The sequence below is a fragment of the Streptomyces sp. 71268 genome, from assembly GCF_029392895.1.
Taxonomy (GTDB): Bacteria; Actinomycetota; Actinomycetes; order Streptomycetales; family Streptomycetaceae; genus Streptomyces.
This window is the reverse complement of the sequence record NZ_CP114200.1, coordinates 3,395,559-3,624,814: the sequence shown is the minus strand read 5'-3', so window position 1 is coordinate 3,624,814 and position 229,256 is coordinate 3,395,559. Positions and strand designations below refer to the sequence as shown.

Annotated in this window: 207 protein-coding genes, 4 tRNA genes and 5 pseudogenes (2 of these 216 cut by a window edge); 152 read left to right on the top strand and 64 right to left on the bottom strand. The window is 71.6% G+C overall.

Features of this window, described 5'->3' with window-relative positions:
• Positions 1–290: the start of an amidinotransferase gene (locus OYE22_RS13785; RefSeq protein ID WP_277320678.1), read on the bottom strand. The gene continues 835 nt to the left of window position 1, outside the view; the window shows 290 of its 1,125 coding nt (coding positions 1–290); its start codon is at positions 288–290; its stop codon lies off the left edge, out of view.
• Positions 291–675: 385 nt separating this feature from the next.
• Between OYE22_RS13785 and OYE22_RS13780 the strand changes: the two genes are divergently transcribed.
• Positions 676–1,542 (top strand): aldo/keto reductase, encoded by an 867-nt coding sequence (locus tag OYE22_RS13780; protein WP_277320677.1) that lies wholly within the window; start codon positions 676–678, stop codon positions 1,540–1,542.
• A 227-nt stretch (positions 1,543–1,769) separates the two neighbouring features.
• On the opposite strand, the gene OYE22_RS13775 is transcribed toward OYE22_RS13780, so the two are convergent.
• Both OYE22_RS13775 and OYE22_RS13770 read right to left on the bottom strand, forming a co-directional pair.
• Positions 1,770–2,567 carry an SDR family NAD(P)-dependent oxidoreductase gene (locus OYE22_RS13775; RefSeq protein WP_277320676.1) on the bottom strand — a complete coding sequence of 266 codons (798 nt, stop codon included), beginning with the start codon at positions 2,565–2,567 and terminating at the stop codon, positions 1,770–1,772.
• Between the two features lie 135 nt (positions 2,568–2,702).
• Entirely contained in the window at positions 2,703–3,038 is a 336-nt protein-coding gene (locus tag OYE22_RS13770; protein WP_187063251.1) for a YnfA family protein, read from the bottom strand.
• 335 nt (positions 3,039–3,373) lie between these two features.
• Between OYE22_RS13770 and OYE22_RS13765 the strand changes: the two genes are divergently transcribed.
• The 3 genes from OYE22_RS13765 to OYE22_RS13755 all read left to right on the top strand — a co-directional run bounded on the left by OYE22_RS13765 (position 3,374) and on the right by OYE22_RS13755 (position 7,986).
• Positions 3,374–4,402 (top strand): DUF4073 domain-containing protein, encoded by a 1,029-nt coding sequence (locus OYE22_RS13765; RefSeq protein ID WP_277320675.1) that lies wholly within the window; start codon positions 3,374–3,376, stop codon positions 4,400–4,402.
• A 444-nt stretch (positions 4,403–4,846) separates the two neighbouring features.
• On the top strand, positions 4,847–7,120 hold the full coding sequence (locus OYE22_RS13760) for a family 2 encapsulin nanocompartment cargo protein terpene cyclase (protein WP_277320674.1): 2,274 nt from the start codon (positions 4,847–4,849) through the stop codon (positions 7,118–7,120).
• 281 nt (positions 7,121–7,401) lie between these two features.
• Positions 7,402–7,986 carry a hypothetical protein gene (locus OYE22_RS13755; RefSeq protein WP_277320673.1) on the top strand — a complete coding sequence of 195 codons (585 nt, stop codon included), beginning with the start codon at positions 7,402–7,404 and terminating at the stop codon, positions 7,984–7,986.
• Between the two features lie 17 nt (positions 7,987–8,003).
• On the opposite strand, the gene OYE22_RS13750 is transcribed toward OYE22_RS13755, so the two are convergent.
• From OYE22_RS13750 to OYE22_RS33425, 4 genes are all read right to left on the bottom strand, one after another.
• Positions 8,004–9,161, bottom strand: coding sequence for a low temperature requirement protein A (locus tag OYE22_RS13750; RefSeq protein WP_277324125.1), 1,158 nt, complete (start codon positions 9,159–9,161; stop codon positions 8,004–8,006).
• An 80-nt stretch (positions 9,162–9,241) separates the two neighbouring features.
• Positions 9,242–9,415: a hypothetical protein gene (locus tag OYE22_RS13745; RefSeq protein WP_277320672.1), complete on the bottom strand. Its 174-nt coding sequence runs from the start codon at positions 9,413–9,415 to the stop codon at positions 9,242–9,244.
• A 248-nt stretch (positions 9,416–9,663) separates the two neighbouring features.
• Positions 9,664–9,969 (bottom strand): hypothetical protein, encoded by a 306-nt coding sequence (locus OYE22_RS33430; RefSeq protein ID WP_348652212.1) that lies wholly within the window; start codon positions 9,967–9,969, stop codon positions 9,664–9,666.
• Between the two features lie 33 nt (positions 9,970–10,002).
• The gene (locus OYE22_RS33425; RefSeq protein ID WP_348652211.1) at positions 10,003–10,695 is read right to left on the bottom strand and encodes a hypothetical protein; all 693 of its coding nucleotides are present in this window, start codon (positions 10,693–10,695) and stop codon (positions 10,003–10,005) included.
• Positions 10,696–11,206: 511 nt separating this feature from the next.
• Here OYE22_RS33425 and OYE22_RS13735 point away from each other — a divergent pair.
• From OYE22_RS13735 to OYE22_RS13715, 5 genes are all read left to right on the top strand, one after another.
• Positions 11,207–12,394 (top strand): helix-turn-helix transcriptional regulator, encoded by a 1,188-nt coding sequence (locus tag OYE22_RS13735; protein ID WP_277320671.1) that lies wholly within the window; start codon positions 11,207–11,209, stop codon positions 12,392–12,394.
• A 113-nt stretch (positions 12,395–12,507) separates the two neighbouring features.
• Positions 12,508–13,755 carry a helix-turn-helix transcriptional regulator gene (locus OYE22_RS13730; protein WP_348652210.1) on the top strand — a complete coding sequence of 416 codons (1,248 nt, stop codon included), beginning with the start codon at positions 12,508–12,510 and terminating at the stop codon, positions 13,753–13,755.
• A 94-nt stretch (positions 13,756–13,849) separates the two neighbouring features.
• Positions 13,850–14,263 (top strand): hypothetical protein, encoded by a 414-nt coding sequence (locus OYE22_RS13725; RefSeq protein ID WP_277320669.1) that lies wholly within the window; start codon positions 13,850–13,852, stop codon positions 14,261–14,263.
• A gap of 584 nt (positions 14,264–14,847) precedes the next feature.
• Entirely contained in the window at positions 14,848–15,129 is a 282-nt protein-coding gene (locus OYE22_RS13720; RefSeq protein ID WP_277320668.1) for a hypothetical protein, read from the top strand.
• Positions 15,130–15,880: 751 nt separating this feature from the next.
• A complete protein-coding gene (locus OYE22_RS13715) occupies positions 15,881–16,606 on the top strand; it encodes a dienelactone hydrolase family protein (RefSeq protein ID WP_277320667.1) in 726 nt (241 codons plus the stop codon).
• A gap of 1,114 nt (positions 16,607–17,720) precedes the next feature.
• Here OYE22_RS13715 and OYE22_RS13710 read toward each other — a convergent pair.
• Together OYE22_RS13710 and OYE22_RS13705 are read right to left on the bottom strand one after the other, a co-directional pair.
• Positions 17,721–19,223: a carboxylesterase family protein gene (locus OYE22_RS13710; protein WP_277320666.1), complete on the bottom strand. Its 1,503-nt coding sequence runs from the start codon at positions 19,221–19,223 to the stop codon at positions 17,721–17,723.
• A 152-nt stretch (positions 19,224–19,375) separates the two neighbouring features.
• Complete coding sequence (locus OYE22_RS13705; protein WP_277320665.1) at positions 19,376–20,260, bottom strand: alpha/beta hydrolase; 885 nt, start codon at positions 20,258–20,260, stop codon at positions 19,376–19,378.
• Between the two features lie 313 nt (positions 20,261–20,573).
• Between OYE22_RS13705 and OYE22_RS13700 the strand changes: the two genes are divergently transcribed.
• Positions 20,574–22,859, top strand: coding sequence for a BTAD domain-containing putative transcriptional regulator (locus OYE22_RS13700; protein WP_277324124.1), 2,286 nt, complete (start codon positions 20,574–20,576; stop codon positions 22,857–22,859).
• Here the strand turns inward: OYE22_RS13700 and OYE22_RS13695 are convergent.
• Together OYE22_RS13695 and OYE22_RS13690 are read right to left on the bottom strand one after the other, a co-directional pair.
• Complete coding sequence (locus OYE22_RS13695; RefSeq protein ID WP_277320664.1) at positions 22,854–23,576, bottom strand: anthrone oxygenase family protein; 723 nt, start codon at positions 23,574–23,576, stop codon at positions 22,854–22,856. The genes OYE22_RS13700 and OYE22_RS13695 overlap by 6 nt on opposite strands.
• A gap of 6 nt (positions 23,577–23,582) precedes the next feature.
• Positions 23,583–24,473: an NAD(P)H-binding protein gene (locus OYE22_RS13690; RefSeq protein WP_277320663.1), complete on the bottom strand. Its 891-nt coding sequence runs from the start codon at positions 24,471–24,473 to the stop codon at positions 23,583–23,585.
• 174 nt (positions 24,474–24,647) lie between these two features.
• Between OYE22_RS13690 and OYE22_RS13685 the strand changes: the two genes are divergently transcribed.
• The 3 genes from OYE22_RS13685 to OYE22_RS13675 all read left to right on the top strand — a co-directional run bounded on the left by OYE22_RS13685 (position 24,648) and on the right by OYE22_RS13675 (position 26,749).
• Positions 24,648–25,586: a LysR family transcriptional regulator gene (locus OYE22_RS13685; RefSeq protein WP_277320662.1), complete on the top strand. Its 939-nt coding sequence runs from the start codon at positions 24,648–24,650 to the stop codon at positions 25,584–25,586.
• A gap of 91 nt (positions 25,587–25,677) precedes the next feature.
• Positions 25,678–26,094 (top strand): polymorphic toxin-type HINT domain-containing protein, encoded by a 417-nt coding sequence (locus OYE22_RS13680; RefSeq protein WP_277320661.1) that lies wholly within the window; start codon positions 25,678–25,680, stop codon positions 26,092–26,094.
• 316 nt (positions 26,095–26,410) lie between these two features.
• The gene (locus OYE22_RS13675) at positions 26,411–26,749 is read left to right on the top strand and encodes a hypothetical protein (protein WP_277320660.1); all 339 of its coding nucleotides are present in this window, start codon (positions 26,411–26,413) and stop codon (positions 26,747–26,749) included.
• Positions 26,750–27,153: 404 nt separating this feature from the next.
• Here the strand turns inward: OYE22_RS13675 and OYE22_RS13670 are convergent, their stop codons facing one another.
• From OYE22_RS13670 to OYE22_RS13650, 5 genes are all read right to left on the bottom strand, one after another.
• Positions 27,154–27,615 carry a hypothetical protein gene (locus tag OYE22_RS13670; protein ID WP_277320659.1) on the bottom strand — a complete coding sequence of 154 codons (462 nt, stop codon included), beginning with the start codon at positions 27,613–27,615 and terminating at the stop codon, positions 27,154–27,156.
• A gap of 151 nt (positions 27,616–27,766) precedes the next feature.
• Positions 27,767–29,671 carry an alkyl sulfatase dimerization domain-containing protein gene (locus OYE22_RS13665; protein WP_277320658.1) on the bottom strand — a complete coding sequence of 635 codons (1,905 nt, stop codon included), beginning with the start codon at positions 29,669–29,671 and terminating at the stop codon, positions 27,767–27,769.
• 354 nt (positions 29,672–30,025) lie between these two features.
• Positions 30,026–31,651 (bottom strand): hypothetical protein, encoded by a 1,626-nt coding sequence (locus OYE22_RS13660; protein WP_277320657.1) that lies wholly within the window; start codon positions 31,649–31,651, stop codon positions 30,026–30,028.
• Between the two features lies 1 nt (position 31,652).
• Positions 31,653–32,321: an ABC transporter ATP-binding protein gene (locus tag OYE22_RS13655; RefSeq protein ID WP_277320656.1), complete on the bottom strand. Its 669-nt coding sequence runs from the start codon at positions 32,319–32,321 to the stop codon at positions 31,653–31,655.
• 185 nt (positions 32,322–32,506) lie between these two features.
• The gene (locus tag OYE22_RS13650; RefSeq protein ID WP_277320655.1) at positions 32,507–33,235 is read right to left on the bottom strand and encodes a TetR/AcrR family transcriptional regulator; all 729 of its coding nucleotides are present in this window, start codon (positions 33,233–33,235) and stop codon (positions 32,507–32,509) included.
• A gap of 256 nt (positions 33,236–33,491) precedes the next feature.
• On the opposite strand from OYE22_RS13650, the gene OYE22_RS13645 reads away from it, so the two are divergent.
• Positions 33,492–35,279 carry a CocE/NonD family hydrolase gene (locus OYE22_RS13645; RefSeq protein WP_277320654.1) on the top strand — a complete coding sequence of 596 codons (1,788 nt, stop codon included), beginning with the start codon at positions 33,492–33,494 and terminating at the stop codon, positions 35,277–35,279.
• 355 nt (positions 35,280–35,634) lie between these two features.
• On the opposite strand, the pseudogene OYE22_RS13640 reads toward OYE22_RS13645, so the two are convergent.
• Positions 35,635–36,573: pseudogene (locus OYE22_RS13640) on the bottom strand (Ppx/GppA family phosphatase); the annotation flags it as partial.
• 299 nt (positions 36,574–36,872) lie between these two features.
• Between OYE22_RS13640 and OYE22_RS13635 the strand changes: the two are divergent.
• Positions 36,873–37,346: an SRPBCC family protein gene (locus OYE22_RS13635; RefSeq protein ID WP_277320653.1), complete on the top strand. Its 474-nt coding sequence runs from the start codon at positions 36,873–36,875 to the stop codon at positions 37,344–37,346.
• Between the two features lie 278 nt (positions 37,347–37,624).
• Complete coding sequence (locus OYE22_RS13630) at positions 37,625–40,078, top strand: molybdopterin-dependent oxidoreductase (RefSeq protein ID WP_277320652.1); 2,454 nt, start codon at positions 37,625–37,627, stop codon at positions 40,076–40,078.
• 51 nt (positions 40,079–40,129) lie between these two features.
• Here the strand turns inward: OYE22_RS13630 and OYE22_RS13625 are convergent, their stop codons facing one another.
• The 5 genes from OYE22_RS13625 to OYE22_RS13605 all read right to left on the bottom strand — a co-directional run bounded on the left by OYE22_RS13625 (position 40,130) and on the right by OYE22_RS13605 (position 45,437).
• The gene (locus OYE22_RS13625; RefSeq protein ID WP_277320651.1) at positions 40,130–40,663 is read right to left on the bottom strand and encodes a hypothetical protein; all 534 of its coding nucleotides are present in this window, start codon (positions 40,661–40,663) and stop codon (positions 40,130–40,132) included.
• Between the two features lie 93 nt (positions 40,664–40,756).
• Positions 40,757–42,559 carry a hypothetical protein gene (locus OYE22_RS13620; RefSeq protein ID WP_277324123.1) on the bottom strand — a complete coding sequence of 601 codons (1,803 nt, stop codon included), beginning with the start codon at positions 42,557–42,559 and terminating at the stop codon, positions 40,757–40,759.
• Positions 42,560–42,729: 170 nt separating this feature from the next.
• Positions 42,730–43,923 (bottom strand): 5'-methylthioadenosine/S-adenosylhomocysteine nucleosidase, encoded by a 1,194-nt coding sequence (locus OYE22_RS13615; RefSeq protein WP_277320650.1) that lies wholly within the window; start codon positions 43,921–43,923, stop codon positions 42,730–42,732.
• Entirely contained in the window at positions 43,924–44,667 is a 744-nt protein-coding gene (locus tag OYE22_RS13610; protein ID WP_277320649.1) for an NUDIX domain-containing protein, read from the bottom strand. It abuts the gene before it with no gap.
• Positions 44,668–45,002: 335 nt separating this feature from the next.
• Complete coding sequence (locus OYE22_RS13605) at positions 45,003–45,437, bottom strand: hypothetical protein (RefSeq protein WP_176163363.1); 435 nt, start codon at positions 45,435–45,437, stop codon at positions 45,003–45,005.
• A gap of 403 nt (positions 45,438–45,840) precedes the next feature.
• Between OYE22_RS13605 and hemL the strand changes: the two genes are divergently transcribed.
• The 10 genes from hemL to OYE22_RS13555 all read left to right on the top strand — a co-directional run bounded on the left by hemL (position 45,841) and on the right by OYE22_RS13555 (position 57,378).
• Positions 45,841–47,193, top strand: coding sequence for a glutamate-1-semialdehyde 2,1-aminomutase (gene hemL, locus OYE22_RS13600; RefSeq protein WP_277320648.1), 1,353 nt, complete (start codon positions 45,841–45,843; stop codon positions 47,191–47,193).
• 8 nt (positions 47,194–47,201) lie between these two features.
• Positions 47,202–47,924 (top strand): histidine phosphatase family protein, encoded by a 723-nt coding sequence (locus OYE22_RS13595; RefSeq protein WP_176163365.1) that lies wholly within the window; start codon positions 47,202–47,204, stop codon positions 47,922–47,924.
• Positions 47,925–48,456: 532 nt separating this feature from the next.
• Complete coding sequence (locus tag OYE22_RS13590) at positions 48,457–49,662, top strand: hypothetical protein (protein ID WP_277320647.1); 1,206 nt, start codon at positions 48,457–48,459, stop codon at positions 49,660–49,662.
• 109 nt (positions 49,663–49,771) lie between these two features.
• Positions 49,772–50,401, top strand: a complete 630-nt coding sequence (locus OYE22_RS13585; protein WP_277320646.1) for a TlpA disulfide reductase family protein — start codon at positions 49,772–49,774, stop codon at positions 50,399–50,401.
• Positions 50,402–50,411: 10 nt separating this feature from the next.
• Complete coding sequence (locus OYE22_RS13580) at positions 50,412–51,176, top strand: cytochrome c biogenesis protein CcdA (RefSeq protein ID WP_176163368.1); 765 nt, start codon at positions 50,412–50,414, stop codon at positions 51,174–51,176.
• Between the two features lie 3 nt (positions 51,177–51,179).
• A complete protein-coding gene (locus tag OYE22_RS13575) occupies positions 51,180–53,018 on the top strand; it encodes a cytochrome c biogenesis protein ResB (RefSeq protein ID WP_277320645.1) in 1,839 nt (612 codons plus the stop codon).
• Positions 53,015–54,109 carry a c-type cytochrome biogenesis protein CcsB gene (gene ccsB / locus OYE22_RS13570; RefSeq protein WP_277320644.1) on the top strand — a complete coding sequence of 365 codons (1,095 nt, stop codon included), beginning with the start codon at positions 53,015–53,017 and terminating at the stop codon, positions 54,107–54,109. Before OYE22_RS13575 ends, ccsB begins: the two co-directional genes overlap by 4 nt.
• A 90-nt stretch (positions 54,110–54,199) precedes the next feature.
• The gene (locus OYE22_RS13565; RefSeq protein WP_277320643.1) at positions 54,200–54,883 is read left to right on the top strand and encodes an RNA polymerase sigma factor; all 684 of its coding nucleotides are present in this window, start codon (positions 54,200–54,202) and stop codon (positions 54,881–54,883) included.
• On the top strand, positions 54,880–55,911 hold the full coding sequence (locus OYE22_RS13560; protein ID WP_277320642.1) for a CU044_5270 family protein: 1,032 nt from the start codon (positions 54,880–54,882) through the stop codon (positions 55,909–55,911). The genes OYE22_RS13565 and OYE22_RS13560 overlap by 4 nt, the downstream gene beginning before the upstream one ends.
• A gap of 273 nt (positions 55,912–56,184) precedes the next feature.
• Positions 56,185–57,378, top strand: coding sequence for a CU044_5270 family protein (locus tag OYE22_RS13555; protein ID WP_277320641.1), 1,194 nt, complete (start codon positions 56,185–56,187; stop codon positions 57,376–57,378).
• A gap of 19 nt (positions 57,379–57,397) precedes the next feature.
• On the opposite strand, the gene OYE22_RS13550 is transcribed toward OYE22_RS13555, so the two are convergent.
• Positions 57,398–57,955 carry a PLD nuclease N-terminal domain-containing protein gene (locus tag OYE22_RS13550; protein WP_277320640.1) on the bottom strand — a complete coding sequence of 186 codons (558 nt, stop codon included), beginning with the start codon at positions 57,953–57,955 and terminating at the stop codon, positions 57,398–57,400.
• Positions 57,956–58,055: 100 nt separating this feature from the next.
• On the opposite strand from OYE22_RS13550, the gene OYE22_RS13545 reads away from it, so the two are divergent.
• From OYE22_RS13545 to OYE22_RS13535, 3 genes are all read left to right on the top strand, one after another.
• The gene (locus OYE22_RS13545) at positions 58,056–59,507 is read left to right on the top strand and encodes a menaquinone biosynthesis decarboxylase (protein ID WP_277320639.1); all 1,452 of its coding nucleotides are present in this window, start codon (positions 58,056–58,058) and stop codon (positions 59,505–59,507) included.
• A 10-nt stretch (positions 59,508–59,517) separates the two neighbouring features.
• Positions 59,518–60,441, top strand: a complete 924-nt coding sequence (gene mqnP / locus OYE22_RS13540; protein WP_277320638.1) for a menaquinone biosynthesis prenyltransferase MqnP — start codon at positions 59,518–59,520, stop codon at positions 60,439–60,441.
• 320 nt (positions 60,442–60,761) lie between these two features.
• A complete protein-coding gene (locus tag OYE22_RS13535) occupies positions 60,762–61,496 on the top strand; it encodes a UbiX family flavin prenyltransferase (RefSeq protein ID WP_277320637.1) in 735 nt (244 codons plus the stop codon).
• Positions 61,497–61,735: 239 nt separating this feature from the next.
• On the opposite strand, the gene OYE22_RS13530 is transcribed toward OYE22_RS13535, so the two are convergent.
• Positions 61,736–61,873 carry a hypothetical protein gene (locus OYE22_RS13530; protein WP_277324440.1) on the bottom strand — a complete coding sequence of 46 codons (138 nt, stop codon included), beginning with the start codon at positions 61,871–61,873 and terminating at the stop codon, positions 61,736–61,738.
• A 138-nt stretch (positions 61,874–62,011) separates the two neighbouring features.
• Here OYE22_RS13530 and OYE22_RS13525 point away from each other — a divergent pair, with 138 nt between their 5' ends.
• From OYE22_RS13525 to OYE22_RS13490, 8 genes are all read left to right on the top strand, one after another.
• On the top strand, positions 62,012–62,467 hold the full coding sequence (locus OYE22_RS13525; RefSeq protein WP_176163376.1) for an Lrp/AsnC family transcriptional regulator: 456 nt from the start codon (positions 62,012–62,014) through the stop codon (positions 62,465–62,467).
• Between the two features lie 147 nt (positions 62,468–62,614).
• Positions 62,615–63,793 (top strand): aminofutalosine synthase MqnE, encoded by a 1,179-nt coding sequence (mqnE, locus tag OYE22_RS13520; protein WP_277320636.1) that lies wholly within the window; start codon positions 62,615–62,617, stop codon positions 63,791–63,793.
• A 228-nt stretch (positions 63,794–64,021) separates the two neighbouring features.
• A complete protein-coding gene (locus OYE22_RS13515) occupies positions 64,022–64,648 on the top strand; it encodes a UdgX family uracil-DNA binding protein (RefSeq protein ID WP_277324122.1) in 627 nt (208 codons plus the stop codon).
• Positions 64,649–64,849: 201 nt separating this feature from the next.
• Positions 64,850–65,368 (top strand): GNAT family N-acetyltransferase, encoded by a 519-nt coding sequence (locus OYE22_RS13510; protein ID WP_187060078.1) that lies wholly within the window; start codon positions 64,850–64,852, stop codon positions 65,366–65,368.
• A gap of 132 nt (positions 65,369–65,500) precedes the next feature.
• Positions 65,501–65,788: a DUF4229 domain-containing protein gene (locus OYE22_RS13505; protein ID WP_277320635.1), complete on the top strand. Its 288-nt coding sequence runs from the start codon at positions 65,501–65,503 to the stop codon at positions 65,786–65,788.
• Between the two features lie 442 nt (positions 65,789–66,230).
• Positions 66,231–67,550 (top strand): dicarboxylate/amino acid:cation symporter, encoded by a 1,320-nt coding sequence (locus OYE22_RS13500; protein ID WP_277320634.1) that lies wholly within the window; start codon positions 66,231–66,233, stop codon positions 67,548–67,550.
• Positions 67,551–67,820: 270 nt separating this feature from the next.
• Positions 67,821–68,462: a TetR/AcrR family transcriptional regulator gene (locus tag OYE22_RS13495; RefSeq protein ID WP_176163381.1), complete on the top strand. Its 642-nt coding sequence runs from the start codon at positions 67,821–67,823 to the stop codon at positions 68,460–68,462.
• Positions 68,463–69,149: 687 nt separating this feature from the next.
• Entirely contained in the window at positions 69,150–70,997 is a 1,848-nt protein-coding gene (locus tag OYE22_RS13490) for an AMP-dependent synthetase/ligase (RefSeq protein WP_277324121.1), read from the top strand.
• Between the two features lie 323 nt (positions 70,998–71,320).
• Here the strand turns inward: OYE22_RS13490 and OYE22_RS13485 are convergent, their stop codons facing one another.
• The gene (locus OYE22_RS13485; protein ID WP_003984261.1) at positions 71,321–71,524 is read right to left on the bottom strand and encodes a cold-shock protein; all 204 of its coding nucleotides are present in this window, start codon (positions 71,522–71,524) and stop codon (positions 71,321–71,323) included.
• Between the two features lie 314 nt (positions 71,525–71,838).
• Between OYE22_RS13485 and OYE22_RS13480 the strand changes: the two genes are divergently transcribed.
• The 7 genes from OYE22_RS13480 (at position 71,839) to OYE22_RS13450 (ending at position 80,869) form a co-directional block, all read left to right on the top strand.
• Complete coding sequence (locus OYE22_RS13480) at positions 71,839–72,729, top strand: menaquinone biosynthesis protein (protein ID WP_277320633.1); 891 nt, start codon at positions 71,839–71,841, stop codon at positions 72,727–72,729.
• 215 nt (positions 72,730–72,944) lie between these two features.
• Positions 72,945–75,044, top strand: a complete 2,100-nt coding sequence (locus OYE22_RS13475) for a serine/threonine-protein kinase (protein ID WP_277320632.1) — start codon at positions 72,945–72,947, stop codon at positions 75,042–75,044.
• A 209-nt stretch (positions 75,045–75,253) separates the two neighbouring features.
• The gene (mqnC, locus tag OYE22_RS13470; RefSeq protein WP_277320631.1) at positions 75,254–76,453 is read left to right on the top strand and encodes a cyclic dehypoxanthinyl futalosine synthase; all 1,200 of its coding nucleotides are present in this window, start codon (positions 75,254–75,256) and stop codon (positions 76,451–76,453) included.
• Positions 76,454–76,505: 52 nt separating this feature from the next.
• On the top strand, positions 76,506–77,192 hold the full coding sequence (locus tag OYE22_RS13465) for a hypothetical protein (RefSeq protein ID WP_277320630.1): 687 nt from the start codon (positions 76,506–76,508) through the stop codon (positions 77,190–77,192).
• Between the two features lie 223 nt (positions 77,193–77,415).
• Positions 77,416–78,117, top strand: a complete 702-nt coding sequence (locus OYE22_RS13460) for a demethylmenaquinone methyltransferase (RefSeq protein WP_277320629.1) — start codon at positions 77,416–77,418, stop codon at positions 78,115–78,117.
• Between the two features lie 82 nt (positions 78,118–78,199).
• Entirely contained in the window at positions 78,200–79,033 is an 834-nt protein-coding gene (locus OYE22_RS13455) for an APH(3'') family aminoglycoside O-phosphotransferase (RefSeq protein WP_277320628.1), read from the top strand.
• Between the two features lie 387 nt (positions 79,034–79,420).
• Positions 79,421–80,869, top strand: a complete 1,449-nt coding sequence (locus OYE22_RS13450; protein ID WP_277320627.1) for a hypothetical protein — start codon at positions 79,421–79,423, stop codon at positions 80,867–80,869.
• Between the two features lie 184 nt (positions 80,870–81,053).
• Here the strand turns inward: OYE22_RS13450 and OYE22_RS13445 are convergent, their stop codons facing one another.
• Positions 81,054–81,560: a GNAT family N-acetyltransferase gene (locus tag OYE22_RS13445; protein WP_277320626.1), complete on the bottom strand. Its 507-nt coding sequence runs from the start codon at positions 81,558–81,560 to the stop codon at positions 81,054–81,056.
• A gap of 437 nt (positions 81,561–81,997) precedes the next feature.
• Here OYE22_RS13445 and OYE22_RS13440 point away from each other — a divergent pair, with 437 nt between their 5' ends.
• Positions 81,998–83,248, top strand: a complete 1,251-nt coding sequence (locus OYE22_RS13440; protein ID WP_277324120.1) for a geranylgeranyl reductase family protein — start codon at positions 81,998–82,000, stop codon at positions 83,246–83,248.
• Positions 83,249–83,481: 233 nt separating this feature from the next.
• Here OYE22_RS13440 and OYE22_RS13435 read toward each other — a convergent pair whose 3' ends face one another.
• Positions 83,482–83,712: a ribbon-helix-helix domain-containing protein gene (locus OYE22_RS13435; protein WP_277320625.1), complete on the bottom strand. Its 231-nt coding sequence runs from the start codon at positions 83,710–83,712 to the stop codon at positions 83,482–83,484.
• A gap of 87 nt (positions 83,713–83,799) precedes the next feature.
• Positions 83,800–84,864, bottom strand: coding sequence for a Rieske 2Fe-2S domain-containing protein (locus tag OYE22_RS13430; RefSeq protein ID WP_277320624.1), 1,065 nt, complete (start codon positions 84,862–84,864; stop codon positions 83,800–83,802).
• A gap of 406 nt (positions 84,865–85,270) precedes the next feature.
• Here OYE22_RS13430 and OYE22_RS13425 point away from each other — a divergent pair, with 406 nt between their 5' ends.
• Both OYE22_RS13425 and OYE22_RS13420 read left to right on the top strand, forming a co-directional pair.
• Positions 85,271–86,068: a hypothetical protein gene (locus tag OYE22_RS13425; RefSeq protein ID WP_277320623.1), complete on the top strand. Its 798-nt coding sequence runs from the start codon at positions 85,271–85,273 to the stop codon at positions 86,066–86,068.
• Entirely contained in the window at positions 86,068–86,433 is a 366-nt protein-coding gene (locus OYE22_RS13420; protein WP_277320622.1) for a DUF6086 family protein, read from the top strand. The genes OYE22_RS13425 and OYE22_RS13420 overlap by 1 nt, the downstream gene beginning before the upstream one ends.
• Positions 86,434–86,771: 338 nt before the next feature.
• Here OYE22_RS13420 and OYE22_RS13415 read toward each other — a convergent pair whose 3' ends face one another.
• On the bottom strand, positions 86,772–86,996 hold the full coding sequence (locus OYE22_RS13415; protein WP_277320621.1) for a hypothetical protein: 225 nt from the start codon (positions 86,994–86,996) through the stop codon (positions 86,772–86,774).
• Positions 86,997–87,551: 555 nt separating this feature from the next.
• The gene (locus OYE22_RS13410; protein ID WP_277320620.1) at positions 87,552–88,448 is read right to left on the bottom strand and encodes a C40 family peptidase; all 897 of its coding nucleotides are present in this window, start codon (positions 88,446–88,448) and stop codon (positions 87,552–87,554) included.
• A 709-nt stretch (positions 88,449–89,157) separates the two neighbouring features.
• On the opposite strand from OYE22_RS13410, the gene OYE22_RS13405 reads away from it, so the two are divergent.
• The 14 genes from OYE22_RS13405 to nuoN all read left to right on the top strand — a co-directional run bounded on the left by OYE22_RS13405 (position 89,158) and on the right by nuoN (position 105,726).
• Positions 89,158–89,517, top strand: a complete 360-nt coding sequence (locus OYE22_RS13405) for an NADH-quinone oxidoreductase subunit A (protein ID WP_176163433.1) — start codon at positions 89,158–89,160, stop codon at positions 89,515–89,517.
• A gap of 25 nt (positions 89,518–89,542) precedes the next feature.
• Entirely contained in the window at positions 89,543–90,097 is a 555-nt protein-coding gene (locus OYE22_RS13400; protein ID WP_176163434.1) for an NADH-quinone oxidoreductase subunit B, read from the top strand.
• Positions 90,094–90,861: an NADH-quinone oxidoreductase subunit C gene (locus OYE22_RS13395; protein ID WP_277320619.1), complete on the top strand. Its 768-nt coding sequence runs from the start codon at positions 90,094–90,096 to the stop codon at positions 90,859–90,861. The genes OYE22_RS13400 and OYE22_RS13395 overlap by 4 nt, the downstream gene beginning before the upstream one ends.
• The gene (locus OYE22_RS13390; RefSeq protein ID WP_277320618.1) at positions 90,861–92,231 is read left to right on the top strand and encodes an NADH-quinone oxidoreductase subunit D; all 1,371 of its coding nucleotides are present in this window, start codon (positions 90,861–90,863) and stop codon (positions 92,229–92,231) included. Before OYE22_RS13395 ends, OYE22_RS13390 begins: the two co-directional genes overlap by 1 nt.
• A gap of 26 nt (positions 92,232–92,257) precedes the next feature.
• Positions 92,258–93,094, top strand: coding sequence for an NADH-quinone oxidoreductase subunit NuoE (gene nuoE / locus OYE22_RS13385; RefSeq protein ID WP_277324119.1), 837 nt, complete (start codon positions 92,258–92,260; stop codon positions 93,092–93,094).
• Positions 93,094–94,485, top strand: a complete 1,392-nt coding sequence (gene nuoF / locus OYE22_RS13380) for an NADH-quinone oxidoreductase subunit NuoF (protein WP_277320617.1) — start codon at positions 93,094–93,096, stop codon at positions 94,483–94,485. Before nuoE ends, nuoF begins: the two co-directional genes overlap by 1 nt.
• A complete protein-coding gene (locus OYE22_RS13375) occupies positions 94,482–97,022 on the top strand; it encodes an NADH-quinone oxidoreductase subunit G (RefSeq protein WP_277320616.1) in 2,541 nt (846 codons plus the stop codon). Before nuoF ends, OYE22_RS13375 begins: the two co-directional genes overlap by 4 nt.
• Complete coding sequence (nuoH, locus tag OYE22_RS13370) at positions 97,019–98,410, top strand: NADH-quinone oxidoreductase subunit NuoH (RefSeq protein ID WP_277320615.1); 1,392 nt, start codon at positions 97,019–97,021, stop codon at positions 98,408–98,410. Before OYE22_RS13375 ends, nuoH begins: the two co-directional genes overlap by 4 nt.
• Before the next feature lie 202 nt (positions 98,411–98,612).
• Positions 98,613–99,278 (top strand): NADH-quinone oxidoreductase subunit NuoI, encoded by a 666-nt coding sequence (gene nuoI, locus OYE22_RS13365; RefSeq protein WP_277320614.1) that lies wholly within the window; start codon positions 98,613–98,615, stop codon positions 99,276–99,278.
• The gene (locus OYE22_RS13360) at positions 99,275–100,177 is read left to right on the top strand and encodes an NADH-quinone oxidoreductase subunit J (RefSeq protein ID WP_277320613.1); all 903 of its coding nucleotides are present in this window, start codon (positions 99,275–99,277) and stop codon (positions 100,175–100,177) included. Before nuoI ends, OYE22_RS13360 begins: the two co-directional genes overlap by 4 nt.
• A complete protein-coding gene (gene nuoK, locus OYE22_RS13355; RefSeq protein ID WP_187064171.1) occupies positions 100,174–100,473 on the top strand; it encodes an NADH-quinone oxidoreductase subunit NuoK in 300 nt (99 codons plus the stop codon). Before OYE22_RS13360 ends, nuoK (OYE22_RS13355) begins: the two co-directional genes overlap by 4 nt.
• 12 nt (positions 100,474–100,485) lie before the next feature.
• A complete protein-coding gene (nuoL, locus tag OYE22_RS13350; RefSeq protein WP_277320612.1) occupies positions 100,486–102,432 on the top strand; it encodes an NADH-quinone oxidoreductase subunit L in 1,947 nt (648 codons plus the stop codon).
• 1 nt (position 102,433) lies between these two features.
• The gene (locus OYE22_RS13345) at positions 102,434–104,068 is read left to right on the top strand and encodes an NADH-quinone oxidoreductase subunit M (RefSeq protein WP_277320611.1); all 1,635 of its coding nucleotides are present in this window, start codon (positions 102,434–102,436) and stop codon (positions 104,066–104,068) included.
• Between the two features lie 41 nt (positions 104,069–104,109).
• Positions 104,110–105,726, top strand: coding sequence for an NADH-quinone oxidoreductase subunit NuoN (nuoN, locus tag OYE22_RS13340; RefSeq protein WP_277324118.1), 1,617 nt, complete (start codon positions 104,110–104,112; stop codon positions 105,724–105,726).
• 243 nt (positions 105,727–105,969) lie between these two features.
• Here the strand turns inward: nuoN and OYE22_RS13335 are convergent, their stop codons facing one another.
• Both OYE22_RS13335 and fahA read right to left on the bottom strand, forming a co-directional pair.
• A complete protein-coding gene (locus tag OYE22_RS13335) occupies positions 105,970–106,491 on the bottom strand; it encodes a hypothetical protein (protein WP_277320610.1) in 522 nt (173 codons plus the stop codon).
• Positions 106,492–106,781: 290 nt separating this feature from the next.
• A complete protein-coding gene (fahA, locus tag OYE22_RS13330; protein WP_277320609.1) occupies positions 106,782–108,005 on the bottom strand; it encodes a fumarylacetoacetase in 1,224 nt (407 codons plus the stop codon).
• An 806-nt stretch (positions 108,006–108,811) separates the two neighbouring features.
• Between fahA and OYE22_RS13325 the strand changes: the two genes are divergently transcribed.
• From OYE22_RS13325 to OYE22_RS13305, 5 genes are all read left to right on the top strand, one after another.
• Entirely contained in the window at positions 108,812–109,822 is a 1,011-nt protein-coding gene (locus OYE22_RS13325) for a polyprenyl synthetase family protein (RefSeq protein ID WP_277320608.1), read from the top strand.
• A 356-nt stretch (positions 109,823–110,178) separates the two neighbouring features.
• The gene (locus OYE22_RS13320) at positions 110,179–111,423 is read left to right on the top strand and encodes a sigma-E factor regulatory protein RseB domain-containing protein (RefSeq protein ID WP_277320607.1); all 1,245 of its coding nucleotides are present in this window, start codon (positions 110,179–110,181) and stop codon (positions 111,421–111,423) included.
• An 869-nt stretch (positions 111,424–112,292) separates the two neighbouring features.
• On the top strand, positions 112,293–113,288 hold the full coding sequence (locus OYE22_RS13315; RefSeq protein ID WP_277320606.1) for an ABC transporter ATP-binding protein: 996 nt from the start codon (positions 112,293–112,295) through the stop codon (positions 113,286–113,288).
• A 439-nt stretch (positions 113,289–113,727) separates the two neighbouring features.
• On the top strand, positions 113,728–114,591 hold the full coding sequence (locus tag OYE22_RS13310) for an ABC transporter permease (RefSeq protein ID WP_277324117.1): 864 nt from the start codon (positions 113,728–113,730) through the stop codon (positions 114,589–114,591).
• A gap of 674 nt (positions 114,592–115,265) precedes the next feature.
• Positions 115,266–115,871 (top strand): histidine phosphatase family protein, encoded by a 606-nt coding sequence (locus tag OYE22_RS13305; RefSeq protein WP_277320605.1) that lies wholly within the window; start codon positions 115,266–115,268, stop codon positions 115,869–115,871.
• Between the two features lie 145 nt (positions 115,872–116,016).
• Here the strand turns inward: OYE22_RS13305 and OYE22_RS13300 are convergent.
• The 3 genes and pseudogenes from OYE22_RS13300 to OYE22_RS13290 all read right to left on the bottom strand — a co-directional run.
• Positions 116,017–117,036 (bottom strand): annotated as a pseudogene (locus OYE22_RS13300) (M28 family metallopeptidase); the annotation flags it as partial.
• A 383-nt stretch (positions 117,037–117,419) separates the two neighbouring features.
• A complete protein-coding gene (locus tag OYE22_RS13295) occupies positions 117,420–117,917 on the bottom strand; it encodes a hypothetical protein (RefSeq protein WP_277320603.1) in 498 nt (165 codons plus the stop codon).
• A gap of 185 nt (positions 117,918–118,102) precedes the next feature.
• Positions 118,103–118,561: a VOC family protein gene (locus tag OYE22_RS13290; RefSeq protein ID WP_277320602.1), complete on the bottom strand. Its 459-nt coding sequence runs from the start codon at positions 118,559–118,561 to the stop codon at positions 118,103–118,105.
• A 185-nt stretch (positions 118,562–118,746) separates the two neighbouring features.
• Between OYE22_RS13290 and OYE22_RS33420 the strand changes: the two genes are divergently transcribed.
• Positions 118,747–119,940 (top strand): ABATE domain-containing protein, encoded by a 1,194-nt coding sequence (locus tag OYE22_RS33420; protein WP_348652209.1) that lies wholly within the window; start codon positions 118,747–118,749, stop codon positions 119,938–119,940.
• A gap of 127 nt (positions 119,941–120,067) precedes the next feature.
• Here OYE22_RS33420 and OYE22_RS13275 read toward each other — a convergent pair whose 3' ends face one another.
• The gene (locus tag OYE22_RS13275; protein WP_277320601.1) at positions 120,068–120,229 is read right to left on the bottom strand and encodes a hypothetical protein; all 162 of its coding nucleotides are present in this window, start codon (positions 120,227–120,229) and stop codon (positions 120,068–120,070) included.
• Here OYE22_RS13275 and OYE22_RS13270 point away from each other — a divergent pair.
• Positions 120,228–120,371, top strand: coding sequence for a hypothetical protein (locus OYE22_RS13270; protein WP_277320600.1), 144 nt, complete (start codon positions 120,228–120,230; stop codon positions 120,369–120,371). The two genes, OYE22_RS13275 and OYE22_RS13270, sit on opposite strands and share 2 nt — an antisense overlap.
• A 281-nt stretch (positions 120,372–120,652) precedes the next feature.
• Here the strand turns inward: OYE22_RS13270 and rarD are convergent, their stop codons facing one another.
• Positions 120,653–121,762 (bottom strand): EamA family transporter RarD, encoded by a 1,110-nt coding sequence (gene rarD, locus OYE22_RS13265; protein WP_277320599.1) that lies wholly within the window; start codon positions 121,760–121,762, stop codon positions 120,653–120,655.
• A gap of 256 nt (positions 121,763–122,018) precedes the next feature.
• On the bottom strand, positions 122,019–122,891 hold the full coding sequence (locus OYE22_RS13260) for an SDR family oxidoreductase (protein ID WP_277320598.1): 873 nt from the start codon (positions 122,889–122,891) through the stop codon (positions 122,019–122,021).
• 314 nt (positions 122,892–123,205) lie between these two features.
• Between OYE22_RS13260 and OYE22_RS13255 the strand changes: the two are divergent.
• A pseudogene (locus tag OYE22_RS13255) lies at positions 123,206–123,556 on the top strand (helix-turn-helix domain-containing protein); the annotation flags it as partial.
• 511 nt (positions 123,557–124,067) lie between these two features.
• On the opposite strand, the gene OYE22_RS13250 reads toward OYE22_RS13255, so the two are convergent.
• The 5 genes from OYE22_RS13250 to OYE22_RS13230 all read right to left on the bottom strand — a co-directional run bounded on the left by OYE22_RS13250 (position 124,068) and on the right by OYE22_RS13230 (position 131,305).
• Positions 124,068–125,084 carry a 2-oxoacid:ferredoxin oxidoreductase subunit beta gene (locus OYE22_RS13250; RefSeq protein ID WP_277324115.1) on the bottom strand — a complete coding sequence of 339 codons (1,017 nt, stop codon included), beginning with the start codon at positions 125,082–125,084 and terminating at the stop codon, positions 124,068–124,070.
• 133 nt (positions 125,085–125,217) lie between these two features.
• Positions 125,218–127,188, bottom strand: coding sequence for a 2-oxoacid:acceptor oxidoreductase subunit alpha (locus OYE22_RS13245; RefSeq protein WP_277320597.1), 1,971 nt, complete (start codon positions 127,186–127,188; stop codon positions 125,218–125,220).
• 318 nt (positions 127,189–127,506) lie between these two features.
• Positions 127,507–128,166, bottom strand: coding sequence for a response regulator transcription factor (locus OYE22_RS13240; RefSeq protein ID WP_277320596.1), 660 nt, complete (start codon positions 128,164–128,166; stop codon positions 127,507–127,509).
• 255 nt (positions 128,167–128,421) lie between these two features.
• Positions 128,422–129,753 carry a sensor histidine kinase gene (locus OYE22_RS13235; RefSeq protein ID WP_277320595.1) on the bottom strand — a complete coding sequence of 444 codons (1,332 nt, stop codon included), beginning with the start codon at positions 129,751–129,753 and terminating at the stop codon, positions 128,422–128,424.
• 211 nt (positions 129,754–129,964) lie between these two features.
• On the bottom strand, positions 129,965–131,305 hold the full coding sequence (locus OYE22_RS13230; RefSeq protein WP_277320594.1) for a sensor domain-containing protein: 1,341 nt from the start codon (positions 131,303–131,305) through the stop codon (positions 129,965–129,967).
• Between the two features lie 250 nt (positions 131,306–131,555).
• Between OYE22_RS13230 and OYE22_RS13225 the strand changes: the two genes are divergently transcribed.
• From OYE22_RS13225 to OYE22_RS13170, 12 genes and pseudogenes are all read left to right on the top strand, one after another.
• A complete protein-coding gene (locus tag OYE22_RS13225; protein WP_277324114.1) occupies positions 131,556–131,993 on the top strand; it encodes an NADH-quinone oxidoreductase subunit A in 438 nt (145 codons plus the stop codon).
• The gene (locus OYE22_RS13220; RefSeq protein WP_277320593.1) at positions 131,984–132,637 is read left to right on the top strand and encodes an NADH-quinone oxidoreductase subunit B; all 654 of its coding nucleotides are present in this window, start codon (positions 131,984–131,986) and stop codon (positions 132,635–132,637) included. Before OYE22_RS13225 ends, OYE22_RS13220 begins: the two co-directional genes overlap by 10 nt.
• Positions 132,634–134,127: an NADH-quinone oxidoreductase subunit C gene (locus OYE22_RS13215; protein ID WP_277320592.1), complete on the top strand. Its 1,494-nt coding sequence runs from the start codon at positions 132,634–132,636 to the stop codon at positions 134,125–134,127. Before OYE22_RS13220 ends, OYE22_RS13215 begins: the two co-directional genes overlap by 4 nt.
• Positions 134,124–135,086: a complex I subunit 1 family protein gene (locus OYE22_RS13210; RefSeq protein ID WP_277320591.1), complete on the top strand. Its 963-nt coding sequence runs from the start codon at positions 134,124–134,126 to the stop codon at positions 135,084–135,086. The genes OYE22_RS13215 and OYE22_RS13210 overlap by 4 nt, the downstream gene beginning before the upstream one ends.
• Positions 135,086–135,733 (top strand): NADH-quinone oxidoreductase subunit I, encoded by a 648-nt coding sequence (locus tag OYE22_RS13205; RefSeq protein ID WP_277320590.1) that lies wholly within the window; start codon positions 135,086–135,088, stop codon positions 135,731–135,733. The genes OYE22_RS13210 and OYE22_RS13205 overlap by 1 nt, the downstream gene beginning before the upstream one ends.
• A pseudogene (locus OYE22_RS13200) lies at positions 135,730–136,284 on the top strand (NADH-quinone oxidoreductase subunit J); the annotation flags it as partial. The gene OYE22_RS13205 and the pseudogene OYE22_RS13200, both read left to right, overlap by 4 nt.
• Positions 136,285–136,718: 434 nt before the next feature.
• Positions 136,719–137,117 (top strand): NADH-quinone oxidoreductase subunit NuoK, encoded by a 399-nt coding sequence (nuoK, locus tag OYE22_RS13195; RefSeq protein ID WP_176163466.1) that lies wholly within the window; start codon positions 136,719–136,721, stop codon positions 137,115–137,117.
• Positions 137,114–139,126 carry an NADH-quinone oxidoreductase subunit L gene (locus OYE22_RS13190; protein ID WP_277320589.1) on the top strand — a complete coding sequence of 671 codons (2,013 nt, stop codon included), beginning with the start codon at positions 137,114–137,116 and terminating at the stop codon, positions 139,124–139,126. Before nuoK (OYE22_RS13195) ends, OYE22_RS13190 begins: the two co-directional genes overlap by 4 nt.
• 217 nt (positions 139,127–139,343) lie before the next feature.
• Positions 139,344–141,230, top strand: coding sequence for an NADH-quinone oxidoreductase subunit M (locus tag OYE22_RS13185; RefSeq protein WP_277324113.1), 1,887 nt, complete (start codon positions 139,344–139,346; stop codon positions 141,228–141,230).
• Entirely contained in the window at positions 141,230–142,927 is a 1,698-nt protein-coding gene (locus OYE22_RS13180; protein WP_277320588.1) for an NADH-quinone oxidoreductase subunit N, read from the top strand. Before OYE22_RS13185 ends, OYE22_RS13180 begins: the two co-directional genes overlap by 1 nt.
• Positions 142,928–143,200: 273 nt before the next feature.
• Positions 143,201–144,058, top strand: a complete 858-nt coding sequence (htpX, locus tag OYE22_RS13175) for a zinc metalloprotease HtpX (RefSeq protein ID WP_277320587.1) — start codon at positions 143,201–143,203, stop codon at positions 144,056–144,058.
• Between the two features lie 4 nt (positions 144,059–144,062).
• Positions 144,063–144,455 (top strand): YccF domain-containing protein, encoded by a 393-nt coding sequence (locus tag OYE22_RS13170; protein ID WP_277320586.1) that lies wholly within the window; start codon positions 144,063–144,065, stop codon positions 144,453–144,455.
• 411 nt (positions 144,456–144,866) lie between these two features.
• On the opposite strand, the gene OYE22_RS13165 is transcribed toward OYE22_RS13170, so the two are convergent.
• Positions 144,867–145,355 carry a YajQ family cyclic di-GMP-binding protein gene (locus OYE22_RS13165; RefSeq protein WP_176163472.1) on the bottom strand — a complete coding sequence of 163 codons (489 nt, stop codon included), beginning with the start codon at positions 145,353–145,355 and terminating at the stop codon, positions 144,867–144,869.
• A gap of 197 nt (positions 145,356–145,552) precedes the next feature.
• Between OYE22_RS13165 and OYE22_RS13160 the strand changes: the two genes are divergently transcribed.
• Positions 145,553–145,634: transfer RNA gene (locus OYE22_RS13160), tRNA-Tyr, on the top strand.
• 590 nt (positions 145,635–146,224) lie between these two features.
• On the opposite strand, the gene OYE22_RS13155 is transcribed toward OYE22_RS13160, so the two are convergent.
• The 3 genes from OYE22_RS13155 to OYE22_RS13145 all read right to left on the bottom strand — a co-directional run bounded on the left by OYE22_RS13155 (position 146,225) and on the right by OYE22_RS13145 (position 148,673).
• Positions 146,225–146,794, bottom strand: a complete 570-nt coding sequence (locus tag OYE22_RS13155) for a VanZ family protein (RefSeq protein ID WP_277320585.1) — start codon at positions 146,792–146,794, stop codon at positions 146,225–146,227.
• An 88-nt stretch (positions 146,795–146,882) separates the two neighbouring features.
• Complete coding sequence (locus OYE22_RS13150) at positions 146,883–147,242, bottom strand: hypothetical protein (protein WP_277320584.1); 360 nt, start codon at positions 147,240–147,242, stop codon at positions 146,883–146,885.
• A 768-nt stretch (positions 147,243–148,010) separates the two neighbouring features.
• The gene (locus OYE22_RS13145; protein ID WP_277320583.1) at positions 148,011–148,673 is read right to left on the bottom strand and encodes an NAD(P)H-binding protein; all 663 of its coding nucleotides are present in this window, start codon (positions 148,671–148,673) and stop codon (positions 148,011–148,013) included.
• A 580-nt stretch (positions 148,674–149,253) separates the two neighbouring features.
• Between OYE22_RS13145 and OYE22_RS13140 the strand changes: the two genes are divergently transcribed.
• Positions 149,254–150,255, top strand: coding sequence for a hypothetical protein (locus OYE22_RS13140; RefSeq protein WP_277320582.1), 1,002 nt, complete (start codon positions 149,254–149,256; stop codon positions 150,253–150,255).
• Between the two features lie 111 nt (positions 150,256–150,366).
• Here the strand turns inward: OYE22_RS13140 and OYE22_RS13135 are convergent, their stop codons facing one another.
• Positions 150,367–151,641 carry an amidohydrolase family protein gene (locus OYE22_RS13135; RefSeq protein ID WP_277320581.1) on the bottom strand — a complete coding sequence of 425 codons (1,275 nt, stop codon included), beginning with the start codon at positions 151,639–151,641 and terminating at the stop codon, positions 150,367–150,369.
• 328 nt (positions 151,642–151,969) lie between these two features.
• Between OYE22_RS13135 and OYE22_RS13130 the strand changes: the two genes are divergently transcribed.
• The 8 genes from OYE22_RS13130 to OYE22_RS13095 all read left to right on the top strand — a co-directional run bounded on the left by OYE22_RS13130 (position 151,970) and on the right by OYE22_RS13095 (position 157,161).
• Positions 151,970–152,042, top strand: a tRNA-Thr gene (locus OYE22_RS13130).
• A 54-nt stretch (positions 152,043–152,096) separates the two neighbouring features.
• Positions 152,097–152,169 (top strand) — tRNA-Met (locus tag OYE22_RS13125).
• A 115-nt stretch (positions 152,170–152,284) separates the two neighbouring features.
• Positions 152,285–152,449: a 50S ribosomal protein L33 gene (rpmG, locus tag OYE22_RS13120; RefSeq protein WP_003956487.1), complete on the top strand. Its 165-nt coding sequence runs from the start codon at positions 152,285–152,287 to the stop codon at positions 152,447–152,449.
• Positions 152,450–152,539: 90 nt separating this feature from the next.
• On the top strand, positions 152,540–152,992 hold the full coding sequence (locus OYE22_RS13115) for a MaoC family dehydratase N-terminal domain-containing protein (RefSeq protein ID WP_277320580.1): 453 nt from the start codon (positions 152,540–152,542) through the stop codon (positions 152,990–152,992).
• A 5-nt stretch (positions 152,993–152,997) separates the two neighbouring features.
• Positions 152,998–153,432: a MaoC family dehydratase gene (locus tag OYE22_RS13110; protein ID WP_176163479.1), complete on the top strand. Its 435-nt coding sequence runs from the start codon at positions 152,998–153,000 to the stop codon at positions 153,430–153,432.
• Between the two features lie 204 nt (positions 153,433–153,636).
• A complete protein-coding gene (locus OYE22_RS13105) occupies positions 153,637–154,260 on the top strand; it encodes a TetR/AcrR family transcriptional regulator (RefSeq protein ID WP_277320579.1) in 624 nt (207 codons plus the stop codon).
• A gap of 244 nt (positions 154,261–154,504) precedes the next feature.
• Complete coding sequence (locus tag OYE22_RS13100) at positions 154,505–155,959, top strand: DHA2 family efflux MFS transporter permease subunit (protein ID WP_277320578.1); 1,455 nt, start codon at positions 154,505–154,507, stop codon at positions 155,957–155,959.
• A gap of 122 nt (positions 155,960–156,081) precedes the next feature.
• Positions 156,082–157,161: a UDP-N-acetylmuramate dehydrogenase gene (locus OYE22_RS13095; protein WP_277320577.1), complete on the top strand. Its 1,080-nt coding sequence runs from the start codon at positions 156,082–156,084 to the stop codon at positions 157,159–157,161.
• 55 nt (positions 157,162–157,216) lie between these two features.
• Here OYE22_RS13095 and OYE22_RS13090 read toward each other — a convergent pair whose 3' ends face one another.
• Positions 157,217–157,855 carry an NAD(P)H-binding protein gene (locus OYE22_RS13090; RefSeq protein WP_277320576.1) on the bottom strand — a complete coding sequence of 213 codons (639 nt, stop codon included), beginning with the start codon at positions 157,853–157,855 and terminating at the stop codon, positions 157,217–157,219.
• A 139-nt stretch (positions 157,856–157,994) separates the two neighbouring features.
• On the opposite strand from OYE22_RS13090, the gene OYE22_RS13085 reads away from it, so the two are divergent.
• On the top strand, positions 157,995–158,576 hold the full coding sequence (locus OYE22_RS13085) for a TetR/AcrR family transcriptional regulator (protein WP_277320575.1): 582 nt from the start codon (positions 157,995–157,997) through the stop codon (positions 158,574–158,576).
• A 63-nt stretch (positions 158,577–158,639) separates the two neighbouring features.
• Here OYE22_RS13085 and OYE22_RS13080 read toward each other — a convergent pair whose 3' ends face one another.
• Positions 158,640–159,710, bottom strand: coding sequence for an adenosine deaminase (locus OYE22_RS13080; RefSeq protein WP_277320574.1), 1,071 nt, complete (start codon positions 159,708–159,710; stop codon positions 158,640–158,642).
• A gap of 138 nt (positions 159,711–159,848) precedes the next feature.
• Positions 159,849–161,084 (bottom strand): pyridoxal phosphate-dependent aminotransferase, encoded by a 1,236-nt coding sequence (locus OYE22_RS13075; protein WP_277320573.1) that lies wholly within the window; start codon positions 161,082–161,084, stop codon positions 159,849–159,851.
• A 201-nt stretch (positions 161,085–161,285) separates the two neighbouring features.
• On the opposite strand from OYE22_RS13075, the gene OYE22_RS13070 reads away from it, so the two are divergent.
• From OYE22_RS13070 to tuf, 15 genes are all read left to right on the top strand, one after another.
• Positions 161,286–161,358, top strand: a tRNA-Trp gene (locus OYE22_RS13070).
• A 109-nt stretch (positions 161,359–161,467) separates the two neighbouring features.
• A complete protein-coding gene (gene secE, locus OYE22_RS13065; RefSeq protein WP_176163486.1) occupies positions 161,468–161,755 on the top strand; it encodes a preprotein translocase subunit SecE in 288 nt (95 codons plus the stop codon).
• Between the two features lie 80 nt (positions 161,756–161,835).
• Positions 161,836–162,747 carry a transcription termination/antitermination protein NusG gene (nusG, locus tag OYE22_RS13060; protein ID WP_277320572.1) on the top strand — a complete coding sequence of 304 codons (912 nt, stop codon included), beginning with the start codon at positions 161,836–161,838 and terminating at the stop codon, positions 162,745–162,747.
• 194 nt (positions 162,748–162,941) lie between these two features.
• A complete protein-coding gene (gene rplK / locus OYE22_RS13055; RefSeq protein WP_277320571.1) occupies positions 162,942–163,376 on the top strand; it encodes a 50S ribosomal protein L11 in 435 nt (144 codons plus the stop codon).
• 116 nt (positions 163,377–163,492) lie between these two features.
• A complete protein-coding gene (gene rplA, locus OYE22_RS13050) occupies positions 163,493–164,209 on the top strand; it encodes a 50S ribosomal protein L1 (RefSeq protein WP_277320570.1) in 717 nt (238 codons plus the stop codon).
• A 141-nt stretch (positions 164,210–164,350) separates the two neighbouring features.
• Entirely contained in the window at positions 164,351–165,220 is an 870-nt protein-coding gene (locus tag OYE22_RS13045) for a hypothetical protein (protein WP_277320569.1), read from the top strand.
• Positions 165,221–165,485: 265 nt separating this feature from the next.
• The gene (rplJ, locus tag OYE22_RS13040; protein WP_187085932.1) at positions 165,486–166,016 is read left to right on the top strand and encodes a 50S ribosomal protein L10; all 531 of its coding nucleotides are present in this window, start codon (positions 165,486–165,488) and stop codon (positions 166,014–166,016) included.
• 130 nt (positions 166,017–166,146) lie between these two features.
• Positions 166,147–166,533: a 50S ribosomal protein L7/L12 gene (gene rplL, locus OYE22_RS13035; RefSeq protein WP_277320568.1), complete on the top strand. Its 387-nt coding sequence runs from the start codon at positions 166,147–166,149 to the stop codon at positions 166,531–166,533.
• Positions 166,534–167,124: 591 nt separating this feature from the next.
• The gene (rpoB, locus tag OYE22_RS13030; RefSeq protein WP_277320567.1) at positions 167,125–170,607 is read left to right on the top strand and encodes a DNA-directed RNA polymerase subunit beta; all 3,483 of its coding nucleotides are present in this window, start codon (positions 167,125–167,127) and stop codon (positions 170,605–170,607) included.
• Positions 170,608–170,729: 122 nt separating this feature from the next.
• Positions 170,730–174,644, top strand: coding sequence for a DNA-directed RNA polymerase subunit beta' (locus OYE22_RS13025; protein ID WP_277320566.1), 3,915 nt, complete (start codon positions 170,730–170,732; stop codon positions 174,642–174,644).
• A 224-nt stretch (positions 174,645–174,868) separates the two neighbouring features.
• A complete protein-coding gene (locus OYE22_RS13020; RefSeq protein ID WP_277324112.1) occupies positions 174,869–175,339 on the top strand; it encodes a DUF1707 and DUF4190 domain-containing protein in 471 nt (156 codons plus the stop codon).
• Between the two features lie 486 nt (positions 175,340–175,825).
• Positions 175,826–176,197, top strand: coding sequence for a 30S ribosomal protein S12 (gene rpsL, locus OYE22_RS13015; protein WP_003948652.1), 372 nt, complete (start codon positions 175,826–175,828; stop codon positions 176,195–176,197).
• A gap of 2 nt (positions 176,198–176,199) precedes the next feature.
• Positions 176,200–176,670 (top strand): 30S ribosomal protein S7, encoded by a 471-nt coding sequence (gene rpsG, locus OYE22_RS13010; protein WP_176163495.1) that lies wholly within the window; start codon positions 176,200–176,202, stop codon positions 176,668–176,670.
• Positions 176,671–176,709: 39 nt separating this feature from the next.
• Complete coding sequence (gene fusA, locus OYE22_RS13005; protein ID WP_277320565.1) at positions 176,710–178,812, top strand: elongation factor G; 2,103 nt, start codon at positions 176,710–176,712, stop codon at positions 178,810–178,812.
• Between the two features lie 248 nt (positions 178,813–179,060).
• Positions 179,061–180,254: an elongation factor Tu gene (gene tuf, locus OYE22_RS13000; protein WP_176163497.1), complete on the top strand. Its 1,194-nt coding sequence runs from the start codon at positions 179,061–179,063 to the stop codon at positions 180,252–180,254.
• 203 nt (positions 180,255–180,457) lie between these two features.
• Here tuf and OYE22_RS12995 read toward each other — a convergent pair whose 3' ends face one another.
• Entirely contained in the window at positions 180,458–182,656 is a 2,199-nt protein-coding gene (locus OYE22_RS12995; protein WP_277320564.1) for a PIG-L family deacetylase, read from the bottom strand.
• A gap of 404 nt (positions 182,657–183,060) precedes the next feature.
• On the opposite strand from OYE22_RS12995, the gene OYE22_RS12990 reads away from it, so the two are divergent.
• The 34 genes from OYE22_RS12990 (at position 183,061) to truA (ending at position 202,496) form a co-directional block, all read left to right on the top strand.
• Positions 183,061–183,642, top strand: a complete 582-nt coding sequence (locus OYE22_RS12990; RefSeq protein ID WP_277320563.1) for a Uma2 family endonuclease — start codon at positions 183,061–183,063, stop codon at positions 183,640–183,642.
• Positions 183,643–183,680: 38 nt separating this feature from the next.
• Positions 183,681–183,965, top strand: a complete 285-nt coding sequence (locus tag OYE22_RS12985; RefSeq protein ID WP_277320562.1) for a hypothetical protein — start codon at positions 183,681–183,683, stop codon at positions 183,963–183,965.
• On the top strand, positions 183,962–184,357 hold the full coding sequence (locus OYE22_RS12980; RefSeq protein WP_277320561.1) for a hypothetical protein: 396 nt from the start codon (positions 183,962–183,964) through the stop codon (positions 184,355–184,357). The genes OYE22_RS12985 and OYE22_RS12980 overlap by 4 nt, the downstream gene beginning before the upstream one ends.
• A gap of 441 nt (positions 184,358–184,798) precedes the next feature.
• Complete coding sequence (gene rpsJ, locus OYE22_RS12975) at positions 184,799–185,107, top strand: 30S ribosomal protein S10 (RefSeq protein ID WP_003948644.1); 309 nt, start codon at positions 184,799–184,801, stop codon at positions 185,105–185,107.
• A gap of 13 nt (positions 185,108–185,120) precedes the next feature.
• The gene (rplC, locus tag OYE22_RS12970) at positions 185,121–185,765 is read left to right on the top strand and encodes a 50S ribosomal protein L3 (protein ID WP_277320560.1); all 645 of its coding nucleotides are present in this window, start codon (positions 185,121–185,123) and stop codon (positions 185,763–185,765) included.
• 8 nt (positions 185,766–185,773) lie between these two features.
• Positions 185,774–186,448: a 50S ribosomal protein L4 gene (rplD, locus tag OYE22_RS12965; protein WP_277320559.1), complete on the top strand. Its 675-nt coding sequence runs from the start codon at positions 185,774–185,776 to the stop codon at positions 186,446–186,448.
• Entirely contained in the window at positions 186,448–186,780 is a 333-nt protein-coding gene (rplW, locus tag OYE22_RS12960) for a 50S ribosomal protein L23 (RefSeq protein ID WP_277320558.1), read from the top strand. Before rplD ends, rplW begins: the two co-directional genes overlap by 1 nt.
• Before the next feature lie 47 nt (positions 186,781–186,827).
• Complete coding sequence (gene rplB, locus OYE22_RS12955) at positions 186,828–187,664, top strand: 50S ribosomal protein L2 (protein ID WP_176163504.1); 837 nt, start codon at positions 186,828–186,830, stop codon at positions 187,662–187,664.
• Positions 187,665–187,676: 12 nt separating this feature from the next.
• A complete protein-coding gene (gene rpsS / locus OYE22_RS12950; RefSeq protein ID WP_014178772.1) occupies positions 187,677–187,958 on the top strand; it encodes a 30S ribosomal protein S19 in 282 nt (93 codons plus the stop codon).
• An 83-nt stretch (positions 187,959–188,041) separates the two neighbouring features.
• Positions 188,042–188,389, top strand: a complete 348-nt coding sequence (gene rplV, locus OYE22_RS12945) for a 50S ribosomal protein L22 (RefSeq protein WP_277324111.1) — start codon at positions 188,042–188,044, stop codon at positions 188,387–188,389.
• A complete protein-coding gene (rpsC, locus tag OYE22_RS12940; RefSeq protein WP_277320557.1) occupies positions 188,389–189,228 on the top strand; it encodes a 30S ribosomal protein S3 in 840 nt (279 codons plus the stop codon). The genes rplV and rpsC overlap by 1 nt, the downstream gene beginning before the upstream one ends.
• A 5-nt stretch (positions 189,229–189,233) precedes the next feature.
• Positions 189,234–189,653, top strand: a complete 420-nt coding sequence (rplP, locus tag OYE22_RS12935; protein WP_176163506.1) for a 50S ribosomal protein L16 — start codon at positions 189,234–189,236, stop codon at positions 189,651–189,653.
• Complete coding sequence (gene rpmC / locus OYE22_RS12930) at positions 189,653–189,877, top strand: 50S ribosomal protein L29 (RefSeq protein ID WP_030890741.1); 225 nt, start codon at positions 189,653–189,655, stop codon at positions 189,875–189,877. The genes rplP and rpmC overlap by 1 nt, the downstream gene beginning before the upstream one ends.
• Positions 189,877–190,161: a 30S ribosomal protein S17 gene (gene rpsQ, locus OYE22_RS12925; protein ID WP_277320556.1), complete on the top strand. Its 285-nt coding sequence runs from the start codon at positions 189,877–189,879 to the stop codon at positions 190,159–190,161. The genes rpmC and rpsQ overlap by 1 nt, the downstream gene beginning before the upstream one ends.
• A gap of 102 nt (positions 190,162–190,263) precedes the next feature.
• A complete protein-coding gene (gene rplN / locus OYE22_RS12920) occupies positions 190,264–190,632 on the top strand; it encodes a 50S ribosomal protein L14 (RefSeq protein WP_176163508.1) in 369 nt (122 codons plus the stop codon).
• 3 nt (positions 190,633–190,635) lie between these two features.
• Positions 190,636–190,959, top strand: coding sequence for a 50S ribosomal protein L24 (gene rplX / locus OYE22_RS12915; protein ID WP_176163509.1), 324 nt, complete (start codon positions 190,636–190,638; stop codon positions 190,957–190,959).
• Positions 190,959–191,519, top strand: a complete 561-nt coding sequence (gene rplE / locus OYE22_RS12910) for a 50S ribosomal protein L5 (RefSeq protein ID WP_187087371.1) — start codon at positions 190,959–190,961, stop codon at positions 191,517–191,519. The genes rplX and rplE overlap by 1 nt, the downstream gene beginning before the upstream one ends.
• 2 nt (positions 191,520–191,521) lie before the next feature.
• On the top strand, positions 191,522–191,707 hold the full coding sequence (locus OYE22_RS12905) for a type Z 30S ribosomal protein S14 (RefSeq protein WP_030890724.1): 186 nt from the start codon (positions 191,522–191,524) through the stop codon (positions 191,705–191,707).
• A 278-nt stretch (positions 191,708–191,985) separates the two neighbouring features.
• A complete protein-coding gene (gene rpsH / locus OYE22_RS12900; protein ID WP_176163511.1) occupies positions 191,986–192,384 on the top strand; it encodes a 30S ribosomal protein S8 in 399 nt (132 codons plus the stop codon).
• 21 nt (positions 192,385–192,405) lie between these two features.
• The gene (gene rplF, locus OYE22_RS12895; protein ID WP_176163512.1) at positions 192,406–192,945 is read left to right on the top strand and encodes a 50S ribosomal protein L6; all 540 of its coding nucleotides are present in this window, start codon (positions 192,406–192,408) and stop codon (positions 192,943–192,945) included.
• A gap of 3 nt (positions 192,946–192,948) precedes the next feature.
• A complete protein-coding gene (gene rplR, locus OYE22_RS12890) occupies positions 192,949–193,332 on the top strand; it encodes a 50S ribosomal protein L18 (protein ID WP_176163513.1) in 384 nt (127 codons plus the stop codon).
• 47 nt (positions 193,333–193,379) lie between these two features.
• Positions 193,380–193,982 (top strand): 30S ribosomal protein S5, encoded by a 603-nt coding sequence (gene rpsE, locus OYE22_RS12885; RefSeq protein ID WP_176163514.1) that lies wholly within the window; start codon positions 193,380–193,382, stop codon positions 193,980–193,982.
• Positions 193,982–194,164 (top strand): 50S ribosomal protein L30, encoded by a 183-nt coding sequence (rpmD, locus tag OYE22_RS12880; RefSeq protein WP_176163515.1) that lies wholly within the window; start codon positions 193,982–193,984, stop codon positions 194,162–194,164. The genes rpsE and rpmD overlap by 1 nt, the downstream gene beginning before the upstream one ends.
• Before the next feature lie 2 nt (positions 194,165–194,166).
• The gene (gene rplO / locus OYE22_RS12875) at positions 194,167–194,631 is read left to right on the top strand and encodes a 50S ribosomal protein L15 (protein WP_176163516.1); all 465 of its coding nucleotides are present in this window, start codon (positions 194,167–194,169) and stop codon (positions 194,629–194,631) included.
• Positions 194,632–194,832: 201 nt separating this feature from the next.
• A complete protein-coding gene (secY, locus tag OYE22_RS12870; protein WP_277320555.1) occupies positions 194,833–196,146 on the top strand; it encodes a preprotein translocase subunit SecY in 1,314 nt (437 codons plus the stop codon).
• A complete protein-coding gene (locus OYE22_RS12865; RefSeq protein WP_277320554.1) occupies positions 196,146–196,841 on the top strand; it encodes an adenylate kinase in 696 nt (231 codons plus the stop codon). Before secY ends, OYE22_RS12865 begins: the two co-directional genes overlap by 1 nt.
• Positions 196,842–196,999: 158 nt before the next feature.
• Positions 197,000–197,842 (top strand): type I methionyl aminopeptidase, encoded by an 843-nt coding sequence (gene map / locus OYE22_RS12860; RefSeq protein ID WP_277320553.1) that lies wholly within the window; start codon positions 197,000–197,002, stop codon positions 197,840–197,842.
• A gap of 339 nt (positions 197,843–198,181) precedes the next feature.
• Complete coding sequence (gene infA / locus OYE22_RS12855) at positions 198,182–198,403, top strand: translation initiation factor IF-1 (RefSeq protein WP_030262853.1); 222 nt, start codon at positions 198,182–198,184, stop codon at positions 198,401–198,403.
• Positions 198,404–198,461: 58 nt separating this feature from the next.
• On the top strand, positions 198,462–198,575 hold the full coding sequence (gene rpmJ / locus OYE22_RS12850) for a 50S ribosomal protein L36 (RefSeq protein ID WP_003956441.1): 114 nt from the start codon (positions 198,462–198,464) through the stop codon (positions 198,573–198,575).
• Positions 198,576–198,757: 182 nt separating this feature from the next.
• Entirely contained in the window at positions 198,758–199,138 is a 381-nt protein-coding gene (gene rpsM, locus OYE22_RS12845; RefSeq protein ID WP_176163520.1) for a 30S ribosomal protein S13, read from the top strand.
• A 102-nt stretch (positions 199,139–199,240) separates the two neighbouring features.
• Positions 199,241–199,645 (top strand): 30S ribosomal protein S11, encoded by a 405-nt coding sequence (gene rpsK / locus OYE22_RS12840; RefSeq protein WP_009715860.1) that lies wholly within the window; start codon positions 199,241–199,243, stop codon positions 199,643–199,645.
• A 175-nt stretch (positions 199,646–199,820) separates the two neighbouring features.
• Positions 199,821–200,843, top strand: a complete 1,023-nt coding sequence (locus tag OYE22_RS12835; protein ID WP_144380962.1) for a DNA-directed RNA polymerase subunit alpha — start codon at positions 199,821–199,823, stop codon at positions 200,841–200,843.
• A gap of 155 nt (positions 200,844–200,998) precedes the next feature.
• Positions 200,999–201,511 (top strand): 50S ribosomal protein L17, encoded by a 513-nt coding sequence (rplQ, locus tag OYE22_RS12830; protein WP_277320552.1) that lies wholly within the window; start codon positions 200,999–201,001, stop codon positions 201,509–201,511.
• A gap of 118 nt (positions 201,512–201,629) precedes the next feature.
• Positions 201,630–202,496: a tRNA pseudouridine(38-40) synthase TruA gene (truA, locus tag OYE22_RS12825; protein WP_277320551.1), complete on the top strand. Its 867-nt coding sequence runs from the start codon at positions 201,630–201,632 to the stop codon at positions 202,494–202,496.
• Positions 202,497–202,614: 118 nt separating this feature from the next.
• Here truA and OYE22_RS12820 read toward each other — a convergent pair whose 3' ends face one another.
• Together OYE22_RS12820 and OYE22_RS12815 are read right to left on the bottom strand one after the other, a co-directional pair.
• Positions 202,615–204,681, bottom strand: a complete 2,067-nt coding sequence (locus OYE22_RS12820) for a glycosyltransferase (RefSeq protein WP_277320550.1) — start codon at positions 204,679–204,681, stop codon at positions 202,615–202,617.
• A 345-nt stretch (positions 204,682–205,026) separates the two neighbouring features.
• Positions 205,027–205,866: a hypothetical protein gene (locus OYE22_RS12815; RefSeq protein WP_277320549.1), complete on the bottom strand. Its 840-nt coding sequence runs from the start codon at positions 205,864–205,866 to the stop codon at positions 205,027–205,029.
• Positions 205,867–205,964: 98 nt separating this feature from the next.
• Here OYE22_RS12815 and OYE22_RS12810 point away from each other — a divergent pair, with 98 nt between their 5' ends.
• The 4 genes from OYE22_RS12810 to glmM all read left to right on the top strand — a co-directional run bounded on the left by OYE22_RS12810 (position 205,965) and on the right by glmM (position 210,557).
• Positions 205,965–207,584: an ATP-binding cassette domain-containing protein gene (locus tag OYE22_RS12810; protein ID WP_277320548.1), complete on the top strand. Its 1,620-nt coding sequence runs from the start codon at positions 205,965–205,967 to the stop codon at positions 207,582–207,584.
• Positions 207,585–208,036: 452 nt separating this feature from the next.
• A complete protein-coding gene (rplM, locus tag OYE22_RS12805; protein ID WP_277320547.1) occupies positions 208,037–208,480 on the top strand; it encodes a 50S ribosomal protein L13 in 444 nt (147 codons plus the stop codon).
• A 41-nt stretch (positions 208,481–208,521) separates the two neighbouring features.
• Positions 208,522–209,037: a 30S ribosomal protein S9 gene (gene rpsI / locus OYE22_RS12800; protein WP_277320546.1), complete on the top strand. Its 516-nt coding sequence runs from the start codon at positions 208,522–208,524 to the stop codon at positions 209,035–209,037.
• A gap of 161 nt (positions 209,038–209,198) precedes the next feature.
• Positions 209,199–210,557, top strand: coding sequence for a phosphoglucosamine mutase (gene glmM, locus OYE22_RS12795; protein ID WP_277320545.1), 1,359 nt, complete (start codon positions 209,199–209,201; stop codon positions 210,555–210,557).
• A 255-nt stretch (positions 210,558–210,812) separates the two neighbouring features.
• Here glmM and OYE22_RS12790 read toward each other — a convergent pair.
• Positions 210,813–211,726 (bottom strand): annotated as a pseudogene (locus OYE22_RS12790) (IS5 family transposase).
• A gap of 299 nt (positions 211,727–212,025) precedes the next feature.
• Between OYE22_RS12790 and OYE22_RS12785 the strand changes: the two are divergent.
• Together OYE22_RS12785 and OYE22_RS12780 are read left to right on the top strand one after the other, a co-directional pair.
• On the top strand, positions 212,026–213,231 hold the full coding sequence (locus tag OYE22_RS12785; RefSeq protein ID WP_277320544.1) for a serine hydrolase domain-containing protein: 1,206 nt from the start codon (positions 212,026–212,028) through the stop codon (positions 213,229–213,231).
• 789 nt (positions 213,232–214,020) lie between these two features.
• Positions 214,021–214,536: a lytic polysaccharide monooxygenase auxiliary activity family 9 protein gene (locus OYE22_RS12780; protein ID WP_277320543.1), complete on the top strand. Its 516-nt coding sequence runs from the start codon at positions 214,021–214,023 to the stop codon at positions 214,534–214,536.
• A gap of 628 nt (positions 214,537–215,164) precedes the next feature.
• Here OYE22_RS12780 and OYE22_RS12775 read toward each other — a convergent pair.
• Both OYE22_RS12775 and OYE22_RS12770 read right to left on the bottom strand, forming a co-directional pair.
• Positions 215,165–215,794, bottom strand: a complete 630-nt coding sequence (locus OYE22_RS12775; RefSeq protein ID WP_277320542.1) for a DUF4232 domain-containing protein — start codon at positions 215,792–215,794, stop codon at positions 215,165–215,167.
• Between the two features lie 491 nt (positions 215,795–216,285).
• Entirely contained in the window at positions 216,286–217,290 is a 1,005-nt protein-coding gene (locus tag OYE22_RS12770) for an alpha/beta fold hydrolase (RefSeq protein WP_277320541.1), read from the bottom strand.
• Between the two features lie 927 nt (positions 217,291–218,217).
• Here OYE22_RS12770 and OYE22_RS12765 point away from each other — a divergent pair.
• The 3 genes from OYE22_RS12765 to OYE22_RS12755 all read left to right on the top strand — a co-directional run bounded on the left by OYE22_RS12765 (position 218,218) and on the right by OYE22_RS12755 (position 221,850).
• Positions 218,218–219,747, top strand: a complete 1,530-nt coding sequence (locus OYE22_RS12765; RefSeq protein ID WP_277320540.1) for an SDR family oxidoreductase — start codon at positions 218,218–218,220, stop codon at positions 219,745–219,747.
• A 161-nt stretch (positions 219,748–219,908) separates the two neighbouring features.
• A complete protein-coding gene (locus tag OYE22_RS12760; RefSeq protein ID WP_277320539.1) occupies positions 219,909–221,291 on the top strand; it encodes a deoxyribodipyrimidine photo-lyase in 1,383 nt (460 codons plus the stop codon).
• Between the two features lie 211 nt (positions 221,292–221,502).
• Complete coding sequence (locus OYE22_RS12755) at positions 221,503–221,850, top strand: VOC family protein (protein ID WP_277320538.1); 348 nt, start codon at positions 221,503–221,505, stop codon at positions 221,848–221,850.
• Between the two features lie 124 nt (positions 221,851–221,974).
• Here OYE22_RS12755 and bla read toward each other — a convergent pair whose 3' ends face one another.
• On the bottom strand, positions 221,975–222,928 hold the full coding sequence (bla, locus tag OYE22_RS12750) for a class A beta-lactamase (protein WP_277320537.1): 954 nt from the start codon (positions 222,926–222,928) through the stop codon (positions 221,975–221,977).
• A gap of 396 nt (positions 222,929–223,324) precedes the next feature.
• On the opposite strand from bla, the gene OYE22_RS12745 reads away from it, so the two are divergent.
• Together OYE22_RS12745 and OYE22_RS12740 are read left to right on the top strand one after the other, a co-directional pair.
• Entirely contained in the window at positions 223,325–224,350 is a 1,026-nt protein-coding gene (locus OYE22_RS12745) for a LysR family transcriptional regulator (RefSeq protein WP_277320536.1), read from the top strand.
• Positions 224,347–225,249 (top strand): serine hydrolase, encoded by a 903-nt coding sequence (locus OYE22_RS12740; RefSeq protein WP_277320535.1) that lies wholly within the window; start codon positions 224,347–224,349, stop codon positions 225,247–225,249. The genes OYE22_RS12745 and OYE22_RS12740 overlap by 4 nt, the downstream gene beginning before the upstream one ends.
• Before the next feature lie 28 nt (positions 225,250–225,277).
• Here the strand turns inward: OYE22_RS12740 and OYE22_RS12735 are convergent, their stop codons facing one another.
• The 6 genes from OYE22_RS12735 to OYE22_RS12710 all read right to left on the bottom strand — a co-directional run.
• A complete protein-coding gene (locus tag OYE22_RS12735; RefSeq protein WP_277320534.1) occupies positions 225,278–225,592 on the bottom strand; it encodes a hypothetical protein in 315 nt (104 codons plus the stop codon).
• Positions 225,589–226,128 carry a hypothetical protein gene (locus OYE22_RS12730; RefSeq protein WP_277320533.1) on the bottom strand — a complete coding sequence of 180 codons (540 nt, stop codon included), beginning with the start codon at positions 226,126–226,128 and terminating at the stop codon, positions 225,589–225,591. Before OYE22_RS12730 ends, OYE22_RS12735 begins: the two co-directional genes overlap by 4 nt.
• Before the next feature lie 38 nt (positions 226,129–226,166).
• Positions 226,167–226,328 carry a hypothetical protein gene (locus OYE22_RS12725; RefSeq protein ID WP_277320532.1) on the bottom strand — a complete coding sequence of 54 codons (162 nt, stop codon included), beginning with the start codon at positions 226,326–226,328 and terminating at the stop codon, positions 226,167–226,169.
• A gap of 114 nt (positions 226,329–226,442) precedes the next feature.
• Complete coding sequence (locus OYE22_RS12720) at positions 226,443–227,615, bottom strand: helix-turn-helix transcriptional regulator (RefSeq protein WP_277320531.1); 1,173 nt, start codon at positions 227,613–227,615, stop codon at positions 226,443–226,445.
• A gap of 28 nt (positions 227,616–227,643) precedes the next feature.
• Positions 227,644–228,972 carry a helix-turn-helix transcriptional regulator gene (locus OYE22_RS12715; protein ID WP_277320530.1) on the bottom strand — a complete coding sequence of 443 codons (1,329 nt, stop codon included), beginning with the start codon at positions 228,970–228,972 and terminating at the stop codon, positions 227,644–227,646.
• A 140-nt stretch (positions 228,973–229,112) separates the two neighbouring features.
• Positions 229,113–229,256, bottom strand: partial view of an ABC transporter permease gene (locus tag OYE22_RS12710; protein WP_277324110.1) — the end only. The gene runs 2,250 nt beyond the window's last position; 144 of the gene's 2,394 nt are visible here — the last part of the coding sequence; its start codon lies off the right edge, out of view; the stop codon is at positions 229,113–229,115.

Below are 229,256 nucleotides of genomic sequence, written 5' to 3'. Positions count from 1 at the left end.
CGCCTGACCGTGACGCCGAGGGACTCCAGGAGGGCGACGAACTGGTCGAGCTCGTGCCGCGCCGGCTCGATCAGCGCGCGCGGGTACCGGCGGCCGGCGGCGAGCCCCTGGAGGCGGGCCGCCCAGGGCGGGACGTTGCAGCTCACCACGGGGTGCCTGGACGGGATCGTCGCGCCGTCCAGGCGCCCGACGACGATCTCCTCCAGCGGGTCCCACTCGTTGTGCGAGCTGACCGGCGAGGCCAGGGGCCCGGCGGCGCCGCCAGCCGCGCCCGGGGGCGCCGCGCTCACCCGGGCCCCACGCGCGGGGCGGGGACGCCGCTGGCCGCCACTCTCGTCGCGTCGAACACCCACACCACCACCATCGTGTCGACGTTGTCGATCGAGGAAACGATAACTCGGGGTGAGGCGGGAGTTTCGTAGGGTGAGCGTGGTGGGCGGCCGTTGGAGTGGCCGCGCGGGGTGGCGCCCTCGGCCGTGCCCCGGGGTGGAGCGGTGCGGAGCGGGCTGGGGCACCTCGCGCGAGATGAGGCGTGCGGTCACGGAATTCGCCTCGCCGATCAGCGGTTGGTAACCGTCGAAGCCCCGTACGCGCCCGGCGTGCCCCCACGTGCGGACGCGGCAAGCGACGAACGGAGTCCGCCAGCCATGGACGGACGAGCGAAGGAGACGCACTGTGACCTCGGACCAGCGACCCGCCCTGGCGGCTGGCGATTACACCCTGGGCACTGACCTCCCGGTCACCCGCCTCGGCTTTGGCTCGATGCAACTGACCGGGCCGGGTGTCTGGGGCGAACCGAAGGACCCGGACGAGGCCGTACGGGTGCTGCGCCGGGCGGTGGAACTCGGCGTGGACTTCATCGACACGGCCGACTCCTACGGCCCCGCGGTCGCCGAACCGCTCATCAAGCGCGCCCTGCACCCGTACCCGGACGGCCTGGTCATCGCGACCAAGGCCGGCCTCACCCGCACCGGGCCCGACCAGTGGGTCCCGGTCGGCCGGCCCGAATACCTGCGCCAGCAGGTGGAGTTGAGCCTGCGCTTCCTCGGCGTGGACCGGATCGACCTGCTCCAGTTGCACCGGATCGACCCCAAGGTGCCCCTCGCGGACCAGGTCGGGGCGTTGAAGGAGTTGCGGGACGAGGGGAAGATCCGGCACATCGGGCTCTCCGAGGTGTCCATAGCGGACGTCGAGGAGGCGGCGAAGGTGGCGCCGATCGTCTCCGTGCAGAACCTGTTCAACCTGGCCGACCGCACGGCCGAGCCGCTGCTCGACTACGCCACCGAGCACGGCATCGGCTTCATCCCGTGGTACCCGCTGGCCACCGGGCGGCTGGCGCAGGACGACGGCCCGCTGGCCGCGCTGGCCGAGCAGCGCGGCGTGAGCCCGTCGCAACTTGCCCTGGCCTGGCTGCTCAAGCGCTCGCCGGCGATGCTGCCGATCCCGGGCACCTCGTCCGTGGCCCACCTGGACGAGAACGTGCGCGCCGCCACCATCGAACTCTCCGACGACGAGTTCGACGCGCTGTCCCGGGCCGTCTAGCACGTAGGTGCGCCAGTGCGCGCGTGTGTTGGCGCGTACGTGTGCGTGTGCGTGCGTGCGTTGGTGCGTGCGCGCTCGCGTGTACGCCCGCCCGCGCGCCACGCGCCCCGTGTCGCCGGGCGCCACCCCGCACCACGCGCCGACCGCCTCCGCCCGCGTCGCAGCGGGCGGAGGCGGTGGTCACCGGACCGGGGCGCGGGCCTGAGCGGTGGGGCGAACCGCCCGTATCAACTCTCCCGGTGCACCTTGTAGTTGGACGCCTGGGCGCGCGGGCGGACGACGAGCAGGTCGATGTTGACGTGGCTGGGCCGGGTGACGGCCCACTCGATGGTGTCGGCGACGTCGTCCGCCGTCAGCGGCTCGGCGACGCCCGCGTACACGGCTGCGGCCTTCTCCAGGTCGCCCTTGAAGCGCGTGCTGGCGAACTCCTCGGTCTTCACCATGCCCGGCGCGACCTCGATGACCCGGATCGGGGTGCCGCACAGTTCCAGCCGCAGCGTCTCGGCCAGCACGTGCGCGCCGTGCTTGGCCGCCACGTACCCGCCGCCGCCCTCGTACGTCGCGAGCCCGGCCGTGGACGACACGACGACGACGGTGCCCGCGCCCGAGCCGCCCGACTCCGTCGCGGCCCGCCGGCCCGTCGCGGTCAGGGCCGGGAGCAGGGCCTGGGTGAGGTGGAGGGTGCCGAGCACGTTGGTCTCGTACATGGTGCGCCAGTCCTCCGGGTCGGCCGTGGCCACCGGGTCCGCGCCCAGCGCCCCGCCCGCGTTGTTCACCAGGACGTCCACGGAGGGGTAGTCTTCGAGCGTGGCGGCGAAGGCGTCCACGGCCTCGCGGTCGGTGACGTCCAGCGGGTACGCGACGGCCTGCCGCCCGGCCGCCGTCAGCTCGGCGGCCAGCGCCTCGATCCGGTCGGCGCGGCGGGCGGTGAGGATGACCCGGTAGCCGGCGGCGGCCAACCGGCGCGCGGTCGCGGCCCCGATGCCGCTGCTCGCGCCCGTGATGACGGCGGTGGGTGCGGTCACGGAAACCTCCTGGATGCGGCGGTCATGATCTCCGTACGCAGGATATGCCGAGCATCTGATCGGCCCTGTCGGCCCTGTCGGCCGTGGCGTGCGGAGCGGTGCGTGGCGTGCGGAGCGGTGCGTGGCGGTCCGGGCTCAGCCGCCGCGCGGCGCGTACATGATGATCCCGACGCCGACCAGGCAGGTCAGCGCGCCGACGACGTCGTACCGGTCCGGGCGGTAGCCGTCGGCCACCACGCCCCAGGCGAGCGAGCCCGCGACGAAGACCCCGCCGTACGCGGCCAGAATGCGCCCGAACTCGGCGTCCGGCTGGAGCGTCGCGACGAAGCCGTACGCCCCCAGCGCCATCACCCCGGCCCCGATCCACAGCCACCCCCGGTGCTCCCGCACGCCCTGCCAGACCAGCCAGGCGCCGCCGATCTCCAAGAGGGCGGCGAGGACGAACAGGGCGATGGACCGGGCGACGAGCATGCCGGCAGCGTACGACGGCCAACCGGGCCGACGGATCGCCAGCGGGCCGCCAGCCGACGGATCGCCAGCGGGCCGGCAGTGGGTCGCCAGCCGACGGGCCGCCAGCGGGACGCCAGCCGACGGGCCGGCAGCGGGATCGCGGGGGGCCGGGCGCGGAGCCGGTTCGGCCTAGACCGGTAATGGGATCGTGATATTCACGTTCCGGCCATGCTCCGCTTCGCGCCATGTTCGCGCCCGCTCAGAGGGCGTTGTTTCGCTGCTCGGGCCCGACTTCCCCCGCCGGCCCGCGCGGCCCGTCCGCCGTGCGGCCCGTACCGACGAACAGGAGCCCTGCCGTGAAACGCACCGTAGTGTCCGCCGCCGCCGTTCTCACCGCCGCCGTCGGCCTCGCCGCCGCGGCCCTCGTCCCCGCCGGCGCCGCGCCCGGTGGCCACGAGGCCAGAGACCGGCACAGAGACGTGACCTTCGACGTCGTCAGCGACGTCCAGGGGGACACGGCCGACCTCGGCCGGGCCCTCGACCAGATGAAGGGGTTGCCCGGCAAGAGCAGCGCCCTGGTCGTCAACGGCGACATCACCAACCGTGGTTACCCGCACGAGTACCAGGAGGTGCGCAAGACGCTGGACGCGCACCCGCACCCGAAGAAGACGTACTTCACCATCGGCAACCACGAGTTCTACGTGCCGAAGTACTGCGACGCGTCCAAGCTCTGTCAGGACACCTGGCCCAACGGGACCAAGGAAAGCGAACTCTTCCAGAACTTCTACGACTTCACCGGACTCGACAAGGTCTATTACGAGCGCGTCGTGGACGGCGTGCCGATGCTGATGCTCGGCACCGAGAAGTACATGAAGTACCACGACGCCAAGAAGTGGGACGAGGTGTGGATGAGCGAGGAGCAGTTGGCCTGGCTCGACGCGCGCCTTCGGTACTGGGAGCGCAAGGGTAAGCCGGTGATGGTCTTCTCGCACCACGTGCTGCCCGACACCGTCTCCGGCACCCGCAACAAGATGTACGGCGGCGACTACCTCCAGGCCGACCGGCTGCTGGGCATTCTCGGCAAGTACAAGGACGCGGTGCTGTTCACCTCGCACACGCACTGGAGCCTGGGCCTGTCCGACTGGGCCGTGCGCAAGGTCGTGCCCGGCACCGGCAACCTGGAGGGCTTCACGGTCGTGAACACCGGCGCCGTCCAGACCTCGTTCATCGACGACGGCAAGGGCGGCGAGACGTCGATGTCCGGCAAGGAGAACACCGGGCTGCGCGTGCGGGTGGGCAAGAAGGAGGTCGTCCTCAAGGCCCGCGACTACCTGCGCAACCAGTGGATCAAGGAACTGCGCATCCCGCTCCACCGGGGCCGCTGACCCCCGACGGGCCCCGCGCGCCTCGCGCCGCCCTCCGTGCCCTCCGTGGGCGCGGAGGGCGGCGGCGCGCCAGGGTGAACGCGGGAGCGAACGCGAGGCGATCGCGGGGCCAACGCGGGGGTGAGCGCGAGGCGATCACGCCACCAGCACGGGAGCAACGCGGCGGCGAACGCGGGAGCCAACGCGGCGGCGAACGCGGGCGGCCAAGGAAACACCGCTCGAAAAAACGGCGGAGAGTTGTGCGGAATCCCGCGCGGGTAACCCGGCTTGCCCCAGGGTAGTGCTGTGGCGGTCGGTAAGGCGGCACGGTGGAGGTGACGAGCATTTTATTCGAACGAATAAGCGCTTCACCCTGTCTTCGCACAAACGTGCCCATCGGGCGTGCCGCCCGCGCCACCGCGAGTTCCGCACACCCCCATGAGTTTGAGCGAAAGGCGGGCCAGAATGGCGCAGCCATTTGAATTGCCGGACTTCTACATGCCCTATCCGGCACGGCTGAACCCGCATGTCGAGACGGCCCGGGAACACTCCAGCCAGTGGGCCCGGGAAATGGACATGTTGGAGGGTTCCGGGATCTGGGACCAGAGCGATCTGGACGCCCACGACTACGCCCTGCTCTGCGCCTACACCCACCCCGACACCTCGGCCGAAGCCCTTTCGCTGGTCACCGACTGGTACGTGTGGGTCTTCTTCTTCGACGACTACTTCCTGGACAAGTTCAAGCGCACCCAGGACCGCGAGGCCGGCAAGGCGCACCTGGCCCGGCTGCCCGCCTTCATGCCGATGGACCTGGCCACGCCCATGCCCGAGCCGGAGAACCCGGTCGAGGCCGGCCTCGCCGACCTGTGGCGGCGCACCGTCCCCAGCATGTCGATGGAGTGGCGGGCCCGCTTCGCCGAGAGCACCGAGAACCTGCTCAACGAGTCGCTGTGGGAGCTGTCCAACATCAACGCCGGCCGGGTCTCCAACCCGGTGGAGTACATCGAGATGCGCCGCAAGGTCGGCGGCGCGCCCTGGTCGTCGGGGCTGGTGGAGTACGCGGTGGGCGCCGAGGTCCCGGCCAGGGTCGCCGCGTCGCGCCCGCTGCGTGTGCTGCGGGACGCCTTCTCGGACGGCGTGCACCTGCGCAACGACCTCTTCTCGTACCAGCGCGAGATCGAGGAGGAGGGCGAGCTGAGCAACGGCGTCCTCGTCCTGGAGCGGTTCCTCGACTGCACCACGCAGGAGGCCGCGGACGCCGTCAACGACCTGCTCACCTCCCGCCTCCAGCAGTTCGAGAACACCACCCTGCTCGAACTCCCCCAACTCTTCGCCGACCAGGGCCTGAGCCCGCGGGAGTGCGCCGACGTGCTGCTGTACGTCAAGGGGCTCCAGGACTGGCAGTCCGGCGGGCACGAGTGGCACATGCGCTCCAGCCGCTACATGAACGGCGGCGGGGCCGACGCGCCCGCCGGCCTCACGCCGTGGGGCCCGTTCGTGCTCACCGGGCTCGGCACCGAGTCGGCGAACATCAAGTCGCTGATCGCCCTCACCGGGGCCAAGCGGCTGCGCTCGTACAGCCACGTGCCGTTCACCAAGGTCGGCCCGTCCCGCATCCCCGACCTCAACCCGCCCTTCCCGCTCCAGCTCAGCCCGCACCTGGAGGGTTCGCGCCGGCACGTCATCGACTGGGCGCACCGGATGGGCATCCTGGAGGCCCAGCCGGGCGTGCCCAACTCGGACGTGTGGAACGAGGAGTTGCTGGCCGGCTACGACCTCGCCCTGTGCTCGGCCGGCCTGGACCCGGACGCCACGCCGGAGGAGCTGGACCTCAGCGCGTGCTGGCTGGCCTGGGGCACGTACGGCGACGACTACTACCCCGTCGTCTTCGGCGCCCCGCGCGACCTGGCCGGCGCCAAGCGGTGCACGGCGCGGCTGTCCGCCTGCATGCCGCTGGACGACTCGACGCCGCCGGAGCCGGTGAACGCCCTCGAACGCGGCCTCATCGACCTCTGGTCCCGCACCGCGGGCCCGATGGACCCCGCCGACCGCGCCAAGTTCCGCGCGGCGATCGAGAACATGACGGCGAGCTGGCTGTGGGAGCTGGAGAACCAGTTCCACAACCGCGTGCCGGACCCCATCGACTACATCGAAATGCGCCGCCACACCTTCGGCTCCGACCTGACCATGAGCCTGTGCCGGCTGCGGCACAGCAAGCAGGTGCCGCCGGCGGTATACGAGAGCGGCCCGATGCGCTCCCTGGAGAGCGCGGTCTCCGACTACGCGACGCTGCTCAACGACGTCTTCTCGTACCAGAAGGAGATCGAGTACGAGGGTGAGATCCACAACGGCGTGCTGGTCGTGCAGAAGTTCTTCGATATCGACTACCCGACGGCCCTGCGCCTGGTGCACGAGCTGATGGAGTCCAGGCTGAGCCAGTTCCTGCACGTCGCGGAGCACGAACTGCCTGTCCTGTACGACGACTTCGAGCTGTCGGCGGAGGCGCGGCACGAGGTCGACACGTACGTGGCCGAGTTGAAGGACTGGATCGCCGGCATCCTCAACTGGCACCGCGAGTGCGTCCGCTACAAGGAGGCCGACCTGCGCCGCAACTTCGCCCCGAGGACGGACTGGGTCGCGGGCGGCCCGACGGGGTTGGGCACGTCGGCGGCCCGCGTGCGGTTGCCGGCGTCAGCGTCGGCTTCGGCTTCGGGGGCGTGGTTGCCTACGGCGTCGTGAGCTGACGCGGGCCGGCCGGGCGCCTGGCCTTCGCGTTGGGGTGGGCGCCTGGCTCGCGCCCTCCCGCCGGCCCGGGTCGCGTGTGCGGCCCGGGCCGGCGCGGCTTCGGGCGTGGCAACTACCTGACGCGGCGGTTCGGCCGGGTCGGCGCGGACCGGCCCGGCGCCCGTGGCAGAGTCCCGCCCATGCGGATACCGAGACCCAGCCCCGGACCCGGACCCGGGCCTGAACTCAGCCCCAGGCCCAGCCCCGGCCCCGGCCCCAGCCTCAGACGCGTCGCCGTGGCCCTGTGCCTGGGCGCCGCCACCCTGGCCCTGACCGCCTGCGGCCAGGAGCGCGCCGACTCCGCGTCCGGCCAGCGGGCCACCACCCCCGCCCCCTCGTCGACCCAGTTGCCCTCGCCTTCTCCTGTCGGCCCCCGGGGCAACGTGGAGCCCGTCGTACCCGACGGGGCACCGCACCACGGTGAGAACAACGCCTTCAAGTCCGAGCTGGACATGTCCCCCGCCAACGAGAAGGCCGCCCGGGCGGAGGCCGCGCGCATCAAGCCCGTCATCGCGCGGCTCTGGAAGGCCAGGGTGTGGGGCCCCGACCGGGTGCGCGCGGCCCTGCTCGAACTCGGCTACCGCGACGAGGGCACGGGCGACGAGGGCACGGGCGACGAGTCGGGTGACAGGACGCTGTCCGTGTCCGGGTTGGGCACGAGCGGGGAGACCGACCAGCAGGCCACGCCCGAGGGCGCCAGGGTCGCGCTGTACGTGGGTGACGCCTGTGTCACGGCGTTCACGCGGCGCGAGAGTTACCACGTCGGCGTCAACGGGATGTACATGGAAGGTGGCTGTTTCAAGCCGGAGGGCGGCCACTGAGCACCCGTCGCCGCCGGTCAGGTGGGGGAGCGCTCGCGGGAGCGGGCGGCGGCGCGCGCGGTCAGGACCAGGGTGGCGGCGATGAGGAGCGCCGCCAGGACGCCGGTGACCAGGACCGGTGCGGGGGCGGGCAACAAGGTGCTGGCCAGGATGGCGAGTACGGCCAGCGGGTGGATGACGTCGGCCGGGTTACGCAGCTCGGCGGCGCGGTGGTGCAGCAGCCACACGAGGGTGATGAAGACGGCCACCGGGATCGTGTACGCGGCGGCGGCCGCGCGGTCGCTGAGGTGCCCGTGGTCGGTCGCGTGCGCCACGTTGACCGCGAGCCCGGCGCCGGCGGCGGCCGCGGAGGCGAAGACCAGGTAGTGCCCGTACCCCCACAGCAGCGCGTTGGGCAGGCCGGTGAGGCGGCGGGGCGCGTGCTGGGCGAAGTAGAGCCACCACAGGGCGAACACGGTGAGGACGCCCCCGACGACGAGCGGCGCGAGGTCGCCGATGCTCGCGTCGGTGTCCAGGGCCGTACGGACGGCGCCGGTGGCCGCCGTGATGGTCTCGCCGAGCACGATCAGGGTGAACAGTCCGTAGCGCTCGGCGATGTGGTGCGGGTGCCAGGTGGTGGTGGTCGCCCGTTCGGCCCACGCGGGGACGGCGAGTTCGGCCAGCACGAGGAGCCCGAACGCGGGGAGGCCGGCGCCGTCGGGCAGGGCGAGCCGCACCACCCACCCGATCTGCACCACGAGGATGCCCACCGCGTACCGCAGACACGTACGCCGCCGCTCGGGATCAGCGCGGGCGGCCCGCAGCCACTGGGTGACCATGGCGAGCCGCATGACGACGTAGCCCCAGGTGATGACGGTGAAGTCGTCATCCTTGAGCGCGTCGGCCGCGCCGGCGGCCATGATCAGGGCGCCGACGATCTGGACCAGGGTGAGCAGCCGGTACGGCACGTCGTCGGTGTCGTACGCGGAGGCGAACCAGGTGAAGTTCATCCAGGCCCACCAGATCGCGAAGAACACGAGCACGTAGCCGAGCACCCCGTGTCCGACGTGCCCCTCGGCCAACTCGTGCTCGAACGCGAGGGCCGCCTGAGCCACGGCGGTGACGAAGCAGAGGTCGAAGAACAGCTCCAGCACGGTCGCGGTGCGATGCTCCTCACTGGCCAACCGCGCCACCATGGGGCGCCGCCACGCACTGGCGGGGGCGGGGGCGGATTGTGGCTGGCGCCCGGGGGTGGTGGGGTCGGGGTGCGGCTGGTTCATGGGTGAGGGGTGTGGAGGGGCGTACGGGGGGCCGTGGGGGCCGGGTTCGTACGGGAGGGCCTGGCGTACGGGTCCGCGTTCGGGTCTGTGTACGGGGCCGCGCCGGAGGTGGCCAGGCCGGCGGGTGTCGTCCCGTCCGCGAGCGTCGTCGTGTCCGGGGTGGCGGCCATGACTGCCTCCTGCGGTGTCCGGGGACCGGGGGCCGTGGACGGGGCGACCTCGGCGGCTGCCGGAGGCCCTGTCGTAGCCACGTCACCAGACTCGGTGCGGGGGCGCATGTGGATCTTGGGCGGATTGGTGGAGCGGGGGCGGGGTCGGTCGGGGGCGGGGTGCGGCTGTGCACAGCCTGTGGATGGGGTGGGGGTGCGTTCCAAGGCGCCACCAAGGGCGCGCCGCGCTCGATCCCGCGCGGGCGTGGTCAGGTCGCGCTGTCGAGTACGGCTCGCACCTCGGGCACCTCGGCGTACTCGGCCAGCCGCGCCAGCACCACCCGGACCCGATCCGCCGTCCGCTCGCTGGCCACGTCGGCGGACAGGCTCATGACCCGCGCGGCGGTCGCCGCCGCTTCCTCGGGCTCGTTGGCGTCGGCGTAGGCGACGGCGAGCCACGACAGGTACAGGGCGAGTTCCCGTGTGTGCGTCGCGTCGTACCGGCCGAGCACGTCGCGCAGGAGCGGCACGGCGCGGAGCGGTCGGCGTAGCTCGGTGTGGACGCGGGCTTCCATGATCTGGAGTTCACCGGCGTCCACCCAGTACAGTCACGCCGGGGACTCGGTGCCCGCGCTGTCCTCGGCCAACGCTTCCGCCGCCTCCCCCAGAGCCCGCATCGCGTGCTGCGCGTGCGCGCGGCCCCCGGCTTTGGTGTGCGCCCAGGCCACCCGATCGAGGAACAGCGCACGGGCTTTTGGCGACGCGTCCGGCCCGGCCTCGTGCAGCGCGGCACGGGCGAGGGCCAGGCCGTCGTCTGCCCGGCCGGTGTTGCAGAGTTGATAGGCCAACGACCCGGCGAGGTTCCCGGCCAGGGTGTGGTCCTCGGCTTGCCTGGCCGCGCTGAGTCCGAGCTGATAGATCCGCTCCGCCTCGGCGTGCCGCCCGGCGTCGCTCGCGATCCACCCGACGATCTGCCCCAACTCGCCTACTTGGCGAAGCAGTTCGCGCCCCACCGCCCCGGTGTGGGCACCCTCGCGGTACAAACGGACGGCGGAACGAAGTTCCCGGAGTGCGGGCCGGATGAGATCGCCTCCAGCGAGTACGTCGTCGGCCAGTCGTAGGCCGTGTACTCGCTGCCGCAGGTCGGCGACCTGGCCTATCCCGACGCGGCGACCCTCACGGGAGCGGAGAGGGGCCAGCGGGTCGCCTTCGGGCAGGTAGTCGGCCAGCGTAGGTGGAGGCGGCTCGGCGGGTAGTCGCTCCCGCTCCCGCCTGACGTTCACCCCAACGCCGTCCCCCATGCGTCCAGTCTGGCCGACAGTTGGCCTACATGTGGCTGCTAGTACGGAGATGTGGGGTGGGTGAGGGCGGGGTGACTCGGGGGAGTTGGCGGACTTACGGCCTTGTTGACCGGCGTCGTGTGCGGGGCCGGGAATAGCCTGGGTGGCCCGGGCGGCAGCAAGGGGGGAGTTTTGCGTGATTGGGTGATAGGTCGGAGTTCGCGGAAGTTGCAACAAACCGGGTGTCGCGGGGTGAAGCCGCAGGTCAATTGCTCTGGTCCCCGCGCGTGCGGGGGTGGTCCCCGGCGTATCGAGCTCGCCGACCTTCTCCTCGGCTGGTCCCCGCGCGTGCGGGGGTGGTCCCGGCGGGGCGCACCGGGTGTCGATGCCGGTCCGCTGGTCCCTGCGCACGCGGCGCTGGCCGCCCACGACGCCCGTTGCTCCGGTGGGAGTCAACAGCACTACATCGCGACGACGTTGACCGAGCTGGGAGTGCCGTTTCAGGTGCCTACGTCAGGGCGAGGAGTCCAGTATGGCTGAGACCTCCCACACGCTCGGTGAGCGTGTCCGTGATCTACGCAAGCGCCGCAGCCTCTCGCAACAGGCTCTGGCCCGTGCTGCCGGGCTGTCCCACTCCACCGTGCGGAAGCTGGAACAGGGCACGGGCGGGGAGACCCGGCTGGAGACCGCCCGCGCCCTCGCTCTCGCGCTGCGCGTGCCAACGACGTACCTGCTGCGCCGTGACCCCGAGGCCGCCGACCCGCACGTGGAAGGTCAATGGGCGCCGGTACGTGATGCGCTCTTCGCCCCACCGGTAACGGACTACGTTGAGGATGACGCACCCACCTCGGCGGGCTTGCGGGCCGCATTGCGAGCGGCTGAACCGCTGTTCGCCAGGGACCGGTTCGCCGAGCTTGCCGTCATCCTGCCGTCGTTGCTCCGAGACGCTGACGCTCTGGACAACAGTGACCGCGAGGCCCGCGCTGTTCGGTGCAGGCTGCTCCAGCTCACCGGGTGGCTGCTCACGCAGACGCGCCAGTACGAGTCTGCCGAGCACGCCCTCACCCAGGCCACGGCGGCCTCAGCCGATCGCCTGGATGGCTCGGCATCGGTCAATACGATGGCTTGGTTGCTGTTGCGTACCGGGCAGTTGTCGGAAGCGCGCGAGCTGGCCGTTCGGTGGGGTGACGACATGGAGCCCCGGTTGTCCCGGGCCACGGCGGACGAACTGTCCGCGTGGGGATGGATGATGCTGCGAGTCACGGCGGCGGCGGTGCGAGACGCGCGGCCCGACGAGGCGGCGGACGCCTTGCGCATGGCGCACGCGGCGGCGACTGCCCTGGGCCGCGAGCACGCTCCCCGGGCAGACTTCCTGCGCACGTTCGGCCCTGTCACGGTGGCGTTGAAGCGGGCCGAGAGCGCTGCGGTCGCCGGCAAGCCGGATGTGGTGCTGAGCCTGGCGAGCGAGATCCCCTCTGGTGGCCTGCGCCCCACCAGCAACAATCGCAATCGTCACCTGCTGGACGTGGCCGACGCGCATGCCCGCCTGCGTCGGTACGACCAGGCCATGGAGGTGCTGTACGGCATCCAGAGCGCGTCCCCCGAGTGGCTGCCGCGCCAGCGGTACGCACAGGACATCGCGACCAGGGTCATCCGCAAGCGGCGGACGCTGACCCCGGACATGCGACGCCTGGCTGACGCGATCGGCGTGCCGCTGTAGTGCGGTGATACCCCTTCGCCGCTCGGGCTCTGACGGCTCTCTGTGCGGTCGCGTTGACAGAGACTGTCGTGGCCCGGTGTGGCGCCGCAGGAGTACCGTGCGGGGAGGGATGGATGCCGAGGAGGGCCCGCATGCCTTACTCCAATGTTCCGACGAGCTTGCTTACAAATGGCCAGCGCCTTGCCCGTATAAGGGATCGCCGCCGGTGGACTCAGACTCGCCTCTCAACGGAGAGCGGCTATTCGCTTTCCGCCGTGAAGAAGTTCGAGCAAGGGCGCCGTTCGCTGGATCGTGCGGACGTCATTCTGCGGTTCGCGCGGGCCCTCGACTGCCACCCCACCGAGATCACCGGACAGCCGTATTCTCCGCCCGACGGTGATCTCGACGGGCATTCGGCCGTGTTGTCGATCGCCGCCATCCGTCGCGCGCTCCTGCGGCACGGCCGCCCCTCGCGGCCGTCGGAGCAGGAGGTCGCGGGCGTCAATATGGAAGACCTTCGGGCGCGCGTCGCCGAGGCGAACGGATATCGGCAGAAATCCGTGCTCGTCAGTAGCGGCAGGGTTCTGCCCGCTCTGTTGCGTGATCTGCAAGTCGCCGTAGACGTGGTCCCGGAGTCGGATCGGTGGCAGGCGCACGACTTGTTGGCGTCCGCGTACGAGTGCGCCATGCAACTGCTGTATAAGCTCGGGCGCGGCTCGGATGCCACGCTGGCCACCGAGCGGGTGGTCTGGTCCACGATGGAGACGGGCGATCCGCTACGGGCGTTGTCAGGTCACTGGTACGAGAGCGGCGAGTTCATGGCCATCGGTGAACACGAGGAAGCCGGCGCCATTATTGACGGGGCGCTCACCGAGCTTGATCGATGCGCTACCAGCCCCGAGCAGGTCTTGCTCAAGGGGGCGTTTCACCTCAAGGCCAGCCTGAACCACGCGCGGGCCGGTGAGCCGAAGTCCGCGGAAAAGCACCTCGCTCTGGCTGGCAAACTGGCCGAAACGTTGGGGGGCGACCGCAACGACTTCCAACTGCAATTCGGCCCGACGAATGTCGCCATCTGGTCGGTATCGCTGCCGGTTGAAGTGGGGCAAGGGCGGGAAGCGGTACGCCGCGCCGCACAGGTGACGCCGCGTCTTCCTGCGGATTACGCGCGCGAGCGCCGTAGCCACTACTTCATCGACGTCGGCCGTGCGCACCACTACAACGGGCGAAATGACGAAGCGCTGGAGTCCTTCCTGCACGCTGAACGGCTGGCGCCGCAGGCGACGCGGATGCACCCAGCGGTGCACGAAACCATGAACGTCATCCTGAACTCACGACGTCGAACCGACGCGTACGAGTTCGCGCTACGGCTCGGTCTGCTGTGACCGTAGGGACACGGACTGTGTCCCTACGGTAGGCAGGCGGCCCATACGGTCAGTCATCAACCGATCACCGTTGATGACACCGGAGGGCTGCGCCATGCCAACCTGGACCGAGAACACCTCGCCCCCACCCTTCGACTGGGTGCCGCCTGGTGGTGGGGTGCGGTGGACCAGAATCGGTGAACTGGGTTGGCACACGTTGTCGTTGCCGTACTACCTGGGGAACCGGGTGCTGGCCGCGCTCGGTGACGGCAGTGGGGCGGTCATCGAGGAGGACGTGCCGGAGCGGCTCGTGTGGTTGATCGAGCCCCAGGCGGTGGCCGTGCGGCACCTGTACGGGCATGAGGTGGTCAGCCTCGCGGGTGACGACGGGTCGTACGTCTTCGTACCGGGCATGGCGCGGGCTCGGATGGTGTGGTGGCGCGTTCCGCCGGAGCCGGGTCGGCTGTTGACGGACGCGGGTCGGTTGGTGGAGGCGATTGCCGTGCTGCGCCCGGGAGTTCGACCGTGAGTTCGCCCGTGAGCGGAATGGACTGGGTGCCACCCTCGTGTGACGCCGTTGCCCTGCTGCCTGCGGGGCGGCGCTGGGATGCCGTGCGCACGTCCACGGTCGTTGCTCGGCGGGCGTTCGAGATGCTGGACGTGAGCGAGAGGTGTGCCGCGATCGTCGATCCGCTGACCACTGCCGCGTACTGGTTGGTGCCGGCCGGCCAGGCGTCCGTGGTGCCGCAGTGGGAGCGGTTGGGGCGGCACGTCACCCTGCTGGGGCCCGGCCCCGGGGCTCACTACGTCGGGGTGCCGTCCGCGCATCGGAACACCGGCCCTGGCCTGCACTGGCGACTGCCGATCGACTGGTCGGGACGGTACCTGGCCGAACCACGCCCACCTCGGCGCCATCCTCGCCTCGGCCGTACGGTTCGCCCACGGCGCGGCCGCGCTTTCGTCGCCCTGCCCCGTGTGTGTGGGGGAGTCGTCGCGTACGGAAGAGGCGCCGGCCGGAGGTCGATCCGGCCCGGCCGAACCCGTCCCCTGCTGCCTGGAGGCCGACCCCGCATGCGACCACGCCGCCCGCTCGCCCACCAACCGGCGGCGCACATGAGCCGCAGTCGGTACCGCTACGTCGAGATGCACCTTGGGCCTGACCCGGAGGCTGACGCCTATCTCGTCCGCGCGACATGCCTGACCTGCGACGAACAGTCGCCAGAGCCTGAGCCGTCGGAGTCCATCACGGGCCAACACCACCAGGCCCAGCGTTGGTGCACGAGCCACGCGGCCCGCGACCACCCCGACGGCCGCCACGTCCGCTACGCGGCGACGGTCACCTTGCGGTGGCTGGTCACCCCGGCTGAGGACATCGGGCCGAGTGCTGGTCCGTAGGCAGGGTGAGGAGGCGGTGCGGGCTGTGAGGTCGGGGGCATGGTGTGGGGTGTCGGCGCCTGCGGGTGGGGGTGCGCTCGGTGGGTGCGTGGGTGCGTGGGTGCGTGGGTGCGTGGGTGGCGCTGGCCATGCCGTCTTGCGAACGGGGCGTGCCTGGTGGGGGGTTTGGCGGTCCAGCGTTCTTGTCCTTGAGCCTCAGGGTGCGAGCGCGGATAGGCTGTGAAGTCTGGCTAGCAAGGGGGTGTTGTGGTCGATCTGCCGAGTGTGGGCGATAGGTCGGAGTTCGCGGAAGTTGCAAAAAACCGGGGTGTCGCGCGATAAACCCGCAGGTCAATTGCTCTGGTCCCCGCGCGCGGGGATGGTCCCCCTGATGCCGCAGTATCCTCCTCCGGCTCCGCCTGGTCCCCCCGCGCGCGGGGATGGTCCCGGCGCAGCGCGCACGCCGCGAAGCTCGCCGAGCTGGTCCCCCCGCGCGCGGGGATGGTCCCGAAGAAATCGCTTCTGACCTGCGGCGACGCATCTGGTCCCCGCGCGCGGGGATGGTCCCACCACCGAGTTCAGCATGACGTTCAGGGCCTTCTGGTCCCCGCGCGTGCGGGGTTGGGGCTGGGGCGGTGTCAACGCTGCCCCACAACCCCTGCTTCGCAGCGAACCCCCCGCGCCGTCGCCGCACTTGAGAACCACACGGCGTGGTTCCGCCGGCGGTGAACACATGCCCGGTTGGGCTCGGTGGTCATTACCGTCCAGACGTATGACGACGATGACAACGCGCACGGTCGAGTACCCGGCCGACGGCCTCACGATGGTGGGGCATCTCGCGATTCCGGCCGGCGTTGGGCGTCGGCCCGCGGTTCTGCTCGGGCCCGAGGGGCCGGGGCTGAACGACGTCCAGCGCCGACGGGCCGACGCGCTGGCCGAACTTGGTTACGTGGCGCTGGCCTTCGACATCAACGGTGGGCGTTGGTTCAGCGACCCCGAGGAAATGATGGCGTACATCATGCCTCTGCTTGACGACACCGAACGGATGCGGGGCATCGGCTACGCGGCGCTCGATGTGCTGCGCGCCGAACCGCGTACGGACCCCGATCGGATCGCCGCCATCGGGTACGGCACCGGGGGCGCCATCGCGTTGGAACTCGGGCGTGACGGCGTGGATCTGCGCGCGATCGGGACGATCAACGCGGTGACCACCGGACGACCGGGCGAGGCTGCGAACATTCGATGCCCCGTGTGGGCCGGGGTGGGGTCGGAAGACCCGATCATGCCGCCTGCGCAACGGGAAGCGTTCACTGCGGAGATGCAGGCCGCAGGCGTCGATTGGCGCCTGGTGGTCTACGGCGGCGCCGAGCACGCCTTCCACCACCCGAACGTCGACCACGCGGTGCGCCCTGGCGTCAGCCACCACCCGCTGCACGCGGAACGGGCCTGGCGCGATGTTGTCGGCCTGCTCGCCGAGTGCCTGCCCGTGACAGAGTGATGTGTGGTCGGCAGCCGGGCCTTTGGCGCGACGCTGGCGGGATCGTGGAGGGGGTGCTGTGAGTCGCTTGTCTAGCTTGGGTGATAGGTCGGAGTTCGCGGAAGTTGCAAGAATCCGGGGTCGGGCGCGGTAAACCCGCAGGTCAATTGCTCTCGTCCCCGCGCGTGCGGGGATGGCCCCCTCCACCCCCACGCCCAGGAGCTCACCCCCGACTCGTCCCCGCGCATGCGGGGATGGCCCCAGGTGGGAGAGGTGGTTTTGCGTCGCCCTCTTCTCGTCCCCGCGCGTGCGGGGGTGGCCCCGGGCCTCTTGATGGCGAGGGCTGGACAGTCGACTCGTCCCCGCGTGTGCGGGTGTGGCCCCTTCAAGTACGTCTGCTCACGTGGCGGCAAGGACTCGTCCCCGCACACACGGGGGTTGGCCCCTACCTCAACCACGAGGTACGCCCGTCATCGGCCCGTCCCCGCCTCGCGGGGTTGGTCCCTCGTAAGGGACGCCGAGGGCGTCGCCGCACGCTCCGTCCCCGCCTTGCGGGGTTGGCCCCTGTCGGGTCTGGAGGAACTGGGCCTCGTCCGGCTCGTCCCCGCACCCGCAGGGGTTGGCCCGCCGCTGCCGCCGATGATCAGGGCCGTCATGCGCGTGTCCCCGCCCTGCGGGGTTGGCCCCGAGGTGCAGGCCAAGTTGGCGCTCGGCCTGGAGGTGTCCCCGCAGCCACGCGGGGTTGGTCCCGTCGGCTACTCGGTCAGCTCCGGGATGCTTGGCCCGTCCCCGCCGCTGCGGGGTTGGTCCGGCTGTTGAGCAGGCGCAGGACGAGAGCAAGCAGCCCTCCCCGCCCTCGCGGGGTCGGCCCCCAGGAGATCAAGGCCAAGAACGGCAACCCGTCGATGTCCCTGCCGAGCGGGGCCGGGCCCCGCTCGTACCGCAAGCCGGGGCCCACCCACAGGCACACCCTCCGCCAGGTCAAGACCCCCAACGGCACCCCGCCGCCCCCAAGGCCGCACTGTCCCCGCAGCCACCCACCCAGCCGAACCCCCACCCACACACCCGAAGCCAACCCCCACACCTCAAGCCCACCAACCCACCAAGACCACCGAACCCCCACCCACCCACAACCTCACCGCACCCCCACCCACACCCCCCGCTCCGCCCCGTCCGCCGACTCCGTCGGCAGCCAGGTGGCGTCCAGACGTTGCACCGTCGGGTGGTCAGGGGTGTAGCGGGGCCAGCCGGGGTCGCCGGTGGTGGTGAAGGCGACCCAGGCGGCGTGGGTGCGGCGGGCCAGCTCGCGGGGTTCGTCCGTGTCGGGGACGAGGCCGAGGGTGTGGAGGTCCACGCGGGACAGGTTGGCGAAGGCGAACGGGAGGTCGAGGCCGTGGCAGGCGCCGAGGAGGCCGTCGAAGGCGGGGGAGCGCCAGGTGAACTCGTACCGCCAGGTGCCCGCCGGGTGCGGGGCGTGGGCGTCGGCCAGGCGGGCGGTGGGGACGGCGAACATGTAGTCGGTGCCGATGGCGGAGAGGAGTTCGGCGGGCGTCGTACCGCGCCCGGCGGCCTCGTACGCGGCGATGACGCGCGCCGGGTCCGGGTGCAGGCGGGAGACGAGGAGCGGTAGCGACCGCGCGTCGACGGGTGGGGCGCCGCGCGTGAGCTGGAACAGGTTCAGCTCGTCGGCCGTGTTGCCGAGCAACAGGGCCACGTCGGCCGCGGCGCCCGCGCGGACCGCGTCCTCCGGTTGGCCGCGTACCGACTCGCCGTCGATGACCAGGCCCAACGGGGTCAGGCCCATCAGCGGGTCGCGTACGCCGGCGACGGACAGGTCCGGAGGCTCGGCCAGGACGTGGGCCAGCGCGGTCACCAGGGCCCGGTCGGGGAGCGACGCGAACGCCTCGGCCGTCGGGGGCACGCCGAGGTGGTCGGCCAGGGCGCGGGTCGTCGCGCTCGCCTGGGCCGGGGTGAGGGACTGCGAGCCCCCGCCGCTGGCGCTGATCGCGCGCTGGAACAGGCCGCGCGGGGCTAAGGCCAGCAGCGCGCACACGCTCGCCGCGCCCGACGACTCGCCGAAGACGGTGACCTGGTCCGGGTCCCCGCCGAAGGCGGCCACGTTGTCGCGTACCCAGTGCAGGCCGGCGAGTTGGTCGAGCAGGCCACGGTTGGCGGGCGCGTCCGGCAGGTGGGCGTAACCGGCCACGCCCACACGGTAGTTGAGGCCGACCAGCACCACGCCGTCGCGGGCGAACGACGTCCCGTCGTACAGGCCGGCCGTGGCACGGCCGCCGACGAACGCGCCGCCGTGTAGGTAGACCAGGACCGGCAGGCGCACGCCGGGCTCGGGGGACGGCGTCCAGACGTTGGCCGTCAGGTACTCGGCGCCGGGCAGCCAGCCCTCGCCCATCAGGTCCTGGAGCGGTGACCGGCCCGGCTCGCCCACCTGCGGGGCGCTCGGCCCGGGCTCGCGCGCGTCCCACTCGCCGCGCCAGGTGGGTGGCGCGGGCGGGGTGAACCGGGCCGCGCCGGTCGGCCCCGCCGCGTACGGGACGCCGGTGAAGACCGCCACCCCCTCCCTGATCCGGCCCCGGACGGTGCCCTGGGTGATGCGGACGATCGGTTCCACGGCGGCCATGACCTCTCCTCGGGACGGGGGAGCGCGGTGCGGGTGGTGGCGGCGAATCCGTCCGGTCGAAGCTACGCCCATGTGGCGCTGCGTCAAGAAGTGGCCTGTTGTGCACGGGAGTTGGGGGGCGGGCGTTCAATTCGGCTGCGGGGTGCGAGGGGCTACCGCTTCAGCAGGTCGCGCAGGGCCGTGGCGATCGTCTCCGGGGCCTCCTCGGCCATGAAGTGGCCGCACGAGACGGTGGCGTGGTGCAGGTCGGGGGCCCAGGCGCGCCAGCGGGCCGCCGCGTCGAAGCCGAGGGCGGCGCCCCAGTCCTGCTGGAGGACGGTGACGGGCATGGCGAACTGGTGGCCGGCGGCCCGGTCGGCCTCGTCGTGCTCGACGTCGATGCCGGCCGACGCGCGGTAGTCGGCCACGATGGAGGGCACGGCGTTGCGGCAGGCGTCCAGGTAGGCGGCGCGTACGTCGGCGGGGATGGCGCGCGGGTCGTTGGCCCAGGCGTCCAGGAACGAGCCGAAGAACGCGTCGGCGCTGGCGCTGATCATCCGCTCGGGCAGGCCGGGCGGCTGGGCCATCAGGTACAGGTGGTAGCCGACGGCCGCGCTGGTGCCGTGCATGACGTCCCACATGTCCAGGGTGGGCAGCACGTCGAGGCAGGCCAGGTGGGTGACGGCGGACGGGTGGTCGAGGCCGGCGCGGAAGGCGACGAGCGCGCCCCGGTCGTGCCCGGCCAGCGCGAACCGCTCGTGTCCGAGCGCGCGGGCCAGGGCGACGACGTCCGCGGCCATGGTGCGCTTGGCGTACGTGAGCGGGTCGCCGTCCTCGGCCGGCTTGTCGCTGGCCCCGTAGCCGCGCAGGTCGGGGCAGATCACGGTGTGATCGGCGGCCAGGTCGGCGGCCACGTGCCGCCACATGAGGTGGGTCTGCGGGAAGCCGTGCAGCAGCACGATCGGGCTGCCGGAACCGGCGACCGCCGCGTTCAGCGAGACGCCGTCGGCGACGCGAACGCGCTGGTAGGCGAAGTGGGGGAGGCGGGAGAGCGGCATGGCGCACGTCCTGGGTCGGGTCGGGAGCCCGGGCGGGCGGTACGGGGCGGCCGGGCCGCCGCCGCGCGCCGTGGGCGGGTACGTTCCCAGCCTGCTGGGCGCGGATGAGCGATGGATGAGCGCGCTATACGGTGGCGAGGAGTGCGGCGTGTGGGCGGGGGCCGGCGCCGTTCGACCCCGTGGCGGGCGCGCGGTGGCGGCGGGCGCGGACCCGGTACGTGGTGTGCGGACGGCGGTACGCGATGGGCGGCTGGCGGTACGCGATGAGCGGACGGCGGTACGGAGAGGCTGGCGGTACGGAGAGGCGGTGCGGGTGCGGGCGGTGTTCGGGGTGCTGGGGCCGGTGTCGGCCTGGGACGAGACCGGGGAGCCGATCGCGCTGAAGGGCCCACGGCACCGCGCGGTGCTGGCCCGGCTGATCGTCGCCCGGCGTCGCGTCGTACCGGTCGGCCACCTCGTCGACGACCTGTGGGAGGAGCCGCCGGCGGGCGCCGTGAGCGCCGTACGCACCTTCGTCGCCGCCCTCCGGCGCGCGCTGGAACCGGAGCGCCCGCCGCGCGCGCCGGCCCGGCTGCTGGTCACCGAGGGCCCGGGGTACGCGCTGCGCGCCGAGCCCGACGCGGTGGACGCGTGGCGCTTCGAGCGGGCGGTGACGGCGGCGACCACGCTGCCGCCGGCCGACGCGCTCGTACGGCTCGACGAGGCGCTCGGGTGGTGGCGCGGGCCCGGGTACGCCGATTTCGCCGAGGCGCCGTGGGCCCGCGCCGAACGGGCCAGGCTGGCGGAGCTGCGGCTACACGCCGTCGAGCGGCGGGCCGGGGCGCGGCTGGCGCTCGGGCTGGCCGCGGAGGCGGTGCCGGACCTGGACGCGCACGTGACCGAGCACCCGTGGCGCGAGGACGCCTGGCGGCTGCTCGCCCTCGCGCTCTACCGCACGGGCCGGCAGGGCGACGCGCTCGCCGTGCTGCGCCGGGCCCGCGCGCTGCTGGTCGAGCAGCTCGGCGTGGACCCGGGCCCTGGCCTGCGCCAACTGGAGGCGGACGTGCTCGACCAGGCGGCCCACCTGGACGTTCCCCACTCGGACGCTACCCCCATGAACGCCGCTGGTCTGGACGCCTCCGGCCCGGACGCGGAGCGTCCGTCGGGCGCGGCCCCGGCCGCCGAGGTGCGGCCAGCCGCCGGCCTCGACGCCCCCGACCCCGAGGCCCCCGACCCCGACGCCCCCGACCCCGCCGGCGCCGCGGCCCGGGTGTGGGCGCGGGCCGCCGCCGACTACGACCGGGCCGTCTCCGCCGGGGCGCGGGCCCGGCTCGAATCGACGGTGGGCCTGCTCCGCAGCCTCGCGCTGACCGGAGGTGAGGGGCTGGAGGCGGCCCGCGCGCACCGGGTGGCGGCCGTCGCGGCGGCGGAGGAGCTGGGGGATCCGGAGCTGACCGCGCGGGTGATCGGCGCGTACGACGTACCGGCGATCTGGACCCGCGCGGACGACCCGGAGCAGGCGGCGCGCATCGTCGCCGCGGCCGAACGCACCCTGGCCGCCCTCCCCGCCCCCGGCCACGCGGCGGCCCGGGCCCGCCTGCTGGCCACCATCGCCCTGGAGACCCGCGGTACCCGGTCCCCGACCGACCCGCCGGAGGCCGCCGACCTGGCAACCCTCGCGGCGACCGGCTCTCCAGTGCCTGCAGCCCCCGCCTCGCGGCCCCCGGCCCCGCGCGCGACGCGCGCCGCCCGCGAGGCGGAGGAGATCGCCCGCAGTCTGGACGACCCGGCGCTGCTCGCGTTCGCGCTGGGCGGGCGGTTCATGCAGTGCTTCGAGCGCGCGGGCCTGGCCCCGGACCGGGACGCGATCGGCGCGGAACTCGTCGCCCTGTCCGCCCGGCACGGCCTGGTCACCTACGAGGTGCTCGGCCACCTCGTCCGCGTCCAGGCCCGCTGCGCGCTCGCCGACTTCACCACCGCCGACCGGCACGCGGCCGCCGTGGACGACCTGGCCGAGCGGCACGAACTACCGCTGGTGGGCGTGTTCACGCAGTGGTACCGCGCGCTCCGCCTCGCCGCGACCGGCCAGCCCACGGGGCCCGACGCCGAGGCGGCCTACCGGGCCGCCGCCGCACGCCTGGACGGCGCCGGCATGCCGGGCCTGGAGCGCGGCCTGTTGCCGCTGGCGCTGCTGTGCCTGCGGCTGACCCGCGAGGACCAGGGCGCCGAGGAGGCCCCGGGCGCCGCGCCGCCGCCCGCCGATCCGGCCGCTGGCCAAGGCGCCGACCGGAGCGTCGATCGGGACACCGACTGGGGCCCCTACGCGCCGTGGGTCCGCCCGCTGCTCCTGCTCGCCGGCGGCCGGCGCGCGGAGGCGGCGACGGCGCTCCGCGCGGCCCCGCCACCACCCCACGACCTGCTGTACGAGGCCATGTGGTGCCTCGTCGGTCGGGCCGCCATCGGCGTCGGCGACCGGGCCGTCATGCGCCTCGCCCGTACACGACTCCTGCCCGCCGCAGGCGAGTTGGCGGGAGCCGGCAGCGGGTTGCTCACCCTCGGCCCGGTCGCCCGCCACCTCGCCGCCCTGGATGCCGCCCTCGCGGAACCCACGAACTCATGACGGCGCCGACGCCCCGCCCGTACCCCTCCCGTACGCGACCGCTCCCGACCGGTACGCGACCGTTCCCCCTCCGTGCGCGTCCGACCCAGGCCCGTACGCAACCACTCTCGACCCGTACGAGACGGCTCCCGGCCCGGACACGTCGGCCCGAGCCGCAGCCGTAACCGAAGCCCCACCCCCAGCCCCGGGCTCAGCCGCCCCCGTTGACGACGCCGTGGCGCGGCCGTGCAGGACGAGGGCCCAGGCCAGGACGGCGAAGGCGGCGATGTTGGCGACGGCGCGCACGGTGTTCCAGGTGACCCAGCGGGCCTCGAAGTCCCGGCGGACGGCGGCCAGGTCGGTGATCCGGGCCGGATCACCCGCCTTGGCCAACTGGTCGTTGAGGGGCACGTTCACGCCACTGGTGATCACGAACATGACCAGGTAGAGCACGAGTCCGGCGATGATCCACGGCAGCGCCGCGCGGTCGGCGCCCGAGCGCAGGCTCAGCGCCAGGGCGAGGGCCGTGAACGCGACGCCACCCAGGAAGCAGAACATGAACCAGCCGTTGAGGATGGACGCGTTGATCTTCTGCATCCCCTCCACGAAGGTGCGGTCGCTCGACCCGCCGAGGCCGGGCATGACCGCGTACGAGAAGGCGGCGAACAGGCCGGCCATCAGACCGGTGGTGAGGGTCGCCGCGAGCAGCGCGACGGTGTGCAGGGTCTTGAGTTGCATCGCGGGTCACTCCCCGATCCAGGCGCCCGAGGCCGCCGTGGCCCGGGCGAAGTCGGCGAAGTCACGGGCGGGGCGGCCCAGGACGCGTCGCACGTCGTCGGTGACGCTGGCGTTGCGGCCGTCGAGGACCGTGCCGAAGAGGTAGCCCAGGAACGCGACCACGTCGGCCGGCACCTGTTCGGCGGCGAGCCCGGCAGCGAACTCCTCCGGGCCGATCCGGGCGTAGCGGACGGGTCGGCCGGTGGCCTCGGCGATGGTGGCCGTGGCCTCGGCGAAGGTGAGCAGCCGGGGCCCGGTCAGCTCGTAGACCCGGCCCGCGTGCCCGTCCTCGGTCAGCACCGTGGCGGTCACGTCGGCGATGTCGTCCGCGTCGAGGAACGGCTCGCCCACCGGGCCCGCCGGCAACGCCACCTCGCCGGCCAGCACCGGTCCGAGCAGGTAACCCTCGCTGAAGTTCTGGCTGAACCAACTACACCGCAACACCGTCCAGTCAGCCCCGGCACCGGCCCCCGCCCCCGATTCGGCCGTCCCCGATCCGGCTGCCCCTGATTCGGCCGCCACCACCAGCGCCCGCTCGCAGGCCAGGGCCTCGTCCTCGCCGCGCCCCGACAGCAGCACGAGCCGCCGCACGCCACGGGCCACCGCCAACTCCGCGAAGGAGCCCACCGCTTCGACCGCGCCCGGCACGGCCAGGTCGGGGTAGTACGAGACGTACACCGCGTGCACGCCGTCCAGGGCCGGGCCCCAGGTCGCTGGCCGCTCCCAGTCGAAGGGCAGCCCGCCGGCGCGCGAGCCGATGCGTACCGGCAGATCGCGCGCCGTCAGCCGGCTCACGAGCCGGCTGCCGGTCTTGCCGGTGCCGCCCAGGACGAGGGTCATGGGGTGGTGCCGCGTCATGGTGTGCTCCCCGTTGATTGGTGGTGCGTAGCCGCAGCTTGATCGCTTGATCGCTGCTTGGCCGTTGTGACGACCGCTCGGCCGTCGCTCACCACTCTCGACCGGGGCGGCAGCCGTAACAATGGCCGAATCCGCACGGTCCGTTAATCTGTGGGTTACGGATGAGGGGGTCGGGTGGAACACCGCGACATCGAGATTTTCCTGACGCTCGCGCGGGAACTGCACTTCGGCCGCACCGCCGAGCGGCTGCACGTGTCCCCGGCCCGGATCAGCCAGGCCGTCAAGAAGATGGAACGCCGCATCGGGGCCCGCCTGTTCGACCGAACGAGCCGAGTCGTCGCCCTCACGGCGATCGGCCGCCAGCTGCGGGACGACCTGGCGCCGGCGTACGACCAGATCCAGGCGGCTGTCGCACGGGCGGTCGAGGCGGGCCGGGGCGGCGGCGGGGTGCTGAGGGTGGGGTTCATCGGCGCCGGGGTCGGCATGTTCGTGTACGAGGTCGCGGAGGTCTTCCGGGCCCGGCACCCGGCCGGCGAGGTGCGGGCCCTTGAGCAGCGGTACGCCGACGCCACCACCCTCCTGGCCGGCGACGAGATCGACGTGCTGCTCTGCGTGGCCCCGCCGCTGCGGCCGGAGGTGAGCGAGAGCCCGGTCCTCTTCCGCGAAGACCCCGTGCTCGCCGTCTCGGCCCGGCACCCCTTCGCCCGCCGCGCCGCGGTCCGCCTCGACGACCTGGCCCGCACCCCCGTGCTCCGCCCCCGGCTGCTCGCGCCCGAGGTGGACGCGCTGACCGTGCCCGCGACCACGCCCACGGGCCACCTCGTCGAACGCGGCCCGGACTTCGGCACCATCCAGGAGATGCTGGCCCTCGTCGGCGCGGGCCGTGGCGTCTACCCCGTACCCGCGCATGCGCAGCGCTTCGACTCCCGCCCCGACGTGGCGTACGTGCCGATCGAGGACGCGCCGCCCTTCGCCTGGCGCCTGCTGTGGCGCACCTCCGCGACGACACACCAACTCCGCGCCTTCGCCGATGCGGCCCAGGACGTGGTGGCCGACCGGGCCAACCCGCTGTTGGAGGCGAGCCCGGCGGCGGGGGAGGGGGCGGGCGGGTAGCTCCGCTGCGAGGTCTGGGGGGCCAACAGCGGCTATGCCGACCGCGGCCAACAGCGTGGGACTGGAGGCCAGGTGAACCGCACCTTGCGCGATGGTCGGCACCATCGTCACCGAGGGCGACAAGGAGTTCGTTGACCTGAAGGTGGCAGGTCCGGAGGACGAGAAGGATTCCCTGATCGCCACTGCCACGCACCCCTTCTGGGTGGACAGTGACTCCTGGCTGAACGCGGGCGACTCCAAGGCCGGTATGAGCCTGCATACGGTGGATGGCGCCACAGTGAAGGTGGCCTCAACCCGTCATTTCAGCGAGCTTCAGCGCCCGCATGATCTGACGGTTTCGGGGGTGCGTACGTATTATTTGGTGGCTGGTGGGGCGCCGGTTCTGGTGCACAACAACAGCTGCCCCCTGATGGGAATGCGACATCGAACTGCGGCTCGAAAAGAAGAAAGAGAGCGGAGCACCTTCAGCCCGATAAGGACAATGCCGAAGGGGCCGTACGAGGTTTGAGCGGGACGAAATTGGGTGAATCACGCGCTCAGACATGATTTCTAGAGTCGCCCGCGCCGTCTGGGTGGCGTCCTGGCTCGAGGCTCCGGGGAACTGGTAAGCCGCACAGCGGCGTGAACCCGCCCTTGTGCTATCCAAAGGGCACCGGTCACGGAGAGAGTGCTACTGGTGAGAATCTACCTCTGGGGTATTAGAAATGAGCATTCACGGAGCCGCAGACGACGTCCTGAGAAGAGTGGGTGTTCAGTTCCCGGACGCTGCGAACTTGTACGTGGCACTTTCTCTGAGTCGCCTCTTCTGGCCAGATACTCGGGTGGTGAGCGGTGCTGTGTTCGTCACGTTGAACGTGGGAGACGCAGAAGAGGTCGAGCGCCGTGTAGCCGCTTGGAGTGATTCCGGCGAAATGGCGTGGAGTCGGTTCGTCGACAGCTTCAACTCGTTCGAAGTGCGGCACCTCTTCGCCAACTGGCCGGCCAACTCGGATATGCTGGGCGATGCCGAATTGTGTCTTGCGGAGCTCCTCATTACGCCGTGGTCGGCCAAGCTGAGTGCAGATTTCCCCGACCGTAGGTTCAGTGTCGAGCTAGACGAGGACCCCGAGGCAGACGGCCCCCGTATTCTGGTGCGGCAAACCTATCCTCATACGGTTCGTTAGCTCAGAGAGTGAGTGGAGAAGGTGGACGGTCCTTCATGGAGGATTGGGCCGGACCGCCCTCTTGTCAATCGCTTGACTGTGCATGCGGCGCTATCTGTGGCGCAGTGAGGCCCTGCCAGTGCCCAACTGGCTGGGTTTCACGATGCGTTGGTGTCAGAGGGCAACTCCCGGCCGGGCCTGCTCCGGTGACGTGCACGGTTGTCGACGAGAGGGGCGAACTCGTGGGTGAGATCCTCTTGTGGACTGAATCGGGGCTGCTGTCCGGTCTCGAATACGCCTGGTTCGGCGATCAGCCCCCTACTTCGCTTCCGCGACTCGATCGGATGGTCACGTCATAGGCGGGGCGTCAGAGTCCATGGGTGGGGCGTCAGAGGCTCACCCCGCCTCGCGTCGCGACGGACCCCCTACCCCACCCGATCCCCCTGATACACCGCCAACGCCCAGATCACGAACAGGTCGAGCGCCATCACGACGACCGACCAGACCGGGGCGTACGGCAGGAAGAGGAACTGGGCCACCAGGCTGAGGGCGGCCAGGGTGATGGCCGTGGCGCGGGCCCAGAGGCGGCCGGTGAGGATGCCGCAGCCGGTGGCCAGTAGCAGCGCGCCGAGGGCCAGGAGGGTCCAGCCCCAGCCGGTGAGGTTGATGCGGTAGAGGTAGCTGTCGTGGCGGACGTAGACGTCGTCCTCGGCGATCGCGGCGATGCCCTGGAGGACCAGGAGCACGCCGTTGACCAGCAGGAGGACGGCGGCCAGGATGGCGCCTCCGGTGGCCCAGGCGCTGTTCGCCGGCGGAGGAGACGAGCCGGGCCGGTCATCGGGCCGGCCGGAGGCGGAGCGGTGTACCGGGGACGGGTGGTCGCTCATGGTCGTGGCCCTTCGGTCCGGCGGTCCGGGAGCCGCGGTCTGGTTCGACCCTGACCGGTGTCGGACAGCGGGTACCACAGGGCGTGAGCCGTACGGGTGAGGGCGGGGGAGGAGGCGGCCCCGGTACCGGGGGGCGGTACCGGTCGCCGGGTCAGGGGGTGACGATGGCGAAGTCGGGGTCCGGGTCGCTCAGGTAACCGAGGAGTTCGGCCAGTTTCGTCGGGTCGCCGGTGGCCGTGACGCTCGCGCGGGTGGCCAGGTCGCGGGGGTCGACAGCGCCGAGCAGGACCGCGCGCAGGGTGGCCTCGTCCAGGGTGAACGTGGCGTCCGGGTCCGGGGCGGTGGCCGGGTTGGTGCCGGCGGTGTGGGTGAGGACGCCGTTGCGTAGCCGCAGGGTGAGTGGTTCGCCGTCCGCCAGCTCGAACCGTACGGTCACGGCCGCATCCCAGCTTCGCGGGCCGTCGACGCGGATGGCGAGGGCGTCGCAGAGCTGGTCCAGTGTCAGGGCCGCCAGCAGGTCGGGGGCGACGGTGGAGGTGGGGGTGCCGATGGCGCCGTGGCGTAGTTCCAGCGCGCCCGTCAGGTAGAAGTTGCGCCACGTCCCGTTCTCGCTGCCGTACCCGAGCTGCTCCAGGGCGTCGGCCTGCAACCGCCGCGCGCCGGCGTGCTCCGGATCGGCGAAGAGCACGTGGTGGACGACCTGGACCACCCAGCGGAAGTCGCCTTCGGCGAAGGACCGTTGGGCGCGCCGTACCACCTCGTCCGCGCCGCCCATGAACTCCACGTACCGCCGGGCCGCCGCGACGGGTGGGTGTTCCCACAGGTGGGCCGGGTTGCCGTCGAACCAGCCCAGGTAGCGCTGGTAGACGGCCTTGGTGTTGTGACTGACCGAGCCGTAGTAACCGTGGGTGTGCCAGGCGCGTTCCAAAGCCGGGGGCATTTCGATCGTCTCGGCGATCTCCGGGGCGGTCAGACCCTGGTTGAGCAGGCGCAGCGTCTGGTCGTGCAGGTACGCGTACAGGTCGCGCTGTTCGCCGAGGTACGTCAGGACGCGGTCGCGGCCCCACACCGGCCAGTGGTGGGAGGCGAAGGCGATGTCGGAGGCGGCACCGAAGAGGGTGGCGGCCTCGGTGAGGTAGCGGGCCCACACGCGCGGGTCGCGGACCTGGGCGCCGCGCAGGGTGAGCAGGTTGTGCAGGTTGTGGGTGGCGTTCTCCGCCATGCACAGCGCCGCGTGGTCGGGGAAGTGGATGTTCAGCTCGGCCGGGGCCTCGGTGCCGGGGGTGAGCTGGAAGACCATCCGGACACCGTCGACCGTCTCCGTCTGTCCGGTGTGGGTGATGTCCAGCGTGGGCGGGATCAGGCCGACCGACCCGGTGGAGGTGGTCTGCCCGAGGCCGGCCCCGATCTGCCCGCGCTCGCCCTTGGGGAGCGTGGCGCCGTACATGTACGCGGCGCGGCGGTTCATCGCCGCGCCGGCGTAGACGTTCTCGCTGACGGCGTGTTCGAGGAAGCCCACGGGCGCGATGACCGGCAGCCCGGCGGCGACCTCGGCGTCGCCGACGACGCCCCGCACGCCGCCGAAGTGGTCGGCGTGGCTGTGCGTGTAGAGCACCCCGCTGACCGGCCGGTCGCCGCGGTGCGCGCGGTACAGGGCGAGGCCGGCGGCGGCGGTCTCGGCGCACAGCAGCGGGTCGATCACGAACACGCCGCGTTCGCCCTCGACCAGCGTCATGTTGGACAGGTCGAAGCCGCGCACCTGGTAGACGCCCGGCACGACCTCGAACAGGCCGTGGTCGGCGGCCAGCCTGCTCTGCCGCCACAGGCTCGGGTTCGCGGTGTCCGGGCAGTCCCGCGCCAGGAAGCCGTACGCGTCCAGGTCCCAGACCACCCGCCCGTCGGCGGCCCGGACGAGGTTCTCGTCGGCCGTGCCCAGGAAGCCGCGTCGGGCGTCGTCGAGGTCGCGCGTGTCGTCGAAGGGGAAGCGCTGCCGGACCGCCTGGTTGGCCGCGACGATCGCCGGCTCCGCGGGCTTGCCGCCCCTGTTCTCCGGCATCGGCGTCTCCCTGGCAGGCGGTGGGTGGCGGATGGTGGGCGGCGGGTGGTGGCCGACGGGCCGTCCGTACGACGGCGGCCGGGCCCCACCGCCACCCTCGCCCGGCAGCGGGAGCCAGACCACCGGGTGTACGCCGTCGGGGGGAGCGCGGTGTTCGGGTCGTACGCCGGTGGCGGAGGGCGCACGCGCCGCTGACGTGGGCGTGGACGTGTGCGTGTACGTGCACGTGTACGTCGGCGTGGTCGTGTACGTGGGCGTGATGGGCGGCTTGGCGTACACGTCCGGGTTCGGCTCGTCGCCCGAGCCCGAGCCCTTCGAGGCCAGCCGCGTCACCCCCGGCCGGCAGGGACCCGCTCAGCCCCGCAGCACCCGCCGTCCCGTACGCCACGCCCACCACAGGCCCGCCGCTCCGGCGGCCAACAGCCACAGCAGGGCCAGCGCGAAAGCGAGCGGGGTGAACCCGCTGGCCCGAGCCGTGGCGACCAGGACCGGAGTCGTGGCGCCCAGCAGCACCAGCGGGCCACGGAGGTACCAGGCCACCGCCTGCGGGCCGCCCGTGTTGCCCATCGGGGTCTCGACGCCGATCAGCACGTGCGGCGGCACGGGCCCCCGGTACGCGCTGACCAGCGCCGCCGCCACGTACGCCGGAACCGCCGCGACCAGCAGCGCGAGCCCGGGTTGCCACCGGCCGGCCAGCGCGCAGAGCACGGCGCCCGCGCCCGTGCCGGCCAGCAGCGCGGCGCCCGGCACGAGCGCGTGCCACAGGGCGAGGGCGCCCGCCGTGGTGGGCAGCGGCGCGGCGCGCCGGATGTCGTCGGCCTCGACGCGGGCGGGTTCGGCGAGTTGGGCCGCGGCCAGGTAGCCCGCGACGGCCGCGCCCGCGACGGCGACCAGTTGCGCGCCGTCGCGCGCCGTGGGGGCGTACGCCGTGAGCGCCACCGAGGCCGCCGTCCACAGGGCGGCCCAGGCCAGGCGGGCGGGGGCGCGGAGCAGGCCGGTCGCGTCGCGCCAGGGGATGAGCAGCCAGCGGTGGCGGGGCGGGGGCAGCCGCAGCCGGGGGCGGGCGCCGGGGGTGCCGAGGGTGCGTACGGCGCCTCGGGCCTGGCGCAGGTCGAGGGCGAACAGTGCCGCCGTGACCTGCGCGGCGACCGTCGCGCGCCGGCGCAGCGCGGCCAGCGGTATCAGGGGAGCCGCCCGGCGCGCGGCCCACACCGCCAGCGCCGCACACCCGGCCGCCAGCGCCGTCGCCACGCGCCAGCCGGGGGCCGGCCCGTCCACGGCCGCGACCAGCGGCTGCGCCGCCCAGCCCCAGGGGCCCGACCACAGGCACACCGCGCCGAGCCAGGACGGCACGCCGCAGGCCACGCCCAGCGCTCCGCCGGCGCACAGCGCGGCGATCGCCGCGCGCGTGGCGCGCAGCACGCCCGTCCCACGCCGGAGCAGCGACGGCTCGTGGCGCTCGACGGCCACGCCGAGCGCGCCGCCGACCAGCGCCGTGCACAGGCCGGCCCACCCGCCGGCCGCGGTGGCGCCGGCCCATGGCGCGCCCCGCAGGGCGGAGAGCAGGAAGCCGGCCACGCCGCCCGCGATGGCGCCGCCTGTCGCGGCGAGGCCCAGCGCGGCCAGCAGGCGTGGCAGCACCACCGGACCGCGCGCCAGCGGGGCCGACAACAGCCAGGTCAGCGCGGGCCGTTCGACGGTCACCGGGCCCCGCCAGGTCGCGCCGTAACCCATCAGGAGCAGGGCCACGAGCAGCGCCGCCGGCGCGAGCAGGGGCAGGGCGTCCAGGGTGTGCGCGCCGAGCGCGCCGCCCCGCGCGCCGTCGCCGCCCGACCGGGCGGCCGCCAGCAGGAGCGGCAGCCCCCACACGCCCCCGATGAGGGCGCCGGCGTACGCCGCGAACCACGCGCTCCTGCGCTTCGCCCTGCGCGCGCCGGCGCGCACCTCGTGGAGGTAGGCCAGGGCCGGATGGGTCGCCACCTCAGCCCTCGCCCGCCGCCCCGGCCGGCGTGGTGTCGAGCCGGACCACCCGGTCGGCCACCGCGCGCAGGCCCTCGTGGTGGGTCGCCAGCAACACGGCGGTCCCCGCGTCCCGGTGCGCGGCCAGCCGGCGCGCCAACTCCCCCCGCGCGTGCGCGTCCAGCCGCTGTTCGGGCTCGTCTAGGACGAGCAGTTCGTGCGGCCGTACGAACGCCGAGGCCAGCAGCAGCGCCTGGGCCTGCCCGGAGGACAGCGCGGCGGGCAGCAGGTCGGCGTGGTCGGTCAGCCGGTACGCGGCGAGTTCGGCCGCCACCGCCTCCTCGGCCGCCGTCACGCGCAGCCCGTGCGCCAGCGCGACCAGCAGCAGGTGCTCACGCGCCGTCAGGTCCGGGTAGTGCGCGCCGGCGTCCAGCACTGTGGCGACGCGCGCCCGTACGCCCGCCTCGTCCTCGTCGATCGGGGACCCGGCGAACTCCACCGTCCCCCGCGACGGTTGCTCCCGTCCGACGGCCAGCCGCAGCAGCGTCGACTTGCCCGAGCCGTTGTCGCCCACCAGCGCCACGCACTCGCCGCGCGCCACCTCCAGCGTCACCGCCCGCAGCACCGGCCGGTCCCCGTACCGCCGTCCGACCCCCGTCAGCCGCAGGAGCGCCGCGCTCTCGTCCGTCACCGGGCTCACAGTAGGCGGCGGCCCCGACGCCGCCGCGCGAGGGGGGGCCGGAGAGGCCGGGTGAGGGGCCGGGGGGCCGGGCGCGAGGGCACGCCGCGTACGAGACGGCGAGACGACGAGACAGTGAGTTGGCGGGTCGGTGGCTCGGTGGCTCGGTGGCTCGGTGGGTCGGGTGGGTCGGCCGGTCAGGCGGCGGCGTCGAGGCCGTCGATCAGGCGGCCCAGGAAGCGGCCGAAGGTGGCCTCGGGGGACAGCGGGCGGCCCGGCGAGGCGAGGGCCGCGGCGAGTTCCGGGTGCTGACCGTCGGCGGCGACGGTGGCCAGGTAGCGGGCCTCGGCCGCGGCGCGGTCGGCGGACCGCGCGGCAGCGGCCTGCGCCAACTCGTGCCCGACGTGGCCGCTCACGAACGCGGTGAGCTGGGCGAAGACCTCCAGCTTCGACGCGCCGTCCAACCCGGTGGGCCGCAGGATCGTGAGCACGTGCTCCAGGAAGGCCAGGGTGTTCGGGCCGGGGCTGCGGCGGGTGGCCAGGGCGGCGGGCAGCCACGGGTGGCGCAGCATGTGGGAGCGCTGGAGGTGGGCGACGGCCTTCAGGTCGGCGCGCCAGTCGCCGCTGGGCGTGATGGGCGGGCCCGACGCGGTGAGTTCGCCGCTGACGTGGTCGACCATCAGCTCCAGCAGCGTCTCCTTGTCGGGCGCGTAGCTGTAGAGCGACATGACGCCGGCCCCGACCCGCGCGGCGACCCGGCGCATGGTGACCGCTTCGAGGCCCTCCGCGTCGGCCAGCGCGACGGCCGCCGCCGTGATCGCCTCCCGGCTGTAGGCGGGCCGGCGGCCCCTGCGGGGTTGCGGGTCGCCCAGCCAGAGCCGCTCGGGGTCGATCCCCGCCGCACCGGCGTCCGGGTCACGGGTCACGGCCGCACCCTCCTCATCCTTCGGTACCTCGGTACCTCGGTTCATCGGTTTCCCGGTTCACCGGCGAACGTCGCGGCGCCCGGCACCGGCTCCAGCGGACTCCGGCCGTCGCGACCAATCAGCGTCGGAGAGTGCCAGAGAGCGTCGGAGAGTGCCGGCACCGTGCGGTGCCAGCGCCGGGGAGTGCCGGCTCCCGTGGGTGCCCATCCAAGCATCCCCTATTCTCGTACGACGTACGCGAATGAGGAGGGTGACGATGGCAGCACGCACACACGGCCCCGCGCCGACCCCGACCTGGGCGCCGCCGCCCGGGAAGCCGCCGCTGGCCGCCCGGCTGGCGCGGGCCACCTGGCGCGGGCTGCCGGCCCGGCGGTACGCGGCGGGCTGGGAACCGGGCCTGGCCGTCCCCGCCGCCGACGGCAGCCCGCTGCTCACCGACCACTACTTCCCGCGCGCCACGGGCGACTTCCCCACCCTCCTCGTGCGCTCGCCCTACGGCCGGGGCTTCCCGTGGTCCGCGCAGTTCGGCATCCTCTTCGCCGAACAGGGCTTCCACGTGGTCCTCCAGAGCTGCCGCGGCACCGGCGGCTCGGGCGGCGCGTTCCACCTGTGGCGCAACGAGACCCCCGACGGCCTGGCCACGGTGGCGTGGCTGCGCGAGCAGCCCTGGTTCAACGGCGCGCTGGGCACCGTGGGCCCCAGCTACCTGGGGTACGCGCAGTGGGCGCTGGCCGTGGACCCGCCGCCGGAGTTGCGGGCGATGGTGGTCCAGGTCGGGCTGCACGACCCGTACGCCCTCTTCCACACCCGGGGCGCGCTCCAACTGGAGAACGCCCTCGCCGTCGGTGCCGGCCTGACCTACCAGCACCAGGGCTGGCGGCCGTTCCTGAAGGCGATCCTGCGCCTCCAGCGTCGGCTGCGCGCGGTCACCCAGGCCCAGCCGCTGCGCACCGCCTACCCCGAGGCCCTCGGCGGCCCGCTGCCCTGGCTGGACGACGTGCTGACGCACCCGGACGCCGACGACCCGTACTGGAGCGGCGCCTCACTGGCGCACGTCGCGGCCGGCTCGCGGGTGCCGACCAGCCTGATCACCGGGTGGCACGACGTGCTGGCCGACCAGACCTTCGAGCAGTACGCGCGGCTGCGGCGGGCCGGCCGCGAGGCCGCCCTGCTCATCGGCCCCTGGACGCACACCTCGGCGCTGCGACAAGGCTGGCCCGAGGTGTTCGCCGAAAGCCTCGGCTGGCTGCGCGCGCACCTGTGCGCCGAGCCGTCCGAACCGCGCCGGGCGCGGGCGCGCGTGCACGTCGGCGGCGCGGACGTCTGGCGCGACCTGGCCGACTGGCCCCCCGCCGGGGCCGTCGCCCCGTGGTTCCCCGCCCCGGACGGGCACCTGACCCGGCAGGCCACCGAGGTCCGCGCACCGCTCGCCTCGTTCCGCTACGACCCGGCCGACCCCACCCCGTCCGTCGGCGGCCCGCTGCTCTCCCGCGCCGCCGGCCCCCGCGACAACGGCCGCCTGGAGGCCCGGGACGACGTCCTGACCTTCACCAGCCCCCCGCTCGCCGAGCCGATCGACATCGTCGGCCCGGTCTCGGCCCGGCTGAGCGTCAGCACGGACGGCGGCGAGGCCGACCTGTTCACCCGGCTGTGCGACGTGGACGAGCGAGGCCGTTCCGTCAACGTCTGCGACGGGCTCGGCCGCATACGCGCGGCCGAGCGGGCCCCCGCGTACGTCACGGTCCCGATGAGCGCCACCGCCCACCGCTTCGCCGCCGGCCACCGCGTCCGCTGGCAGCTCAGCGGCGGCGCCCACCCGCGCTACGCGCGCGGCTCCAGCACGGCCGAACCGCCCGTCGACGCCACCACGTTCACGCCGGTACGCGTCACCGTCCACACGGACTCGACCCTGTTCCTGCCCCACGTCACCGGGCCCGAGCCCGCAGCCGAGTCCGAGTCCGTGGCTGAGCACGAGGCCGAGTCCGTGGTCGAGCCCGCCGCCGAGCCCAAGCCCCACGCCGAGCCCGCCCCCGGCCCGGCCTGAACCACCCGCACCCGTACGAACCCGTACGCCCGCGCACTCCCTCGTACGCCCCGTACGCCGCCCGCACCTCCCACGTCTCACAGCGCCTGTGCTCGGGCTTCGCCCGCCGCGCGTTCCCGCCTCAGCGCCGCGCTTGCGCGAGGGCGACCCGCAGCGGGCGATGGCCCGTCGCACCACCGCCCGGGGATGACGGCTGTCCCAGGGACGGCGGATGCCCCAGGGGCTGCTGGGCCAGGGGTGGCGCCGGTGCCAGGGACGAGGCCGCCTCCGGCGCCGCCGCCCCGTCCGGGTGCGGTGGCGTGGCCGCTACGGGCGGCGCGGACTCCAACGGCCAGCCGGCCGCCTCCGGGTGCTCGACCTCGGCCCACCAGTCGGGGCCGTCCTCCAGGTAGCGCAGCAGGATGCCCTCACGCACCGCCCAGGGGCAGATGACCAGGGAGTGCACGCCGCTGAGCTTCATCGCCGTGTGGCCCACGACCGCGCCGGCCAGGCTCTGGCGGGCCCGGGGTCTGGTGATGCCGGGGAGTTCGGCCCGCTGCTCGGCGGGGAGCGCGGCCAACCGGTCGATCGCCACGCGCAGGTCGCGGCGGCGCAGCACGCGCTTGACGAACGGGCCGTGCCGCCCGGGCGCCGCCCCGCACAGCCGCGCCAACTGCTGGAACGTGCGCGAGGTGGCGACCGAGGTGTGCGGCGCCTCCCAGCGGATGCGGGTGGCGACGTCGCGGAGTTGGTGGCGCACCCGGCGCCGCAGGGCGACGATGTCGGCGGCCGACGGCGGGTCGCCGGCGTGCAGGAACTCGTTGGTGAGCCGGTTCGCGCCCAGCGGCAGCGAGACCGCGAAGTCGGGCATCCGGCCCCGGCCGAAGGCGACCTCGAGTGAGCCGCCGCCGATGTCGAACACGGACAGCGGGCCCGCGCTCCAGCCCATCCAGCGCCGGGCCCCGAGGAACGTCAGATGGGCCTCCACCTCGCCCGGGAGCACCCGCAGGCTCAACCCGGTCCGCTCGCGCACCGTCCGCAGGACCCTCGCCCGGTCGGGCGCCTCGCGCACCACGGTGGTGGCGAACGCCAACGGCTCCGGCGCGCCCCAGCGGGCGGCCGTCTCCGTCGCCGCCCGCACCGCCGTCAGCAGCCGCTCGGTGGCCGCCTCGCCGAGCTGCCCCTGCGCCCCCACCTGTTCGGAAAGCCGCAGCTTCCACTTGGCGGTGTGGACCGGGAGCGGCACTCCGTCCCTCGTGTCACTCACGGCAAGCCGGACGGTGTTCGACCCGATGTCGAGCACGCTTAACCTCATGGACTCCTGATACCCCCCTCGATGACACGGGATGCCAGGGAAACACACAACCGGGCCCGACGGGTCCGGATCGCTTCCCCGCGCGGCGCAAATCGAACTACGCCACCGAGACCGCCCCCGCCCGCGCGACGCGCGCGTACCCGACGACGGCGCGCCAACCCCTGCGGACCGGCCACGAGATGAGGACGGAACGGGCGGTCATCACGGCGCCGTTCCTGGGTACCCGGCGTCGTGCACACCCCGGAAGGGTCGGCCCGCCCACGGTGGCCGGCCCCGAGACGAACCGACGAGGAGGTTCCGTGAGCACGGTCAAGGAAACGGTCGAGGTGGCGGTTCCGCTGAGCAGGGCGTACGACCAGTGGACGCAGTTCGAGGAGTTCCCGCGCTTCATGGAGGGGGTCGAGGAGGTCAGGCAGCTCGACGATCGCCGTAACCACTGGACCACCAAGATCGGCGGCGTGCGGCGCGAGTTCGACACGGAGATCGTCGACCAGCTCCCGGACGACCGGATCACCTGGCGGACCATCGACGGCGAAACCCAGCAGCGCGGCACGGTCCGCTTCGAGCGGCTGGACGAGACGCGCACCCGGGTGGAGCTGACGATGGACGTCGAGCCCACCGGTGTCGCCGAGAAGGGCGCGGACGCGCTGGGCGTCATCGGTCGCCGGGTGACGGGTGACCTGAACCGCTTCAAGGACTTCGTGGAGCGCGGCGGCACCAGCGGCAGTTGGCGCGGCCGCATCCGCCCGGGCGACGCCGGCGCCTCCGCCTGACGGACCCCGCGTCTCCAGATCGCGCGGCACCGGACCGCGCGGCACCGGACCGCGCGTCGCCGCGACGAGGATCGGCGGATCAGCCGGCCACCCCGTGCCCGCACCGGCGTGCGTACGCCGTGCGGGGCACGGGGCCGTCGCCCGGCCGCGCGTGGCACCCGATGCCGACGGCGGTGCGCCACAGTGGGCGGCGGGCGCGTCGCGGCCCCGGGCGCGGAGCGCGCCGCCCGCCCGCCGCCGGAGCGCCGCGCCCCCGGAACGGAACGCGGAGGTCGAACATGCAGCCCGAGGTGGACCGGATCGCCCAACCCTGGGGCGAGCGCACGCCGTACGACCGTGGCGGTACCTGGCCGGTCCGCGTCGACTCGTACCTGGAGCCCGGCATGACGGCCGACGCCGTGGAGCGGTGGGTGCCGACGGCCTCCATCCTGCACTCCAACGGGGACGCGCTGGACGTCGCGGTCGCCGGCGACCGGATCGTCGGCGTGCGCGGCCGGGCCGGTGACCGGGTGAACCACGGGCGGCTCGGTCCCAAGGACCTGTTCGGCTGGCAGGCGAACCACTCCCGCGACCGGCTGACCACACCGCTCGTACGTAGCGGGGACCGCCTCGTGCCCTGCGACTGGGACACGGCGATGGAGCGGATCACCGCCCGTACCCGTGAGCTGCTGGCCGACCAGGGCCCGGACGCGCTCGGCTTCTACACCAGCGGGCAGCTCTACCTGGAGGAGTACTACACGCTGTCGGTCATCGCCCACGCCGGCATCGGCACCAACCACCTGGACGGCAACACCCGGCTGTGCACGGCGACCGCCGCCGAGGCGCTGAAGCAGACCTTCGGCTGCGACGGCCAGCCCGCCTCGTACGCGGACGTCGACCACGCCGACGTCATCGCGCTGTTCGGGCACAACATGGCCGAGACCCAGCCCGTGCTGTGGATGCGCGTCCTGGACCGGCTCGCCGGCACCGACCCGCCGCGGCTGGTCTGCGTCGACCCGCGCCCCACCCAGGTCGCCCGGCACGCGACCGTCCACCTCGCGCCGCGCGCCGGAACCAACCTGGCGCTGCTCAACGCGCTGCTGCACGAGGTCATCCGCACCGACCGGGTGGACCACGCGTTCGTGGCCGCGCACACCGTCGGCTTCGCCGAACTCGCCGAACGCGTCGCCGACTGCACCCCGGAGTGGGCCGCCGACATCTGCGACGTGCCCGCCCGCAGCCTGCGCGAGGCCGCCGAGATCGTCGGTGGCGCCGAGCGCCTGCTGTCCACCGTGCTCCAGGGCGTCTACCAGTCACACCAGGCCACCGCGACCGCCTGCCAGGTCAACAACCTCCAGCTGATCCGCGGCATGCTCGGCCGCCCCGGCCGCGGCGTCCTCCAGATGAACGGCCAGCCCACCGCCCAGAACACCCGCGAGTGCGGCGCCAACGGCGACCTGCCGGGCTTCCGCAACTGGCAGAACCCGGCGCACGTCGCCGACCTCGCCCGGGTCTGGAACGTCGACCCCTCCCGCATCCCGCACGACGCGCCGCCCACCCCGGCGATGGAGATCTTCCGCAAGGCCGAGCAGGGCTCGATCCGCATGCTGTGGATCTCCGGCAGCAACCCCGCGGTCTCCCTGCCCGAACTGCGCCGCGTCCGCGCGATCCTCGGCCAGCCGCGCCTGTTCACCGTCGTTCAGGACCTGTACCTGACCGAGACCGCCCGCCTGGCGGACGTCGTCCTGCCCGCCGCCACCTGGGCCGAGAAGACCGGCACGTTCACCAACTCCGACCGCACCGTGCACCACTCCGACAAGGCCGTCGACCCACCCGGTGACGCCCGCCCGGACCTGGACATCTGGCTCGACTACGCCCGCCGGATGGATTTCCGCGACCGCGACGGCCACCCTCTGGTCGGCTGGCACGACGCCGAGTCGGCGTTCACGGCCTGGCAGGAGTGCAGCCGCGGCCGGCCCTGTGACTACACCGGCCTGAGCTACGAGCGGCTACGGAACGCCGACGGCATCCAGTGGCCCGCCACCCCGGCCCATCCCGAGGGCACCGAACGGCTCTACACCGACGGCATCACCTGGGCCGCCCCCGACGCCTGCGAGTCCTACGGCAAGGACCTGGCCACCGGCGACCCGGCCTCCGAGGCCGCCTACCGGCAGCTCAACCCCGAGGGCAGGGCCGTCCTCAGGTCGGCCGCGTACGCCCCACCGCACGAGCCCCCGGACCCGGCGTACCCCCTCCAACTCACCACCGGCCGCACCCTCTACCACTTCCACACCCGCACCAAGACCGGCCGCGCCCCGCAGTTGAACGCCGCGGCCCCCGAGGTGTGGGTGGAACTCTCCGCCGCGGAGGCCCGCCGGCACGGCGTGGCCGAGGGCGACCTGGTCGAGGTCGCCAGCCCCCGCGGGTCGGTACGCGGCCGGCTGCGGATCACCGACATCCGCGACGGCATGGTCTTCCTGCCGTTCCACTACGGCTACTGGGACACCTACCAGGGCGCGGGCCCAGGCGAGGCCGCCGGCCGAGCCGCGAACGAGACCACCGTCACCGACTGGGACCCGGTCTCCAAACAGCCCCTGTACAAGACCGCCGCCGCCCGCCTCACCCTGGTCGAACCCGCCCGAGGCACCCCCAGCCCCGCCCCGACCACCACGGCCTCCGCCCCCACCGACCCCCACGCGGCACCACCGACGACGGGCGGACCGTCGGCGGTGGCGCGGCAGCGCTCGGGGTAGGGGAGCGGCCGGGACGGGGCGTGGCACGCGGGGCGGTTCGGCACGGCCGCGCTACCACTCCGCGTAGCGCAGGAACTGCCAGCCCAGTACGGCCAGGGCCAGCGTCTGCGCGACGGAGACGAGCACGAGTGGCGGCCGGGCGGCGGGGGAGCACCAGAACGCGCTCACGCAGATCATCGGCAGCGCCGCGTACGTGAACAGGTCCACGGCGGTCTGGAGCCGTTTGCGCGTGGTGCGGCTCGCGTCGTCCCGGTGGTAGAGCTCCCAGCCGAACACCGCGCCGGGCGCGCCGCTGAGTTCGGCCAGCCGTGGCCCCAGCCGCTCGCGGATGTAGCAGCCGACCGCGGAGATCTTCTCGTCGTTGACCAGGTAGGTCCAGCCGAGGATCAGGCAGACGACGGGGACGGCGAGCAGGAGTTGGGGCTGCCCGCTGTGGACGGTGGTCGCCAGGATCGCGGTGACCGCGGCGAGCGTGAAGTAGAGCAGGTTGTCGCGGAATCCGATGCGGGTCTTCTGCTCCTCCTTGATGCGGTCGTACTCGGCCAGCAGCAGTCTGCTCTCGGTGATGTCCTCTGTCGTGGCCACGGCCCTTCCTCACCTCGGACTCCGGCTGGGGTTGTTGAGCGGGCGGGGCGGGTCAGGGCTTTGACCCCGGCCCGCCCGGTGGTGCCGGAAGACTCAGTCGGCAACGCGGAACGGCGGCAGGTTGGTGGGTTTGATGCGTTCGATCCACCCCTTTCCGTCCGCCGCGATTCCCTCCAGGAGGCGGAAGGCGTGGATGAAGCCAGCCGCGTTGAGGTTGATGTCGGCGAACTCCTGGGGGTTATCCTCCGGCGACAGTTGATGGGTGTCGGCGTCCTTGACGCGGATGCTCCTGGCCGGCCCGTTGGTGAGGACCAGCTCCAGGTCGTAGCCGGCACGGGTGTGTTCCGTGACCTGTACGGAGGACAACGCGTCGAACCGGTAGTTGCTGCGTTGCTCGTTCCCGCGCTTCGCGTCGGTGAAGTCGAACTCCTTGCTGATCTCGCGAATGCCGTCCTGGGTGACCAGGAAGAGGCGGAAGCTGTAGCGCGAGTACCGCCACGGGCCGCCCCTGACCCGCCCCCGCTTGTAGGGGCGCGCGGGTGTCATCAGGATGGTGTGGGTGATCAGGTCCCGCCAGGTGAGCTGGTAGTGGCGGAGGGCTTCGTCGACGAACAACGTCTTGTCGCAGGTGAGCCAGGTCTCCATCTCCAGCTCGCTGGGGCGCGTGGCGTCCAGGAACGACTTCCAGTTCCGGTAGGCGACCTGCCGTTCGGCCAGCCGCTCCTGGTACACCCTGGTCTCCTCGCTCAGCCGGCGCTCCTCGGCCTGGGTCGCCAGCCACGACGACGTGGCCGCGCGCCCGGACCAGACCGCGGCGACCATGGCCAGGATGGCCAGCGGCGTCTGCGGCGTGCCGGCATCCGAGGCCACGGTTCCCAGCACGGCCACGGCCGTGAGGCCGAGAAGGAGGAGGCCGCCCACGCACAGCGCCTTCGCCGTCGCGGGCGTCTCGTTCTGCTGGCGGCGGTCGAACAGGGTGCCGTTGTCGTGACGGTTTCGGGTGTCCTCGGCGAGGTAGCGGATCAGCCAGTTGACCCGTTCCACGCTGACGCGGCTCTCGCGGTAGAGGACCGCGATCTCCGTGGCCAGGCTGTCGCGGATCTCGGCGGTGTGGTCGAGCCATTCGCGCGGGGTGAACGCGTGGGGTACGCGCACACTGAAGTAGTGGTGGAACGAATGACGGACGCTCTGGGTGAAGCCCCCGGCGGAGGTGGGCTCGGCCGCGTCCCGGGCGGGGGACTCACGGTCCCTGACCTCCGTCCGATGGTTCTCGGACCACCAGGGGCGGCCGAAGTGGGCCGCGGCCAGGCCCGCTCCGAGCGCCACCAGCAGCTCGATGACCGCCGCGGCCGGGTTCGCGAGCATTGCCAGGGTCCAGAGGCCCGCCGTGACGAGCACGAAGAGGCCGACTCGTACGGGCAGGGCCGACTGGGCGGCGGCAGCGGTGCTCGGTCGGGGCGGCATGGCCCGTGGCCCGATGGGTTCGGGTTCGAAGTAGGCCCAGACCCGCTGGGCCCGGTGGTTGCTGAAGCGGGCCGCCTCGACCCGCTCGCGGTTCTCGGCCCACAGGCTGTCCTTCAGCCCTCCGGTGAGCACGTGGTCGAGGTGGTGGAGGATCGCGTCACGGTGGTGGGGCGACAGGGCACGCAACCGTTCCAGTACGCGACCTGTCTCGCCGTTCGCGGTGCTGAGCGTCGCCAGCAGTTCGAAAGCGGTGCGCAGCGCGTCTTTCCACTCGCCCTCGGCATAGGTCCGTACGAGCCCGGAGGCGTGGCGCAACCGCTGGAGTTCCTCGGTGCTGAGTTCGTGGTAGGCGCGGGCGCTGAGCATGGAAAGCACCCAGTGGAAACGGACCTCCGCGTTGTCGTACCCGTGGGCGATCGCGTCACTGATCATGTCGCGGGCGCGGCTGGGAACGCCGTCCTCCAGAAAGCGCACGCCGACCCGGTATTTCTCCTGAGGCGACGCGTCCGGGTGGACGAAGTACACGTTGGAGTTGTGTACGGTCTCGGCCTGGATGCCGACGGTGGAGTCGGCCGCCGAATTGTGCGTGAAAGCGCCGTCGTTCACGATAAGGCCCCCGCCGCCACGACCAGCGGTGCCAGCATGGCCACCAACGCGGGAAACTCCGCGACGAGGCCGCGCAACCGCTTGAGCGCCATGGTCGCCTTCTTCGCCGATTCCGGGGAGTGCTCCCGCGCCGCCTGACGGGCCAGTCCCAGCTCGGTCAGCGCCTCCCGGTAGGTGTCCGCGTCGAGGGTGCCCTCGGCGTGGTGACGCTCCAGGCGCTCGTGGAACCCGTCCAGCTCCGCGACGAGGTCCGTCGGGCCGGAGACCTTCGGGGCGGCGTTCACGTGCACGCTGCTCCCCCTGACCGAACCGGCCATGATGCCCACGGTGCTGTGGTGAGCGGTGTTGCTGACCTGGTCCGCGCGCCGGTCGGCCGCCTGGGCCTCGTCCCTGTGGGCTCTGTCCACCTGGGCCTTGTCCGCCTGGGCCATGGCGATCTGCTCCTGTTCCCCCATCAGCTCCACGGCAAGCCGGATGCCGAACGCCGCCGCGTTCGCCGCGGCCCGTGGTTGCCAGTTCCGGTCCTTCGCGCTGCTCTTCGTGCCGTCCGCCCGGTCGCTGATGCCCCGGATGATCGCCACCGGCGCCCCGTTGAGATGACCGGCCTGCGCCACGCCGGCGGCCTCCATCTCGATCGCGAGCGCGTCGTTGTAGTGCTGCCGAATCCACTGCGCGTCGGCCGAGATCCGCGAGTTCTGTACGACCTCACCGGCGGCGACCGCGCCGAAGCGCACCTGCGGCGCGCGCCCGTGACCTGGGGTGTCGTCGGCCCAGTCGTTCAGGCGAGCCAGATGCGAGCCGAGCTGGCTGATGCCGTGCGGCGCCTCCCACACCCGGGGGCGGGCCTTGCGGCCGTCGTCCTCGCTGGTCCCGCCGTGGTACGCGTACACGTGGGTCGCCATCACCACGTCGCCCAGCCTGGCGGTTTCCCACAGGGCACCGGCCACGCCGACGAACAACACGGCCACCGGCGAGAACTCCTGAATCGCGCGCTCGGCGATCACCGCGGCGGAGTGGTTTCCCTTGCTGGTCAGGCCGAGCGCGACACGACACGAGGTGCCCCGCACGGTGCCCACCTCGAACCGCGTCCCCCGCTCGTGTCGGTGGACCTGTGGGTCGGCCAGTTTCTGACGCACGGCCTGGTATTCGAGATTGAGGGCGGTGAGAACCACCACCAGGTCATTCGACATCTACTCGCTCTCCGTTCTCGTGTCTTCTTCCGACGCGGGCGGTACCGGCCGGATCAGCGGCGGAGACAACACCGTCTTCGGCCCGGCCCGGTAAAGCCGCGCGGGTCGTCCGCCCGTGGACCGGCGCCCCGAGCCGGCGGGGACGATAAATCCCTTCACGGCCTGCACTTTCCGGTAGAAATTCCGGGTGTCGAGCTTCGTGCCCCAGACCGCCTCGTACACCTGCTGCAGCTCGACGATGGTGAAGAGTTCTCCGCAGAACGCCGTGGCCAGTGCCGAGAATTCGAGCTTGGTACGGGCACGTTCGATGCCGTCCGTCAGAATGCGGTGGTGGTCGAAGGCCAGCCCGACCTCACCGGAGAGGGCGGCTTCCGCCGGAATCCACGCGGCATCCATGGCGTCCGTTCCCGCGATCGGTTCCGGAAGGCCCGGCGCGATCGCCAGATGGGCCACGGAAACGACCCGCCCTCGCGGGTCGCGGCCCACGTCGCCGTAGACGGCCAACTGTTCGAGATGCACCCAGCCGGCGGTCAGGGCGGTTTCCTCGCTCAGTTCCCGGTGCGCCGCGGCGAGGATCTCCTCACCGTCGTGATTGAGGAACCCGCCAGGCAGGGCCAGCATGCCCTGAAAAGGATCTTCGCCCCGTTTGACGAGCAGAACGCACAGGCGTCCCTCGCGCAGCGTCAGGATCACGAGATCGACCGTGAGGAGGACGGGTGGAGGTGACCAGTCATCAACTTCCATGTCGACCAAGCTACTTCAGTTTCTGTCACTTTAACAAGAAGGGGAGCGTACAGAGCGTCGACGTTGGCTTGGATGCGGCCCTTCGCGCGGTCGCCGTTGTCCGTGGCGGCGGGGGACGGGAGACCCCACGGGGCACAAGCGATCAGTGGGCAGGCGTCGCGGCGCGGCCCACGAGGTGGGGCGTGTCCGCGCTACCCCGGACCGCCGGGCGGAAGCGATCGCGGCGGCCGGGCGCTACGCCGCACGCCGCCACGCCCCCACACACGCCAAAAAGGGCGAGGCCCGAAGGCCCCGCCCGTTAACGGCGATGGTTCAGCTCAGTGGCTCGGCTCGGCTCACGGCCACACCAGGCAGTACGCCTGGTGCCCCGCCTCGTGCAGCCGGTGCGAGAAGTCCTGCCACTCGTGCAGCAGTTGGTAGACCCCGTACGCGTCCCGGGGGCCGCCGCGGTCGGGGACCGTGGACCAGATGAACGCCGCGGCGCCCACGGCCTCCTCGCCGACGCCGCGGAGCGGGTCGACGACGGTCATGGGGAGCTTGACCACGGCGTAGTCGGGGTGGAGGACGACCAGCTCCAGCGGGGGCACCTTGTGCAGCGGTATGCCCTCGATGCCGGTGAGGACCATCGCGGCCATCGTCTCCGGCTTGATCTTGGTGAACATGCCGTGGCCGAGTTCGTCGCCGCCCAGTTCCTCGGGGCGCATCGAAATGGGGACGCGGGCCGCGGTGGCGCCGTCGGGCGCGCCGAAGTACTTGTACGTCACCCCCATACGGCCGCCTCTGCTGTCCGCGCTCGCCTCACGCCGCCGGTGGCGGCCGAGCCGCTGCCCCTCCGGGTTCTCCCGGCCGCCGCGGGCCTGTCGGCCCGCGGCATGGGGAAGGCCGGGCCGCTCGGGGCCCCGGTCATTGGTCCCCTCGCCCAGTTCGCCACCGCGATGCATATCTCCACCCGACCACTCGCGGCCACGGCCGCGCAACCCGATCATCGTGTCAGAGACCTCCCCCGGGAGGACGCCGTGAAACGCCCGCCCGCAGGACCCCATGAGGCTCTGACACCATGGCTTGTGTGAGCTATCCGTTCGAAACCCCAGTTTTGCAGACGCGCGGGGGCTGACGCCCGGCCGAAAGCGAGGAGATTTCCCGCGCCGTCGCCCGCCGGTGGGCCGCGCCTCCATGCCGCGGCCCCTCCCTACGTCTTGGCAGGTCAGGACCCAAGTGCCTTTTCCGTATGAAGCCCCAGTCTCGCAGAAGCTCTTCGATCGCGCCGGTGTCGTCACACCCGGTGGCGTGAACTCTCCGGTGCGCGCCTTCCGCGCCGTGGGTGGTACGCCCCGGTTCATGGTGTCCGGTGCCGGTCCGTACCTCACTGACGCGGACGGACGCGAGTACGTCGATCTCGTGTGTTCGTGGGGGCCGATGATCCTCGGCCACTCTCACCCGGAAGTGATCGCCTCCGTGCAGGCGGCCGTCGCGCGTGGTACCTCGTTCGGGACGCCCGGCGAGGGCGAGGTGGCGCTCGCCGAGGAGATCGTGGACCGGATCGACCCCGTCGAGCAGGTCCGCCTCGTCTCCTCCGGCACCGAGGCGACGATGTCGGCCATCCGGCTGGCCCGCGGGTTCACCGGGCGCGCCAAGGTCATCAAGTTCGCGGGCTGCTACCACGGGCACGTGGACGCGCTGCTGGCCTCCGCCGGCTCCGGCCTGGCCACCTTCGGGCTGCCCGACACCCCCGGGGTGACCGGCGCGCAGGCGGGCGAGACGGTCGTGCTGCCGTACAACGACCTGGAGGCCGTGCGCGCCGCGTTCGCCGCGCACCCCGGCGAGATCGCCTGCGTGATCACCGAGGCGTCCCCTGGGAACATGGGCGTGGTCCCGCCGCTGCCGGGGTTCAACGCCGGCCTGAAGGAACTGTGCGAGAGCAACGGCGCGCTGTTCATCTCGGACGAGGTGATGACGGGCTTCCGCGTCTCGAAGGCCGGCTGGTACGGCATCGACGGCGTGCGCCCCGACCTGATGACCTTCGGCAAGGTGATGGGCGGCGGCTTCCCGGCCGCGGCGTTCGGTGGCCGGGCCGACGTGATGGCCGAGCTGGCGCCGGCCGGGCCGGTCTACCAGGCGGGCACGCTCTCCGGTAACCCGGTGGCCACCGCCGCCGGCCTCGCCCAGCTCCGGCTCCTTGACGACGCCGCGTACGGGACGGTGGACGCGGTCTCGCAGGAGGTGCGCGGGCTGGTCGCGCGGGCGCTGGACCAGGCGGGCGTGGCGCACCGGATCCAGGTGGCGGGCAACATGTTCTCCGTGTTCTTCACGGACGCCGACGCCGTCGTGGACTACGCGGGCGCCAAGGCGCAGGAGAGCTACCGGTTCACGGCCTTCTTCCACTCCATGCTGGCCCAGGGCGTCTACCTGCCGCCCTCCTGCTTCGAGTCGTGGTTCGTCTCGACCGCGCACGACGAGCGGGCCGTGGAGAAGATCGCCGCCGCACTGCCGGGGGCGGCGCGGGCCGCCGCGGACGCCACTGAATGATGGACGGCATGACCAACAGCGACAGCGAGAACGTGCGTCCCGTGGGTGGCGGCGGCGACGGCGAGACCACCGTGGTGCACCTGATGCGCCACGGTGAGGTGCACAACCCCGAGGGCGTGCTCTACGGGCGGATGCCCGGCTACCACCTGTCCGAGCTGGGCCGGCAGATGGCGGACCGGGTCGCGGAACACCTCGCCGGGCGGGACGTCACGCACGTCGTGGCCTCGCCGCTGGACCGGGCGCAGGAGACCGCGACGCCCATCGCCAAGGCGCACGGCCTCGACCTCGCCACCGACGAGCGGCTGATCGAGGCGGGCAACGTCTTCGAGGGCAAGACGTTCGGGGTGGGCGACGGCGCGCTGCGCAAGCCCGCGAACTGGCGGCACCTGACCAACCCGTTCCGGCCCTCGTGGGGCGAGCCGTACATCGAGCAGGTGGTGCGGATGATGGCCGCGCTCGGCGCGGCGCGTGACGCGGCGCGCGGGCACGAGGCGGTCTGCGTGAGCCACCAGTTGCCGATCTGGGTGGTGCGCAGCTTCGTGGAGCGGCGCCGGCTGTGGCACGACCCGCGGAAGCGGCAGTGCACGCTGGCCAGCCTCACGTCTTTCACCTACCGCGGCGACAAGATTGTCTCGGTCGGTTATTCGGAGCCGGCGATTGACCTGGTTCCGGTGCACCTGCGGGTGGGCGCGAAGCGAACCAAGGGCGGCGCCAAGGGGTTTGGCGCCTGACGCTCAGCCGCGTCCGTTCGCCGTCGGTTCCGTAATTCCCTGGTTTTCTCGTGGATTTCGCCGCGGGTTGACGGTCGCGTACGGGCGGTGTTTGTGGCCGGGTGGCCGCGCGTTACGGCGCGCGCCGCCCGGCCGTTGTCTTTGGCCCGCCTCCGGCCGCCGTCGACGCCTCATCGGGGAGCCCCCGGGGCCGCCGCACGCCTCTCACGTGCGCGCTTGGTGAGCGGTCCGGGTACGCCGCCATCGCCTGGCGCGGCCTCGGCGCCGCCCGGCGGGAAACCTCCACGGGATCTCCGTAGGCCGGTCACGCGGCGGGAACCGGGACGGCATCGCGCCCCGGCGGCCTTATTCGCCCGGTGTTGGCTCTGCGTAGGGCCGCGCATACACACGGCTTGGTAGCGGCAAAGTCGACGCCAAATTCCCGCATCCGGCGCTCGGAATGGGAACCCCGTCGGCTCATATCCCCTCTCATCGGGCGTCGCCTTTTCGGGGAAAGCGGCGGTACGCATATCGAGTACGAGATGGGGATGTAATGCGCGACATGAGTCGACGGGGACTGCTCGGCCTCGGTGCGGGGGCGGGCGCGGCGGCGGCGCTGACCGTCGCGGGCTGCTCGACCGGCTCCGGCGGCGGGGGGAACAAGACGCCGGGCGGCGGGCCGGCCACCCAGCAGGCCAAGGCGCGGCCGATAGGCGACGGCTCGACCGCCGACACCGGCCCGCAGCCGGGCCAGCCGGACAAGCCCGAGAAGCTGGAGATGGGGCAGAAGCCCCCGCAGTTCGTGGTCTTCTCCTGGGACGGCGCCGGCGAGGTGGGCAACGGCCTCTTCCCGCGCTTCCGCAAGATCGCCAAGGACCACGGCGCGTCGATGACCTTCTTCCTCTCCGGGATCTACTGCCTGCCCGAGTCGAAGAAGAACCTCTACCGGCCGCCGAACAACCCCGTGGGCGCCTCCGACATCGGCTACCTGACCGACGGGCACATCAAGGACACGCTGCGCAACGTGCGCGAGGCGTGGCTTGAGGGTCACGAGATAGGCACCCACTTCAACGGCCACTTCTGCGCCGGCTCCGGCTCGGTCGGCCAGTGGACCCCGGCGCAGTGGCGCTCCGAGATCGACCAGGCCATGTCGTTCGTCACCAAGTGGCGCACCAACACCGGCTTCACCGACCTGGAGCCGCTGCCCTTCGACTACCAGAAGGAACTGATCGGCGGCCGTACGCCCTGCCTGCTCGGCCAGGAGAACCTGCTGCCCACCGCCAAGCAGCTCGGCTGGCGCTACGACGCCAGCTCGCCCGGTGGCCTCCAGGTCTGGCCGACCAAGAAGCAGGGCATCTGGGACCTCCCGCTCCAGCAGGTCCCCTTCCCCGGCCACTCCTTCGAGGTGCTCTCGATGGACTACAACATGCTCGCCAACCAGTCCAAGAACGCCACCCAGGGCCCGACCGCGCGCTACCCGGAGTGGCGCCGGGAGGCCACCGGCGCGTACATCAAGGGCTTCGAGCGGGCGTACGAGACCAACCGCGCGCCGCTGTTCATCGGCAACCACTTCGAGCAGTGGAACGGCGGCATCTACATGGACGCCGTCGAGGAGGCGATCAAGCACATCGCCGACGACAAGCGCAAGGACGTGCGGCTCGTCTCCTTCCGGCAACTCGTGGACTGGCTCGACGCGCAGGACCCGCAGGTGCTGGCGAGCCTGCGCGGGCTCGGGGTGGGGCAGAAGTTCGGCGGCTGAGGCCGGCGCGAGGGGCCGCCGCGCCGGCGCGCGGGGCCCGGCCTGGGGCGAAGGGGAGTGAACAGGGGGGCGCGGAAGATCCGTGCGGCAGCCATGCGAAACTTTTCACATGAGTGCCTGCCGTGACCCTCGACGCCGCGTTGCCCGAGTGTGTTCCAAGGGCGGTTCGCCGCTGGCCGCCGGGATGGTGGCGCTGGCCGCCCTCGGCCTGACCGCCTGCGGAACCGGCGGCACCGCCGGTGGCTCGGCCGACACGAAGTTCGTGCAGGGTACCGGCGGTGTGAGCACCGTCGCCAAGGAAGATCGCAAGAGCGCGCCAAGTCTGTCCGGCAAGACGCTGGAAGGCAAGCAGCTCGACGTCGAGGACTACCGCGGCAAGATCGTCGTCCTCAACATCTGGGGCTCGTGGTGCTCGCCCTGCCGGGCCGAGGCGCCCAACCTGGTCAAGGTCGCCGAGCGGACCAAGAAGCAGGGCGTGGAGTTCATCGGGATCAACACCCGGGACACCAACGAGCACAACGCGCGGAAGTTCGAGAAGGAGTACGAGGTCCCGTACCCCAGCCTGTACGACCCGATCGGGCGGCTGATGCTGCGGTTCCCCAAGGGCAGCCTGAACCCGCAGGCGATCCCCACCACCATCATCCTCGACCGGGACGGCAAGATCGCGGTGCGGGCGCTGACCCCGCTCAGCGAGGAGGCGCTCGACAAGGCGCTCAAGCCGTTGCTCGCGGAGAAGTGATCGCCGCGACATGAGCGTCCTCGCCGCTGCCACCGACCCCAACCAGACCGTCCTCACCGGCGCCCTGCTGCTCGCGCTGCCGGTGGCCGTCCTCGGCGGTCTCGTCTCCTTCTTCTCGCCGTGCGTGCTGCCCCTGGTGCCCGGCTACATGTCCTACGTCACCGGCGTCACCGGCACCGACCTCGGGGAGGCGCGGCGGGGGCGGATGCTCGCCGGCGCCTCGCTGTTCGTGCTGGGCTTCACCGCCGTCTTCGTCTCCGGCGGCGCCCTCTTCGGCAACTTCGGCTGGGAGCTGCAGCAGCACAAGGAGACCATCTCCAAGGTGCTTGGCGTCGTCACGATCCTGCTCGGCCTGTCCTTCATGGGCGTGCTGCGCGGGTTCGGGCAGCGGGAGTTCCGCTTCCACCAGAAGCCGGCCGTCGGCCTGGCCGGCGCGCCGGTGCTCGGGGTGCTGTTCGGCATCGGCTGGACCCCCTGTCTCGGACCCACCCTCACGGCCGTGAACGCGTTGGCGTTCAATGAGGCGAGCGCGGGGCGCGGGGCGCTGCTCACCGCCGCGTACTGCCTCGGGCTCGGCCTGCCGTTCATAGCGGTGGCCGTGGCCTACCGTCGGGCTCTTGGCGCCTTCGGCTGGGTCAAGCGGCACTACGTATGGGTGATGCGGATCGGCGGTGGGATGCTCATCGCGCTCGGTCTGCTGCTCGTCACGGGAGTCTGGGACCGCATGATGGACGACATGCGGGTCTGGACCTCCAGCTTCAACGTTGGGATCTGATCCATGGCCACCACCGACACGGACACCGACGCCGATACCGGCACCGGCGACGCAGCGGCCGACACGCCCGCCCGCGAGGGCGGCTCCTCGGCCGACGGGGCTTCCCCGGCCGCCGCCGACGGGTCCGCGGGCGCCGACGAGCTGGGCGCGGCCGGCACGCAACTGTCCACCGCGCCGACCGAGGGCCAGGCCGTGCCGGGCTCCTTCGGCGGGGTGCGCGCCCCCGGCGTACTCGGGGCGCTGGCCTGGACGGGCCGGGAGGTCTTCGGCTGGCTGCGCTGGTGCTGGCGGCAGCTCACCTCGATGCGGGTGGCCCTGGTGCTGCTCCTGCTGCTCTCGCTGGGCGCCATCCCCGGCTCGCTGATCCCGCAGACCGGCGTGGACCCGCTCAAGGTCGAGCAGTTCAAGGCCAAGCACGAGACGCTGACCCCGCTCTACGAGAAGCTGGGGATGTTCCACGTTTACAGCTCGGTGTGGTTCTCGGCGATCTACATCCTGCTGTTCGTCTCGCTCATCGGCTGCATCGTGCCCCGCACCTGGCAGTTCGTGGGCCAGCTCCGCGGTCGCCCGCCGGGCGCCCCGCGCCGGCTGACCCGGCTTCCCGCGTACACCACCTGGCGCACCGAGGCGGAGCCCGAGCAGGTGCTCGCGGCGGCGCGTACGGTGCTGCGCGGGCGCCGGTTCCGGGCGCACGTGGCCGGGGACGCGGTCGCCGCCGAGAAGGGCTACCTGCGCGAGGTCGGCAACCTCCTCTTCCACCTGGCGCTGATCGTGGTCCTGGTGGCCTTCGCGGTCGGCCAGCTCTGGAAGTCCGAGGGCGGCAAGCTGATCACCGAGGGCGACCAGGACGGCTTCACCAACAGCCTCACCCAGTACGACGACTTCAAGTCCGGCGCCTTCTTCGACAAGGACAACCTGGCGCCCTTCGGCTTCTCGCTGGAGAGCTTCGACGCCCGCTACGAGCGCGAGGGCTCGCAGCGCGGCACCGCCCGCGAGTTCCGCGCCCACGTGAAGTACTGGGAGGGCGCGGACGGCACGGAGAAGCGGACCTCGATCGAGGTCAACGAGCCGCTGGAGATCGCGGGCAACAAGGTCTTCCTGCTCTCCACCGGGTACGCGCCGGTCATCACGGTCAAGGACGGCAAGGGCGACATCGCGTTCAAGGGCGCGGTGCCCTTCCTCCAGCAGGACGCCAACCTGACCTCCTCCGGCGTGGTCAAGGTCCCCGACTACCGGGACAAGAACGGCAAGAAGGAGCAGCTCGGCTTCCAGGGCTTCTTCGTGCCGACCTGGGGCGGCGCGGACGCGAAGACGATGTTCTCGCAGTTCCCCGCGCTGGACTACCCGGTGATGTTCCTGACCGCGTACCACGGCAGGCTGGGCATCGACGGCGGGCTGCCGCAGAACGTGTACCAGCTCAACACCGACAACATGAAGCAGTTCAAGAACCCGGACGGCAAGGCGTTCGCGCAGAAGCTGCTGCCGGGCGAGACGATGACGCTGCCGAACGGTGCCGGAACGCTCAAGTTCGAAGGCATCAAGACCTGGGCCAGCTTCCAGATCTCCCACCAGCCGGGCAACGAGCTCGCGCTGTTCGGCTCGGTCGCCGCGCTGGTCGGCCTCGCCGGTTCGCTGTTCATCCAGCGCCGCCGGGTGTGGGTACGGGCCGTGCCCGGCAAGGACGGCCGCACGGTCGTCGAGATGGCCGGGCTCGGCCGCAGCGAGTCCGCCAAGCTCCCCGAGGAGCTGGCCAACCTCGCGGTGGCCCTCCAGGCGGACGCCCCCGCCGAAGCTGAACCGGAATCTGAGTCACCAGATCCTGCCGAAGGAGCGCGCGCGTGAACCTCGCTGCCGCAGCCAACGAGAACCTGGCCAACATCAGCAACGTGCTGATCTACTCGGCCATGGCGGTCTACACCCTGGCCTTCATCGCCTACATCACCGAGTGGGTGTTCGGCAGCCGCAGCAAGGTCGGCCGCACCGCCGCCGCGCTGGCCCCGGCCGCCGGGGCCGAGAAGACGTCCACGGTCACGGTCCAGGTCAAGCAGCAGGGCGGCGGCACCGCCGTCCTGGAGCGGCCCAAGGTCGTCACCCGCTCGGCGCCCGGCTCCCGCGACGTGCCGGACGGCCCGGGCGCGGCGGGCGGCACCGAGAAGGGCGACCTCTACGGGCGCATCGCGGTCTCGCTGACCGTGCTGGCCGCGCTGCTGCACGTCGGCGGCGTCCTCACGCGCGCGCTCTCGGTCGAGCGCGCCCCGTGGGGCAACATGTACGAGTTCTCCATCACCCTGTCGATGGTGGCGGTCGTCGCGTACGTGGTGCTGCTGGCCAGCGGCAAGAACGTGCGCTGGATCGGCCTGCCGCTGGTCACCACCGCCCTGCTCGACCTGGGCCTCGCGGTGTCGGTGCTCTACACGGACAGCGACCAGTTGGTGCCGGCGCTCGACTCGTACTGGCTGTGGATCCACGTCAGTTGCGCCATCGTCTCCGGCGCGGTGCTCTACCTCGGCGCCGTCGCCACGCTCCTCTTCCTCTTCCGCGACCGGTACGAGACGAAGCTGGAGAACCCGGACGGCAAGCAGCCGGGCGCCTTCGCCACCTCGATCCTGGAGCGGCTGCCCTCCTCCGCGTCGCTGGACAAGTTCGCGTACCGGATCAACGCGACCGTCTTCCCGCTGTGGACCTTCACCCTGATCGCGGGCGCGATCTGGGCCGAGAAGGCGTGGGGCCGGTACTGGGGCTGGGACCCCAAGGAGGTCTGGACGTTCATCACCTGGGTCGCCTACGCCTGCTACCTGCACGCCCGGGCCACGGCCGGCTGGAAGGGCCGCAAGGCGGCGTACCTGGCGCTCATCGCCTTCGCCTGCTTCCTCTTCAACTACTACGGCGTCAACATGTTCGTCACCGGCAAGCACTCGTACGCGGGCGTCTGACCTCCGCGTTCCGACGCGCACCCGGCAGCGGCCGGTTTCTGTGACCCAGGTCACGGGAACCGGCCGCTGTCGCGTGGACAGTCCCAGGGCGTGGAGAAAACACCGCGCACGCTCATACGCCAGGGGGACCCCGCCGCCTTCGCAGAACTCTTCGACGCCCACGCCCGCTCCGTCTACAACCACGCCTACCGGCTGACCGGCGACTGGTCGGCGGCCGAGGACGCCGTCTCGCTGACCTTCCTCGAAGCGTGGCGGCTGCGCGCCCGGGTGGACGCCGACGGCGGCAGCCTGCGCCCGTGGCTGCTGGGCATCGCGACCAACACCGTGCGCAACACGCGCCGGGCCGCGCGCCGGCACGCGGCGGCCCTGTCCCGGGTGCCGGTGCCGGCCGCCGAGCGCGACTTCGCCGACGAGGTCGCCAGCCGCGTCGACGACGCGGAACTCCTGGAAGACGTCCAGCTCGCGCTGCGCGCCCTGCGCAGACCCGAGCGCGAGGTGCTCGCGTTATGCGTGTGGTCGGGGCTCGACTACGTGTCGGCCGCCCACGCCCTCGGCGTGCCGGTGGGCACCGTACGGTCCCGGCTCTCCCGGGCCCGCACCAAGCTGGCCGCCGCGGTTGACGCCGGGCGGTCGGGGCACACCGCCAGGCGCGCGGCACGGGGGTCCGCGCGCCTGGCGGGGGCTGGCGGCGCCACCCGCGGAACGGAGCACGACGGCCACGCCACCCGAGTCCGACCCCATCTGTCCCGGCCCCTCCAGGAGGGAAACCGATGACCGACCTACCGTCCGCTCCCGAACGAGACCTCCCTCCGGGCCGCCACCACCTGCTGCGCGAGCACCTGCTCAGCGAGCTCCACCAGGCCGCGGCCGACCAGCCACGGGCGGACGTCCCGCGCCCCGCCCGCCCATGGCTGCGCCCGGCCTTCGCCAGCCTGGCCGTTGCCGGCACCCTCGCCGTCGTCGTGCTGGCGTCGCTGACCCTGACGGCCGGCGGCGTGGACGAGACGACGTCGGGCCGGGAGCGCGCGGCCAGCTACGCGTTCGTTCCCGACGTGGGCGCCGACGAGCGGGGCGGCGCGCCGCGGGTCCTGGAACACGCCGCGGACTTCGCCGAGCAGGAGCGGGTGCCGGGGGACGGGCGCGTTAGGGACGACCAGTACGTGTACGTGGACAGCAAGGTCACGCCCGAGGACCTGTCGCGGGACCAGCCCAAGGTCCCCGAGCCGCGCCGCAGGACGTCGTGGTCCTCGGTGGACGGCGAGCGCGAGGGCCGGGTGCACGACGAGGCCCTCGGGACGCACACCGTGGGCCCGGGCCCGGAAGCCCGCGAGCCCACCTACGGGACGATCACCAACTACCGACACCTCCAGAGCCTGCCGACCGACCCGAACGCCCTGTACGCCCGGCTGTGCGCGGACGCGCGCGCGAACGGGTTCACGGACCGGGACCAGGGCCAGGCCACGTTCCACTTCGCCACCCAACTGATCAACGGCACGCTCATGCCGCCCGACGTCGCCGCCGCGCTGTTCCGGGCCGCGGCGCGCATCCCCGGCCTGGTCGTCGTGGAGAACGCGGTGGACGCCGCGGGCCGGCACGGCGTGGCCGTGGGGCGGGCGGGCGAGGGGGAGGACGTCCGACTGGAGTGGATCTTCGACCGGGTGACCGGCCAACTCCTGGGCACGCGGGTCGTGCTGCTCGCGGACACCGCGCTGGCCAAGGCGGGCACGGTCACCTACACCGCCGCCGTGCTTCGCCGCGCCATCGTGGACAAGGCGGGGGAACACCCCGCCGAACACCGCTAGTCGGCCGCCGGGACCACGCGCCGCCACACGCTCCTCGGCTCACCCGCACAACCACGGCCGCCCCTGGCGCGTCCCCTTCTAGGGGGCGCGCGGGGTACCGCGGCGCGCCGGCCCATGGGGCGGTGCCTCGGCCAGTGCGGGCGCCGGGGCCACCCGTCCCCGCCGCCGACCCGTACGGGCGGTGCCGGGGCGACAGGTGACGGCATTCGGGCCCGGCCACGCGCGCAGGAGGGAAGGCCGCGCCGGGGCCCGGCCCGCTGAGGAGGGGGACCGATGCGCGCGAGGTGGCGTACGAGAGGAGCCGGGGCCGACACGCTGACCGACCCGGAGCCGGAACCGACGCCGTGCGAGCCGGAGCCCGCGCCGGGCGAACCAACCGACTCCGGTCCCGCTCCGACCGACTCCGACTCCACTTCGGTCGACTCCGGTCCCGCCCCGGCCGATTCCGGTCCCGCTCCGATCGAGCCGACCGGGCCGACCGCTCCCGAGGCGGTGGCGCGGAGCCCGCTGCGCGCGCGGCTGGCCTGGCTGTTCGGGCCCGCCGTGGCCGGGCCCGTGGTAGCCGTCGCGATGGTCGCCCAGGTCATCTCCACCATCGCCCCCTCGCTCGACGGCAAGGACGGGCACCAGCTCGGTCGCCCACGGCACATCGCGGGGCCGCCGGCGAGCAGCACGTACGCGCCGGGCGCGCACGGCGGGGGCGACGAGAGGGACGGGGCGCCGGAGTTGCTCGCCCGCGCCGCCAGGGCCGCCGAGCGCGACCGTGGCTTCCGCCCGCGCGACGGCGAGTTCACCTACGTGCGCTCCAGAAGCGCGGTGGCGGCGGACTCCAGCGACGAGTCGGTGTGCACCTTCGTCGAGCCACTGAGGCAGCGTCAGATCTGGCGCTCGGTGGACGGCTCCCGGGCCGGACTGCTGCGCAGCGAGCAGTACCCCGGCGAGCGGATCAGGCTCGACCCGGAGGCCCCGGGCCCCACCTCGACGGCCTTCCGCCACCTCCAACGGCTGCCACGCGACCCGGCCGCGCTGCTGCGCGCCCTGTACGCGGCCGAGCCGGCCGGTCGCTCCGACGACCAGGAGGTGTTCCGCGCGGTCGGCGGGATGTTGGCCGAGACGGTGCTGCCGCCCGCGACGGAGGCGGCGCTGTACCGGGCGGCGGCCCGTATCCCCGACGTGGTCGTGATCCGGGACGCGGTGGACGCCGTCGGCCGGCGCGGCGTCGCGGTGGCCCGGGTCGACGACGTGACGGGCGAGCGCGACGAGTGGCTCTTCGACCGGGACAGCCTGCGGCTGCTCGGCGTACGGGTCGTCCTGGTGGACCCGGAGAAGGCGCCCGGCGCGGCCCGCGAGAACTGCGACAAGCCCAAAGCCGGCGCGGTGACGAGCACCACGGCGGTGGTGGCCAGGGGCGTCGTGGCGCGCCCCGGGGACCAGCCGCGCGCGGACCGCGCTCCGGCGGGCCCGTGAGGCGGTGCGCCGGTGCGGCTCAGCCGCGCTGCGGCCCCTGCGGGCCCTCGTCGTCGCGGCGGTCGGCCTCGGGCTCGCGGTCGGCGGCGCCGGGGTTGGTGCCGGATGCCGGCCCGGAGTCCGCGCCGGAGCCGGGCCCCGTACCGGACGCGGGCCCGGAGCCCGAACCCGACTCGGTCCCGGAGGCCGAGCCCGGGCCGGAGTCCGTGCCGGCGTCGGGGGACGAGGTGGAACCGGGGCCCGTCGTGTCGTTCGGCGGCGGGTCCTTGCGCAGCGACTTGAGGAACTCGGGGTTGTCGTCCGGGGCGACCCAGCCGCCGCCACCACGCCGGCCGCCGAACGCCCCGGCGATGCCGCCGCCGGCTCCGCCACGGCCCGCGCCGCCGACCGTCTTGCGCGGGCGACCCACCGTCAACCAGGCGATGGGACCGATCAACACCTCGCCGAAGAGCAGCACGATGATGACCCACGCCACCTTCGGCAGCTTGCGGACCTCGTTCTCGGGGGTGTTCAGGCAGTCGATGAAGGCGTAGATCCACAGCGCCAGGATCAGCAGGAACGGCAGATACCTGAGCATGCTGGGAGGCTCCCTCGAAGATGTCGCGGCGGGTTGCGGTGTGCTGGGAGCGATGCCCCAGTGACGTGTCCAGGGTAGTCCGTGTCGGATACTGGACCGCATGGCTTATGACGATCTTCGCTCGCTGCTGCGGGCGCTGGAGCGCGACGGTGACCTGAAGCGCATTAAGGCCGAAGTCGACCCGTATCTCGAAGTCGGGGAGATCGTCGACCGGGTGCAGAAGGCCGGCGGCCCCGCGCTGCTGTTCGAGAACGTCAAGGGCTCGGCGATGCCGCTGGCCATGAACGTCTTCGGCACCGACCGCAGGATGCTGAAAGCGCTCGGCCTGACGTCGTACCAGGAGATCAGCGAGAAGATCGGCGGGCTGCTCAAGCCGGAGCTGCCGACGGGCTTCACCGGCGTGCGCGAGGCGTTCGGCAAGCTGGCCGGGATGACGCACGTGCCGCCGAAGAAGGTCAAGGACGCGCCGGTGCACGAGGTCGTGCTGACCGGGGACCAGGTGGACCTGGACCGGCTGCCGGCGCTGTTCACCTGGCCCGGCGACGGCGGCTCGTTCTTCAACCTGGGCCTGACCCACACCAAGCACCCCGAGACCGGCGTGCGCAACCTGGGCCTGTACCGGCTCCAGCGGCACGACAAGCGCACCATCGGGATGCACTGGCAGATCCACAAGGACAGCACCAACCACTACCAGGTCGCCGCCCGTCGCGGTGAGCGGCTGCCGGTGGCGATCGCCTTCGGCACGCCGCCGGCCGTGACGTACGCCTCCACGGCGCCGCTGCCGGGCGACATCGACGAGTACCTGTTCGCCGGGTTCCTGCGCGGCAAGCGGATCGAGATGGTGGACTGCAAGACGGTGCCGCTCCAGGTGCCGGCGCACTCCGAGGTGGTCCTCGAAGGCTGGCTGGAGCCCGGCAAGACGCTGCCGGAGGGGCCGTTCGGCGACCACACCGGCTTCTACACGCCGCAGGAGGACTTCCCGGCGCTGACCATCGACACCATCACGATGCGCCGGCGCCCGCTGCTCCAGTCCATCGTGGTGGGCCGGCCGCCGACGGAGGACGGGCCGCTGGGCCGCGCCACCGAGCGGTTCTTCCTGCCGCTGCTCAAGATCGTGGTCCCGGACATCGTGGACTACCACCTGCCGGAGTCGGGCGGCTTCCACAACTGCGCGATCGTTTCCATCGACAAGCGCTACCCCAAGCACGCGCAGAAGGTGATGCACGCCATCTGGGGCGCGCACATGATGTCGCTCACCAAGCTCATCGTCATCGTCGACGCGGACTGCGACGTGCACGACCTGCACGAGGTCGCCTGGCGCGCCCTCGGCAACACCGACTACGCCCGCGACCTGACCGTCGTCGAGGGCCCGGTCGACCACCTCGACCACGCCTCGTACCAGAAGTTCTGGGGCGGCAAGGCGGGCATCGACGCGACGCGCAAGCTGCCCGAAGAGGGGTACACGCGTGACGGTGGCTGGCCGGAGATGGTCGAGTCGGACCCCGGCACGGCCGACAAGGTCACCCGCCGCTGGAAGGAGTACGGCCTCTGAGGCCGCCCCCATGAGTGCTGAATCGGCAACGTCGGAAGTCATCGGGCCCGAGCCCGCCCCACCCGGCAAGGTCAAGGCGTTCCTGCGGCTGGTGATGATCGAGCACTCGGTCTTCGCGCTGCCCTTCGCGTACATCGCGGCGCTGACCGCGATGTACGGCGAGGACGAGAACATCCACTGGGGCACGCTGTTCCTGGTGACGCTGGCGATGGTGGGGCTGCGGACCTTCGCCATGGCCGCCAACCGCATCATCGACCGCGAGATCGACGCGCGTAACCCGCGCACGGCCGGGCGCGAGCTGGTCACCGGGGCGGTGTCGGTGCGCTCGGCGTGGACCGGCGCGCTGGTGGCGCTCGTGTTCTTCCTGGGCGCCGCCGCGCTGCTCAACCCGCTGTGCCTGGTGCTCGCGCCGGTCGCGGTGGTGCCGATGGTGGTCTATCCGTACGGGAAGCGGTTCACGAACTTCCCGCACGCCATCCTCGGCATCGCGCAGGCGATGGGCCCGATAGGGGCGTGGCTCGCGGTGACCGGGGCGTGGTCGTGGGACGCGGTGATACTCGGCCTCGCGGTCGGCGTGTGGATCGGCGGCTTCGACCTGATCTTCGGCTGCCAGGACGTGGCGGCCGACCGGGCGCACGGCGTGAAGTCGGTACCGGCGCGGTTCGGCATCCCGGCGGCGCTGTACGGCGCGCGCGGCAGCCACGTCGTGACGATGGGGCTGCTGGTCTGGTACGCGCTGGCGACGGACGCGGGCGCGCTGTTCTGGGTGGGCCTGGCGATCGTGGCGGTGGCGTTCGTCTACGAGCACTCCATCGTGCGCCCGCACGACCTGTCCCGGCTCAACCGGGCGTTCTTCACCGTCAACGGCGTCATCGGGATCGTGCTCTTCGTGTGCACGCTGGCCGACCTGTTCGTGCGTGGCCTGACGCTCTGAGCCACGGGCCGGGCGGCGGGTTCGGGCCCGGCCGGCGGGCCCGGCCGGCGGGCCCGGGCGGGCCGGGCCGGGCGGGCCGGGCCGGGCCCGGGGTTGGTCTCGGCACGGGCGGCGGTGGGGCGCGCGGGCGCCCGGGTCGGGGCCGCCCTGGGGCGCGCGACCGCCCGCGTGCGCCCGCCGATCCGGGGGCGCATCCACCCCCGGGAGCGCCGCCTCCCGGGGCCTGCCCACCCGGCCCCGGCACCGTCGGCGGCGTCCCGGAAAGGGCCGGGGCACCGGCGGCCGGATGGGCGCCACGGGGTGCCGGATAGGCTCGGTCCGTGGAACGACTCCAACCCGCACCCCAGCGCCGACCCTGGATCGTGGGGGTGTCCGGCGCCTCCGGCACGCCCTACGCGGCCTCCGTGATCCGCGCGCTGCTGCGCGCGGGCGAGCCCGTTGACCTGGTCATCAGCCGCGCCGCCCGGCTGACCCTGCTCGACGAGACCGGCATCTCCTTCCGCGACGCGCACTGGCGCGCGGACCTGGTCCGCTGGCTGGCGCGGGGCGCCGACGGCAGCGCGGACGCGTTCGCCGACGAGGTACGGCAACTCGCCGCCGAGAGCGGCGACGAGGCCCCCGACAAGACCGCCGACGTGCGCTACTGGACCGCCGGTGACCTGGCCGCCGGCCCGTCGTCCGGCTCGTACCCGGCGCAAGGGATGATCATCGTCCCGGCGAGCACGGCGGGCGTGGCCGGCGTCGCGCTCGGGCTCTCGAAGGACCTGCTGCAACGGGCGGCGAGCGTGACGCTCAAGGAGCGCCGGCCGCTGATCGTCGCGCTGCGCGAGTCCCCGCTGACCGGACAGACGCTCCGGCACCTGGTCACGCTCGACGAGGCGGGCGCCGTGGTGCTGCCCGCCTCGCCGGCGTTCTACGCGGGAGCGAGGCACATCCAGGAACTGGTGGACTTCGTCGCCGGGCGGGCGCTGGACGCGGCGGGGGTGCCGCACGCGCTGTACCGCCGATGGGAGGGGGAACTCGGTGGTGCCAGTGGTTCGCGCCGTGCGGGGTAGCGCCGCGGCGGGGCTCCGGTGTCGGTGCCTCGGGGTGCGTTTCGGCGGCGCGTACGGGCCTCGCGGAGCGGGCCCCGGACATGGAGAAGCGGCAGGCCGGGGGGTTGGTGCTGCCCCGTGCCCTGCCGCCGTGACGCGTCCTGCTGAGGGCGCGGCTCCGGCGGGACGCGTGGGCGCCGGAGTGCGCGAGCCTGACGCCGGGCGTCAGGCCGCATCGGGTCGATGCGGTGCGGCTGGGATCAGCGCTTCTTGGCGCGGCCCTTGTGGGCCTTGGCCGAGGTCTCGCGCTGCTGCTGCGCAGCCTGCTGAGCACGCGAGCGGTTGGCCAGCTCCTGCAGCTCACGCATGCGGGCATAAGCCATCTCGATCGTGTACAAGGGGTAGCTCACTCCTGAAGAATCGTCGTTGATTGAGGTAGTTCAGCTAGAGATTCGCAGGACATCGCGCCCTGCATGCCTTAGATTCTACACCCAAACCTTCTTGATCGCAGAACTTTGAAAGGTGCGTGCCGTCACATGGACGCGGTGGACAGGCAACTCATCCAGGCCCTGCGGGAGAACGGTCGGGCCTCGTACGCGGAGCTGGGGCGGCTCGTGGGTCTGTCCGGGCCCAGCGTCACGGACCGGATCAACCGCCTGGAGGCGGCCGGGGTGATCACCGGTTACCGCGCGACCGTCGACTCCGCCTCGCTCGGCCTCGGCGTGACGGCGCTCATCGGCATCCAGCTCTCCGACGCGGTGGACCACGAGGACGTGGCCGACCGGCTGCGCGACCTGGCCGAGATCGAGGACTGCTGGTTCATCGCGGGCGACGACTCGTACATGCTCAAGGTCCGCGCCGGCGACGTGGACGACCTGGAGCGCACCATCCGCCGCCTGTCCGGCACCACCGGCGTCTCGCGTACGCGCACCACGATCGTGCTCTCCACCAAGTGGGAGAACCGGGTCGGGGAGCTGCCCGAGGACGTGTGACCGCGTCCCCGGGGGCCTAAACGTGGCGCACCCCACCCGCCGCCCGCCGCTGGTGTGAGCCGGGCGGGTGGGGCGCGCGCGGCGGGGAGTACGCTCGGTGCAGCCCGATGGACAGAGGTATATGGGAGGCGCCGGATGGCTGGGTCTATGGCCGTGTCAACGAATGACGCGGGGCTCAAGCGGGAGCTGGAGCAGAAGATCCGCGCCGGGGAGCGGCTGACGCGCGAGGACGGCATCGCCCTCTACGCGTCGGACGACCTGGCCTGGCTCGGCGGCCTCGCGCACGAGGTGCGCACCCGTAAGAACGGTGACGTCGTCCACTTCAACGTCAACCGCCACCTCAACATGACCAACGTGTGCACGGCCTCGTGCGCGTACTGCTCCTTCCAGCGCAAGCCGGGCGAGAAGGACGCGTACACCATGCGCATCGAGGAGGCCGTGCGGCTGGCCAAGGCGATGGAGGCGGAGAACCTCACCGAGCTGCACATCGTCAACGGCCTGCACCCGACCCTGCCCTGGCGCTACTACCCGCGCTCGCTGCGGGCGCTGAAGGAGGCCCTGCCGCAGGTCTCCCTCAAGTGCTTCACGGCCACCGAGATCCAGCACTTCGAGAAGATCTCCGGGCTCTCCGCCTCCGAGATCCTGGACGAGCTGATCGACGCCGGCCTCGAATCGCTCACCGGCGGCGGTGCCGAGATCTTCGACTGGGAGGTCAGGCAGCACATCGTGGACCACGACACCCACTGGGAGGACTGGTCCCGCATCCACCGCCTGGCGCACGAGAAGGGCCTCAAGACCCCGTGCACGATGCTGTACGGGCACATCGAGGAGCCCCGCCACCGGGTGGACCACGTGCTGCGGCTGCGTGAACTCCAGGACGAGACCGGCGGCTTCCAGGTCTTCATCCCGCTGCGTTACCAGCACGACTTCGTGGACGTGAAGGACGGCAAGGTCCGCAACCGGCTCCAGGCCCGCACCACCATGGCCACCGGCGCCGAGGCGCTGAAGACCTTCGCGGTCTCGCGGCTGCTGTTCGACAACGTGCCGCACGTGAAGGTGTTCTGGGTGATGCACGGCGTGCAGACCGCCCAGTTGGCGCTCCAGCACGGCGCCGACGACATGGACGGCTCGGTCGTCGAGTACAAGATCACGCACGACGCGGACAACTACGGCACCCCCGACAAGCTGACCCGCGAGGACATCCTCGACCTGATCCGGGACGCCGGCTTCCGCCCGGTGGAGCGCAACACGCGCTACGAGATCCTGCGCGAGTACGAGGGCCCCGACCCGGCCCGCCGCGACGCGCCCCAGCCGATGCGCCTCTGACCAGGTCTCCACGGCCCCGGCCCCAGCGAGCCGAGCCCGTCCGTCGCCGCCCGCGACGCCGCCCTCGCGGTGGTGTCGCGGGCGGCGGCGTCTGAGCCGGGCCCGCGCGGGTACCCGGCCCGCGTGACCAGCGGCGGTGGCAGGAGCAGCAGCAGCGCGCGGGGCGCGGCGAAGCCCGCCCGCGGCGAGGTCGGTGAGCCGGAGCGGGCGTACGACGCGACCCCGTTCGTGCCGGCCCGGGCCAAGCTGCCCGGGCTGCGCCGGGCGGCGGCCGGGTGTCGGGGCTGCCCGCTGCACGGTCCGGCCAGCCAGACCGTCTTCGGGGCGGGGGACGCGAAGGCGCCGCTGGTGCTCGTCGGCGAGCAGCCGGGTGACCAGGAGGACCGCAAGGGGCACCCGTTCGTGGGGCCCGCGGGCCACGTGCTGAACCGGGCCCTGGAGGAGGCCGGGATCGACCCGGAGCGGACGTACGTGACCAACGCGGTCAAGCACTTCAAGTTCGAGCACGTCCCCGAGCGCGGCAAGCGCCGCATCCACAAGCCGCCGAACCTGCGCGAGCTGAGCGCCTGCCGCCCCTGGCTGGCGGCCGAGCTGGCGCTGCTCGACCCCGAGGTGCTGGTGGCGCTCGGCGCGAGCGCGGGCAAGGCGCTGCTCGGTTCGTCGTTCCGGGTCAGCAAGGAGCGCGGGGTGCTGCTGCCGTGCCCGGCCATCGGTGACTACCAGGGCCGGGGCGACTGCCTGCTGGCCACGATCCACCCCTCGGCGGTGCTCCGCGCCGACGACCGCGAGGCCGTCTTCGCCGGCCTGGTCGCGGACCTGCGGGTGGCCGTACGGGCGCTCGACTCCCGCCCCTGAGCCCGCCCGCCCGCGCACGGGCCGCGACGGCGGGCCGTACGTCCGGCCGCGCACGGCCCGCCACGCCCCCGCCGGCCGCGCCCATCCCGCGCCGCCGTATCCGGAACGGCGGCCCCCGCGCTGGTCAAGGGGGGTCGGTGCCGCGTGCGTCACATCGAAGGAGGGGTGCGCTCTGCGACAGGTAATGGCTACGATCCAGAAATGACCCTTACCTATGTACGCGATCCCGAGCTGACCCCCGCCCTCCAGGACGAACTGGTGCGGCTGTGGGTCGACGTGACCAACGCGGGCGGCGCCGTCGGCTTCGTGCCGCCCGTCGCGGACGGCGACATCCGCCCGGTGGCCGAGGGGCAGCTCGACGCGGTGCGCGGGGGAGGGGCGCGCCTGCTCGCCGCGTATGCCGACGGGCGACTGGTCGGCACCGTGTTCATCGCGTCCAACCGGCACCGGCTGATGACGCACTGGGCCACGCTGGTCACCGTCATGATCGAACCGACCCTGCAGGGCGGCGGACACGGCAAGGCCATGCTGCGCGAGGCCATCGACATGGCGCGTGACCTGGGCTTCGCCTCGCTGCGCCTCGGGGTGCGCGGCGGCACGGGGGTCGACGCCTTCTACGCCACGGTCGGCTTCAAGGAGGTCGGCCGCGTACCCGAGTCGATCAGGGTGGCGGAGGGCGACTACCGGGACGACATCTGCATGTGGCTGCGGCTGGACTGAGGCTCGGGGGCCGGGCCGGCGACGGACGGTGGAGCCGCCTCCCACGGTGCTTTTCCGACGTGATTCACTAGAAGGGCAGGCGAACACCATCCGGCCGATACCGCAGCACCCCCGGGAGAAAGAAGACCAGCCGTGTCTCTCACGTCGAGCGCCACGCTCCGATACACCGCCATGCGTCTGGGCATCTTCGTCGGTTGCTTCCTGGCCCTGTGGGGCCTGGTCCACTTCGGCGTCCTGCCGTCCGGTCTGGGCGACTCCAACCTGCTGTGGGTGCTGCTCCTGGCGATCGTGGTGTCGGCACCGCTGAGCTTCGTGGTGCTGCGCAAGCAGCGGGACGCCATGTCGGAGCAGATCGTCGGCAAGGTGGACCGCGCCAAGGAGCGCCTGGTGGCCCACCAGACCCAGGAAGACGGGGTGTAAGGCTCCTCACACCCCGGTCGGGCCGGCGCGACGCCGGCCCCCACCACCTCACCCCACGCCCCCACCGCGCATTGCCGCCCGCGGTGGGGGCGTTGGCGTTCCCCGGGCGCGTACGGGGTCGCCCCCGGAGCGCGGTCCGGCCGCCCGCACGCCGGCCCGCGAGGCCCGAGGGGGCGGCTCGTCCCAAAGATCTCCTTTGGGTTCCCCAAAGTTAAAGTGTTAACGTCATTGCCATGTTGACCGCAGCCGCGCCCCGATTCCCCACGAGCGTTCCGCTCGTGGCGCGCCTGCACATCGATCTTTGCCGCTGTCTGTCTGCGGCCTGTCGCCGCCTCTAGTACGTGCGCACAGCGGCCGGAGACCCCGTATCTCAGCGGAGCTCCAGGCGCCGCCCCCTGATCCACATCTGACCTGGCATCCGTCTGTCCTCGGAGAGTGTCCGTTGTCGTCCCCACGCCTGTCCGTCCCGCGCGCCCTGCGGGTTCCCTTCTGGGCGCAGATCCTCCTCGGCCTCGTCGCCGGTGCGCTGCTCGGCTGGGCCGCCCGCAGCGGTGACGTCCAGTGGCTCATCACCACGCTGGACAAGATCGGCTCGATCTTCATCCAGTTGCTGAAGCTCGCCGTCGCCCCGCTGGTCTTCTTCGCGATCCTGGTGTCGATCACCAATCTGCGGAAGGTCAACAACGCGGCCCGGCTGGCCACCCACACCCTGCTGTGGTTCATGGCCACCTCGCTGATAGCCGTGGCCATCGGCCTGTTCATCGGCCTGGTCACCAACCCCGGCTCCGGCACCGGGCTCACCCCGGCCGACGGCGCCAAGCCCGAGCACAAGGGCTCCTGGCTCGACTTCCTCACCGGCATCGTGCCCAGCGACGTGATCACGCCGTTCACCGAGCTGAACGTCCTGCAGATCGTCTTCATGGCGGCCGTCGCCGGTGCCGCCGCCCTCCAGCTCGGCGAGAAGGCCGAGCCGATCCTGAACCTCAGCCAGGCCGTCCTGGAGCTGCTCCAGAAGGCCCTGTGGTGGGTCATCAAGCTGGCCCCGCTGGGCACCCTCGGCCTGATCGGCACCGCGATCGTCGAGTACGGCTGGGACCTGATCAGCAAGTACGCGACCTTCACCGCCGACATCTACGTCGGCTGCGCCCTGGTCCTGTTCGGCGTCTACCCGCTGCTGCTCGCCACCGTCGCCAAGCTCAACCCGCTGCACTTCTACCGTGGCGCCTGGCCGGCGATCCAGCTCGCCTTCGTCTCCCGCTCGTCGGTGGGCACCATGCCGCTGACGCAGAAGGTCACCGAGCGGCTCGGGGTGCCCAAGGAGTACGCGTCCTTCGCCGTGCCCTTCGGCTCCACGACCAAGATGGACGGCTGCGCCTCGATCTACCCGGCCATCGCGGCGATCTTCATCGCGCAGATCTTCGACGTGCAGCTCGACATCGGCGACTACCTGCTGATCGCGTTCGTCTCGGTGATCGGCTCCGCCGCCACGGCCGGCCTCACCGGCGCCACCGTGATGCTCACCCTGACCCTGTCCACGCTGGGCCTGCCGCTGGAGGGCGTCGGCCTGCTGATGGCCATCGACCCGATCGTGGACATGATGCGCACCGCCACCAACGTGGCCGGCCAGGCGCTCGTCCCGGTCCTGGTCTCGGCCCGCGAGAAGATCCTCGACCACCGGGCGTACGAGACGGCCTCCGCCTCGCCGCTGGACGAGGGCCAGCCGGAGGGCAAGCAGGACGGCGCGCTGCCGGCGGCCGCGTAGCGGACCGCGAGTCACCAGGTGCCCCGGTCGCCCGGCGCGACCGGGGCACCGGTGCGCGCGGTGGCGGCTCGTCGGTGGTGGCTCGTTGATCGCGGGTCGCCGGCCCAGAGGCCGGGCCCGTGCGCACCCAGCACACCGGTGACATGGGAAGCAGGCATCGCCCCCGTCCCGTCGATCACTTCTCGCGGTCGGCGCCTGGCGGGGATGATGCCCGGGTGGGGAACGTAGCTTTACTCGTCAGCACGTTGGGTTCTCGGAGGGGCGTTGCACATGGGTGGCGGTAGGAGCAAGCGGATGCCGCGGGCGGTGCGGGAGCAGCAGATGCTCGACGCCGCCGTGCGGACCTTCGCGCGACGGGGCTACCGGGCCGCTTCCATGGACGACATCGCCGAACTGGCCGGGGTCTCCAAGCCGCTGGTGTACCTGTACCTGAACTCCAAGGAAGAACTGTTCACCGCCTGCATCAGGCGCGAGGCGAAGGCGCTGGTAGCGGCGGTGCGCGCGGCCGTGGAGCGCGACGTGCCGGCCGACCGGCAACTGTGGAGCGGGTTGCGCGGCCTCTTCACGTACACCGCCGAGCACCCGGACGGCTGGGCCGTCCTGCACAGCCAGGCGCGCTCGCAGGGCGAACCGTTCGTGCGCGAGGTGGCGGCCATGCGCGCCGAGTTGGTCAGCTTCGTGGAACAGCTCATCGGCGAGGCGTCCAAGGAGGCCGACTGCGACCCGGAGTTCGCCGACCGGGAGGTGGCCGGCCTGGCGTACGCCCTGGTCGGGGCGGCCGAGTCGATGGCCGACTGGGCGGGCTCGCCGGGCGGCCCGACGGCCAAGGAGGCCGCGGCCACGCTGATGAACTTCGCCTGGGCCGGCCTCGGCAACCTGCTGCGCGACCAGAAGTGGCAGCCGAGCGCGTGACGGCCACGGGCCCGGCCACCGGGCCCTGACCTCGCCGGCGGGGGCCCCGGCCGGCCCGTGGCGGGCGCGGCGCCCGCGCCGTAGCGGTGGAACCGAACCCCACATCGCGGCCGCGATGTGGGGTTCAGGCATTGGCCAACCGCTTCTTCTGGCGTAGCTTACTTGCAAGTAAGGTTACTGAGCGGTCAGGAGCTGGCCGACGGTGACCGCCGCAAGGACCTGGGGCGGGCCGCCGCCCGCCCCGCCCCCTCCCGCGCGCCCACGCACCCCCGCTCGACCGCGCGCACGCGCTCGACTCCACCCGCCCGAGTAGGCCACCCGCCTACGTGGCGGCCTGGTCGGTCTCACCCCGGCGGCCACCCTCACCCCCGCCCCGCCGCCAGCCGAGCCGCCGTACCTCCGCACGCCCCGCACCTCCGCACTACCCGCACCTCCGCACGACGCGCACCCCGAAACACCACCACAGGAGTCACCCAGCAGAACCTGGAGCCGCTCGTGTCCCCACAGCACCCCGCGCGGTCCGCACGCTCCGCGCGCCCCCACCACCCCGGTTCGCGTACCGCTGCCCCCGACCCCGCCCAGCAGGGCCCTGACCTCCCGCGACAGGCGGCGGGCCGGACGGACCGCCCGCTGCCCGGTGCCGCGGCGGCGGGGCCGCCCGTCCTGGTGGAGCCGGTGAAGACCGTCGTGGCAGGCGTCGTACGGGAGGTGGCCGTGCCGGCGTTCGTGCCCGAGGTCACGCGCGGCTCGCTCGGCGACATCCCGTTCGACAACGCGGCCGACGCGCCCACCGAGGCCGTGCTCAGCCGCAAGCAGCCGGACGGCACGTGGCGGGACGTGACCGCGGCCGAGTTCGCGTCCGCCGTGCTCACCACCGCCAAGGGGCTCATCGCGCACGGCCTGCGCCCCGGCGACCGGCTCGCCATCATGGCCCGTACCAGCTACGAGTGGACCCTCCTCGACTTCGCCGCCTGGGCCGCCGGGCTGGTCACCGTCCCGATCTACCCGACCTCCTCCGCGCTCCAGACCCACTGGATACTGCGCGACTCGGGCGCCGCCGCGTGCGCCGTCGAGGGCGTCGAGCAGGCCCGTCTGGTCAGCGGGGAGCGCACCCGCCTGCCCGGCCTGGTCCACCTGTGGCAACTCGACGCCGGCGCCATCGGCCAGATCGGCGCCAGCGGGCGCGACATCCCCGACGAGGAGGTGGCCGCGCGGCGCCGACAGCGCCAGCCCGCCGACATCGCCACCCTCGTCTACACCTCGGGCACCACCGGTCGCCCCAAGGGCTGCGTGCTCACCCACGCCAACTTCTTCGCCGAGGTGGACAACGGCATCGAACTGCTGCACCCGGTCTTCCGTGCGACCAGCACGGAGCCCGCCGCGACCCTCCTCTTCCTCCCGCTGGCCCACGTCTTCGGGCGGATGATCGCGGTCGGCTGCCTGCGCGCCCGGGTCCGCCTGGGCCACGCGCCCAGCACCCAGACCGACGACCTGCTCGCCGACCTCGCGGGCTTCCGGCCGACGTTCCTGCTGGCCATCCCGTACGTCCTGGAGAAGGTCCACAACACCGGGCGGGCCACGGCCGAGCGCATGGGCCGCGCCGCCTCCTTCGACCGCGCCACGCGCGTCGCCCAGCGCTACGGCCGGGCCGTGCTGGCCGCCGAACGCGGCACGGGCCCCGGCCCCGGACCGGGTCTGAAGGTGGCCCGGACGCTGTACGACGCGCTGGTCTACCGCCGCATCCGGGCCGTGCTCGGGGGCGGGGTGCGGTACGTCGTGTGCGGCGGCTCGCCGCTCGGACACCGGCTGGCCGCGTTCTACGCCGGCGCCGGCGTGGACGTCTTCGAGGGGTACGGCCTGACCGAGACCACCGCCGCCGCCACCGTCACGCCGCCGCTCGCGCCCCGGCTCGGCACGGTCGGCTGGCCGATGCCCGGCAGCGCGGTGCGGATCGCCGACGACGGGGAGGTGCTGCTCCGTGGCGGCCAGGTCTTCGCCGGTTACTGGGACGGGGAGCGCGGCACGAGCACGCCGGCCACCACGGCCGACGGCTGGTTCGCGACGGGCGACATCGGCGGCCTGGACGCCGACGGCTACCTCACCATCACCGGCCGCAAGAAGGAGCTGATCGTCACCTCCGGCGGCAAGAACGTGGCGCCCGCGCCGCTGGAGGACCGGCTGCGAGCCCACCCGCTGGTCGGCCAGTGCATGGTCGTCGGCGACGACCGCCCGTACGTCACCGCCCTGATCACCCTGGACCCGGACGGCCTCGCGCACTGGCGCCGGATGCGCGGCAAGCAGGAGGTGCCGCTGCCCGAACTCGTCCGGGACCAGGTGCTGAGGGCGGAGCTGGCGCGGGCCGTGGACGACGCCAACACGCTGGTCTCCCGCCCCGAGTCGATCCGCCGCTTCCGGGTGCTGCCGGTCGACTTCTCCGAGGCGTCCGGCCACCTCACACCCTCGCTCAAGCTGCGCCGGACCGCGGTGGCCAGGGACTTCGCCACGGAGATCGAGGAACTGTACGCCCGCGAGTGAGCCCCGCCCCGGGAAATGGGGGCCGCGACCTTGACCACGCGGAACGCGGAACGCGGAGGCCGGAACTCCGTAGAAACACGAGGGAAACCCGGCAAGAACCCGCAAGAAGCGAGCGAGGGGCAGCGCAAAAGTCGCCAGAACTCACCAGGGCTCCGTCGGAGTCGACAACACCGAAGAGGCGTACGGGAGCGGCGAGAGACGGGGACCGGAAAAAGGCAGGAGCCCCGCTTCCCGTCGAAACGGGGAGCAGGGCTCCTTGGGTACTACATCAGGAACGAATAGGTGCCGACCGCGATGGCCGAACCCGCTGCGGATCCAAAGGATCAGACAGGGGTTACGTTCTCCGCCTGCGGGCCCTTCGGACCCTGCGTGACGTCGAAGTTGACCTGCTGGTTCTCCTCCAGGGAGCGGAAACCAGAGGCGTTGATCGCGGAGTAGTGGACGAAGACATCCGGGCCGCCGCCGTCCTGGGCGATGAAGCCGAAGCCCTTTTCAGCGTTGAACCACTTCACGGTTCCGGTAGCCATAAGCCCTCCTTGGGCCAAAGGGTTGCCCTGCTCCAGAACCTGCGAGAAGTCTGAAAACTACAAAAGCCTGCGGCGTCACATGCTCCGCAGGCTCTGTACTGCAAGGGAAACCAAACTGCAACTTGCGGCGAGCCTAGCACGGCAGATGCCGAGGGGAAAGAGCGAAAGATCACGAGGACGGGCGGTTTCCAGGCGCCACGGAAGGGAAAAGCGCGCACGTCAACGGGGCCCGGGCAGCCGGCACAATCCCCCGCGCCGCGCCACCGCGCCCCCCCGGCGCCACCCACCCATCACCCCGGGGCTAGCCTCCGGATGTGGACAATTCAACCCCTGTCGCCGCTACCGCCACCGGCCACCGCCGGAGCCGGCCGCGGGTCGGCCACATCCAGTTCCTCAACTGTCTTCCGCTGTACTGGGGGCTCGCCCGCACCGGCAGCCTCCTCGATCTCGAGCTGACCAAGGACACCCCCGAGAAGCTCAGCGAGCAGCTCGTCCGCGGAGACCTGGACATCGCCCCGGTCACCCTGGTCGAGTTCCTGCGGAACGCGGACGACCTGGTCGCCTTCCCCGACCTCGCGGTCGGCTGCGACGGCCCGGTCATGTCGTGCGTGATCGTCTCCCAGGTGCCGCTGGACCAGTTGGACGCCGCACGCGTCGCCCTCGGCTCGACGTCGCGCACCTCCGTACGGCTCGCGCAACTCCTGCTCTCCGAGCGCTTCGGCGTACAGCCCGAGTACTACACCTGCCCGCCCGACCTCGGGCTGATGATGCAGGAGGCGCAGGCGGCGGTGCTCATCGGCGACGCCGCGCTGCGGGCCAACCTGCACTACGCGCCCAGGTTCGGGCTCGACGTGCACGACCTGGGTCAGATGTGGAAGGACTGGACGGGACTGCCGTTCGTCTTCGCGGTCTGGGCCGCGCGCCGCTCCTACCTGGAGCGGGAGCCGGAGCTGGTGCACAAGGTGCACGAGGCGTTCCTGTCCTCGCGCGACGTCTCGCTGGAGGAGGTCACCAAGGTGGCCGAACAGGCGGCGCGGTGGGAGGCGTTCGAGCCGGAGGTGCTGGAACGGTACTTCACCACCCTCGACTTCAGCCTCGGCGCCGACCAGCTCGCCGGCATCGCCGAGTTCGCCCGCCGCACGGGCCCCACCACGGGCTTCCCCGCCGACGTCCGCGTGGACCTGCTGACCAACGGCGCCCACTGACCCCGGCGACGGGACCACACCCCGGGGACCGGGATCACTCCCCGCCCCGTGCCCCACCCTGACGCCCCGCCGTACGGCCGCCGCCCGCTCGCCCCGGGCGCGGTCCACGCGTGGGGGCGGCCTTGGCCCACGGGCCGAGCGCGGTCGCCGGTACCCTGCCCGCGCCGCGCGCCGCGCACCTAAGCTGGGCGGCGCAGTGGAGGGGGAGGCACACGATGTACCCACTGGAACCGGATGATCCCCGCCGCATCGGCGCGTACCGGCTGCTGCGGCGCCTGGGCTCGGGCGGGATGGGCCGGGTCTACCTGGGCCGCAGCGCGGGCGGACGCACCGTCGCCGTGAAGCTGGTCCACCCGCACTTCGCGACGGACGCACAGTTCCGGGCCCGTTTCCGGCGCGAGGTGGAGGCGGCCCGGCGGGTGGGCGGCGCCTGGACGGCCCCCGTGCTCGACGCCGATCCGGAGGCCGCGGTGCCCTGGGTGGCCACCGGTTACGTCGCCGGGCCCTCGCTCACCCAGGCCGTCGAGGAACTGGGCGCGCTGCCGGTGTCCTGCGTACGCGCGCTGGGCGCGAGCCTGGCGGAGGCGCTGGTGGCCGTGCACGGCCTGGGCCTGGTGCACCGCGACGTCAAGCCGTCGAACGTGCTGCTCGCCCTGGACGGGCCGCGGCTCATCGACTTCGGCATCACCCGCGCCATCGACGGCACCGCCTCCCTCACCTCCACCGGCGTCTCCATCGGATCGCCCGGCTACATGTCGCCCGAGCAGATCCTCGGCCAGGGCGCGTCGGCCGCCGCCGACGTGTTCTCGCTGGGCGCGGTCCTGGCGTACGCCGCCACCGGCCGGCCGCCCTTTCCCGGCGACTCCTCGGCCGCGCTGCTCTACCGGGTCGTGCACGAGCAGCCGGAGCTGGGCGCATCGCTGGCGGGCGAGTTGCGCGCGATCGTCGCCGACTGCTTGGCCAAGGACCCGACCGACCGCCCCACACCGGCCGAGCTGGTGCGCCGGCTGACCGCCGACGCGGGCGGGGATACGGACGCGGGCGCGGGTGGCGGCGCGGCCGGCCTGGTGCGGCCCGGGTGGCTGCCCGCCCCGCTGGTGGAGGGCGCCAGCCGGCGCGCGATGGAGTTGCTCGACCTGGAGGCGGAGCCGCTGGAGTCGGCCCCGTCCCCGACACCGCCACCCGCCCCCGCCTGGCCCGCCGCCGGTTCCGCCGGGGCCGCCGGTTCCGCCGAGGCCGGCCCGTCATCCGGTGGGCCGACGACGCTGTCCCCCGAGGCGCTCGGGCCCGAGACGGTGGGGATGGACTCGGGCGTACGCGCCGGGGCGTTCGGGCCGCCCGACCCCTCGTACGGAGGCCGCGCCGGCAGCACCGGCCACGCCAGTCAGTCCCAGCACCCCGGCGACGTCAGCCAGCCCGGCGGCGCCAGCCACGCCGGTACCCCGGCCCCGGCCCCGGTCGCGGCGCCGCGTCGCTCGCCGGAGGGGAGCCGGGCCGCTGTGGCGGAGGCCGCCACGGCGGGCGCGGGGCGGGCGACCGGGGCCGTCGACGCTGGCGCCGGTGAGGGCGCCCCGCGTCGGCCGGGCGGCGCTCCGAGCGACCCGGGCAGCGGTCCGCACGGCTCCGAGGGCGGCGCGGATGGCGCGGATCGGGCGGGGCGGGAACGGCGGATGGCGCTGTCGGCCGGGTTCGGGCGGCGCGACCGGCCGAGGTGGCTGAGCTGTTCGCTGGTGCTTTCGGTCGCCGGCGCGCTCGCCGCGGCGACCACGGCGGTCGTCGTCTACGACGCGATGCGGGGCGGCGGCGGTGGCGACACGCACGCCGGTGGCGAGAAGCAGAGCCAGGCCCCGTCCCCCCGCTCCAGCGGCAGCACGCCAGCGCCCGACGGCTCGCAGCCGGCCAGCGGCGAACCGACCGCGCCGGGCAGCGTGCCGGCCGGGGGCGACGTGCCGAAGAACCTCATCGGCACCTGGAAGGGCCCCCAGTACGCCAAGGGCAAGTACAACGGCGAGCACATCGCGACCGTCCGCCAGGGCCGCACCGGGACGGTCGTCGTCGAGGCGGTCACCGACGTCTTCGGGCAGCGCTGCTACGCCAAGGGCACGCTGCGCTCGGTGACGGAGCAGAACACCCGGCTGACGATCACCGAGGCCACCGACGAGACCAAGGAAGGCGGCTCGTTCCTGTGCACGGGCGTGACGGCGCGGGCCACGTACACGCTGGACAGGGAGACCGGCAAGCTCGTCTACAAGTCCCAGGACGAGGCGGCCGGGCGCCCGGTGGCCCGCATGGTCAAGCAGCCGGCGGCGGACTGACGCCCCGACCGGGCCGACGGGGCTGATGGGCCGTCGCGCCGACGGGGCGGCGGGCCGATGGGCCGATGGGCCGGCGGGGGTGGCCGTGGTCTACGTCACCAACCACCGCGCCGCAGGTCGCGGGGGTTGGCCGGCCGCGGGCCGGGGTGTCGGACCCCTGGCGTACGCTGACTGATGTCCGTACGTAACCCTCCGGAAGGGACGCCCCGGTGACGGAGAACGCCGATCTGCAGTCCGTCCTCGACCGCGCCGCCGGCGGCGGTCGGATCACCCCGGAGGAGGCGCTCGACCTGTACCGGGACGCGCCTCTGCACGCGCTCGGCGCGGCCGCCGACGCCGCGCGCCGCCGGCGGTACGCCGGGACGGAGCACATCGCGACGTACATCATCGAGCGGAACATCAACTACACCAACGTGTGCGTGACGGCCTGCAAGTTCTGCGCCTTCTACGCCCCGCCCAAGGCCCACGACAAGGGCTGGACCCGCGACCTGGACGACATCCTGCGCCGCTGCGCGGAGACCGTCGAGCTGGGCGGTACCCAGATCATGTTCCAGGGCGGCCACCACCCGGACTTCGGCGTGGAGTACTACGAGGAGCACTTCGCGGCGATCAAGAAGGCGTTCCCGCAGCTCGTCATCCACTCGCTGGGCGCCTCCGAGATCGAGCACATGTCGCGGATCTCCGGCGTCACCGCCGACGAGGCCATCCGGCGCATCCACGCCGCGGGGCTCGACTCGTTCGCCGGCGCGGGCGCCGAGCTGCTGCCGGAGCGCCCGCGGAAGGCCATCGCGCCGCTCAAGGAGTCGGGCGAGCGCTGGCTGGAGATCATGGAGATCGCGCACAACCTGGGCGTCGAGTCCACCTCCACGATGCTGATGGGCACCGGCGAGACCAACGCCGAGCGGATCGAGCACCTGCGGATGATCCGCGAGGTGCAGGACCGCACGGGCGGCTTCCGCGCCTTCATCCCGTACACGTACCAGCCGGAGAACAACCACCTCAAGGGCCAGACGCAGGCCACCCTCTTCGAGTACCTGCGGATGATCGCCATCGCGCGCCTCTTCCTGGACAACGTCGCGCACATCCAGGGCTCGTGGCTGACCACCGGCAAGGAGGTCGGCCAGCTCTCGCTGCACTACGGGGCGGACGACCTGGGCTCGATCATGCTGGAGGAGAACGTGGTCTCCTCGGCCGGCGCCCGGCACCGCTCCAACCGGATGGAGATCATCGACCTGATCCGCAAGGCGGGCCGGGTCCCGGCGCAGCGCGCCACGACGTACGAGCACCTGGTGGTGCACGACGACCCGGCCAACGACCCGGTGGACGACAAGGTCGTCTCGCACCTGTCGTCGACCGCGATCGACGGCGGCACGGCCCACCCCGCCCTCAAGCTCATCGACGCCCGCTGAACCGGACCGGTTCGGGGGCCGTTACGGACATCACCGGGATGGGGGGCGGCGCGTGCTGACGATTCACGGGGCCGAGCTGCTGCTCACGGGCCCGGGGGCGGAGCCCGTGGCGGACGGGGCGGTCGTCGTGGACGGCGCCCGCATCGCCGCGGTGGGCCCGTACGAGGAGATGGCGGCCGAGCACCCGGGCGCGCGCGAGCGGCGCTGGCCCGGGCTGCTCACGCCGGGGCTGCTCAACGCGCGGGCCGCGGCGCTCCTTGAGGCCGCCTACCACCCGGACCCGCGCGAGGCCGAGCGCCTGGGCACCGAGCCGCTGGCCGACCCCGCCGCGCTGGCCGACCTCGGGCTGGCCGACGCGCGCTGGGGCGAGTCCGCGCGGCGCGGCACCCAGCGGATGCTGCGGCACGGCACGACGGCGGTGGCCGGCCCCTTCGCGCGGCCCTCGGTGCGCACGGCGGTGGCCAGGGCGGGCCTCGTCGTGATCCCCGGGTCGCGCGCGAGCGCCACGCCCGACCCGGCCGGGGCCACCGGCCCGCCGGTGCCCGCCCTGCTCGACCCGATAGCCGCCCTGCCCGCCGGCACACCACCCGAGACCACCTTCACCGGCCCGCTGTCGCCCGGGGCCCGGGCCGACTTCGCGGTGTTCGCCGTGGCCGAGGTCGCCGAGCTGGCCACCCGTGGCGCGGCGAGCTGCGTGGCCACGGTGCTCGACGGCCGCCTGGTCTTCCGCCGCCGCTGAGTCGCGGGGCGCCGCCGCTGAGACGCCGAGCGCTGCCGCTCAGTCGCGGGGCGCCGCCCGCCGCTGAGTCGCGGGGGTGTCGCCGCCGGGGGCCGGCCGTCGTCGTCGCCGCCGGACGGTCGTCCGGGCGTCGGGGCCGGGCCTTCGTCGTGGCGGGTCGGCCGGCTCGCCGTCGGGGCGACCCCCGAGGGGGGCCGGGGGAGGCCGGGTGAACAATGGGAGGGTGACCCGAGCTTCCCTGGACAAGCAGCCGCACGAAGTCGCCGCGATGTTCGATGACGTGGCGGCCAACTACGACCTCACCAACGACGTGCTCTCGCTCGGGCAGTCCCGGCTGTGGCGCAAGGCGGTCGCGCGCGCCGTGGACGCGCGCCCGGGGGAGCGGGTGCTCGACCTGGCCGCGGGTACGGGGACGTCGTCCCTGCCGTTCACGGCCGCCGGCGCGTACGTCGTGCCCTGCGACTTCTCGCTGGGCATGCTGCGGGCCGGAAAGCAGCGCAACCCGTTCCTGCCGCTCACGGCCGGCGACGCCACCCGACTCCCGTTCGCGGACGGCGTCTTCGACACCGTCACGATCTCCTTCGGGCTGCGCAACGTGCAGGACACCGAGGGCGCGCTGCGCGAGATGCTGCGCGTGACCAGGCCCGGCGGCAAGATCGTCATCTGCGAGTTCAGCCAGCCGACGTGGGCGCCGTTCCGCACGGTCTACACGGAGTACCTGATGCGGGCGCTGCCGCCGGTCGCCACGGCCGTGAGCAGCAGCCCGGACGCGTACGTCTACCTCGCCGAGTCCATCCGCGCCTGGCCCGACCAGCCTGGCCTGGCCGCGATCCTGCAGCGCGCCGGCTGGTCCCGCGTCGCCTGGCGCAACCTGACCGGCGGTGTCGTCGCCCTGCACCGGGGCACGAAGCCGCAGGGCGGCTAGCCGATCCTGCCGGGGGCCGGCGGTCCGCGTCGGCCCGACACCGGCCCGGGCCGGCGGGCGCGGCCTGGCTAGGGTGGCCGCCATGAGCGACCACGCCGCGCCCCCGCCTCTGTCGCCGCCCCTGTCGCCGGCGCTGTTCGGCCTGACGGAGGGCGACTGGCTGCCGGTCACCTCGGGCGAGTCCGGGGCCCTCGTGTTCCGCGACGCCGGCGCCACCCGGTACGCCAAGTGCGTGCCCGCCGCCGACGTGGCCGAGCTGGCGGCCGAGCGCGACCGGGTCGCCTGGTTCGGCGGACGGGACCTGTCGGGCCCCCGGGTGCTCGACTGGTGTCGTACCGACGCCGGCGCCTGCCTGCTGACCAGCGCCGTCCCCGGCGTACCCGCCGACCAGGTGTCCGCCGCCGAGCTGCGGGCCGCCTGGGAGTCCATCGCGGACGCGGTCCGCCGGCTGCACGCGGTGCCGGTGGCGGAGTGCCCGTTCCGGCGGGGGCTGGACGGTGTGGTCGCCGTGGCGCGCGACGTCGTGTCCCGGGACGCCGTGAACCCGGACTTCCTCCCGGAGGAGCAGCGGCACACGCCCGCCCCGGAGTTGCTGGCCCGCCTCACCGGGCAGCTCGCCCTGCGACGGGAGCAGGAGGCGGCCGACACGGTCGTCAGCCACGGGGACCTGTGCCTGCCCAACATCCTCCTCGACCCGCGCACCCTCGACGTGTCGGGCTTCGTCGACCTGGGCCGCCTCGGCCTCGCCGACCGCCACGCCGACCTGGCGTTGCTGCTCACCAACGCGCGCGAGACCTGGCCGGACGAGGAGCGGGCCCGGGCGGCGGACGCGGAGTTCGCCGGGCGGTACGGCACCCCCCTGGACCACGACCGCCTGCGCTTCTACCTCCACCTCGACCCGCTCACCTGGGGCTGACCGGCCCGCGGTGCCGGCTCGCGGCGGGTGGTTTCCGGTGGGTGGCTTCCGGTGGATGGCTTCCGGTGACGGTTCCCGGTGGGTGGTTTCCGGCGGGTGGCCCGGGGCGGCGAGCGGTGGCTGCCGGGTGGCTTGCCGTTCCGCGCGGCTCGCGGCTTGTCGGGCGGGGCGCCCGGTGCGCGTGGGGCGGGGGAGCAAGTCGGGGAGGGGCATGGGGGGTTGACCTTGCCGTGGCGGGGGACGGCGGGCCCGGCCGCCGCTAGAGTATGCGCCCACCCCCACGCCTCACCTCGCCGCGCCGAACCCTCGGAGCAACCCGTGCCACCCGTGCCGTCGAAGTCCTGCTCTGCCTGTGGTGCCTCGGCACCGATCGAGGCGCGTTTCTGCATGGGGTGCGGGGGCGACCTCCTCGCCCCGGGCCCGGACGTTCCCCCGGCCCCCGCCGACGAGCCGCCCACGCTCGCCTCAACCGCCGTACTGGCCAAGGCGCCTGACACCGGTCCGCACCCGGACGAGCCCGGTCGCGACCCTGGCCCCGACCCCGGCCAGGACGACTCCGAAACCGTGTCGCCGGACGCGCCGACCCGGTCGCACACCGCGCGGGACGTACCGCACGTCGACCCACCGACCGTTCCGGGCACGCCCCTGACGGCCCGCCATCCGGCCGCGGGCACGACGCCGACGCCGGCCCGGCCACCGGTCCACCCGCCCACGTTGCCCGCCGGGACCACCACCCCACCGCCCACCCCGCCCGGTCCGTCCGGCCCGCCCAGCTACGGTCCGTCGCGGCCCCAGCCGCACCCCGGTCCGCCACCGGTGGTGCCCCAGGTGGCCAACCAGGCGTCGCCGTACGCCGGGCCGCCGCACCCCGGCCCGTACGCCCCGGCCCAGCCACCCGGATACGCCACCCCACCCCCGCGACAGCAGCACGGCACCCCACCCGCCACGCCGGTCGTCGTGACCGGTGGGGCCGGTGGCGCAGGTGGGACCCACGGGACCGGTGGGGCGGGGGCGGCTCGGCGGGCGTCCAGGCGGCGGCGGGTGCTGGTGTGGCTCGCGGTGGGGGTGGCGGCGTTCGTGGTCGGGGGCGGGGCCACGGCCGGTGTGCTGGTGTTGCGGGACGACGGCGAGGACGACCGGACGCCCGTAGCGGCGGAGAGCGAGCCCCCGGGCGGCACCGACCCGGACGGCGGCACGGACGTGTCCGGCGACGGCGGACGCGAGTCGCCCGCCGCGCGCGAACCCTCCGCTCCGGGGGCCGCCCCCACCACGCCCACCGACCCGGCGTCCCCCGCCCCCACCGACGCCCCCACCGACGCCCCGGCCGACACCCCGTCAGGCGACTCCTCGCCCGACGCGGCGGGCGACCTCGGGCCCGGCGAGCCGCCCGAGGGCTACCGGACGGCGCGGGACCCGCAGGGCTTCTCGCTCGCCGTGCCGACCGGTTGGGCGCGCGAGATGCGCGGCGGCCAGATCGACTACCGCGGGCCCGGCGCCGAGGAGGACAACAGTTACCTGCGCATCGGTGTGCTGCGCGGCACCAGCCAGTCGGCGATCGAGCACTTCCGCGAGCTGGAGGGCATCACGTCCGCACGCACCGGCGACTACGAGCGACTCGACCTCTCCGCCAACACCTTCCAGGGCCGGGACGGCGCCCGCTGGGAGTTCCGCTGGGTCGAGAAGAAGACCGGCCGGGCGATGCACGCCATCGACCAGGCGTACGTCACGGAGGACGGCACGGAGTACGCGATCTACTTCCAGGGCCCGGCCGAGACGTTCGCCGTGGACCGCGAGGCGTTCGACGCGGCCCTGGACACCTGGTCCGAGGGCGGCTGACGTACGGCCGGTCACCGGCCCGTAACCCCAGCCTCCCGGCCGACCACCGGGCCGCCACCCGGAAGCACGGCCGGCCGCCGCCATCCGGAACGACGGCCGGTCGCCGCCCCCAGGAAACGACGGCCGGTCACCGCCATCCAAGGCGACGGCCGGCCGCCGCGGACCAGGGGAGGGGCCGCCGCCCCTACAGGTCGAGCCGGAAACAGAGCCCGCGGGTCTTGGAGACCGGCGAGACGTACGTCTCGGACTCCTTCATGCCCAGCCGCTGGATGACCGCGATGGAGCGCGCGTTCTCCGCGGCGACCATCGCGACCACGTGCCGGATGCCGACCGCGCGGGCCCGTTCCAGCGTCGTCTCGGCGGCGAGCGTCGCGTAACCCCGGCCCCAGTGCGCGCGGCCGAGCCGCCAGCCGATCTCGATCTCGCCCTTGGGGCCCCACTCGTGCGGCCAGGGCTGGGCGCCGGTGAAGCCGACCGGCTCGCCGGCCGCGTCGAGCAGGGTGTAGAGACAGACGCCGATGTGGTCGTGGTGGGCGCGCTGGCGGGCGGCGAACTCCTCGTAATGGGCGAGGTCATGGGAGGCGCCGCCGTGGAACTCCATGACGTCGGGGTCGTCGAAGAGCCGGTGCCAGGCAGCCGCGTCCTCGGGGATCGGTACTCGCAACTGCACAGTAGCTCCGGATATCGGCATGAGGGCGCCCTTCTCGCGAGTTCGCGTACGCCACATAGACTGCACCCGTCCAGTGCCCGGCGCGACCGGCACGCAGATACCGAGTCTTCGGGAGAACCTCCGTGAGCGAGAACGCCCCCGCCGAGACCGACCTTCCCCAGACCGGCGCCTCCGAGACCGACGCCCCAGGGACGGGCGGTACCGGTAACGGGACCGGAGCAGCCGAGTCCGCCGCGACCAGCGCCACGCAACCGGCAGCCGCCGCCCCGGGCCCGGAGGCCGAGCCCGCCGCCGACGCCGCGGCCTCGCCCTCCGAGCCCGCCGCCACCAGCAAGGACACGGCCGTCACCAAGGACACGGCCGCCAGCGAGGACACGGCCCGCACCAAGGCACCGCGCACGCCGTCGGCCGTCGCCGTCGGCCTCGGCGACGACGCGCTCTCCGAGCGCACCGCCGACGTGATCGTGGTCGGCGCGGGCCCGGCCGGCTCGACCACCGCGTACTACCTCGCCAAGGCCGGCCTCGACGTCCTGCTCCTGGAGAAGACGTCGTTCCCGCGCGAGAAGGTGTGCGGCGACGGCCTGACCCCGCGCGCCACCAAGCAGCTCGTCGCGATGGGCATCGACATCAGCGAGGAGGCCGGCTGGCTGCGCAACCAGGGCCTGCGCATCATCAGCGGCGGCACCCGCCTCCAACTCGACTGGCCCGACCTCGCCTCGTACCCCGACTACGGCCTGGTCCGCAAGCGGGACGACTTCGACGAGCAGTTGGCGGTGCAGGCGCAGAAGGCGGGGGCGCGGCTGTACGAGCAGTGCAACGTGGGCGCGCCGATCATCGACCCGCGCACCAACCGGATCACCGGCGTGCACGCCAAGCTCGGCCAGGACAAGACGCCGGTCACCTTCCACGCGCCGCTGGTCGTCGCGGCCGACGGCAACTCCTCACGGCTCTCCCTCGCGATGGGCCTGCACCGGGCCGAGAACCGCCCGATGGGCGTGGCCGTGCGCACCTACTTCGACAGCCCGCGCGACAAGGACGACTATCTGGAGTCCTGGCTCGAACTGTGGGACCGCCGCGGCGACACCCCCAAGCTGCTGCCGGGCTACGGCTGGGTCTTCGGCATGGGCGACGGCACCTGCAACGTGGGCCTGGGCGTGCTCAACACCTCCAGCGGCTACAAGGACCTGGACTGGCGCGAGGTCCTCAAGGCGTGGTGCGCCTCGATGCCCGAGGAGTGGCAGTTCACGCCCGAGCACATGACGGGCCCGATCCGTGGCGCCGCGCTGCCGATGGCGTTCAACCGGCAGCCGCACTACACGCGCGGCCTGCTGCTCGTCGGCGACTCGGGCGGCATGGTCAACCCGTTCAACGGCGAGGGCATCGCGTACGCCATGGAGTCGGCGCAGATCGCCTCCGAGGTCATCGTCCAGGCCAAGGCCCGCCCGACCGCCGCCCAGCGCGAGGCCGCGCTGGAGCGCTACCCGCGCGTCCTCAAGGACACCTACGGCGGCTACTACACGCTCGGCCGCGCCTTCGTGAAGCTCATCGGCCAGCCGAAGATCATGAAGATCGCCACCGAGCGCGGCCTGACCCACCCCATCCTCATGCGCTTCGTCCTGAAGATGCTGGCCAACCTGACCGACCCGTCGGGCGGCGACGCGATGGACCGCATCATCAACGGGCTGAGCAAGGTGGCTCCGCGCGCCTGATGATCTGACGCCGGGTCGCGAGGCGGAAGGCCGAGCGGCCCGGCGAACGCCGGCCGACTTCTCAGACGTGGACGATTTTCACGGTGGGAGCGCGACAGCGCCACTCGTCGCCCACTCTGCTGAGCGACCTCGATGCGGGTCCGTATCCCCCTCGCCCTCGACGTGCGCGGAAAGCCCCTGGGTCTCAAGGACGAGCGTGCCCTCACTCCTGAGCTTGGCCTTGAGACGCTCGCTCACCACTCCTGTTCCGCCTGTCGCCGGGCCTCGGGGGAGACGGGGCCGAACGCCTCCTGATCGGCGGCCACGACCTCGCGGAGCTCCTGGGTGGCGAGCCACTCTTCCAGGGCCTCGGCAACGACGGAGGAGAAGCCGCCCTTTCCCATACGCTCCTCGACTTCCTCGATCAACGACTGGTCCATCGTGACGGACCTCTTGCCGGCTCGCTCGGCGTTCTGTGTGGTCATGAATAAGACGCAGCACCGACGGTAGGGAAAGCCTCCGCGAGGGGGTGAATGCAGCCGCCCGCTGAGGCGCCGGTCCACGCTCGGTCGCTACCCGGCCTCCTCCGCGACGTCCGCCCCCAGCGGCTCGCTGTAGAACTGTCGCGCCCAGCGGCGGTAGTTCATGATCGGGCCGTCGCCCTTGGCGAGCCGGGGGCGTTCCAGGTAGGTCTTGTGCGCCCAGACGGGGAAGTCCTTGCCGAAGTCGAACGAGCCCACCCAGGCCAGCGGCCGGGACAGGGCGCTGGTCAACGCCCCGGCCGCCCGGCCGCGCCCGAGCCGGTCGAACCACATCGTGCCGGAGACGTACACCTCGACGTGGGTCGGGCTCACCGGCGTGGCAGTCAGCACCGTACGGATGTGACAACCGATCTTCGGCACCTCGACGCTCGTGTAGACGATGCCGAGCCCCTGCACCCGCACCGTCAGCTCCGGGGCCGCGGCCGAGACCCAGGCCGCCGTGTCACCGCCGGCCGGCAGGATGCGGAAGCTGGTGCGCAGCCTCTCCGCCTCGAACCGGGGCTCGCTCAGCACCTCGCCCACCGTGCCGTGGATGGGGGTCAGATGGCCGAAGTCCACGATGTTCTCCACCACGTCCTGCGGATGGTCGCGCAGCAGGTGCCGCTTGCCGTACGGGGTGGGGTACGCGGCGTCGAGCGGCCACGGCTCGATCTCCCACGAGGGCGGCTGCCCCTGCGCGTGCCGCCACACGTAGATCAGGTCGTCCACCTCCCGTACGTGCAGCGTCCCCAGCCGCGCCTTCGGCGGCGGGCTGCTGCCGTACCCGGTAGCGACGCACGCCCCGTCCGGGGCGAACTCGAAGTGGTGGAAGGGGCAGACGATGTTCTCGCCGCGCACGGCCCCGCCGTGGCCCAGGTGCGCGCCGAGGTGCGGGCAGAAGGGGCGTACGGCGCGCAGGCGCCCGCCTCGGGTGCGGTAGAGCACCACGTCGTCCCCCATCAACCGCCGCGTCACCACCGCTCCGCGCCCGACCTCCCGACTGGTCGCCAGCCCGAACCACCCGTCGGGGTACGGCAACCGCGCCGTCCGCTCCGCCCGCGACGGCCCCAGACGCCTGAGTCGCGCGTCCCGGCGGCGGGTGCTCCATCCCTGCATGGCTGAGCCCTTCGTTCTGGTCGGCCGCCCGTGGCTGGCCGAACGCTCGTCCCTCGCTGCACCGCCGAGCGTGACGAACCGGACGCGGCGGGGAGGGCGTTGTCGCGACAGCTCACCGGAAGTCGTGAACCGGGCGCACGCCGGGGGCACACCGGACGAACGGTCACCCGCCCGGCCTCGAACACACTGACGGAGTGTCGTACGGTGTGTGCGGTACGCAGTCACGGTGGGCGTGGGTGCGGCTGTGGCCGTGGACGCGGTTGTGGCCGTGCGCGGTCGTGTGGGATGTGGCAGGGGGCGGCATGGGGCTGGTCGACGAGTGCGCGGCCGTGTCGTTTCGGGGGCAGAAACCCAGCGATGCGGAACGCGCGGCCCAGGGGAGGCTGTCCCCCGTGGATGGGCGAACGTGCGAACGAACGAAGAGCTAAATGGCTGTACTCTCGCGGGTCCGGAGCGATACTCAGAAGAGTGGCTCGCGCAGCACGATAAACACGTCGTCCCTTTTGTGGCTGGTACCCGACTCGGTTCAGATCACGTGCGCCGCTTGGTAGCCGGAAGTCGCGCCTGTGGAGCGCGCGCCATCCTGATATCCACACTTGCCGAGGGGCGCGAGAAGCAGCCGCTGACTGAGGCTGCCGTGTCGCAGGCGTCGGTGGATACCGCGGTTGGCGACCGATACCGAGGGCGGCCAGCACTCGTTGCCGCGTCCAATCTCCGTGGAGCCCTTCTCCTCACCGAACATGGCTACGCCCTCATCGCGGGCGATGCCCACTTCTTGGGCGGGGCGGCGGGCGAAGGTGTCGACCGTTTGCGAACGCAGTTCGAGAGAACTGCTCGACGGCTCTCAGCACGTGTGCCTACTCTCCAAGACGTTGCGCGAAGATACCCCGCACGTTATGTCGCCTGGGGATCGCTGCGCGACGTACCGGCCGGGACCGGGATGGCCCGGCAAGTGGCGGTGATGAGGTCATTCGCGCACGGGGAAATCGCCGCACCAGAGTTCGCCAAAGGCTGGTTGGCCGGCCGGCGGAAGGCGTTACGTGATGGCGAGCGCGCGAGGGAGTGGATCGCATCGGATATGCAAGAGATCTTCGCTGCTCTCGAAGAATACTCGTTCGGCGAGAGTCCCTGCGAGCCCGGAAGCCTGACAGGTGACGAACTACGCGCCCGCGTGCAAAGCGTCGTGCTGCGCTGGAGGATTTGATGAGCTGCTTCTTCCGCGTTGCCGACCGTGACGTATGGAATCCCTCGAACTCCATCGCCAGGCTGTTTATTGCCGAAGCTGAAGGTATCGCCTCGCTGTTAAGCGAGAGCACGGGTATCGGTCCGGTCGTAGACGACGAATGCGAGTTGAACGCCACCTCTTTCGCCGCCTTCGCGACAGCCCTACTCCGGCGTCACTGGTCTACTAATCATCCAATTATGCGAAGCCTTCTTGAAGGAGTAGCAGGGATCGTGTTCGTCCTGGCTTCGCGTTCGGAGATCGACCTACAGATTGATGACCCCGACTGTCGCGATTATTGGTTGGAGCAATCCTCTCGGTTTTCGCGCGTGATGGTTCGCGGATAAGGAGGGTACGCAACGCCTGGGTGGGAGCAGCGAGCGGAATGCCCACACTTCTATGACTGGCTACGGTCGGCCCTGGACTGTGGCGGGGCAGCGTAAATCGCGGATATTTTTTTCGGTGCGCCTGACCCCGCGCACCCGATATCTCGCGAGTAGTGTGCGAGTACGGCGGCATCGAATCGGTGGAATGTGCGGCTGGTGGCCGTCAAGTCTGCGCGGCCATGAGCGAGGAGCACGACTTCTGTATCGCTGCCGAAACTGTTGACCGGAACTGACGGGACATTAGCCGCGGTGTCAGAGGTGCCGCTGACCAAAAGCACGGGTGTATCCCCTAGAGCCCCTCACCGGTGGTACTTGTGGTTGTCCTCGGCGGTCAAGCCGAACGTGCTGCGCACGTTGATCGAGCTGTAGCTGGCCCGCGCGCCGCTCGCCTGTTGTCTGCGCAGTTGCTCGATGCGCAGCTCGTCCGCCGACTCGCCCCGCAGCCCACTTCGCCGGCCCAACTTCCAGGCCAGTCCCACCACCGCGCCAACGATCCCGGCCAGAAACAGCATTACGGTGATCACGTAACCCCCCGTCACGGAACAGACGCGTGTACATGACCGTAACGTGGGGTGTCGCCAGCCGGCAGGCGTCCGCCGGTCAACCCCCGCCCTCAGCAGCACCCTTCGGCCATGCGGGGGCAGCACGACCGCTCCGCGAGCGCCAACGGCACGCGTCCGCGCGCCCAGCTACCCCGGAAACGCCGAAGGGCCGCCGCTCCCTCCAAGAGGAAGCGGCGGCCCTTCGTGCGGTTTGTACGCGTAGGCGCAGCCTCGCATCGGCTCCGTGCGGTTCACGCGGCCCGCGAAGCGGCTCCGTACGGCTCAGGCAGCACACGCGTCACACGCGTAACGCGTACCGCCCCAACCGCCCCCGCGGCGCTCACGCGCCCATGCAGGGGCCGCCCAGGGGCCGTACGGCGACCCTCGGGGCCCGCCCACGGTCGGTCCGGCCGGGCGAACCCGACGTCAGGCGAGCCCGCCGGCCAGCCGAACGCGACGTCAGACGAGCCCACCAGCCAGCCGAACCCACCGGCCAGTCGAACCCGACGCGAGGCGAACCCCGCGCAGGCGCGGCCGTCAGAGCACCCGCACCGCGCCCGTCGGCATGTCGTAGCTCATGCTGCGCTGGACCACGCCGGTGCCGGAGTTCTGGGCGCCGACGAACTGGCCGTCGCCGATGTAGACGGCGACGTGGTACGCGCTGCCCGCGCTGCCCCAGTACAGAATGTCGCCGGGCTGCAGGTTGCTCAGGGAGACCTGGGTGCCGAAGGTGGACTGGTCCTGCGAGACGCGCGGCAGGGTGACGCCGACCTGGCGGAAGGCGACGCTGGTCAGGCCGGAGCAGTCGTACGAGGACGGGCCCATGGCGCCGGAGACGTACGCCTTGCCGACCTGCGCCTTGACGAAGTTGACCACCGTGGCGGCGTTGCCGCCGCCGGTCGAGGTGGAGGGCGCCTCGGTCTGCGGGGTGGAGGAGGCGTCGGACGACGAGGCGTCGGAGCCGTTGCCACTGGTGGAGCCGGTGTTGGTGGTGCTCGCGGTGCTGAGCGTGGTGCGCTCGGCGGTGCGGGAGGCGCGCTGCTCGCGGGCCTTCTCCGCGGCGGCGGCGCGCTTGGCGGCGGCGCGCTCGGCGCGCTCCTTCGCCTCCTTGGCCTTGCGCTCGGCCTCGGTCTTGGCCTTCTTGGCCTCCGACTTGGCCTTGCCGGCCGCCTGCTCCTGCTGGTCCTGGAGCTGGTAGCTGAAGGCCGCCTGCTCGGTGGCGTCGGCGGACTGCACCGTGTTCAGCGCCAGGTCGGCGGTGAGCGTGGGCAGCTCCTGCGTCGTCTCCGCGGTGGGCTCGGCGGCGGAGGCCGACACAGCGGTTCCGGCCACCGTGAGCGTGAGGATGCCACCGGTTACCCCTGCGCGAAGTGCTCGCGACGAGGCGGAGCGGCGGGGCTTCCGGTGGCTGGGTATGTGAGCGGTCTGGGACATGAGAACACTGGCTATCAGGATGCACAGGTTGCTCACAACAAACGTGGCGCTCGCCACAATTGGCGTGTACGCGCCCAGATTTCGGCCAAGTTGATCTTGGTGAGGGCCGGTCGGCCCCTGTCCGATTTTCGCGATCATGGGCCTACGCATGGCTTTTGCGGGTCAACTGGCGCGTCGAACGCGCCTATCACCATCGAGTGGTCCGCGCCAAGGGTTGCCGCGAAATCGAGATCTCGTGCGGGCGGTGATGTGGCACACGTCACGGCCGAGGGCCTCGTGAACGGAGGCGCGAGCCGACGATCTCCGTCGCGGTGTCGTGGATCGCGCGGGCCGCGTCGGCGCCTCGACTCCTATATCAAGCCGCGCCGCCTGTGGCGAATTTGCGTGCATGGGCCATCCCTTGATAGGGCGAGGCCCGTTTGACCAGCGGTAACACCCTTGATTGTCACCTTTGGTGATCACTCGGCCGCTTCCCGTGGAGAGATCACCGCTCATCCGACTTCATGATCGTTCGTCAGGTGGTGGAGATCACAAACTCGGTCCGGTACCCCGTGTCGCAGATCACAAGGTGGCAGGCATAGGATGCAGGCGAATCGGGCTTGTGAACTGCCTCACATGTCCGCGATCTATGAGGCAGTGAGCGGGCTCAGCAGCCCTCCCCCACCGGGGGAGCCCAGCAGTCATCGTCGACTGAGAGGAGCGAGGAGCGGTGAACGCCTATGCGCCCATCCTCGTACTAGGAGCCCTCGGGGCAGGCTTTGCGATCTTCTCCGTGGTGGCGGCCACGATCATCGGCCCCAAGCGCTACAACCGGGCGAAGCTCGAAGCCTACGAGTGCGGTATCGAGCCGACCCCGCAGCCGGCCGGTGGCGGGCGTTTCCCGATCAAGTACTACCTGACGGCGATGCTCTTCATCGTCTTCGACATCGAGATCGTCTTCCTTTATCCCTGGGCCGTCACCTTCGACGCGCTCGGCCTGTTCGGGCTCGTGGAGATGCTCCTCTTCGTGCTCACCGTCTTCGTCGCGTACGCCTACGTCTGGCGTCGCGGCGGCCTGGAATGGGACTAACGGAAGCGGGAGGAGCCACAACGCCATGGGTATCGAAGAGAAGCTGCCGAGCGGGTTCCTGCTCACGACCGTCGAGAGCGCCGCGGGCTGGGTCCGTAAGTCGTCGGTCTTCCCGGCCACCTTCGGCCTCGCCTGCTGTGCCATCGAGATGATGACCACCGGCGCCGGCCGCTACGACCTCGCCCGCTTCGGCATGGAGGTCTTCCGCGGCTCGCCCCGGCAGGCCGACCTCATGATCGTCGCCGGCCGGGTCAGCCAGAAGATGGCGCCCGTGCTCCGGCAGGTCTACGACCAGATGCCGAACCCCAAGTGGGTCATCTCCATGGGCGTGTGCGCCTCGTCCGGCGGGATGTTCAACAACTACGCCATCGTGCAGGGCGTCGACCACATCGTGCCGGTCGACATCTACCTGCCCGGCTGTCCGCCCCGGCCCGAGATGCTGCTCGACGCCATCCTCAAGCTCCACCAGAAGATCCAGGGCGGCAAGCTCGGCGTCAACCGCGAGCAGGCCGCGCGCGAGGCGGAGGAAGCGGCGCTCGGCGCCCTGCCCCTGATCGAGATGAAGGGGCTGCTGCGATGAGCGACCACAAGGAGCCGGTCGGCGCCAACCCCGACCAGGACGTGAACGCCAACAACCTGCCGGGCCAGCGCGGCGACGCCGGCGAGGTGATCGGCACCCGGCGCGGCATGTTCGGCGCCAACAACGGCGGCGACACCACGGGCTACGGCGGCCTGGTGCGCACGGTGCGGCTGCCCGGCGCGTCGAACCGCCCGTACGGCGGGCCGGACGGCGCGGCCGGGTACGGCGTCTTCGACGAGATCGCCGACGAGTTGGAGGGCGCGCTCGACGAGCAGGGGCTGCTGCCGGAGAACGCCATCGAGAAGACCGTCGTGGACCGCCGGGAACTCACCTTCCACATCGCCCGCGAGCACCTGCCGCGCGTCGCCCGCACCCTGCGCGACGACCCGGCGCTCCGCTTCGAGCTGTGTACGGGCGTGAGCGGGGTGCACTTCCCCGGCGACAAGGGCCGCGAGCTGCACGCCGTCTACCACCTGCGCTCGATCACCCACAACCGGCTGATCCGCCTCGAGGTGAGCGCCCCCGACGCCGACCCGCACGTGCCCTCGATCGTGGACGTCTACCCGACCAACGACTGGCACGAGCGCGAGGTCTACGACTTCTTCGGCCTCATCTTCGACGGCCACCCCGCCCTCACGCGGATCATGATGCCCGACGACTGGCAGGGCTTTCCGCAGCGCAAGGACTACCCGCTCGGTGGCATCCCCGTCGAGTACAAGGGCGCCCAGATCCCGGCTCCCGACCAGCGGAGGTCGTACAGCTAATGAGCACCTCGCACGCGCACCCCACGTCAGGGCCGGCCCCCGAGGCGGCCGAGCCGCCGTCGTCACAGCCCAGGGAGACCACCGAGGGCACCGTCTACACGGTCACCGGAGGCGACTGGGACGAGGTCGCCGCCGCCGCGGCCCGCAGCGACGACGAGCGGATCATCGTCAACATGGGCCCGCAGCACCCCTCCACGCACGGCGTGCTGCGGCTGATCCTGGAGATCGACGGCGAGACGGTCACCGAGGCCCGCTGCGGCATCGGCTACCTGCACACCGGCATCGAGAAGAACCTCGAATACCGCACGTGGACGCAGGGCACCACGTTCGTGACCCGCATGGATTACCTCACCTCCTTCTACAACGAGGCGGCGTACTGCCTCGCGGTGGAGAAGCTGCTCGGCATCGAGGACCACATCCCCGACCGGGCCTCGGTGATCCGGGTCCTGCTGATGGAGCTGAACCGACTCTCCTCGCACCTGGTGTGCATCGCCACCGGCGGCATGGAGCTGGGCGCCACCACGGTGATGGTCTACGGCTTCCGGGACCGCGAGATGATCCTGGACGCGTACGAGCTGATCACCGGGTTGCGCATGAACCACGCGTTCATCCGCCCCGGCGGCCTCGCCCAGGACCTGCCGCCGGGCGCCGTGGAGCAACTGCGCGAGCTGCTCAAGAAGCTGCGCAAGAACCTCCCGGAGTACGACAAGCTCGCCACCGGCAACCCCGTCTTCAAGGGCCGCACGGTGGGCATCGGCTACCTCGACCTGGCCGGCTGCATGGCGCTCGGCGTCACCGGGCCGGTGCTGCGCTCGGCCGGGCTGCCGCACGACCTGCGCAAGACGCAGCCGTACTGCGGGTACGAGAACTACGAGTTCGACGTCCCGACCGTGGACACCTGCGACGCCTACGGCCGCTTCCTGATCCGGGTCGAGGAGATGCACCAGTCGCTGCGCATCGTCGAACAGTGCCTGGACCGGCTCGAACCGGGCCCGGTCATGGTCGGCGACAAGAAGATCGCCTGGCCCGCCCAGCTCGCCCTCGGACCCGACGGGCTCGGCAACTCGCTCGACCACATCAAGAAGATCATGGGCACCTCGATGGAGGCCCTGATCCACCACTTCAAGCTGGTCACCGAGGGCTTCCGGGTCCCGCCGGGGCAGGCGTACGCGGCCGTCGAGTCGCCCAAGGGCGAACTGGGCGTGCACGCCGTCAGCGACGGCGGCACCCGCCCCTACCGGGTCCACTTCAGGGACCCCTCCTTCACCAACCTCCAGGCCATGGCGGCGATGTGCGAGGGCGGCCAGGTCGCCGACGTCATCGTCGCCGTGGCGTCCCTCGACCCCGTGATGGGAGGCGTCGACCGGTGAGCGCCACACACGACGTAGCCCTTGGCATGCCCCAGCTCCCGGCCCCCGACTACCCGGCCGAGGTGCGGGCCCGGCTGGAGGCCGACGCCCGGGAGGTGATCGCCCGCTACCCCGACAGCCGCTCCGCGCTGCTGCCGCTGCTGCACCTGGTGCAGTCCGAGGAGGGCCACGTCTCCCGTACCGGCGTCCGGTTCTGCGCCGAGGTGTTGGAGCTGACCACCGCCGAGGTGACCGCGGTCGCCACCTTCTACACCATGTACCGCCGCAAGCCGAGCGGCGACTACCAGGTGGGCGTGTGCACCAACACGCTGTGCGCGGTGATGGGCGGCGACGCGATCTTCGAGGCGCTCCAGCAGCACCTGGGCGTCGGCAACAACGAGACCACCGACGACGGCAAGGTCACCCTCGAACACATCGAGTGCAACGCGGCCTGCGACTTCGCCCCCGTCGTCATGGTCAACTGGGAGTTCTTCGACGGCCAGACCGTCGAGAGCGCGAAGGCGCTGGTGGACGACCTGCGCGCCGGCCGGGCCGTGCGGCCCACCCGGGGCGCGCCGCTGTGCACGTACAAGGAGACCGCCCGCATCCTGGCCGGCTTCCCCGACGAGCGGCCCGGCGCGGTCGCCGCCAGCGGCGGTGCGGGCCCGGCCTCGCTGGTCGGCCTCAAGCTCGCCAAGGGCGAGGCGGCCCCGGGTCGGATCGTCGCCCCGCGCGGCGAGAGCGAGCCGAGCGAGCCCCCGGCCCCGCCGGGCCCGGGCCAGCAGCCGCCCGAGACCCACCCCAGCTCGCACGACGCGCCGCAGTCCACCGCGGCCTCCGACCCCAGCCATCCTGCCGGCCCCGCAGCCGAGGAGGGGGAGTGATGACCGTGTCCACCGAGGAAACCGGGGGCACCGCCCAGCAACACGCCGGGGGCGGCACCAGCCCGGAGAAGCTGCTCGCGCCGGTCCTCTCCGCGTTCTGGGACCAGCCCGAGTCCTGGACGCTGGAGACCTACCGGCGCCACGAGGGGTACGAGGGGCTGCGCAAGGCGCTGGCCATGCCGCCCGACGACGTGATCGCCTACGTCAAGGAGTCGGGGCTGCGCGGTCGCGGCGGCGCCGGCTTCCCGACCGGCATGAAGTGGCAGTTCATCCCGCAGGGCGACGGCAAGCCGCACTACCTCGTCGTCAACGCCGACGAGTCCGAGCCCGGCACCTGCAAGGACATCCCCCTCCTCTTCGCCAACCCGCACTCGCTCATCGAAGGCATGATCATCGCCTGTCATGCCATCCGCTCCCAGCACGCCTTCATCTACCTGCGCGGCGAGGTCGTCCCCGTGCTGCGGCGGCTGCACGAGGCCGTGCGCGAGGCGTACGAAGCCGGCTACCTCGGCCGCGACATCCTCGGCAGCGGACTCGACCTCGACATCACCGTGCACGCCGGCGCCGGCGCGTACATCTGTGGCGAGGAGACCGCGCTGCTCGACTCCCTCGAAGGGCGCCGCGGCCAACCCCGGCTGCGCCCACCCTTCCCGGCCGTCGCGGGCCTGTACGCGTGCCCCACCGTGGTGAACAACGTGGAGTCCATCGCCTCTGTTCCCGCCATCATGAACAAGGGCAAGGAGTGGTTCAGGTCGATGGGCAGCGAGAAGTCGCCCGGCTTCACGCTGTACTCGCTCTCCGGCCACGTCGCCCGCCCCGGCCAGTACGAGGCGCCGCTCGGCATCACGCTGCGCCAACTCCTCGACATGAGCGGCGGCATCCGCCCCGGCCACCGGCTGAAGTTCTGGACCCCGGGCGGCTCGTCCACGCCGCTGCTCACCGACGAACACCTCGACGTCCCGCTGGACTACGAGGGCGTCGGCGCCGCCGGCTCGATGCTCGGCACCAAGGCGCTCCAGTGCTTCGACGAGACCACCTGCGTGGTGCGCGCCGTCACCCGCTGGACCGAGTTCTACGCCCATGAGTCCTGCGGCAAGTGCACCCCCTGCCGCGAGGGCACGTACTGGCTCGTGCAGTTGCTGCGCGACATCGAGGCCGGCAAGGGCCGCGCCGAGGACCTCGACAAGCTCCAGGACATCGCCGACAACATCAACGGCAAGTCCTTCTGCGCGCTCGGCGACGGCGCGGCCAGCCCCATCTTCTCCTCGCTCAAGTACTTCCGCGAGGAGTACGAGCAGCACCTCGGCGGCCGCGGCTGCCCCTTCGACCCGGCCAGGTCCACGGCCTGGGCCGACGACCCCACAGACGCCCACCTGGAGGTGAACGCGTGACCGTCACGACCACCGGAGCCAGTGGTTCCGCCGCGGGCCCCTCCTCCGGCGGCGATGCGGCGGTGCCGCCGGAGGACCTGGTCTCCCTCACCATCGACGGCATCGAGATCAGCGTGCCCAAGGGCACCCTGGTCATCCGGGCCGCCGAACTGCTCGGCATCGAGATCCCGCGCTTCTGCGACCACCCGCTCCTGGACCCGGCCGGCGCCTGCCGGCAGTGCATCGTGGAGGTGGAGGGCCAGCGCAAGCCGATGGCCTCGTGCACCATCACCTGCACCGACGGCATGGTCGTCAAGTCGCAGCTCAGCTCGCCGGTCGCGGAGAAGGCGCAGCGCGGCGTGATGGAACTGCTGCTGATCAACCACCCGTTGGACTGCCCGGTCTGCGACAAGGGCGGCGAGTGCCCGCTGCAGAACCAGGCCATGTCCACCGGCGACCCGGAGAGCCGGTTCGAGGGCCAGAAGCGCACCTTCGCCAAGCCGGTGCCCATCTCCACGCAGGTGCTGCTCGACCGCGAACGCTGCGTGCTCTGCGCCCGCTGCACCCGCTTCTCCAACCAGATCGCCGGCGACCCGATGATCGAACTCCTGGAGCGCGGCGCGCTCCAGCAGGTCGGCACCGGTGAGGACGACCCGTTCCAGTCGTACTTCTCCGGCAACACCATCCAGATCTGCCCGGTGGGCGCGCTGACCTCGGCGGCCTACCGGTTCCGCTCCCGCCCCTTCGACCTGGTCTCCTCGCCGAGCGTGTGCGAGCACTGCGCCGGCGGCTGCGCGACCCGCACCGACCACCGGCGCGGCAAGGTCATGCGGCGACTCGCCGCCAACGACCCCGAGGTCAACGAGGAGTGGATCTGCGACAAGGGCCGGTTCGCCTTCCGGTACGCGCAGCGGCCCGAGCGGCTGACCACGCCGCTGGTACGCAACGCCGGCGGCGAACTGGAGCCGGCGAGCTGGCCCGAGGCGCTGGCCGCCGCGGCCCGCGGCCTGGAGGGCGCGCGCGGCCGGACCGGGGTGCTGACCGGCGGCCGGCTGACCGTCGAGGACGCGTACGCCTACGCCAAGTTCGCGCGGGTGGCCCTGGAAACCAACGACATCGACTTCCGCGCCCGGGCGCACAGCACCGAGGAGGCCGACTTCCTCGCCGGGTACGTCGCCGGTCGCGGGCGCGACCTGGACGGGCGGGGGCTGACCAACGCCACGCTTGAGGCGGCCCCGGCCGTGCTGCTCGTCGGGTTCGAGGCGGAGGAGGAGGCGCCCGGCGTCTTCCTGCGGCTGCGCAAGGCCCACCGCAAGCACGGCCAGCGCACCTTCGGCCTCGCCCCGTACGCGACCCGTGGCCTGACCAAGGCGGGCGGCACGCTGCTGCCCGCGGCGCCCGGCACCGAGCCGGAGTGGCTGGACGCGCTGGCCGGCGGCGTCGGCCTGGACGAACTGGGCCAGCGCGCGGCCGACGCGCTGCGCGCCGAGGGGGCGGCGATCGTCCTCGGGGAGCGGCTGGCGGCCGTGCCCGGCGCGCTGACCGCCGCCGTCCGGCTGGCCTCGGCCACCGGCGCCAGCCTGACGTGGATTCCGCGCCGGGCCGGCGAGCGCGGCGCGATCGAGGCGGGCGCGCTGCCCGGGCTGCTGCCCGGCGGGCGCCCGGCCACCAGCCCGAGCGCCCGCGAGGAGATCGCCGAGCTGTGGCGGGTGCGCGAACTGCCGCCCCGGCACGGCCGCGACACCGGACAGATCATCGAGGCCGCCGCGGGCGGCGAACTCGGCGCGCTGCTCGTCGGCGGCGTCGAGGTGGCCGACCTGCCCGACCCGGCCCGCGCCGTCCAGGCGCTGGAGGCGGTGCCGTTCCTGGTCAGCCTGGAGCAGCGGCCGTCCGAGGTCACCGACCGCGCCGACGTGGTGCTGCCGGTCTCGGCCGTGGTCGAGAAGTCGGGCACCTTCCTCAACTGGGAGGGCCGGGCCCGCCCGTTCGAGGCCGCGGTCAAGCCCGACCAGATGGCCCGCCGCCACGTACAGCCCGACGGCCGGGTGCTGCACATGCTGGCCGACCACATGGACACCCCGATCGCCCTGCCCGACGTGCGCGCCGCGCGGCGCGAGCTGGACCGGCTCGGCGGCTGGGAGGCGGCGCCGGTCACGGCGCTGCCGACGCCGACCGGACAGGGCGGCACCCCGCTGCCGCGCCCGGCGGCGGGGCAGGCGGTGCTCGCCGGCCACCGACTGCTGCTCGACCAGGGCCGGCTCCAGGAGGGCGACGAGGCGCTGGCCGGCACCCGGCACGCCCCGCTGGCCCGCCTGTCGGCCGCGACGGCCGCCGAGGCCGGCGTACGGGACGGTCAGTTGCTCCAGGTGCGCGGCCCGGCCGGCACGGTGACGCTGCCGCTGGCGGTCACGGAGATGCCCGACCGGGTGGTGTGGCTGCCGCTGAACTCGACCGGCGGCGGTGCCCAGCGTGACCTGGGCGCCCGCACCGGCGAGTTGGTCACGATCGGGGTGCCCGCCCAGGCCGCCCCGCGGCTCGCTACGGAGGTGACGGGATGACCGGCATCGTCGCTGGCGCCCAGAGCGACCTGCACCACTTCGCGGCGGAGGACCTGTCCGCGTTCGGGCACGACCCGTGGTGGCTGGTGGTCGTCAAGGCCGTCTTCTGCTTCGCGTTCCTGATGGTGACGGTGCTGATCTCCATCGTCATGGAGCGCAAGGTCGTCGCCTGGATGCAGCTCCGCATCGGCCCCAACCGGCACGGCCCCTGGGGCATGCTGCAGTCCCTCGCGGACGGCGTGAAGCTGATGCTCAAGGAAGACGTGATCGTCAAGCGGGCGGACAAGGCGGTGTACCTGCTCGCGCCGATCGTCGCCGCGATCCCCGCGTTCATGGCCGTCGCCGTCATCCCGTTCGGCCCGGCGGGCAACGAGATCTCCATCTTCGGCGAGCGCACCACGATGCAGCTCACCGACCTGCCGATCGCGGTCCTCTACATCCTGGCCACGGCGTCGGTCGGCATCTACGGCATCGTGCTGGCGGGCTGGTCCTCCGGCTCGACGTACCCGCTGCTCGGGGGCCTGCGCTCGTGCGCGCAGATGATCAGCTACGAGATCGCGATGGGCCTGGCGTTCGCCGCGGTCTTCCTGCACTCCGGCTCGATGTCCACCTCGGCCATCGTCGAGGGGCAGCACGACCGTTGGTACGCGATCCTGCTGCCGGTCTCCTTCATCATCTACCTGGTCGCGATGGTCGGCGAGACCAACCGCGCCCCGTTCGACATGCCGGAGTCCGAGGGCGACCTGGTCGGCGGCTTCAACACCGAGTACTCGTCGATCAAGTTCGCGATGTTCATGCTCGCCGAGTACATCAACATGGTCACCGTCTCGGCCGTGGCGGTCACCCTCTTCCTCGGCGGCTGGCGGGCCCCGTACCCGATCAGCACCTTCTGGGAGGGCGCGAACCACGGCTGGTGGCCGATGCTCTGGTTCGTCGGCAAGCTGCTGACCCTGCTGTTCGCCTTCGTCTGGCTGCGCGCCACGCTGCCGCGGGTGCGCTACGACCAGTTCATGAAGCTGGGCTGGAAGGTGCTCATCCCGGTCTCCATGGTCTGGCTGATGCTGGTCGCCACGGTGCGGGCGCTGCGCAACGAGGACTACGAGTTCCAGGACATCGTGCTCTACGTCGGTGGCGCCGTCCTGGCGCTGCTGCTCCTCTCGTTCGTCTGGGACATGTACCGCGACCGCGCGGACCAGCGGGCCGCGTCCGAGGCCGAAGCGGCGCCGGAACCGGCCTTCGACCCGATGGCGGGCGGCTTCCCCGTGCCACCCCTGCCGGGACAGACCCCGCCGCCCGTGCCCCGACGACGCCCGCGCCACGAGCGCGAGCTGATTGTCAGTGGTCGGGGCGACACTGTCAGTGACGGAAAGGAGACGGGCGGTGTCTGACGTCCAGGCTCGTGCCTTCCGGGGGGCGACCCCCGTACCCCCGGCAGTGAAGGGAGCCGACCGTGTCTGACTTCCAGGCTGGTGTCTCCCGGGGGGCGACCCCCGTACCCCCGGCAGTGAAGGGAGCCGACCGTGTCTGACTTCCAGGCTGGTGTCTCCCGGGGGGCGACCCCCGTACCCCCGGCAGTGAAGGAGGCCGACCGTGTCTGACTTCCAGAATCCGGTCGCCGGGTTCGGCGTGACCTTCAAGGCCATGTTCAAGAAGCGGCTGACCGAGCAGTACCCCGAGCAGAAGAAGCCCACGGCGCCCCGGTTCCACGGTCGCCACCAGCTCAACCGGCATCCGGACGGGCTGGAGAAGTGCATCGGCTGCGAGCTGTGCGCCTGGGCCTGCCCGGCCGACGCGATCTACGTGGAGGGCGCGGACAACACCGAGGAGGAGCGCTACTCCCCGGGCGAGCGGTACGGCCGCGTCTACCAGATCAACTACCTGCGCTGCATCCTGTGCGGCCTGTGCGTCGAGGCGTGCCCGACCCGGGCGCTGACCATGACGAACGAGTACGAACTGGCCGACAGCTCCCGCGAGTCGCTCATCTACACCAAGGAGGAGCTGCTCGCCGGGTTGCAGGAGGGCATGGTCGACTCGCCGCACTCGATCTTCCCCGGCACGGACGAACAGGACTACTACCGCGGCCTGGTCACTGAGGCCGCCCCGGGCACCGTCCGGCAGGTCGCGGTGAGCAAGGGCGAGCGGCCGCCGGGCGCGGAGCCGGCCGACGGCGCCGATGACGGCCCGGTCAGCGCGCCCGAGGCCGCCGCCGCGGCGCGCAGCGGGACCAGCGCGCAGGGCAAGGGGGTCACGACGTGAGCACACTGGCCGCCGCGGCCTCCACCACCTCGACCGGCGAGGCCGTGCAGTTCTGGGTGCTGGGCACCGTCGCCGTGATCGGCGCGCTGGCCACCATCCTGATGAGGAAGGCGGTGCACTCCGCCCTCGCACTCGCCGGCACCATGATCATCCTGGCGGTGTTCTACCTCGCCAACGGCGCGTACTTCCTGGGCGTCGTGCAGATCGTCGTCTACACCGGCGCGATCATGATGCTCTTCCTGTTCGTCGTGATGCTGGTCGGCGTCACCGCGGCCGACTCCCTCACGGAGACGATCAAGGGGCAGCGCTGGCTGGCCGCCGGCTGCGGCCTCGGCTTCGGCATCCTCCTGATCGCCGGCATCGGGAACGCCTCGCTCAAGAACTCGGAGGGCCTGGCCAAGGCGAACGCCGGCGGCAACGTCGAGGGCCTGGCGGAGCTGATCTTCACCAAGTACGTCTTCGCTTTCGAGATCACCGGCGCGCTGCTGATCACCGCCGCCGTCGGCGCGATGGTCCTCACCCACCGGGAGCGCACCGAGCGCGCCAAGACCCAGCAGGAGCGGTCGCTGCTCCGCATCCGCGAGGGCAAGCAGATCACGCCGCTGCCCGCGCCCGGCGTCTACGCCCGGCACAACGCGGTGGACATCCCCGGCCTGCTGCCCGACGGCTCGATCTCCGAGAAGACCGTCAACGCGACGCTGCGCGGCCGAGGCCAGATCCGGGACGTCTCCGGGACGTCGCTGGCCGAACTCGCCGCCCTCGAACAGCGCTCCGAGGAGTGGCTGGAGCGCGGCGGCGACGCCGAGGGCGGGCCGACCGGCCAGCGCGCCCCGTCCGCCCGTAACGGAACCCGTCCCGGGGCCGCGGGCGAGGCCCGGGCCGAGGAGGAGGTCAAGTGAACCCGATCAACTACCTCTACCTGGCCGCCCTGCTGTTCACCATCGGCGCGGCGGGGGTGTTGCTCCGGCGGAACGCGATCGTCGTGTTCATGTGCATCGAACTGATGCTGAACGCCTGCAACCTGGCGTTCGTCAGCTTCTCCCGGATGCACGGCAACCTCGACGGACAGATCATGGCGTTCTTCACGATGGTCGTCGCCGCGGCCGAGGTCGTGATCGGCCTCGCGATCATCGTGATGATCTTCCGCTCCCGCCACTCGGCCTCGGTCGACGACGCCAGCCTGATGAAGCTGTAAGGGGTAGCGACAGTGGAAAACCTCATCGGATGGCTCGTCGCGGCGCCGCTGCTGGGCGCGGCCGTGCTGCTGTGCGGCGGCAAGCGGCTCGACCGGCTCGGGCACTGGCTCGGCACGCTGCTCGCGGCGGCCTCGTTCGTGATCGGCGTGCTGCTCTTCGTCGACATGCTGGGCGAGGACGAGCACCACCGGGCCATGCACCAGCACCTGTTCAGCTGGATTCCGGTCAGCGGCTTCCAGGCGGACGTCGCGTTCCAGCTCGACCAGTTGTCGATGACCTTCGTCCTGCTGATCACGGGCGTGGGCACGCTGATCCACATCTACTCGGTCGGCTACATGGAGCACGACGACCGGCGCCGGCGCTTCTTCGGTTACCTCAACCTGTTCCTCGCGGCCATGCTGCTGCTGGTCATCGCCGACAACTACCTGTTGCTGTACGTCGGTTGGGAGGGCGTTGGCCTCGCCTCGTACCTGCTGATCGGCTTCTGGCAGCACAAGCCGAGCGCGGCGACGGCGGCCAAGAAGGCGTTCCTGGTCAACCGGGTCGGCGACGTCGGCCTGTCCATCGCGATCATGCTGATGTTCACCACCTTCGGCACCTTCACCTTCGGGCCCGTCCTGGAGGCGACCGGGGAGACCGGCGAGGGCAAGCTCACCGCGATCGGGCTGATGCTGCTGCTCGCCGCGTGCGGCAAGTCGGCGCAGGTGCCGCTCCAGTCCTGGCTGGGCGACGCGATGGAGGGCCCGACCCCGGTCTCGGCCCTGATCCACGCCGCGACGATGGTCACCGCCGGCGTCTACCTCATCACCCGCTCCGGCGCGATCTTCAACGCGGCGCCCGACGCGCAGACCGCCGTGGTCACGGTCGGCGCGGTCACGCTGATCTTCGGTGCGATCGTCGGTTGCGCCAAGGACGACATCAAGAAGGCGCTGGCCGGCTCGACCATGTCGCAGATCGGGTACATGATCCTGGCCGCCGGGCTCGGCCCGATCGGCTACGTGTTCGCGATCATGCACCTGGTCACGCACGGCTTCTTCAAGGCCGGCCTCTTCCTCGGCGCGGGTTCCGTGATGCACGGGATGAACGACGAGGTGGACATGCGCAAGTACGGCGGCCTGCGCAAGTACATGCCGATCACCTTCATCACCTTCGGCCTCGGCTATCTGGCGATCATCGGCTTCCCCGGCCTGTCCGGCTTCTTCTCCAAGGACAAGATCATCGAGGCGGCGTTCGCCAAGGGCGGCACCGAGGGCTGGATCCTCGGCGGTACGGCGCTGCTCGGCGCGGCCATCACCGCGTACTACATGACCCGCGTGATGCTGCTGACCTTCTTCGGCGAGGAGCGCTGGCGCAAGGCGGCGACCCGTTCACCCGAGGCGCCCAGCGCCGAGCCCGCCGCCGAGACCCGCGGGGAGCACGCCGAGCCGCACCCGCACGAGTCGCCGAAGTCGATGACGATCCCCATGATCGTGCTGGCCTTCGGTTCGGTCTTCGCGGGCGGCCTGTTCAGCGTCGGCGACCGGTTCGTGCACTGGCTGGAGCCGGTCACCGGACACGACCACGGCGACTCGCCGCTGAGCGCGACCACCGTCACGCTGTCCACCGTCGCGGTGCTGGTCGTCGGCGTCGCGCTGGCCTGGGCGCAGTACGGGCGCAAGCCGGTCCCGGTCGTCGCCCCGCGCGGCTCGCTGCTCACCCGTGCGGCCCGCCGCGACCTGCTCCAGGACGACTTCAACCACGTCGTCCTGGTCCGTGGCGGGGAGCACCTGACCCGCAGCCTGGTCTACGTCGACCACAAGCTGGTGGACGGCGTCGTGGGCGGCACCGCGGCCTCCGTCGGCGGACTCTCCGGGCGGCTGCGGCGACTGCAGAACGGCTACGCGCGCAGTTACGCGGTCTCGATGTTCGGCGGTACGGCGGTCCTGATCGCCGCGACCCTGCTGATGAGGGCGGTCTGACATGTCATTTCCCCTGTTGACGGCCACGGCCGTGGCGCCCGCCGTCGGCGCCGTCGCCGTCGCGGCCGTCCCGGCCGCACAGCGCACCGTCGCCAAGTGGGTGGCCCTGCTGTTCTCGCTGGCCACGCTGGTGCTGGCCGCGGCGGCGCTGGTCCGCTTCGACCCCGACAGCGAGGACCCGTACCAACTCACCGAGTCGCACGCCTGGATCGCGGACTTCGGCGTGCGGTACGAGCTGGGCGTGGACGGCATCGGGGTGGTGCTGGTCGGGCTGACCGCGCTGCTCGTCCCGTTCGTGGTGCTCGCCGGGTGGCACGACGCCGACCCGCCGGCGGGTGCCCCCGAGGCCGCGGCGCAGTCCGTCACGCACGGCCGGTGGCGCCCCACCCAGGGCTTCTTCGCGCTGATCCTGATGGTCGAGGCGATGGTGATCCTCTCCTTCGAGGCCACCGACGTCTTCCTCTTCTACGTCTTCTTCGAAGCCATGTTGATCCCGATGTACTTCCTCATCGGCGGCTTCGGGGACCGGGCGGGCCAGCGGAGCGAGCGGGAGACCGCGACCCAGCGCAGCTACGCGGCGGTGAAGTTCCTGCTCTACAACCTGGCCGGCGGGCTGATCATGCTGGCCGCCGTCATCGGGTTGTACGCGGTGACCGCCGACGACCTGGGCAGCGGCACCTTCTCGCTGCAACAGATCGCGGAGGCCCGGGCCAGCGGCGAGCTGTCCATCTCGACCAACACCGAACGGCTGCTGTTCCTCGGCTTCTTCTTCGCGTTCGCGGTGAAGGCGCCGCTGTGGCCGCTGCACACCTGGCTGCCGAACGCGATGGGGGAGTCCACCGCGCCGGTCGCCGTGCTGATCACCGCCGTGGTCGACAAGGTCGGCACCTTCGCCATGCTCCGCTACTGCCTGCACCTCTTCCCGGAGGCCAGCAAGTGGGCCACCCCGGTGATCCTGGTGCTCGCCGTGATCAGCATCCTCTACGGGGCGCTGCTCGCGGTCGGCCAGCGCGACATCAAGCGCCTGGTGGCGTACGCGTCGATCTCCCACTTCGGCTTCATCATCCTGGGCATCTTCGCGATGACCAGCCAGGGCCAGAGCGGCGCGACGCTGTACATGGTCAACCACGGCATCTCCACCGCCGCCCTCATGCTCGTCGCCGGGTTCCTGATCAGCCGGCGCGGCTCGCGGCTCATCGCCGACTACGGCGGTGTGCAGAAGGTGGCTCCGGTGCTCGCGGGCACCTTCCTGATCGGCGGGCTCGCGACGCTGTCGCTGCCTGGCCTGGCCCCGTTCATCAGCGAGTTCCTGGTGCTGGTCGGCACGTTCAGCCGGTATCCGGCCATCGGGATCATCGCCACCGTCGGCATCGTGCTCGCCGCGCTGTACGTGCTGGTGCTCTACCAGCGCACGATGACCGGGCCGGTGAAGGCGGGCGTGGAGAACATGCCCGACCTCAGGGTGCGCGAGCTGGCCGTGGTGGTCCCGCTGATCGCCCTCCTGGTCTTCCTCGGCGTCTACCCCAAGCCGGTCACCGAGATGATCGACCCGGCCGTCGACCACACGCTGTCCGTGGTCGACAAGCAGGACCCCAAGCCTGACGTGCCCGTACGAGATGTGGAGGCCGCGAAGTGAGCGCCGTGGCAGATCCCGTAACGGTCCACAGCCTGTGGACCATGGCGGCCGAGTCGCCTGACAAGTTCAAGGCGCCCGACATCGAGTACGGCCAGCTCGCGCCCACGCTGATCGTCATCGGAGCCGCCATCGTGGGCGTGCTCATCGAGGCGCTGCTGCCCCGCAAGGCGCGGTACGGGGCCCAGTTGTTCACCAGCGTGCTCGGCATCGCCGCTGCCTTCGCGGCCGTGATCGGCCTGGCCGTCGGCGACTACGGCACGAGCAAGGCCCGGATCGCGGCGGAGGGCGCCATCGCGGTGGACGGCCCCGCGCTCTTCCTGCAGGGCACCATCCTGCTGGTCTCGCTCGTCGCGGTCTTCACCTTCGCCGAACGCCGACTCGATCCGGTGGCGCACGGCAACCGGGTGGACTCCTTCGCCGCCCAGGCCGCCGCCGTGCCCGGCGGGGACGCCGAGAAGGAGGCCACCAAGGCCGGCTTCACCACCACCGAGGTCTTCCCGCTGCTGCTGTTCGCGGTCGGCGGCATGCTGGTCTTCCCGTCGGCGAACGACCTGTTGACGCTCTTCATCGCGCTTGAGGTGTTCTCGCTGCCGCTGTACGTGCTGTGCGCGCTCGCCCGCCGGCAGCGGCTCATGTCGCAGGAGGCGGCGGTCAAGTACTTCCTCCTCGGCGCGTTCTCCTCGGCCTTCCTGCTGTTCGGCATCGCGCTGCTGTACGGCTACGCGGGCTCGGTCACCTACGGCCGGATCGCCGACGTGGTGGACGGCGAGGTCGCGGACATCACCCCGGCCCTGGCCCAGACGATGGGCAACGACGCGCTGCTGCTGATCGGCGGCGCGATGGTGCTGATGGGCCTGCTGTTCAAGATCGGCGCGGTGCCGTTCCACATGTGGACCCCCGACGTGTACCAGGGCGCGCCGACCCCGGTCACCGGCTTCATGGCGGCGGCCACCAAGGTCGCGGCGTTCGGCGCGCTGCTGCGCCTGCTCTACGTGGTGCTGCCGGGGCTGCGTTGGGACTGGCGCCCGGTGATGTGGGGCGTCGCGATCGTCACCATGCTGGCCGGCGCGATCGTCGCGGTCACCCAGACCGACGTGAAGCGGCTGCTCGCGTACTCCTCGATCGCCCACGCGGGCTTCATCCTCGCCGGTGTCATCGCCACCAACGAGGAGGGCGTCTCCTCGGTCCTCTTCTACCTGGGCGCGTACAGCTTCGTGACGCTGGGCGCGTTCGCGGTGGTCACGCTGGTGCGGGACGCGGGCGGCGAGGCCACCCACCTGTCGAAGTGGGCCGGGCTCGGACGGCGTTCCCCGCTGGTGGGCGCGGTCTTCGCGGTCTTCCTGCTGGCGTTCGCCGGCATCCCGCTCACCTCGGGGTTCGCGGGCAAGTTCGCGGTCTTCAAGGCGGCGGCGGAGGGTGGCGCGGGCGCCCTGGTGGTGGTCGGCGTGGTGTCGTCGGCCATCGCGGCGTTCTTCTACATCCGCGTCATCGTGCTGATGTTCTTCAGCGAGCCCCGCGCGGACGGCCCGACGGTCGCCGTGCCGAGCGTGCTGACCTCGTCGGCGATCGCGATCGGCGTCGCGGTGACGCTGGTGCTCGGCGTCGCGCCGCAGTACTTCCTGGAACTGGCGGGCGACGCCGGCGTCTTCGTCCGCTAACCCCGTCCGCCCGCGCCCCGTCGGCACCGCCGGGCGCATGGACTTCGGGCGTACGCCTCGGGCCCGGCCCCCTTCACCATGGAGGGGGCCGGGCCCGAGGCGTGTGCGTGGCCCGCGCGACCGGCTGCCGACCGCTGGTGGCCGAGGGTCGTTGGTGGCCGGCTGCCGGTGCCGGTCGCGGTGGTCGCGGGGTTCGCGGTAGACGCGCTGGACGCGGTGTTCGCGGGACGGGGGAGCGGGGCGTCAGTCGCCGAGGCCGCCGGAGTTCTTGAGATCGTCCAGGTCGCCGCCGAGGTCCGGGATGTCGGGGAGCCCGGACGGGGTCGGGATGGCGTCGCCGGCCTTGGCCGGGAAGAGGACGTCGTCCTCGGAGAGGGCGTCCCAGTCCACGGTCAGGCTGCCGTCGGCGTTCGTGGTGACCTTGCCCATCGTGCGGTCGGTGTTGCCGTCGGGGCACTTGAGCATCAGCGTGTTCTGCTGGTACGTGCCGGTGCAGGTGTGCGGGCCGGCCAGGAAGGCGGTCTTGTCCTTGACCCCGAGGACGATGCGCTGGCCGTTGCCGGTGTTCTTGGACAGGTACGTCCCCTCGACCTTCGCGCTGTTCCCGTCGCCCTCGGCGGGGGCGTCGCTCGGCTTCTGCTCGGCGCCCGAGGGCGTCTGCTTCGCCTTGTCGCCGTCCTCGCCGCCGTCGCTGTCACTGCCGCACCCCGTGACGAGCAGGGCGGCGAGGGCCGACGCACCAGCGATCATGGCTGCCTTGCGCACGCGCTTCTCCATCCGTTCCGGCCGGCCCGTCGCCCGGATCGGCCGCTGTTTTGGTCAGGAGCCTGACAACGTAGCAGCCCGTACGGCCCCTGGGGACGCCGGACTCACCGCGAGCGGAGCGCCGGCGTCCGCGGTGCCGGAGCCCGCCGAACGCCGCCGTGACAGGGCGTCCCGGCGCGCGCGGGGCCGCCCGCCGCGAGGCGCCCGCGACCCCTGCGCCACGGGGCCCGCGCGGGCCCGTACGCACCCGCGCGGGCGCACCGACGCCGCGTCGCTCGGGGCCGGTACGACTACCGGCCGGTGATCTTGCCGGTGACCTCGCCGAGGCCCACGCGTACGCCGTCCGGACCCGGCGCCCACGCCGTGATCGTCACCTCGTCGCCGTCCTCCAGGAAGGTGCGCTTGCCGGTGGGCAGCTCCACCGGGTCGCGGCCGGACCAGGTCAGTTCGAGCAGGCAGCCGCGCTCCTCGGGGCGGGGGCCGCTGATGGTGCCGGAGGCGAACAGGTCACCGGTGCGCAGGCTGGCGCCGTTGACCGTCATGTGCGCGAGTTGCTGCGCCGCCGTCCAGTACATGGCGGAGAACGGCGGCCGCGAGACCACGTGCCCGTTGATGGCGACCTCAAGCCGGATGTCGAAGCCGCCCGGTTCGGCGGCGGCCGAGTCGTCCAGGTAGGGCAGCAGCGGAACGTCCCGTCGCGGCGGCGCCGTACGCGCGTGGGCGAGCGCGTCCAGCGGCGTGACCCAGGCGGAGACGGAGGTGGCGAAGGACTTGCCGAGGAACGGGCCGAGCGGCACGTACTCCCACGCCTGGATGTCGCGCGCCGACCAGTCGTTGAGCAGCGTGACGCCGAAGACGTGGTCGGCGAAGGCGTCCAGCGGCACCGGCTCGCCCAGCGTGGACGGGGTGCCCACGACGAAGCCCAACTCGGCCTCGATATCCAGGCGCTGCGAGGGCCCGAAGGTCGGCGCGGCGTCGGCGGGCGCCTTGCGCTGGCCGGCGGGCCGGGCCACCGGAGTGCCACTGACGACGACGGTGCCCGCGCGGCCGTGGTAACCGATCGGCAGGTGCTTCCAGTTGGGCGTGAGCGCGTCGCCGTTCGGGCGGAAGATCTGGCCGACGTTGCTGGCGTGGTGCTCGCTGGCGTAGAAGTCGACGTAGTCGGCCACGTCGAAGGGCAAGTGGAGGGCGACGTCGGCCAGCGGGATCAGCAGCGGCTCGACGGTGGCGCGCCGCGCGGGGTCGGTGAGCGCGTCGACCAACTCCGCGCGCACGGCGGTCCATATGGCGCGGCCGGCGGCGAGCAGCGGGTTGAGGGTGCCGGCGGAGAGCACGGCGGCGTGGGCGGAACCGGTGGCCTCGGCCAGCGCGTGCACGTCCAGCACGTACGCGCCGTACCGCACGCCGACGCGCCGCCGCTGCGGCTCGTCCGAGGTGGTGAAGACGCCGTACGGCAGGTTGTGCGGACCGAAGGGGTCACCCTCGGCCAGGTCGAGCGGGCTGTGCTGGGGCATGGGTACTGCCTCGCCTTCTCCTCGTCTGCAAGCTGGCAGGCCACAGACTACGTCCGGAAGGGCGGGTTGAGGGGGGCCGGACGGTGGTTGTGGATAACTCAGCGTGTCCGAATATCGGACGCCGTGTGGCTCATAGCGGTACTGAACTCCCGATTTCCGGAGCGCCGGTCCCGGAATGCGGAGCCCGGGTGCGGGTCTTCGGGGACTGAGGTGACTGGGGCGGCACCGGTCGCTGAGGGCACCCGCCGCGTGCCCGCGCCGCTTCGGAGCGGGCGTGGCCTCGGTGTCCCTCGGTCCGGTGATGTGTCCGGTGACGCGGGGGAGGAGCGGGGTACTCGGACCGGCGCTCAGGAGTGCGGGTGGTGCCGGGGGTGTGCGGGGTGAGCGGAGCGTGCGGGACGTATGGGGTGTGCGGGACGTACGGGCGCGGTGGGTCGCGCCCGGCGAGCTGCGGCCGAGGGACGGGTGGGCTGTGGGGCTGGCGCGCAGGTCGCTGGGGGCCGGTGCGGAGGTCGCTCGCGGGCCCGTCAGGAGGCGGGGTCGCCCGCGGTGGCGGGGGGCGTGGGCCGGGCGTCACCTGCCGGCCACCTGGTCTTGGCGCGGGCGTCCGCGCGTCGACCAGGGCAGACGCGTGCGCGCGCGGTGACCGACGGCGGCGGCGACCCCGAGGAGGCGAGCGCTTCGGGGGGAGGGGCGGCCGGGAAGGCGCTCACGGTGATCGATACCCGACCGGATACGCTTCCTTGTGGTGGAGACAGCGACACATCGACATTCCACGCGATCGTAGGCAGACAGGAGTACCTCTCGTGACCGTCGTCGGGCCCCTTGGGCTGACCGTGCGGGACCAGACTCTGGAAGCCGACGCCCTAGCCGGGTTGGCGGCCGTCGAGGAGGGCCTGCTGGAGGCCACCAAGAGCGACGTCCCGTTCATCACCGAGGCGGCCCAGCACCTGGTACGCGCCGGCGGCAAGCGTTTCAGGCCGCTCCTGGTACTGCTGGCCGCGCAGTTCGGGGACCCGCACGCGCCGGGTGTCGTGCCGTCGGCCGTGGTCGTCGAGCTGACCCACCTGGCGACGCTGTACCACGACGACGTGATGGACGAGGCCGACGTGCGGCGCGGCGTCCCCAGCGCCAACAACCGCTGGGGCAACTCCCTGGCCGTCCTGACCGGCGACTTCCTCTTCGCCCGTGCCTCGCACATACTGGCCGACCTCGGACCGGAGGCGGTCCGCATCCAGGCCGAGGCGTTCGAACGCCTGGTCACCGGCCAGATCCTGGAGACCGCGGGGCCGCGCGACGGCCGCGACCCGGTCGACCACTACCTCGACGTCCTCGCCGGCAAGACCGGCTCGCTGGTCGCCGTCTCGGGCCGGCTCGGCGCGATGATGGCGGGCGCGGACGAGAGCGTCATCAGCGTGCTGACCCAGTACGGGGAGCGCCTCGGCATCGCCTTCCAGCTCGCCGACGACGTACTGGACATCGCGAGCGACTCGCACGAGTCGGGCAAGACCCCCGGTACGGACCTGCGCGAGGGCATCGCCACCCTGCCGGTGCTCCACCTGCGCGCCCAGGCCCAGGCGAGCGGGTCGGCGGCCGACCGCGAGCTGTGCGCGCTGCTTGAGGGCGACCTGACGGACGACGCCCGGCACGCCGAGGTATTGCTCAGGCTGCGCGCCCACCCCGCCCTTGAGCAGGCACGACGCGACACGCTGCGGTACGCGGCGGAGGCGCGCGCCATGCTCGCCCCGCTCCCGACGGGTGCGGCCCGCTCGGCGCTTGAGGGCCTGTGCGACGCGGTGGTCCACCGGGCGGGCTGAGCCTCCGCCCCCGCCCGCCCGTTCTTTCCCAGCGCCTCTTCCTTAGCCGTCTGCCCGCCTTGTGGTCCCGCCGTGCCCTGCACCCCTCGTGCCCGTACTGGCCGACGGATTACGGGCCAGGTGGCGGTCCGAGTTCCCGTGTGGGCCCTGGTCTTGCCCCGAGAACCCTGGTCTTTCGTCTGATGCGTGTCATCCCGCAGGGGTACGGGGAGTTGCTCCTGCGGGGGGACGCCAGGTGGCGGTGCTTTTGATGGGATGGAGAAGCCACCGCACGGCGGATCGGGTGACAATGAAGCCCGAGGGTGGACGAGTGCGACGTTGATGAACCGCCGGGCGACGACGGAGGTAGAGCACACATGGCACGTACCCGATCAACAGAGGCCACGGACGAGTGGGACGAGGAGCGTCCCGCGCGACGGCACAAAGCCGCGCGGTACGCCGTCCCGGTCGCGGTGGCGGGGGTGGCGGCGGCGACGATCGGGCTGGTCCCGGCGCTTGCCAACTCCGGCGGCGACCCCGACCTGCCGAAGATCACGGCAGAGGAACTGATAGCCAAGATCGCCGCGTCGGACACGCAGCAGCTTTCCGGCTCGGTGAAGATCAGCACTGACCTGGGCATCCCCGGCCTCTCGGCCGGCTCGTCGCTGGGCGGGATGGGCGGCGGCCAGCATGGTGGCGAGGACGGCGACGAGGCGTCCGCGGCGCCGCAGTCCAAGCTCCCCGAACTGGCGGCGGGCTCGCACACCCTGCGGATCGCGGCGGACGGCCCCGAGAAGCAGCGCGTCTCGATCATCGAGGACGCCGCCGAGTACAGCCTGATCCACAACGGCGACCAGGTCTGGGCGTACGACAGCGGCAGCAACACGGTCTACCACGCCACCGCTCCCCAGCAGGACCGTTCGCACGGCAAGGGCAAGCAGGAGGAGCGGCTGCCGAAGGACCTGGCCGACGCCACGCCGCAGGAGCTGGCGAAGAAGGTCCTGGCCGGGGCGGACAAGACCACGTCCGTCACGGTGGACGGCACGGCGAAGATCGCCGGTCGTGACGCGTACCAGCTCAAGCTGACCCCGAAGGGCGACACCACGGTCGGTTCCATCCGGATCGCCGTGGACGCGGACAACGGTGTCCCGCTCAAGTTCACCCTCGCCCCGAAGAGTGGCGGCAAGGCCGTCGTCGACGTGGGGTTCACCAAGGTCAGCTTCGGCAAGCCGAAGGCCAGCACCTTCGAGTTCACGCCCCCCAAGGGCGCCAAGGTCACCGAGCAGAAGGACCTCGACCGCAAGGCCGAGAAGCTCGGCCAGCCTGAGGAACTGGGCGCCGACGACCTGTCCGGCCTGAACGTGATCGGTGAGGGCTGGGGCACGGTCGCCAAGCTCAAGCTGCCCGGCGGCCTGCCCACCGGGCAGCCCGGCGAGGGCGACGAGTCCGCCGCGGCCTCGCAGTTCCTCGACAAGCTGGGCGACAAGGTCAAGGGCGACTTCGGCTCGGGCACGGTGTTCAGCACCCGCCTGGTCAACGCCCTCCTGACCGACGACGGCATCGTGTACGTCGGCGCGGTCGGCAAGGACACGCTGATCGACGCCGCCAACGCGGGCAAGTAACCGCCGAAGCGGGCAAGCGGTCGCCGCGATCGCCTGGCCGCCGTGGGCCCGGCCACCGTTGGCCGGGCCCACGGCGGCCCTCGGCGGCCGAGCCCGGCCGCACGGCCGCAAGGTGATCGGCGTCGGCCGTCCGGTGGTGCGTACTCCCAGGGGCACGCACCACCGGACGGCCTTGTCACACCGGCGCCCTGCTGGCCGTGCCCGAGCCTCCGAGCGCCACCGGGGCCCGGGTCGGGGCGGGGGAGCTGGGCGCGTAGGCGTGTGGTGGGCCGCAGGCGCTGTGGCGCGTGTGACGCGTGCTGGATGGTGTGCAGCGTGAGACGTGTGGTGCGTGGCGCGTGTTGCGCGCGGTGTACGGGGCCGGCGTGCGGCCTGCGGGGCGCGGGAGCCTGCGCTGCACTGTGCTGCGGGTCAGGCGCGCGGTGGCAGCGTGCCGCGTGTGTCGTAGTGAGGTACGTACGGGGCGGGCCTGCGGCGCATGCTCGGTGGTGTGCGTCGGGCGGGCAGGGCGGGCCTGACATACGGCGGGTTGGCGGGCGTGGTGGTGCCCGCGTACGCCGTGGGATCGGTGCCACAGGGTTGGCGCACGCACGCCGTCGGGTGGGTGCGGGTGGGGGAGCGCCGGCCGTCACTGGTTCGTTTCCGTACGGACTGGTTTCGTGTTGGATCGGTTTCGTGCCGTCCGGATATGGAACGGGACCGATGTGGCGGGCCTCGGGTCGACTCCGGGGCGGTCCGTGTCGCGTGGGCCCGCCCGTGACGGGTGTGGCTTGCGGTGATGCGATCCGGCGTTACCGATCCGGGTCGCGGGCAAGGGTGAGTGGCGTGGACGAGGCCGTAGGCCGAGAGAACGACCGAGTGAGAACCGGATGACAAAGGGGGAGCCTGTGGACGAGCCGTCCGCCGGATCGACGCCCGCGGTGGAGACGCGCGGGCTCACGAAGCGGTACCGGGGTGGGCAGCTCGCCGTGGACGGGCTCGACCTGCTCGTACCGCGCGGCAGCGTCTTCGGCTTCCTCGGGCCCAACGGCTCGGGGAAGACGACCACCATCCGGATGCTGATGGGCCTGATCGAGCCGACGTCGGGTGGTGCCCGGCTGCTCGGCTCACCCATGCCGCGCACCGCCCGTCAGGTGCTGCCCAAGGTCGGCGCGCTGATCGAGGGACCCGCGCTGTACGGGTTCCTGTCCGGCCGCGACAACCTCGTGCGCTACGACGCGGCCGACCCGACCGCCGACCCGCGTACCCGTACCGCCCGGGTCGGCGCGGCCCTGGACCGGGTGGGCCTGACGGCGGCGTCGGGCAAGAAGGCCCGCGCGTACTCGCTCGGCATGAAGCAGCGCCTCGGCCTGGCCGCCGCGCTGCTCCAGCCGCGTGAACTGCTCATCCTGGACGAGCCGACCAACGGACTCGACCCGCAGGGCATGCGCGAGATCCGCACCCTGGTGCGCGAACTGGCCGAGGACGGAATCACCGTCTTCCTCTCCTCCCACCTCCTCGACGAGATCGAGCAGGTGTGTTCGCACGCGGCCGTGATGGCGCAGGGGCGCCTGATCACCCAGGGCACGGTCGCCGAACTCGCGGCCGGTACGCGTGGCCGACTCACCGTCACCACACCCGACACGGCGGACGCGGTCCGCGTCCTCAAGGAGCACGGCGTGACGGACCTCGCGGTCACGGGGGACCGGATCACCGGCGAGCCGCCGACCACCCAACTCGCCGACGGCACGCCAACCGACCTCGCCGACCTGAACGCCGCCCTCGTCCAGGCCGGCGTACGGGTACGAGGCTTCGGCACGGAACGGGCCTCGCTTGAGGACGCGTTCGTCGCACTGACCGGGGAGGGTTTCGATGTCGCGGGCTGAGCGGGCTGGGAAGGCTGAGCGTGCTCAGCAGGCCGAGGGAGTCCAGGGGGCTGAGGAGACCGAGCGTGCTGCGGGGGCCGGGGCGGCCGAGCGGGCTGGAGAGCCCGAGGCCGGCGAGCAGGTCCCGGGCCCTGTCGAGTCCGCCGGGGCCACCGGGTCCACCGAGTTCACCGGGGCCACCGGGCCCGCTGAGGCCGGGCGAGCCGTCGACGCGGTGGGCGCCGTGGAGGCCGGCGAGGCCGGGGGTGTGGCCGAGGTCGAGCGGCCGGCGCGGGTGACGGCGCCCGAGCGTCCCGAGGGGACGGTACGGGGAGCGGCAGCTCAACCGTCCCGGGAGGCCGAACGGCGGCAGCCGGCACCATCGCCGCGGGTGACCCGACACGGTGACCGGGACGAGGACGGGCTCGCCGTCGTACCCCGGGGCGGCGGCGCTGCGGCCCTGCCACGTCACCCGAGCGTGCTGTGGTCACTGGCCTTGTTCCGCAGCGAACTAGGCATCACCTTCCGCCGGTGGCGCACGCTGGCCCTGCTCGCCGTACTGGCCGCGGTACCAATCCTGGTCGGCATCGCCGTGAAGATCGAGACCAGCGACGGCGGCACCGTCGGAGACGGCGGCGGAGGCGACGGTGAGGGCCCGGCCTTCCTCACCCAGGTCACCAACAACGGCATCTTCCTCGTCTTCGCCTCCCTCGCCGCGACGCTTCCCGTCTTCCTCCCCATGGCCATCGGCGTGATCGCCGGTGACTCCATCGCCGGCGAGGCGAGTGCGGGGACGCTGCGCTATCTCCTCGTGGCCCCCGCCGGGCGCACCCGCCTGCTGCTGGCCAAGTACGCGACCACGCTGGTCTTCTGCCTGGTCGCCACGTTGACGGTGGCGCTGGTCGCGCTGGGGGTGGGGGCGGTCCTCTTTCCCCTCGGGGACGTGACGTTGATCTCCGGGACGCGCATCTCGTTCGCCGAAGCGATGGTGCGGGCCGCGGCGGTCGGCGGGGTGGTCGCGCTGTCGCTGGTCGGCATGGCCGCCCTCGGCCTGTTCATCTCGACGCTCACCAACAGCGGCATCGCGGCGATGGCGGCCACGGTCGGCCTGCTCATCACGGTGCAGATCCTGGACAGCATCCCGCAGTTGCACGTGATCCACCCCTACCTCTTCTCGCACTACTGGCTGAGCTTCGCCGACCTCCTCCGCGATCCGATCTACTGGGACGAGATCGTCAAGAACCTCGGCCTCCAGGGCCTCTACCTGGCCGTCTTCGGCTCCGCCGCCTGGGCCCGCTTCACCGCACGGGACATCACGGCCTGACCCCTCGTGCCCGGGGCGGATCCCCGTACCCGAGGGCCTGGCTTCCGTGGCCGTGGCCCGACCGCCTGCCCGGGGGCCCGGTCTCCGTGCCCGAGGGCCAGGCCTCGGTGCCCGAGGGTCTGGCCTTCGGTGCCCCGGGGCTGGACCTCCGCGTCCGGGGCCCGGAGCCGAGAGCCGGCGGGGGTGGCGCGGCCGACCCCTCCGGGTACTGGCTCCTGAAGATTCCGACGGCCGGGGCCCAGCTCCGGGGGGAGCGGGACTCCTACGGGCTGGCCCTCCCTCGCCCAGCCCGTACGCCGGTTTCCGGCCCCTCCGTTCGTGCCGTGCCCGTGAAGGTAAGCCGGATTCGGGTCGCCCGTGCTGTGGCGGGTGCGGTTGAGTAGAGGCGATGACCGGCCCAGCATCGGGAGGCTCGGTGACTGCTCGGGTTCGAGTTCGTCGGTACACCTCTCTCGGGATGGGGGACGCAGGTTGCGGCAACTCGTCCGGCCGAGCTTGGCCCGCTCGGCTCACCCCAGCCGCAGCCTGTTGCCCGCTGGCCGAGCCGCATGCTCACCGTCGACCCGCGCACGGCGCACGGTCGAGGTGACCCCTATCGACAGCGAGGCAACCGCGGGGCCTGGCCGTCCCGCCCCACACACGGCCTTGGCCGTACGACACCTCACGGAGCCGGCATGGCAGTCGACATCGTCTACGAGACCCATTCGCTGACCGAGGACAACGAGAACGGCATCGCGACCGGCTGGCTGCCGGGCAAGCTCTCCGAACGGGGCCGTCTCCTCGCCGCCGAACTCGGCGCCCGACGCCGGGACACCGGTCTGGCCGCCGTGTTCACCTCCGATCTGCACCGTGCCGTCGAGACGGCACGGATCGCCTTCGCCGACACGGCGATCCCCATCCACCAGGATCCGCGCCTGCGCGAGTGCGACTACGGCCAGCTCAACGGCTGCCCGGTCGCCGTCCTGACGGGCGAGCGCGCGCGGCACATCGACGACCCGTACCCCGGTGGCCAGAGCTACCGTCAGGTCATCCAGGCCACTCGCGACTTCCTGTGTGACCTGGCCGCCGGATGGAACGGTCAGCGCGTGCTCCTGATCTCCCACTCGGCCAACAAGTGGGCGCTCGACTGCCTGCTGACCGGAGCCGCGATCGAGGACCTGGTCGACGCCCCCTTCGGATGGCGCGAGGGCTGGCACTACACCCTCCCCGCCGACGGGCCCGCCAGCGGTCCGAGCCCCACCGCCCACCAACCCGGTGGCCCGTCACGGCCGCAGCCCTGACAGGACCTCCGGAGCGCGCCATCGGCTCGCGGCCCAGTCACCGCCGGGCCTGGCCACCAGCAGGTTGGCTGCCTGCTGGGGCCAGGTGCGGAACAGCGGGTCCGGAGCCAGGGCGGCGGGGTGCGCGGTATTAGCTCGGCGCTCCGAGCGTCCATATCGCGTGGGCTATGGCGTCACTGTTCCGGTCGAGCGCGGTGTCGTTGATGTTGGCGGTCGTGTCGCACGACCGGTGGTAGCAGCGGTCGAACGCCTGGCCCGCCGTGCCACCCCACTTCTGGGCCTGCGCCGCCGTCTTTGTGCGGCCCGCGCCGGTGAACAGGCCGCCGACGGGTATGCCGACGCGCTGGAACGAGGCGTGATCGGACCGGCCGTCGCCCTCCGTCTCGATCTCGGTGGACACCCCCTTGGCCGCGAACCAGTCCTTGAACACCGCTTCCAGCCGCCGGTCGTCGTCGTACACGAAGTAACCGGGGTTGGGGGAGCCGACCATGTCGAAGTTGAGGTAGGCGTCGATCTTCGACCGCTCCGTGCTGGGCAGCGTGTTCACGTAGTGCCGCGAACCGAGGATGCCCAGCTCCTCGGCGCCCCACCAGGCGAAGCGGAGGTGCTGCGTCGGCTTGAGTCCCTCGCGGGATACGGCGAGTGCCGTCTCCAGGATGGCGGCGGAGCCCGAACCGTTGTCGTTGATGCCCGGCCCGGCGGTCACCGAGTCCAGGTGGGCGCCGGCCATCACGACGTTCTGCGGGTCGCCACCGGGCCAGTCGGCGATCAGGTTGTACCCGGTGGCGCCGCTGGCGGTGAACTGCTGGACGGACGTGGTGTAGCCGGCCGCGTCCAGCTTGGCCTTGATGTAGTCGATCGAGGCCCGATAGCCGGGGCGCCCGTGGGCACGGTTCCCACCGTTCCTGGAGGCGATCGACTGGAGCTGGTTCAGGTGTCCCTTGACGTTGGTGAGCGAGATGTCAGGGGCGGCGAACGCTGACGAGGTGGACTGGCTCGCCGTTCTGGCCTCTACGGGCGCGGGTGCCGACGGCGAAGCCGTGGCCGTGGGCGAGGCGACGATCAACCCGGCGATGGCTCCGGCGGCGGCGGTCGCCGTGCCGGCTCGGTGAAGCCAGGACCTCCGGGGCTGCGAGACGGTACGTCGCGTGGGGTGCGATGACATACGAGGCTCCAGGTTTCCGAAATCCGAACGGATAGGACGGAACGAACAGTTCACTGGGCGGCGCTCGCATGATGAGGCCGAGAGCGCGCCACACTGGGCGGGGGAGCAGTTGACGCGTGCATGATGCTCGGATGCTCGCTCCCTCGTGGTCAAGGCGGAAACCGGACACCGCCGCCCGGATATCGCTCATCCGCACCGGTTCCGTCTCCTCCCCGGTCGTGCCACTCTCCGGCGGGCAGGGATCCCTCCCACCGTCGCTGCGGGCCCAACTCGCGCGCGGAGTGGTCGCCTTACGGCCGGTCAGGCCGGTCTGCCCGTGATGTGGTCCGCTCGGCGATGCGCTGATCCGCTGGTCTCACGGCGTACGCGGCGGGCGGTGGGGGTCAGGTCCGGGCGTGGACGCAGAACGCGAGGCCGCCTCTGGTTTTCCCGGACGGCTGCACCACCACTCGTACGGGGCCGGCCTTCTGTGTGGTGAACGTGAAGCGTGCTGCCCTGGCCCTGCCGGTTCCGCTTTCCGTGCAGCGCACCTGCCGGGGCCTTGGCGGGCCGCCCGCCGAGGCGGTGATCGTGACGCTACCCGTACCCAGACACACGGTCTCCACGGTCAGGCGTTGGCCGGTCGCGAGTGCCTTCGTCGTGCTGGCGGCGATGCGCATAGACGCCCGCCCCTTGCCCCGCAGGATGCGCACCTCCTTTGAGCTGGTGTCGGAGAGTCTCGCGGCGGCCTCGTCCGCCAGCGATTGCTCACGGCGCCTGTCGTTGTCGGTGTCGTCCGCCGCCCCGTCCGAACTCACGTTGGCCGCCCCCGCGAGGAGCAGCGCGGTGGTCGTGCCGGCCAGTGCGGCGGTCTTCATTCGTGCTGTGATGATGCTCTTCATCGGCCCACCCCCGCTCGAATGTCGTCGTGACGATCATTCCGCTCAAGGGTGGGTCGAACCCTGATTTGAGCGAGCCCAGAGGTTGTTTTCCGGGGCTCCGCCGAGGCGCTCCCGAGGCACCCTGGAGACCGTTCGGGCACCCTCGGAAGGGACGGGGCGTATGGGAGATGTCGGGTGACGGGCAGTCAGTGCAGGCAGTATTCGTTTCCCTCGGGGTCCGTCATGACCTGCCACTCGATGCCCCCGCGGCTCACTCGGTGGAGCGAGGTCGCGCCCAGCTCCTCCAGCCGGGCTATCTCCGCATCGCGCTCGCCCGGTGCGCTGTGTAGATCGAGGTGGAGCCGGTTCTTCGTGGTCTTTCGCTCGGGGACGCGCTGGAAGAGGATGCGGCGACCGAGGCCCGTGTCGCTCCCCGGGTCGAACGGGTCGTCGGGGTGCCGAACGGCCACGAGGTCGCGCCACGCGCGGTGCCCCCGGAACTCCACGGTCTCCTGCTCGTCGACCGCGCCCGCCGCCAGCAGGCGTTTGATCAGGGCTTCGTTGTCCTCGATCCGGTAGCGCAGCGCCGCTGCCCAGAATGTCGCCTGACGGTGCGGGTCCTCGGCGTCGACGACGACCTTCCAGGCCAGTGGTGTCGGCTGCATGTCCTTCTCGTCTCCCCGTTTTTGGTCGCTGTCGGATCTGCGGGTCCCGCGGATCTCGGACATCTGCTCATGGGCCGGTGGCCGGGTCGACCGACCATGGTGGTCGACCAACTCCCGTTCGTTTTCTTTCCGTTGCTGAGTATCTTGCCTCTTCCCTCGGCCGTGAAACCAGTTATAGTGGTTACATGAGCGAGATGGCAAGGGGATTGATCCTCCACTCACCACAAGGGGTGCCCTACCGATTCGACCCGGGGGCGCTGTGCCTGGAGCTCGTGCCCACCGGGGGGCCGGGCGAGTGGGCGCGCTACGAGGTGCTGCACCATCCCGCGGACCTCGCCGTGTGGGCCGCGCGTTCCAGACTCAGGCCCGCGCCCGAGATCGACGTGACGCCCGATGAGGTGGTGGAGGCCAAGCGGCTGCGGGACGCGCTGCTGCGGATGGCGACCCATCAGGCCCACGGGCAGCCGTTGGAGGCCGCCGACCTCGATGTGGTCAACGAGCTGGCGCTCGCCCCGCCGCTGGTGCCACGACTGGTGGGTGCCTCGGACCGGCGCTGGGCGCGTCCGGCGACGGGTAGGCAGCTCCTCTCGACGGTCGCCCGCGACGCGATCGAGCTGTTCTCCGGCCCGTACGCGCACCGGATACGACAGTGCGCGACGGACAACTGCTACCTGCTGTTCGTGGACACCTCGCGGCCCGGCCGTCGCCGTTGGTGCTCCATGCAGCGGTGCGGAAACGTGCACAAGGTCAAAGCCCTGCGCGCCCGGCAGGCCACCCCCGACGACCGTCCCGCCGAGCCGGGAGCCGCAGCTCACCCCGACGAGCCGCGAGCCCAAGGCCCTTCCGCTCGCGAGGCTCCGCCCGAGCCGCAGCCCACCACTCAGGCCCACCGCCAGCGGGCAGCGACCCCTGCGGCTTCCGCGGCGTCGCGCCACACCGCAGAGGCCGAGCAGCCGCCCGCCGACGCCCAGCAGTCCCGCGGCCTGACCCGTGACGCCGGTTGGGAGGTCGGGGTCTCCAAGACCCTGCCCCACCCGCCTTCCGTGGTCTGGGACTTCATCAGCGGCGACGAGGGCATCGCCATCTGGCTTGGACCGGGCGCCGAACTGCACCAGGAGAAGGGAGCACCGTACGAGGCCGCCGATGGCACCTCGGGCGAAGTTCGCGGATACCGGCCCGGTGACCGCATTCGCCTCACGCACCGCGCCCCCGGCAGTACCAGGGACACCACGATCCAGGTGGCGGTCTCGCGCGCCCGCGCGGAGGGGAAGGCGGTGCTCCGGTTCCACCAGGAGCGGCTGTCGGACGCCACCGAGCGGGCCCATCGCCGCGAGCATTGGAAAGAGGTGATGGCCCATGTGGCCGACGCCCTCGGATAGCCGAGGCTGCGCGGGGCGCGCGGGGCAGCCCGAGCGCCGGTCTGTCCCCCGGTCAGTGCGCTCGTGCGGGGCACCTGGCGGCAGGGCGCAGGGTCGAGCGCCGGGGGAGTCGCGGCGGGGGCGGGGGTCAGGCCGCCCCCGGGTCGCGCAACAGGCGGCGGACCAGCGCGAACGCCACGTGCTCCTGAGGGTTCTCCGTGCGCGGCAGGGCGATGCTGGGGCGTTGGCCCGCCCCCTGGTCGTTGCCGTGCGCGTACCGGAGGACGAGTTCGACCGAGGTCTCGCCCATGTGCACGGCGTTGGTCTCGTCCCAGGTCACGGGCGTGCTGGTGGCCGCCGGGTGTTCCCCGACGGACGGAGACGTTCCCCGGCCGGAGGTGCTCGGCGCGAGCATGGCGCAGGCCCAGGACGAGCACGAGGAGGCCAAGTGAGAGCAGGGCTGCTCCGATGGTGGCGCCGCGCGGTCCGTAGGGGCCGAGAAGCGGGCCGACATCGGGAGGGACGAGGACGACGAGGGCCAGACATCCCAGGTACCCACCGTCGATGTCGCCGCGTGACTCGGTGCTCCGATGGGCTCCCAGGCCGTGGGCCGCGGCGAGGTCGGCCACCGCGCCGGGTGGAGCGTCCGTGCGCTGTGCGGTGCCCATGTGCCCGCCCCCGGTCGTTGGTTCCCTCACCGTCCGGAACCTGGGACGCCGAGGTCAACGGCGCGTCAGCGGGGCAGTTCGTCGGGTGCCGGGAGGCCGCCGTCGGTGTCGAGGGCGCCTGTCACGGGGGCCCGTCCGGTCTCGGCGAGCTCGGCCGCCGCCGCGGCAACGGCCCGGGTGGGAACGCCCGCTCCCGGCTCCGCGCCGACCTGCGCCACGGCCACCGCCTCGCCGGCGCGCACGGCCGCGACCTCGCCGGCACGGGCCGCAGCAGCGCGCAGTTCACTCCGCGACCGGTGGGCGGTCCGCAGGGCGTCCCAGGTCAACAGGGCCAGGGCGAGCCAGACCAGGGCGAAGCCGGCCCACCGCTCGATGGGCATCTCCTCGTGGAAGACCACGAGCCCCAGCACGAACTGGAAGGTGGGGGCGATGTACTGCAACATCCCGATCGCCGAGAGGGGCAGCCGTACGGCGGCGCCACCGAAGCAGATCAGCGGAGCCGCGGTGATGAAGCCGCAGCCGACGAGCAGCAGCGCGTGCCCGACGCCATCGGTGGTGAAGGTGCTGTCGCCGCGCGCGCCCAGGAAGATCAGGAAGCCGAGCGCGGGCAGGAACTGCATCCCGGTCTCGGCCGCGAGCGACTCCAGACCGTCAAGCCCGATGTGCTTCTTGACCAGCCCGTAGGTACCGAACGAGAACGCGAGGGTGAGCGCGATCCAGGGCAGCTTGCCGTACCCCACCGTCAGTACGGCCACCGCGACCACGCCGACGCCGACCGCTGCCCACTGTGCCGGGCGCAGCCGCTCGTGCAGCAGCAGCACCCCGAACGCGATGCTGACCAGCGGGTTGATGAAGTACCCCAGGGCCGCCTCGACCACGTGCCCCGAGTTGACGCCCCAGATGTAGATGCCCCAGTTGACGGAGATCACGGTAGCGGCGAAGGCGATCAGGCCGAGTCGCTTGGGCTGACGCAGCAGCGGCCGTATCCACGACCAGCGCCGCAGCACCAGCAGGATGATGATCACGGCGGCCAGCGACCACACCATGCGGTGGGCCAGGATCTCGACCGCGCCGGTCGGCTCCAGCAGCGGCCAGTACAGAGGGAAGAGACCCCACATGCCATACGCGGCGAAGCCGTACGCAAGGCCGGTGCGCGTCTCGTTGGCCGACGTCAACGCTTCCTCCCTGATCTGCCCGCTGTGGGTGCCGACGGTCAGAACGTAGCGCTGCCGAGGTCGGTCTGTCAGCCCCGTATCGCCATACGGTCATGACATGCGGGCCGGAGTGACAAGCGCCGGCCCGTCGCCCCAGCCCGAGCCGCGCGCCCTGCACCTCGCTGAGCTGCGGAAAGGGCGGGAGCGCGCGGCGTAAACGGGCCGGCGGGGCGGGCGGCGGCCGGTGGTGCTGCCGTGCTTCGGGGTGGTGACGTGATCAGCGCAACGCCAGCGCTGCCGCGATGGACTGGCCGATCGGCGTCGTCGGGCGACCGATGAGCCGGGACAGGTCACCGCTCGTGCCCGCCAGCAGCCCGCGCGCGATCGCCGCGTCGACGTCGGTCAGGAGCGCGGCGAACGGCTCGGGCAGGCCGGCGCCGGTCAGGATCTCCTGATGCTGGGCGGCCGTGACGACCGAGTGCGTGACCGGCTTGCCGGACTGGGCCGCGACCTCGGCCGCGTACTCGTCGAAGCTCCAGGCCACGTCGCCGCTCAGCTCGTAGGCGGCACCCGCGTGACCGTCCTCGGTCAGTACGGCGACGGCCGCCGCCGCGTAGTCGGCGCGCGCGGCCGACGCCACCCGGCCGTCGCCCGCGCTGCTCACCACGGTGCCGTGGTCGAGGACGGGCGCCAGGCGCTCGGTGTAGTTCTCGTTGTACCAGCCGTTGCGCAGGAAGACGTGCGGCAGTCCGGCATCGAGGATCGCCTGCTCGGTGACCTTATGCTCGGCGGCCAGCTCGAAGTCGGCGTTCGGGCCGCCCAGGATGCCGGTGTAGGCGAGCAGCGCGATGCCGGCCTCCTTCGCGGCGTCGATCACCGCCTGGTGCTGCGGCACGCGCTGCCCCACCTCGCTGCCCGAGATCAACAGCACCCGCTCGCCGGCGTGGAAGGCCCCGGTCAGGGACTGCGGATCGCTGTAGTCGGCGATGCGCAGTTCGACGCCGCGCGCCGCGAGGTCGGCGGCCTTGGCGCGGTCGCGTACGACGGCCGCGATCCGACCGGCGGGCAACTCGCCCGCGGCCACCTTGGCCAGCAGTTCTTCGATGACGAGGCGGCCCAGGTGGCCGGTGGCTCCGGTGACGACGATCATCTTGGTCTCTCCTTGATCGGACGTGATGAGGCCACCGTAGGCAAGCAGCTAATTATTCGTAAGTACCCACTTTGAAGTACGGTACTAGTACCAAGGGAAGGGGCTCTGACATGGGAGCGCGTGAGGAAACCGCCGACGGCGCGGGTGTCGGCCGCGATGGTTCGGAAGCTGGTGCCGACGCGTACGGCGCGACCGAGGACGGCGTTGCCGACCACGGCGTCGCCGACCACGCCGTCGGGGGCGGCGCCGAGCGCCACGCTGATGCCGAGAGTGGTGCCGAGGCCGCTGACGGCGACCGGCTCCACGCGCTCGGTGTGCCGAAGGTGCCGGACGTGAACGCGCCCGCGTGCCCCTCCAGGCTCGTCCTTGAGCACGTCACCAGCCGGTGGGGGGTGCTGGCGCTGGCGGCGCTGTGGGAGCGGACGCACCGGTTCAGCGAGCTGCGCCGACGCGTCGGCGGCGTCAGCGAGAAGATGCTCGCCCAGACCCTCCAGACGTTGGAGCGCGACGGCTTCGTGCACCGTGAGGCGTACCCGGTGATCCCTCCACGCGTGGAGTACTCGCTGACCCCGCTGGGTGAGGAGGCCGCGCAGCAGGTGTGGGCGCTGGCCCGCTGGTCCGAGCGCCGGGTCCCCGAGGTGCAGGCGGCGCGAGAACGGTACGACGCGCGGCACGGCGACGGCGCGGAGCCGGACAGCGGGCGGCGCGCGGGAACGAGACGCGCGCCTGCTGAACCGAGCGCGGCGCCGGCTCCCAGCGCGCGACGGGGCGGTCCGCGCCGTACGGAGGTGACGCGCGGCGCGGCGGGTGGGGCCGCCACGTAGCGAGGCCGCGAGGTCAACGAGACCGAAAGCGCAGGTTAGGGATGGCCGGAGAGGGGCGCGGGCCGGAGCGGCTCGGCGTGCGGACGCGACCAAGGCGCGGGGGTGGCGGCCAGGGCTCGGAGGGTGGCTCGGACGCGGGGAGGTCGGGGCGCGCGGGAGGCGCCAGGCGCGCGACGGCCCGGACCCGATGGGCGTTCGGGTCCGGGCCGTGTCATCCGCGCCGGCGCGCACCAGCGGCCGGAGTCCGGGGGCTGGTGCGCCCGGGTGAGGCGTTGCCCGAGCTGCCACGGTGGGCCGGTGGCCAGCCGGTAGACCGGCGAGCCGGTGCGCGGGCAAGCACGCCGGTGAGAGGCTAGTTGGGGACGGTCCAGGTGTCGTTGCCGGCGAGGAGGGTGGCGAGGTCGCCCTTGCCTTGGGCTTCGATGGCTTGGTCGAGTTGGTCGCTCATCAACGTGTCGTAGACCGGGCGTTGCACGCTGCGGAGTACGCCGATGGGGGTGTGGTGGAGGGTGTCGGCGTCGGCGAGTCGGGTCAGGGCGAAGGCGGTGGTCGGGGACGCGGCCCGCGCGTCATGGACCAACACCCCTTCCGTGCCTTCCTCCCGCACGTCGACCACTCGCAGGTCGCCTGTGGTCTGGTCGCGGACCACGCCCTTGGAGCCCAGTCCGTCCTCGGCGGGCACACCGAAGCGGATCGGCTGGCCGTGTTCCAGTCGGATCACGGCCTCCAGCGCGCGTTCCTTGTCCTTGAGGACCTCAAAGGCACCGTCGTTGAAGATGTTGCAGTTCTGGTAGATCTCGACCAACGCCGTACCCGGATGCGCGGCCGCCGCCCGCAACACGCTCGTCAGGTGCTGCCGGTCTGAGTCCACCGTCCGAGCCACGAACGAAGCCTCGGCGCCCAGGGCGAGGGAGAGGGGGTTGAACGGGGCGTCCAGGGATCCCATCGGTGTCGACTTGGTGATCTTCCCGACCTCCGAGGTCGGGGAGTACTGGCCCTTGGTGAGCCCGTAGATCCGGTTGTTGAACAACAAGATCTTCAGGTTCACATTTCGCCGCAACGCGTGAATGAGATGGTTACCCCCGATGGACAGCGCGTCGCCATCCCCGGTGACCACCCAGACCGACAGGTCCCGTCGCGAGGTCGCCAAGCCCGTCGCGATCGCCGGCGCTCGTCCGTGGATGGAGTGCATGCCGTAGGTGTTCATGTAGTACGGGAAACGGCTGGAGCACCCGATCCCGGACACGAACACGATGTTCTCCCGCGCCAGGCCCAACTCCGGCATGAAGCCCTGCACGGCCGCCAACACCGCGTAGTCCCCACACCCCGGACACCAACGCACTTCCTGATCGGACTTGAAGTCCTTCATCGACTGCTTGCCCTCAGCCCGCGGCACCAACGACAACAACCCCCGCCCCCCACCCTCAGGGGAAACAGCAGGCTCGCCAGCAACAGCGGATTGGACAGCACCGGCGGCAGGGGACGCTTGAGGTGTGGTGGGGTTAGGCATTGATGGCCTCCTTCAACGCGTTGGCCAACTCCTCGGCCTTGAACGGCATTCCGTTGACCTGGGTGTGGGAGCGGGCATCGATGGCGTACCGGGCGCGGATCAACGTCGCGAGCTGTCCCAGGTTCATCTCCGGGATCACCACCCGCTCATACGAGGCCAACACCTCACCCAGATTCGCTGGGAAGGGATTGATGTGCCGCAAGTGCGCCTGCGCCAACGCCACACCCTCACCCCGCAACCGTCGAACCGCCGCCGCGATCGGCCCATACGTCGAACCCCACCCCAACACCAACACCCGGGCGCCGCCCGGGTCATCCACCCGCACGTCCTCCACCGCGATACCGTCGATCTTGGCCTGGCGGGTACGGACCATCAACTCGTGATTCGCCGGATCGTAGGAGATGTTCCCACTACCATCCTGCTTCTCAATCCCACCGATCCGGTGTTCCAAGCCCGCCGTTCCCGGCACCGCCCACGGTCGCGCCAACGTCACCGCGTCCCGCTTGTAGGGCCAAAAGACCCGCGACCCATCCGCCAACTCGTGATTGGGTCCTGAGGCGAACCGCACCCGCAAATCCGGCAACCCATTCACATCCGGTACCCGCCAGGGCTCCGACCCGTTGGCCAGATACCCATCCGAGAGCAGGAACACCGGCGTGCGATACACCAACGCGATCCGCGCCGCCTCCACGGCCGCATCGAAACAGTCCGCCGGCGTCGAGGGAGCCACGATCGGTACCGGGGCCTCCCCGTTACGGCCGTACATGGCCTGCAACAAGTCCGCCTGCTCCGTCTTGGTCGGCAACCCCGTCGAGGGCCCACCCCGCTGGATATCCACCACCACCAACGGGAGTTCCAGGGAGACCGCGAGCCCGATCGTTTCCGATTTGAGCGCCACCCCAGGCCCCGAGGTCGTCGTCACCGCCAACGACCCACCAAAGGCCGCTCCCAACGCCGCCCCGATCCCCGCGATCTCATCCTCGGCCTGGAACGAGCGCACCCCGAAATTCTTGTGCCGCGAGAGCTCGTGCAAAATATCCGAGGCCGGCGTGATCGGATACGACCCCAAGAACAGGGGCAACTCCGCCTGGACCGAGGCCGCGACCAGGCCGTAGGCCAACGCCAGGTTCCCCGAGATGTTGCGGTAAACCCCTGCGGTGAACGCGGACGAGGCCGGGGCCACCTCATAGGAGACAGCGAAGTCCTCCGTGGTCTCCCCGAAGTTCCACCCCGCCCTGAAAGCGGTCACGTTCGCCTGCGCCAACTGCGGCTTCTTCGCGAACTTCTTCCGCAAATACGCCTCAGTACCCTCCGTCGGACGGTGGTACATCCACGACAACAGGCCCAGGGCGAACATGTTCTTACTCCGCTCGGCCTCCTTGCGACTGAGACCGAACTCCTTCAGCGCCTCGACCGTCAAGGTCGTCAACGGCACCCCGTGCACCTGGAACGATGCCAGCGACCCGTCCTCCAACGGATTACTCGCATACCCCACCTTCGCCATCGGGCGTTTGGTGAACTCGTCCGTGTTCACGATCAACACCGCACCCGGAGGCAGGTCCGCCACGTTCGCCTTCAACGCCGCCGGATTCATCGCGACCAACACATCCGGCGCGTCCCCCGGAGTCAGGATGTCATGATCCGCGAAATGCAACTGGAACGATGACACCCCCGGCAACGTCCCAGCCGGTGCCCGGATCTCCGCCGGGAAATTCGGCAACGTCGACAAGTCATTTCCGAACGACGCCGTCTCCGAAGTGAACCGATCACCCGTCAACTGCATACCATCACCCGAATCACCCGCGAAACGGATAATGACTCGGTCTAGCTGGCGGGTTTCTTTGCCTGTGCCGGCCTCGTGCTGGCCTTCGGCGGGCGTTGGCCCGGTCTGGCTGGCGGCGGCTGAATCGGCCGGCTTGGCGTGGTCGGCCTGCTCGGCCGTGCTGTTGACCTGGCTGGTCACTGCTTCGGACCTCCTTCGAGGCGGCGGCTCGCGACGGGCTGGTTGGCGCCGGGAATGCCCCCGGACCCCGGGCGATGCCAATGGGTCGTCCCTTGCCCATCGTACGTGGGTAAGGGTCACCTTCCCCGGGGCGGATCACATGGTGGACGGTGGTGCGTGCCACATGCGTGGCGCGCTTTGCCATGGTTTGTTCGCCCTTTGTGTCCATTCCCGGGCGGGCTCTGTCATCGCTGCGGTGGTGTTCTCCGCCGGACTTTTGTTGTACGACTCGCTCGGCCGACCGGCGTGCATTTGGTGCGCCCGTCGATCGGCCGGTTGTCAGGAGTTGATATAGGTGAGCACGGCCAGCACGCGGCGGTGGTCGCCGTCGCTCTGCGAGAGGCCCAGTTTCAGGAAGATATTGCTGACGTGTTTCTCCACGGCGCCGTCGCTGACGACGAGCTGGCGGGCAATGGCGGAATTCGTCCGTCCCTCGGCCATAAGTCCTAGGACCTCGCGCTCGCGCGGCGTCAGACCGGCCAGCACGTCCTGCTTGCGGCTGCGGCCGAGGAGCTGGGCGACCACCTCGGGGTCGAGGGCCGTGCCTCCCTCGGCCACCCGGACCACGGCGTCGGCGAACTCGCGGACCTCGGCCACCCGGTCCTTGAGGAGGTACCCCACCCCCCGGCTGCTGCCGGCCAGCAACTCCGTGGCGTACTGCTCCTCGACGTACTGCGACAACACCAGGACGCCCAGGTCGGGGTGGTCGCGCCGGAGCTGCACGGCGGCGCGTACGCCCTCGTCGGTGTGGGTCGGCGGCATGCGCACGTCCGCCACCACCACATCCGGTAGCGCGTCCTCGGCGGCCAGCGCCGCCACCGACTTGAGCAGTGCCTCCGCGTCGCCCACCCCGGCGACGACGTCGTGTCCGCGGTCGGTCAAGAGCCGGGTCAGGCCCTCCCGAAGCAGCACCGAATCTTCGGCGATGACCACCCGCACCCTTGCCTCCACAGTGTTCTGGCCCCCCGGCACCGACCCCTTGGGGCACAGCATCTCAGCAATCGGTCCCGGAGCGTCGTGCTCCGGGACCGAATGCCGAGATGTAGGGGGACGTTTTCCCGCCCGACGACCAGGGGCGTCAGGCGTCCTGGGGGGAAGGTGAGGTGGAGCCGCGTGCCGCAGGGGGCACCAGGGGTGGTGTTCCGGACCGTTACGGGGCCACCCGGCGTTTGGCCGCCCCGGCGCCGGCGGGGCTCAGCCCCGCCAGGGCAGCTCGGCCGTGACCGTCGTTGGGCCGCCCACCGGAGAGTCCACGACCAGCAGGCCGTCCACCGCGTCCAGCCGCTCGGCCAGGCCGGCGAGGCCGGAGCCGGCCGAGGTGTCGGCGCCGCCCTTGCCGTCGTCCGTGACCTGCAACATCAGCCGGGTGTCGGCACGCCACACGTCGACCCCGGCCGTGCGGGCCTGGCTGTGCTTGCTGATGTTCTGGAGGAGTTCGGAGACGGTGAAGTACGCGATGCCCTCGATCGCCGGGGCCGGCCGCGCGGTGAGGTCCACGAGCACCTTCACGGGGACGGTGCAGCGGGCCGCGAGGGCGGACAGGGCGGGGCCGAGGCCGCGGTCGGTGAGGATGGCGGGGTGGATGCCGCGGGCGAGGTCGCGGAGTTCCTGGAGGGCTATTTTCACTTCGCCGTGGGCTTCGTCGACCATTTTGGCGGCGGCTTCGGGGTCTTCGGTGAGTTTTTCCTTGGCGAGGCCGAGGTCCATGGCGAGGGCGACGAGGCGGGCCTGGGCGCCGTCGTGCAGGTCGCGTTCGATGCGGCGCAGGTCGGCGGCGGCGGTGTCCACCACCACCCCGCGATCCGACTCCAGCTCGGTGACCCGGCTCGCGAGCTGCGACGGACCGAGCAGCCCCGACACCATCAGCCGGTCCACGAACGCCATGCCCCGGATCATCCACGGCGCGGTCAGCACGAACGCGGCGCCGACCGCGCTGGCCAGCGCCAACTCGAAGGCCGTGTCCAGGTAGAAGCCGTTGTCCCCGTCCGACCAGAGCTGCATGCCGGGCTGGTCCGAGTAGTGCGGGATGGTCCAGTGCCACAGCGGATAGGTCAGCAGGACCCAGCCGTTCACGGTGACGACCACGCTGATGACGAAGGTGCACAGCGACCACGGGAGGAGCAGCACGGTGTACAGCAACTGCCGCCACGAGTCGCCGTTCTTGAGTATCGCTCCCATCCAGGCGAACGCGCCGTGCTTGTCACCCGGGCGCAGCACGGGGGCGGGCGCGGCGACGTCGTGGCGCAGCAGCAGCCGGGCGCGCCCCCGCTCCACGACGCCGAGCCCCCGCGCCCCGAGCAGCATCAGGGCCAGGATCGGCACCCCGAGGAAGGTCACCAGCAACCCGACGCCGAGCGAGAACATGACGATCGCGTACGTGAAGGTCAGCAGGGCGATCGGCAGGTTGAGGAGGAGGTGGCACAGCTCGCGCCAGGTGCGGCCCTCGAAGGGGGCGCGCAGGCCGGCCGGCAGCCGGTGGCTGCGCAGCTCGGCGCTGTGCGGATCAGATCCGTATGCGGTAGCCATCTCTTCGTCCGTCCTCCGGTCCTTCGCCCGTGCCGCCACGTGCGGCTCGGAGGGCGCCTCGCCCCTGAACTACCTCAAGGCTGTCGTATCGGACCGGTTCCGACCATGGAGGCCGTCGCCCTCTTCGGCAGGGGGTTTTCCCTACCCCACCTGGCGGGCCCCCGGTACCCCGACCGTGTCTCCGGCACCCCCAGCGCCCCCCTGGGGCCCGCTACGGGGTGCGGTCGCGCCAGGGCAGCTCGGCGGTGATCGTCGTCGGGCCGCCGGCCGGCGAGGCTATGACGAGCAGGCCGTCGACCGAGCCGAGCCGCTCCGCGAGCCCGGCCAGCCCGCCGCCGCTGGTGTCGGCGCCGCCCACACCGTTGTCCCACACCTGGACCAGCAGCCGGTGCTCGGTACGCCACAACTCGACCGTCGCCGCCCGGGCCCGGCTGTGCTTGCTGATGTTCTGGAGGAGTTCGGAGACGGTGAAGTACGCGATGCCCTCGATCGCCGGGGCGGGGCGCTCGTCGAGGTCGACGGAGATGGTGGCGGGGACCGTACAGCGCGCGGCCAGCGAGGAGAGGGCGGGGCCGAGGCCGCGGTCGGTGAGGATGGCGGGGTGGATGCCGCGGGCGAGGTCGCGGAGCTCCTGGAGGGCTATTTTCACTTCGCCGTGGGCTTCGTCGACCATTTTGGCGGCGGCTTCGGGGTCTTCGGCGAGTTTTTCCTTGGCGAGGCCGAGGTCCATGGCGAGGGCGACGAGGCGGGCCTGGGCGCCGTCGTGCAGGTCGCGTTCGATGCGGCGCAGGTCGGCGGCGGCGGTGTCCACCACCACCCCGCGATCCGACTCCAGCTCCGCGATGCGCCGCTCCAGCTCGTCGGACGGCGAGAGCAGGGCGCGCACCATCGCCCGGTCCACGTGGGCCAGGCCGCGCGCCACCCACGGCAGCACAGGCCAGGCGACGAACAGGCCGACCAGCGTGACGGTGAAGGTCAGCACGTCCCACGGCAGGCGTACGAGCAGGTAGAGCGTGTGCCGCCAGCCGACGGTGTCCTTCAGGCTCGTCCACAGCCAGGGGAAGAAGCCGCCGTGCGTGCGGTGCCGCAACGGGCTCGGCTCGTCGACGTGCACGTCGAGCAGCGCCCGGGCACGCCACCGCTCGAACTTGCCGATCTGCCGGCTGCCGAGCAGCCCGAGCGCCAGCATCGGCAGTCCCACGACGGTGATCGACAGGGCGACGCCGGCGAACACCCAACTCGCCACGTAGACGAACCCGAAGATGCCCACCGGCAGGTTGGCGAGCAGGTACGCGATCTCACGCCAGGTGGCGCCCGGGAACCCGAAGGCCGGAGGGCGCGGCAGCCCCTGGCCCTCGGCGGTCTCGGTGGTCCCGGCCGTCCGGCCGGCCTCGGTGGCGGTCGCGGCGGGGCGCGCGGTCGCGTGGCCCGCGCCCGGCGCGGGGTGGCTACGGGTGGTGGCACGGCCGTCGGTCTGGGCACCGGGGGCGGCGCCGTCGGACGTGGCACCGGACACATTCACCGGCGAATCGGCCGCAGGTCTGGCGTTCATACCCCAAGCCTGCCGGGCCAAGTCCCCAAAAGGCCATGGGGAAAGTCCACCCGGCGACCTGGGGATAACCCCACCCCCTGTGGACAGGCTGGCAATCGAGGTGCGCGCAGGGCCTAGACTCCCGTCCGTATGGATCGCCGGTGCCGCCCCGCGGAAAGCGGCGGTGAGCTGGGCGGCAAGCATCCACCAAGCCGAAGAGCGGCAGAGGGAGCGAGGGACGGACGTGACGTATGTGACGGACGTGCCGGAGATGGCGGCCGCACCCGCCGGCGGCCCCCCGGGCACGGTCCCCGCCGCGGACGCCCCCACCCAGTGGGCCGCCGCGTACTTCGACGGCTACTCGACCGTCGGCCTCCTCGCGGTCGTCGGCGTCCTCTTCCTGGCCGTCGCCTTCGTGGGCGGCCGGCTGCTGCGCCCGGTGGTGCCCACGCCGGAGAAGCTGCTCACCTACGAGTGCGGCGTGGACCCGGTCGGTGAGGGCTGGGCCCACACCCAGGTCCGCTACTACGTGTACGCGTTCCTGTACGTGATCTTCGCGGTGGACTCGATTTTCCTCTTCCCCTGGGCGACCGTCTTCGCCGAACCCGGCTTCGGCGGTACCACCCTGGTGGAGATGTTCGTCTTCCTCGGCTTTCTGACCGTCGGCCTGTTGTACGCATGGAAGAAGGGCGTCCTCGAATGGACGTGACCCCCAAGGTGACCCCCGTGGACCTGCCCACGCCGACGGTCGCGCGACCCGCTGACGCCGTGCGCGGCGCGAGCCGGCTCGGCCCGCTGGCCCGGCTGGCGCCCGAACCGATGAAGGTCATCCTCAACTGGGGCCGCCGCTACAGCCTCTGGGTCTTCAACTTCGGCCTGGCCTGCTGCGCGATCGAGTTCATCGCCGCGTCGATGGCCCGGCACGACTTCATCCGGCTCGGCGTGATCCCCTTCGCGCCGGGGCCGCGCCAGGCCGACCTCATGCTCGTCTCGGGCACGGTGACGGACAAGATGGCACCCGCCATCAAGCGGCTGTACGAGCAGATGCCCGAGCCGAAGTACGTGATCTCCTTCGGCGCCTGCTCCAACTGCGGCGGCCCGTACTGGGACTCGTACTCCGTCACCAAGGGCGTCGACCAGATCATCCCCGTCGACGTGTACGTGCCGGGCTGCCCGCCCCGCCCCGAGGCGCTCCTGCAGGGCATCCTCAAGCTCCAGGAGAAGATCGCCGACGAGTCGCTGGCGGGCCGCTACCCGCACGGCCCCGCGCCGCGCCCGTCCGCCGACGCGCTGCGCAGCCCGCTGGTGTCGGCGCCGGAGCGGCGGGAGCCGACCGGAGAGGACGCGCGATGAGCACGCCGGACGACCCCGGGCGGGCCGCGGACGCGGTCAGCGCGGGCGACGCGGCCACGGCCCGAACCGCCGCCGGTGACGGGGACGCCGCGGGCGGTACGGAAACCGGCGCCGAGCAGGCGGCGCCGGTGGGCTGGCTGCCGCGCTCCGCGGCGGAGCTGTTCGGCGCCGGCGCGCGCGCCGAGGAGACCTACGACCTGCTGACCGTCGACGTGCCGGCCGAGTCCTGGATCCCCGCGCTCCAGGCCGCCCGCACCGAGCTGGGCTGCACCTACTTCGACTGGCTGAGCGCGGTGGACGAACCGGGCACCGGCCTGCGCGTCGCCGCCCACGTCGCCGCCCTGCCCGACGCCGACGCGGTGGCCCGGGCGGAGCGCGCCGCGAGCGCCGGCGCGCGGGACGGCGCTGAGCTGCCCGAGCACGCGTCGGGCGACGCCGAGCCGGCCGGCCCGACGGGACTGCGGCGGCTGCTGGTCCGTACGACCGTTCCGCACGAGGCGCCGACGCTGCCCACGGCCATCGACGTCTACCCGGGCGCCGCCTGGCACGAGCGGGAGACGCACGAGATGTTCGGCGTCGACTTCACCGACCACCCGAACCTGGTGCCGCTGCTGCTGCCGGACGGGTTCGAGGGCCACCCGCTGCGCAAGGACTTCGTGCTGGCGGCGCGGGTCGCCAAGGCGTGGCCGGGCGCCAAGGAGCCGGGGGAGTCCGACCACGGCGGGCCCAAGCGGCGGCAGATGCTGCCGCCGGGCGTGCCCGACCCCAACGACTGGGGCCCGCTCAAGGGCCAGCTCCCGCCCGCGCCGGCGCGCCCGGCGCGCGGCGCACGCGCGGCGGGTGGGGCGGCCGCCAAGGGCGACCGCCCGGTCCGGCGTACCCGCTCGGCGAGCGCCGGCTCGGCCAGCCAGCAGGTCGCGGCCGACGCCCAGGGCGCCCCGGGCGCCGCTGTCGAGCCGGGCCAGGAGGGCGCCGCGCAAGCCGGCGCGCCCGCCACGCGCCCGCCCCGGCGCGCCCGGAGCGCGAGCGCCGGCTCGGCCAGCCAGCGAGCCGCGGGCGAGGAGCGCGCCGGCGCGGACGAGGCCGCGGCCCCCGCGGCACGCCCCGCCCGGCGGACCCCCGACGCCCCGTGGCACGACGCCCGCCCGGCGACCGACACGCCGTCGGTAAACCGGGAACGCCCGGCCGCCCCGCGCGCCACCACGCCACCGTCCACGGACGCCGAGGCCAAGCCCGCGACCCCGTCCGGGCCTGTGGCCGAGCCGGAGGCCAAGCCCGCGACCCGGTCCGAGGCCGACTCCGCGCCCGGGCCCGAGGCCGAGAGCAAGCCCGAACCCGGGCCCGAACCCGGGAGCAAGCCCGAATCCGAGAGCGAGTCCGGGCCCGAGGTCGAGTCTGAGGCCGGGGCTGAGGCCGGGGGAGAATCCGCGCCCGGGACCGGGACCGGGTCCGGGGACCGTGGCGGACGGGCTGACGGAGGCGACGCATGAACGACACCCTCGAAGTCGCGCTGCGACTGCTCGCCGTCTTCGTGATCTTCCTGGTGTTCCCGCTGGTCATCGGCCAGGCCGAGCACAAGGTCATGGCGCACATGCAGGGGCGCCTCGGCCCCATGTACGCCGGGGGCTTCCACGGCTGGGCCCAGCTCGTCGCGGACGGCGTGAAGTTCGCGCAGAAGGAGGACGTCGTCCCGGCCAACGCCGACCGACGCGTCTTCCAGCTCGCGCCCGCCGTCGCGCTGCTGCCGTACCTGCTGGTGCTCGTCGCCATCCCGATCGGCCCGGACAACGCCGTCGGCGAGGTCATCGACGCGGGCATCTTCTTCGTCCTCGCGGTGATGGGCGTCGGCGTGCTCGGCTCCCTCATGGCGGGGTGGGCGTCGGCCAACAAGTTCTCCCTCCTGGGCGGCCTGCGTACCGCGGCCCAGCTCATGGCGTACGAGCTGCCGATGCTGCTCACCGCCGCCTCGGTGGCCATGGCCGCCGGCACGGTCTCGCTGCCCGGCATGCTCGACGCCTTCGAGTGGTGGTGGGTGCCGTGGCAGATCGTGGGTGGCGTGGTGTTCTTCGTCGCCGGCCTCGCCGAGCTGCAACGGCCGCCCTTCGACGCGCCGGTGGCCGACTCCGAGATCATCTTCGGCGCGTACACGGAGTACACCGGCCTGCGCTTCGCGCTGTTCCTGCTGGCCGAGTACGCGGGCATCGTCGTGCTGTCCGGGCTCACGGCCGTGCTCTTCCTCGGCGGCTGGCACGGGCCCTTCGCAGACGAACTCGGCTGGCTGTGGACGCTGCTCAAGGCGCTGGCCCTGGCGTTCGTCGTGATCTGGCTCCGCGTGACCTACCCGCGTCTGCGCGAGGACCAGTTGCAGAAGCTCGCCTGGACCGTACTCATCCCGCTCGCGCTGGCCCAGATCGCCCTGACCGGCGTCGTGAAGGTGGCGATTAACTGATGGCACTGGACGACCTGGCGCAGAAGAAGTCCGGTTGGCCCGGCTCCGGCCTGGCCAAGGGGCTGGCCGTCACGCTGCGCACGATGACCCGCAAGACGCACACCGCGCAGTACCCCGACACGCTGCCCGAACTGCCGCCGCGCAGCCGCGGCGTGATCGGGCTGTTCGAGGAGAACTGCACGGTCTGCATGCTCTGCGCGCGCGAGTGCCCCGACTGGTGCATCTACATCGACTCCCACAAGGAGACGGTGCCCGCGGCCACCCCGGGCGGCCGGGAGCGCAGCCAGAACGTGCTCGACCGCTTCGCCATCGACTTCGCCCTGTGCATGTACTGCGGTATCTGCATCGAGGTCTGCCCCTTCGACGCGCTGTTCTGGTCGCCGGAGTTCGAGTACGCGGAGACCGACATCCGGGACCTGACCCACGAGCGGGACAAGCTCCGCGAGTGGATGTGGACCGTGCCCGAGCCGCCCGCGCTCGACCCCGGGGCCGAGGAGCCCAAGGAGATCGCCGCCGCGCGCAAGACGGCCGACAAGCTCGCCGCCGCGCAGGCGGCCGAGGCCGCGGCGGCAGCCGCGCCCGGCCCATCGGACGCGCCCGGGGAGCCCGGTGCCCCGGGCACCCCGGGTGAGGGAGCGCCCTCATGACCCTCGCAGCGGGCCAGGGCTTCCTCTCGCCCACGGGCGTCGAGATCGCCTTCCTCCTCGTCGGCGTCGCGACCCTCGGCGCGGCCGTCATCACCGTCACCACCAGGCAACTCGTGCACGCGGCCCTGTGGCTCGTGGTGGCCCTCGGCGGCCTGGCCGTGGAGTACCTGCTGCTCACGGCGGAGTTCATCGCCTGGGTGCAGGTGCTGATCTACGTCGGTTCCGTGGTCGTCCTCCTGCTGTTCGGGCTGATGCTGACCAAGGCGCCCATCGGGCGGTCACCGGACGCGGACTCCGGCAACCGGTGGGCCGCCCTCGCGGTGGCACTCGCCGCCGCGGCCACCCTGGTGTGGGTGGTCGTGGACGCCTTCCGCTCCACCTGGATCGACCTGGACAAGGCCACGACCGGCGCCGAGGCCGGGGCCGGCTCGACCCGGGTGACCGGCGAGTTCCTGTTCCGGCACTGGGTGCTGCCGTTCGAGGCGCTCTCCGTCCTGCTGCTCGCCGCACTCGTCGGCGCCATCGTGCTCTCCCGCAGGGACCGCGAGGACCCCAAGGCCGGCGGCGGCACCGCCGGTCGCGAAGCCCGTCGCGGCGGCGGCACCGGCCCGACGAGCGGCCGGTCCGGCCGCCGCCCCGGCGTACGGGCGACCGGGGCCGGGACTGGGACCGGAGCGACCAGGCTCGGCACCGCCGCCGGCACCGGCGTGGCGGCACCCCGGGCCTCGGCACCCGAAGCCTCGGCACCCGAAGCCTCGGCACCCCGAGCCTCGACGGGCCGGACCCCCGCCGGTGCGCGGGGCGGCACCGCCGGCCAGGCCCCCGCCGACCGTGACACCGCAGCCACCCGAACCCCCCGCACCACCGCCCCCGGCGCCGCCGCGACCGAAGCCGCGGTGAGCGGGCCCGCCGTCACCGAGCCCGTCGAACCCGCCAGCTCCGCCGGCGACGACGCTGCCGAGCGCGCCCCCAGGGAGGGCACCTGATGCACCTCGTCTATCCCGCCGTGCTCGCCGCCCTCCTCTTCTGCGTCGGCCTCTACGGCGTACTCGCCCGGCGCAACGCGATCCTGGTCCTGATGTCCGTCGAGCTGATGCTCAACGCCGTCAACCTCAACCTGGTCGCCTTCGACGTCTGGCTCCGCGACACCCTGCACGCGGGCCAGGCGCTCACCCTGTTCACCATCGCCATCGCCGCCGCCGAGATCGGCATCGGCCTGTCCATCGTGCTGCTCGTCTACCGCAACCGTGGCACCTCCGATGTCGACAGGCTGCGCGATCTCGCCGACGTCCCCACCGCTGCCGACAGCATGCCAGGCACCACTGACAATGCCCCCGACGTCGCCGACGGCAAGCGTCTGACCAGCGGAGAGGCCGCCGCGTGACGACCACGACCACCGCCGCCCTCGTCCCCCTGCTGCCCTTCCTGGGCGCCGTCGCGGGCCTGTTGTGCGGCCGCCGCGCCCCCGGCTTCGTCCGGCCGCTGGCCGTGCTGCCCACGCTCGCCGCCGCCGTGCTCGCCGTCGTCGTCGCCGTCCGGCAGGGCGGTGACGCGCCGATCGAGGCGGCCACCAAGCTCACCGACACCGGCTCGATCCCGATCGACCTCGCGCTGCACGTCGACGGCTTCGCCGCGCTCGTCGCCATCCTGGTGGCCACCGTCGCCACCTGCGTACAGAGCTACTCCGTCGGCTACCTGCGCACCGACCCGCGCTACCCCTCGTACGCCGCGCTCGTCTCCCTCTTCACCTCCGTGATGCTGCTCGTCGTCTACTGCGACGACCTGATCGTGCTGCTCGTCGGCTGGGAGGTCATGGGCATCTGCTCGTACTTCCTGGTCGGGCACTACTGGGAGACGGCCGCCGCGCGCTCGGCCTCGCTCAAGGCGTTCCTGGTCACCAAGCTCGGCGACGTGCCGTTCCTGATCGGCATCTTCGCGCTGGCGGCCGACGCCGGGACGTTCCGGATCAGCGAGATCTACGCCGCTCTGACCGGTGGCGGCCACACGCTCGACCACCCGACGGTCATCGCGCTGCTGCTGCTGGCCGGCGTCGCGGGCAAGTCGGCCCAGTTCCCGTTGCACACCTGGCTGCCGGACGCGATGGCCGGCCCGACCCCGGTCTCGGCGCTGATCCACGCCGCGACGATGGTCGCGGCCGGCGTCTACTTCATCGCCCGGCTGCTGCCCGTGTTCGCCGCGTCCGCCGCCGCGCTGGCCGTCCTCGCCGTCATGGCCGCCGTCACGATGGTGGGCTCCGCGCTCGCCGCGCTCGCCCAGGACGACATCAAACGCGTGCTGGCCTACTCGACCGTCGGCCAGCTCGGCTACATGACCGGCGCGCTGGCCGTCGGCGACCGTGGCGCCGCCGTGTTCCACCTGATGTCGCACGGCGCGTTCAAGGCCCTGCTCTTCCTCGGCGCGGGCGTCATCATCCACGCCGCCGGCACCAACTCGCTCGCCGCCATGTCCCGGATGGGCGGCCTCGCGCGTCGCATTCCCGACGCGTACTGGACGATGAGCGTCGCCCTGCTCGCGCTCGCCGCGATCCCGCCCTTCGCCGGCTTCTTCTCCAAGGAGGCGGTGCTCGGCGCCGCCGAGTCCGTCGCCACCGGGCACGGCGCCACCGAGCCCGCGTACGACGTGCCCGGCGCCGTCGGCTGGGTCGTGCTCGTCGCCGGCCTGGTGACGGCCCTGCTCACCGCCGGGTACGCCACCCGGCTGTGGCTCCTCGCCTTCCGCGGCAGCGGACCCGAGGCCCCCGACCACGGCAAACAGCCGCTCGCCATGAACGTCGTGCTCTGGGTCCTGTTCGTACCGGCCGTGGGGCTCGGCGTGGCCACCGGCCACCTCCCGAGCTGGTTCGACGACCACTCGCTCGACCCGACCCTCGCCACCTCCGTGCTCGGCACCGGCTTCGCGCTGGTCGGCGGCATCATGACGTACGCGACCTGGCGGCACACCACCGCGCTCGCCGGCCGGCCCCCGCTCGGCGCCGTCGCCGCGCACCCCCAAGCCGAGCCCGCCGTCTCCGAGGCCGAGGCCATCGCCAGCCACGAGCCCGCCTACGGCAGCATCGCCTCCGCGCCCGACCCGGCCGACCCCGGCCGGCTCCTGCTCGGCCCGCTGCACCGGCACGCGGCGGTCGGCTTCCACCTGGACGCGATCTACGGGGCGGTCTTCGTCCGCCCCGTACGCGCCGCCGCCCGCCTCGTGCGCTTCCTCGACCGCGAGGTCGTCGAGACCTACGTCCGGGGCGCCGCCACCGCGCCCGGGCTGCTGGGCGCGGCCGTCCGCAGGACGCAGACCGGCAACGTCCAGACGTACCTGAGCGCGCTGCTCGCCGGCTCGCTGGTGCTCGTCGTCGCCGTCGTCGTCACCGCGACGGGAGGCTGAACCATGTCGCGTCCCCCGTACGCCGCCACCCCCGAAGCCGCCGGCCGTCACCCGTACGGCGTAGCCATGCCGGGTTCGTCCATCGCGCCGCCCGGACACCGTCCGCTGCCCGGCCCGATCGCGCGCGCCGCACAGCCGGTCGACCGGCCCGGCCCGCTCCGGACCGCCCGCCGCCCGGCCGCCACCCCGAGGAGCCTTTGAGGTGAGTCAGAACGTGATGCAACTCCTCCTCGCGGCCGTCGTCGTCCTCCCCCTGCTCGGCGCGGTCGCCGCGCTGTTGCCCGCCCCGCCCGGACTGCGCGGGCGCGACCCCGAGCAGGCCGTGCTGCGGCACGGCGTCACCGTGACCGGGCTGGTCCTCGCCCTGTCCGTAGCCCTCGCGATCGGCTTCGACTACGACCGGGCCGAGGACATGCAGGCCACCACCGACATCCGGTGGATCCCGGCCCTGGATATCCGCATCCACCTGGGCATCGACGGCATCTCGCTCCCCCTGCTCGTCATGACCGCGCTGCTCACCTTCCTCTGCGCGCTCTACAGCTACTTCCGGATGCCCCCGGGCGGCTCCCCGACGGCGTTCGTGGCGCTGCTCCTGGTCCTGGAGGCCGGCACGCTCGCCACCTTCGCCGTCCTGGACCTGATGCTCTTCTTCCTCGCGTTCGAGATGGTGCTCATCCCGATGTACTTCCTGATCGCCCGCTGGGGCGGCCAGGAGAACACGGCGGGCCCCACCCCCACCGGCCCCGCTGCCCCGGCCGGCAGCGACCGCGAGCGGGCCGCCTGGCGGTTCATCCTCTACACACTGCTCGGTTCCGTCGTCATGCTGCTCGGCCTCCTCCTCATCGGCCTCAAGGGCGGCACCTTCGACATGGTGGCACTCGCCTCTGACAACGGGGCCGGGCTCAGCCACTCCACGCAGGTCATCGCCGTGCTCGCGATCGGTATCGGACTCGCGGTCAAGGCCCCGATGTGGCCGCTGCACAGTTGGCTGCCCGACGCGCACACCGCGGCGCCCACCGTGGGCTCCGTACTCCTGGCCGGCGTGCTGCTGAAGATGGGCACCTACGGCCTGGTCCGCATCGCGCTCCCGATGGCCCCCGACGGCGCGCACACCCTCGCCCCGTACCTCGCGGCGTTCGCCGTCGTCGGCATCCTCTACGGCTCGCTCGCCTGCCTCGCCCTGGCGCTGCCCACCTCGGGCCGCTCCGACACGCTCGGCCCCACCGCGGCGCTGACCCCCGCCCGCCCCAAGGCCGACCTCAAGCGCCTCATCGCCTACTCCTCGGTCGGCCACATGGGCTTCGTCCTCCTCGGCATCGCCACCCTTACGCCGACCGGAGTCAACGGCGCGCTGTTCGCTAACATCGCGCACGGCCTCATCACCGGCCTGCTGTTCTTCCTGGTCGGAGCCCTCAAGGAGCGCTTCGGCAGCACCGACCTCGACCAGCTCGCGGGCGGCGCGCGCGCCTCGGGCGCCGCGCTGTACGGCAGGGCTCCGCGCCTCGGCGGCCTGCTGGCCTTCGGCGCCGTCGCCTCCCTCGGCCTGCCCGGCCTCGCCGGCTTCTGGGGCGAGATGCTGGCCATGTTCGGCGCGTACGAGCCGGCGGACGGCCTCAGCCGCCCCGCCTACCTCACCTTCCTCGCGCTCGCCGGCCTCGGCACCCTGCTGACCGCCGCCTACCTGCTGATCGTCGTGCGGCGCGTGTGCATGGGCGAGCCCGCCGCCGGCGGCGCCCTCGCCACGGCCGGCGCCCCGGCGCCGGACGGCACGCCCGCCACGGCGGTCCCGGCCGCCGTCGGCGCCCCCACGGCGGCGAGCGGCGCGACCCGTACGGCCGCGACCCCGCCAGGCGCCGCGCCCACCGACGCCGCGCCCACCGACACGGCAGCGCCCGACACCGGCTCGCCCGGCCTCGCCTCGCCCGCCGCCGCGGCGACCGTCGGCAGCCCGCGCCGCGATGACGCGATCGCCGACGTACGGGGCCACGAACTCGCCGCCTGGACGCCGCTCGTCGTCCTCACCGTCCTCGCCGGGCTCTGGCCCGCGGCCCTGCTGGGGCTGACCGACCCGGCCGTGCAGCACCTCCTCGGAGGCGGGAGCTGATGAACACCACCGCCGCGAGCGCCGTCCAGTCCATCGACTGGCTGGCCATCGCCCCGCCCACCCTCACCGCCGTCGTCGGCCTCGTCGTGCTGGTCGCCGACCTGTTCCTGGCCGAACGGCGCAAGCCGCTGCTCGGCTGGGTCTCGATCGCCGGGCTCGCCGTCGCCGGACTGTCCCTGCTGCCGCTGCGAGGCGGTGACAAGGCGACGTTCTGCCTGGTCTCCGACGGTGACGTGTGCAGCTACGTCGCCGACGACTTCACCGTCGCCATCCAGCTCCTGGTGCTCGGCGGGGCGCTCCTGACCGCCCTGCTCTCGCTGCACACCGTGGCGGAGCAGAAGCTTCCGGCCGGCGAGTACTGGTTCCTGCTGCTGTCCTCCGCGGCCGGCGCTGCGCTGCTGCCCGCCTCCCGTGACCTGGCCACCCTGGTCATCGCCCTTGAGGTCGCCTCCCTCCCGGCCTTCGCCCTGGTCGGCCTGCGCCGCAACGACCGCCGCTCCTCCGAGGCCGCGCTCAAGTTCTTCCTCTCCTCGGTCGTGGCCACCGCGGTCACGCTGCTCGGCGTGAGTTTCGTCTACGCCACCACCGGCAGCATGCACGTCGCCCGCGTCGCCGACGGCCTCACCCACGTCGACCCGCGCCTGGAGACCCTCGCGCAGACGGGCGTGGCCCTCACCCTGATCGGCTTCGCCTTCAAGACGGCGGCCGTCCCCTTCCACTTCTGGGTCCCCGACACCTACGTCGGCGCTCCGCTGCCGATCGCCGCCTACCTCTCCGTCATCGGCAAGGCCGTCGGCTTCACCGGCCTGATCGTCGTGACCGTCCGCGCCTTCCCCTCCTACGCGGACGTGTGGGGGCCGGCGGCGGCGGTGCTGGCCGCGCTCACCATGACCGTGGGCAACGTGGCCGCGTTGCGTCAGCGCCCCGAGCACGCGCGCAGCGCCGTACGTCTGCTGGCCTGGTCCTCCGTCGGGCAGGCCGGCTATCTGCTGGTCCCCATCGCCGCGGCCGGCTACGCCGACTCCGCCGCCGACGCGGAGCACGCCGTCGGTGCCACGGTCGCCTACGCGCTGATGTACGCCGCGGTCAACCTCGGGGCGTTCGCCGTGGTGGCGCTCGTGGCCCACGTCGCGGGCCGCGCCGGGACCAGCACGGGCCTGCGCCTCACGGACCACCGCTCCCTCTACGCCACCCGCCCGCTGGCCGCCCTCGCGCTCGGCTTCTTCCTGCTCTGCCTGGCCGGGCTGCCGCCGGGCGTGATCGGCCTCTTCGCCAAGGTGGCCGTCTTCTCCGCGGTCGTCGACGCGGGCCTGGGCTGGCTCGCCGTCGTCATGGCGGTCAACGTCGTGATCGCGCTCTACTACTACCTCCAGTGGACGGCCGCCCTCTTCCGCGCGCCCACCCCCGCCGAGGCCCCGGCCACCGCGCCCGCCGGCCCGGCCCCCGGTCAGCCCGCCGCCTCCCGCTCGGACTCCGCCGCGCTGCCCGGGGCGGGCCCGGAAGCCGGCGCGGTCGCGGTGCGCACGGCGGCCCCGGCCGGCGAACGCCCTCGCGCGACGGACGCCACGGCGGACGGTGCCCGGCCCCGGGTCCCCGCCTCGCTGACCGCCACGGTCGCCCTGACCACCGTGCTCGGCGTCGCCCTGTCCGGCGCCCCGCAGCTCGTGCTGCACTTCGCCTCCGGGACCCTCTTCTAACCCCCTCCGCGCCCGTGGCCCACCGCCCCGCCCGGCCCCGCCACCACCCGGCTGACCTGCTGCGATGCCGGCCAGCCGGGCACGCCGTACGCCGAGCGCCCCGTCCGTGGCCCCCGCCGTCAGGCCGCCGCGCCCCGGCGGGGCGGCTGCCCGCGCACCCGGCACAAGGGAACTAGCCCTTCTCATCTGGCGTTGACCAGTGATGGAGGGTCCACTGAAAGCTGGAGAAACCGCGAAAGGGTTCCCCCTGCCGTACCACTTGGAGGGCGTACCGTGCACCGCCGGCACAATGGGCTCAAGACCGCCGTACTCCTCGGGGGACTGTCCGCACTCATCATCGTCATCGGTGGGATGTTCGGCCGCACCGGACTGGTCATCGCCGTCCTCGTAGCGCTCGGCACCAACGCGTACGCGTACTGGAACAGCGACAAGCTGGCCCTGCGGGCGATGCGGGCCCGTCCGGTGAGCGAGTTCGAGGCACCCCAGCTCTACCGCATGGTCCGGGAGCTGTCCACGGCCGCGCGACAGCCGATGCCCCGGCTGTACATCTCGCCCACCGACGCCCCGAACGCCTTCGCCACCGGCCGCAACCCGCGCAACGCGGCCGTGTGCTGCACCGACGGCATCCTCCGGCTGCTGAACGAGCGCGAGCTGCGCGGCGTCATCGGCCACGAGCTGAGCCACGTCTACAACCGCGACATCCTCATCTCCTCCATCGCGGGCGCGCTCGCGAGCGTGGTGATGTTCCTGGTCAACTTCGCGTGGCTGATCCCCATCGGCCGATCCGACGACGACGACGGCCCCGGCTTCCTCGGCATGCTGCTGATCATGCTCCTCGGCCCGCTGGCCGCCTCCGTCATCCAGCTCGCCGTCAGCCGTTCGCGCGAGTACGAGGCGGACGCGTCGGGCGCCCAGCTCACCGGTGACCCGATGGCCCTCGCGAGCGCCCTGCGGAAGCTGGAGGCGGGCACGAAGGCGCTCCCGCTGCCGCCGGAGCCACGGCTGGAGACGGCAAGCCACATGATGATCGCGAACCCCTTCCGCCCGGGCGCCGGCATGGCCAAGCTGTTCTCGACCCACCCACCCATGGCGGAGCGCATCAGCCGCCTCGAGAAAATGGCGGGACACTAACCCGATGAAGACGATCCTGAACGTCATCTGGCTGGTCCTGTCCGGCTTCTGGCTGGCCTGCGCGTACGTCCTGGCGGGCCTGATCCTGTGCATCACGATCATCGGCATCCCCTTCGGCATCGCCTCCTTCCGCATCGCGCGCTTCGCGCTGTGGCCCTTCGGCTACACCGCCGTCGAGCGACGCGACGCCGGCGCCCCGTCATGCGTCGGCAACGTCCTCTGGCTGCTCCTCGCCGGCTGGTGGCTGGCGCTCAGCCACATCGTGACGGGCCTCCTGCTCTGCGTGACGATCATCGGCATCCCGCTGGGCGTGGCCAACTTCAAGCTGATCCCGGTCTCACTGACCCCCCTGGGCCGGGACATCGTCCCGACGAACCAGCCCTTCGCCGCCCGCTGAGCGGCCCCGACCGCTTCCGGGCCGACCTCCTCTGACGGGTACCGGTTCGGCACGCGGCTACGCGCCGGGCGTGCGGCTACGCGCCGGGCGCCGCGACACCCTGCTGGGGCGCGGGCGCGGGCGCTGACGCGGTCCCAGAGGTAGGCGTGGGCGCTGAGGCGGTCTCGGGCTTCGTCTCAGGCCCGGGCCGGCCGTATCGCTCGGGAGCCGGGAGCCGGGAGCCGGGAGCCGGGAGCCGGGGGCAGCCGGCGGGCGCGGGGTGTGGTCGGCGCTCACCCATGGAGTGAGCGCACCGAGCGGACCCGCGCGCCGAACGCACACCGCAGGGGCTCATGCCGCCCGTGCCGGAGGCGCCGGGCTGTCGCGGGTCGAAGTCCGACCGGCGGCAGCCCGGCGACGAAGAAACGCTGGTTACCGGTAGTTCACGAACTGCAGCGCGAAGTCGAGGTCCTTGCCCTTGAGGAGCGCCTGCACGGCCTGCAGGTCGTCGCGGCTCTTGGAAGAGACCCGCAGCTCGTCGCCTTGGACCTGCGCCTTGACGCCCTTCGGGCCCTCGTCGCGGATGATCTTGGCGACCTTCTTGGCGTTGTCCTGCGAGATCCCCTCCTGCAGCGAGGCGAAGATCTTGTACTCCTTGCCGGACGCCTGCGGCTCACCCGCGTCCAGCGCCTTCAGCGAGATCCCACGCTTGACCAGCTTCGTCTCGAAGATGTCGAGAACGGCCTTCACCCGCTCCTCGGCGTTGGCCCGCATCTCGATCTTCTCGCCCGACCAGGCGATCGACGCGTCGACGCCCTTGAAGTCATAGCGCTGCGCGATCTCCTTGGCGGCCTGGTTGAGCGCGTTGTCGACCTCCTGCCGCTCGACCTTCGAGACGATGTCGAAACTGGAGTCGGCCATGTTGAGTTGGCTCCTCGTACGTAGATCCGTCAGGGAAGCGGCCCAGCGGACCGCGCTGCCAGCCTAGCTACCTCGGCCACGCTCCAGCGGCGATCAACCCGGTGGCGGACCACCCCCTGGCATCGGGTATGGTTTATGTCGTTGCCAGGGAGCCCCAAGCAATCTCAGCAAAGGGCGGAATTCTTGGCTACATCCCAGGCGGTGTGCCCGAGTGGCCAATGGGAGCGGACTGTAAATCCGTCGGCTTAGCCTACCCAGGTTCGAATCCTGGCGCCGCCACGCTTTGGGACACGGCCCCTGATCTGCGGAAACGCGGATCGGGGGCCGTTTTTGTTGGGATGGTGAGTGGGCGGGGCGCCTCCCTGCCTCTGCTGCCGACGCGTTCTCGACCGGCGGTTATGGACGGATCTGGACGCGGCGGCGATGGTGAGCCTGTGTTGATCCCGGGCGGGGGCGGACATGTGCGTGTTCCCTGTCGGGTGCTTGGGTGCTTGGGTGCTTGGGTAGCCGGTGTCCCCGTTCGCCCGGCGCCGGGCGTGGGCGGAGAACGGATAACCGCCGCGCCGGTACGCGGCACCCTGTTACGCCTCACTTCGGTCGCGCGGTGGTGGTGACGGTGTCTGTGGTTCCCTCCTGGCGAACTGCTTCTCTTGTCCTCGCTGCTGCGGACGGAGCATTTCGGCAAGGTCGTGACCGTTGAGCGACCATTGAGCGGGGCGCGTTATCGCAGTGGGGCTGCTGCTTGTCCGCCGTGTCGCCAAAGGCAGCGCGATGGCGTGCTCGGAGTCAGCAGGTTCGGTGCTGTGCGCGAACAGGCAGGTTGCGAAATGCGTGTGCTGACCGATGTCTCCCTACGCGAGAGCCCCCCATCAAGCCCGATGTCGTCCCGCCGGAGCGTGAATCCGCACCGCGAAGCGGGAGAAGCGGACGATGAGCGTGCCGATGGCGCCGCCGAGGGTGTTGAAGAGGAGGTCGTCTATGTCGACGGTGCGGCCCGCGGCCATGAGGAATTGTGTGGCTTCGATGGCGGCGCTGGCGAAAAGGCAGGAAGCGATCGCCGAAAGAGCGCCGAGTGAGGGAAAGGAAAACAGCAGAAGCGCCGCCAGGGGTGTGAACATGGCGGCGTTGGCGATCTGGAGGCGCACGATCATGTCGCGCTCTTCGGCGAAGAGGCCGGCGCCGCTGTGGCCGCTGGGCTGCCACATGCCCTCACCGGGAATCCAGGCGATCGCATGGCCGCTGGTGCCCAGCGGCTGCGTGGGGGCCACCGTGGCCACCAGGGTGATGCCGGCCCACAGAAGCAGGAGGGCGCGCGCCGCGCGGGAAGCCCGGTCGTCGTCGCGGGTGAGCCACCAGGCGCCGGCGAGGCACAGTCCCACGGTCGCCGTGAGGAAAAGGGCGATGGTCGCCGGGCTCACGTACAGCACGACCTGCCACATGCGCACTTCCTCGTCGGTTTAGGGCCCTGGTGTGGTGGGCGACGAGGCTGGGCTCCTTGTTTCGGAGGTGCCCAGCCCGTTGAACGGCTCAGGGGCAACGCCACTTGGTGACGTACACCTTGTTCTTGTACTCCATGACGCCGCGAATGCACTCGTCCTTGTTGATCTCGTGTTTCTTGCGTAATTCGGCGACGCCGTTCCTCGTTTTCTTGCTGCCGAACCACAGTTCCCAGGCCGTGATGTCGGAGTTCTTGCGTTGGGATCCGAGCTTGACCTTGATCTCGCCGCCCTGGTGGCGCACGTACCTGACTCTCCAGGTGAAGGTGCCGGTTTTCCCGACCTTTCCGCCCTTGATGCAGAGCGATCCCCTGGAGAGGTCTCCGCAGCCCGCCGGTGTCGCGCTCGCCGGCGGGGCGAGCGTCACCGTGCCGCCAAGGATGGCCGCCAAGGCTATGGATATTCCGAGTGGGCGTTCAGCGTGCATCTCCCCTCCCATTCGAATTGCCGTTTCGATATGCGCGGGGGCGGCCCTGGTGGGCCTTTATTACGCTACCAACTGGATACGGTCCATGTGGGAGATAAACGCGCCAAAGGTGCGTAAATGGGCGCTTCGCATGACGTATCGATTCTTCTTGTGTCGAAAAAGAACGCCATGTGAGCCGCTACGGGCGGGGCTGGCGACGGGCCCGCCGTCCCATCAGGGGCGGAGCCGTCGCGGATCGCCGCAGGGCGGCGGCGCGGGCTCGGACCGCTTGCCAACGGTGGCAAGGCCGCGAGCGCGCCACGCCCGTCGTCGCCGGCGCGGTGGTGGCCGGGGTCGGGACGCGAAGGGGGGCCGACTTCGCGGGCTGTGCCAGGTCGCGTTCGGCTCAGGCGTCACGCCCGTATCGCGGGCCACCCCGGCCCGCCCCGTGCGCCCAAGGCGTCCCATCTGGCCCAGCGACACCGCGTGGACTCGCACGTACCAGCGGCCCGGGCGCCACCGCGGGCACCACCAGGCTGCCTGGGCGACGCCGACCCGGACGGCTCGCGACGGGCGGCGCACCGTGTGGGGCGTGTCCGATAACGCCTTGGAAACCTTCCACGGGACCGGACGAGCGCCGGACCAGGAGCGGACCGGACCAGGAGCGGACTGGGCCGGGGCCGGACCGGGCCGGGGCCGGACCGGGCTGTGGTCAGGCCGGGCCGGCGTGCGGGCCCCGGCCCGGCCACTCGGTCAGCGTGCGGCCGCCGCCCGCACGGCCTCCGCGATCGGGGTGGTGCCGCCGATGAGTTCCAGGGTCCGGCCCGCGGTGGCCGGCTCGTCGAGGAGGGCGGCCAGGACCGCGGCCACGTCCTGCCGGGTGACCTCCGCCCGGCCCGTGGACTCGGCGAGGGTGACCAGGTCGGTGCCGGGGTCGTCGGTGAGGCGGCCGGGGCGCAGGATGGTCCAGTCGAGCGCGGAGCGGGCGCGGACGTCGGCGTCGGCCGCGCCCTTGGCGCGCAGGTACGCCGCGAAGACCGGGTCGGTGTCCGCGCTCGGCTCCCGGTCGGCGCCCATCGCGGAGACCACGATGAAGCGGCGTACGCCGGCGCGCTCGGCCGCGTCCGCGAACAGGACCGCGGCCGCGTGGTCCACCGTCTGCTTGCGGTCCACGCCGCTGCCAGGACCGGCTCCGGCAGCGAAGACCGCCGCGTCCGCGTCCTCCAGGTGCTGGGCCACCTCGGGGAGCGAGGCGTGCTCCAGGTCGCACACGACGGGCTCCGCGCCCGCCGCCAGCAGGTCACCCGCCTGCTCCGGCCTGCGGATGATCCCCGCGACCTCATCCCCGCGCCCGGCGAGCAGCCGCTCAAGCCGGAGCGCGATCTGACCATGTCCACCAGCGATGACAATGCGCATGCCCTCGACCGTACGCGGGAGCGGCGTGCAACCATCGGCGCCACTCACGCGTCTCTTATCCGTCCCTGACCGGTTGTCGTGGATGTGTCCGTTCGCCGTGGCACGCCGGTCGCGGGGCACGGACGCAGAGTTGGGCGGACGCGGCACTCCGGCACGGCATGCGGCACGGTGCGTACGGCACCGGCCCGAGCCGAAGTCAGGGGGTGAGCATCGCGCACGGTGACCGTTATCCGGGGGTCAACGGCCCGCCGGGTACGTACCATCTGTGCGTCAGTGGCCTCGCGGTGAGGGCGCGGCGGTGCGGGGACGCACCGGCTCGCCGGCCCGGGGCACGTCATGATCCACGCGAAAACAGCCGTGGTCACCAAGGGGAGCGCGGGGGAGGGGCAGCCTCGCTCGTGCCGCCACGCAAGAGGAGCTTGCCATTACCGCCATCCGTAAGTCCCTGGTCGCTGTCGGCTGCACGGTCGCCCTCGCAGCCGGTTCCACTGCCTGCGGTAGCGAGGAAAACCTTTCCGCAGGGCAGCGCCTTTCGCGTGCCACCGACAATCTCGGTGAGCGGGACGCGATCTCCGTGCAGATGTCCTTCGACGCCACGCCCGAGAAGATGCGGCTGTTCGCCGAGGATGCGGACGACCCGATGCCGCCCGAGGTGGCCGAATTCCTGTCCAAGATGAAGGTGACGTTCTCCGCGAAGTCCGACAAGCCCCTGGAGGAGTCCGGGGAGAAGGACATGACGAGCAGCCAGCTCAAGATATCGGGCCCCGGCGGAGACGTGGCCGAGTACCGGTTGGTGGACAAGACCGCGTACTACCGGCTGGACCTGCAGCAGTTCGCCAAGCTCAGCGGCGAGTCCATGCCCTCGGCGGACGAGCTGAAGGGCCAGCTCCCCAAGGGCTTCGAGGCCGGTGAGGCGCTTCTCACCGGGAAGTGGATCAAAATCGAGGCAGCCGACCTCGAGAACCTCCGGCGCGACATGACGGACATGGCGAAGTCCGAGGGCGGGGCCGACGCGCCCACCGACGACCCCACCCTGAGCGCGGAAACCAGCAAGAAGCTGCTGAATTCCATTCGGAACGCCTTCGCGGGCCAGGTCACCACCAAGGAGGCCGGCCGTAAGGACGGCGCCGACCACGTGTTGGCCACGGTGCCGGTACGGCCGCTGATGACGGCCATCGTGAACGGGCTGCGGCCGATCGCGAAGGAGCTGCCCGGCGGCGAGAAGGAACTGCCGACCGAGAAGGACCTGAAGGACGTTCCCAACAACAAGGTCACGGTCGATTTCGCGGTCAAGGGCAGCGAACTCAGCGGCGCCACCGTGGACCTGACCGAATTTGACACCAAGCTCAAGAAGAAGCTGGCCGGTCAGGGTGACGGAAAGCTGCCGATGAACCTGTCGTTCGACGAGCCCGTCGAGGCCAGCGCCCCGACCGACGCCGTCAAGGTGGACGTCAAGCAGCTCATGATGGGCCTCGGGTCCCTCTTCACCGGCGGCCTGGACCAGGAGGACGCGGCCGGCGCCACCGACGACCCGTTCGGCGGCGACGGCTCCCTGGACGAGAGCTTCGCGGGCCTGGAGTAACCGTTAGCTCAACCCGCCCGGCAGGGGCGCCCGCCACGCGCGGGCGCCCCTGCCGGCGTTTCGGGAGACGCGTCTCGCGCCGGCGTAGCCTCGGGGCGCGCCGCGCGGCGGCTAGCTCCGGGGCGGTTGGCGGCCGTCGCCCTGTGTCGTACGCGCCTGGCGGGGCAGGTCGAGCGCGACCACGGCGGCCGAGTCGCAGTACTCGCGCACCGCGCTGGTCCGCGCCACCACCCGGCCCCGGTGCACCACGAGGCGGCTGTACGCGAGCGAGAGGGCGCCGGCCACGCTCTCGCCGCGCACGGCCAGCAGCTCCGCGGGGAACCCCGCCTCCACCCGCACCTCCGGCAGCCCCATGGCCTCCCTGGCCCGGCCGCTGATCGCCTCGTACGCCTCGTCCGGGGTCAGCCCCTCGCGCGAGGCGAGCAGGAAGCCGGCCTCCAGCGGGTCGCCGCGCCCCACCGGGTTGGCCGTGTCGCGCAGGGCGCCGCTGCCCGCGGCGACGCGTACGCCGGCGGCGCGCAACAGCCGCACCGGGGCGCACGGCGAGACCGGCGAGCGCCGTTCCTCCAGCGCGCCGCACTCGGCCTGTGGCAGCGCGCACACCGTGATCCCGGCCGCGGCGAGCTGGTCGGCCGCCCGCGTGGCGAGCTGGCGCGGCAGCCGGGCGAGGCCGCCGCACGGGCCGAGCGTGACGCCCGGACGCAGCCCGCCGGCCATCGCCGCGAAGCGGGCGAGCAGGGCCGGATCGTCCCCGTCCAGGTGCAGGTCGACGGCGCAGCCGTGCTCGGCGGCCAACGCAAGGACGGCCTCCACGTGGCCGGTCGGGTCGGGGTCGAGGTCGGGGCAGCCGCCGATGACACCGGCGCCCATCTTGACCGCGTCCCGCAGCATCGCGAGCCCCTCGGCGCCGGCGATGCCGGTCAGCGTGCGCGGCATGGCCACCGCCGAGACGTCGATGAGCCCGCTCAGCGCCCTGCGGGCGAGCAGCACCGCCTCCAGGGCGCCGAGCCCCGGCACGTCCCCGACGCGCACGTGGGTGCGCAGCGCGGTCGCGCCGTGGCCGAGTTGCAGCAGCGCGGCCTCGGTGGTGCGGCGCTGGACGTCGTCGGGTGCGTACGCGGTGGGACCGTCCGCGTCGGCGGTGAGGGCGAGGTCACAGTGGGCGTGCGGTTCGGCGGGGGCGGGCAGCAGGAGGTAGCCGCTGAGGTCGACGCGGGCTCCGGGGGCGAGGCTGCCCGCGGTGCCCACCGCGTCGACGCGACCGCCGCTGAGCCGTACGTCGACGGTGCGCCCGTCCGCGAGCCGGGCGCCGCTGAGCAGCAGCGCGGTCGCGTCGGATGCCGCGCCGTCGTTTCTCGGGGGCTGCTGCGGCTGGCTGTCGGGCATCGCGCTCCTGTGAGTGGCGAGAAGTGCGGGCTGGGGGAGGGGCCGTGACCTGCGGCGTCCGGCGGCTGGACGGCCACGGAGCGGGCCGGGGGCGGGTGCTGGTTCCGGGCGGGAGCCAGCGCGGGCGACGGGGCGTGCGCGGGCGCGCGGGGGCGCGCTGCGCCAAGATCACTCGGTGCGCTCCGAGCCTAGGGCGCGGCCGGGACCGCTTCGAGGAGGAGCCGAATAGTCGTACCGGTGTGGTGCCGGGGGCGTCCGCCAGCCGCCACAAGGCGGGTGGATACGGATTTCACGATCGGCCGCAGAGCGTGTAATGTCTTCATCGCTCGCCCCAATAGCTCAGTCGGCAGAGCGTCTCCATGGTAAGGAGAAGGTCTACGGTTCGATTCCGTATTGGGGCTCTGATGTGTGAGGTTGCCTACCCGAGATAATCGGGTAGGTGCCACTCGCATCACAGCGGTGTAGCTCAGTCGGTAGAGCAAGCGGCTCATAATCGCTGTGTCACCGGTTCAAGTCCGGTCACCGCTACTGACAGTAGCCGATTGTGGGGTCGGTCCTTCGATCGGCTACTCTTTTCTGCGTTCATCCATCCGTCCCCTCGGGCTGATCCCCTGGGGCGGCCCCACGTTCAAGGAGCACTCACGTGGCTGCCACCGACGTCCGCCCGAAGATCACGCTGGCCTGCGTGGAGTGCAAGGAGCGGAACTACATCACCAAGAAGAACCGGCGTAACAACCCGGACCGTCTTGAGATGAAGAAGCACTGCCCTCGTTGCAACTCGCACACCGCGCACCGCGAGACGCGATAATTCAGGCTCGTTCACGAGGCCGCTCCCAGCCTGGGGGCGGCCTCGTGGCGTTCTACGTAAAGATCACGACAGTCGCAGGAGGTGCGAGCGATGCCGCTCGATGAGAGCTACGTCGGACGGGCCTATCCGCCCACCGAGCCGTACGAGGTGGGTCGCGAGAAGATCCGGGAGTTCGCCGAGGCGATCGGGGAGACCAACGGCGTCTACACCGACCCCGAGGCCGCGCGGGCGCTCGGACATCCCGACGTGATCGCCCCGCCGACTTTTGTGTTCTCCATCTCCTATCGCGCGGCGCATCAGGTCATTCACGATCCGCAACTCGGGCTCGACTACAACCGGGTCGTCCACGGCGACCAGGCGTTCAGCTACGTCCGTCCGGTGCGGGCGGGCGACTGCCTGTCGGTCACTTCCACCATTGAGTCGGTCAGAACCATGGCGGGTAACGACATCCTCGTCGTGCGCGGCGACGTGCACGATAAGAGCGGCGAACTCGTGGTGACCGCGCGCACGATGCTCGTGGCCCGTGGCGCTGACGGGAAGTGAGACAGATGACAGCGAAGATTTCGTACGACGAGGTCGAGGTCGGTACCGAACTGCCTGGCCAGTCCTTTCCGGTGACGCGTGAGACCCTCGTGCGCTACGCGGGGGCGTCCGGCGACTTCAATCCGATCCACTGGAACGAGAAGTTCGCCAAGGAGGTCGGGCTGCCCGACGTGATCGCGCACGGCATGTTCACCATGGCCTCCGCGATCCGCGTGGTGACCGACTGGGTCGGGGATCCGGCCGCCGTCGCGGAGTACGGGGTGCGGTTCACCAAGCCCGTCGTCGTGCCGAACGACGACAAGGGCGCGCTCATCGAGGTCAGCGCCAAGATCGGCGCCAAGCTCGACGACGAGGCGCGCACGGTGCGCGTCGACCTCACGGCGGTCAGCAACGACCAGAAGGTCCTGGGGCGCTCCCGCGCCGTCGTGCGCCTCGCCTGATCGCCGCCGGGCCGCCGTCCACCCTGGTCAGGGGCGCGGCGGCCCCGCGCGTCGTTCGGCCCGGCCGGTGGGCCGGGGGCGTGGAGGCGGGGGGCAGGGGCCGGAGTCGGTCTCCCCGGGGGTGCGCGGCGGAGCACGCGGGCGCCGCGTCGCGGCGGCCGCAGTCGCTTGACGGCGGAAGTTATTGAGTAATAACTTATCGGTATGGCGCACTCCACACCCCGTATGAGCGCGGACGAGCGGCGCAGGGTCGCGGTCCGGGTGGCGATGTCGGAGTTCGCCAAGGGTGGGTACTACGGCACCTCGACCGAGGCCATCGCGCGGCGCGTCGGGGTCTCCCAGCCGTACCTGTTCCGGCTCTTCCCCAACAAGCGGGCCCTGTTCAAGGCCGCCGCCGAACTGTGCTTCACGCGGACGACCGAGACCTTCGTACGCGTCGCCGACGGGCTGTACGGCGAGGAGGCGCTGGAGGCGATGGGCAAGGCGTACTCCGAGCTGATCGTCGACCGCGAGCTGCTGCTGATGCAGTTGCAGCTCTACGTCACCGCCGGCGGCTCGGACGACGAGGACGTCGTGGCGTACGTGCGGGAGGGCTGGACGGGCATGTGGGAGACCGTTCGCGAGCTGAGCGGGGCGTCGAGCGAGGAGCTGGACGAGTTCTTCTCCCGCGGGATGCTCATCAACGTGCTCGTGGCGCTGGGCGTCCCGGGGGACAACCAGTGCTGGGCGGCCTTCGACGAGTACAGCAAGGCCGCCGCGACGCAGGCCGTGGCCCGTGGAGCGGCGGATGGCCCGCCGAGCGGTGCCGCGGGAACGGGGTCGCCGTGACCCCGCGCCGGGTGGGCCGTGAGCTGGGCGACCCACGGCCGGCGCCCGTCGGCGTCCGGTAGCCGGCGGCCAGACGTACAGCGGGCGTGGCCCGACAACCGGACGACCAACGACCAGCGCCCCGCGACCGCACAGTCCGCGACCACAACCGACAGCGCGATGACCAGCCGCGCGGCCCCTCGGGGTTCCGCGTTCCCTCATAACCGAGAAACTTAGTAAGTAATAACTAATCTTGGAGCCCGTCATGCTCACGGATCGGCCACCGACCAAAGCCACCGCCGTCTGGACCCTGGTGATCACCAGCATCGCCGGGTTCATGGCGGCGCTGGACAACCTCATCGTCATCACCGCCATCCCCGACATCGGCGAGGACCTCGGGGGCGGCATCGAGGAACTCGAATGGACCGTCAACGCGTACACGCTCAGCTTCGCCGTGCTGCTGATGCTCGGCGCCGCGCTCGGTGACCGCTTCGGGCGTCGGCGCGTGTTCGGCGTGGGCGTCGCCCTGTTCACCGCCTCGTCGGCCGCCGCGGCGCTCTCCTCGGACATCGGCCTGCTGATCGCCTCGCGGGCCGCGCAGGGGGTCGGCGCGGCGCTGCTGATGCCGCTCAGCCTCACCCTGCTCACGGCGGCCGTGCCGGCGGAGCGGCGCGGCATGGCGTACGGGATCTGGGGCGCCGTCAACGGGCTTGCCGTCGCCTCCGGGCCGCCGATCGGCGGCGCGGTGGTCGAACACATCTCCTGGCAGTGGATCTTCTGGCTGAACGTGCCCATCGGCGTCGCCCTGCTGCCGCTGGCCCGGCTGCGGCTGGTCGAGAGCCGTGGCCCGGCCGACCGGCTGGACGTCGTCGGCACCGTGCTGGCCAGCCTCGGCCTCCTCGGCATCACCTTCGCGCTGATCCAGGGCAACATCGACGGTTGGACGAGCGCGCCGGTACTGGCCGGCTTCGGCCTCGGCGCGGCCCTGCTGGTGGCCTTCGTCCGCTGGGAGCTGCACACCGACGCGCCGATGCTGCCGATGCGACTCTTCCGCTCCCGCGCGTTCAGCACGGTCAACGCGGCGGGGCTGCTGATGTACCTCGGCATGTTCGGCTCGATCTTCCTGCTCACCCAGTTCCTCCAGCTCATCCAGGGCTACTCGCCGCTGGAGGCGGGGGTGCGGATGCTGCCGTGGACCGCGATGCCGATGATCGTCGCGCCGCTGGCCGGCGCCCTCTCCGACCGGATCGACGGCCGGCTGATCGTCGCCACCGGGCTCGCGCTGATGGCGGTGGGCATCGGCTGGCAGGCGGCCATCGCCGAGCCCGGCCTCTCGTACGCCGCCCAGGTCGCGCCCTTCGCGATCAGCGGCGTGGGCATGGCCCTGTTCTTCGCGCCGGTCTCGGCCCTGGTGATGAACTCCGTAAGCCCCGCCGAGCAGGGCATCGCCTCGGGCGCGAGCAACGCCCTGCGGGAGATCGGCGGCACGCTCGGCGTGGCCCTGCTCGCCTCCGTCTTCAGCGCGCGCGGCGGCTACGGGGCGCCCCGCGAGTTCACCGACGGCCTCACCCCCGCGCTGTGGGTGGGCGGCGGCGCGCTGGCGCTCGCGGCGGTCCTGGTCCTGCTGGCCCCGCGCCAACGCCCCGCCGGGTCGGTCGCGGGGGGCGGGGCGCCCGCGCTGGTCGAGCCCGGGCCGGCGCGACACTCCGCGCCGGTGTAGCCGGGGCTCGTGCGGCCAGGGCGGCGCCGGCGCGCGGCCGGGCGGTCGGACCCGGTGCGGGCCCGGCCGCCGGGCCGCCCGCCCTGCGCCGAGTGTCCGTGGCGTTCCGTACGCTTGTGCCCGTGCAGGAACTCCATGACGCCCCCCTCGCCCCGCTGACCACCTTCCGGCTCGGTGGCCCCGCCACCCGCCTGGTGACGGCCACCACCGACGCCGAGGTGATCGCCGCCGTCCGCGAGGCCGACGCCACGGGCACGCCGCTGCTGCTCGTCGGCGGCGGCAGCAACCTGGTCATCTCCGACAAGGGCTTCGACGGCACCGCGCTGCGCATCGCCACCACCGGCCTCACCCTCGAACCGGCGGGCCCCGAGTCAGGCGGCGGCGCCCACCTGGAGTTGGCGGCGGGCGAGAACTGGTCGGCCGCCGTGGCCCGCACGGTCGAGGCCGGGTACGCGGGGATCGAGTGCCTGGCGGGCATCCCGGGCTCCGCCGGCGCCACCCCGATCCAGAACGTGGGGGCGTACGGGCAGGAGGTCTCCTCGGTCATCACCGAGGTCGTGGCGTACGACCGACAGGCCGACGAGGTGGTCACGATCCCGCGCGCGGAGTGCGGCTTCTCCTACCGGCACAGCCGCTTCAAGCAGCACCCGGACCGGCACGTGGTGCTGCGGGTGCGGTTCGCGCTGGAGGACGCGGGCGGCCTCTCGGCGCCGCTGAGGTACGCCGAGACGGCGCGGGCGCTCGGGGTGGAGCCGGGCGACCGGGTGCCGGTGGGCGCCGCCCGCGAGACCGTGCTGCGACTGCGGGCGGGCAAGGGCATGGTGCTCGACCCCGAGGACCACGACACCTGGTCGGCGGGCTCCTTCTTCACCAACCCGATCCTCGACGAGGCCGAGCACGCCGCGTTCCTGACCCGGGTCGCCGAGCGGCTCGGCCCGGACGTGCTCCCGCCGGCCTACCCCGCCGGCGACGGGCGCACCAAGACGTCCGCGGCCTGGCTGATCGACAAGGCCGGCTTCACCAAGGGGTACGGGCAGGGCGCGGCCCGCATCTCCACCAAGCACACGCTGGCGCTGACCAACCGGGGCGCGGCCACCACCGAGGACCTGCTCGCGCTGGCCCGCGAGGTGGTCGCCGGCGTCCGCGCCGCCTTCGGGGTCACGCTGGTCAACGAGCCGGTCATGGTCGGCGTCGAGCTGTAGCCGACCGGGCGGGCCGGCGCTCTGCCCGTGGCGCCCAGGCGCTGGGGGAGCGCGGCTAGTAGGCCACGCCCACGTACTGCCGCACGGCCCGTGGGTCGTCGAGCAGCGCCAGCATCGCGTGGGCCAGGTCGGCGCGGGCGAGGGAGCGGCCGTCGCGGACGCCGGCACCCAGCGCCGTGCGGTACGTGCCGGTCAGCGGCCGGTCGACCAGCCGGGGCGGGCGCACAAGCGTCCAGTCCGTGTCCGAGGCGGCGACGACCCGCTCCATGACCGCCAGGTCCGCGTAGATCTTCCGGAACGCCGCCCTGACCAGCGGCCACACCACCGCCCGGCCCAGCAGCGCCTCGCCCTGGGGGACCTCGCCGACCGGGGCCGCGCTGATCGCGACCAGCCGGCGTACGTCACCGGCCGCCATGGCCCGCACGATGCCACGGGTCGCCGCCGACGCGATGCCCGCCTGCTTGTTGGTGGGCGCGCCGACGGCCGAGAGCACCGCGTCCCGCCCCGCGACGGCGGGCACGAGCGCCTGCTCGTCCGTGAGGTCGGGGGCCGTGACGACGGTCAGCTCCGGGTGGGTCACCGCGAGCCGGGCCGGGTCCCTGACCACGGCCGTGACCTGGTGGCCCGCGTCCAGGGCCTGTCGTACCAGGAGGCGGCCGGTGCCACCGGTCGCGCCGAACACCGTGAGTCGCATGGCTCCCCCTCAGAGGTGGGTAAGTGTTCACTCACCTCTAGGGTGAGTAACCACTCACGGCTGCGTCAAGTCGCGCCGGAGAACCAAGCCGAAGCCGACGCGGCGCGCGCGACGTCGCCACGCCACCAGGGAGCCCCGCATGACCCCCACCCGGGCCCGGATCCTCGACGCCGCCGAACGGCTGCTGCGCACCATCGGCCTGGCCCGCGCCACTACCAAGGAGATCGCCCGCGCGGCGGGCTGCTCGGAGGCGGCCCTCTACAAGCACTTCCGCAACAAGGAGGACATCTTCGTACGCGTCCTGGAGGAGCGGCTGCCCAAGCTCGGCCCGCTGCTCGCCGAGCTGACCGAGCGCCCGGGCGAGCGCGACATCACCGATAATTTGACCGAAATCGCCCGCAGGGCCGCCGAGTTCTACGCCTCAAGCGTTCCGATCATCGCGGCCCTGTACGCCGAGCCCACCCTGCTCAAGCGGCACAACGAGGGGCTGCGCGAGATCAACGCGGGCCCGCGCCGGCCGCTGGACGCCCTCGCCCGCTACCTGCGCGCCGAGCGCGCGGCCGGCCGCCTGCGCCCCGACGCCGACTGCGACAGCGCCGCCGCGCTCCTGCTCGGCGCCTGCTGCCAGCGCGCGTTCCTGCTCAGCACGGACGAGAGCGAACCCCCGCTCGCGGAGTTCGCCGCCGACCTCGCCCGTACGGTGCTGCGCGGCATCGGCTGACGGCGCGCGCCCCGGGGGCGATCCGCCACCCGGCCGCGCACCTCGCGCGCTCCGCGCGCCCCGCTACGCCGCCGCCAGCCAGGCGTCGATCTCCGCGATCAACCCGTCGCGCACCGGCGTCGGCGCGGCCGAGCCACGGACCGACTGCCGGGCCAGCTCTGCCAGCTCCGCGTCGGTGAACCCGTGGTGCGTGCGGGCCAGCTCGTACTGGGCGGCGAGCCGGGACCCGAACAGCAGCGGGTCGTCCGCGCCTAGCGCCATCGGTACCCCGGCCTCGAACAACGCCCGCAACGGCACGTCCTCCGCCTTGTCGTAGACGCCGAGCGCCACGTTCGACGCCGGGCACACCTCACAGGTGACCTGCCGGTCGGCCAGCCGGCGCAGCAACCGCGGGTCCTCGGCCGCCCGTACGCCGTGCCCCACCCGGGCCGCGCGCAGGTCGTCCAGGCAGTCGCGGACGCTGCTGGGCCCGGCCAACTCGCCGCCGTGCGGCGCTGCCAGCAGGCCGCCCTCGCGGGCGATGGCGAACGCCCGGTCGAAGTCGCGGGCGAAACCGCGCCGTTCGTCGTTGGAGAGCCCGAAGCCCACGATGCCGCGGTCGGCGTAGCGCACCGCGAGCCGGGCCAGGGTGCGCGCGTCCAGCGGGTGCTTCATGCGGTTGGCGGCCACCAGCACCCGCATCCCCAGACCCGTGTCGCGCGCGGCGCGGTCCACCGCGTCCAAGATGATCTCCAGCGCCGGGATCAGCCCGCCGAGCCGCGGGGCGTACGAGGTCGGATCGACCTGGATCTCCAGCCAGCGGGAGCCGTCCCGCACGTCCTCCTCGGCCGCCTCGCGCACCAACCGCTGGATGTCCTCCGGCTCCCGCAGGCACGAGCGCGCGATGTCGTACAGGCGCTGGAAGCGGAACCAGCCTCGCTCGTCGGTCGCGCGCAGCTTGGGCGGCTCGCCGCTGCTGAGCGCCTCCGGTAGGTGAACGCCGTACTTGTCGGCCAGTTCGATGAGCGTGTCCGAACGCATCGAGCCGGTGAAGTGCAGATGCAGGTGGGCCTTGGGCAGCAGCCGCAGGTTTCGTCCGGTGGGCGCGTCGGTGGCACGCCCACCGGGAGAGGCGGAGGCGGGGAAGTGCAACATCCCCAGATCTTGCCGTATGCCCGACGCGCCCGGAAGCCGGATTCCCCGATCGGCTCGGCCCCGCACACGCGGACGGGCGCCCGGCCCGCGCCGGACGCCCGTCCTCCCGCATCGGCCGCGGCGCGGCCGAACACACCGTCAGCGGGCCTCCGCCAGCAGCTTCTGCATCCGGCCCACGCCCTCGGCCAGGTCCTCGTCGCCCAGCGCGTAGGACAGCCGCAGGTAGCCCGGGGTGCCGAACGCCTCACCCGGCACGACCGCCACCTCGACCTCCTCCAGGATCAACTCGGCCAGCTCCACCGACGTGGCGGGCCGCTTGCCGCGGATCTCCTTGCCGAGCAGGCCCTTCACCGACGGGTACGCGTAGAACGCGCCCTCGGGGACGGGGCACTCGACGCCCTCGATCTCGTTCAGCATCCGCACGATCGTCTTGCGCCGCCGGTCGAACGCCTCACGCATCGCCGCCACCGCGTCCAGCTCGCCGGAGACCGCCGCGAGGGCCGCCCGCTGCGCCACGTTGGACACGTTGGAGGTGGCGTGCGACTGGAGGTTGGTCGCGGCCTTGACGACGTCCTTGGGACCGATGACCCAGCCCACCCGCCAACCGGTCATCGCGTACGTCTTGGCCACGCCGTTGACCACGACGCACTTGTCGCGCAGCTCGGGCACGACCACCGGCAGCGAGTGGAACTCGGCGTCCCCGTAGACCAGGTGCTCGTAGATCTCGTCGGTCAGCACCCACAGGCCGTGCTCGACGGCCCAGCGGCCCACGGCCTCGACCTGCTCACGCGAGTACACGGCGCCGGTCGGGTTCGAGGGGGAGACGAAGAGCACGACCTTGGTCCGGTCGGTGCGCGCGGCCTCGAGCTGCTCGACGGAGACCCGGTACCCCGTCGTCTCGTCCGCGACCACCGGCACCGGCACGCCGCCCGCGAGCCGGATCGACTCGGGGTAGGTGGTCCAGTACGGAGCGGGGACGATGACCTCGTCGCCCGGGTCGAGGATGGCGGCGAACGCCTCGTAGATCGCCTGCTTGCCACCGTTGGTGATCAGCACCTGGGACGCCTCGACCTCGTAGCCCGAGTCGCGCAGCGTCTTGGCGGCGATGGCGGCCTTCAGCTCGGGCAGCCCACCGGCCGGCGTGTAGCGGTGGTTCTTCGGGTCGCGGCAGGCCTCCACCGCGGCCTCGACGATGTAGTCGGGCGTCGGGAAGTCCGGCTCGCCCGCGCCGAATCCGATCACCGGACGCCCGGCGGCCTTAAGGGCCTTGGCCTTGGCGTCGACGGCGAGGGTGGCGGACTCGGAGATCGAACCGACCCGGGTCGATACCCGGCGGTCGGTGGGGGCGGTCTCTTGCGGAGTAGCAGCGGTCATGTCTGCATCGTCGCAGACCGCCAGGGCGAGCGGCACAGGGGTTTGCGAGCTGGACGCGGGGCCGCCGCGTGGTCGCCGCGCAGCCGAACGTTCGACGGTTGGCCGTTCAGCACGTACACTCATGCGTCGTCGGGTCCCAACAACCGCGTCCGCTCACGCACTCCGTGCAGCCGGCCGGATGCTGTACGTTGGGGGCCACAAAGGGTCGTAGCTCAATTGGTAGAGCACTGGTCTCCAAAACCAGCGGTTGGGGGTTCAAGTCCCTCCGGCCCTGCTACACACATCCAGCACGGACGGGTGTGTGCATGCGCAGTACTCAAATGCACCGCTGTGCGGCCGGACCGGACGCGGCACGGCCACGATCCGGATTCAGGTGAGGACGAGTGACGGAAGCCCTTGGCTCCACCGCGACGCCTGAAAGCGGTCGTCCAGACGACGAGGCCGCCAAGAAGGGCCGCCGCGGGGGCAAGCGCGGGAAGAAGGGGCCGTTCGGCCGCCTCGCGCTGTTCTACCGCCAGATTGTCGCCGAGCTGCGCAAGGTTGTCTGGCCTTCGCGTAACCAGCTCTCGACGTACACCACCGTAGTGATCGTCTTCGTGGTCATCATGATCGGTCTTGTTACCGTGATTGACTACGGGTTCAACGAAGCCGTCAAGTACATCTTCGGCTGATCCCGCGAAGGGCACCGCGATCCGCGCGGCGCCCCTATCGCACGTTCCACCCCTCTTGTAGCCAGGAAGAAGCAGCCACCGTGTCTGACCCGAACCTGAACGACGCCATCGAGCCCCGCGAGGGCGAAGAGGCTGCGGCGACGGCCGACCCGGCGGCTGCTCCGGCCGAGGAGGGCGTCGCGCTCGACGGTGCCGAGGAGACGGACGCCGCGGAGGCGGACGCCCAGGCCGCCGACGACGAGGCGACGGCCGACGAGGTCGCGGCGGAGGAAGCCGACACCGAGGCAGCGGACGAGGCGGACGAGCCCGCCGAGGCCACCGAAGAGGCGGACGAGGCTGCCGAGGAGACCGCCGATGCCCCGGCGGAAGAGGCCGTGGACCCGGTCGAGGCGCTGCGCGAGGAACTGCGCACGCTTCCCGGCGAGTGGTACGTCATCCACACCTACGCGGGTTACGAGAACCGCGTGAAGACCAACCTCGAGCAGCGCGCCGTCTCGCTCAACGTCGAGGACTACATCTTCCAGGCCGAGGTGCCGCAGGAGGAGGTCGTCCAGATCAAGAACGGCGACCGCCGCACGGTCCGGCAGAACAAGCTCCCCGGCTACGTCCTGGTCCGCATGGACCTGACGAACGAGTCCTGGGGCGTCGTGCGGAACACACCGGGCGTCACCGGCTTCGTGGGCAACGCCTACGACCCGTACCCGCTGACCCTCGACGAGATCGTCAAGATGCTCGCCCCGGAGGCCGAGGAGGCAGCCGCCAAGGCCGCCGCCGCCGAGTCCGGCGTCCCGGCGCCGAGCCGCAAGGTCGAGGTCCAGGTGCTCGACTTCGAGGTGGGCGACTCGGTCACCGTCACCGACGGCCCGTTCGCGACGCTCCAGGCGACGATCAACGAGATCAACGCCGACTCGAAGAAGGTCAAGGGCCTCGTCGAGATCTTCGGCCGCGAGACCCCGGTCGAGCTGAGCTTCGACCAGATCCAGAAGAACTGATCCCACGGATCACCCAGCCACAGCCGAGCAGGTCGGAAGGCCCGCCCGAGGCGCCCGCAAGGGCCCCCGGGCACCCCTTCTGACCTGCTCGGTTTTTGGCCGCATAGCTATACCCGTTATCGTTGTGCGGTATGCCTCCATCCGGATGACCGGATGGCCGGCGAAAACCTCTCACTCAGACCCGGAGAGAGCACATGCCTCCCAAGAAGAAGAAGGTCACGGGGCTGATCAAGCTCCAGATCCAGGCTGGTGCCGCCAACCCGGCGCCGCCGGTCGGCCCCGCGCTGGGCCAGCACGGCGTCAACATCATGGAGTTCTGCAAGGCCTACAACGCCGCGACCGAGTCGCAGCGTGGCATGGTCGTGCCGGTGGAGATCACGGTCTACGAGGACCGCTCCTTCACCTTCATCACCAAGACTCCGCCGGCCGCCAAGCTGATCCTCAAGGCCGCGGGCGTGGACAAGGGCTCCGGCGAGCCGCACAAGACCAAGGTCGCCAAGATCACCCGCGACCAGGTCCGCGACATCGCCACCACCAAGATGCCCGACCTGAACGCCAACGACCTCGACGCCGCCGAGAAGATCATCGCGGGCACCGCCCGTTCGATGGGCGTCACGGTCGAGGGCTGAGCACCTCCACGTCCCCGGGGCCACGGCCCCCAGTGGCAGGGCCAGGCGCTGGCCCGGACCACGACTCCATCCCTGACTCGCGGCGGCAGCCGCGAGAGTGACTACCAGGAGCAGCAGTGAAGCGCAGCAAGGCTCTCCGCAACGCGGACGAGAAGATCGACCGGGAGCGGCTCTACGCCCCGCTTGAGGCCGTCCGTCTCGCGAAGGACACCACCAGCACCAAGTTCGACGCGACCGTCGAGGTCGCCATGCGTCTGGGCGTCGACCCGCGCAAGGCCGACCAGATGGTCCGTGGCACCGTGAACCTGCCGCACGGCACCGGCAAGACCGCCCGGGTCCTGGTCTTCGCGACCGGTGACCGTGCTGCTGCCGCGGAGGCCGCGGGGGCCGACATCGTCGGCTCCGACGAACTGATCGACGAGGTCTCCAAGGGCCGCCTCGACTTCGACGCCGTCGTCGCCACCCCGGACCTGATGGGCAAGGTCGGCCGCCTCGGCCGCGTGCTCGGTCCGCGTGGTCTGATGCCGAACCCGAAGACCGGCACCGTGACCCCCGACGTCGCCAAGGCCGTCACCGACATCAAGGGCGGCAAGATCGAGTTCCGCGTCGACAAGCACTCGAACCTGCACTTCATCATCGGCAAGGTGTCGTTCGGTGAGCAGCAGCTGGTCGAGAACTACGCGGCGGCGCTGGACGAGATCCTGCGTCTGAAGCCCTCCGCCGCGAAGGGCCGCTACATCAAGAAGGCCGCGGTGACCACCACCATGGGTCCGAGCATCCCGCTCGACTCCAACCGCACCCGCAACCTCCTCGTGGAGGAAGACGCCGTCTGATCGTCAGGCGTCTGAGCGACCACACGGGCCCCGCATCTCCTCGGAGGTGCGGGGCTTGCGCGTTGCCCCCGTCTCTGCTCAGCTACTCTGCGAGGGGCAGTAAACAGCAGTTAAAGAGGGGGACCTGTGCGTAGTTCCGGTATGGCAGTACGGATTGGCACGCGTGCCGCCGCCGCGGTCGGTGGCCTGGCGTTGCTGGCGGGCCTGACGGCGTGTGGGAGCGACTCCGGTGACGGCGAGGGTACGAAGAAGTCGGGAGACCCCGCGAAGAACGCGATAGCCGCGTTGCAGCTCGCCTCGCAGAGCACCACCAAGCAGCACTCGGCGAAGGTCGACGGCACCACCGCGATGGCGGGCATGACCTCCACCATGTCCGGCAGCATGGACTGGTCGAACGGCATGCGCGCCACGATGAACATCACGCAGAGCGGCGGTGGCCAGCCGGGCGCGAGCGGCAAGCCGCGCGAGGCCCGCTACACCCCGGACGCGATGTTCATGAACCTCGGCGACGAGCTGGCCAGCTCGCCCCAGGGCAAGGGCAAGCACTGGATGAAGTACGACTACGCCACCCTCGTCGAGAAGGCCGGTCCCTCGGGCAAGTTCCTCAAGGACCAGATGCAGAACACCGACCCGTCGCGGGCCGTGCAGATCCTGATCGCCACGGGCAAGGTGCGCGAGGTCGGCAAGGAGGACGTGCGGGGCACGAAGGCCACCCACTACACGGGCGTGGTCAACGTCTCCGAGCTGGCCCAGATGCAGTCCAAGGACCTCTCCAAGCAGGACCTGGTCGACCTGCAGCAGCAGCTCCAGCAGAGCGGCATGGAGACCGAGACCATCGACCTGTGGATCGACGGCGACAACCTCCTGGTCAAGAAGCGCGAGCAGGCCGACAGCAGCCAGGGCAAGTTCGACGCCACGGTCTTCTACTCCGACTACGGCACCCAGGTCACCGTCGAGGAGCCGCCCGCCTCGGACACCATCAACTTCGAAGACGTGATGCCGCAGGGCTGACGGCCCCGATTTGCCCGCGCGCGACACGTTCGCGTACTCTTCCACAGAAGCCAAAGACCGCTGGTCGTCGCGGTGTCTCCGCAAGAGGCACGGTGACCGAAGGATTCCGCTAGCTGCGGACGGCCTGCGTAGGTGACTGTGGATGAGTTCCCGGAGTTCTTCCGGTTGAGCCACGCCCCGTGCGCCTGCGCCGGGGCGTTTCGTTTTGCCCAGTCTCCTTCCTTCAGCCAGTGCGGTCCGATCACCCGGAAGGAGGCCGAGGCTCATGGCGAGGCCCGACAAGGCTGCCGCGGTTGCCGAGCTGACGGACAAGTTCCGCAGCTCCAACGCCGCAGTGGTCACGGCGTACACCGGCCTGAGTGTCGCGCAGCTCAAGGAGCTGCGGCGCGCTCTCGGTGAGAACGCCCAGTACCGCGTGGCGAAGAACACGCTGACCAAGATCGCGGCCAACGAGGCCGGGATCACCTCGCTCGACGACCTGTTCACGGGTTCGACGGCGATCGCCTTCGTCACCGGTGACCCGGTGGAGTCGGCGAAGGGTCTGCGCGACTTCGCCAAGGACAACCCCCACCTCGTCATCAAGGGCGGTGTCCTTGACGGTGAGGCGCTGTCCGCCGACGAGATCAACAAGCTTGCGGACCTCGAGTCCCGCGAGGTTCTGCTCGCCAAGCTGGCGGGTGCCATGAAGGGCAAGCAGTCCCAGGCTGCCGCGCTCTTCCAGGCGCTTCCGTCGAAGTTCGTCCGCACCGCGGAAGCGCTTCGCGCCCAGAAGGCCGAGCAGGGCGGTGCCGAGTAATTCGGCTCACGCATTGACCGCCGCCTAGCGCGACGGTCGCAGCGGGCCCGTCTACGGAGCAATGCCGTCAGGCACACGCCCGCCGACATGTACATCCGGCACCAGCCGAATTAGTGGAAGGACCGCCATCATGGCGAAGCTCAGCCAGGAAGACCTGCTTGCCCAGTTCGAGGAGATGACCCTCATCGAGCTCGCCGGCTTCGTGAAGGCCTTCGAGGAGAAGTTCGACGTCACCGCCGCCGCCCCGGTCGCCGTGGCCGCGCAGGGTGCCGCTGGTGGCGGCGCCGCCGAGACGGTCGAGGAGAAGGACGAGTTCGACGTCATCCTCACCGGTGCGGGCGACAAGAAGATCCAGGTCATCAAGGTCGTGCGTGAGCTGACCTCGCTGGGTCTGAAGGAGGCCAAGGACCTCGTCGACGGCACCCCGAAGCCGGTTCTGGAGAAGGTCAACAAGGAGGCCGCGGACAAGGCCAAGGAGTCCCTCGAGGGCGCCGGCGCCTCCGTCGAGGTCAAGTAAGACCTCCCTCCGCGCGCTGTCTCGCGTGGCCTGAGTCGCTGACTCGGTCGTTTCCAGGGCGATCACCCAAGCGGGTGGTCGCCCTGGCGCGTTCGGGCACGGGGTACGGTGTCTTGTCGATCGCCTGTCGGTGCCTGCGGGTATGGTGATCTTCGTTGCCCCCGCCGGTGTGCGTGTGATGATCTCGGCGCCCGGGTGGCCCTTGACGAACGGCACGTGGCGCGCAATTCTCAGGACGCGAGGTCGGACCGGACCCAGATCGGTCGACGGGCGCAGGCATGGAACGAGCGCGAAGCGGGAAGCCTTGCCGCAGGCGTTGGAAAGACGGCGTTGGTAGACAACGAGGGGGCGACCCCTCCCGGAGGGAGAGGTTGGCACTGCCAGTCTCCGGATATCCGCTCTGGACATCAGTGGGCCAAGTGGCTACACTGACCCTTTGCGCTGCCGTTTAGCTGCCCCCTGCCCGTCACCAGGGGCAAGCCCGCACGTGAGTACGCCGACCGAACCGCCCTGACCAGGGAATTCCTTCTGCGTGCTCCGTAGGGGACCGGTATGCGCGTAGTGAGTCCGAGCCCTCGGAAGGACCCCCTCTTGGCCGCCTCGCGCAACGCCTCGACTGCCAATACGAACACCGGCGACAGCACTGCCCCGCTGCGCATTTCATTTGCGAAGATCAAGGAGCCCCTCGGGGTTCCGAACCTCCTCGCGCTGCAGACCGAAAGCTTCGACTGGCTGCTCGGCAATGCCGCCTGGAAGGCTCGCGTCGAGGCTGCGCTGGAGAGTGGGCAGGACGTCCCCACCAAGTCCGGTCTGGAGGAGATCTTCGAGGAGATCTCCCCGATCGAGGACTTCTCCGGGTCGATGTCGCTCACGTTCCGTGACCACCGTTTCGAGCCCCCGAAGAACTCGATCGACGAGTGCAAGGAGCGCGACTTCACGTACGCCGCGCCGCTCTTCGTCACCGCCGAGTTCACCAACAACGAGACCGGCGAGATCAAGTCTCAGACGGTCTTCATGGGCGACTTCCCGCTCATGACCAACAAGGGCACCTTCTGCATCAACGGCACCGAGCGTGTCGTCGTCTCGCAGCTGGTCCGCTCCCCGGGCGTCTACTTCGACAGCTCCATCGACAAGACCTCCGACAAGGACATCTTCACCGCCAAGATCATCCCCTCCCGGGGTGCCTGGCTGGAGATGGAGGTCGACAAGCGCGACATGGTCGGTGTGCGCATCGACCGCAAGCGCAAGCAGTCCGTCACCGTCCTGCTCAAGGCGCTCGGCTGGACCACCGAGCAGATCCTGGAGGAGTTCGGCGAGTACGAGTCCATGCGCGCCACCCTGGAGAAGGACCACACCCAGGGGCAGGACGACGCGCTGCTCGACATCTACCGCAAGCTGCGTCCGGGCGAGCCCCCCACGCGTGAGGCCGCGCAGACGCTCCTTGAGAACCTGTACTTCAACCCCAAGCGCTACGACCTCGCCAAGGTCGGCCGCTACAAGGTGAACAAGAAGCTCGGTGCCGACCAGCCGCTGGACGCCGGCGTGCTGACCACCGAGGACGTCATCGCGACGATCAAGTACCTGGTCAAGCTGCACGCGGGCGAGACCGAGACGACCGGCGAGAGCGGCAATTCGATCGTCGTCGAGACCGACGACATCGACCACTTCGGCAACCGTCGTCTGCGTAACGTCGGCGAGCTCATCCAGAACCAGGTCCGCACCGGCCTGGCCCGGATGGAGCGCGTCGTGCGCGAGCGCATGACCACCCAGGACGTCGAGGCGATCACGCCGCAGACCCTGATCAACATCCGGCCGGTCGTCGCCTCCATCAAGGAGTTCTTCGGCACCAGCCAGCTCTCGCAGTTCATGGACCAGACCAACCCGCTGTCGGGCCTGACGCACAAGCGGCGTCTGTCGGCGCTCGGCCCCGGTGGTCTCTCCCGTGAGCGGGCCGGCTTCGAGGTCCGTGACGTGCACCCCTCGCACTACGGCCGGATGTGCCCGATCGAGACGCCGGAAGGCCCGAACATCGGCCTGATCGGCTCGCTCGCCTCCTACGGCCGGGTCAACGCCTTCGGTTTCGTGGAGACCCCGTACCGCAAGGTCACCGGTGGCCAGGTCACGGACGACGTGGACTACCTGACCGCGGACGAGGAAGACCGCTTCGTCATCGCGCAGGCCAACGCGCCGCTCACCGACGACCTGCGGTTCGCCGAGTCCCGCGTGCTGGTGCGCCGCCGTGGTGGCGAGGTCGACTACATCCCCGGCGACGAGGTCGACTACATGGACGTCTCGCCGCGCCAGATGGTGTCGGTCGCGACGGCCATGATCCCCTTCCTGGAGCACGACGACGCCAACCGCGCGCTCATGGGCTCCAACATGATGCGCCAGGCCGTGCCGCTGATTAAGGCGGAGGCGCCGCTGGTGGGCACCGGCATGGAGTACCGCTGCGCGGTCGACGCCGGTGACGTCATCAAGGCCGAGAAGGACGGTGTCGTCCAGGAGGTCTCCGCCGACTACGTGACGGTGGCCAACGACGACGGCACGTACACCACGTACCGGGTCGCCAAGTTCTCCCGCTCCAACCAGGGCACCTCCTTCAACCAGAAGGTCGTCGTGGACGAGGGCGCCCGCGTGGTCACCGGTCAGGTGCTCGCCGACGGTCCGTCCACCGACGAGGGTGAGATGGCGCTCGGCAAGAACCTCCTCGTGGCGTTCATGCCGTGGGAGGGCCACAACTACGAGGACGCGATCATCCTCAGCCAGCGGCTGGTCCAGGACGACGTCCTCTCCTCGATCCACATCGAGGAGCACGAGGTCGACGCGCGGGACACCAAGCTCGGCCCCGAGGAGATCACCCGGGACATCCCGAACGTCTCCGAGGAGGTCCTGGCCGACCTCGACGAGCGCGGCATCATCCGCATCGGTGCCGAGGTCGTCGCGGGCGACATCCTCGTCGGCAAGGTCACCCCGAAGGGTGAGACCGAGCTGACTCCCGAGGAGCGGCTGCTGCGCGCGATCTTCGGTGAGAAGGCCCGTGAGGTCCGTGACACCTCGCTCAAGGTGCCGCACGGTGAGATCGGCAAGGTCATCGGCGTCCGCGTCTTCGACCGCGAGGAGGGCGACGAGCTGCCGCCCGGCGTGAACCAGCTCGTCCGCGTCTACGTGGCGCAGAAGCGCAAGATCACCGACGGTGACAAGCTCGCCGGCCGCCACGGCAACAAGGGCGTCATCTCCAAGATCCTGCCGGTCGAGGACATGCCGTTCATGGAGGACGGCACCCCGGTCGACATCATCCTGAACCCGCTGGGTGTCCCGTCCCGAATGAACCCGGGACAGGTCCTTGAGATCCACCTCGGCTGGCTGGCCTCCCAGGGCTGGAAGGTCGAGGGCGACGCGGACTGGATGCAGCGGCTCCAGGCGATCGGCGCCGACGAGGTGGCCTCGGGCACCAACGTCGCGACCCCGGTCTTCGACGGCGCCCGCGAGGACGAGATCGCCGGTCTCTTCGAGGCCGCGATCCCGAACCGGGACGGCGAGCGGATGGTCCAGCCGTCCGGCAAGGCGCGGCTGTTCGACGGCCGCTCCGGCGAGCCGTTCCCGGACCCGATCTCGGTCGGCTACATGTACATCCTCAAGCTGCACCACCTGGTCGACGACAAGCTGCACGCCCGGTCCACCGGCCCGTACAGCATGATCACCCAGCAGCCGCTGGGTGGTAAGGCCCAGTTCGGTGGCCAGCGGTTCGGCGAGATGGAGGTGTGGGCGCTGGAGGCTTACGGCGCCGCGTACGCCCTCCAGGAGCTGCTGACCATCAAGTCCGACGACGTCACCGGTCGCGTGAAGGTCTACGAGGCCATCGTCAAGGGCGAGAACATCCCGGAGCCCGGCATCCCGGAGTCCTTCAAGGTGCTCATCAAGGAGATGCAGTCCCTGTGCCTCAACGTGGAGGTGCTCTCCTCGGACGGCATGTCCATCGAGATGCGTGACACTGACGAAGATGTCTTCCGCGCGGCGGAGGAGCTCGGAATCGACCTGTCCCGGCGCGAGCCGAGCAGCGTCGAAGAGGTCTGACGGGCCTGACCGGGGCGCCCACCCGGGTGTCCCGGTCGCCCAGGACCCGTACAGACCATGATGAAGAGCCCCAATTCTCGCTGACGCGAGGGGCACGACCCTGAAAGAGGGATTGACGACAAGTGCTCGACGTCAACTTCTTCGACGAGCTGCGGATCGGCCTGGCCACCGCGGACGACATTCGGCAGTGGTCCCACGGCGAGGTCAAGAAGCCGGAGACCATCAACTACCGCACCCTGAAGCCCGAGAAGGACGGACTCTTCTGCGAGAAGATCTTCGGCCCGACCCGGGACTGGGAGTGCTACTGCGGCAAGTACAAGCGCGTCCGGTTCAAGGGCATCATCTGCGAGCGCTGTGGCGTCGAGGTCACCCGCGCCAAGGTGCGCCGCGAGCGGATGGGCCACATCGAGCTGGCCGCCCCCGTCACCCACATCTGGTACTTCAAGGGCGTCCCGTCGCGCCTGGGCTACCTGCTCGACCTCGCGCCGAAGGACCTGGAGAAGGTCATCTACTTCGCCGCCTACATGATCACCTGGGTGGACGAGGAGCGCCGCACGCGCGACCTGCCCTCGCTGGAGGCGCACGTCTCCGTGGAGCGGCAGCAGGTCGAGCAGCGCCGCGACGCCGACCTGGAGGCCCGGGCCAAGAAGCTCGAGACCGACCTGGCCGAGCTGGAGGCCGAGGGCGCCAAGGCCGACGTCCGCCGCAAGGTGCGCGAGGGCGCCGAGCGTGAGATGAAGCAGCTCCGCGACCGTGCCCAGCGCGAGATCGACCGCCTGGACGAGGTGTGGAACCGCTTCAAGAACCTCAAGGTCCAGGACCTTGAGGGCGACGAGCTGCTCTACCGCGAGCTGCGCGACCGCTTCGGCACCTACTTCATGGGTGGCATGGGCGCCGCCGCGCTGCAGAAGCGCCTGGAGTCCTTCGACCTGGAGGAGGAGGCCGAGCGGCTGCGGGAGATCATCCGCACCGGCAAGGGCCAGAAGAAGACCCGTGCGCTCAAGCGGCTCAAGGTCGTCTCGGCGTTCCTGCAGACCCGCAACAGCCCCAACGGCATGGTCCTGGACTGCGTCCCGGTCATCCCGCCGGACCTGCGCCCGATGGTGCAGCTCGACGGTGGCCGCTTCGCGACCTCGGACCTGAACGACCTGTACCGCCGCGTCATCAACCGGAACAACCGTCTCAAGCGTCTCCTTGACCTCGGCGCCCCCGAGATCATCGTGAACAACGAGAAGCGGATGCTCCAGGAGGCCGTCGACGCCCTGTTCGACAACGGCCGCCGCGGCCGTCCGGTCACCGGCCCGGGCAACCGCCCGCTGAAGTCCCTGAGCGACATGCTCAAGGGCAAGCAGGGTCGTTTCCGGCAGAACCTGCTCGGTAAGCGCGTCGACTACTCGGCCCGTTCCGTCATCGTCGTCGGCCCGCAGCTCAAGCTGCACCAGTGTGGTCTGCCCAAGGCCATGGCGCTGGAGCTGTTCAAGCCGTTCGTGATGAAGCGCCTGGTGGACCTGAACCACGCGCAGAACATCAAGAGCGCCAAGCGCATGGTCGAGCGCGGTCGCACCGTGGTGTACGACGTGCTCGAAGAGGTCATCGCCGAACACCCGGTGCTCCTCAACCGCGCGCCCACCCTGCACCGCCTCGGCATCCAGGCGTTCGAGCCGCAGCTCGTCGAGGGCAAGGCCATCCAGATCCACCCGCTCGTGTGCACCGCGTTCAACGCGGACTTCGACGGTGACCAGATGGCCGTGCACCTGCCGCTGTCCGCGGAGGCGCAGGCCGAGGCCCGCATCCTGATGCTGTCCTCGAACAACATCCTCAAGCCCGCCGACGGCCGGCCGGTGACGATGCCGACCCAGGACATGGTCCTCGGTCTGTTCTTCCTCACCACCGACGAGGCGGAGCGCGAGGTCATCGGTGAGGGCCGGTCCTTCGGTTCGACCGCCGAGGCGATCATGGCGTTCGACAACCGGGAGCTCTCCCTCCAGGCCAAGGTGGACATCCGCTTCCCGGTCGGCACCATGCCGCCGCGGGGCTGGTCCCCGCCGGAGCCGACGGAGGACGAGCACGGCGAGCTGACCCGGCCGTACCAGCCGGGCGACAGCTTCCGGCTGACCACCTCGCTGGGCCGCGCGCTCTTCAACGAGCTGCTGCCCGAGGACTACCCGTTCGTCGACTACTCGGTGGGCAAGAAGCAGCTCTCCGAGATCGTCAACGACCTGGCCGAGCGCTACCCCAAGGTCATCGTGGCGGCGACGCTGGACAACCTGAAGGCGGCCGGCTTCCACTGGGCCACCCGCTCGGGCGTGACCGTCGCGTTCTCCGACATCCTCGGCCCGCCGGAGAAGCCGGCGATCCTGGACGAGTACGAGGCCAAGGCGCTGCACGTCCAGAAGCAGTTCGAGCGCGGTCTGATCACCCGGGACGAGCGTCACCAGGAGCTCGTGGTCATTTGGAACAAGGCGACCAACGAGGTCTCCGAGGCCATGCAGCGGAACTTCCCGCGCACCAACCCGATCTTCATCATGATCGAGTCCGGCGCGCGCGGAAACATGATGCAGATGCGTCAGATCGCCGGTATGCGTGGTCTGGTGTCCAACGCCAAGAACGAGACCATCTCGCGTCCGATCAAGGCGTCCTACCGTGATGGCCTCTCCGTTCTGGAGTACTTCATCGCCACCCACGGTGCCCGTAAGGGTCTCGCGGACACCGCCCTGCGTACCGCCGACTCGGGTTACCTGACCCGTCGTCTGGTGGACGTCTCGCAGGACGTGATCATCCGCGAGGAGGACTGCGGCACCGAGCGCGGCCTCAAGCTGGCCATCGCCACCAAGGGCCCGGACGGCGTGCTGCGCAAGACGGACGACGTCGAGACCAGCGTGTACGCGCGGATGCTCGCCGAGGACGTCGTGGTGGACGGCAAGGTCATCGCGCCGGCCAACGTCGACCTGGGCGATGTCCTCATCGACCAGCTCGTCAAGCACGGCGTGACCACGGTCAAGACCCGCTCGGTCCTCACCTGCGAGTCCGCCGTCGGCACCTGCGCCTTCTGCTACGGCCGCTCGCTGGCCACCGGCAAGCTGGTGGACATCGGCGAGGCCGTCGGCATCATCGCGGCCCAGTCCATCGGTGAGCCCGGCACCCAGCTCACGATGCGTACCTTCCACACCGGTGGTGTGGCCGGTGACGACATCACCCAGGGTCTGCCGCGTGTCGTCGAGCTCTTCGAGGCCCGTACGCCCAAGGGTGTCGCCCCCATCTCGGAGGCGGCCGGTCGGGTGCGCATCGAGGAGACCGAGAAGACCAAGAAGATCGTCGTCACCCCGGACGACGGCTCCGACGAGACGTCGTACGGCGTCTCGAAGCGAGCCCGACTCCTGGTCGGCGAGGGCGACCACGTCGAGGTGGGCCAGGCGCTGACCCTTGGCGCCACCAACCCGCACGACGTGCTGCGCATCCTCGGCCAGCGTGCCGTGCAGGTGCACCTGGTTGGCGAGGTCCAGAAGGTCTACAACTCGCAGGGTGTGTCGATCCACGACAAGCACATCGAGATCATCATCCGGCAGATGCTGCGCCGCGTGACGATCATCGAGTCCGGCGACGCGGAGCTGCTGCCGGGCGAGCTGGTGGAGCGCTCGCGCTTCGAGAACGAGAACCGCCGCGTGGTGCAGGAGGGTGGTCACCCGGCCTCGGGTCGTCCGCAGCTCATGGGCATCACCAAGGCCTCGCTGGCCACCGAGTCGTGGCTGTCGGCGGCGTCCTTCCAGGAGACGACCCGGGTGCTCACCGACGCGGCGATCAACGCCAAGTCGGACTCCCTGATCGGCCTCAAGGAGAACGTCATCATCGGTAAGCTCATCCCGGCCGGTACGGGCCTGTCCCGCTACCGCAACATCCGGGTCGAGCCGACCGAGGAGGCCAAGGCCGCGATGTACTCGGCCGTCGGCTACGACGACATCGACTACTCGCCCTTCGGGACGGGTTCGGGTCAGGCCGTCCCGCTGGAGGACTACGACTACGGTCCGTACAACCAGTAGGCCGGCGCACGGCGTACGGCCCGGCCACGGCCTTCGGGTCGGCCGGGCCCGCCGGGTGGCGGAACATCGGTAGAACCGCGGGGCGGTCATCCCACACTGGGATGACCGCCCCGCGGTTCGTCGTGGATGATAGAGGGAGCTGTCTAGCTGGGGGAGGTACAGGGGTGGCGTTCCAACCGTGGCAGGGCGGACAACCGGCCCAGCCGATGAATCAGTCGCCGATGATGCGCGTCTCGCACGCCGAGCGGGAGCGGGCGGTGGACGTCCTGAAGGCCGGCTTCGCCGAGGGGCGGCTCCCACAGCCCGAGTACGAGGAGCGCATCACCCGGGCCTACCAGGCGCAGACGTACGGCGAACTCCAGGTGTTGGTCGGGGATCTGCCCCAAGGCCCGCTGGCCCAGCCGCAGTTCGTGCCGCGGCCGGTGGCGCCGATGGTGCCGCAGACCTTCCTGCCGGCGTCGGCGCGGACCAACGGGAGCGCGACGGGCGCCCTGGTGTGCGGCATCCTCGGCACCATGGTCGGCGTCACGGCGATCCCGGCGGTGATCCTGGGCCACAAGGCGCGGGGTGAGATCCGTCGCACGGGGGAGCAGGGCGACGGCATGGCCATCGCGGGCCTGGTGCTCGGCTACGCGGTGCTCAGCCTCGGGGCGCTGATGATCATCTTCCTCGGCCTGGTGGCGGCCAGCCTCTGACCCGCTCCCGGCCCACGGCCCTGACCTGGGCGAACGGCTTCAGGCCCGGCGGCCCCCGGCGTGCCGCCGGGGGTGTCGGGGGGCGCGGGGGTGTGGGGGCGCGGTCGGTGTTCGGCGGCTGAGACGTGCTTCCGCGACGGGAGCGGGCGCACTACGGTAAGCGGCAGCGCCGCGAGCCGCCCGGCGTGTCCTACGCGTGTGCATTTGTTTTGACCGGAGCCCATGCGGTAGGTACGCTCTGACCTTGTGCCTGGCGTGTCCCTGGGCTCCCGTGCGCGCACACTTCCTCGACTTCCGTCGAGGTGAGGTGCCCCGGACGGAGCCCGGAGGAGTGACCCCAGTTTTTTGGGGACCGAGGTGTTCTGCACCAAACTCCGCACTCTCTCGCTCATCGCAGCGGTCTGGAGTGCGCGACACACCCGACCGCGTGGGTCGGAGAAACCCCAGGTTAGCTTTACTAGACGGCACACAGAAACCGGAGAAACGGTGCCTACGATCCAGCAGTTGGTCCGCAAGGGCCGGCAGGACAAGGTCGAGAAGAACAAGACGCCCGCGCTGGAGGGTTCCCCCCAGCGTCGCGGCGTCTGCACGCGTGTTTTCACGACCACCCCGAAGAAGCCGAACTCGGCCCTGCGTAAGGTCGCGCGTGTGCGTCTGACCAGCGGCATCGAGGTCACCGCTTACATTCCGGGTGAGGGCCACAACCTGCAGGAGCACTCCATCGTGCTCGTGCGTGGCGGTCGTGTGAAGGACCTGCCGGGCGTTCGCTACAAGATCATTCGTGGCTCGCTCGACACCCAGGGCGTCAAGAACCGCAAGCAGGCTCGCAGCCGCTACGGCGCCAAGAAGGAGAAGTAAGAATGCCTCGTAAGGGCCCCGCCCCGAAGCGCCCGGTCATCATCGACCCGGTCTACAGCTCTCCTCTTGTCACCTCCCTCATCAACAAGGTGCTGCTGAACGGCAAGCGCTCCACCGCCGAGCGCATCGTCTACGGCGCCATGGAGGGGCTGCGCGAGAAGACCGGCAACGACCCGGTCATCACGCTCAAGCGCGCTCTGGAGAACATCAAGCCGACCCTTGAGGTGAAGTCCCGCCGCGTCGGTGGCGCCACCTACCAGGTGCCGGTCGAGGTCAAGCCCGGCCGCGCCTCCACCCTCGCGCTGCGCTGGCTCGTGGGCTACTCGCGCGCCCGTCGCGAGAAGACCATGACCGAGCGTCTGATGAACGAGCTCCTGGACGCCAGCAACGGTCTGGGCGCCGCGGTCAAGCGCCGCGAGGACACCCACAAGATGGCCGAGTCCAACAAGGCCTTCGCGCACTACCGCTGGTAGTCGCTACCCCCATCGAGAACCGAGAGAAGACTGAGCCAGATGGCCACCACTTCACTTGACCTGGCCAAGGTCCGCAACATCGGGATCATGGCCCACATCGACGCGGGCAAGACGACGACCACCGAGCGGATCCTCTTCTACACCGGTGTGAGCTACAAGATCGGTGAGGTCCACGATGGCGCTGCCACCATGGACTGGATGGAGCAGGAGCAGGAGCGCGGCATCACGATCACGTCGGCCGCGACCACCTGTCACTGGCCGGTGGACAACGTCGACCACACCATCAACATCATCGACACCCCGGGCCACGTCGACTTCACCGTCGAGGTGGAGCGTTCGCTGCGCGTGCTCGACGGCGCCGTGACGGTGTTCGACGGTGTCGCCGGTGTGGAGCCGCAGTCCGAGACGGTGTGGCGTCAGGCCGACCGTTACAACGTTCCGCGCATCTGCTTCGTGAACAAGCTGGACCGCGTCGGTGCCGAGTTCCACCGCTGCGTCGACATGATCGTCGACCGCCTCGGTGCGACCCCGCTCGTCATGCAGCTCCCGATCGGTGCCGAGGCGGACTTCAAGGGCGTGGTCGACCTCGTCCGCATGAAGGCCCTCGTGTACCCCGTCGAGGCCGCCAAGGGCGAGATGTACGACGTCCTGGACATCCCGGACACGCACGTCGAGGCCGCCGCCGAGTGGCGCGACAAGCTCCTGGAGACCGCCGCCGAGGGCGACGAAGAGCTGATGGAGCTGTACCTGGAGGGCCAGGAGCCCACCGAGGAGCAGCTGAAGGCCGGCATCCGCCGCGCCACCATCGCCGGCAACCTCACCCCGGTCTTCTGTGGCACCGCGTTCAAGAACAAGGGCGTCCAGCCCCTGCTCGACGCGGTCGTCGCCTACCTCCCGTCCCCCGTGGACGTCGAGGGCGTCACCGGCCACAAGGTCGACGACGAGGACACCGAGATCTTCCGCAAGGCCTCGGACGAGGAGCCCCTCTCCGCGCTCGCCTTCAAGATCATGAGCGACCCGCACCTCGGCAAGCTCACCTTCGTCCGGATCTACTCCGGCCGCATGGACACCGGCACCCAGGTGCTGAACTCCGTGAAGGGCAAGAAGGAGCGCATCGGCAAGATCTACCGGATGCACGCGAACAAGCGTGAGGAGATCGACAGCGTGGGTGCCGGCGACATCGTCGCCGTCATGGGTCTCAAGCAGACCACCACCGGCGAGACCCTCTGCGACGCGAGCAACCCGGTCATCCTGGAGTCCATGAACTTCCCGGCTCCGGTGATCCAGGTCGCCATCGAGCCGAAGTCCAAGGGCGACCAGGAGAAGCTGGGTGTCGCCATCCAGCGCCTCGCCGAGGAGGACCCGTCCTTCCAGGTCCACACCGACGAGGAGACCGGCCAGACCATCATCGCGGGTATGGGCGAGCTGCACCTCGACGTGCTGGTCGACCGTATGAAGCGCGAGTTCAAGGTCGAGGCCAACGTCGGTAAGCCGCAGGTCGCGTACCGCGAGACGCTGCGCAAGGCCGTCGAGCGGATCGACTACACGCACAAGAAGCAGACTGGTGGTTCCGGCCAGTTCGCCAAGGTGCAGATCGCGATCGAGCCGCTCGAGGGCGACGGGTACGAGTTCGAGAACAAGGTCACCGGTGGCCGCATCCCGCGGGAGTACATCCCGTCCGTGGACGCGGGCTGCCAGGAGGCCCTGGAGTTCGGTGTGCTGGCCGGCTACCCGCTGACCGGCGTCAAGGTGACGCTGCTCGACGGCGCCTACCACGAGGTCGACTCCTCCGAGCTCGCCTTCAAGATCGCTGGCTCCATGGCGTTCAAGGAGGGTGCTCGCAAGGCGTCGCCGGCTCTGCTGGAGCCGATGATGGCCGTCGAGGTCACCACCCCCGAGGACTACATGGGCGACGTCATCGGCGACATCAACTCCCGCCGTGGACAGATCCAGTCCATGGAGGACCGCAGCGGCGCCAAGGTCGTCAAGGGCCTGGTTCCGCTCTCGGAGATGTTCGGCTACGTCGGTGACCTGCGGAGCAAGACCTCCGGTCGCGCGAGCTACTCCATGCAGTTCGACTCCTACGCCGAGGTTCCGCGGAACGTCGCCGAGGAGATCATCGCGAAGGTCAAGGGCGAGTAACGAGGGTCCGTCCCCGCAGCAGCGGGGATGAGCCCACACCGTTGCTCAGCCTTTAGGCTGGAGCAAAGGCATCGGGGCATTCCGCCACAGAACGCACCACGCGTCCTGTGGCGGGGCCCCGGGCGCCGGCCCCCAAGCGAATACGGCCAAGGGCATCCCCTCGGGGTCCTGGTCGGTTCGGTCAAGACCACCTGAACCCATCCGCAAGGTGTGGATGGAGTACAGCACCAGTCCACAGGAGGACCCCAGTGGCGAAGGCGAAGTTCGAGCGGACTAAGCCGCACGTCAACATCGGCACCATCGGTCACATCGACCACGGTAAGACGACGCTTACGGCGGCGATCACCAAGGTGCTGCACGACGCGTACCCGGACCTGAACGAGGCCTCGGCCTTCGACCAGATCGACAAGGCTCCTGAGGAGCGCCAGCGCGGTATCACCATCTCCATCGCGCACGTCGAGTACCAGACCGAGTCGCGTCACTACGCCCACGTTGACTGCCCGGGTCACGCGGACTACATCAAGAACATGATCACCGGTGCCGCCCAGATGGACGGCGCGATCCTCGTGGTCGCCGCGACCGACGGTCCGATGCCGCAGACCAAGGAGCACGTGCTCCTCGCCCGCCAGGTGGGCGTGCCGTACATCGTTGTCGCGCTGAACAAGGCCGACATGGTGGACGACGAGGAGATCATGGAGCTCGTCGAGCTTGAGGTTCGCGAGCTGCTCTCCGAGTACGAGTTCCCGGGCGACGACCTGCCGGTCGTCAAGGTCTCCGCGCTCAAGGCCCTCGAGGGCGACGCGGAGTGGGGCAAGTCCGTCCTCGACCTGATGAAGGCCGTCGACGAGTCGATCCCGCAGCCCGAGCGCGACGTCGACAAGCCGTTCCTGATGCCGATCGAGGACGTCTTCACGATCACCGGTCGTGGCACCGTCGTCACCGGTCGTATCGAGCGAGGCATCCTGAAGGTCAACGAGACCGTTGACATCATCGGGATCAAGCAGGAGAAGACCACCACCACGGTCACCGGCATCGAGATGTTCCGCAAGCTGCTCGACGAGGGCCAGGCCGGTGAGAACGTCGGTCTGCTCCTCCGTGGCATCAAGCGCGAGGACGTCGAGCGCGGCCAGGTCATCATCAAGCCCGGTTCGGTCACGCCGCACACCGAGTTCGAGGCCCAGGCCTACATCCTGTCGAAGGACGAGGGTGGCCGTCACACCCCGTTCTTCAACAACTACCGCCCGCAGTTCTACTTCCGTACCACGGACGTGACGGGCGTTGTGACCCTCCCCGAGGGCACCGAGATGGTCATGCCGGGCGACAACACCGAGATGTCCGTCCAGCTCATCCAGCCGGTCGCCATGGAAGAGGGCCTGAAGTTCGCCATCCGTGAGGGTGGCCGGACGGTGGGCGCCGGTCAGGTCACCAAGATCAACAAGTGATCTGACGCTTCCGTCTCCCAGCCGGCCCCGCCCCCGGGCGTGGCCGGCCCAGGAACGGAAGGTCGCGCTCTCGCGGCATCGGCCCGGGCCCCACTCGCTTCACGGCGAGGGGGGCCCGGGCTTTTTCGCGTACGACGTGCCACGGCCCGCGACCCGCCGCCATCCGGAGCGGTGGGTCGCGGGCCGTGGCGCACGCGGCGGCGTTACGCCTGCCCGGTGGGGCGGGGCTGCCAGAGCCAGGGCGTGGCGGCGGGGGAGAGGCCGACGACGCGGGCCGGCGCGGCGCGCGGGCCCGGCGGAACCAGGGCCGGCAACCCCACCGGCCGCAGCCGCGCGGGTGAGCGCAGGGGCCGGATGCCGGGCCCCGTGCCGTACTGGATGACCGCCTCGCCGTCGCGTCCCCGGCCGAGGGCCAGCGCCTGCGGCCCGGCGCCGTCCTCGGCGGGCGCGTACGACGTGCTCAGCGGCCCGTACCCGCCGAAGCCGCGCAACCGGGTGGCGGGGGTGTCGGCCTGGTCGCCGCCGAAGACGTAGCTGATCGGCTCGGTCGCGGCGGGGGTGCGGTAGGTGAGCAGCAGGGCGCCGGAGGGGGCGAGGGTGGCGGCCGGCTGTTCGCCGGGGGCGGGCAGCCCGGTCGGCGGCTGGGCGCTGACCGGCTCGCCGGCGCCGGCCTGGGCCCAGTGGCGCAGCGTGCCGCGCCCGGCGGCGAAGACGTGGACCAGGCCGTGGGCGTCGAGCGTGACGCTGAGCCCGTCCTGGATCTCGTCGGCCTCGGCGATGGGCGCCGTACCGGTGCCGGGCGCGCCCGCGTCGGGTATCGGCTGCCAGGGGGCCCAGGCCCCGCGCGCGTCCCGGACCCGGGTGGCCAGGCCCTTGTCAGCCGTACGGGCGAACAGGTGCACCCGGCCGTCGGGCGTCGCGATGGCGACCGGGCAGCCCACCCGACGGCCCCGCTCGGGGTCCTCGTCCGGGGTGCCGAGCCCGCGCCAGGGCCAGAACGGGCCGCCGGCGCGACGCTGTTCCAGGACCACCAACTCCCGTACGTTGGCGCCTCCCTGGCCCTCCAGGGAGGCGAACCGCAGCGCGAAGACCAACTGCCGGCCGGCCCGGTCGACCACGGCGCACAGCGCGGGGGCCAGCGGGCCGCCGCCGAGGTTGTGCGGGGCGCCCCAGCGCCCGCTGCCGGGCGCGGTCTCGCGCCAGCGCACCGCCTGGGTGCCGAGCACGCCGTACGCGACGACCCGCCCGTCCGGCTCGGTGAGCGGGGCCAGCCGCGGGCCGGGGTGGCGGTAGTGGGTGCTGCGTATCCACCCCTTGCGGTTGCGCAGCGGGCGGGTGCCGCCCTGGCCGTAGTCGCCACAGCCGGCCGGGTTGCCGCACTCCCAGTCGGGCCCGCCGCCGTACGCGGCCAGGAAGCGGGCCTTGTCGCCCACGACCTGGGGCGGCAGGTTCTTCGGCCAGCGCTGGTTGTAGTAGCCACGGAAGGCGGTGGTGGTGAACCGGGGGGCGCGGCCGTCGCGGCGCGCGGCGTCGGCGGCCCACTGGAACATGGCCTTCCAGGTGAACAGCGCGACCGGCGTGTGGTCGCGGTGGTCGGAACAGCCCGGCTGGTCGCTGTCGCGGCGGTGGGTGGCGTCGTGCACCTGGAAGTCGGGGTCGGGGTCCATGGTGTGCACGAGGGTGGGTCGGAACTGGTCCATCAGGTGCGCGAGCACGTCGACCAGCGTCTGGTGGCGGTACGTGCTGACGGCGCGCAGCGGCGACCCGGTGGGCAGCAGGGTCTCCATGGTGGTGCCCGGGGTGTCCCACAGGTGCGGGGTGCGGGCGCCGGCCGCGGAGAGCGTGGCGATGTTCAGGAAGATCAGCCGGACCGAACGACCGCCCTGCGCCAGGAAGTTGGTCTCCGCGCTCAGCCCGCCGGGCAGTTCAAGGACCGAGCGCTGCCAGCGGGTGAACCGGTGCATCCCGATCATCTCCGCGTACGCCTGGCGCAGCCCCTGCTGCCGGGCGGAGGCGTAGCCGGGCTTGTCGGGCGGCGGGAGCGGGCGGCCCGGCGCGTTGTTGACGCCCAGCGCCTCGCCCGCGGTGACGTACACGGACACCAGCGGGATGCCGGCCTCCAGCACGTGCCGGGCGTCCGGGTTCATGAAGTACAGGTCGTCGTCCGGGTGCGCGAGGACCTGGAGGAGCAGCGCGTCCTTCTCGCCGGTGACGGTGGTGAACGGCTCGGCGGCACGTGGGTCCACCGACCGTACGGGCGCGGCCGAGCCGCCCGGCAGCGCGGCCTGGCCGGCGCTGGAGCGCCGCACCCGGCCGCCGACGACGCCGGCCGCCGTGAGGGCCGCCAGCGCCGCCACCACCTGCCGCCGTCCCGGCGGCGACCACGGGGTCGTGCTATTCACCTGCTGTGCCTCGCGATGTCATTCCAGGGCAGCACCTATGACCCTGGGCTGCGCTCGCGCTAGGGCAGACGGCGCGCCGTGCGCGTTGGTTGCCCGGGATGGGGGAGTTCGGTGGTCACAAGTTGATCAACGCGGGACGGTTGCGTTGTCTTTCGGCCAGGTCAACTGGGGTGGTGGGGTGGGGGGTTGGGTAGTCCCCGGGCCCGGGTGGGGTGGTGCTCCCGGTGATCCGCCGGCGCGGCCCCGCGGTGCCTGCCGGGAGTGTGCGGGCGGCGGCCCACGGTAGGGCGGTGCGGGCGCGGTCCCCGTGGCTTCCCCCCTCTTCACCCGTACGAGCGGCAACGAGCGCCCGCCGGAGCGCTACGGTGAGAAGGCGGTGCAGGATCTCACCCATGGGAGGGGCCATGACTGCCGAATCGCTGAGCCCGTGGCCGGTGCCGCCGCCGGACGGCTACACGGTGGACGATCTCTTCACGTTGCCCGACCTCCCGCCCCACACGGAGTTGATCGACGGGAGCTTGGTCTTCGTGAGCCCGCAGCGGATCTTTCACATGGCGACGCTGTACCTGCTGGAGAGTGGGTTGCGTCGGACCGTGCCGGATCACCTGCTGGTCGGTCGGGAGATGACCGTGGTGCTGGGGCCGCGCAACGCGCCGGAGCCCGACCTGTTCGTCGTCCGCGAGGAGGCGGTGCGCAGCCGCCGGCAGACCAGCTTCGAGGCCGCGGACGTGCTGCTCGTCGTCGAGGTGGTCTCCCCGGACTCCGAGGCCAGGGACCGCGACACCAAGCCCCGTAAGTACGCCGCCGCCGGTATCCCGCACTTCTGGCTGGTCGAGATGGCCGGCGACGAGGACCACCCCGTGGTGCACACTTACGAGCGGGACCCGGTGACCCAGGTCTACGCCCTCACCGGCATCCACCACGAGCGGCTCAGGCTGACGGTCCCGTTCACCCTGGACATCGACCTGACGTCGGGCCCGAGCTGAGCCGGGACGCGGCGCTATAGCGCGGCTATAGTGACGGTATGGCGACGACGACTATTCAGGTTTCACGGGACACGCGTGACCAGCTCGCCGAGCTGGCGAAAGAGCGCGGGCTCAGCATCGGGCAGTACGTCGAGCAGTTGGCCAGGCAGCAGCCGACTGAGGCTCAGCGTGTCGAGCGGCTTGCCGCGGACCGGGCCGCGCTGCGTGCCCTGACCGGCTGCGACATGAGTGACGAGCAGTTTGATCGAGCTCCCGACGTGCTCGCCAACATCTACCGGATGGCCGCCGAGAAGGTTCGCGGAGGACGGGTCGACGCTGCGTGATCATCCTGGACACCAGTGCCGTGACGGCGCTCGCCGGCGGGCATAAGGCGTTGACCCTGCTGGCCGGAAACATGGCTCGAACGCCGAACGACTTCCTGTACGTGCCCGCCCTGTGTCTCATGCAGGCGGAGACGCGCGATGAGACTGTCTCGCGCATCGTTCTCGCCATGTCCGGCGTCATGGTCGACGATCTGAACACGGTGGCCGCTGTCGCCGTCGGCACGATGATGCGTGACGGCTTCGGCGGGCCTGACACGTGCCACGCCCTGTACTGTGCGCTTCCGCGAGCGGAGTTCACCGGCACGTCCATCCTGCTCACCGGCGATGAGGACGCCTATCCGCCAGGCACGCTCGCGATCGACATCGACTCTCCGGGCATGCTTGGCTTCTAGGGGCTCGAGCGCCCTCGTCGCCGGGCCGGCCACGCCGTCGCTCCCCCCGGTGACGATTCGCCGCCACTCCTGTGGGGTACCCTCCAAGGCTCGATTCGCGACCGGCATGCCCCGTATGGCACACTGTCCAGGTTGCTCGGTTGAGTGCCGATGTTGCGCGCCTCCCGCCGGGGGGACTGGAAGCGAGTCCCGCAGTACTCGTCGCCCCATGCTGTGTGCCGCCAGGCGCAGGGGCGGAAGTACGGGAATCTTCCGGGAAGCGTAGCGGGGCCCCAGCCAGGCGCCCGGTGGGTGATCTTCCCCCACAACCCCCTTCAGCAGGGAATTCTCCGGTGGAGAATTACGAGAAGGAGGGCGACACGCCCGACCGCGTGGGTCGGGGAAAGGTCGCGAACGCACCGGGTCCCAGAGCGTTACGAGAGACAGGACTACGAAGTAGCCATGGCGGGACAGAAGATCCGCATCCGGCTCAAGGCCTACGACCACGAGGTCATCGACTCCTCGGCGAAGAAGATCGTCGAGACGGTGACCCGCACTGGTGCGTCGGTCGCGGGCCCGGTGCCGCTGCCCACTGAGAAGAACGTGTACTGCGTCATCAAGTCGCCGCACAAGTACAAGGACTCGCGCGAGCACTTCGAGATGCGCACGCACAAGCGCCTCATCGACATCCTCGACCCCACGCCGAAGACCGTTGACTCGCTCATGCGTCTCGACCTGCCGGCTGGCGTCGACATCGAGATCAAGCTCTGAGGTGACGCGCGAGATGGCTAAGCAGATCAAGGGCGTCCTGGGCGAGAAGCTCGGCATGACGCAGGTGTGGGACGAGAACAACCGCGTTGTTCCGGTCACCGTCGTCAAGGCCGGGCCCTGTGTCGTGACCCAGGTCCGCACCGCTGACACGGACGGCTACAACGGCGTCCAGATCGCCTTCGGCGAGATCGACCCCCGCAAGGTGAACAAGCCCCTCAAGGGCCACTTCGCCAAGGCGGACGTGACCCCGCGCCGCCACCTGGTGGAGCTGCGTACCGCTGACGCCAGCGAGTACACGCTCGGCCAGGAGGTCACCGCCGAGGTGTTCGAGTCCGGTGTCAAGGTCGACGTGACCGGCACCAGCAAGGGCAAGGGCACCGCCGGTGTCATGAAGCGCCACGGCTTCGCCGGCCTCGGCGCCGGCCACGGCACGCAGCGCAAGCACCGCTCGCCCGGCTCCATCGGTGGCTGCGCCACCCCGGGCCGCGTGTTCAAGGGCCTGCGCATGGCTGGCCGCATGGGCAACGAGCGGGTCACCACCCAGAACCTGACCGTCCACGCCGTTGACGCGGAGAAGGGCCTGCTCCTGATCAAGGGCGCGGTTCCTGGTCCGAACGGCGGCCTCGTCCTGGTCCGTACCGCGGCCAAGGGGGCCTGAGGTAACCGATGAGCACCATTGACATCCTTTCGCCGGCAGGCGACAAGGCCGGGACCGTCGAACTCCCCTCGGAGATCTTCGACGCGCAGGTCAGCGTTCCGCTGATCCACCAGGTCGTCGTCGCCCAGCTGGCCGCTGCCCGTCAGGGCACGCACAAGACCAAGACCCGTGGCGAGGTCCGCGGCGGTGGCAAGAAGCCCTACCGCCAGAAGGGCACCGGCCGCGCCCGTCAGGGCTCGACCCGCGCGCCGCAGTTCGCCGGCGGTGGCGTCGTGCACGGCCCCGTGCCGCGCGACTACTCGCAGCGCACCCCCAAGAAGATGAAGGCCGCCGCCCTGCGCGGTGCCCTCTCCGACCGGGCGCGCCACAACCGCATCCACGTCGTCACCGGCGTGGTCGAGGGCGAGGTCTCCACCAAGGCCGCGAAGAACCTGTTCGGCAAGATCAGCGAGCGCAAGAACCTGCTCCTGGTCGTCGACCGGTCCGACGAGGCCGCGTGGCTCTCCGCCCGCAACCTGCCCCAGGTGCACATCCTGGAGCCGGGCCAGCTCAACACGTACGACGTGCTCGTCTCCGATGACGTGGTCTTCACGCAGGCTGCCTACGAGTCCTTCGTGGCCGGTCCGGCCGCGTCTGCCAAGGCTGTCGCCTCCGAGGCCGAGCTCGAAGGGAGCGACGCCTGATGAGTGAGGCAACCGCGCAGACCGTCACCAGCAAGACCTTCACGGACCCCCGTGACATCCTGGTCAAGCCGGTGGTTTCGGAGAAGAGCTACGCGCTGCTCGACGAGAACAAGTACACGTTCATCGTCGACCCGCGCGCGAACAAGACCCAGATCAAGCAGGCCGTCGAGGCGGTCTTCTCGGTCAAGGTCACTGGGGTCAACACGATCAACCGCCAGGGCAAGCGCAAGCGCACCCGCACCGGTTTCGGCAAGCGCAAGGACACCAAGCGCGCCATCGTGACCCTCGCCGAGGGCGACCGTATCGACATCTTCGGCGGCCCGGTCTCCTAACGGAGATCGGAACGTCCAGAAGTCCGGAATCTTCCGAGGACTGAGAAATGGGTATCCGCAAGTACAAGCCGACGACTCCGGGCCGTCGTGGCTCCAGCGTCGCCGACTTCGTCGAGATCACGCGGTCCACGCCGGAGAAGTCGCTGGTCCGCCCGCTGCACAGCAAGGGCGGTCGTAACAACGCCGGTCGCGTGACCGTTCGCCACCAGGGTGGCGGACACAAGCGCGCGTACCGCGTGATCGACTTCCGCCGTCACGACAAGGACGGCGTCCCGGCGAAGGTCGCACATATCGAGTACGACCCCAACCGCACCGCGCGCATCGCGCTCCTGCACTACGCGGACGGCGAGAAGCGCTACATCATCGCCCCCGCTGGCCTGAAGCAGGGCGACCGGATCGAGAACGGCCCCGGGGCCGACATCAAGCCGGGCAACAACCTGCCGCTGCGCAACATCCCGGTCGGTACGGTCATCCACGCCATCGAGCTGCGGCCCGGCGGCGGCGCGAAGTTCGCCCGCTCCGCCGGCGCCTCCGTGCAGCTCCTCGCGCGTGAGGGCTCCATGGCCCACCTGCGTATGCCGTCCGGCGAGATCCGCCTGGTCGACGTCCGCTGCCGCGCCACCGTCGGCGAGGTCGGCAACGCCGAGCAGTCGAACATCAACTGGGGCAAGGCCGGCCGCATGCGCTGGAAGGGCGTTCGCCCGACCGTCCGCGGTGTCGTGATGAACCCCGTCGACCACCCGCACGGTGGTGGTGAGGGCAAGACCTCCGGTGGTCGCCACCCGGTCTCGCCGTGGGGTCAGAAGGAGGGCCGTACGCGCTCGCCGAAGAAGGCCAGCAACAAGTACATCGTCCGCCGCCGCAAGACGAACAAGAAGCGCTAGGAGCGGGTTTAGATGCCGCGCAGTCTCAAGAAGGGGCCCTTCGTCGACGACCACCTGATCAAGAAGGTGGACGTACAGAACGAGGCAGGCACCAAGAACGTCATCAAGACCTGGTCCCGCCGCTCCATGATCGTCCCGGCCATGCTCGGCCACACGATCGCGGTGCACGACGGCCGCAAGCACGTCCCGGTGTTCGTCACCGAGTCGATGGTCGGCCACAAGCTCGGCGAGTTCGCGCCGACCCGCACCTTCCGCGGCCACGAGAAGGACGACCGCAAGTCGCGTCGTCGCTGATCTGCGGAGAGCGAAGACCGAAAGGTGGGGTTCCCCGTTCCGACGGGGGTGCACCGACCATGACAGACACCGAAGGGACAACCATGGAAGCCAGGGCCCAGGCGCGGTACATCCGCGTCACGCCCATGAAGGCCCGCCGCGTGGTGGACCTTATCCGTGGCATGGATGCCACGGAGGCTCAGGCGGTCCTGCGTTTCGCCCCGCAGGCCGCCAGCGTGCCGGTGGGCAAGGTGCTTGACAGCGCCATTGCCAACGCCGCGCACAACTACGACCACACCGACGCTCAGAGCCTCTTCATCTCCGAGGCCTACGTCGACGAGGGCCCGACCCTGAAGCGGTTCCGGCCGCGCGCCCAGGGCCGTGCCTACCGGATCCGCAAGCGGACCAGCCACATCACCGTGGTCGTCAGCAGCAAGGAAGGAACCCGGTAATGGGCCAGAAGGTAAACCCGCACGGGTTCCGGCTCGGTGTGACCACGGACTTCAAGTCCCGCTGGTACGCCGACAAGCTGTACAAGGACTACGTCAAGGAAGACGTCGCGATCCGTCGCATGCTCACCCAGGGCATGGAGCGGGCCGGCATCTCCAAGGTCGAGATCGAGCGCACCCGGGACCGGGTCCGCGTCGACGTCCACACCGCCCGGCCGGGCATCGTCATCGGCCGCCGCGGCGCGGAGGCCGACCGGCTCCGGGGCAACCTGGAGAAGCTCACCGGCAAGCAGATCCAGTTCAACATCCTTGAGGTGAAGAACCCGGAGACGGACGCTCAGCTGGTGGCCCAGGCCGTCGCCGAGCAGCTCTCCTCGCGTGTCTCCTTCCGTCGCGCCATGCGTAAGAGCATGCAGTCGACGATGAAGGCGGGCGCCAAGGGCATCAAGATCCAGTGCGGTGGCCGTCTCGGCGGCGCCGAGATGTCCCGCTCGGAGTTCTACCGCGAGGGCCGCGTGCCCCTGCACACCCTGCGTGCCAACGTGGACTACGGCTTCTTCGAGGCCAAGACGTCCTTCGGCCGCATCGGCGTGAAGGTGTGGATCTACAAGGGCGACGTCAAGAACATCGCCGAGGTTCGCGCCGAGAACGCCGCGGCCCGCGCGGGCAACCGTCCCTCGCGTGGCGGCGGCAACGAGCGCCCGGCCCGTGGTGGCCGGGGTGGCGAGCGTGGCGGCCGCGGCCGCAAGCCGCAGCAGCAGTCGGCCCCGGCTGCCGAGGCCCCCAAGGCCGAGGCGCCCGCCGCCGCTGCTCCGGCGGAGACCACCGGAACGGAGGCCTGACCGACATGCTGATCCCTCGCAGGGTCAAGCACCGCAAGCAGCACCACCCGAAGCGGTCGGGTATGGCCAAGGGCGGCACGGAGCTGGCGTTCGGCGAGTACGGCATCCAGGCCGTCACGCCGGCGTACGTCACGAACCGCCAGATCGAGGCCGCTCGTATCGCCATGACCCGCCACATCAAGCGTGGCGGCAAGGTCTGGATCAACATCTACCCGGACCGGCCGCTCACCAAGAAGCCCGCCGAGACCCGCATGGGTTCCGGTAAGGGTTCGCCGGAGTGGTGGATCGCGAACGTCAAGCCCGGTCGGGTGATGTTCGAGCTGTCCTACCCGAACGAGAAGGTCGCTAAGGAGGCGCTGACCCGCGCCGCCCACAAGCTTCCGATGAAGTGCCGGATCGTCCGGCGCGAGGCAGGTGAGTCGTGATGGCGGCCGGTACCAAGGCGACCGAGCTGCGCGAGCTGAACGACGAGGATCTCGTCGCCAAGCTGCGCGAGGCCAAGGAGGAGCTGTTCAACCTCCGCTTCCAGGCGGCGACCGGACAGCTTGAGAACCACGGCCGGCTGAAGGCCGTCCGCAAGGACATCGCCCGGATCTACACCCTGATGCGTGAGCGCGAGCTCGGCATCGAGACGGTGGAGAGCGCCTGATGAGCGAGACGAATGTGACTGAGAACAACCAGGACCGCGGCTTCCGCAAGACCCGTGAGGGTCTGGTCGTCAGCGACAAGATGGACAAGACCGTCGTCGTCGCCGTTGAGGACCGTGTCAAGCACGCGCTGTACGGCAAGGTCATCCGTCGTACGAACAAGCTCAAGGCGCACGACGAGCAGAACGCCGCCGGTGTCGGTGACCGCGTCCTCCTGATGGAGACCCGGCCGCTGTCCGCGACGAAGCGCTGGCGCATCGTCGAGATCCTCGAGAAGGCCAAGTAATCCCCTCCGAGGGGGACCCCCTCGGAATAGTTCCGCCAGGCTCGGCGGGGACTCGGGCGACCGGGTCCCCGCCGGGAACCGGCAGACGATCAGGAGATAGACGTGATCCAGCAGGAGTCGCGACTGCGCGTCGCCGACAACACTGGTGCGAAGGAGATCCTTTGCATCCGTGTTCTCGGCGGTTCCGGTCGCCGCTACGCGGGCATCGGTGACGTCATCGTCGCCACCGTCAAGGATGCGATCCCCGGTGGCAACGTGAAGAAGGGTGACGTCATCAAGGCGGTCATCGTGCGCACCGTCAAGGAGCGCCGTCGCCCCGATGGCTCGTACATCCGCTTCGACGAGAACGCCGCCGTCATTCTGAAGAACGACGGCGACCCCCGCGGCACCCGTATCTTCGGCCCGGTCGGCCGTGAGCTGCGCGAGAAGAAGTTCATGAAGATCGTCTCGCTCGCGCCGGAGGTGCTGTAACCGATGAAGATCAAGAAGGGCGACCTGGTCCAGGTCATCACCGGTAAGGACAAGGGCAAGCAGGGCAAGGTCATCGTGGCCTACCCCCGCGAGGACCGGGTCCTGGTCGAGGGTGTCAACCGGGTCAAGAAGCACACGAAGGCCGGCCAGACCGCTCGCGGTTCGAAGACCGGCGGCATCGTGACGACCGAGGCCCCCATCCACGTGAGCAACGTTCAGCTCGTGGTGGAGAAGGACGGCCAGAAGGTCGTCACCCGCGTCGGGTACCGCTTCGATGACGAGGGCAACAAGATCCGCGTTGCCAAGCGGACCGGTGAGGACATCTGATGACTGCCACCACCAACGCGCCGCGTCTCAAGCAGCGCTACCGCGAAGAGATCACGGCCAAGCTGCGTGAGGAGTTCTCGTACGAGAACGTCATGCAGGTTCCCGGCCTCACCAAGATCGTGGTCAACATGGGTGTGGGCGACGCCGCCCGCGACTCCAAGCTGATCGAGGGCGCCATCCGCGACCTCACCACGATCACCGGTCAGAAGCCGGCCGTCACCAAGGCCCGCAAGTCCATCGCGCAGTTCAAGCTGCGTGAGGGTCAGCCGATCGGTGCCCACGTCACCCTCCGCGGTGACCGGATGTGGGAGTTCCTGGACCGCACGCTGTCGCTGGCGCTCCCGCGCATCCGCGACTTCCGCGGCCTGTCGCCCAAGCAGTTCGACGGCCGGGGCAACTACACCTTCGGTCTCACGGAGCAGGTCATGTTCCACGAGATCGACCAGGACAAGATCGACCGGGTCCGGGGCATGGACATCACCGTGGTGACGACCGCCCAGAACGACGATGAGGGCCGCGCCCTGCTTCGTCACCTCGGCTTCCCGTTCAAGGAGAACTGACCGTGGCGAAGAAGGCTCTGATCGCTAAGGCCGCCCGCAAGCCGAAGTTCGCTGTGCGCGCGTACAACCGCTGCCAGCGCTGTGGCCGGCCGCACTCCGTCTACCGCAAGTTCGGCCTGTGCCGCGTGTGCCTTCGTGAGATGGCCCACCGTGGCGAGCTGCCGGGCGTGACCAAGAGCTCCTGGTAATACCGTTCGCCGCCTGGTGAGCGCCCCTCGGGGCGCCACGCGGGCGGAGCGTACGGATTCACCGGAGCTCTCGGTAAGCATCGGACCGGCGGGGACCCGGCCCTTCGTCCCGTAAGGTAGAAGGGTTGGGCGCCCCGCCGTCCGAGACCGCTGCGGACGACGTCCGCAAGAAGTCGCTTACTACGCCGAAGGTCCCCGCGCCGCACCCGTCCCGAGCTGATCGGGGAGAGGGATGGCGCAGATAGGAAACCCCGGCGAGAGAGGCCGAAGGCCAATTCATGACCATGACTGATCCCATCGCAGACATGCTGACGCGTCTGCGAAACGCGAACTCGGCGTACCACGACTCGGTGGCGATGCCGCACAGCAAGATCAAGTCGCACATCGCAGAGATCCTCCAGCAGGAGGGTTACATCACCGGCTGGAAGGTCGAGGACGCCGAGGTCGGCAAGAACCTCATCCTCGAGCTGAAGTTCGGCCCGAACCGTGAGCGTTCGATCGCCGGCATCAAGCGCATCTCGAAGCCGGGCCTGCGGGTCTACGCAAAGTCCACCAACCTGCCGAAGGTGCTCGGCGGCCTGGGCGTGGCGATCATCTCCACGTCGCACGGTCTCCTCACCGGCCAGCAGGCGCAGAAGAAGGGCGTGGGTGGGGAAGTCCTCGCCTACGTCTGGTAACCGGGAACGGAGGAATAGCCAATGTCGCGTATCGGACGGCTGCCCATCCAGGTTCCCGCTGGTGTGGACGTCACCATCGATGGCCGTACGGTCCAGGTGAAGGGCCCCAAGGGCACCCTCAGCCACACCGTAGCCGCGCCCATCGAGATCGCTAAGGGCGAGGACGGCGTGCTCAGCGTCACACGCCCCAACGACGAGCGTCAGAACAAGGCCCTGCACGGCCTGTCCCGGACGCTGGTGGCGAACATGATCACCGGCGTGACCGCGGGCTACAGCAAGGCTCTCGAGATCAGTGGTGTGGGTTACCGCGTCCAGGCGAAGGGCTCCAACCTGGAGTTCTCGCTGGGCTACAGCCACCCCATCCTGATCGAGGCCCCCGAGGGCATCACCTTCAAGGTCGAGTCCCCGACCAAGCTCAGCGTCGAGGGCATCGACAAGCAGAAGGTCGGCGAGGTCGCCGCGAACATCCGCAAGCTGCGCAAGCCCGACCCGTACAAGGCCAAGGGCGTGAAGTACGCGGGCGAGGTCATCCGCCGCAAGGTCGGAAAGGCTGGTAAGTAAGCCATGGCATACGGTGTGAAGATCGCGAAGGGCAACGCCCGCAAGGGTGCCGCCCTCAAGCGTCGCCACATCCGCGTTCGCAAGCGGATCTCGGGTACGCCCGAGCGTCCCCGCCTCGTGGTCACGCGTTCCAACCGCCACATGGTGGCGCAGGTCATCGACGACATCGCGGGCCACACGCTCGCGTCGGCGTCGACCCTGGACGCGTCGATCCGCGGCGGAGAAGGCGACAAGAGCGCCCAGGCCCAGCAGGTCGGAGCCCTGGTGGCCGAGCGTGCCAAGGCCGCCGGCGTCGAGGCCGTGGTGTTCGACCGCGGTGGCAACCAGTACGCCGGGCGCATCGCCGCTCTGGCGGACGCCGCCCGCGAAGCCGGGCTGAAGTTCTAAGCCCCGGTTCCGGAGCTAGCGGACCGTAACAGAGAGAGGTATTACCAATGGCTGGACCCCAGCGCCGCGGTGGCGGCGCCGGTGGCGGCGAGCGGCGGGACCGGAAGGGCCGGGACGGCGGCGCTGCTGCCGAGAAGACCGCGTACGTTGAGCGCGTTGTCGCGATCAACCGCGTCGCCAAGGTCGTGAAGGGTGGTCGTCGCTTCAGCTTCACCGCGCTGGTCGTGGTGGGCGACGGTGACGGCACCGTGGGTGTCGGATACGGGAAGGCGAAGGAGGTTCCGGCCGCCATCGCCAAGGGCGTTGAGGAGGCCAAGAAGAACTTCTTCAAGGTCCCCCGGATCCAGGGCACCATCCCGCACCCGATCCAGGGTGAGGAGGCCGCGGGTGTCGTGCTGCTCAAGCCGGCGTCCCCCGGTACCGGTGTGATCGCCGGTGGCCCGGTGCGCGCCGTCCTGGAGTGCGCGGGCATCCACGACGTGCTGAGCAAGTCGCTCGGTTCGTCGAACCCGATCAACATCGTGCACGCCACGCGTGCGGCTCTGCAGGGGCTTCAGCGTCCCGAGGAGATCGCCGCCCGCCGTGGCCTGCCGCTGGAAGACGTCGCCCCCGCCGCACTGCTGCGGGCGCGTGCCGGGGTGGGTGCGTAATGGCTCGCCTCAAGGTCACGCAGACGAAGTCGTACATCGGCAGCAAGCAGAACCACCGTGACACGCTGCGCTCGCTCGGCCTGAAGAGGCTCGGCGACGTCGTGGTCAAGGAGGACCGTCCCGAGTTCCGCGGCATGGTGAAGACCGTCCGCCACCTCGTGACGGTTGAGGAGGTCGACTGATCATGGCTGGTTCCTCCGAGAGCAAGCCGCTGAAGGTCCACAACCTCCGTCCCGCCCCGGGCGCCAAGACCGCCAAGACCCGTGTGGGTCGTGGTGAGGCGTCGAAGGGTAAGACGGCCGGTCGTGGTACCAAGGGCACGAAGGCCCGCTACCAGGTTCCGGAGCGCTTCGAGGGTGGGCAGATGCCCCTCCACATGCGGCTCCCGAAGCTGAAGGGCTTCAAGAACCCCGCGCACAAGCAGTTCCAGGTCGTCAACCTGGACAAGCTGGCGTCGCTCTACCCGCAGGGTGGCGAGGTCACGGTGGCCGACCTGGTCGCCAAGGGCGCGGTGCGCAAGAACGAGCTCGTCAAGGTGCTCGGCACCGGCGAGATCTCCGTGGCGCTGCAGGTGACGGTGGACGCCGTCTCCGGCTCCGCCAAGGAGAAGATCGCCGCCGCCGGCGGCACCGTCACCGAGCTCATCTGAGCCTGTGACAACCTGCCGGGGATGCCCCTCATAAGGGGCATCCCCGGTTGGTCGTTCCTAGGGGGGCCCAGTCGCCGGTAAGGTGGCGTGCGCTGTTACCCTCCGCGTGGCCTGTGTCCGCGCGGGTTTTGACTGATTTGTATTCGTCGATCCTCAAGACCGTCACCTCTCGCGCTCGACGCGGGGGGCGCAGGAGGCACCGTGCTCACCGCGTTCGCCCGAGCGTTCAAGACGCCCGACCTGCGCAAGAAGCTGCTCTTCACGTTGGGCATCATTGTCCTGTTCCGGCTCGGGGCGCACGTCCCGGTCCCGGGCATCGACTACAAGAACGTCCAAGAGTGCATGGATCAGGCTGAGGCCCAGCAGGGTCTGTTCGGTCTGGTGAACATGTTCAGCGGTGGCGCCCTGCTGCAGATCACCATCTTCGCGCTAGGGATCATGCCGTACATCACGGCGAGCATCATCCTTCAGTTGCTCACGGTGGTTATCCCCCGCCTTGAGGCCCTCAAGAAGGAGGGCCAGTCCGGGCAGGCGAAGATCACGCAGTACACCCGTTACCTGACGGTGGCGCTCGCGATCTTGCAGGGCACCGGCCTGGTGGCCACCGCGCGCAGCGGCTCGCTCTTCCAGAACTGCACCGTCGGCAACGACATCGTCCCGGACCAGTCGATCTTCGTCACGATCACCATGGTCCTCACCATGACCGCCGGCACCGCGCTGGTGATGTGGCTCGGTGAACTCGTCACCGACCGCGGCATCGGCAACGGCATGTCGATCCTGATGTTCGTCTCGATCGCCGCCGGCTTCCCGAGCGCGCTGTGGGCGATCCGGCAGCAGGGCAAGATCATGGACGGCTGGCTGGAGTTCAGCCTCGTCATCGTCTGTGGTCTGGCGATGGTGGCCCTGGTGGTCTTCGTGGAGCAGGCGCAGCGGCGCATTCCCGTCCAGTACGCGAAGCGCATGATCGGCCGCCGCTCGTACGGCGGGACCTCGACCTACATCCCGCTGAAGGTGAACCAGGCGGGTGTGATCCCGGTCATCTTCGCTTCCTCGCTGCTCTACATTCCGGCGCTGATCGCTCAGTTCAGCGGTTCCGACTCGGAATGGGCGACGTGGATCGAGAACAACTTCGTGACGGGTGACCACCCGGTTTACATCGTCACGTACTTCCTGCTGATCGTCTTCTTCGCCTTCTTCTACGTCGCGATCTCCTTCAACCCCGAAGAAGTTGCTGACAACATGAAGAAGTATGGTGGCTTCATCCCGGGTATCCGGGCTGGTCGTCCCACTGCGGAGTACTTGAGCTACGTGCTGAACCGCATCACGTGGCCCGGCTCGCTCTACCTGGGCCTGATCGCTCTGGTGCCGACGGTGGCGCTGGTGACGCTCAACGCCAATCAGAACTTCCCGTTCGGTGGTACCAGCATCCTCATCATCGTGGGTGTGGGTCTGGAGACGGTGAAGCAGATCGAGAGCCAGCTTCAGCAGCGACACTACGAAGGGTTCCTCCGCTGATGCGAATCGTCCTCGTCGGGCCTCCCGGGGCGGGCAAGGGAACGCAGGCCGCGTACCTCGCCAAGAACTTGTCAATCCCGCACATTTCCACGGGTGACCTTTTCCGCGCGAACATCAGTCAGGGCACGCCCCTGGGCCAGAAGGCCCAGGAGTACATGAAGGCCGGACAACTGGTGCCGGACGAGGTCACGGTGGGCATGGCCAAGGACCGCATGGCCCAGCCCGACGCGGAGCACGGTTTCCTGCTCGACGGGTTCCCGCGCAACCTCCACCAGGCCAAGGTCCTCGACCAGCTCCTGGCCGACGAGGGGCTGCGGCTCGACGCGGTGCTGGACCTGGAGGTCCCCGAGGGCGAGGTCGTGAAGCGGATCGCCGGCCGGCGCACCTGCCGTACGGACTCCAGCCACACCTTCCACGTGGAGTACAGCAAGCCGAAGGTGGAGGGCGTCTGCGACATCTGCGGCGGCGCCCTGTACCAGCGCGAGGACGACAGCGAGGAAACGGTCCGCAAGCGCCTCGAGGTCTACCACAGCGAGACCGAGCCGATCATCGACTTCTACAAGGCCCAGGGCCTGGTCGTGACGATCTCGGCGCTGGGCAAGGTGGCCGAGGTCACGCAGCGGGCCATGGACGCCCTGCCGCAGCGGGCCGAGCGGGCCCCGGAGGCCGACGGGCGGACCGTTCCCGGTCCGTGAGTCCGTGAGCGGGGCGGGCCGGCCGCGACGTACGCGTTCGGGTGCCCGCCGCGGTGCGGTGACAGTGTGTGTGCGGCCGTGGTGCTCCTGGGAGCGCCACGGCCGTACTGTTGTGTGTGCAGGTATCACGAACCCCGGAAGGTGGAAGAAGGCGACCCATGCTGGAGATCAAGACCCCGGAGCAGATCGCGAAGATGCGCGAGGCGGGGCTGGTCGTCGCGCGCGTCCACCAGGCGTGCCGGGAGGCGGCCGTCGTGGGCGCCACCACCAGGGACCTGGACGAGGCCGCCCGCAAGGTGCTCGCCGACGCCGGCGCGAAGTCGAACTTCCTGGGGTACGGGGGCTTCCCGGCCACGATCTGCACGTCGGTGAACGACGTGGTGGTGCACGGCATCCCGGACCGGGAGACGGTCCTGAAGGACGGCGACATCATCTCCATCGACGCCGGCGCCATCGTCGACGGCTGGCACGGCGACGCGGCGTTCACGGCCTTCGTGGGCGAGGGCCACGCGCCGGAGCTGCACGAGCTGAGCCGGGTGACCGAGGAGTCCATGTGGGCCGGGATCGCCGCGGTGCGCAAGGGCAACCGGCTGGTGGACATCTCCAAGGCGATCGAGGGCTACATCCGCCGGCAGCCGCGTCCGGCGTCCGGCCGGTACGGGATCATCGAGGACTACGGCGGCCACGGCATCGGCAGCGAGATGCACATGGAGCCGCATCTGCTGAACTACGTCACGCGCAAGCGCGGCAAGGGTCCGAAGCTGGTGCCGGGCTTCTGCATCGCGATCGAGCCGATGGTGAGCCTGGGCACGGCGGCCACACACGTGCTCGCCGACGACTGGACGGTCAAGACGGACGACGGCTCCTGGTCGAGCCACTGGGAGCACTCGGTGGCGCTGACCGAGGAGGGCCCGCTGGTGCTGACCGCGGTGGACGGCGGTAAGGCGAAGCTGGCGGAGTACGGCGTGACGACGGCGCCGGACCCGCTCGCGTCGGCCTGACGCGTCGGCCTGCCGCGTCGGCCTGCCGCGTCGGCCTGACGCGGAGGCTGGAGCCGGGCCGCGGCCCGGCTCGGTGTCGGCGTCGCGCGGGGCCTGGGCGCTGGTGTGGCGGGGCCGGTGGCGGCGCGGCCGGCCGGGGCGGCCCCTGAGCGGGGCGTTGCTTAAGGATCTCCACGTACGGGCAGAAGACCTGGATTCGTCTTTCGGGAAGCCCTGACGTAGACTGATGCGTCGGCTCTCGTATATCCGCGCGCCCGCATTCGTTTCCCTCGGTCGGAGGCGTGCGAGCGCGTGATCGTGTCGAGAGTTGATCAAGGTAGCCGATTCGAAGGGCGAAGCGTGGCCAAGAAGCAAGGTGCCATCGAAATCGAGGGCACCGTGATCGAGTCCCTCCCGAACGCCATGTTCAAGGTGGAGCTCCAGAACGGTCACCAGGTCCTCGCGCACATCAGTGGCAAGATGCGCATGCACTACATCCGCATCCTCCCTGACGACCGGGTCGTGGTGGAGCTGTCTCCCTACGACCTGACGCGCGGACGCATCGTCTACCGCTACAAGTAGATCTCGCTGCCGTCCCGCTCCCGTGGGGCGATGGCACGACCCGGAGAACCTCACACCCATGAAGGTCAAGCCGAGCGTCAAGAAGATCTGCGACAAGTGCAAGGTGATCCGCCGTCACGGCCGGGTCATGGTCATCTGCGACAACCTGCGCCACAAGCAGCGCCAGGGCTGACGCACGACCCGCACCTCGCAGTACCTTCGCGCGACGCGAGCAACTCGTACATACGCAATCACCCGTCTCCTCCTCGCAGGGGACGACACCCCCGGCGGAGGCCGGGGACCCGGTGGCCGTGGTGACACAGGCCCGGGAGTGGTGTTGCGGAAGACCTCCGAATAGCAACTGGAGCCAGATTTATGGCACGCCTCGCAGGCGTTGACCTCCCGCGCGAAAAGCGCGTGGAGGTCGCCCTCACCTACGTCTTCGGCATTGGTCGCACCCGTGCCCAGGAGACCCTGAAGAACACCGGCGTCAACCCGGACACCCGCGTGCGCGACCTGGCCGAAGAGGACCTGGTCAAGATCCGCGAGTACGTGGACGCCAACCTCAAGACCGAGGGTGACCTCCGTCGTGAGATCCAGGCCGACATCCGCCGCAAGGTCGAGATCGGCTGCTACCAGGGTCTGCGTCACCGTCGTGGCCTGCCGGTCCACGGTCAGCGCACGAGCACCAACGCCCGCACCCGCAAGGGCCCGCGTCGCGCCATCGCCGGCAAGAAGAAGCCGGGCAAGAAGTAGTCCGCACCGGACGCGCCGCGGCCCGGGGGCTTACCCCCGGTCCCCGCGAGCAGTTCGCGGTCCGAGCTGTAGGACCGATCACCTCCACGGGAGTTCATCAGAATGCCTCCGAAGAGCCGTACGGCTGGCGCCAAGAAGGTGCGCCGCAAGGAGAAGAAGAACGTCGCCCACGGGCACGCTCACATCAAGAGCACGTTCAACAACACGATCGTCTCGATCACCGACCCCACGGGCAACGTGATCTCCTGGGCCTCTGCCGGCCACGTCGGCTTCAAGGGCTCGCGCAAGTCGACCCCGTTCGCCGCGCAGATGGCCGCCGAGTCGGCCGCGCGCCGCGCGCAGGAGCACGGCATGCGCAAGGTGGACGTCTTCGTCAAGGGTCCCGGCTCCGGCCGTGAGACCGCGATCCGTTCGCTCCAGGCCACCGGCCTGGAGGTCGGCTCCATCCAGGACGTCACGCCGACCCCGCACAACGGCTGCCGCCCCCCGAAGCGGCGCCGGGTCTGACGGACCGGTTGGGCTAGAAGTCGAGTCGCTACCCGAAGCAGCGCACCCGCGCTACGGACGGTAGTCGCTCACGGGTCACGGGCGGTACACCTCCATCACGGCGGCGTACCGCCCGTACCCTTGCAGTATCCGTCGGCATCAAATAGTGGGTGCCGAAGACTGGAGGCAACACCTCATGCTGATCGCTCAGCGTCCCTCTCTGACCGAAGAGGTCGTAGACGAGTACCGCTCCCGGTTCGTGATCGAGCCGCTGGAGCCGGGCTTCGGCTACACCCTCGGTAACTCCCTGCGTCGTACGCTCCTCTCCTCGATCCCCGGTGCGGCGGTCACGTCCATCCGGATCGACGGGGTCCTGCACGAGTTCACCACCGTGCCGGGCGTCAAGGAGGACGTCACCGACCTCATCCTCAACATCAAGCAGCTCGTCGTCTCCTCGGAGCACGACGAGCCGGTCGTGATGTACCTGCGCAAGCAGGGCCCCGGCCTGGTCACCGCCGCGGACATCGCCCCGCCGGCCGGCGTCGAGGTGCACAACCCGGACCTGGTCCTGGCCACCCTGAACGGCAAGGGCAAGCTGGAGATGGAGCTGACCGTCGAGCGCGGTCGCGGCTACGTCTCCGCCGTGCAGAACAAGCAGGTCGGCCAGGAGATCGGCCGCATTCCGGTCGACTCGATCTACTCGCCGGTCCTCAAGGTCACCTACAAGGTCGAGGCGACCCGTGTCGAGCAGCGCACCGACTTCGACAAGCTGATCGTCGACGTCGAGACCAAGCAGGCCATGCGCCCGCGTGACGCCATGGCGTCGGCCGGTAAGACCCTGGTCGAGCTGTTCGGCCTGGCCCGCGAGCTGAACGTGGACGCCGAGGGCATCGACATGGGCCCGTCCCCGACGGACGCCGCGCTCGCCGCCGACCTGGCGCTGCCGATCGAGGAGCTGGAGCTCACGGTCCGCTCGTACAACTGCCTCAAGCGTGAGGGCATCCACTCGGTGGGCGAGCTGGTGGCCCGCTCCGAGGCGGACCTGCTCGACATCCGCAACTTCGGCGCCAAGTCGATCGACGAGGTCAAGGCGAAGCTGGCCGGCATGGGCCTGGCGCTCAAGGACAGCCCGCCCGGATTCGACCCGACCGCCGCCGCGGACGCCTTCGGCGCCGACGACGACGCGGACGCCGGGTTCGTCGAGACCGAGCAGTACTGAGCCGCTCCCGGCCGGGGTGGGGGCCAGCCCCGCGTCCCGGCCGGGAACGCAGCGAGACTTCCCGGGCGCGAGCCCGGGTTCCGGCGGACGATCGTCCGTCCGGGAACTGACACCGGTACCTGATACGGCCGGTGCAGACACCGAGGAGAAACACCATGCCGAAGCCTGCCAAGGGTGCCCGTCTGGGCGGCAGCGCCGCGCACGAGCGTCTGCTGCTCGCGAACCTCGCCACGGCGCTGTTCGAGCACGGCCGCATCAAGACGACCGAGGCCAAGGCCCGCCGCCTGCGTCCGGTCGCCGAGCGCCTGGTCACCAAGGCGAAGAAGGGCGACCTGCACAACCGTCGCCTGGTGCTGCAGACCATCCGCGACAAGGGTGTCGTGCACACCCTCTTCACGGAGATCGCGCCGCGCTACGAGAACCGCCCGGGTGGCTACACCCGCATCACCAAGATCGGTAACCGCCGTGGCGACAACGCGCCCATGGCCGTCATCGAGCTGGTCGAGGCGCTGACCGTGCAGCAGACCGCCGTGGGTGAGGCTGAGGCCGCCACCAAGCGGTCCGCCAAGGACGCCGCCGGCGACGAGGCCGTCGCGGACCTCAAGAAGGGCGAGGCCGAGCAGGCCCCGGCCGAGGCCGCCGACGAGACCGAGGCCAAGGACGCCTGATTGCCGCTCCCGCCACGGCGGGGCGAGTGAGACAGACGTTGCCAACGGGCCCGTTCCAGTTCTCTGGGGCGGGCCCGTTCGGCATGAGACAGGGATGCTGCGTGGACAAGGACGGCGAGTGAGCGACGAGGCGGCCCCCGGGCAGGTACGGCTGCGGCTGGACCTCAGCTACGACGGCAGGGACTTCTCCGGCTGGGCCCGGCAGGCGGGCGACCGGCGCACCGTACAGGGCGAGATCGAGGACGCGCTGCGCACGGTGACGCGCTCGTCCCGCACGTACGAGCTGACGGTGGCCGGCCGCACGGACGCCGGGGTGCACGCGCGGGGGCAGGTCGCGCACGTGGACCTGCCCGTCGAGGTCTGGGAGGAGCACCGGGAGCGGCTGCTGCGCCGGCTGGCCGGGCGGCTCTCGCACGACGTGCGGGTGTGGCGCCTCGAGCCGGCGCCGGCGGGCTTCAACGCCCGCTTCTCGGCGATCTGGCGGCGGTACGCGTACCGGGTGACCGACCATCCGGGCGGCGTGGACCCGCTGCTGCGCGGTCACGTGCTGTGGCACGACTGGCCGCTGGACGTGGCGGCCATGAACGAGGCGGCCGGGCACCTCGTCGGAGAGCACGACTTCGCGGCGTACTGCAAGCGGCGCGAGGGCGCGACGACGATCCGTACGCTCCAGCGGTTCTCCTGGGAGCGCGGCGCGGACGGGGTGATCACCGCGACCGTGCGGGCGGACGCCTTCTGCCACAACATGGTGCGCTCGCTGGTGGGCGCGATGCTCTTCGTGGGCGACGGGCACCGGCCGGTGGAGTGGCCGCGCGCGGTGCTGGCCGCGGGGGTGCGGGACTCGGCCGTGCACGTGGTGCGCCCGCACGGACTGACCCTGGAGGAGGTCGGCTACCCGGCCGACGACCTGCTCGCGGCGCGCAGCCGGGAGGCCCGGAACAAGCGCACGCTGCCGGGCGCGGGCGGGGCCGCGGGCTGCTGCTGAGCGGCGACCGTGGGCCGGTGGCCGACGGTCCCGCGCGGGGGCGTCGGACGCGGACGAGCGGACGGACGAGCGGGCGGGCCCGGGGGACGGGCCCGCCCGCTCTGGCGTGGGGGTTGCCTTACGCGGTGCGCTTGGGGCTGGTCAGGGCGAGGTTGTTGGCCTTGGTGAAGTAGGGCCGCACGCCCCCCACGGTGGGGTAGAGGTCGGTCTTGTTGCGGTCGAGGACGTCGCCGAGGACGCGGCCGACGCGCAGGATCGCGGGCCCGTCGCCGCCCGGCTGGAGGCTGACGTCCCAGACCGGGTCGACCGCCTCCTTGCCGGAGCGGGTGGCGTGCGCCTGCTCGTAGCGCAGCGTGAAGCGGAACCGGTCCGGGCCCAGCACGGTCACCGGGGCGGTGAACGCCTTGCCCGCGGTGCGCGGCTTGGCGATGACGGTGGGCGCGGCGCCGGTGCCGTCCTGGGCCAGCGTGGTGCCGTGCAGGGTGCAGGTGACGGTGACGCCGACGTCGTCGGCGTGCACGGTGTGGGCCTCGGCGTGCGCGTCGCGGTACCAGGTGCGCAGCGCCAGGTAGCCGTCCACGGTGGTGTACGGCACCCACCAGGTGAACGGCGTACCGTCCAGCGGTCGCGCGTTGACCAAGCCTCGGCCCTCGGCGTAGTGGCAGGCCAGGCGGCGGCGGGCGCCGTCGCCGCGGACGACGTGCAGGTCCCAGCGGCCCTCGGTGAGCCGGACCAGCTCGTGGTCCACGACCGCGGTCCAGGCCCCGCCGGGCTCGGCCGGCTGCTGGAGCGGGACGTGGAACTGGTCGCCCTTGGCGCGGTCGGTCAGCGTCACGGCCAGCTTGGGCCCGTGCACGCCCGCGCCGCGCACACTGAGCGTGAGGCGGCCCGTGCCGTCGGCCCGGCAGGTGGCGACGGGTCGCAGCGGGGGCTTGCGCACCAGGCTCTTGACGGTGGCCTTGAGGACGTCGGTCAGCGGCTTGCGCTGGCCCCGCGAACCGGCGGCGGCCCGCGGGGGCACGGCCCGACCACGGGCCGCGTACAGCTCGCCGATCAGCTTCTCGTACGCGGCGGCCACGTGCTCGGGCGCGTAGCGCGCGGCGGCTGCGCGGGCGGCCTGGCCCATCCGGCGGCGCCGGTCGTCGTCCTCGATGAGGGAGAGCAGGCCCTTGGCGACGGCGTCCGCGTCGCCGTTGGTGACCAGCAGCCCGTCCTCGCCGTCCGTGATGATCTCGCCGGGGCCGTGCGGGCAGTTGGTGGCCACCACGGGCACGCCGCAGTGCATGGCCTCCACGATCGTCATGCCGAACGACTCCTCGCGGGAGGTGACGGCCGCGATCGAGCCCTTGGCCCACTCGGTCTCGATGGGGGCGTGCGGGCCCATGAGGGTGATGTGGTCGGCCAGGCCCAGGTCGTCGATCTGCTGGCGCAGCGCGGCGTGCTGGGGGCCGCGCCCGTACAGCCGCAGCTTCCAGTCCGGGTGCGCGGCGGCGACCGTCGCCCAGGCGGTGACGAGCAGGTCGTAGCGCTTGACCGGGACCAGCCGGCCGGCGGCGACGACGAGCTTGGCGGTGCCGTCGGAGGGCTCGACGTCGGTCGCGGGGACGCCGTTGGGCAGCCCGACGAGCCGGGTGGTGATGTCGGGCAGCTTGGCGCGGTGGGTGGCCGCGTCGGCCTCGGAGACGGTGGTGTGGGCGTCGAGCCGGGCGATGGCCGCGTCGCAGGCGGCGCGCAGCGCGGGCTTGTGCGTCTCGTACAGCCGGTGCTCCTGGCCGATGCGCAGGAAGTCGCGGCCTCGGCCGCGACCGAGTTCGGCCAGGTAGATGAGCAGGCCAGGGCGGGTCGCTATGACGACGTCCGCGTCGGTGGAGTCGAGGAAGGCGGCGACGCGCTCGTCGGTGAGCGCGTTGAAGTTCACCGTGCCGTTGGCCTCGGCGGCCGGGATGCGCGGGGTGATCTGCTTGAGCAGCGGGTTGTCCGCGTCGCTGGAGCGGCCCTTGCGCAGGTCGATCAGGTTGACGACGCGCACCGCGTCGTGCAGCGGGAGGCTCGGCGCCTCCGCGGTGCGCATGAGGGAGACGATCTCCACCTCGTGGTGTTCGGCGAGGGCGCCCGCCACATTGAACGTGGAACGGATCGTTCCACCGATGCCGTACACGTTGTGCAGCAGAAATGAGATCTTCATTTTGACTTCACGCAGGACGGCTTGCGTCCGTTGCGTGCTGCCTCCCCTCTGGCCTGGCCTGCCTCATTAGACGATTGCGGGTGAAGAAAGTTGCTTATGCATGCGGTGATATGCAATGGCCCACAATCGTGGATCACACCACAACCTTCTGCCCCTTTTGTTCGTCCGCGTGGTCGGGCACGCGGGAGCGGGTGCGTATTTCTTCGGGGCGACAGGGTGCGCGGGAGGGCGCGTTGTTGGGGGAGGGGAGCGCGGGAGGTGTCCGGGCTGCGGGTCGCGGGCCGGGCCGTGGCGGTGTGCGAGGTTGCCGTGCTGGCGCGGCGGGCGTGGGCCCGGGCGCGGGGGTCAGCGGGCCGTGGCCGCCGCTGACGCCTGGGCGTTCGCCCGCTGCATGATGCGGCTGAAGGCGTGCTCGGCGACGTCGAGCCCGGCCTGCCGGGCCTTGGTGTCGTCGGTGCGTACGGGGCTGCCGTCGGTGTTGCCGGCGATGGTGAAGTAGCCGTAGCGGCCGATGGCGTTGCTGGTGGAGCGGCAGGCGGTGTTGCGGCAGAAGCGCTCGACGCCGTCACCCGGCAGCGAGACCAGGAAGGGCCCGGCGGCGGCCTTGGCCTTCTCGGCCGCGGCCTTGGTGTCGAAGACGGCGATGCCGACCGTGACCGCGACCTCGCCGTTGGTGTATGTCGCCCGCACCACCTGGCGGCAGCCGTTGCCGGTCAGCGCGGGGTAGAGCTTCTTCTGCGCCACCGAGCCGCAGTCCCCGGTGCTGGCCGTGGCGCCCTTGGTGTAGTCACGGCCGGCCACGGTGGCCCGGTCGCCCGGGAAGAGGCCGGCGGCGGTGATCGGCGCGGTGTCCTTGGAACGGTCGGAGATGACCTCCAGCGGGCTGATCGGCGCGGGCGGATCGACGTCGGAGAACGTCGGCTCGCTCTGCGCCGGCTCGCTGGGCAGCTCGGCCGGGGTGGGGAGCTGGGAGGCGCTCCGGTCGCCCTTGCCCCCGTCGTCGTCGCCCACGATCACGGCGGTGGCGACGATCGCGGCGATGGCGGCGGCGGCCAGCGACCCGCCGCCGAAGAGCAACCACTTGCGGCGCCGGTCACGTGCCGCGGTGTCGGCGAGGGCCGACCAGTCCGGCGTAGGCGGCTGAGATCCCCCGGGCCCGTACGGCCCCCCTTGCCCAAAGCTCATGCCGCGCATCCTATGGGCACGCCCGGGCGCCCGGGGGCCCGGCGGCCGCCCCGGAAAACGGTTGGCCGGCGGCGGGGGACGGCGCCCAGACTTCCGGTATGGGACACGTTGAGGGCGCGCATCTGGAGTACTACCTACCCGACGGTCGGGTGCTGTTCGGCGATGTCTCGTTCCGGGTGGGGGAGGGCTCCGCGGTCGCGCTGGTCGGGGCGAACGGCGCGGGCAAGACGACGCTGCTGCGGCTGATCTCGGGCGAGCTGAAACCGCACGGCGGCACGGTGACGGTCAGCGGCGGCCTGGGCGTGATGCCGCAGTTCGTCGGCTCCGTCCGGGACGAGCGCACCGTACGGGACCTGCTGGTCTCGGTGTCCCAGCCACGGCTGCGGAAAGCGGCGCGGGCGGTGGACGAGGCCGAGCACGCGGTCATGACCGTCGACGACGAGGCCGCCCAGATGGCGTACGCGCAGGCGCTGAGCGACTGGGCCGAGGCGCGCGGGTACGAGGCCGAGACGCTGTGGGACATGTGCACGATGGCCGCGCTCGGCGTGCCGTACGAGCGGGCGCAGTGGCGGCAGGTGCGCACGCTCAGCGGCGGCGAGCAGAAGCGGCTGGTCCTCGAGGCGCTGCTGCGCGGGCCCGACGAGGTGCTGCTCCTGGACGAGCCGGACAACTACCTGGACGTGCCCGGCAAGCGCTGGCTTGAGGAACGGCTGCGCGAGACGCCCAAGACGGTGCTGTTCGTCAGCCACGACCGGGAGCTGCTCGCCCGCTCCGCGCAGAAGATCATCAGCGTGGAGCCGGGCCCGGCCGGCAGCGACACCTGGGTGCACGGCGGCGGCTTCGCGACGTACCACGCGGCCCGCAAGGAGCGCTTCGCGCGCTTCGAGGAGCTGCGCCGGCGCTGGGACGAGGAGCACGCCAAGCTGCGCCGGCTGATGCTCACCTTCAAGCAGAAGGCGGCGTACAACGCGGACATGGCCTCGCGCTACCAGGCCGCCCAGACCCGGCTGCGCCGGTTCGAGGAGGCCGGCCCGCCGCAGGAGCCGCCGCGCGAGCAGGACATCCGGATGCGGCTACGCGGCGGGCGCACCGGCGTGCGGGCCATCACCTGCGAGCAGCTTGAGCTGACCGGCCTGATGCACCCCTTCGACCTGGAGGTCTTCTTCGGCGAACGGGTCGCGGTGCTGGGCTCGAACGGCTCGGGCAAGTCGCACTTCCTGCGCCTGCTGGCCGGCGGCGACGTGGCCCACACGGGGAAGTGGAAGCTGGGCGCGCGGGTGGTGCCCGGGCACTTCGCGCAGACCCACGCGCACCCCGAGCTGATGGGCCGCACGCTGGTCGACATCCTGTGGACGGAGCACGCCAAGGACCGCGGGGGCGCGATGAGCGTGCTGCGCCGGTACGAGCTGGAGGGGCAGGGGGACCAGCCATTCGACAAGCTCTCCGGCGGCCAGCAGGCCCGGTTGCAGATCCTGCTCCTGGAGCTGGCGGGCGCGACCGCGCTGCTGCTGGACGAGCCCACGGACAACCTGGACCTGGAGAGCGCGGAGGCGTTGCAGGAGGGGCTCGCGGCGTACGAGGGCACGGTCCTCACCGTCACCCACGACCGCTGGTTCGCCCGGTCCTTCGACCGCTTCCTGGTCTTCGGCTCCGACGGCCTGGTCCGCGAGGTGCCGGAGCCGGTCTGGGACGAGGGGCGGGTGCGGCGCGCGCGGTGACGGCGGCGGGGTGAGGCGGGAGAGGCGGGTCGGCTGGCGCCGGGGGCCGGGGCGGGGGGCCCGTACTCGGGGCCGAGGGCCGGAGTCGGGGCCGGGACCTGGAGTCGGGGCCGGGACCTGGAGTCGGGGCGCAGGCCGCAGGCTGGGACCGTGGCGGGTCCGGTGCAGGGGGCTGGCCCGGGGCCGAGGCGGGGGCTGGCGGGCTGTTTTGACCCGGATGGGGGCGGGCCGGTATTCTGCCAGTTCGTTATGCGTATTGGCTTGCTCGATCTCACGTGAGGGGCCCTTACGCCGGTCCACCGGGCCGATGACCAGCGGCAGGCACTCGGGTTGCGTCCCCGGCGTGCCGCCAGGGCTGTCGTGATCGTCCGGGTGGCCTTGTCAGGACTTCGTCCTCTTGATCCTCGCGGATCAGGGGCGACCCCATCACTGAAGAAGCGAAGGCTACGACCGTGCGTACGTACAGCCCCAAGCCCGGCGATGTCCAGCGCCAGTGGCACATCATTGACGCGCAGGACGTCGTCCTGGGCCGTCTGGCCACGACGGCCGCGTCCCTCCTGAGGGGCAAGCACAAGCCGATCTACGCGCCCCACGTCGACACCGGTGACTTCGTCGTCATCATCAACGCCGACAAGGTGCACCTGTCCGGCAACAAGCGGACCCAGAAGATGGCCTACCGCCACTCGGGCTACCCGGGTGGTCTGCGGTCCGTCCGCTATGACGAGCTGCTGGCGAAGAACCCCGAGAAGGCCGTCGAGAAGGCCATCAAGGGCATGCTTCCCAAGAACACCCTGGGCCGTCAGATGCTCTCGAAGCTGAAGGTCTACTCGGGTGCCGAGCACCCGCACGGCGCTCAGCAGCCGGTCCCGTTCGAGATCACCCAGGTCGCGCAGTAGTACCGGCCACCCCCTAAGACTGAAAGAATCTGAGGAGAATCGTGGCCGAGACCACCGCAGAGACCCCCGTCGTCGACGAGGTCGTGGAGACGACCGAGCACATCGAGGACGTCGACGTTCCCGTCGAGGAGTACACGAGCGAGTCGCTCGCGTCCCGCTTCGGTGACCCGCAGCCCGCCGCGGGCCTCGGGCGTCGCAAGAACGCCATCGCCCGCGTCCGCATCGTCCCGGGCACCGGCAAGTGGAAGATCAACGGTCGTACCCTTGAGGGCTACTTCCCGAACAAGGTGCACCAGCAGGAAGTCAACGAGCCCTTCAAGGTGCTCGAGCTCGACGACCGCTACGACGTCATCGCCCGCATCAGCGGCGGCGGCATCTCCGGCCAGGCCGGCGCGCTGCGCCTCGGTGTGGCCCGCGCGCTGAACGAGGCCGACGAGGACAACAACCGCGGCCCCCTCAAGAAGGCCGGGTTCCTCAAGCGTGACGACCGTGCGGTCGAGCGCAAGAAGGCCGGTCTGAAGAAGGCCCGTAAGGCCCCGCAGTACAGCAAGCGCTAATCTCGCGCAGAACGCTTCGCAGCGGTTTGCAGCGAGTCTCGCTGCGCTTCCAACGCCCCGGCGGCACCATTCGTGCTGCCGGGGCGTTCGGTTATGGACAACCAGGGGCGTATACCTGGACGTAAACCCTGGTTCATGTGACGTGATCTCGGAGGACACCAGTGGGACGACTCTTCGGTACGGACGGTGTGCGCGGTGTCGCCAACGCCGACCTGACAGCGGAGCTGGCGCTCGGCCTGTCGGTCGCGGCGGCGCATGTGCTCGCCGAGGCGGGCACGTTCGAGGGCCATCGCCCCGTGGCAGTGGTCGGACGCGATCCGCGGGCCTCCGGGGAGTTCCTTGAAGCCGCCGTCGTGGCCGGCCTGGCCAGCGCGGGCGTGGACGTGCGGCGCGTGGGCGTCCTGCCGACCCCCGCCGTCGCCTACCTGACCGGCGCGCTCGGCGCCGACCTCGGCGTGATGCTCTCCGCCAGCCACAACGCGATGCCCGACAACGGCATCAAGTTCTTCGCACGCGGCGGACACAAGCTGGCCGACGAGCTGGAGGACCGGATCGAGGAGACGTACCACGCGCACGCCTCCGGCGAGCCGTGGGACCGCCCGACCGGCGCGGGCGTCGGCCGGGTCACCACGTACGACCAGGGCTTCGACAACTACGTCGCCCACCTGATCGGCGTGCTGCCGAACCGGCTCGACGGGCTCAAGGTCGTCATCGACGGGGCGCACGGCGCGGCGGCGCGGGTCTCGCCCGAGGCGTTCGCCCGGGCCGGGGCCGAGGTCATCACGATCGGCACCGAACCTGACGGCCTCAACATCAACGACGGCTGCGGCTCCACCCACCTGGCCAAGCTGCGCGCCGCCGTCGTCGAGCACGGCGCCGACCTCGGCGTCGCCCACGACGGCGACGCCGACCGCTGCCTGGCCGTCGACGCGACCGGCGCCGAGGTGGACGGCGACCAGATCCTGGCCGTCCTCGCGCTGGCCATGCGCGACGCGGGCGGGCTGCGCAAGGACACCGTGGTCGCGACCGTGATGTCCAACCTGGGCTTCAAGCTGGCCATGGAGCGCGAGGGGCTGTCCCTGGTGCAGACGGCCGTGGGCGACCGGTACGTGCTTGAGGAGATGAAGCGCAGCGGCTTCGCCCTGGGCGGCGAACAGTCCGGCCACGTGATCGTCCTCGACCACGCCACGACCGGCGACGGCACGCTGACCGGACTGATGCTCGCCGCGCGCGTCGCCGCCACCGGGCGCTCGCTCGCGGACCTGGCGGGCGTCATGGAGCGGCTGCCGCAGATCCTCATCAACGTGCCGGACGTGGACAAGTCGCGCGTCGCCACCTCGCCGGAGGTGCGGATCGCCGTCACCGACGCGGAGCGCGAACTCGGCGCCACCGGACGCGTGTTGCTGCGCCCGTCGGGCACCGAGCCGCTGGTGCGCGTGATGGTCGAGGCCGCCGACATCGAGCAGGCCAGGTCGGTCGCGGGCCGGCTGGCGGACGTGGTGAAGTCGGCCCTCGGCTAGCGAGTTGACGGCGGGGGCGGTGTGGCGGCCAAGCGGCGGGCCGCTTGGCCGTCTGCCTGTCTGTTCGTTTGTCTGTCTGCTGGCCTGCCCGTGTGCCCGTGTGCCCGTGTGCCCGTCTGTCCGTACGGTCGTCGCGGGGGGACGTGGCCGTACGGCCGTGGTGCACTGAACCCCGGCGCTTCGGTGGAATCGGAGCGCCGGGGTTTCGGCTTCTGGGCTCCTTCTCTGAGGTTCTCCTAGGCGGTTTCGTTTGGATCAGCGGGCGAACCAGAGGAAGATGCCTGCGATGTGGAGTCCGGCGAGGTAGATGGTCGCGGTCTTCTCGTAGCGGGTGGCGATGCCGCGCCACTGCTTCAGGCGGTTGATGCACCGCTCGACGGTGTTGCGCTGCCTGTACGCCTCGCGGTCGAAGGCCGGAGGTCTGCCGCCTGCCTGTCCGCGCTGCCGCCGGTTGGCCTGCTGGTCGGCCCGTTCCGGGATCACCGCGCGGATGCCGCGTCTGCGCAGGTGACTGCGGATCGCGCGGGAGGAGTACGCCTTGTCGGCCAGGACCAGGTCCGGCCTGGTGCGGGGCCGTCCAAGAGGGCGGGGAACGCGCAGGCGGGCCATGACGTCCGTGAAGGCGGGTGCATCTCCGGCCTGTCCGGCGGTGAGGACGAACACCAGCGGCCGGCACCAGCCGTCGGCCGCAAGGTGGATCTTCGTGGTCAGTCCGCCGCGGGACCGGCCGATGGCGTGATCGTCCGGCTCGCCGGCCGGGGCCCCTTTTTACGGGCCCCGGCCGCATGCTGGTGGGCCCGCACGATCGTGGAGTCCACCGAGACGGCCCAGCTGACGTCTTCGTCCGCGTCGGCTTGGGCCACCAGGGCGGTGAACACCCGCTCCCACGTGCCGTCGACGGCCCACATCCGCAGCCGGTTGTAGACGCCCCGCCAGTTGCCGTACTTCTCCGGCAGGTGCACCCACTGGGTACCGGTCTGGAACTTGAAGGCGATCGCGTCGATCACCTCACGATGGTCCCGCCAACGGCCACCCCGTTGCGGCGTCCGGTCGGGGAGCAACGGCTCAATCCGCGCCCACTGCGCATCAGTCAACGGCACACCCGGACCAACGACTGACTGATCCAAACGAAACTGCCTAGGGAACAACCCCGATGGGGAGTACGCCATGTGAGGGAACGGCGGCCAGGGTGAAGCCAGGGGCCGTGCCGTACCACGGTCCGACTCCCACGGGCGGCGCGCTCGGCAGCATGGACGGTGTCGCGTGAGCCAGCCGTCCGTCTCGGGAGTACCGCATGAGAGCCCGTCCCCAGCCTGTCCGCCAACCTGGTCAGAAGGCCCCCTCCGTCCGTCAACCCAACGACCGGTCCTGGCCGTTGCCACGAGGTGGTGGCCTGGATCGGCGCCGCGTTCCGGTTCGGGCTCGGGTTCGGGCTTGGGCTTGGGCTGGGGTTCGGGCGCGATCAGGGGTGGCCGCTGCGGTTGCCGTCGGGCTGACGGCTTCGGTCGCGCTGACGGCCGGGCCCGCGTGGGCTGACGGGCGGCCTGGCGGCGACTTGTCGCGCGCGGCGGCCGCGCACTCGGTGGCCGGCCCGCAGGTGGTGACGCACGCGGCGGAGGCGGCGGACGGGCCGGATGTCGTGGCGCTGGAGAAGGCGTTGCGCGGGTTGCCGGACCGGGACGCCACGGCAGCGCTGGTGCGCGTCGGCGGCGACGGCACGTGGCGCGGGAAGGCCGGAGTACGCGATCTGACCAGCGGACGCGGGGCGTTGACCGATGCCCGGTTCCGCGCCGGGTCCACGACCAAGGTGGTGACCTCGGCCGTGGTGCTGCAACTCGCCGCCGAGGGTCGGATCGACCTGGACGGCACGGTGCAGGAGTACCTGCCGGGGCTGCTGTCCGACGCCTTCGCGCCCATCACCGTACGCCACTTGCTCACGTACCCCAGCGGGCTCCAGCCGGGCGCCGACCTGGGGCCGACGGACGGGGAGGGGTACGAGCGCCGCTTCGAGACCCTGACGCCGGAGGCCGTCGTGGCCGCGTCCGTCGCCAAGGGGCCCTACCTCGGCCCGGGCGAGGGCCCTGGCAAGAAGCAGCGGTACGGCAATATCGGGTACACCGTCCTCGGCATGCTCATCGAGAAGATCACGGGCGACTCGTACGAGCACCAGGCGACCATACGCGTGCTGCGACCTGCGGGGATGCGACACACGTCGTTCCCCGACGGGCCCGATCCACGCCTCCACGGGCCACACCACCGCGGTTACCAACTGCTGCGGGACGGCAGGTTGGTGGACGCGACGGAGTGGAACGTCTCCGACCGGTGGGCGGCCGGTGACATGATCTCGACCACCGCCGACCTGGAGCGCCTGCTGCGCGCGCTGTTCCGAGGGAAGATCGTGCCGCAACCGCTGCTGGATCGGGAGATGTTCACGCTGCCGAAGATCGAGGGCGCCACCTACAGCGCCGGTCTCCAGCGCTTCATAGGCGAGGACGGGACGGTGGTGTGGGGCAAGTCGGGTGCCCGGCCCGGGTACGCGACGGCCATCGCGGCCACTCGGAACCTGTCCCGCACCCTGGTTTATTCGGTCAACGCGACGGAGGCGCACAGCGAGTTCAACCCGGTCAGCGTGCGCATCATTCGGGCCGTCTTTCCGTTGGTGTTGTCGCGGTAAGGGGCTGGGTCGTGTTGTCCGGGTGAGAGGGCGGGGGTGGGGTGGGATTGGGCTCGGGGCCCGGGCTGCGCTTGTGGGGCGCGTGGGGTGGGTGCGTGGGTGCGTGGGTGTGTGCAGGGGTGGGTGGTGGGGGCGCCGGGTGCGGGCGTGTGTGGCTGGGGCGGGCAGGCTGGCGTTGGGGCGGGGGTGTGCTGGGCGGGCGGGGGCGTAACGCTGGGTGGGTCGAGGTTGGTCTGCCTGGCTGCGGCCTCCCCGACGCTCGCTGCCTGGGGGCTGTTCCGATGGGGGAGGGGAGGGGAGGGGGAGGGGCGGGGCCCCCAGGCGCTTGCCCTGCGGGTGAGACCCCGGGCCATCTGCCCTGCCGGTTGCCGCCTGTCGGCCTGGCCGGCAGGCGGACGCCGACACCGCCGGCAGCCCCGGCGCCGTTGAAGGCCCAATCCCCGGCCGGCGCCGGCTCACCCGTTCGTGAACGTCCCCCCACCGCCCCTCATGTGCATTTCCCGCCCCTGACCTGCGGAAGGTCGCCGCCCGAGGGTGACGGCCCGTCAGCAGACCACGGCGGCGCGATCCGGCTCCTCCGATGAAGGGGAAAAAGTTCGGATGGAACAAACTCTTGACCGCGCTCCGACAATCAGTATGGTCTAGACCAAGCAGGCGGCGTGGGGCCGCTGTTACGGCCGACGACCCGTGCCCCCACACCCGGTCGCCATCTGACACGCCCTGTGGCTCTGCGTCGCCTGCGGTTGTCACCTGCCCCCACGGCAGGCCCCCCACTCAAGGAGTCCCACCATGCGCGGAAAGAAGAAGCTGGCTGTCACCATCGGTGCGGCCATCGCGCCGATCCTGGCCGTCAGTCTGCCTTCCGGCTCGGCCAGCGCCCACGGTTACATCAACTCGCCCCCGAGCCGGCAGGCCCAGTGCGCGGCCGGCGCCCTGCCCTGCGGCCCGATCAAGTACGAGCCGCAGAGCGTGGAAGGCCCCAAGGGGCTGCGGAGCTGCAGCGGTGGCAACGCCGCCTTCGCCGACTTGGACGACGACAGCAAGCCCTGGAAGGTCACCCCCGTCAGCCGCACCACCAGCTTCAACTGGCGCCTGACGGCCCGCCACGCCACCAGCACCTGGCAGTACTACGTAGGCGGCAGCAAGATCGCCGAGTTCAACGACGGTGGGGCCCGGCCCGGCGAGACCGTGACCCACCAGGTCAACTTCGGTGGCCTGTCCGGCAAGCAGAAGGTGTTGGCGGTGTGGAACGTCGCCGACACGGCCAACGCCTTCTACGCCTGCGTGGACGTGAACATCAGCTAGCCCGGAACCGGGCACGGCGGCGCCGCACGCCGGCGCTCTCCGCTCGATCCGCCGAGCCGCCGCACGGCGCGGGGCGGGTCACTCGGCGGCGTCCCCGGGGCGCCGGGGTGGGGCGACGACGGACTGCACAACTACGGCGGGGGCCGCCGTCCGTCGTCGTCACCGACGCCGCCGTGTCCACTCCCAGCTCCGCCGGGCGCGTGTCAGACGCGCTGAGCCCGCCGGTGCCAGCCGGCTCGCGGCCGATGTGTCCCGGCCACTCCGGGTTCGACGGGCCGTCCCCGGGCCTGACCAACCCTCCGACCGCCACCGAGGTAAGGGCCCAGGCCAGCCCCGCACCTCCAGAACCCGGGTCAGGCTCGTAACCCGGAGCCCGGGGCAGCCCCGCAGCTCCGGAACCCAGGTCAGGCCCGCAGTTTCGGAGCCCGGGTCAAACCCGCAGCCCGGAGACCGGGGCGGGAGGGAGACCGGCGGCCCGGGCCGGGCGAGGCCCGAGTTTCAGGCCCGCAACTCGAAAGTCAGGCCAGAGGTCAAGACCCAGACCAAGATCAAGCCGAGACCGGGGACAGGCCCGCGTGAGGCTTCCACCGTCGCCGCCGAGGCCAGTCGGCCCGGCGGTCGGAGGCCCTCAGCCGATCTTCGGGGGTGTGTCCGCGAGGGCCGTCACCTGGAGGCGGCCCCAGTCCACGACGCGGTCGAAGTTCAGGACCGCGGACCTGGTCTCGGCGGGCGGGGTGACCTTGAGGTGCCGGGAGTGCACGGCGTCCGTGCCCGACTGGGTCCAGGCCAGGTCGGCCCACGCCGAGTCGCCGGCCTCCACGCGTACGTTGGTCTTGCCCGGGTCCTTCGCGTACCAGGTCGAGCCCCACTCGGCCTTGGTGGTGAGCGGCTTGTGCTGGGTGTTCTCCAGGCCGAGCCCGGGGTAGCCGCGCAGGATGCAGGTGTGGCCGGTGGTGTTCTCGAACCGCAGGTAGATGCCAGCGTGGCTCATGCCGTTGCGTACGCCGTCCGGCACGCCGCCGTTGTCCAGCGTGACCTTGAGGCCGGCGAGCTTGCAGGTGGGCGTGGTGGCCGCCGCGGGCGCGCTTCGGTCGCCGGCCGGCTGGCCGGCCGCGCCGGCGCTGCTCGCGGTGAGCCCGGCGGTTAACAGGGTCGCGGCCAGGATCGCGCCCCCGGCGATGGCGCGGCCTGGGCGCGCGGCGCGCCGAGGTGCGACGGTCGTGGTGCGGGCGGTGCTCGTGGTGCCAGTGCTGTGCATGATGGGTTGGCCCCTCCTCGTACTGATCCGGTGTTGTACTGATCCGGCGTTGTGCTCGGGATGTCGGTATGGACCCGAGTGCGCCCATTCCGTACTAGAAGTGACCCGATGAAGTGGCCAACGGAGGGGTCTCCTTTCAGCCAGGAAACCGGACCCGGGCCACCGGCCGCCAACCCGGCCATGCGCCATGCTTCCCCAGCCCCTTCGGCCGTACTTTCCACGCTCCCCCTCACGCACACGCGCAACGAAGCCAACTAGCCGCGATATAACGGCAGTTGTGCGCCCGAGCGTCACCGCCCGCCGACGCGCGAGAGTGAGCCGAAGCCACCTGGCGACCGGTCGTGGGTCCGTTGGGGCGGGGCGGCGGGTGTGCGGTGTGTGCCCCCGTACGACGAAACGGCCGCCGAGGCGGCCGTTTCGTCCCGTGCCCCTGCGAGCGCGGCTGCTCAGCGGGGGTGGGGGAGAGGGGGCGAAAGGGCGTGCGCCGGCGGCTAGAGCGGCAGCCCGTAGTCGGTGCAGTTCGGCTTGAAGTGCGGGTCGTTGGGCCCGAGCGCGTTCACGACGTGCTGCACGGTCGGCCCGTCGACGAACATCCCCACATGGCCGACCGGGTCCGCCGGGCACTGGTCCTGGATGGTGACGTTGCGGACCGCGTCGCCCTTGAGGAACGCGTTGGTGTACGGGGTGACGACGGCGTCCTTCGTGGTCTGGAGCACCACGTAACGCACGCCGGGCACGGTGTCGCCGTCGGCGAAGAGGTCCTTCTGGAACCGCGAGTTGACCTCCTGCTGCTTGAGCGCCGGCAGGCCGACGAAGTCGAAGAGGTTGTTGACGAAGCCGATGATCCCGAGTGCCTCGCCGAGGTTGGTCAGGCCCGAGAGCGTGGTGCCGTGGTTGCTCGGGGACAGGGCGACCAGGGTGCCCACCTTGCCGGCGCCGTTCAGTCGCTTGAGGTAGTAGTTCGGCATCATGCCGCCCTGCGAGTGGCCGACGAGGTTGACCTTCGGCGCGCCCGTCGCGGCCAGCACCTTGTCGACGAAGGCGCTCAACTGCCTGGCCGACGCGGGGATGTCGGCCAGGCCACCGACGCGGCCGAGCGAAAGGTGGTTCATGCCGTAGTTGAGGGCGAAGACGCAGTGGCCCGCGTTGGCGAGGGTGGGGGAGATCTTCGTCCAGTTGGCGCCTAGGTTCACGCCGGTGGCGTGCACGAGGACGACGGGGTACGGGTGCTCGGCGGTCGGCTCGCACCGCCAGTCGTTGGCGCCCTCGACGGCGCCCGGGCTGGCGATGAAGTTGCGTACGGCCTCCGACAGGCCGCCCACCGGGTGCTCGGCCCGGGCGCTCGGGCCGGCCTGGGTTGTCCGGGTGGGCTGTTCGGCCTGGGCCGGGCCGGCGGTGGCGAGGGTGGCCGCGCCCAGGCACAGGGTCATGCCGACGGCCGTGGCCCAGCGGCGCACGGACCGTAGGGGGCGCCGGCGGTTGGGGGGCTGGTTCATGAGGGTGAACCTCCGAGGGGGAGGGGCGGCGGCCGACTCGTCAGCGGACCGGCCGGGCCGCGTGGGGGCGTGCCGGATGGCCGCGCGGGCGCACGGCGGCACGGGGACAGCGCCGGACGGCGGGCGTGGGGCCCACCGCCCGGCAGGGGCGCGACCGCGACGCGGGCGTGCCTGACCTGGGGCGGGGCAGGGGGTGCCGCCGTGAGCGGGGCGTCCCGCGGCGGGTGCGCGCGGACGGCGGCGCCGGCGCGCGGCGCTCGGGGCGCCGGCGCGTGGCGGCAACTCGTGGTGCCACCGGGTGGCGGCCCGGCGCGGCACGAGCGAGCGGCCCGGCCGGGCCGCGTGGGGGTGTGCGCGTGGTGCGGATGGAGCGGGTGGAGCGGGGCAGGCGTGTGGGGCGTGGTGGGTGCTGGGTGCGCGTGTGAGGCGTGGTGCTGTGCGGTGGTGGGGTGCTCGTGGGGTGTGGGGGTGGTACGCGGTGGTGCGTGTGTGTCCGTGGGGTGGTGAGTGGCGCGCGGTGGTACGGGGTGGTGCGGCGGCTCTGCGTACTGCGTGCTTGCGTACTGAGGGTGGGGCGGGGGCGCGTACGTCACCGCGTACGGGCCCGCGCCGCGCGGGCGTGCGCGAGGTGACGTTGCTGGCCACGGTCCGAGAAGGAGGCGCGTCCAGCCGGTGTTACCTGACGGTAAGTCTGGGGTCGCGCGCATGACAAGAGTCATGCGCCGGGCGAATGCGGGCGGCCTTCGGGCCGCACGGTGCGTGCCGGTGGCCGGGCGGCGCCGTACGGGTCGGGGTGGGCCGGCCGGGGCGCCGGACTCGTCCGACTCGCCCAACGAGACCCGCCCCAATCCGACTCAATCCGGCCTCTTCCGGTCTGTCTCGACCTACTCTGATCGAATCTGTTCCCACGCGACCGAGGTGAACGGCGTGAACGATGACGGCCCCGGAAGATTGCACTGCCTGGTCACGGGAGCGACGGGGTACATCGGGGGCCGTCTGGTGCCCGAGCTGTTGGCGGCCGGCCACCGGGTGCGGTGCGTGGGGCGCTCGCCCGAGAAGCTGTACGCCCACCCCTGGGCGGACCGGGTCGAGATCGTGCGCGGCGACGTGCTGGACGCCGACGCGATGGGCGCCGCGCTGCGCGGCATCGACGTCGCGTACTACCTGGTGCACGCGTTGGGCACCGGGCGGAGCTTCGAGGACACCGACCGGCGGGCCGCCCGTACCGTCGGCGAACAGGCCGCCGCCGCGGGCGTGCGCCGGCTCGTCTACCTCGGCGGTCTCACGCCGGATGGCGTACCACCCGCCGAACTCTCGCCGCACCTGCGCTCGCGCACCGAGGTCGGTGACATCCTGCTCGCCTCGGGCGTGCCCACCGCCGTGCTGCGCGCCGCCGTCATCATCGGTTCCGGCTCCGCGTCCTTCGAGATGCTGCGCTACCTCACCGAGCGGCTGCCGGTCATGGTCACGCCGAGCTGGGTGCGTACCCGGATCCAGCCGATCGCCGTCCGCGACGTGCTGCGCTACCTCGTCGGCTGCGCCGAACTCCCCGCCGACGTGAACCGCGCCTTCGACATCGGCGGCCCGGACGTCATGACGTACGTGGCGATGATGCGCCGGTACGCCAAGGTCGCCAGGTTGCCGCGACGGGTGATCGTGCCGATCCCGCTGTTGACGCCGCGGCTCTCCAGCTACTGGGTGGGCCTGGTCACGCCCGTCCCGCACGCCATCGCCAAGCCGCTCGCGGCCTCGCTGCGACACGAGGTGGTCTGCCGGGAACACGACATCGCCCGCTACGTCCCCGACGGGCCGGACCAGCCGCTCCCCTTCGACACCGCCCTCGCCCTGGCCCTCCGCAGGGTCCAGGAGGCGCAGGTGGCCACGCGTTGGTCGTCCGCCGCGCTGCCCGGGGCGCCCAGCGATCCGCTGCCCACCGACCCGGACTGGGCCGGCGGCAGCCTGTACACCGACCACCGCGAGCTGACCGTGGACGTCTCGCCGGCCGCCCTGTGGCGGGTCATCGAGGGTATCGGCGGCGAGAACGGCTGGTACTCCTTCCCGCTCGCCTGGGCCGTGCGCGGCTGGCTGGACCGGCTGGCCGGCGGGGCCGGGCTGCGCCGTGGCCGGCGCGACGCCCAGCACCTGCGGGTGGGGGACGCGCTGGACTTCTGGCGGGTCGAGGCGGTCGAGCCGGGCCGGCTGCTGCGGCTGCGTGCCGAGATGCGGATGCCCGGGCTCGCCTGGCTGGAACTGCGCGTCGACAGCGACGCGGACACCGGCCGGACCCGTTACCGGCAGCGGGCGCTGTTCCATCCGCGCGGGCTGCTCGGCCACGCCTACTGGTGGGCCATCGCACCGTTCCACGCCCTCATCTTCGGCGGCATGGCCCGCAACATCGTGGGGGCCGCCGCCCACGAGACGGCGCCGGACGCGGTCCCACCCGTCGCGCCGCGGTGACCGCCACCGCCTCGACCCCGCGGACCGGGCTCGCGGCAGACGCCCCGCGAGCCCGGCCTGGCCGGGCCAGCCGACCCCGTGGAGAGGGGCGGTCCGGCCCCAGGCCCGTCCCGCTCCGCGGTCCCGTGCGCATGTGCATCACCGGACCAGGAGGGAAGCCGATGCGGGTTTCCGTCGTCTTGTTCACCGCCGACCTGCGAATGCACGACCATCCGCCGCTGCGGGCCGCCCTGGCCGGCGGCGGCCGGGTGGTGCCGCTGTTCGTCCGCGACACCGGCGTCGCCACGACCGGCTTCGGGGCGCCCAACCGGGAGGCGTTCCTCCGCGACTGCCTGGCCGACCTCGACGCGGGGCTGCGGTCGCGCGGGGGCCGGCTGGTGCTGCGCTCCGGCGACGTGGTGGAGGAGACGTGCCGGGTCGCGGCGCAGGTCCTGGCCGCGGAGGTGCACGTGTCCGCGGGCGCCAGCGGCTACGCGCAGCGCCGCGAGGAACGGTTGCGGGCCGCGCTTGAGCGGGACGGGCGGCACCTGGTCGTGCACGAGGCGGTGACCACCGTCCTGCCGCCCGGCGCGGTGAGCCCGTCCGGAGGTGGGAGCCACTTCGCGGTGTTCACGCCGTACTTCCGCGCCTGGTCCCGGCAGGCGCCGAGGGACCCGCTGCCGGCCCCGCGCGCGGTGCGGCTGCCGGACCGGTCCGTCGCCTCCGACCGGATGCCCGTGCGCGGGGGCGTGCGCGGGCTCTCGCCAGGGCTCGCGGTCGGCGGCGAGAAGGACGGCCGGCGCCGCATGACCGCCTGGCTGCGCGACGACCTGGCCGGTTACGAGGAGGGCCACGACGACCTCGCGGGCGACGCCACCTCGCGCTTCTCACCCCACCTGCACTTCGGCACGCTGTCACCGGTCGAACTCGTCGCCCGGGCGCGCAAGGTCGGCGGGCCGGGCGCGGCAGCCTTCGAGCGGCAACTGTGCTGGCGCGACTTCCACCACCAGGTGCTCGCGGCCCGCCCCGAGACGTCGTCGGCCGACTACCGGCCGCGCGGCGACCGCTGGCGCGACGCGCGGGGGCAGGCGGCCGAGGACGTCGCGGCCTGGCGCTCGGGCCACACCGGCTTCCCCGTGGTGGACGCCGCGATGCGGCAACTGAAGCACGAGGGTTGGATGCACAACCGAGGCCGACTGCTCACCGCGAGCTTCCTGACCAAGACGCTGTACGTGGACTGGCGGGTCGGCGCCCGCCACTTCCTCGACCTGCTGGTCGACGGCGACGTGGCGAACAACCAGCTCAACTGGCAGTGGGTGGCCGGCACCGGCACGGACACCCGGACCGGCCGGGTGCTCAACCCGGTGCGCCAGGGCAGACGATACGACCCGGACGGCGCGTACGTACGCCGCTGGGTGCCCGAACTCGCCGACCTGCCGGGGCCGGCGGTGCACGAGCCGTGGAACCTGCCAGCCGAGGAACGCGCACGCTACGACTACCCCGACCCGATCGTCGACCTGGCCGCCGGCCGGGACCGCTTCCACCGCGCCCGCGACCGGGAGTGACCTGGGCACACGGCCTGCTTGGGGCCTGCTCGGGGCCCGCCGTCGGCCCGCTGGTCGGCCCGGCGGCGGGGCGTGGCCGGGGGCGGATGTCAGTGGTGACCTTTAGCGTGGTTCGTGGTCGCACGCTCGCCGTTGCCGCGCCGCCGTCCGCTCGCCCCCGCACGCCCGGCCCCGCACCCGGGGCCGCCCGCCACCACCCCACGGAGACCCGATGACCATTCGCCGTGTCGTTCCCAACCTCGCGTCGCGGGCACAGGAGGAGAGCCGCGACTTCTACGGCCTCCTCGGCTTCGAGGAGGTCATGAACCAGGGCTGGATCATGACGCTCGCCTCCCCGTCCCAGCCCACGGCGCAGGTCAGCTTCATGACCGAGGACCGGACCGGACCCGTCATACCCGACCTCAGCGTGGAGGTGGATGACGTGGACGCGGTGTACGCGGCGGTGCGCGGCAGCGGGGCGGAGATCGTGCACCCGTTGCGGGACGAGGAGTGGGGCGTACGCCGGTTCTTCGTCCGCGACCCCAACGGCCGGGTGGTCAACGTGCTCGGCCACCGCTGACCCACCCCCACCCGCGTACGCGGCACGCCTCCACCCGCGTAGGGAACCCCGGACCCGCCCGCGCACGGAACGCACCCGCGCCCGCGTACGGAACGCGGCCCGCCCCGCTGGGGGTGGGCGGCGGTCAGGACAGCGTGTCCGCGACCACCGAGGCCGCCTCCGCGATCAGCTTGTTGTCGTACTCGGCGTCTTTGTCGCGCCGGTTCGACATGATCGCCATGACGATGGGGGCCGAGTCCGGGGGCCAGACCACGGCGATGTCGTTGCGCGCGCCGTACGTGCTGCCGGCGCCGGTCTTGTCGCCGACCTTCCAACTCTTCGGCACGCCGGCCCGGATCAGCTCGTCGCCGGTCTTGTTGGTGCGCAGCCAGGTGGTGAGCTGGGCGCGTTCCGGCTTGCGGAGCACGTCGCCGAGGACGAACGCCCGCAGGTCCTTCGCGAGGGCCCGCGGCGTGGTGGTGTCGCGCGGGGACGCCGGGTCCCAGTCGCTGAGTCCCGGTTCGATGCGCTCCATCTGCGTGACGTCGTCGCCGATCCCCTCAAGCACGGCGTCCAGCCCCTTCGGGCCGCCGATCTCCTCGAAGAGCAGGTTGGCCGCGGCGTTGTCGCTGTAGCGCACGGCGGCATCGCAGAGCGCGCGCAGGGTCATCCCGGTGTCGACGTGCTTCTCGGTCACGGGAGAGTTGGCGACCAGGTCGTCCTTGGAGTACCGGATGACCTTGTCGAGGCCGGACAGGGAGAACTCGCGCAGCACGGCGCCGGCCTCCAGGGCCTTGAACGTGGAGGCGAAGGGGAACCGTTCGCCGTCGTTGTAGGCCACCTCGCGCCCGCTGCCGGTGTCGACGGCGTACACCCCGAGCCGCGCGTCGAACTTCCGCTCCAGGTCCCTGATCTTTCGGATGGCCGCGTTCGGCGTACCGCCCGGCGCGGCCGACGACGGCGCCGACGACGCGGTGGCCGACCGGCTGGCCGCGGGAGACGCGTCGGCGGAGTCGTCGTCGCCGCAGGCCACGAGCGTGGCGATGGTCAGCGTGGCGAGCGCGCCGATGACGGCTCGCCGGGCACGGGTGTGCTGCATGGCGTGGAAACCTCCGGTGGGTGTGTGCCCCGTGCGCGGGGCGCGTGGCCGAGCCCCGCGCACGACGGACCAGGGCGTGCGGGAGCGGGGCGCGGGCGTGCGGAAGCAGGGTGGACGCCCCGCCCGATGCCGGGTCAGGACCTCTCGGACCACCCTCGCGCCCCGCGACCATGCGGTCCAATGCACCCGCGCGCGGTTCCATGCGCAATCGGCATACGAGGCGAGGGCGGAGTGGGTGCGGGACGGTGCGGAGCGGGCGGGGGTGAGCGCGGTGCCCGCGTACGGGACTGGCACCGGCCCGGCACGGAGGTGACACCCAGCCCGGCACGAGGCTGACACAGGGCCCGGAACGGGACCGAGACCGGGCCCGGCACGGGGCTGACATAGGGTGCGGGCGTGGATCTGGTGGGAGCGTGTCGCGCGTTCGTCAGCGTCAGCGAGCGCGGCAGCTTCACCGTCGGGGCCGCCGCCGCCCGCATGTCCCAGTCGGTGGCCAGCCGACGGGTGGCTGCGCTGGAGGAACGGTTCGGGGAGCCGCTGTTCGAGCGCGCCTCGCGGCGCGCCCGGCTCACCCCGTTCGGCCGCGACATGCTGCCCGTGGCCAGGCAACTCGTACAGGCGGCGGACGTGCTGCTGGACGAGGCGGAGGTCGCCAGGCGCAAGCCGTGGCGGCTCGCGGTGCCCGACATCTGCTCGACGGCCAGGCTCGCCCGCCTCGTCGCCGAGGCGCGCGGCCAGGGCGTCACGCTCGACCTGCGGGTCGCGGCGCCGGCGCAGCGCGGCGAACTCCTGCACGCCCAGCAGGTGCGGGCCGCGCTGCTCGCGGTGCCCGCGGCCGACGCCACCTGGTCCGTACCGCTCGGCCTGGCCGGGGTCGACGACCCGGGCGTACGGCGCGTCTACCTCGACACGCTGCGGGTCGGCCGGGCCAGCACCGGCCCGGCCCGGCGCGTGTGGGTGCAGCCCGAGGACGACGTACCGCATGTGCGCGACCCGCTCGCGCGGCTCCGCGACGCGGTCGGCCTGCGGCCCGCCCAACTCGCCACCGCGGCCGACCTGACCACCGCCGCCGCGGAGGTGCTGGCAACCCGCGACCTGTTGCTGTGCTCCCCGGACCAGGCCGACGAACTCGCCCTGCACTGGCGGCCCATCGGAGAGTTGGCGCTGTGCCGCGGGTTCGCCCTCGCGGCGGCGGGCGACGGCAACCCCCACCTCGTCCAGTCCCGCCTGGGCCGCGCCATCGCCCGCTGCCTGGGCGCGGCGGAGCCCGACGCGGACGGTACGGGCGCCGCGGGCGGTACGGGCGATACGAGGGCGGCCGGTGCGAACGAGACGGGTGCGGATGCGGCAGCGGGCGCGGACGTGGCCGCCGGCGCGGTCACGCGTCGGAGCGGCGACGCGCGGGAGGTGGCCGGGCCGTGAACACCGAGTCGCTGCTGCGCGCGGCGCGCGAGTCGCTGCGCGAGGGGGGCCTGCGCGGCTGTCTGCTCGTACGCGACCTGCACACCGGCGAGGAGTTGGGCATCGACCCGGACACCCAACTGCCCTCCGCGTCCCTGGTCAAGGTCCCGCTCGCGGTGGCGACGGTGGAGCGCGTCCGGCGCGGGGAGTTGGACGGGGCGATGGCGCTTGAGGTGCGGCCCGGGCGGATCAGCACGCCGGGCCCGACCGGGCTGAGCCGGTTCCACCACCCGGCCCGGGTGGCGGTGGACGACCTGCTCTACCTCAGTACGTGCGTGAGCGACGGCACGGCGGCCGACGCGCTCTTCGAACTCACCCCGCCCGCCCAGGTCGCCGCCATCCTGCGCGAACTCGGCCTGCGCGACATCACCGTCCGCCACGGCATGCGCGAGCTGTCCGAAACGCCCGAGGAGCGCTTCGACGCGACCCAGGCCCACCTCGCGCACGCGCTGGCCATCGACGCCGGCACCAGCGGACGCGGCCACCGCGTGCCCCAACTCGACACCACCCGCGCCAATACGGGCAGCGCCCGCGCCTACGTCGACCTGCTCCAGGCCCTGTGGACGCCCTCGGCCATCCACCCCGAGGTGGCGGCCCGGATACGCGACCTGATGGCGCACAACCTGTTCCGCCAACGGCTCACCCCGGACTTCAGCTCCGACGCCACCACCTGGTACTCCAAGACCGGCACCCTGCTCAACCTGCGCCACGAGATCGGCGTCGTGGAACACGCCGACGGCCAGGTCTTCGCCGTCGCGGCCCTGACCGAGTCCCTGGTCCCCGCCAGTTCCCAGCCTGGCGCGGAGGCCCTGATGTCCCAGGTGGCCCGCACGCTACGGGACCACCTGCGGCAACTGTGAGGCGGTCGCCCGGCCCGCACGCCGCCGCTCAACTCGTCGGCGCGGCGGGTCCGATGTCCTCGTGGGGTGTGACGTGCCAGTGGAGGGTGACGGTGGCGGTGTAGCGCAGGTGGCGTCCGTCGGGGTGGTCGCGTGCGGCGTGGGAGGTGCACCAGCGTTGTGCCTGGTGGTGCATGCCGGTGATGGTCTCGGTGGGTTCGGGGATGGGTGACTGGTCGCCGCAGGTGGTGCAGGTGGCGTGGACGGTGTACGGGGTGGCGTCGGGGTCGGGGGCCAGGGTCATCTCGACGTAGCGGTAGCGGTGGCGCCCGTGGTGGCGGGTGGGGTGGGGTTGGTGGTTCATGTGCGGGGCTCCTGGCCGCTGGCGCGCAGGCGGGCCGCGCGGGCACAGGCCGGGTGCACGGTCAGGGCCCGGGGCGGGTCGGCGGGGGTGCGACGGGCGGTGAGGGTGACGCTCTCCTTGGGGTGCAACTCCCGCTCACACAGGGCGCACGGGGTGGGCAGCGCGCCGGGCCCGTGCGCGAAGAAGACGGCGGAGGTGAGCACCGCGCCCAGGTAGTACGGCTGGGCCAGGTACCGCCCCGACCACTCCCCGCTGATCCGCCAGTGCACCCCCGGTCCGGTACGCCGATGCGCGGGCGGCACCCCGACGTAGTGCCTGCGGTCGCCGGCGGCGAGCAGGGTGACGTAGCGACCCAGGCGCTCCCAGTGCGCGAACCCGGCCGCCTCGCCCGGCGGCAGCAGCCAGTAGGTGCAGGAGGCGCGCGGGTCGATGATGGCCGCGCAGTTCTCCGTACCGTCCAGGATCTGGAAGGCGGCGTCCGCGATGGCGGCGGAGGTGCGCACGGCGTCCCACTGGCAGCCGGCCGGCAGGAGCATCACCCCCTCCTCCGACGGCGGGACCCAGTCGAGCCCGATCACGACCGCCCGCCCTTCGTGGGCCGCAACGCGACGATGGCGTGGGCGCCCAGGTACGTCGGCAGCGTGCGGCTGTGCCACCCCAACTCCCCGCCCCGCGTCCAGCGGACGCCTCCGCCGGGGGGAATCCAGTCGTGGGGTGGGGTCGGTTGGTTGAGCATGGGCAACGGCCTCCGGGGAGTTCGGTGATGGATTGGTCACCGAACGTAAAGCCGCCTGGCCACGCCGCTCAATGGCAAAAATTCGAGGAGGGCCGAGGAAGTGCTATCGCCCCTCTACGTCGGCACACTCAGGGCATCGGCCAGCAGGCGCATCTCGGGGGTCAGCGTGCGTCGCCGCTTGATCACGTGGCCCACGATGTCCTGTGCGTACCGCTGCTGTACGAGCCATTCGGGTTGGGCGGCATGGATCGCGGTGAGCACCTCCACCGCCTCCGGGTACTTGCGCACCATCGTGTAGGCGCGGGCGACGTCGAGCCGGTGGCGGTGGTAGTCGGTCTCCTGGCCCGCCCCGGTTCCGACCAGTCGCTGGCCGGCGCGCAGGACCTCGTCCGGGCGGTCGAGGATCACGCCCTTCTCCGCTGCCTTGTACGCGACCACCACCGGCCCCCACGGGTCTGGACGGGTGCTGCTCGGGGTGATCGTCCCCGTTACGGTCGCCGCCGCCCGGGCGAGCCGCATCATGTCGTCGGCCTCCCCGTCACGGGCGTCGCGCAGGCTCGCGGACGCTCCGTGCAGGAGCAGCCAGCCCCAGGCCGCGATGGTCTCCACCGGTGCCCGCGACAGCCTGGGCTCCATGTCGTCCGCCCAGCGCTGCGCCAGTTCGGACGCCTTGTCCAACCGGCCCTGGCGCATCAACAGCCAGGACGAGGTGGCGACCACCGAAGCGGCGCGTACGTGGTCCGGTGCGTCGTCCAGGGCTCGGCGTAGCGCTAGCTCCGCCCCCTCGTACTGCCTGGCCTGCGTCAGCATGGCACCCGCCATGTGGAGGAGCTGGGCGCGGATGGAGCGCACCTCGAGTGAGCTGTCCAGCGCGTCGACCTCCCGGAGCAGCGGCGCCAGGACGGCGACCTCGTCGGCCATCCGCTTGGCGATGTGCAGCCGGCGCACCTCGGCGAGGGCCGCGAGGAGGCCGGGTGTGGTGGGTTCCTCGTCCAGGCGCGCCGGGCGGGGAGCGGCGACGGCCTCCAGGAGCGGCTGCCACGGGACGGGGTCCGGGGCCGGGCCCTCGGGCGGCTGACGCCGTACGAGAGCTGTCGTCGGCACCCGCAGGGCCGCTGCCAGCGCGCGTACCGTCTCCATGCGCGTCTCGCCGGCGCTGCCCTGCTCCAGCTTCCGCACGGTGGAGACGGACACCTTGGACGCGGTGGCCAACTCGCGCTGGGAGAGGCCGCGGCGCTTGCGTAGGTCACAGACGCGCTCACCGAGCGTGCCGCGGTTCTCGGTCATATCGGACTCCTCGCCCTGACGTCGGTACTCAGACGGTACCGCCGTCGCTGGGCGTGCTGTCAGGGCCAATGGGCTGGCAGCGTAAGGACGTTGACGTGTGTCGTGGGGGCGGCCGGGGCCCTCGGTGGGCGCGTGGTCGTGCGACAGGCACTCCGGGAAGGTAAACGCCGCACCACGCGGCGAACTCGCGCAGCGGCTCCTCCGCGCGCTGGCGTGCTCTCAGCAGCGTGGCCACGGTCTCGTGCACCGAGTGGTGGTAGCGCGTGAGCTGGGCCGACGCCGTGCGTGCCGCGTGGAGGGAGGCGAGCGCGGCGGGGCGTTTCGCGGTCCACGCCTCCGCGCGGGCGCGGTCGATCCAGTAGTGCGCCGCCCGCGTCGGTGCGTACCCGTCCGGTAGGTGGACCGTACGGGCGTACTCCAGTGCCCGCGCATGGTCATCGCGGTCGCCTGCCGCCGCGATCTGGTGCAGCCGTACGTTGAGCGGGCCGAACGCCAGCGCGTGGTGCCGGGTTTCGCCGGTCGCCCTCGCCAGCTCGGTGGCTTGCCCGAGCCAGTCGTCCGCTGCCGAGTCGTCGCCGTCCCGGGCGGAGAGGACGGCGGCTCGCAGTTGGAGGGTGCCCCGTACGGCCTGGGTGGCGCGGTCGCCGTCATCGTCCAGGTCACGCAGTGCGTGCCGCATCAGGGAGACGCCCCGGCTCAACCGTGAGCTGTCCGCCGCCATCTGGGCGCGCTCGTACCGTTCGATCGCGACCTGGCGCGGATCGCCGGAGTGCGGCGCGGCGACGGCCATGCGGGTGAGGGCCAGCCGGGCCAGGTCCATGTATCCCAGCCGGTAGGCGACGATGGCCGCCGTGCGCGCGGCCTCGGCTTGCAGGGCGTGGGCGCGCTCTTGTCGGTGGCCGGCGGGCTGGAGCTGGGTGGCGATGGCGATCTCGCTGACCAGGCCCGGGAGACGTTCGGCGAGCTTGGTGAAGCTGGCCTGTACGCGCAGTGCGATGAGTTCTCGTATCGCCGTCTCCAGGGTCGTGAGTGAGCGCGGGGGCGGTGCGTCGGTGGGCGGGAGGTCCCAGTCGTCGAACGCGGCGCTGAGCGGCGTGAGCAGGGCGTCGAGTTGTTCGCCCTGGAGGGCCTGGATGTAGGGCTGGCCGCGCAGCACCGAGACGCTGACGCCGAGCGCTCGGGCGACGGCGGCGAGGATGGGCTCGCTGGGGTAGCGATCCCCCTTCTCGATGCGGCAGAGCTGGCTCGCGGACACGTGGGCGTGCCGGCCCAGTTCCTGAAGGGAGTAGTCGCGGATCAGACGGAGTTGGCGTACGCGGGCGCCGATGGTCTCGGTGGTGTCGGTGGGGTCGGACATGGTGCTCCCCGTTCTCTGTCAGCACTCAGCACGGTAGCGCTCAACGGTGCGAAGGGCGGGCCCTGTTGCTCCGGTCGCGCCCAGCGTGGACGCGTCCGTCGTGGTCGACCGCGGTGGTCGTAGGGACAAGGCCGCCGCCCCTACTCCGCACGCAACGCCGCAGCCGTACGCGTCCTGGCCGCCCAGCCGGCCGGCGCGAGGGCGCCCAGGAGCGCGATCGCGGTTCCGCTCAGTCCCAGCAGGAGCAGCCGTAGCGGCCCGTACACGTCGAGGATCGACGGTGG

Bases quoted from the DNA above. Each gene is read 5' to 3' on its own strand.
- OYE22_RS13770 (WP_187063251.1), bottom strand. From the start codon at position 3,038: ATGCTCGTCGCCCGGTCCATCGCCCTGTTCGTCCTCGCCGCCCTCTTG.
- OYE22_RS13760 (WP_277320674.1), top strand. From the start codon at position 4,847: ATGGCGCAGCCATTTGAATTGCCGGACTTCTACATGCCCTATCCGGCA.
- OYE22_RS13750 (WP_277324125.1), bottom strand. From the start codon at position 9,161: ATGGTGGCGCGGTTGGCCAGTGAGGAGCATCGCACCGCGACCGTGCTG.
- OYE22_RS13745 (WP_277320672.1), bottom strand. From the start codon at position 9,415: ATGGCCGCCACCCCGGACACGACGACGCTCGCGGACGGGACGACACCC.
- OYE22_RS33430 (WP_348652212.1), bottom strand. From the start codon at position 9,969: ATGGAAGCCCGCGTCCACACCGAGCTACGCCGACCGCTCCGCGCCGTG.
- OYE22_RS33425 (WP_348652211.1), bottom strand. From the start codon at position 10,695: ATGGGGGACGGCGTTGGGGTGAACGTCAGGCGGGAGCGGGAGCGACTA.
- OYE22_RS13735 (WP_277320671.1), top strand. From the start codon at position 11,207: ATGGCTGAGACCTCCCACACGCTCGGTGAGCGTGTCCGTGATCTACGC.
- OYE22_RS13730 (WP_348652210.1), top strand. From the start codon at position 12,508: ATGCCGAGGAGGGCCCGCATGCCTTACTCCAATGTTCCGACGAGCTTG.
- OYE22_RS13725 (WP_277320669.1), top strand. From the start codon at position 13,850: ATGCCAACCTGGACCGAGAACACCTCGCCCCCACCCTTCGACTGGGTG.
- OYE22_RS13720 (WP_277320668.1), top strand. From the start codon at position 14,848: ATGAGCCGCAGTCGGTACCGCTACGTCGAGATGCACCTTGGGCCTGAC.
- OYE22_RS13715 (WP_277320667.1), top strand. From the start codon at position 15,881: ATGACGACGATGACAACGCGCACGGTCGAGTACCCGGCCGACGGCCTC.
- OYE22_RS13710 (WP_277320666.1), bottom strand. From the start codon at position 19,223: ATGGCCGCCGTGGAACCGATCGTCCGCATCACCCAGGGCACCGTCCGG.
- OYE22_RS13705 (WP_277320665.1), bottom strand. From the start codon at position 20,260: ATGCCGCTCTCCCGCCTCCCCCACTTCGCCTACCAGCGCGTTCGCGTC.
- OYE22_RS13695 (WP_277320664.1), bottom strand. From the start codon at position 23,576: ATGCAACTCAAGACCCTGCACACCGTCGCGCTGCTCGCGGCGACCCTC.
- OYE22_RS13690 (WP_277320663.1), bottom strand. From the start codon at position 24,473: ATGACGCGGCACCACCCCATGACCCTCGTCCTGGGCGGCACCGGCAAG.
- OYE22_RS13680 (WP_277320661.1), top strand. From the start codon at position 25,678: ATGGTCGGCACCATCGTCACCGAGGGCGACAAGGAGTTCGTTGACCTG.
- OYE22_RS13670 (WP_277320659.1), bottom strand. From the start codon at position 27,615: ATGAGCGACCACCCGTCCCCGGTACACCGCTCCGCCTCCGGCCGGCCC.
- OYE22_RS13665 (WP_277320658.1), bottom strand. From the start codon at position 29,671: ATGCCGGAGAACAGGGGCGGCAAGCCCGCGGAGCCGGCGATCGTCGCG.
- OYE22_RS13645 (WP_277320654.1), top strand. From the start codon at position 33,492: ATGGCAGCACGCACACACGGCCCCGCGCCGACCCCGACCTGGGCGCCG.
- OYE22_RS13630 (WP_277320652.1), top strand. From the start codon at position 37,625: ATGCAGCCCGAGGTGGACCGGATCGCCCAACCCTGGGGCGAGCGCACG.
- OYE22_RS13620 (WP_277324123.1), bottom strand. From the start codon at position 42,559: ATGATCAGTGACGCGATCGCCCACGGGTACGACAACGCGGAGGTCCGT.
- OYE22_RS13615 (WP_277320650.1), bottom strand. From the start codon at position 43,923: ATGTCGAATGACCTGGTGGTGGTTCTCACCGCCCTCAATCTCGAATAC.
- OYE22_RS13610 (WP_277320649.1), bottom strand. From the start codon at position 44,667: ATGGAAGTTGATGACTGGTCACCTCCACCCGTCCTCCTCACGGTCGAT.
- OYE22_RS13605 (WP_176163363.1), bottom strand. From the start codon at position 45,437: ATGGGGGTGACGTACAAGTACTTCGGCGCGCCCGACGGCGCCACCGCG.
- hemL (WP_277320648.1), top strand. From the start codon at position 45,841: ATGCCGCGGCCCCTCCCTACGTCTTGGCAGGTCAGGACCCAAGTGCCT.
- OYE22_RS13595 (WP_176163365.1), top strand. From the start codon at position 47,202: ATGACCAACAGCGACAGCGAGAACGTGCGTCCCGTGGGTGGCGGCGGC.
- OYE22_RS13590 (WP_277320647.1), top strand. From the start codon at position 48,457: ATGCGCGACATGAGTCGACGGGGACTGCTCGGCCTCGGTGCGGGGGCG.
- OYE22_RS13585 (WP_277320646.1), top strand. From the start codon at position 49,772: ATGAGTGCCTGCCGTGACCCTCGACGCCGCGTTGCCCGAGTGTGTTCC.
- OYE22_RS13580 (WP_176163368.1), top strand. From the start codon at position 50,412: ATGAGCGTCCTCGCCGCTGCCACCGACCCCAACCAGACCGTCCTCACC.
- OYE22_RS13575 (WP_277320645.1), top strand. From the start codon at position 51,180: ATGGCCACCACCGACACGGACACCGACGCCGATACCGGCACCGGCGAC.
- OYE22_RS13560 (WP_277320642.1), top strand. From the start codon at position 54,880: ATGACCGACCTACCGTCCGCTCCCGAACGAGACCTCCCTCCGGGCCGC.
- OYE22_RS13555 (WP_277320641.1), top strand. From the start codon at position 56,185: ATGCGCGCGAGGTGGCGTACGAGAGGAGCCGGGGCCGACACGCTGACC.
- OYE22_RS13550 (WP_277320640.1), bottom strand. From the start codon at position 57,955: ATGCTCAGGTATCTGCCGTTCCTGCTGATCCTGGCGCTGTGGATCTAC.
- OYE22_RS13545 (WP_277320639.1), top strand. From the start codon at position 58,056: ATGGCTTATGACGATCTTCGCTCGCTGCTGCGGGCGCTGGAGCGCGAC.
- mqnP (WP_277320638.1), top strand. From the start codon at position 59,518: ATGAGTGCTGAATCGGCAACGTCGGAAGTCATCGGGCCCGAGCCCGCC.
- OYE22_RS13525 (WP_176163376.1), top strand. From the start codon at position 62,012: ATGGACGCGGTGGACAGGCAACTCATCCAGGCCCTGCGGGAGAACGGT.
- mqnE (WP_277320636.1), top strand. From the start codon at position 62,615: ATGGCCGTGTCAACGAATGACGCGGGGCTCAAGCGGGAGCTGGAGCAG.
- OYE22_RS13510 (WP_187060078.1), top strand. From the start codon at position 64,850: ATGACCCTTACCTATGTACGCGATCCCGAGCTGACCCCCGCCCTCCAG.
- OYE22_RS13495 (WP_176163381.1), top strand. From the start codon at position 67,821: ATGGGTGGCGGTAGGAGCAAGCGGATGCCGCGGGCGGTGCGGGAGCAG.
- OYE22_RS13485 (WP_003984261.1), bottom strand. From the start codon at position 71,524: ATGGCTACCGGAACCGTGAAGTGGTTCAACGCTGAAAAGGGCTTCGGC.
- OYE22_RS13475 (WP_277320632.1), top strand. From the start codon at position 72,945: ATGTACCCACTGGAACCGGATGATCCCCGCCGCATCGGCGCGTACCGG.
- OYE22_RS13455 (WP_277320628.1), top strand. From the start codon at position 78,200: ATGAGCGACCACGCCGCGCCCCCGCCTCTGTCGCCGCCCCTGTCGCCG.
- OYE22_RS13450 (WP_277320627.1), top strand. From the start codon at position 79,421: ATGGGGTGCGGGGGCGACCTCCTCGCCCCGGGCCCGGACGTTCCCCCG.
- OYE22_RS13445 (WP_277320626.1), bottom strand. From the start codon at position 81,560: ATGCCGATATCCGGAGCTACTGTGCAGTTGCGAGTACCGATCCCCGAG.
- OYE22_RS13435 (WP_277320625.1), bottom strand. From the start codon at position 83,712: ATGACCACACAGAACGCCGAGCGAGCCGGCAAGAGGTCCGTCACGATG.
- OYE22_RS13430 (WP_277320624.1), bottom strand. From the start codon at position 84,864: ATGCAGGGATGGAGCACCCGCCGCCGGGACGCGCGACTCAGGCGTCTG.
- OYE22_RS13420 (WP_277320622.1), top strand. From the start codon at position 86,068: ATGAGCTGCTTCTTCCGCGTTGCCGACCGTGACGTATGGAATCCCTCG.
- OYE22_RS13410 (WP_277320620.1), bottom strand. From the start codon at position 88,448: ATGTCCCAGACCGCTCACATACCCAGCCACCGGAAGCCCCGCCGCTCC.
- OYE22_RS13400 (WP_176163434.1), top strand. From the start codon at position 89,543: ATGGGTATCGAAGAGAAGCTGCCGAGCGGGTTCCTGCTCACGACCGTC.
- OYE22_RS13395 (WP_277320619.1), top strand. From the start codon at position 90,094: ATGAGCGACCACAAGGAGCCGGTCGGCGCCAACCCCGACCAGGACGTG.
- OYE22_RS13390 (WP_277320618.1), top strand. From the start codon at position 90,861: ATGAGCACCTCGCACGCGCACCCCACGTCAGGGCCGGCCCCCGAGGCG.
- nuoE (WP_277324119.1), top strand. From the start codon at position 92,258: ATGCCCCAGCTCCCGGCCCCCGACTACCCGGCCGAGGTGCGGGCCCGG.
- nuoF (WP_277320617.1), top strand. From the start codon at position 93,094: ATGACCGTGTCCACCGAGGAAACCGGGGGCACCGCCCAGCAACACGCC.
- nuoH (WP_277320615.1), top strand. From the start codon at position 97,019: ATGACCGGCATCGTCGCTGGCGCCCAGAGCGACCTGCACCACTTCGCG.
- OYE22_RS13345 (WP_277320611.1), top strand. From the start codon at position 102,434: ATGTCATTTCCCCTGTTGACGGCCACGGCCGTGGCGCCCGCCGTCGGC.
- nuoN (WP_277324118.1), top strand. From the start codon at position 104,110: ATGGCGGCCGAGTCGCCTGACAAGTTCAAGGCGCCCGACATCGAGTAC.
- fahA (WP_277320609.1), bottom strand. From the start codon at position 108,005: ATGCCCCAGCACAGCCCGCTCGACCTGGCCGAGGGTGACCCCTTCGGT.
- OYE22_RS13320 (WP_277320607.1), top strand. From the start codon at position 110,179: ATGGCACGTACCCGATCAACAGAGGCCACGGACGAGTGGGACGAGGAG.
- OYE22_RS13315 (WP_277320606.1), top strand. From the start codon at position 112,293: ATGACAAAGGGGGAGCCTGTGGACGAGCCGTCCGCCGGATCGACGCCC.
- OYE22_RS13305 (WP_277320605.1), top strand. From the start codon at position 115,266: ATGGCAGTCGACATCGTCTACGAGACCCATTCGCTGACCGAGGACAAC.
- OYE22_RS13295 (WP_277320603.1), bottom strand. From the start codon at position 117,917: ATGAAGAGCATCATCACAGCACGAATGAAGACCGCCGCACTGGCCGGC.
- OYE22_RS13290 (WP_277320602.1), bottom strand. From the start codon at position 118,561: ATGCAGCCGACACCACTGGCCTGGAAGGTCGTCGTCGACGCCGAGGAC.
- OYE22_RS33420 (WP_348652209.1), top strand. From the start codon at position 118,747: ATGAGCGAGATGGCAAGGGGATTGATCCTCCACTCACCACAAGGGGTG.
- OYE22_RS13270 (WP_277320600.1), top strand. From the start codon at position 120,228: ATGTGCACGGCGTTGGTCTCGTCCCAGGTCACGGGCGTGCTGGTGGCC.
- OYE22_RS13275 (WP_277320601.1), bottom strand. From the start codon at position 120,229: ATGGGCGAGACCTCGGTCGAACTCGTCCTCCGGTACGCGCACGGCAAC.
- OYE22_RS13260 (WP_277320598.1), bottom strand. From the start codon at position 122,891: ATGATCGTCGTCACCGGAGCCACCGGCCACCTGGGCCGCCTCGTCATC.
- OYE22_RS13250 (WP_277324115.1), bottom strand. From the start codon at position 125,084: ATGAAGGACTTCAAGTCCGATCAGGAAGTGCGTTGGTGTCCGGGGTGT.
- OYE22_RS13235 (WP_277320595.1), bottom strand. From the start codon at position 129,753: ATGGCTACCGCATACGGATCTGATCCGCACAGCGCCGAGCTGCGCAGC.
- OYE22_RS13230 (WP_277320594.1), bottom strand. From the start codon at position 131,305: ATGAACGCCAGACCTGCGGCCGATTCGCCGGTGAATGTGTCCGGTGCC.
- OYE22_RS13225 (WP_277324114.1), top strand. From the start codon at position 131,556: ATGGCGGCCGCACCCGCCGGCGGCCCCCCGGGCACGGTCCCCGCCGCG.
- OYE22_RS13220 (WP_277320593.1), top strand. From the start codon at position 131,984: ATGGACGTGACCCCCAAGGTGACCCCCGTGGACCTGCCCACGCCGACG.
- OYE22_RS13215 (WP_277320592.1), top strand. From the start codon at position 132,634: ATGAGCACGCCGGACGACCCCGGGCGGGCCGCGGACGCGGTCAGCGCG.
- OYE22_RS13210 (WP_277320591.1), top strand. From the start codon at position 134,124: ATGAACGACACCCTCGAAGTCGCGCTGCGACTGCTCGCCGTCTTCGTG.
- OYE22_RS13205 (WP_277320590.1), top strand. From the start codon at position 135,086: ATGGCACTGGACGACCTGGCGCAGAAGAAGTCCGGTTGGCCCGGCTCC.
- nuoK (WP_176163466.1), top strand. From the start codon at position 136,719: ATGCACCTCGTCTATCCCGCCGTGCTCGCCGCCCTCCTCTTCTGCGTC.
- OYE22_RS13185 (WP_277324113.1), top strand. From the start codon at position 139,344: ATGCAACTCCTCCTCGCGGCCGTCGTCGTCCTCCCCCTGCTCGGCGCG.
- OYE22_RS13180 (WP_277320588.1), top strand. From the start codon at position 141,230: ATGAACACCACCGCCGCGAGCGCCGTCCAGTCCATCGACTGGCTGGCC.
- OYE22_RS13170 (WP_277320586.1), top strand. From the start codon at position 144,063: ATGAAGACGATCCTGAACGTCATCTGGCTGGTCCTGTCCGGCTTCTGG.
- OYE22_RS13165 (WP_176163472.1), bottom strand. From the start codon at position 145,355: ATGGCCGACTCCAGTTTCGACATCGTCTCGAAGGTCGAGCGGCAGGAG.
- OYE22_RS13155 (WP_277320585.1), bottom strand. From the start codon at position 146,794: ATGTGGCAGGTCGTGCTGTACGTGAGCCCGGCGACCATCGCCCTTTTC.
- OYE22_RS13145 (WP_277320583.1), bottom strand. From the start codon at position 148,673: ATGCGCATTGTCATCGCTGGTGGACATGGTCAGATCGCGCTCCGGCTT.
- OYE22_RS13140 (WP_277320582.1), top strand. From the start codon at position 149,254: ATGTCCTTCGACGCCACGCCCGAGAAGATGCGGCTGTTCGCCGAGGAT.
- OYE22_RS13135 (WP_277320581.1), bottom strand. From the start codon at position 151,641: ATGCCCGACAGCCAGCCGCAGCAGCCCCCGAGAAACGACGGCGCGGCA.
- OYE22_RS13115 (WP_277320580.1), top strand. From the start codon at position 152,540: ATGCCGCTCGATGAGAGCTACGTCGGACGGGCCTATCCGCCCACCGAG.
- OYE22_RS13110 (WP_176163479.1), top strand. From the start codon at position 152,998: ATGACAGCGAAGATTTCGTACGACGAGGTCGAGGTCGGTACCGAACTG.
- OYE22_RS13105 (WP_277320579.1), top strand. From the start codon at position 153,637: ATGGCGCACTCCACACCCCGTATGAGCGCGGACGAGCGGCGCAGGGTC.
- OYE22_RS13100 (WP_277320578.1), top strand. From the start codon at position 154,505: ATGCTCACGGATCGGCCACCGACCAAAGCCACCGCCGTCTGGACCCTG.
- OYE22_RS13090 (WP_277320576.1), bottom strand. From the start codon at position 157,855: ATGCGACTCACGGTGTTCGGCGCGACCGGTGGCACCGGCCGCCTCCTG.
- OYE22_RS13085 (WP_277320575.1), top strand. From the start codon at position 157,995: ATGACCCCCACCCGGGCCCGGATCCTCGACGCCGCCGAACGGCTGCTG.
- OYE22_RS13080 (WP_277320574.1), bottom strand. From the start codon at position 159,710: ATGTTGCACTTCCCCGCCTCCGCCTCTCCCGGTGGGCGTGCCACCGAC.
- OYE22_RS13075 (WP_277320573.1), bottom strand. From the start codon at position 161,084: ATGACCGCTGCTACTCCGCAAGAGACCGCCCCCACCGACCGCCGGGTA.
- rplK (WP_277320571.1), top strand. From the start codon at position 162,942: ATGCCTCCCAAGAAGAAGAAGGTCACGGGGCTGATCAAGCTCCAGATC.
- OYE22_RS13045 (WP_277320569.1), top strand. From the start codon at position 164,351: ATGGCAGTACGGATTGGCACGCGTGCCGCCGCCGCGGTCGGTGGCCTG.
- rplJ (WP_187085932.1), top strand. From the start codon at position 165,486: ATGGCGAGGCCCGACAAGGCTGCCGCGGTTGCCGAGCTGACGGACAAG.
- rplL (WP_277320568.1), top strand. From the start codon at position 166,147: ATGGCGAAGCTCAGCCAGGAAGACCTGCTTGCCCAGTTCGAGGAGATG.
- OYE22_RS13020 (WP_277324112.1), top strand. From the start codon at position 174,869: ATGCGCGTCTCGCACGCCGAGCGGGAGCGGGCGGTGGACGTCCTGAAG.
- rpsG (WP_176163495.1), top strand. From the start codon at position 176,200: ATGCCTCGTAAGGGCCCCGCCCCGAAGCGCCCGGTCATCATCGACCCG.
- fusA (WP_277320565.1), top strand. From the start codon at position 176,710: ATGGCCACCACTTCACTTGACCTGGCCAAGGTCCGCAACATCGGGATC.
- OYE22_RS12990 (WP_277320563.1), top strand. From the start codon at position 183,061: ATGACTGCCGAATCGCTGAGCCCGTGGCCGGTGCCGCCGCCGGACGGC.
- OYE22_RS12985 (WP_277320562.1), top strand. From the start codon at position 183,681: ATGGCGACGACGACTATTCAGGTTTCACGGGACACGCGTGACCAGCTC.
- rpsJ (WP_003948644.1), top strand. From the start codon at position 184,799: ATGGCGGGACAGAAGATCCGCATCCGGCTCAAGGCCTACGACCACGAG.
- rplC (WP_277320560.1), top strand. From the start codon at position 185,121: ATGGCTAAGCAGATCAAGGGCGTCCTGGGCGAGAAGCTCGGCATGACG.
- rplD (WP_277320559.1), top strand. From the start codon at position 185,774: ATGAGCACCATTGACATCCTTTCGCCGGCAGGCGACAAGGCCGGGACC.
- rplW (WP_277320558.1), top strand. From the start codon at position 186,448: ATGAGTGAGGCAACCGCGCAGACCGTCACCAGCAAGACCTTCACGGAC.
- rplB (WP_176163504.1), top strand. From the start codon at position 186,828: ATGGGTATCCGCAAGTACAAGCCGACGACTCCGGGCCGTCGTGGCTCC.
- rpsS (WP_014178772.1), top strand. From the start codon at position 187,677: ATGCCGCGCAGTCTCAAGAAGGGGCCCTTCGTCGACGACCACCTGATC.
- rplV (WP_277324111.1), top strand. From the start codon at position 188,042: ATGGAAGCCAGGGCCCAGGCGCGGTACATCCGCGTCACGCCCATGAAG.
- rpsC (WP_277320557.1), top strand. From the start codon at position 188,389: ATGGGCCAGAAGGTAAACCCGCACGGGTTCCGGCTCGGTGTGACCACG.
- rplP (WP_176163506.1), top strand. From the start codon at position 189,234: ATGCTGATCCCTCGCAGGGTCAAGCACCGCAAGCAGCACCACCCGAAG.
- rpmC (WP_030890741.1), top strand. From the start codon at position 189,653: ATGGCGGCCGGTACCAAGGCGACCGAGCTGCGCGAGCTGAACGACGAG.
- rpsQ (WP_277320556.1), top strand. From the start codon at position 189,877: ATGAGCGAGACGAATGTGACTGAGAACAACCAGGACCGCGGCTTCCGC.
- rplX (WP_176163509.1), top strand. From the start codon at position 190,636: ATGAAGATCAAGAAGGGCGACCTGGTCCAGGTCATCACCGGTAAGGAC.
- rplE (WP_187087371.1), top strand. From the start codon at position 190,959: ATGACTGCCACCACCAACGCGCCGCGTCTCAAGCAGCGCTACCGCGAA.
- rpsH (WP_176163511.1), top strand. From the start codon at position 191,986: ATGACCATGACTGATCCCATCGCAGACATGCTGACGCGTCTGCGAAAC.
- rplF (WP_176163512.1), top strand. From the start codon at position 192,406: ATGTCGCGTATCGGACGGCTGCCCATCCAGGTTCCCGCTGGTGTGGAC.
- rplR (WP_176163513.1), top strand. From the start codon at position 192,949: ATGGCATACGGTGTGAAGATCGCGAAGGGCAACGCCCGCAAGGGTGCC.
- rpsE (WP_176163514.1), top strand. From the start codon at position 193,380: ATGGCTGGACCCCAGCGCCGCGGTGGCGGCGCCGGTGGCGGCGAGCGG.
- rpmD (WP_176163515.1), top strand. From the start codon at position 193,982: ATGGCTCGCCTCAAGGTCACGCAGACGAAGTCGTACATCGGCAGCAAG.
- rplO (WP_176163516.1), top strand. From the start codon at position 194,167: ATGGCTGGTTCCTCCGAGAGCAAGCCGCTGAAGGTCCACAACCTCCGT.
- OYE22_RS12865 (WP_277320554.1), top strand. From the start codon at position 196,146: ATGCGAATCGTCCTCGTCGGGCCTCCCGGGGCGGGCAAGGGAACGCAG.
- map (WP_277320553.1), top strand. From the start codon at position 197,000: ATGCTGGAGATCAAGACCCCGGAGCAGATCGCGAAGATGCGCGAGGCG.
- rpmJ (WP_003956441.1), top strand. From the start codon at position 198,462: ATGAAGGTCAAGCCGAGCGTCAAGAAGATCTGCGACAAGTGCAAGGTG.
- rpsM (WP_176163520.1), top strand. From the start codon at position 198,758: ATGGCACGCCTCGCAGGCGTTGACCTCCCGCGCGAAAAGCGCGTGGAG.
- rpsK (WP_009715860.1), top strand. From the start codon at position 199,241: ATGCCTCCGAAGAGCCGTACGGCTGGCGCCAAGAAGGTGCGCCGCAAG.
- OYE22_RS12835 (WP_144380962.1), top strand. From the start codon at position 199,821: ATGCTGATCGCTCAGCGTCCCTCTCTGACCGAAGAGGTCGTAGACGAG.
- rplQ (WP_277320552.1), top strand. From the start codon at position 200,999: ATGCCGAAGCCTGCCAAGGGTGCCCGTCTGGGCGGCAGCGCCGCGCAC.
- OYE22_RS12820 (WP_277320550.1), bottom strand. From the start codon at position 204,681: ATGAAGATCTCATTTCTGCTGCACAACGTGTACGGCATCGGTGGAACG.
- OYE22_RS12815 (WP_277320549.1), bottom strand. From the start codon at position 205,866: ATGAGCTTTGGGCAAGGGGGGCCGTACGGGCCCGGGGGATCTCAGCCG.
- OYE22_RS12810 (WP_277320548.1), top strand. From the start codon at position 205,965: ATGGGACACGTTGAGGGCGCGCATCTGGAGTACTACCTACCCGACGGT.
- OYE22_RS12780 (WP_277320543.1), top strand. From the start codon at position 214,021: ATGCGCGGAAAGAAGAAGCTGGCTGTCACCATCGGTGCGGCCATCGCG.
- OYE22_RS12775 (WP_277320542.1), bottom strand. From the start codon at position 215,794: ATGCACAGCACTGGCACCACGAGCACCGCCCGCACCACGACCGTCGCA.
- OYE22_RS12770 (WP_277320541.1), bottom strand. From the start codon at position 217,290: ATGAACCAGCCCCCCAACCGCCGGCGCCCCCTACGGTCCGTGCGCCGC.
- OYE22_RS12760 (WP_277320539.1), top strand. From the start codon at position 219,909: ATGCGGGTTTCCGTCGTCTTGTTCACCGCCGACCTGCGAATGCACGAC.
- OYE22_RS12755 (WP_277320538.1), top strand. From the start codon at position 221,503: ATGACCATTCGCCGTGTCGTTCCCAACCTCGCGTCGCGGGCACAGGAG.
- bla (WP_277320537.1), bottom strand. From the start codon at position 222,928: ATGCAGCACACCCGTGCCCGGCGAGCCGTCATCGGCGCGCTCGCCACG.
- OYE22_RS12735 (WP_277320534.1), bottom strand. From the start codon at position 225,592: ATGAACCACCAACCCCACCCCACCCGCCACCACGGGCGCCACCGCTAC.
- OYE22_RS12730 (WP_277320533.1), bottom strand. From the start codon at position 226,128: ATGCTCCTGCCGGCCGGCTGCCAGTGGGACGCCGTGCGCACCTCCGCC.
- OYE22_RS12725 (WP_277320532.1), bottom strand. From the start codon at position 226,328: ATGCTCAACCAACCGACCCCACCCCACGACTGGATTCCCCCCGGCGGA.
- OYE22_RS12720 (WP_277320531.1), bottom strand. From the start codon at position 227,615: ATGACCGAGAACCGCGGCACGCTCGGTGAGCGCGTCTGTGACCTACGC.
- OYE22_RS12715 (WP_277320530.1), bottom strand. From the start codon at position 228,972: ATGTCCGACCCCACCGACACCACCGAGACCATCGGCGCCCGCGTACGC.